Source organism: Croceicoccus sediminis (assembly GCF_007570835.1).
In the GTDB taxonomy this organism is placed as follows: domain Bacteria; phylum Pseudomonadota; class Alphaproteobacteria; order Sphingomonadales; family Sphingomonadaceae; genus Croceicoccus; species Croceicoccus sediminis.
Genome location: NZ_SUNC01000004.1, coordinates 57,672 through 285,708, shown reverse-complemented (window position 1 = coordinate 285,708; position 228,037 = coordinate 57,672). Strand labels below are relative to the sequence as shown.

Annotated in this window: 212 protein-coding genes, 3 tRNA genes and 1 pseudogene (1 of these 216 running past the window's edge); 132 read left to right on the top strand and 84 right to left on the bottom strand. The window is 62.6% G+C overall.

Annotated features, from left to right (window positions below):
* From FAX90_RS14465 to FAX90_RS14410, 12 genes are all read right to left on the bottom strand, one after another.
* On the bottom strand, nt 1-408 hold the start of the coding sequence (locus FAX90_RS14465) for a LysR substrate-binding domain-containing protein (protein WP_144098126.1). Its footprint begins 477 nt before the window's first position; only the first 408 of its 885 coding nucleotides appear in the window; the start codon lies at nt 406-408; the stop codon falls past the left edge of the window.
* Nucleotides 408-1,358, bottom strand: a complete 951-nt coding sequence (locus FAX90_RS14460) for a hemolysin family protein (protein ID WP_144098125.1) — start codon at nt 1,356-1,358, stop codon at nt 408-410. Before FAX90_RS14460 ends, FAX90_RS14465 begins: the two co-directional genes overlap by 1 nt.
* A gap of 36 nt (nt 1,359-1,394) precedes the next feature.
* Entirely contained in the window at nt 1,395-1,904 is a 510-nt protein-coding gene (gene ybeY, locus FAX90_RS14455; protein WP_144098124.1) for an rRNA maturation RNase YbeY, read from the bottom strand.
* 14 nt (nt 1,905-1,918) lie between these two features.
* Nucleotides 1,919-2,977, bottom strand: coding sequence for a PhoH family protein (locus FAX90_RS14450; RefSeq protein WP_420810982.1), 1,059 nt, complete (start codon nt 2,975-2,977; stop codon nt 1,919-1,921).
* Nucleotides 2,978-3,093: 116 nt separating this feature from the next.
* Nucleotides 3,094-4,017 carry a hypothetical protein gene (locus tag FAX90_RS14445; RefSeq protein WP_144098123.1) on the bottom strand — a complete coding sequence of 308 codons (924 nt, stop codon included), beginning with the start codon at nt 4,015-4,017 and terminating at the stop codon, nt 3,094-3,096.
* Between the two features lie 52 nt (nt 4,018-4,069).
* The gene (gene miaB / locus FAX90_RS14440; RefSeq protein ID WP_144098122.1) at nt 4,070-5,401 is read right to left on the bottom strand and encodes a tRNA (N6-isopentenyl adenosine(37)-C2)-methylthiotransferase MiaB; all 1,332 of its coding nucleotides are present in this window, start codon (nt 5,399-5,401) and stop codon (nt 4,070-4,072) included.
* 56 nt (nt 5,402-5,457) lie between these two features.
* Nucleotides 5,458-6,177, bottom strand: coding sequence for a lysophospholipid acyltransferase family protein (locus tag FAX90_RS14435; RefSeq protein WP_144098121.1), 720 nt, complete (start codon nt 6,175-6,177; stop codon nt 5,458-5,460).
* 4 nt (nt 6,178-6,181) lie between these two features.
* A complete protein-coding gene (locus tag FAX90_RS14430) occupies nt 6,182-6,601 on the bottom strand; it encodes a Fur family transcriptional regulator (RefSeq protein WP_144098120.1) in 420 nt (139 codons plus the stop codon).
* 129 nt (nt 6,602-6,730) lie between these two features.
* Complete coding sequence (locus tag FAX90_RS14425; protein ID WP_144098119.1) at nt 6,731-7,168, bottom strand: Ros/MucR family transcriptional regulator; 438 nt, start codon at nt 7,166-7,168, stop codon at nt 6,731-6,733.
* A gap of 192 nt (nt 7,169-7,360) precedes the next feature.
* The gene (locus FAX90_RS14420) at nt 7,361-7,861 is read right to left on the bottom strand and encodes a GNAT family N-acetyltransferase (protein ID WP_240704925.1); all 501 of its coding nucleotides are present in this window, start codon (nt 7,859-7,861) and stop codon (nt 7,361-7,363) included.
* A complete protein-coding gene (tsaB, locus tag FAX90_RS14415) occupies nt 7,858-8,484 on the bottom strand; it encodes a tRNA (adenosine(37)-N6)-threonylcarbamoyltransferase complex dimerization subunit type 1 TsaB (protein WP_144098118.1) in 627 nt (208 codons plus the stop codon). Before tsaB ends, FAX90_RS14420 begins: the two co-directional genes overlap by 4 nt.
* 39 nt (nt 8,485-8,523) lie before the next feature.
* On the bottom strand, nt 8,524-9,099 hold the full coding sequence (locus tag FAX90_RS14410; RefSeq protein ID WP_144098117.1) for a NifU family protein: 576 nt from the start codon (nt 9,097-9,099) through the stop codon (nt 8,524-8,526).
* A gap of 135 nt (nt 9,100-9,234) precedes the next feature.
* On the opposite strand from FAX90_RS14410, the gene FAX90_RS14405 reads away from it, so the two are divergent.
* From FAX90_RS14405 to FAX90_RS14380, 6 genes are all read left to right on the top strand, one after another.
* Nucleotides 9,235-12,144, top strand: a complete 2,910-nt coding sequence (locus FAX90_RS14405) for a M16 family metallopeptidase (protein WP_144098116.1) — start codon at nt 9,235-9,237, stop codon at nt 12,142-12,144.
* Nucleotides 12,145-12,296: 152 nt separating this feature from the next.
* Entirely contained in the window at nt 12,297-13,670 is a 1,374-nt protein-coding gene (locus FAX90_RS14400) for a class II 3-deoxy-7-phosphoheptulonate synthase (RefSeq protein ID WP_144098230.1), read from the top strand.
* 92 nt (nt 13,671-13,762) lie between these two features.
* Nucleotides 13,763-15,019, top strand: coding sequence for an ergothioneine biosynthesis protein EgtB (egtB, locus tag FAX90_RS14395; protein ID WP_144098115.1), 1,257 nt, complete (start codon nt 13,763-13,765; stop codon nt 15,017-15,019).
* A gap of 8 nt (nt 15,020-15,027) precedes the next feature.
* Entirely contained in the window at nt 15,028-16,026 is a 999-nt protein-coding gene (egtD, locus tag FAX90_RS14390; protein ID WP_144098114.1) for an L-histidine N(alpha)-methyltransferase, read from the top strand.
* A gap of 135 nt (nt 16,027-16,161) precedes the next feature.
* The gene (locus FAX90_RS14385; protein WP_144098113.1) at nt 16,162-17,187 is read left to right on the top strand and encodes an aspartate-semialdehyde dehydrogenase; all 1,026 of its coding nucleotides are present in this window, start codon (nt 16,162-16,164) and stop codon (nt 17,185-17,187) included.
* Nucleotides 17,187-17,936 (top strand): alpha/beta fold hydrolase, encoded by a 750-nt coding sequence (locus tag FAX90_RS14380; protein WP_144098112.1) that lies wholly within the window; start codon nt 17,187-17,189, stop codon nt 17,934-17,936. The genes FAX90_RS14385 and FAX90_RS14380 overlap by 1 nt, the downstream gene beginning before the upstream one ends.
* 33 nt (nt 17,937-17,969) lie before the next feature.
* Here the strand turns inward: FAX90_RS14380 and FAX90_RS14375 are convergent, their stop codons facing one another.
* Complete coding sequence (locus tag FAX90_RS14375; protein WP_144098111.1) at nt 17,970-19,406, bottom strand: AMP nucleosidase; 1,437 nt, start codon at nt 19,404-19,406, stop codon at nt 17,970-17,972.
* 137 nt (nt 19,407-19,543) lie between these two features.
* Here FAX90_RS14375 and FAX90_RS14370 point away from each other — a divergent pair, with 137 nt between their 5' ends.
* Both FAX90_RS14370 and FAX90_RS14365 read left to right on the top strand, forming a co-directional pair.
* Nucleotides 19,544-19,921 (top strand): hypothetical protein, encoded by a 378-nt coding sequence (locus FAX90_RS14370; protein WP_144098110.1) that lies wholly within the window; start codon nt 19,544-19,546, stop codon nt 19,919-19,921.
* A gap of 60 nt (nt 19,922-19,981) precedes the next feature.
* A complete protein-coding gene (locus FAX90_RS14365; protein ID WP_144098109.1) occupies nt 19,982-21,094 on the top strand; it encodes a transporter in 1,113 nt (370 codons plus the stop codon).
* Nucleotides 21,095-21,263: 169 nt separating this feature from the next.
* Here the strand turns inward: FAX90_RS14365 and rplI are convergent, their stop codons facing one another.
* Genes rplI through rpsF form a run of 3 tightly spaced genes read right to left on the bottom strand, consistent with a single transcriptional unit; the run spans nt 21,264 to nt 22,467 of the window.
* Nucleotides 21,264-21,875, bottom strand: coding sequence for a 50S ribosomal protein L9 (rplI, locus tag FAX90_RS14360; RefSeq protein WP_144098108.1), 612 nt, complete (start codon nt 21,873-21,875; stop codon nt 21,264-21,266).
* Between the two features lie 11 nt (nt 21,876-21,886).
* On the bottom strand, nt 21,887-22,111 hold the full coding sequence (rpsR, locus tag FAX90_RS14355) for a 30S ribosomal protein S18 (protein ID WP_144098107.1): 225 nt from the start codon (nt 22,109-22,111) through the stop codon (nt 21,887-21,889).
* Nucleotides 22,111-22,467, bottom strand: a complete 357-nt coding sequence (rpsF, locus tag FAX90_RS14350) for a 30S ribosomal protein S6 (protein WP_144098106.1) — start codon at nt 22,465-22,467, stop codon at nt 22,111-22,113. Before rpsF ends, rpsR begins: the two co-directional genes overlap by 1 nt.
* A gap of 224 nt (nt 22,468-22,691) precedes the next feature.
* Here rpsF and FAX90_RS14345 point away from each other — a divergent pair, with 224 nt between their 5' ends.
* The 3 genes from FAX90_RS14345 (at nt 22,692) to FAX90_RS14335 (ending at nt 25,774) form a co-directional block, all read left to right on the top strand.
* The gene (locus tag FAX90_RS14345; protein ID WP_170235001.1) at nt 22,692-23,990 is read left to right on the top strand and encodes a DUF418 domain-containing protein; all 1,299 of its coding nucleotides are present in this window, start codon (nt 22,692-22,694) and stop codon (nt 23,988-23,990) included.
* Between the two features lie 193 nt (nt 23,991-24,183).
* Nucleotides 24,184-25,017, top strand: coding sequence for a GNAT family N-acetyltransferase (locus tag FAX90_RS14340; protein ID WP_144098104.1), 834 nt, complete (start codon nt 24,184-24,186; stop codon nt 25,015-25,017).
* Between the two features lie 241 nt (nt 25,018-25,258).
* Nucleotides 25,259-25,774 (top strand): GNAT family N-acetyltransferase, encoded by a 516-nt coding sequence (locus FAX90_RS14335; RefSeq protein ID WP_144098103.1) that lies wholly within the window; start codon nt 25,259-25,261, stop codon nt 25,772-25,774.
* 110 nt (nt 25,775-25,884) lie between these two features.
* Here FAX90_RS14335 and FAX90_RS14330 read toward each other — a convergent pair whose 3' ends face one another.
* Nucleotides 25,885-27,333 carry a glutamate ligase domain-containing protein gene (locus FAX90_RS14330; protein ID WP_144098102.1) on the bottom strand — a complete coding sequence of 483 codons (1,449 nt, stop codon included), beginning with the start codon at nt 27,331-27,333 and terminating at the stop codon, nt 25,885-25,887.
* A gap of 66 nt (nt 27,334-27,399) precedes the next feature.
* Between FAX90_RS14330 and FAX90_RS14325 the strand changes: the two genes are divergently transcribed.
* The 6 genes from FAX90_RS14325 to FAX90_RS14300 all read left to right on the top strand — a co-directional run bounded on the left by FAX90_RS14325 (nt 27,400) and on the right by FAX90_RS14300 (nt 32,761).
* Complete coding sequence (locus FAX90_RS14325) at nt 27,400-28,248, top strand: LD-carboxypeptidase (protein WP_144098101.1); 849 nt, start codon at nt 27,400-27,402, stop codon at nt 28,246-28,248.
* A gap of 90 nt (nt 28,249-28,338) precedes the next feature.
* Nucleotides 28,339-29,292, top strand: coding sequence for an ACP S-malonyltransferase (gene fabD / locus FAX90_RS14320; protein ID WP_144098100.1), 954 nt, complete (start codon nt 28,339-28,341; stop codon nt 29,290-29,292).
* Complete coding sequence (locus FAX90_RS14315) at nt 29,292-29,903, top strand: hypothetical protein (RefSeq protein WP_144098099.1); 612 nt, start codon at nt 29,292-29,294, stop codon at nt 29,901-29,903. Before fabD ends, FAX90_RS14315 begins: the two co-directional genes overlap by 1 nt.
* Nucleotides 29,904-29,908: 5 nt before the next feature.
* On the top strand, nt 29,909-30,658 hold the full coding sequence (gene fabG / locus FAX90_RS14310) for a 3-oxoacyl-[acyl-carrier-protein] reductase (protein WP_144098229.1): 750 nt from the start codon (nt 29,909-29,911) through the stop codon (nt 30,656-30,658).
* A 227-nt stretch (nt 30,659-30,885) separates the two neighbouring features.
* A complete protein-coding gene (dnaN, locus tag FAX90_RS14305; protein WP_144098098.1) occupies nt 30,886-32,022 on the top strand; it encodes a DNA polymerase III subunit beta in 1,137 nt (378 codons plus the stop codon).
* Nucleotides 32,023-32,374: 352 nt separating this feature from the next.
* Nucleotides 32,375-32,761, top strand: a complete 387-nt coding sequence (locus tag FAX90_RS14300) for a hypothetical protein (protein WP_144098097.1) — start codon at nt 32,375-32,377, stop codon at nt 32,759-32,761.
* On the opposite strand, the gene FAX90_RS16720 is transcribed toward FAX90_RS14300, so the two are convergent.
* From FAX90_RS16720 to FAX90_RS14285, 3 genes are all read right to left on the bottom strand, one after another.
* The gene (locus FAX90_RS16720; RefSeq protein WP_205700701.1) at nt 32,762-33,337 is read right to left on the bottom strand and encodes a hypothetical protein; all 576 of its coding nucleotides are present in this window, start codon (nt 33,335-33,337) and stop codon (nt 32,762-32,764) included.
* Entirely contained in the window at nt 33,334-34,653 is a 1,320-nt protein-coding gene (locus FAX90_RS14290; RefSeq protein WP_144098095.1) for an FAD-dependent oxidoreductase, read from the bottom strand. Before FAX90_RS14290 ends, FAX90_RS16720 begins: the two co-directional genes overlap by 4 nt.
* Nucleotides 34,654-34,726: 73 nt before the next feature.
* Complete coding sequence (locus tag FAX90_RS14285) at nt 34,727-35,542, bottom strand: alpha/beta fold hydrolase (protein ID WP_144098094.1); 816 nt, start codon at nt 35,540-35,542, stop codon at nt 34,727-34,729.
* 142 nt (nt 35,543-35,684) lie between these two features.
* Here FAX90_RS14285 and lepA point away from each other — a divergent pair, with 142 nt between their 5' ends.
* Both lepA and FAX90_RS14275 read left to right on the top strand, forming a co-directional pair.
* Nucleotides 35,685-37,502: a translation elongation factor 4 gene (gene lepA, locus FAX90_RS14280; RefSeq protein WP_144098093.1), complete on the top strand. Its 1,818-nt coding sequence runs from the start codon at nt 35,685-35,687 to the stop codon at nt 37,500-37,502.
* 243 nt (nt 37,503-37,745) lie between these two features.
* Nucleotides 37,746-39,572, top strand: a complete 1,827-nt coding sequence (locus FAX90_RS14275) for an ATP-dependent nuclease (protein ID WP_144098092.1) — start codon at nt 37,746-37,748, stop codon at nt 39,570-39,572.
* Nucleotides 39,573-39,985: 413 nt separating this feature from the next.
* On the opposite strand, the gene FAX90_RS16645 is transcribed toward FAX90_RS14275, so the two are convergent.
* Nucleotides 39,986-40,141 carry a hypothetical protein gene (locus FAX90_RS16645; RefSeq protein ID WP_170234998.1) on the bottom strand — a complete coding sequence of 52 codons (156 nt, stop codon included), beginning with the start codon at nt 40,139-40,141 and terminating at the stop codon, nt 39,986-39,988.
* Nucleotides 40,138-40,833: a hypothetical protein gene (locus FAX90_RS14270; protein WP_144098091.1), complete on the bottom strand. Its 696-nt coding sequence runs from the start codon at nt 40,831-40,833 to the stop codon at nt 40,138-40,140. Before FAX90_RS14270 ends, FAX90_RS16645 begins: the two co-directional genes overlap by 4 nt.
* 134 nt (nt 40,834-40,967) lie before the next feature.
* On the opposite strand from FAX90_RS14270, the gene FAX90_RS14265 reads away from it, so the two are divergent.
* The gene (locus FAX90_RS14265) at nt 40,968-41,516 is read left to right on the top strand and encodes a pseudouridine synthase (RefSeq protein WP_144098090.1); all 549 of its coding nucleotides are present in this window, start codon (nt 40,968-40,970) and stop codon (nt 41,514-41,516) included.
* Between the two features lie 6 nt (nt 41,517-41,522).
* Here the strand turns inward: FAX90_RS14265 and FAX90_RS14260 are convergent, their stop codons facing one another.
* Entirely contained in the window at nt 41,523-41,876 is a 354-nt protein-coding gene (locus FAX90_RS14260) for a YbaN family protein (protein WP_144098089.1), read from the bottom strand.
* A gap of 19 nt (nt 41,877-41,895) precedes the next feature.
* Complete coding sequence (locus FAX90_RS14255) at nt 41,896-43,923, bottom strand: transglycosylase domain-containing protein (RefSeq protein ID WP_144098088.1); 2,028 nt, start codon at nt 43,921-43,923, stop codon at nt 41,896-41,898.
* Nucleotides 43,924-44,444: 521 nt separating this feature from the next.
* Here FAX90_RS14255 and FAX90_RS14250 point away from each other — a divergent pair.
* The 6 genes from FAX90_RS14250 (at nt 44,445) to FAX90_RS14225 (ending at nt 49,081) form a co-directional block, all read left to right on the top strand.
* Nucleotides 44,445-45,662 (top strand): hypothetical protein, encoded by a 1,218-nt coding sequence (locus tag FAX90_RS14250; RefSeq protein ID WP_144098087.1) that lies wholly within the window; start codon nt 44,445-44,447, stop codon nt 45,660-45,662.
* A gap of 3 nt (nt 45,663-45,665) precedes the next feature.
* Complete coding sequence (locus FAX90_RS14245; protein WP_144098086.1) at nt 45,666-46,232, top strand: GTP-binding protein; 567 nt, start codon at nt 45,666-45,668, stop codon at nt 46,230-46,232.
* A complete protein-coding gene (locus tag FAX90_RS14240; RefSeq protein ID WP_144098085.1) occupies nt 46,229-46,657 on the top strand; it encodes a roadblock/LC7 domain-containing protein in 429 nt (142 codons plus the stop codon). The genes FAX90_RS14245 and FAX90_RS14240 overlap by 4 nt, the downstream gene beginning before the upstream one ends.
* A gap of 65 nt (nt 46,658-46,722) precedes the next feature.
* Entirely contained in the window at nt 46,723-47,085 is a 363-nt protein-coding gene (locus FAX90_RS14235) for a hypothetical protein (protein ID WP_144098084.1), read from the top strand.
* Between the two features lie 190 nt (nt 47,086-47,275).
* Nucleotides 47,276-48,082: an outer membrane protein assembly factor BamD gene (locus FAX90_RS14230; protein WP_144098083.1), complete on the top strand. Its 807-nt coding sequence runs from the start codon at nt 47,276-47,278 to the stop codon at nt 48,080-48,082.
* A gap of 210 nt (nt 48,083-48,292) precedes the next feature.
* Nucleotides 48,293-49,081: a class I SAM-dependent methyltransferase gene (locus FAX90_RS14225; RefSeq protein WP_144098082.1), complete on the top strand. Its 789-nt coding sequence runs from the start codon at nt 48,293-48,295 to the stop codon at nt 49,079-49,081.
* Between the two features lie 9 nt (nt 49,082-49,090).
* On the opposite strand, the gene FAX90_RS14220 is transcribed toward FAX90_RS14225, so the two are convergent.
* Both FAX90_RS14220 and FAX90_RS14215 read right to left on the bottom strand, forming a co-directional pair.
* A complete protein-coding gene (locus tag FAX90_RS14220; RefSeq protein WP_144098081.1) occupies nt 49,091-50,188 on the bottom strand; it encodes a glycosyltransferase family 4 protein in 1,098 nt (365 codons plus the stop codon).
* An 11-nt stretch (nt 50,189-50,199) separates the two neighbouring features.
* Nucleotides 50,200-51,102 carry a UDP-2,3-diacylglucosamine diphosphatase gene (locus FAX90_RS14215; protein ID WP_144098228.1) on the bottom strand — a complete coding sequence of 301 codons (903 nt, stop codon included), beginning with the start codon at nt 51,100-51,102 and terminating at the stop codon, nt 50,200-50,202.
* Nucleotides 51,103-51,329: 227 nt separating this feature from the next.
* Here FAX90_RS14215 and recN point away from each other — a divergent pair, with 227 nt between their 5' ends.
* Nucleotides 51,330-53,006 (top strand): DNA repair protein RecN, encoded by a 1,677-nt coding sequence (gene recN, locus FAX90_RS14210; protein WP_144098080.1) that lies wholly within the window; start codon nt 51,330-51,332, stop codon nt 53,004-53,006.
* A 3-nt stretch (nt 53,007-53,009) separates the two neighbouring features.
* Here the strand turns inward: recN and FAX90_RS14205 are convergent, their stop codons facing one another.
* On the bottom strand, nt 53,010-54,575 hold the full coding sequence (locus FAX90_RS14205; protein WP_144098079.1) for a winged helix-turn-helix domain-containing protein: 1,566 nt from the start codon (nt 54,573-54,575) through the stop codon (nt 53,010-53,012).
* 198 nt (nt 54,576-54,773) lie between these two features.
* On the opposite strand from FAX90_RS14205, the gene FAX90_RS14200 reads away from it, so the two are divergent.
* Nucleotides 54,774-54,995: a tautomerase family protein gene (locus FAX90_RS14200; protein ID WP_144098078.1), complete on the top strand. Its 222-nt coding sequence runs from the start codon at nt 54,774-54,776 to the stop codon at nt 54,993-54,995.
* A 93-nt stretch (nt 54,996-55,088) separates the two neighbouring features.
* Here FAX90_RS14200 and FAX90_RS14195 read toward each other — a convergent pair whose 3' ends face one another.
* Nucleotides 55,089-55,574: a DUF2165 family protein gene (locus FAX90_RS14195; RefSeq protein ID WP_144098077.1), complete on the bottom strand. Its 486-nt coding sequence runs from the start codon at nt 55,572-55,574 to the stop codon at nt 55,089-55,091.
* A gap of 87 nt (nt 55,575-55,661) precedes the next feature.
* Here FAX90_RS14195 and ligA point away from each other — a divergent pair, with 87 nt between their 5' ends.
* From ligA to FAX90_RS14180, 3 genes are all read left to right on the top strand, one after another.
* Nucleotides 55,662-57,722, top strand: a complete 2,061-nt coding sequence (ligA, locus tag FAX90_RS14190; protein WP_205700703.1) for an NAD-dependent DNA ligase LigA — start codon at nt 55,662-55,664, stop codon at nt 57,720-57,722.
* Between the two features lie 175 nt (nt 57,723-57,897).
* Nucleotides 57,898-58,413 (top strand): hypothetical protein, encoded by a 516-nt coding sequence (locus tag FAX90_RS14185; RefSeq protein WP_144098075.1) that lies wholly within the window; start codon nt 57,898-57,900, stop codon nt 58,411-58,413.
* Between the two features lie 133 nt (nt 58,414-58,546).
* Nucleotides 58,547-59,359: a transporter gene (locus FAX90_RS14180; RefSeq protein ID WP_144098074.1), complete on the top strand. Its 813-nt coding sequence runs from the start codon at nt 58,547-58,549 to the stop codon at nt 59,357-59,359.
* On the opposite strand, the gene FAX90_RS14175 is transcribed toward FAX90_RS14180, so the two are convergent.
* The 4 genes from FAX90_RS14175 to bla form a co-directional block, all read right to left on the bottom strand.
* Entirely contained in the window at nt 59,356-59,733 is a 378-nt protein-coding gene (locus FAX90_RS14175) for a hypothetical protein (protein ID WP_144098073.1), read from the bottom strand. The genes FAX90_RS14180 and FAX90_RS14175 overlap by 4 nt on opposite strands.
* 81 nt (nt 59,734-59,814) lie before the next feature.
* Nucleotides 59,815-60,537 (bottom strand): TIGR02117 family protein, encoded by a 723-nt coding sequence (locus tag FAX90_RS14170; RefSeq protein WP_240704924.1) that lies wholly within the window; start codon nt 60,535-60,537, stop codon nt 59,815-59,817.
* On the bottom strand, nt 60,510-61,415 hold the full coding sequence (locus FAX90_RS14165) for a 50S ribosomal protein L11 methyltransferase (protein ID WP_144098072.1): 906 nt from the start codon (nt 61,413-61,415) through the stop codon (nt 60,510-60,512). Before FAX90_RS14165 ends, FAX90_RS14170 begins: the two co-directional genes overlap by 28 nt.
* Nucleotides 61,412-62,305 carry a subclass B3 metallo-beta-lactamase gene (gene bla / locus FAX90_RS14160; RefSeq protein WP_240704923.1) on the bottom strand — a complete coding sequence of 298 codons (894 nt, stop codon included), beginning with the start codon at nt 62,303-62,305 and terminating at the stop codon, nt 61,412-61,414. Before bla ends, FAX90_RS14165 begins: the two co-directional genes overlap by 4 nt.
* A gap of 291 nt (nt 62,306-62,596) precedes the next feature.
* Between bla and sdhC the strand changes: the two genes are divergently transcribed.
* The 4 genes from sdhC (at nt 62,597) to FAX90_RS14140 (ending at nt 65,825) form a co-directional block, all read left to right on the top strand.
* Nucleotides 62,597-62,986 carry a succinate dehydrogenase, cytochrome b556 subunit gene (gene sdhC, locus FAX90_RS14155; RefSeq protein ID WP_144098070.1) on the top strand — a complete coding sequence of 130 codons (390 nt, stop codon included), beginning with the start codon at nt 62,597-62,599 and terminating at the stop codon, nt 62,984-62,986.
* A gap of 12 nt (nt 62,987-62,998) precedes the next feature.
* On the top strand, nt 62,999-63,376 hold the full coding sequence (gene sdhD / locus FAX90_RS14150; RefSeq protein WP_144098069.1) for a succinate dehydrogenase, hydrophobic membrane anchor protein: 378 nt from the start codon (nt 62,999-63,001) through the stop codon (nt 63,374-63,376).
* 4 nt (nt 63,377-63,380) lie between these two features.
* Nucleotides 63,381-65,201 (top strand): succinate dehydrogenase flavoprotein subunit, encoded by a 1,821-nt coding sequence (gene sdhA, locus FAX90_RS14145; RefSeq protein ID WP_144098068.1) that lies wholly within the window; start codon nt 63,381-63,383, stop codon nt 65,199-65,201.
* Nucleotides 65,202-65,306: 105 nt separating this feature from the next.
* Nucleotides 65,307-65,825: a hypothetical protein gene (locus FAX90_RS14140; protein ID WP_144098067.1), complete on the top strand. Its 519-nt coding sequence runs from the start codon at nt 65,307-65,309 to the stop codon at nt 65,823-65,825.
* Nucleotides 65,826-65,835: 10 nt separating this feature from the next.
* Here the strand turns inward: FAX90_RS14140 and FAX90_RS14135 are convergent, their stop codons facing one another.
* Nucleotides 65,836-66,504 (bottom strand): peptidylprolyl isomerase, encoded by a 669-nt coding sequence (locus FAX90_RS14135; protein WP_144098066.1) that lies wholly within the window; start codon nt 66,502-66,504, stop codon nt 65,836-65,838.
* Between the two features lie 168 nt (nt 66,505-66,672).
* Between FAX90_RS14135 and FAX90_RS14130 the strand changes: the two genes are divergently transcribed.
* The 3 genes from FAX90_RS14130 to creD all read left to right on the top strand — a co-directional run bounded on the left by FAX90_RS14130 (nt 66,673) and on the right by creD (nt 70,189).
* The gene (locus tag FAX90_RS14130) at nt 66,673-67,059 is read left to right on the top strand and encodes a BlaI/MecI/CopY family transcriptional regulator (protein ID WP_144098065.1); all 387 of its coding nucleotides are present in this window, start codon (nt 66,673-66,675) and stop codon (nt 67,057-67,059) included.
* Nucleotides 67,056-68,714: a M56 family metallopeptidase gene (locus FAX90_RS14125; RefSeq protein WP_144098064.1), complete on the top strand. Its 1,659-nt coding sequence runs from the start codon at nt 67,056-67,058 to the stop codon at nt 68,712-68,714. The genes FAX90_RS14130 and FAX90_RS14125 overlap by 4 nt, the downstream gene beginning before the upstream one ends.
* A gap of 80 nt (nt 68,715-68,794) precedes the next feature.
* Nucleotides 68,795-70,189 (top strand): cell envelope integrity protein CreD, encoded by a 1,395-nt coding sequence (gene creD / locus FAX90_RS14120; RefSeq protein ID WP_144098063.1) that lies wholly within the window; start codon nt 68,795-68,797, stop codon nt 70,187-70,189.
* A gap of 18 nt (nt 70,190-70,207) precedes the next feature.
* Here the strand turns inward: creD and FAX90_RS14115 are convergent, their stop codons facing one another.
* Nucleotides 70,208-70,870 (bottom strand): hypothetical protein, encoded by a 663-nt coding sequence (locus FAX90_RS14115; RefSeq protein WP_205700700.1) that lies wholly within the window; start codon nt 70,868-70,870, stop codon nt 70,208-70,210.
* Nucleotides 70,840-71,685 (bottom strand): KPN_02809 family neutral zinc metallopeptidase, encoded by an 846-nt coding sequence (ypfJ, locus tag FAX90_RS14110; protein ID WP_144098062.1) that lies wholly within the window; start codon nt 71,683-71,685, stop codon nt 70,840-70,842. Before ypfJ ends, FAX90_RS14115 begins: the two co-directional genes overlap by 31 nt.
* Nucleotides 71,686-71,740: 55 nt before the next feature.
* On the opposite strand from ypfJ, the gene FAX90_RS14105 reads away from it, so the two are divergent.
* The 6 genes from FAX90_RS14105 to FAX90_RS14080 all read left to right on the top strand — a co-directional run bounded on the left by FAX90_RS14105 (nt 71,741) and on the right by FAX90_RS14080 (nt 77,211).
* On the top strand, nt 71,741-72,532 hold the full coding sequence (locus FAX90_RS14105; RefSeq protein WP_144098061.1) for a 3-hydroxybutyrate dehydrogenase: 792 nt from the start codon (nt 71,741-71,743) through the stop codon (nt 72,530-72,532).
* 117 nt (nt 72,533-72,649) lie between these two features.
* Nucleotides 72,650-73,597 (top strand): M28 family peptidase, encoded by a 948-nt coding sequence (locus tag FAX90_RS14100; RefSeq protein WP_170234996.1) that lies wholly within the window; start codon nt 72,650-72,652, stop codon nt 73,595-73,597.
* A gap of 70 nt (nt 73,598-73,667) precedes the next feature.
* Nucleotides 73,668-75,152, top strand: coding sequence for an IMP dehydrogenase (gene guaB, locus FAX90_RS14095; RefSeq protein WP_144098059.1), 1,485 nt, complete (start codon nt 73,668-73,670; stop codon nt 75,150-75,152).
* Entirely contained in the window at nt 75,152-75,445 is a 294-nt protein-coding gene (locus tag FAX90_RS14090; RefSeq protein WP_144098058.1) for a hypothetical protein, read from the top strand. Before guaB ends, FAX90_RS14090 begins: the two co-directional genes overlap by 1 nt.
* Before the next feature lie 2 nt (nt 75,446-75,447).
* A complete protein-coding gene (locus FAX90_RS14085) occupies nt 75,448-76,626 on the top strand; it encodes an RsmB/NOP family class I SAM-dependent RNA methyltransferase (RefSeq protein ID WP_144098057.1) in 1,179 nt (392 codons plus the stop codon).
* A 75-nt stretch (nt 76,627-76,701) separates the two neighbouring features.
* The gene (locus FAX90_RS14080) at nt 76,702-77,211 is read left to right on the top strand and encodes a tetratricopeptide repeat protein (protein ID WP_144098056.1); all 510 of its coding nucleotides are present in this window, start codon (nt 76,702-76,704) and stop codon (nt 77,209-77,211) included.
* Nucleotides 77,212-77,227: 16 nt separating this feature from the next.
* Here the strand turns inward: FAX90_RS14080 and FAX90_RS14075 are convergent, their stop codons facing one another.
* Entirely contained in the window at nt 77,228-77,710 is a 483-nt protein-coding gene (locus tag FAX90_RS14075) for an RNA pyrophosphohydrolase (protein WP_144098055.1), read from the bottom strand.
* Between the two features lie 161 nt (nt 77,711-77,871).
* Between FAX90_RS14075 and FAX90_RS14070 the strand changes: the two genes are divergently transcribed.
* The 4 genes from FAX90_RS14070 to FAX90_RS14055 all read left to right on the top strand — a co-directional run bounded on the left by FAX90_RS14070 (nt 77,872) and on the right by FAX90_RS14055 (nt 83,035).
* Complete coding sequence (locus FAX90_RS14070) at nt 77,872-79,812, top strand: 2-oxoacid:acceptor oxidoreductase subunit alpha (protein ID WP_144098054.1); 1,941 nt, start codon at nt 77,872-77,874, stop codon at nt 79,810-79,812.
* 12 nt (nt 79,813-79,824) lie between these two features.
* On the top strand, nt 79,825-80,859 hold the full coding sequence (locus FAX90_RS14065; protein ID WP_144098053.1) for a 2-oxoacid:ferredoxin oxidoreductase subunit beta: 1,035 nt from the start codon (nt 79,825-79,827) through the stop codon (nt 80,857-80,859).
* A gap of 6 nt (nt 80,860-80,865) precedes the next feature.
* On the top strand, nt 80,866-81,972 hold the full coding sequence (locus FAX90_RS14060; protein WP_144098052.1) for an NADH:flavin oxidoreductase: 1,107 nt from the start codon (nt 80,866-80,868) through the stop codon (nt 81,970-81,972).
* Nucleotides 81,973-82,072: 100 nt separating this feature from the next.
* Complete coding sequence (locus tag FAX90_RS14055) at nt 82,073-83,035, top strand: metal-dependent hydrolase (protein ID WP_144098051.1); 963 nt, start codon at nt 82,073-82,075, stop codon at nt 83,033-83,035.
* Here the strand turns inward: FAX90_RS14055 and FAX90_RS14050 are convergent.
* A complete protein-coding gene (locus FAX90_RS14050) occupies nt 83,023-83,733 on the bottom strand; it encodes a phosphatase PAP2 family protein (protein WP_144098050.1) in 711 nt (236 codons plus the stop codon). The genes FAX90_RS14055 and FAX90_RS14050 overlap by 13 nt on opposite strands.
* 89 nt (nt 83,734-83,822) lie before the next feature.
* Here FAX90_RS14050 and FAX90_RS14045 point away from each other — a divergent pair, with 89 nt between their 5' ends.
* Entirely contained in the window at nt 83,823-85,208 is a 1,386-nt protein-coding gene (locus tag FAX90_RS14045; RefSeq protein ID WP_144098049.1) for a cryptochrome/photolyase family protein, read from the top strand.
* Between the two features lie 33 nt (nt 85,209-85,241).
* The gene (locus FAX90_RS14040; protein WP_144098048.1) at nt 85,242-86,501 is read left to right on the top strand and encodes an SAM-dependent methyltransferase; all 1,260 of its coding nucleotides are present in this window, start codon (nt 85,242-85,244) and stop codon (nt 86,499-86,501) included.
* 24 nt (nt 86,502-86,525) lie between these two features.
* Here FAX90_RS14040 and FAX90_RS14035 read toward each other — a convergent pair whose 3' ends face one another.
* From FAX90_RS14035 to purF, 3 genes are all read right to left on the bottom strand, one after another.
* Nucleotides 86,526-86,873, bottom strand: coding sequence for a PilZ domain-containing protein (locus FAX90_RS14035; RefSeq protein WP_144098047.1), 348 nt, complete (start codon nt 86,871-86,873; stop codon nt 86,526-86,528).
* A 126-nt stretch (nt 86,874-86,999) separates the two neighbouring features.
* Nucleotides 87,000-87,728 (bottom strand): SDR family NAD(P)-dependent oxidoreductase, encoded by a 729-nt coding sequence (locus FAX90_RS14030; protein ID WP_144098046.1) that lies wholly within the window; start codon nt 87,726-87,728, stop codon nt 87,000-87,002.
* The gene (gene purF, locus FAX90_RS14025; protein ID WP_144098045.1) at nt 87,728-89,221 is read right to left on the bottom strand and encodes an amidophosphoribosyltransferase; all 1,494 of its coding nucleotides are present in this window, start codon (nt 89,219-89,221) and stop codon (nt 87,728-87,730) included. The genes FAX90_RS14030 and purF overlap by 1 nt, the downstream gene beginning before the upstream one ends.
* Nucleotides 89,222-89,525: 304 nt before the next feature.
* Between purF and FAX90_RS14020 the strand changes: the two genes are divergently transcribed.
* The 5 genes from FAX90_RS14020 (at nt 89,526) to dnaE (ending at nt 95,958) form a co-directional block, all read left to right on the top strand.
* The gene (locus FAX90_RS14020; protein WP_144098226.1) at nt 89,526-90,767 is read left to right on the top strand and encodes a lipoprotein-releasing ABC transporter permease subunit; all 1,242 of its coding nucleotides are present in this window, start codon (nt 89,526-89,528) and stop codon (nt 90,765-90,767) included.
* Complete coding sequence (locus FAX90_RS14015; protein ID WP_240704922.1) at nt 90,760-91,449, top strand: ABC transporter ATP-binding protein; 690 nt, start codon at nt 90,760-90,762, stop codon at nt 91,447-91,449. Before FAX90_RS14020 ends, FAX90_RS14015 begins: the two co-directional genes overlap by 8 nt.
* 24 nt (nt 91,450-91,473) lie before the next feature.
* Entirely contained in the window at nt 91,474-91,995 is a 522-nt protein-coding gene (locus FAX90_RS14010; RefSeq protein ID WP_144098044.1) for a hypothetical protein, read from the top strand.
* An 85-nt stretch (nt 91,996-92,080) separates the two neighbouring features.
* A complete protein-coding gene (locus FAX90_RS14005; protein ID WP_144098043.1) occupies nt 92,081-92,365 on the top strand; it encodes a hypothetical protein in 285 nt (94 codons plus the stop codon).
* Nucleotides 92,366-92,475: 110 nt separating this feature from the next.
* Nucleotides 92,476-95,958: a DNA polymerase III subunit alpha gene (gene dnaE / locus FAX90_RS14000; RefSeq protein WP_144098042.1), complete on the top strand. Its 3,483-nt coding sequence runs from the start codon at nt 92,476-92,478 to the stop codon at nt 95,956-95,958.
* Nucleotides 95,959-96,317: 359 nt separating this feature from the next.
* On the opposite strand, the gene FAX90_RS13995 is transcribed toward dnaE, so the two are convergent.
* Both FAX90_RS13995 and FAX90_RS13990 read right to left on the bottom strand, forming a co-directional pair.
* Nucleotides 96,318-96,926 (bottom strand): hypothetical protein, encoded by a 609-nt coding sequence (locus FAX90_RS13995; RefSeq protein ID WP_144098041.1) that lies wholly within the window; start codon nt 96,924-96,926, stop codon nt 96,318-96,320.
* Between the two features lie 76 nt (nt 96,927-97,002).
* Entirely contained in the window at nt 97,003-98,082 is a 1,080-nt protein-coding gene (locus FAX90_RS13990) for a PA0069 family radical SAM protein (RefSeq protein ID WP_144098040.1), read from the bottom strand.
* A 130-nt stretch (nt 98,083-98,212) separates the two neighbouring features.
* Between FAX90_RS13990 and FAX90_RS13985 the strand changes: the two genes are divergently transcribed.
* Nucleotides 98,213-98,725 carry a YcxB family protein gene (locus FAX90_RS13985; RefSeq protein WP_144098039.1) on the top strand — a complete coding sequence of 171 codons (513 nt, stop codon included), beginning with the start codon at nt 98,213-98,215 and terminating at the stop codon, nt 98,723-98,725.
* An 18-nt stretch (nt 98,726-98,743) separates the two neighbouring features.
* On the opposite strand, the gene moaB is transcribed toward FAX90_RS13985, so the two are convergent.
* The 3 genes from moaB to FAX90_RS13970 all read right to left on the bottom strand — a co-directional run bounded on the left by moaB (nt 98,744) and on the right by FAX90_RS13970 (nt 101,962).
* Nucleotides 98,744-99,271: a molybdenum cofactor biosynthesis protein B gene (moaB, locus tag FAX90_RS13980; protein ID WP_144098038.1), complete on the bottom strand. Its 528-nt coding sequence runs from the start codon at nt 99,269-99,271 to the stop codon at nt 98,744-98,746.
* A gap of 12 nt (nt 99,272-99,283) precedes the next feature.
* On the bottom strand, nt 99,284-101,080 hold the full coding sequence (locus FAX90_RS13975; protein WP_144098037.1) for a transglycosylase SLT domain-containing protein: 1,797 nt from the start codon (nt 101,078-101,080) through the stop codon (nt 99,284-99,286).
* 99 nt (nt 101,081-101,179) lie between these two features.
* Entirely contained in the window at nt 101,180-101,962 is a 783-nt protein-coding gene (locus tag FAX90_RS13970) for a uracil-DNA glycosylase family protein (RefSeq protein WP_144098036.1), read from the bottom strand.
* Between the two features lie 139 nt (nt 101,963-102,101).
* Here FAX90_RS13970 and FAX90_RS13965 point away from each other — a divergent pair, with 139 nt between their 5' ends.
* The 6 genes from FAX90_RS13965 (at nt 102,102) to FAX90_RS13940 (ending at nt 107,851) form a co-directional block, all read left to right on the top strand.
* A complete protein-coding gene (locus FAX90_RS13965) occupies nt 102,102-103,748 on the top strand; it encodes an electron transfer flavoprotein-ubiquinone oxidoreductase (RefSeq protein ID WP_144098035.1) in 1,647 nt (548 codons plus the stop codon).
* 10 nt (nt 103,749-103,758) lie between these two features.
* Complete coding sequence (locus tag FAX90_RS13960; RefSeq protein ID WP_144098034.1) at nt 103,759-104,085, top strand: hypothetical protein; 327 nt, start codon at nt 103,759-103,761, stop codon at nt 104,083-104,085.
* A gap of 6 nt (nt 104,086-104,091) precedes the next feature.
* Nucleotides 104,092-104,913 carry a 4-(cytidine 5'-diphospho)-2-C-methyl-D-erythritol kinase gene (locus tag FAX90_RS13955; protein ID WP_144098033.1) on the top strand — a complete coding sequence of 274 codons (822 nt, stop codon included), beginning with the start codon at nt 104,092-104,094 and terminating at the stop codon, nt 104,911-104,913.
* Nucleotides 104,910-105,647 (top strand): N-formylglutamate amidohydrolase, encoded by a 738-nt coding sequence (locus tag FAX90_RS13950; RefSeq protein ID WP_240704921.1) that lies wholly within the window; start codon nt 104,910-104,912, stop codon nt 105,645-105,647. The genes FAX90_RS13955 and FAX90_RS13950 overlap by 4 nt, the downstream gene beginning before the upstream one ends.
* Before the next feature lie 200 nt (nt 105,648-105,847).
* Complete coding sequence (locus FAX90_RS13945; protein WP_144098032.1) at nt 105,848-106,060, top strand: cold-shock protein; 213 nt, start codon at nt 105,848-105,850, stop codon at nt 106,058-106,060.
* A 357-nt stretch (nt 106,061-106,417) separates the two neighbouring features.
* Entirely contained in the window at nt 106,418-107,851 is a 1,434-nt protein-coding gene (locus FAX90_RS13940) for a S41 family peptidase (protein ID WP_170234995.1), read from the top strand.
* A gap of 18 nt (nt 107,852-107,869) precedes the next feature.
* On the opposite strand, the gene FAX90_RS13935 is transcribed toward FAX90_RS13940, so the two are convergent.
* Nucleotides 107,870-108,301 carry a DUF3806 domain-containing protein gene (locus FAX90_RS13935; RefSeq protein ID WP_144098030.1) on the bottom strand — a complete coding sequence of 144 codons (432 nt, stop codon included), beginning with the start codon at nt 108,299-108,301 and terminating at the stop codon, nt 107,870-107,872.
* Between the two features lie 158 nt (nt 108,302-108,459).
* Between FAX90_RS13935 and ilvD the strand changes: the two genes are divergently transcribed.
* Genes ilvD through FAX90_RS13920 form a run of 3 tightly spaced genes read left to right on the top strand, consistent with a single transcriptional unit; the run spans nt 108,460 to nt 112,935 of the window.
* Entirely contained in the window at nt 108,460-110,319 is a 1,860-nt protein-coding gene (gene ilvD, locus FAX90_RS13930) for a dihydroxy-acid dehydratase (RefSeq protein ID WP_144098029.1), read from the top strand.
* A gap of 4 nt (nt 110,320-110,323) precedes the next feature.
* Nucleotides 110,324-111,733 carry an NAD(P)H-hydrate dehydratase gene (locus tag FAX90_RS13925; RefSeq protein WP_144098028.1) on the top strand — a complete coding sequence of 470 codons (1,410 nt, stop codon included), beginning with the start codon at nt 110,324-110,326 and terminating at the stop codon, nt 111,731-111,733.
* Nucleotides 111,730-112,935, top strand: coding sequence for a class I SAM-dependent RNA methyltransferase (locus FAX90_RS13920; RefSeq protein WP_144098027.1), 1,206 nt, complete (start codon nt 111,730-111,732; stop codon nt 112,933-112,935). The genes FAX90_RS13925 and FAX90_RS13920 overlap by 4 nt, the downstream gene beginning before the upstream one ends.
* An 18-nt stretch (nt 112,936-112,953) precedes the next feature.
* Here the strand turns inward: FAX90_RS13920 and FAX90_RS13915 are convergent, their stop codons facing one another.
* Complete coding sequence (locus tag FAX90_RS13915; RefSeq protein ID WP_144098026.1) at nt 112,954-113,388, bottom strand: MAPEG family protein; 435 nt, start codon at nt 113,386-113,388, stop codon at nt 112,954-112,956.
* 189 nt (nt 113,389-113,577) lie between these two features.
* On the opposite strand from FAX90_RS13915, the gene FAX90_RS13910 reads away from it, so the two are divergent.
* The 5 genes from FAX90_RS13910 (at nt 113,578) to FAX90_RS13890 (ending at nt 118,183) form a co-directional block, all read left to right on the top strand.
* On the top strand, nt 113,578-114,789 hold the full coding sequence (locus FAX90_RS13910) for a saccharopine dehydrogenase family protein (RefSeq protein ID WP_144098025.1): 1,212 nt from the start codon (nt 113,578-113,580) through the stop codon (nt 114,787-114,789).
* 5 nt (nt 114,790-114,794) lie between these two features.
* Nucleotides 114,795-115,184 carry a hypothetical protein gene (locus FAX90_RS13905; protein WP_144098024.1) on the top strand — a complete coding sequence of 130 codons (390 nt, stop codon included), beginning with the start codon at nt 114,795-114,797 and terminating at the stop codon, nt 115,182-115,184.
* A gap of 7 nt (nt 115,185-115,191) precedes the next feature.
* Nucleotides 115,192-115,572, top strand: a complete 381-nt coding sequence (locus FAX90_RS16715; protein WP_144098023.1) for a hypothetical protein — start codon at nt 115,192-115,194, stop codon at nt 115,570-115,572.
* Nucleotides 115,573-115,574: 2 nt separating this feature from the next.
* Entirely contained in the window at nt 115,575-116,756 is a 1,182-nt protein-coding gene (locus FAX90_RS13895) for a carboxynorspermidine decarboxylase (protein ID WP_144098022.1), read from the top strand.
* A gap of 533 nt (nt 116,757-117,289) precedes the next feature.
* Nucleotides 117,290-118,183: a helix-turn-helix domain-containing protein gene (locus FAX90_RS13890; protein ID WP_170234993.1), complete on the top strand. Its 894-nt coding sequence runs from the start codon at nt 117,290-117,292 to the stop codon at nt 118,181-118,183.
* Here FAX90_RS13890 and FAX90_RS13885 read toward each other — a convergent pair.
* The gene (locus tag FAX90_RS13885; protein ID WP_144098020.1) at nt 118,180-119,121 is read right to left on the bottom strand and encodes a DUF3137 domain-containing protein; all 942 of its coding nucleotides are present in this window, start codon (nt 119,119-119,121) and stop codon (nt 118,180-118,182) included. The two genes, FAX90_RS13890 and FAX90_RS13885, sit on opposite strands and share 4 nt — an antisense overlap.
* A gap of 80 nt (nt 119,122-119,201) precedes the next feature.
* On the opposite strand from FAX90_RS13885, the gene FAX90_RS13880 reads away from it, so the two are divergent.
* The 5 genes from FAX90_RS13880 to FAX90_RS13860 all read left to right on the top strand — a co-directional run bounded on the left by FAX90_RS13880 (nt 119,202) and on the right by FAX90_RS13860 (nt 123,622).
* Nucleotides 119,202-119,759 (top strand): LemA family protein, encoded by a 558-nt coding sequence (locus FAX90_RS13880; protein WP_144098019.1) that lies wholly within the window; start codon nt 119,202-119,204, stop codon nt 119,757-119,759.
* Nucleotides 119,760-120,036: 277 nt separating this feature from the next.
* Complete coding sequence (locus tag FAX90_RS13875) at nt 120,037-121,239, top strand: alanine racemase (protein WP_144098018.1); 1,203 nt, start codon at nt 120,037-120,039, stop codon at nt 121,237-121,239.
* A 69-nt stretch (nt 121,240-121,308) separates the two neighbouring features.
* Nucleotides 121,309-121,947 carry a CPBP family intramembrane glutamic endopeptidase gene (locus tag FAX90_RS13870; protein ID WP_144098017.1) on the top strand — a complete coding sequence of 213 codons (639 nt, stop codon included), beginning with the start codon at nt 121,309-121,311 and terminating at the stop codon, nt 121,945-121,947.
* Nucleotides 121,948-121,993: 46 nt separating this feature from the next.
* Nucleotides 121,994-122,626, top strand: a complete 633-nt coding sequence (locus tag FAX90_RS13865) for a CPBP family intramembrane glutamic endopeptidase (RefSeq protein WP_144098016.1) — start codon at nt 121,994-121,996, stop codon at nt 122,624-122,626.
* 69 nt (nt 122,627-122,695) lie between these two features.
* Nucleotides 122,696-123,622, top strand: coding sequence for an NAD(P)H-dependent flavin oxidoreductase (locus tag FAX90_RS13860; RefSeq protein ID WP_144098015.1), 927 nt, complete (start codon nt 122,696-122,698; stop codon nt 123,620-123,622).
* Here FAX90_RS13860 and FAX90_RS13855 read toward each other — a convergent pair.
* The 3 genes from FAX90_RS13855 to murI form a co-directional block, all read right to left on the bottom strand.
* Complete coding sequence (locus FAX90_RS13855; protein WP_144098014.1) at nt 123,619-123,819, bottom strand: hypothetical protein; 201 nt, start codon at nt 123,817-123,819, stop codon at nt 123,619-123,621. The genes FAX90_RS13860 and FAX90_RS13855 overlap by 4 nt on opposite strands.
* A gap of 4 nt (nt 123,820-123,823) precedes the next feature.
* A complete protein-coding gene (gene hemA, locus FAX90_RS13850; RefSeq protein WP_144098223.1) occupies nt 123,824-125,038 on the bottom strand; it encodes a 5-aminolevulinate synthase in 1,215 nt (404 codons plus the stop codon).
* Nucleotides 125,039-125,329: 291 nt separating this feature from the next.
* Nucleotides 125,330-126,160 carry a glutamate racemase gene (murI, locus tag FAX90_RS13845; RefSeq protein ID WP_144098013.1) on the bottom strand — a complete coding sequence of 277 codons (831 nt, stop codon included), beginning with the start codon at nt 126,158-126,160 and terminating at the stop codon, nt 125,330-125,332.
* A gap of 122 nt (nt 126,161-126,282) precedes the next feature.
* Between murI and plsY the strand changes: the two genes are divergently transcribed.
* The 5 genes from plsY to FAX90_RS13820 all read left to right on the top strand — a co-directional run bounded on the left by plsY (nt 126,283) and on the right by FAX90_RS13820 (nt 133,312).
* Complete coding sequence (plsY, locus tag FAX90_RS13840) at nt 126,283-126,876, top strand: glycerol-3-phosphate 1-O-acyltransferase PlsY (RefSeq protein ID WP_240704920.1); 594 nt, start codon at nt 126,283-126,285, stop codon at nt 126,874-126,876.
* A gap of 10 nt (nt 126,877-126,886) precedes the next feature.
* Entirely contained in the window at nt 126,887-127,987 is a 1,101-nt protein-coding gene (gene dprA / locus FAX90_RS13835) for a DNA-processing protein DprA (protein ID WP_144098012.1), read from the top strand.
* A 111-nt stretch (nt 127,988-128,098) separates the two neighbouring features.
* The gene (locus FAX90_RS13830) at nt 128,099-129,079 is read left to right on the top strand and encodes a hypothetical protein (RefSeq protein WP_144098011.1); all 981 of its coding nucleotides are present in this window, start codon (nt 128,099-128,101) and stop codon (nt 129,077-129,079) included.
* A gap of 156 nt (nt 129,080-129,235) precedes the next feature.
* The gene (topA, locus tag FAX90_RS13825; protein WP_144098010.1) at nt 129,236-131,809 is read left to right on the top strand and encodes a type I DNA topoisomerase; all 2,574 of its coding nucleotides are present in this window, start codon (nt 129,236-129,238) and stop codon (nt 131,807-131,809) included.
* A gap of 72 nt (nt 131,810-131,881) precedes the next feature.
* Nucleotides 131,882-133,312, top strand: coding sequence for an MFS transporter (locus tag FAX90_RS13820; RefSeq protein WP_144098009.1), 1,431 nt, complete (start codon nt 131,882-131,884; stop codon nt 133,310-133,312).
* A gap of 4 nt (nt 133,313-133,316) precedes the next feature.
* Here the strand turns inward: FAX90_RS13820 and era are convergent, their stop codons facing one another.
* From era to lepB, 3 genes are read right to left on the bottom strand one after another with little or no spacing between them, the layout of a single operon-like run.
* Nucleotides 133,317-134,219 carry a GTPase Era gene (era, locus tag FAX90_RS13815; protein WP_144098008.1) on the bottom strand — a complete coding sequence of 301 codons (903 nt, stop codon included), beginning with the start codon at nt 134,217-134,219 and terminating at the stop codon, nt 133,317-133,319.
* A complete protein-coding gene (rnc, locus tag FAX90_RS13810; protein WP_144098007.1) occupies nt 134,212-134,883 on the bottom strand; it encodes a ribonuclease III in 672 nt (223 codons plus the stop codon). The genes era and rnc overlap by 8 nt, the downstream gene beginning before the upstream one ends.
* Nucleotides 134,884-134,890: 7 nt before the next feature.
* Nucleotides 134,891-135,775 (bottom strand): signal peptidase I, encoded by an 885-nt coding sequence (gene lepB, locus FAX90_RS13805; protein WP_144098006.1) that lies wholly within the window; start codon nt 135,773-135,775, stop codon nt 134,891-134,893.
* Between the two features lie 92 nt (nt 135,776-135,867).
* On the opposite strand from lepB, the gene pgi reads away from it, so the two are divergent.
* The 3 genes from pgi (at nt 135,868) to FAX90_RS13790 (ending at nt 139,871) form a co-directional block, all read left to right on the top strand.
* On the top strand, nt 135,868-137,400 hold the full coding sequence (gene pgi, locus FAX90_RS13800) for a glucose-6-phosphate isomerase (protein WP_144098005.1): 1,533 nt from the start codon (nt 135,868-135,870) through the stop codon (nt 137,398-137,400).
* A gap of 111 nt (nt 137,401-137,511) precedes the next feature.
* Nucleotides 137,512-138,858 (top strand): glutathione-disulfide reductase, encoded by a 1,347-nt coding sequence (gene gor / locus FAX90_RS13795; protein WP_144098004.1) that lies wholly within the window; start codon nt 137,512-137,514, stop codon nt 138,856-138,858.
* Nucleotides 138,855-139,871: a S66 peptidase family protein gene (locus FAX90_RS13790; protein WP_144098003.1), complete on the top strand. Its 1,017-nt coding sequence runs from the start codon at nt 138,855-138,857 to the stop codon at nt 139,869-139,871. Before gor ends, FAX90_RS13790 begins: the two co-directional genes overlap by 4 nt.
* A gap of 6 nt (nt 139,872-139,877) precedes the next feature.
* Here the strand turns inward: FAX90_RS13790 and FAX90_RS13785 are convergent, their stop codons facing one another.
* Nucleotides 139,878-141,281, bottom strand: coding sequence for a helix-turn-helix domain-containing protein (locus FAX90_RS13785; RefSeq protein WP_144098002.1), 1,404 nt, complete (start codon nt 141,279-141,281; stop codon nt 139,878-139,880).
* 148 nt (nt 141,282-141,429) lie between these two features.
* Here FAX90_RS13785 and FAX90_RS13780 point away from each other — a divergent pair, with 148 nt between their 5' ends.
* Genes FAX90_RS13780 through FAX90_RS13735 form a run of 10 tightly spaced genes read left to right on the top strand, consistent with a single transcriptional unit; the run spans nt 141,430 to nt 151,100 of the window.
* A complete protein-coding gene (locus tag FAX90_RS13780) occupies nt 141,430-142,962 on the top strand; it encodes an acyl-CoA carboxylase subunit beta (protein ID WP_144098001.1) in 1,533 nt (510 codons plus the stop codon).
* 10 nt (nt 142,963-142,972) lie between these two features.
* Nucleotides 142,973-143,452, top strand: a complete 480-nt coding sequence (locus tag FAX90_RS13775; protein ID WP_144098000.1) for an OsmC family protein — start codon at nt 142,973-142,975, stop codon at nt 143,450-143,452.
* Nucleotides 143,449-143,889, top strand: coding sequence for a methylmalonyl-CoA epimerase (gene mce / locus FAX90_RS13770; protein ID WP_144097999.1), 441 nt, complete (start codon nt 143,449-143,451; stop codon nt 143,887-143,889). The genes FAX90_RS13775 and mce overlap by 4 nt, the downstream gene beginning before the upstream one ends.
* A complete protein-coding gene (locus FAX90_RS13765; RefSeq protein WP_144097998.1) occupies nt 143,889-144,677 on the top strand; it encodes an enoyl-CoA hydratase-related protein in 789 nt (262 codons plus the stop codon). The genes mce and FAX90_RS13765 overlap by 1 nt, the downstream gene beginning before the upstream one ends.
* 19 nt (nt 144,678-144,696) lie before the next feature.
* Entirely contained in the window at nt 144,697-146,841 is a 2,145-nt protein-coding gene (gene scpA / locus FAX90_RS13760) for a methylmalonyl-CoA mutase (RefSeq protein WP_144097997.1), read from the top strand.
* Between the two features lie 9 nt (nt 146,842-146,850).
* On the top strand, nt 146,851-147,672 hold the full coding sequence (locus tag FAX90_RS13755) for a heme-dependent oxidative N-demethylase subunit alpha family protein (RefSeq protein ID WP_144097996.1): 822 nt from the start codon (nt 146,851-146,853) through the stop codon (nt 147,670-147,672).
* A complete protein-coding gene (locus FAX90_RS13750; protein ID WP_144097995.1) occupies nt 147,672-149,711 on the top strand; it encodes an acetyl-CoA carboxylase biotin carboxylase subunit in 2,040 nt (679 codons plus the stop codon). The genes FAX90_RS13755 and FAX90_RS13750 overlap by 1 nt, the downstream gene beginning before the upstream one ends.
* Nucleotides 149,712-150,083 carry a tRNA-binding protein gene (locus FAX90_RS13745; RefSeq protein ID WP_144097994.1) on the top strand — a complete coding sequence of 124 codons (372 nt, stop codon included), beginning with the start codon at nt 149,712-149,714 and terminating at the stop codon, nt 150,081-150,083.
* 13 nt (nt 150,084-150,096) lie between these two features.
* Nucleotides 150,097-150,540 carry a DUF488 domain-containing protein gene (locus tag FAX90_RS13740; protein ID WP_144097993.1) on the top strand — a complete coding sequence of 148 codons (444 nt, stop codon included), beginning with the start codon at nt 150,097-150,099 and terminating at the stop codon, nt 150,538-150,540.
* 38 nt (nt 150,541-150,578) lie between these two features.
* A complete protein-coding gene (locus FAX90_RS13735; RefSeq protein WP_144097992.1) occupies nt 150,579-151,100 on the top strand; it encodes a DUF421 domain-containing protein in 522 nt (173 codons plus the stop codon).
* Here FAX90_RS13735 and aroB read toward each other — a convergent pair.
* Nucleotides 151,075-152,196 (bottom strand): 3-dehydroquinate synthase, encoded by a 1,122-nt coding sequence (gene aroB, locus FAX90_RS13730; protein WP_144098221.1) that lies wholly within the window; start codon nt 152,194-152,196, stop codon nt 151,075-151,077. The genes FAX90_RS13735 and aroB overlap by 26 nt on opposite strands.
* Nucleotides 152,197-152,201: 5 nt before the next feature.
* On the bottom strand, nt 152,202-152,837 hold the full coding sequence (locus FAX90_RS13725; protein WP_240704919.1) for a shikimate kinase: 636 nt from the start codon (nt 152,835-152,837) through the stop codon (nt 152,202-152,204).
* A gap of 110 nt (nt 152,838-152,947) precedes the next feature.
* On the opposite strand from FAX90_RS13725, the gene FAX90_RS16635 reads away from it, so the two are divergent.
* The 5 genes from FAX90_RS16635 to FAX90_RS13705 all read left to right on the top strand — a co-directional run bounded on the left by FAX90_RS16635 (nt 152,948) and on the right by FAX90_RS13705 (nt 158,559).
* Nucleotides 152,948-153,103, top strand: coding sequence for a hypothetical protein (locus FAX90_RS16635; RefSeq protein WP_170234992.1), 156 nt, complete (start codon nt 152,948-152,950; stop codon nt 153,101-153,103).
* Entirely contained in the window at nt 153,100-155,028 is a 1,929-nt protein-coding gene (locus FAX90_RS13720) for a hypothetical protein (protein ID WP_240704918.1), read from the top strand. Before FAX90_RS16635 ends, FAX90_RS13720 begins: the two co-directional genes overlap by 4 nt.
* 13 nt (nt 155,029-155,041) lie before the next feature.
* Nucleotides 155,042-155,947 (top strand): tyrosine recombinase, encoded by a 906-nt coding sequence (locus tag FAX90_RS13715; RefSeq protein WP_144097991.1) that lies wholly within the window; start codon nt 155,042-155,044, stop codon nt 155,945-155,947.
* Nucleotides 155,948-155,957: 10 nt separating this feature from the next.
* A complete protein-coding gene (locus FAX90_RS13710; protein WP_144097990.1) occupies nt 155,958-156,926 on the top strand; it encodes an acetyl-CoA carboxylase carboxyltransferase subunit alpha in 969 nt (322 codons plus the stop codon).
* A 127-nt stretch (nt 156,927-157,053) separates the two neighbouring features.
* The gene (locus FAX90_RS13705; RefSeq protein ID WP_144097989.1) at nt 157,054-158,559 is read left to right on the top strand and encodes a M48 family metalloprotease; all 1,506 of its coding nucleotides are present in this window, start codon (nt 157,054-157,056) and stop codon (nt 158,557-158,559) included.
* Nucleotides 158,560-158,707: 148 nt separating this feature from the next.
* On the opposite strand, the gene FAX90_RS13700 is transcribed toward FAX90_RS13705, so the two are convergent.
* A complete protein-coding gene (locus FAX90_RS13700; protein ID WP_144097988.1) occupies nt 158,708-158,884 on the bottom strand; it encodes a Flp family type IVb pilin in 177 nt (58 codons plus the stop codon).
* 134 nt (nt 158,885-159,018) lie between these two features.
* Complete coding sequence (locus FAX90_RS13695; protein WP_144097987.1) at nt 159,019-159,204, bottom strand: Flp family type IVb pilin; 186 nt, start codon at nt 159,202-159,204, stop codon at nt 159,019-159,021.
* Nucleotides 159,205-159,329: 125 nt separating this feature from the next.
* Here FAX90_RS13695 and FAX90_RS13690 point away from each other — a divergent pair, with 125 nt between their 5' ends.
* From FAX90_RS13690 to FAX90_RS13675, 4 genes are all read left to right on the top strand, one after another.
* On the top strand, nt 159,330-159,749 hold the full coding sequence (locus FAX90_RS13690) for a (deoxy)nucleoside triphosphate pyrophosphohydrolase (RefSeq protein ID WP_144097986.1): 420 nt from the start codon (nt 159,330-159,332) through the stop codon (nt 159,747-159,749).
* A gap of 56 nt (nt 159,750-159,805) precedes the next feature.
* Nucleotides 159,806-159,882, top strand: a tRNA-Arg gene (locus FAX90_RS13685).
* 152 nt (nt 159,883-160,034) lie between these two features.
* Nucleotides 160,035-160,526 (top strand): hemerythrin domain-containing protein, encoded by a 492-nt coding sequence (locus tag FAX90_RS13680; RefSeq protein WP_144097985.1) that lies wholly within the window; start codon nt 160,035-160,037, stop codon nt 160,524-160,526.
* Nucleotides 160,527-160,572: 46 nt separating this feature from the next.
* Nucleotides 160,573-162,114 carry a phospholipase D-like domain-containing protein gene (locus tag FAX90_RS13675; protein WP_144097984.1) on the top strand — a complete coding sequence of 514 codons (1,542 nt, stop codon included), beginning with the start codon at nt 160,573-160,575 and terminating at the stop codon, nt 162,112-162,114.
* A gap of 14 nt (nt 162,115-162,128) precedes the next feature.
* Here FAX90_RS13675 and FAX90_RS13670 read toward each other — a convergent pair whose 3' ends face one another.
* The 4 genes from FAX90_RS13670 to FAX90_RS13655 form a co-directional block, all read right to left on the bottom strand.
* Nucleotides 162,129-163,028 (bottom strand): hydrogen peroxide-inducible genes activator, encoded by a 900-nt coding sequence (locus FAX90_RS13670; RefSeq protein WP_144097983.1) that lies wholly within the window; start codon nt 163,026-163,028, stop codon nt 162,129-162,131.
* Entirely contained in the window at nt 163,025-164,227 is a 1,203-nt protein-coding gene (gene rnd, locus FAX90_RS13665; RefSeq protein WP_144097982.1) for a ribonuclease D, read from the bottom strand. Before rnd ends, FAX90_RS13670 begins: the two co-directional genes overlap by 4 nt.
* 85 nt (nt 164,228-164,312) lie before the next feature.
* A complete protein-coding gene (locus tag FAX90_RS13660) occupies nt 164,313-165,281 on the bottom strand; it encodes a hypothetical protein (RefSeq protein ID WP_144097981.1) in 969 nt (322 codons plus the stop codon).
* A gap of 10 nt (nt 165,282-165,291) precedes the next feature.
* Entirely contained in the window at nt 165,292-166,257 is a 966-nt protein-coding gene (locus FAX90_RS13655) for a hypothetical protein (RefSeq protein ID WP_144097980.1), read from the bottom strand.
* Nucleotides 166,258-166,442: 185 nt separating this feature from the next.
* On the opposite strand from FAX90_RS13655, the gene aspS reads away from it, so the two are divergent.
* The 4 genes from aspS (at nt 166,443) to mltG (ending at nt 171,047) form a co-directional block, all read left to right on the top strand.
* Nucleotides 166,443-168,260, top strand: coding sequence for an aspartate--tRNA ligase (gene aspS / locus FAX90_RS13650; protein ID WP_144097979.1), 1,818 nt, complete (start codon nt 166,443-166,445; stop codon nt 168,258-168,260).
* 186 nt (nt 168,261-168,446) lie between these two features.
* Complete coding sequence (locus FAX90_RS13645; RefSeq protein WP_047821044.1) at nt 168,447-168,683, top strand: acyl carrier protein; 237 nt, start codon at nt 168,447-168,449, stop codon at nt 168,681-168,683.
* A 124-nt stretch (nt 168,684-168,807) separates the two neighbouring features.
* On the top strand, nt 168,808-170,067 hold the full coding sequence (gene fabF, locus FAX90_RS13640; protein ID WP_144097978.1) for a beta-ketoacyl-ACP synthase II: 1,260 nt from the start codon (nt 168,808-168,810) through the stop codon (nt 170,065-170,067).
* A 5-nt stretch (nt 170,068-170,072) separates the two neighbouring features.
* The gene (gene mltG / locus FAX90_RS13635; protein WP_144097977.1) at nt 170,073-171,047 is read left to right on the top strand and encodes an endolytic transglycosylase MltG; all 975 of its coding nucleotides are present in this window, start codon (nt 170,073-170,075) and stop codon (nt 171,045-171,047) included.
* Here mltG and FAX90_RS13630 read toward each other — a convergent pair.
* On the bottom strand, nt 171,044-172,459 hold the full coding sequence (locus FAX90_RS13630; RefSeq protein WP_144097976.1) for an SLC13 family permease: 1,416 nt from the start codon (nt 172,457-172,459) through the stop codon (nt 171,044-171,046). The genes mltG and FAX90_RS13630 overlap by 4 nt on opposite strands.
* 69 nt (nt 172,460-172,528) lie before the next feature.
* On the opposite strand from FAX90_RS13630, the gene FAX90_RS13625 reads away from it, so the two are divergent.
* A complete protein-coding gene (locus FAX90_RS13625) occupies nt 172,529-172,921 on the top strand; it encodes a VOC family protein (protein ID WP_144097975.1) in 393 nt (130 codons plus the stop codon).
* A gap of 28 nt (nt 172,922-172,949) precedes the next feature.
* On the opposite strand, the gene infC is transcribed toward FAX90_RS13625, so the two are convergent.
* Both infC and pdeM read right to left on the bottom strand, forming a co-directional pair.
* The gene (gene infC, locus FAX90_RS13620; RefSeq protein WP_144097974.1) at nt 172,950-173,462 is read right to left on the bottom strand and encodes a translation initiation factor IF-3; all 513 of its coding nucleotides are present in this window, start codon (nt 173,460-173,462) and stop codon (nt 172,950-172,952) included.
* Nucleotides 173,463-173,662: 200 nt separating this feature from the next.
* Nucleotides 173,663-174,361 carry a ligase-associated DNA damage response endonuclease PdeM gene (gene pdeM, locus FAX90_RS13615; RefSeq protein ID WP_144097973.1) on the bottom strand — a complete coding sequence of 233 codons (699 nt, stop codon included), beginning with the start codon at nt 174,359-174,361 and terminating at the stop codon, nt 173,663-173,665.
* 46 nt (nt 174,362-174,407) lie between these two features.
* On the opposite strand from pdeM, the gene hemF reads away from it, so the two are divergent.
* From hemF to FAX90_RS13600, 3 genes are all read left to right on the top strand, one after another.
* Complete coding sequence (gene hemF, locus FAX90_RS13610; RefSeq protein WP_144097972.1) at nt 174,408-175,265, top strand: oxygen-dependent coproporphyrinogen oxidase; 858 nt, start codon at nt 174,408-174,410, stop codon at nt 175,263-175,265.
* Nucleotides 175,266-175,438: 173 nt separating this feature from the next.
* The gene (locus FAX90_RS13605; RefSeq protein WP_144097971.1) at nt 175,439-176,665 is read left to right on the top strand and encodes an MlaA family lipoprotein; all 1,227 of its coding nucleotides are present in this window, start codon (nt 175,439-175,441) and stop codon (nt 176,663-176,665) included.
* A 161-nt stretch (nt 176,666-176,826) separates the two neighbouring features.
* Nucleotides 176,827-178,917 carry a RelA/SpoT family protein gene (locus FAX90_RS13600; RefSeq protein ID WP_144097970.1) on the top strand — a complete coding sequence of 697 codons (2,091 nt, stop codon included), beginning with the start codon at nt 176,827-176,829 and terminating at the stop codon, nt 178,915-178,917.
* Here the strand turns inward: FAX90_RS13600 and FAX90_RS13595 are convergent.
* Nucleotides 178,914-179,954: a peptidylprolyl isomerase gene (locus FAX90_RS13595; protein WP_144097969.1), complete on the bottom strand. Its 1,041-nt coding sequence runs from the start codon at nt 179,952-179,954 to the stop codon at nt 178,914-178,916. The two genes, FAX90_RS13600 and FAX90_RS13595, sit on opposite strands and share 4 nt — an antisense overlap.
* A gap of 44 nt (nt 179,955-179,998) precedes the next feature.
* Nucleotides 179,999-181,717, bottom strand: a complete 1,719-nt coding sequence (locus tag FAX90_RS13590; protein ID WP_144097968.1) for a mechanosensitive ion channel family protein — start codon at nt 181,715-181,717, stop codon at nt 179,999-180,001.
* Between the two features lie 84 nt (nt 181,718-181,801).
* On the opposite strand from FAX90_RS13590, the gene FAX90_RS13585 reads away from it, so the two are divergent.
* Nucleotides 181,802-181,877 (top strand) — tRNA-Val (locus FAX90_RS13585).
* Nucleotides 181,878-182,021: 144 nt separating this feature from the next.
* A tRNA-Gly gene (locus FAX90_RS13580) sits at nt 182,022-182,095 on the top strand.
* 57 nt (nt 182,096-182,152) lie between these two features.
* On the opposite strand, the gene FAX90_RS13575 is transcribed toward FAX90_RS13580, so the two are convergent.
* Nucleotides 182,153-182,617 carry a VOC family protein gene (locus tag FAX90_RS13575; protein WP_144097967.1) on the bottom strand — a complete coding sequence of 155 codons (465 nt, stop codon included), beginning with the start codon at nt 182,615-182,617 and terminating at the stop codon, nt 182,153-182,155.
* A 198-nt stretch (nt 182,618-182,815) separates the two neighbouring features.
* On the opposite strand from FAX90_RS13575, the gene FAX90_RS13570 reads away from it, so the two are divergent.
* From FAX90_RS13570 to FAX90_RS13555, 4 genes are all read left to right on the top strand, one after another.
* The gene (locus FAX90_RS13570; protein WP_144097966.1) at nt 182,816-183,595 is read left to right on the top strand and encodes an SDR family oxidoreductase; all 780 of its coding nucleotides are present in this window, start codon (nt 182,816-182,818) and stop codon (nt 183,593-183,595) included.
* A 416-nt stretch (nt 183,596-184,011) separates the two neighbouring features.
* Nucleotides 184,012-186,327: a TonB-dependent receptor gene (locus FAX90_RS13565; RefSeq protein ID WP_144097965.1), complete on the top strand. Its 2,316-nt coding sequence runs from the start codon at nt 184,012-184,014 to the stop codon at nt 186,325-186,327.
* A gap of 108 nt (nt 186,328-186,435) precedes the next feature.
* On the top strand, nt 186,436-186,915 hold the full coding sequence (locus tag FAX90_RS13560; RefSeq protein WP_144097964.1) for a cupin domain-containing protein: 480 nt from the start codon (nt 186,436-186,438) through the stop codon (nt 186,913-186,915).
* A gap of 130 nt (nt 186,916-187,045) precedes the next feature.
* Nucleotides 187,046-188,923 (top strand): sigma-54-dependent Fis family transcriptional regulator, encoded by a 1,878-nt coding sequence (locus FAX90_RS13555; protein WP_144097963.1) that lies wholly within the window; start codon nt 187,046-187,048, stop codon nt 188,921-188,923.
* Here FAX90_RS13555 and FAX90_RS13550 read toward each other — a convergent pair.
* Genes FAX90_RS13550 through FAX90_RS13530 form a run of 5 tightly spaced genes read right to left on the bottom strand, consistent with a single transcriptional unit; the run spans nt 188,888 to nt 193,025 of the window.
* Nucleotides 188,888-190,036, bottom strand: a complete 1,149-nt coding sequence (locus FAX90_RS13550; RefSeq protein ID WP_144097962.1) for a lipoyl protein ligase domain-containing protein — start codon at nt 190,034-190,036, stop codon at nt 188,888-188,890. The two genes, FAX90_RS13555 and FAX90_RS13550, sit on opposite strands and share 36 nt — an antisense overlap.
* The gene (locus FAX90_RS13545) at nt 190,033-190,719 is read right to left on the bottom strand and encodes a 2-oxo acid dehydrogenase subunit E2 (RefSeq protein WP_144097961.1); all 687 of its coding nucleotides are present in this window, start codon (nt 190,717-190,719) and stop codon (nt 190,033-190,035) included. Before FAX90_RS13545 ends, FAX90_RS13550 begins: the two co-directional genes overlap by 4 nt.
* Complete coding sequence (locus tag FAX90_RS13540) at nt 190,716-190,949, bottom strand: biotin/lipoyl-containing protein (protein ID WP_144097960.1); 234 nt, start codon at nt 190,947-190,949, stop codon at nt 190,716-190,718. Before FAX90_RS13540 ends, FAX90_RS13545 begins: the two co-directional genes overlap by 4 nt.
* Nucleotides 190,950-190,961: 12 nt before the next feature.
* Nucleotides 190,962-192,017, bottom strand: coding sequence for an alpha-ketoacid dehydrogenase subunit beta (locus FAX90_RS13535; RefSeq protein WP_144097959.1), 1,056 nt, complete (start codon nt 192,015-192,017; stop codon nt 190,962-190,964).
* 21 nt (nt 192,018-192,038) lie between these two features.
* The gene (locus tag FAX90_RS13530) at nt 192,039-193,025 is read right to left on the bottom strand and encodes a thiamine pyrophosphate-dependent dehydrogenase E1 component subunit alpha (RefSeq protein ID WP_144097958.1); all 987 of its coding nucleotides are present in this window, start codon (nt 193,023-193,025) and stop codon (nt 192,039-192,041) included.
* A 680-nt stretch (nt 193,026-193,705) separates the two neighbouring features.
* Here FAX90_RS13530 and FAX90_RS13525 point away from each other — a divergent pair.
* From FAX90_RS13525 to kce, 5 genes are all read left to right on the top strand, one after another.
* Nucleotides 193,706-194,881: an acyl-CoA dehydrogenase family protein gene (locus tag FAX90_RS13525; RefSeq protein WP_144097957.1), complete on the top strand. Its 1,176-nt coding sequence runs from the start codon at nt 193,706-193,708 to the stop codon at nt 194,879-194,881.
* Between the two features lies 1 nt (nt 194,882).
* The gene (locus FAX90_RS13520; protein WP_170234991.1) at nt 194,883-196,031 is read left to right on the top strand and encodes an acyl-CoA dehydrogenase family protein; all 1,149 of its coding nucleotides are present in this window, start codon (nt 194,883-194,885) and stop codon (nt 196,029-196,031) included.
* A 52-nt stretch (nt 196,032-196,083) separates the two neighbouring features.
* Nucleotides 196,084-196,977: an enoyl-CoA hydratase gene (locus FAX90_RS13515; RefSeq protein ID WP_144097955.1), complete on the top strand. Its 894-nt coding sequence runs from the start codon at nt 196,084-196,086 to the stop codon at nt 196,975-196,977.
* A gap of 40 nt (nt 196,978-197,017) precedes the next feature.
* A complete protein-coding gene (locus FAX90_RS13510; protein ID WP_144097954.1) occupies nt 197,018-198,694 on the top strand; it encodes a flavin-containing monooxygenase in 1,677 nt (558 codons plus the stop codon).
* A 134-nt stretch (nt 198,695-198,828) separates the two neighbouring features.
* The gene (kce, locus tag FAX90_RS13505; RefSeq protein WP_144097953.1) at nt 198,829-199,752 is read left to right on the top strand and encodes a 3,5-dioxohexanoate:acetyl-CoA acetone transferase; all 924 of its coding nucleotides are present in this window, start codon (nt 198,829-198,831) and stop codon (nt 199,750-199,752) included.
* Nucleotides 199,753-199,838: 86 nt separating this feature from the next.
* Here the strand turns inward: kce and FAX90_RS13500 are convergent, their stop codons facing one another.
* Complete coding sequence (locus FAX90_RS13500) at nt 199,839-200,129, bottom strand: putative quinol monooxygenase (RefSeq protein WP_170234990.1); 291 nt, start codon at nt 200,127-200,129, stop codon at nt 199,839-199,841.
* Between the two features lie 448 nt (nt 200,130-200,577).
* On the opposite strand from FAX90_RS13500, the gene FAX90_RS13495 reads away from it, so the two are divergent.
* The 8 genes from FAX90_RS13495 (at nt 200,578) to FAX90_RS13460 (ending at nt 209,630) form a co-directional block, all read left to right on the top strand.
* Complete coding sequence (locus FAX90_RS13495; RefSeq protein WP_170234989.1) at nt 200,578-201,198, top strand: TetR/AcrR family transcriptional regulator; 621 nt, start codon at nt 200,578-200,580, stop codon at nt 201,196-201,198.
* A 380-nt stretch (nt 201,199-201,578) separates the two neighbouring features.
* Nucleotides 201,579-203,096 carry an acyl-CoA synthetase gene (locus tag FAX90_RS13490; RefSeq protein WP_144097950.1) on the top strand — a complete coding sequence of 506 codons (1,518 nt, stop codon included), beginning with the start codon at nt 201,579-201,581 and terminating at the stop codon, nt 203,094-203,096.
* A gap of 96 nt (nt 203,097-203,192) precedes the next feature.
* Entirely contained in the window at nt 203,193-204,242 is a 1,050-nt protein-coding gene (locus tag FAX90_RS13485) for an amidohydrolase family protein (RefSeq protein WP_144097949.1), read from the top strand.
* A 422-nt stretch (nt 204,243-204,664) separates the two neighbouring features.
* On the top strand, nt 204,665-207,058 hold the full coding sequence (locus FAX90_RS13480) for a TonB-dependent receptor (protein ID WP_144097948.1): 2,394 nt from the start codon (nt 204,665-204,667) through the stop codon (nt 207,056-207,058).
* Between the two features lie 199 nt (nt 207,059-207,257).
* The gene (locus FAX90_RS13475; protein WP_144097947.1) at nt 207,258-207,788 is read left to right on the top strand and encodes a cupin domain-containing protein; all 531 of its coding nucleotides are present in this window, start codon (nt 207,258-207,260) and stop codon (nt 207,786-207,788) included.
* A gap of 148 nt (nt 207,789-207,936) precedes the next feature.
* A complete protein-coding gene (locus FAX90_RS13470) occupies nt 207,937-208,347 on the top strand; it encodes a VOC family protein (protein WP_144097946.1) in 411 nt (136 codons plus the stop codon).
* Between the two features lie 138 nt (nt 208,348-208,485).
* Complete coding sequence (locus tag FAX90_RS13465) at nt 208,486-208,878, top strand: VOC family protein (RefSeq protein ID WP_144097945.1); 393 nt, start codon at nt 208,486-208,488, stop codon at nt 208,876-208,878.
* A 59-nt stretch (nt 208,879-208,937) separates the two neighbouring features.
* The gene (locus FAX90_RS13460) at nt 208,938-209,630 is read left to right on the top strand and encodes a glutathione binding-like protein (RefSeq protein ID WP_144097944.1); all 693 of its coding nucleotides are present in this window, start codon (nt 208,938-208,940) and stop codon (nt 209,628-209,630) included.
* 141 nt (nt 209,631-209,771) lie between these two features.
* Here the strand turns inward: FAX90_RS13460 and FAX90_RS13455 are convergent, their stop codons facing one another.
* The 3 genes from FAX90_RS13455 to FAX90_RS13445 are packed head-to-tail and all read right to left on the bottom strand — an operon-like array spanning nt 209,772 to nt 214,911.
* The gene (locus tag FAX90_RS13455) at nt 209,772-212,069 is read right to left on the bottom strand and encodes an arylsulfatase (RefSeq protein ID WP_240704917.1); all 2,298 of its coding nucleotides are present in this window, start codon (nt 212,067-212,069) and stop codon (nt 209,772-209,774) included.
* A 44-nt stretch (nt 212,070-212,113) separates the two neighbouring features.
* Complete coding sequence (locus FAX90_RS13450; protein ID WP_144097943.1) at nt 212,114-214,666, bottom strand: TonB-dependent receptor; 2,553 nt, start codon at nt 214,664-214,666, stop codon at nt 212,114-212,116.
* Nucleotides 214,667-214,707: 41 nt separating this feature from the next.
* Nucleotides 214,708-214,911, bottom strand: a complete 204-nt coding sequence (locus FAX90_RS13445; protein ID WP_144097942.1) for a hypothetical protein — start codon at nt 214,909-214,911, stop codon at nt 214,708-214,710.
* A 465-nt stretch (nt 214,912-215,376) separates the two neighbouring features.
* Here FAX90_RS13445 and FAX90_RS13440 point away from each other — a divergent pair, with 465 nt between their 5' ends.
* A complete protein-coding gene (locus FAX90_RS13440) occupies nt 215,377-216,207 on the top strand; it encodes a TetR/AcrR family transcriptional regulator (protein WP_170234988.1) in 831 nt (276 codons plus the stop codon).
* 100 nt (nt 216,208-216,307) lie between these two features.
* Nucleotides 216,308-216,733 (top strand): annotated as a pseudogene (locus tag FAX90_RS16930) (DDE-type integrase/transposase/recombinase); the annotation flags it as partial.
* 192 nt (nt 216,734-216,925) lie between these two features.
* Here the strand turns inward: FAX90_RS16930 and FAX90_RS13430 are convergent.
* From FAX90_RS13430 to FAX90_RS13405, 6 genes are read right to left on the bottom strand one after another with little or no spacing between them, the layout of a single operon-like run.
* Nucleotides 216,926-219,298, bottom strand: a complete 2,373-nt coding sequence (locus tag FAX90_RS13430; RefSeq protein WP_240704916.1) for a membrane-bound PQQ-dependent dehydrogenase, glucose/quinate/shikimate family — start codon at nt 219,296-219,298, stop codon at nt 216,926-216,928.
* Nucleotides 219,299-219,320: 22 nt separating this feature from the next.
* Entirely contained in the window at nt 219,321-221,519 is a 2,199-nt protein-coding gene (locus FAX90_RS13425; RefSeq protein ID WP_170234987.1) for an acyl-CoA dehydrogenase family protein, read from the bottom strand.
* A 16-nt stretch (nt 221,520-221,535) separates the two neighbouring features.
* Complete coding sequence (locus tag FAX90_RS13420) at nt 221,536-223,050, bottom strand: acetyl-CoA acetyltransferase (RefSeq protein WP_144097939.1); 1,515 nt, start codon at nt 223,048-223,050, stop codon at nt 221,536-221,538.
* Nucleotide 223,051: 1 nt separating this feature from the next.
* Nucleotides 223,052-223,837 carry an enoyl-CoA hydratase/isomerase family protein gene (locus tag FAX90_RS13415; RefSeq protein WP_144097938.1) on the bottom strand — a complete coding sequence of 262 codons (786 nt, stop codon included), beginning with the start codon at nt 223,835-223,837 and terminating at the stop codon, nt 223,052-223,054.
* Entirely contained in the window at nt 223,827-225,995 is a 2,169-nt protein-coding gene (locus FAX90_RS13410) for an acetate--CoA ligase family protein (RefSeq protein WP_144097937.1), read from the bottom strand. Before FAX90_RS13410 ends, FAX90_RS13415 begins: the two co-directional genes overlap by 11 nt.
* Nucleotides 225,996-226,034: 39 nt before the next feature.
* The gene (locus FAX90_RS13405) at nt 226,035-227,156 is read right to left on the bottom strand and encodes an NAD(P)H-dependent flavin oxidoreductase (protein ID WP_240704915.1); all 1,122 of its coding nucleotides are present in this window, start codon (nt 227,154-227,156) and stop codon (nt 226,035-226,037) included.
* 373 nt (nt 227,157-227,529) lie between these two features.
* Here FAX90_RS13405 and FAX90_RS13400 point away from each other — a divergent pair, with 373 nt between their 5' ends.
* The gene (locus FAX90_RS13400; RefSeq protein ID WP_144097935.1) at nt 227,530-227,991 is read left to right on the top strand and encodes a VOC family protein; all 462 of its coding nucleotides are present in this window, start codon (nt 227,530-227,532) and stop codon (nt 227,989-227,991) included.
* The last annotated feature ends 46 nt before the right edge of the window (nt 227,992-228,037 follow it).

Below are 228,037 nucleotides of genomic sequence, written 5' to 3'. Positions count from 1 at the left end.
GGGGATCGGATGGCCCGACGAATCGATGTCGATGTGCAGCGTGGGATAGAGCCTGCGCAGTTCGGGCAGGCGCGGGACCAGCCGCTGGCTGCCGAACAGGGGCATCACGCCAAGATGCAGGCGCATGATCTTGTTGTCGGCCATCTGCTGACCGATCTTTTCCGCCAGCTCGTCCAGCGTCGGGGCAATCGCGTCGAACATTGCCTCGCCCTCGTCGGTCAGGGTCATGGCCTGGTGCTTGCGGTGAAACAGCTTGCGCCCGGTGAAATCCTCAAGCGCCGTCACGCGGCGGGACAGGGCCGAGGGGCTGATGGCAAGCTCCTCCGCCGCCGCCTTGGCCGAACCAAGGCGGGCGATGCGTACGAAAGCCTCCAGCGAGCGGAGCGGGGGGAGGCGCTTGGGGACCATCAGGCCGCTTCTTCCTCCGCCGCTTCCTCTGCGCGGGTGGGCGGATGCAGGCGCAGGCGTTCGACGTGGCGTTCGTTGCCCGCGATCACTTCCAGCTTCCAGCCGCTGTCGTGGTCCATGATTTCGCCCACGACAGGGACCTTTTCGGCCAGCACGAAGGCAAGCCCGCCCAGCGTGTCGACCGATTCCTCGACCTCGGCAAGGCGCGGGTCGACCCGGCGGGCGACTTCCTCAAGCTCGGTCCGGGCATCGGCGTCCCACATGCCGTCGTCGATCGGCACCAGGAACTGGACCGGCGCGTCGTCATGCTCGTCCTCGATCTCGCCGACGATTTCCTCGACCAGGTCCTCGATCGTGATGATGCCGTCGGTGCCCGAATATTCGTCGACCACGATGGCAAGGTGCACACAGCGCGCGCGCATGTCGGCCAGGACGTCCAGCGCGCCGCGCGCCTGCGGCACGTAGAGCGGCTGGCGCATCAGCTTGGTCCAGTCGGCGGGCGGGTCTTTCTTCCCGGCAAGGTACGGGAAGACGTCCTTGATGTGCATCATCCCGATCACGTGATCGAGCGATTCGGCATAGACCGGAATGCGCGAATGGCCGTGTTCGGCAAACGTTGCGACCAGTTCGTCCCAGCTGACGCTGCGTTCGATCGCGATGATCTCGCCGCGCGGGATCGCCACGTCGTCGGCATCGTGCTCGCTGAAATGCAGGAGGTTGCGGAGCATCTGACGCTCCAGCAAGGAAAGATCGCCGACGCCGCCTTGCGGGCCGTCGCGCTGTTCCTCTTCCTCGTGTTCGTCGATGGCTTCCTCGATCTGGGCGCGCAGCGACTGGTCGCCCTCATGCCCGTCGAAGAAGGTGCGGATCTTGTCCCAAAGGAATCGCTTTTCGCCCCGTCGGTCAGGCTCCGGGTTGCGAGCGTCTTCTGATCTATCGCTGTCCGACATTGTCGGGCCTCGTAATCCTTTCAAACTGCGGGCTTTTCAAGCCGGGTCGCGGTCCCCGTAGGGGTCTGCGATGCCAAGGCGGGCAAGGATGCGAATTTCCATCGCTTCCATCGCCTCGGCGTCCTCGGTGCTCGTCTCGTGGTCGTAACCGGCAAGATGAAGCAGCCCGTGGACAAGCAAATGGGTCGCATGCTTCGCAAGTGCAACAGATTTCTCGTCGGCTTCGCGGCAGCATATGCCGTAGGCAAGAATGATATCGCCCAGCATGACGGGCGCGCCCGGGTTGCTTGCGGCGGCCAAAAGCTCCTCTCGCGAGAGCATCGGGAAGCTCAACACATTGGTAGGCTTGTCTTTTGCGCGCCATTGGCGGTTGAGTTGATGCACCTCATCGTCGTCGGCATAGACCACGCTGACTAGGATTTCGGAATGGGCAAGTTCGGGCACTTCGGCCGCGACAGCCTCTGCCGCGTCTGCGGACAAGGCATCCCAATCGGTCGAATCGCCCCATATGGGGTCGATGTCGAGTTCCAGTACGGGCGCAGCCATCGATAAAGGTGGCATCAGGAGGGCGGTTTTTCCGCGTTCGGGCCTTCGTAGGCATCGACGATCCGGCCGACCAGCGGATGGCGCACGACGTCGGCGGCGGTAAAGCGCGAAACCGCGATACCTTCGATCCCTTCCAGCCGCCTGACCGCATCGGCAAGGCCCGAATGATGGACGCCGCCCGGAATATCGACCTGGTTCGGGTCTCCGCACACCACCATGCGGCTGTTCTGGCCGAAACGGGTGAGGAACATCTTCATCTGCGCCGCCGTGGTGTTCTGTGCTTCGTCGAGGATGACGAAAGCATCGCCCAGCGTACGCCCGCGCATGAAGGCGATGGGCGCGATCTCGATCTCGCCGCTGGCGATGCGGCGTTCGACCTGTTCTGCGGGCAGACAGTCGTAAAGCGCATCGTAAAGCGGACGAAGGTAGGGATCGACCTTGTCCTTCATGTCGCCGGGCAGGAAGCCGATGCGTTCACCAGCCTCCACCGCCGGGCGCGACAGGATCAGGCGCTGCACGCTGCCGGTGATGAGCTGGGCCACGGCCTGCGCCACGGCAAGGTAGGTCTTGCCCGTGCCTGCAGGACCAAGGGCGAAGATCACCTCGTTGCCGGTCAGCGCCTGCATGTAGTCGATCTGCGCGGCGGAGCGCGGCACAATCGTCTTCTTGCGCGTGCGGATCATGATCGGCGGACGCTTGTCGTCACCGGTGATGATGCCTTCCAGCGTAGGCTCGCTGCTCATCGCGATAAGCGATTCGACTGCGCCCTGGTCAAGCTCGAAACCCTGTTTCAGCCGGGTGTGCATGCCGGACAGCACTTCGCGGGCGCGGGCCACCGCTTCTTCCGATCCTTCGATCTGGATGCGGTTGCCGCGGGCCGAGATATAGACGCCGAGGCGGTTCTCTATCTGGACGAGGTTGGCATCGAACTGGCCGAAAAGCGTCCCGAGAATCTCGGGGTTTTCGAATTCCATTTCGGTGCGGGCCCGTTGCGGGGCCTGGTTGCCGGGAAGGCCCGCCGGGGCGCTGCTCACCGGGGCGGAAGTCTGTACGCGCGCCTGCTTGCGGCTCACACGATGTTCCCCACGAATGCTCCTTCGTTCCTGCCTGTCGGGCACCGGCCCGGGGCGACTCGGCTATACCTTCGAAGATAGGACGCAGGTGGCCGGTGGCAAGGTGCCGCGACGCGCTATGCCCCGCCCAGATCTCCGTCCGGCCCGGCTTGCGCGGTCCGCTTCACATGGTCGCAGCCGCTGGGGTCCGGGTAGCACTGTTGCCCCTGGATGATGATGTCCCCGTCACTGAGCATGAGTTCGCCGTTCGGCCCGCGCGCAATGGCGGGGGACGACCTGAAGAAGGTTTCCAACGTCCGGCGCGTCGTGGGGCGGTGGGTTTCGCATTGCGCGGGCACGACTTTGCTGGTTCGCATCCGGCCTTCGCTCACTTGCGCCTGTCCGGTGATAGCGTCGGCACAGTCGAGCCAGACGGAGAACGTGCCGCCCTTGAAGGACAGGACCGGTGGATGCGTGCCGCCATCTTCCGTCATAAGCCGGAACGGCCCTGCCTCCAGCGGCGGGGCGGGCGGTTCGTTGTAGCGCCTGTCGATCTGCGACAGGGTCAGGCTGCGCCCTTCGACCGCGAGCTGGATCTTGCCCTCGCTGTTGCTGCCGATGAGCGGGCGCCCGCCCAGCACTTGCGCCATGGCGGGATCGGGCGTGTCCTGCGGGCAGTTCACCAATGTCGCCACGGCACGTCCGGCGGCAAAGCTGGACCGGGTGGGGACGTAAAGGCCCTCGTGATAGTTGCAGGCCTGCCAATGCAGCATCGACTGCGTGAAATGGACGGTGGCAAGGTCCGAATAACGTTCGCCCAGCGTCTGGCCGTCGATCGCGATGACCAGCCAGCTTGTTCCGGCAAGATCGAAAGCGATCGGGGCGAAGCCGTCTGCCAGCAAGCCGCCGCCGCCCATTGGCGCTGCCGGAACCGGGCTGGGCGTCGCTGCCGTCTTCGGTTCGGGCGGGGGCGCCGTAGTCCCGGCATCTCCTGAATCGCATGCCGCGACGCAAAGGGCAGCGACAATCGCGATTGAATTCAGATATTTGCTGGATTTCATGGCGCCGGCATCATGGCACAGCCGAAGCGCCGTGCAAAACGGATAAACCTTATCAGCAGACGCGCGCCGAAAGCGAATTGGGCCCTGCTTCGAGCAGTTCGACATCGACCAGGTCGCCCACGGCATAGTCGCCGGTAAAGTGCGCAGACTGCAGCCAGGGCGTCTTGCCCAGCCACTGCCCTTCGCGGCGGCCCTTGCGTTCGACGAGAACCTGGCAGGTCTTGCCGACGCTGGCCTGGTTGAAGGCCAGCTGATCGCGCGTGATCGCGGCCTGAAGGCGCTGCAGCCGCTCATCCATCACATCGCCCGCGATCTGGTCGCCCATGGTCGCGGCAGGGGTGCCGGGGCGGGGCGAATACTTGAAGCTGAAGGCCGCGGCATAGCGGATCGTATCCACCATCTGCAGCGTCGCTTCGAAATCGGCATCGGTTTCGCCCGGAAAGCCGACGATGAAATCCCCGCTGATCGCAATGTCGGGCCGCGCCTCGCGGACGCGTTCGATCAGGCGGATGTAGCTTTCGGCCGTGTGGCTGCGGTTCATCGCGGCAAGGATCGGATCGCTGCCGGCCTGCACGGGCAAGTGCAGGTAGGGCATCAGCTTTTCCACTTCGCCATGCGCCGCGATCAGGGCATCGGTCATGTCGTTGGGATGGCTGGTGGTATAACGGATGCGCGCCAGATCGGGCAGCTTCGCCAGTTCGCGGATCAGCCCGTCGAGGCCGATGGCGCGCCCCTTGGCATCCTCGCCGGTCCAGGCGTTGACGTTCTGGCCTAGCAGGGTGATTTCGCGCGCGCCCTGTTCGACCAGCTTCTGCGCCTCGTCGATCAGGTCGCCGTAGGGGCGCGAGATTTCGGCTCCGCGCGTATAGGGCACCACGCAATAGGTGCAGAACTTGTCGCAGCCTTCCTGCACCGTCAGGAACGCGCTGGGCGCGCGCTTGCGCCGGGCGGGAAGCGCACCGAACTTCGCCTCTGCGGGCATGTCGGTGTCGGTCACGCGCTCACCCGCGCTGGCCCTGCCGATCATTTCGGGCAGGCGGTGATAGGCCTGCGGGCCGACGACCATGCGCACGTCCTTGGCGCGCTTCATGATCTCCTCGCCCTCTGCCTGGGCGACGCACCCGGCAACCGCGATCAGCGGGCTGGAGCCGTCGTCGTCATCCCAGTCCTTCACGATCCGGCCAATGTCGGAATAGACCTTCTCTGCCGCCTTTTCGCGGATATGGCAGGTGTTCAGCACGACCAGGTCGGCGTTTTCGCCTTCGCCTGCCGCTTCCATGCCCTGCGCGCCGAGCAGTTCGGCCATGCGCTCGCCGTCATAGACGTTCATCTGGCAGCCGAAGCTCTTTACGCGGAAACTCTTGGGGGTGGTTACCTTGTTCATGGCCGCGCCCTTACGCGCTTTCTCCGCGCATTTGAAGATGGCGCAGACCGAAGCGTCTAGCGGCCCATTGCGCTTTCCAGCGCATGGCGTGTCGCGGCGGCGATCGTCTTGCGCCCGGCAAGGCTCTCGCCCGTCAAAGGCGCGAGGAAATGCACGGTGACGGGAAGCGGGGCAGGGCGGCCCAGCACCTTGAAGAAATTGTCGAGACCCAGTTCATCGCCGACCCAGGCTATTTCCGGTGCCGCAGTTCCGAAATCGAGAAAGACCGGCTGAACCGCGACGCCTTTGGGCGCGGGGTCGATCGCGGACAGGAGCGAGCTTTTGAGCGGCAGGAGGTCCTTGCCGTCGCTGGTCGTCCCTTCGGGAAAGAGGGTGAGGACGTGCGAGGCGTCGAGCGCGATGCGGACCTGTTCGATCTGCTGCGTCACGGTCTGGCGGCGGTGGCGCGCGATGAAGACGGTATCGTTCATCTCTGCCAGCCATTTCAGGAACTTGTTCTGCGCGATGCCGTCATGCCCGACAAAGGCGCTGCCCGTGCAGGCCGCGATGATGGGAATGTCGAGCCAGCTGAGGTGATTGGCCAGCAGGATCGCGCGCGGCTGCAAGGTGCCGGTCGTTTCGATGCGAACGCCCATGATGCGGGCAACGCCGGCCAGAAAAGCGCGCGGAACAATGCGCCGCCGCGTGACGAGGCGCGACAGGATATAGGCGGGAATGCACAGGAGAAGCCAGGCGATCAGCGCGATCAGACGGACCGCGATCCGCAGCCGGCGCACGGGATCAGTCCCGTTCCAGCTTTACGCCGTAAAGTTCCATCCGGTGATCGACGAGGCGGAAGCCGAGGCGTTCGGCGATCTGCCGCTGCAGTGCCTCAAGCTCGGGATCGACGAATTCGACGACTTTGCCCGTTTCCACATCGATCAGGTGATCGTGATGCGCCTCGGGCGCGGCTTCGTACCGGGCGCGGCCGTCGCCGAAGTCGTGACGGTCGAGGATGCCCGCCTCTTCGAAAAGGCGGACCGTGCGATAGACCGTTGCGATAGAAATACGCGGATCGATCTCAGCAGCACGCGAATGGACCAGTTCCACGTCGGGATGGTCTTCGCTGTCGGACAGGACGCGTGCGATCACGCGGCGCTGATCAGTGATGCGCAGGCCGCGTTCGGCACAGATTGCTTCGATGTCGATACGTTGGGGCACCGGTCGGTTATGTCTTTCGATTTACGCCGGTTGGCGGATTGCGGGCGATTGGCTCAGGCGCAGACCATAGTCCGTTGATCTGCCGTAGCGCAACCGCCCGGACCCTTAATACCTGACGGTAACGAACCCTCAGGATTTCTTGGCAGGAGCCTTGCGGCGACCCGGCTTGCGACCGAGGCCGATCTTCTTGGCCAGTTCGCGGCGCTTCTCAGCGTAATTGGGCGCAACCATCGGATAGTCGGCGGGCAGGTTCCAGCGCGCACGATATTCGTCCGGGGTCATGTTGTAGTGCGTCATCAGGTGACGCTTCAGCATCTTCAGCTTCTTGCCGTCTTCAAGACACACGATGTAGTCGGGCTTTATCGAAGAGCGGATGGAAACGGCCGGTTCTGGCGGCGTTTCTTCTTCGGCGGGTTCCGAACCGAGACCGGCAAGCGCGGTATAGATGTTGGTGATCAGAGTGGGTACTTCGGAAACTTCGACGGGATTGTTGCTGACGTGAGCTGCGACGATGTCCGAGGTAAGCGTAATCAGGGTTTCCGTCATGTCCGGGGCGGAATTGTCCATTTAATATGTCCTTATGAGATCGCCGACAAACCCGTTTCGCCGGGCGGCGATGGGGGATGGGCGAGAGTGTCCTTCTCCACGGACGCTATATGCGCGCAATAGCAGAACAACAAGTCCTTATCATTTTGCCATCAATTACGAGTGTACTGTATACGGACAAAGCGTTGTTCTGCTTGTCTGCAATAGTCTCGATTATTGTGCGCTGCGAAATTGGAATACTTGATCCAATAGACGAGAGAACGTCTTCGCATCACGCAGCAGGCCGTCCGCGCCGCGATAATATGCCCGCCTGAGCCCAACTTGTTCAAAGCCGTAACGTTGATAGAACTTTTCTGCCGGATTATCGGCGCGCATTTCGAGGAAAAGGCGCACCGTCCCTCTTTCCGGAGCGTTTGCAAGGAGATGCTCGAGCAGGCGGGAGGCAAGGCCCAGCCGCCGGTATTCGGGATCGACGGCGATAAGCAGCAGCTCTTCCTCGTCCACGACCTGTCGCGAAAGGTAGAAACCGGCGGTCGGAACAGAGGGCGAGGGCGGGCCGATCACGCCATGTGCGTCGATCATGGCGAACCGCGTTCCGGGAACCAGCATGGCAGAGGCCAGCTGCCGCTCGTTCCAGGCCTCGCCAAAGGCGGGGTCGAAGGCGGACAGCATCACCGACATCATGCCGTCCATTTCGGGGCCGGTCGGCTTCATGGCGCTTTTCCGCCCGGCAGCTTGGCATCGGGCGCGCGGCCATAAGCGGGGCGCACATCGCGAGTCAGGGCGTCCTGGCGAAGTGCGGCAAAGGCGCGGGCATCTGAATGCATCGCATGTGCGGTGCCGCTGCCGCGCAGCCTGACCAATGCCTCGGCCTGGCTGCCGACGACTATGTCCGCCTTTATTCCGGCCGCGGCATCGTCGGGACGAAGCGAGCGTACGGGCGCTACGCACGTGCCATCGGCGGCAAATTCCTGCACGAACCATTCGCCGTGACCGCCGGTATTGGCCACCGCGACCGGGGCTGCGCCGAACCGGTCCTGCGCCTGTGCGGCCAAGAGGGCGGGCGTGTGATAGCCCAGCAGTTCGGCCTTCCACGCGATCGCCAGTGCCTTTGCCGCGGCGAGGCCCACCCGGATACCCGTAAAACTGCCCGGTCCCAGCGCCACGACGACGCGGTCCGCACGTCCCTTATTGGGTAGAGCGCCAATCATCGGGACCAGCCTTTCGGCATGACCACGGCCCAGCAGGAGCATTTCGCCCGCAATGCAATCGCCGCCGTCGAACAGGGCGGCCGAACACGCATCGGTGGCGCTGTCGATCACGAGTGTCCGGGTCATGTCGTCAGCAGGCTCTCGGTCGTCTGGAAAGTCAGGCCGTCAGGCGGCGCGAACCTCGGTCACTTCGGGGACATAGTGCTTCAACAGCCCCTCGATCCCCTGCTTCAGCGTCTGTGTGGAGGATGGGCAACCCGCGCAGGCGCCCTGCATCGTCAGGAAGACCACACCTTCGCGAAAACCGCGATAGATGATGTCGCCGCCATCGCCGGCAACCGCCGGGCGCACGCGGGTTTCGATCAGTTCGCGGATCTGCGCCACGACGTCGGCATCGGCCGGATCGTCGCCCATGTCGGCATCGTCGGCCGGAACCGCGATGTCGCCCGCATCGCCGCCGACGAACAGCGGCGCGCCCGATACGAAGTGGTCGAGCAGGATGGCGACAACCTGCGGCTTGAGGTCGGGCCACTGCACGCCGGGTGCCACGCTGACCGATACGAAGTCGCTGCCGAAGAACACGCCGGTCACGTCGCCAAGCGAGAACAGGGCCGATGCCAGCGGCGAAATTTCCGCAGCCTCGGGACTGGTGAATTCGCGCGTGCCGCTGGGCATGACCTGCCGTCCGGGCAGGAATTTAAGCGTTGCGGGATTGGGCGTTGTTTCGGTTTCGATGAACATGGCGACGATTTAGCCCCCTTCCGTCAGGGTTCAAGCGTTCATTCAAGGCATATTGTTCGTAAGGTGACCTTTTGTGCGCGGCGTAACAGGCATGTTCACTGGCGCTTCACCCTTGCAGCCCATATATCATGCCCCATGACATTCCTGAAACGTGCCGCACCCGCCTGTGCGCTGATCTGCTCGCTCCTTGCCACCACCGCCATTGCGCAGCCTGCACCATCTGCAGAAGCGCAGCGCGAATGGCCGCAGATCGAACAGGACCGCCCGTGGATCTACCGCGGCAGCGACGTGCCGCCCGATACGGAATGGAGCTTCGGCGAACTGTCGAACGGGCTTCGCTATGCCGTGCGTTTCAACGAAGTGCCGCAGGACCAGCTGTCCGTCCGCGTGCGGGTCGATGCAGGATCGCTGCACGAACAGGATGCGGAGCGCGGTTTTGCCCACCTCATCGAACATCTCGTCTTTCGCCAGTCGCGCTATCTGAAGGAAGGCGAGACGATCCCCCGCTGGCAGGAGCTGGGCGCGACGTTCGGGTCAGACACCAATGCGGAAACGACGCCGACGCACACGGTCTACAAGCTGGACGTGCCGGGTATCGACGCGGCCAAGGCGGACGAAACCTTCCGCCTGCTTTCGGGCATGATCGAGGCGCCGACGCTGTCGGAAAACGGCGTGCGGACCGAAGTGCCGATCGTGCTTGCCGAACGGCGCGAACGCGGCGGCGCGGGCAAGCGCGCGGCGGATGCGACGCGGGAGACATACTTCGCCGGGATGGGCCTTGCCGAACGTAGCCCGATCGGCACGGTCGAAACCCTGGAAGCCGCCAATCAGAAAAGCGTGCGCGCGTTTTACAAGCGCTGGTACAGGCCTGAAAACACCGTGATTTCCGTGGCTGGCGATCTCGATCCGGCGGTGATGGTCCAGCTGCTCGAAAAATACTTCGGCGACTGGAAGGGATCGGGCGATCCGGTTCCGGCCCCCGATTTCGGCGCGCCGGTTCCCGGCCCCGACGCCAAGGCCGCCGCCGGCGCATTGGCCCCCGTCGACAAGCTGACCGTGTTGAACGAACCGGACCTGCCGGTTTCGATCAGCTACACGATCATGCGTCCGTGGGAGAAAGTGGCCGACACCATCGTCTATAACGAAGGCCTGCTTACCGATCAGCTGTCCATGGCGATCATCAACCGCCGGCTGGAAAACAAGGCCCGTGCGGGCGGCAGCTTCCTTGCCGCGCAGATCGGGCAGGACGACGTCAGCCGCAGTGCCGACATGACATTCGTGTCGATCACGCCGCTTGGCACCGACTGGCGCGCGGCGCTGACTGACGTGCGCGCGGTGATCGCGGACGCGCTGGCGACCCCGCCCAGCGAGGCGGAGATCGCGCGCGAATTGAACGAGTTCGAGAACGCCTTTTCGATCGGCGTCGAAACCCAGGCGGTACAGCAGGCGACCGACCTTGCCGACAACGTGGTCCAGGCCGTGGATATCCGCGAAACCATCGCCGCGCCCGACACGGTGCTGAACGTGCTTCGCAGCATGAAGGGCAAGGTCACGCCCGAAATCGTGCAGGACCACACGCGCGCGCTGTTCACCGGGTCTGTCCTGCGCGGCGTGATGAACGTACCTGATGCGTCCATCGGTGACGAGGCGGCTTTCCGTGCTGCCATGCTTGCCCCGGTCAAGCCGGATGCATCGGCCCGGCTCAAGGACAAGCAGGTTTCATTCGCCGATCTTCCGGCCATCGGCACGCCCGGCACGGTCACTTCGGCAGCGCCCATCGGTGTGCTCGAGATCGAGACCGTGAAGCTGTCGAACGGCGTCAACGCGCTTGTCTGGCAGAGCGATGCCGAACCGGGCCGCGTTTCTGTCCGCGTCCGCTTTGGCGAGGGGTACGAGGCGTTCGGCAAGGACGATGCGCCCTATATCACCCTGGGCGAGTATGCCCTGATGGGCACCGGCATGGGCGAATTGTCGCAGGACGATCTCGACCAGATTTCCAACGGCCGGAAGATGGGGCTCGACTTCTCTATCGAGGACAGCGAATTCGTCTTCGGCGCGGAAACGCGTGCTGCCGACCTTGAAGACCAGCTCTACCTTTTCGCATCGAAGCTCTCCGACCCGCGCTGGGACGCGAACCCGGTGCTGCGCGCGAAGGCCGCGCTGGAAATGGGCTATGACAGTTTCGCCACCAGTCCGCAGGGCGTGATGCAGCGCGATCTGGAACAGATCCTGCGCGGCGGCGACCCGCGTTTCGCCACGCCCACGCCCGAACAGTTGAAGCAGGCCGACATGGCAGGTTTCCGCAAGGTGTGGGAGCCGATCCTTGCCAGCGGCCCGGTCCAGGTGGAAATCTTCGGCGATATCCAGCGGGACGAGGCTATCGCAGCCTTGACCCGCACCTTCGGCGCGCTTGCTCCGCGCGAAGAGGCGACTGCCGACATCGACCTGTCGAAGCTGCCCGCGCCTGGCGCCGAACCGACCGTGCTGACCCATCGCGGCGATGCCGATCAGGCCGCGGCCGTGATCGGATGGCCAACCGGGGCCGGGCGGGACCGCGTCCGCGTTTCCCGCCAGCTGGAGATACTGGCGCAAATCTTCAACAACCGCCTGTTCGACGCGATGCGCGAACGGCTGGGCGCGAGCTATGCGCCCAACGTCGGTTCGCGCTGGCCGCTCGACCGCAAGGACGGGGGCATGATCCTCGCCATGGCACAGCTGACGCCCGACGCGGTCCCCGCCTTTTTCGAGGAATCGCGCAAGATCGCCACCGACCTAGCTGCCGCCCCGCCGAGTGAAGAGGAAATCTCCCGCGTGACCGAACCGCTGCGACAGCTGATCAGCCGCGCATCCAGCGGCAACGGCTTCTGGCTGCGCGAACTGGCGGGCACTGCCAACGATCCGAACCGCGCCCTGGACGTGAGGACGATCCTCAACGACTATTCGCGCACGACGCCTGAAACGATGCAGATGCTGGCACAGGCCTTCCTGCGCAACGGAGAGGCGTTCGAAGTCGCGATCGTGCCGGAGGGTTACAAGCTGCCGTAACCGCGGCAGACGATCAGTGTGATCGCGATAATTGCGCCTGAAACCTTTGCAATGCAGGGGCAGGCGGCGTATTGCGGCTCTATTCCGACATTTTCGGACATTATGAAACGCCGCCCGATGGGATGGCGGCGAGCGAGTTTCGGAGCATTAAAGTGGCGAGCAAGTGGAGCCCGGATAGCTGGAAGTCCTTCGAGGGCAGGCATCTTCCGGAATATGCGGACAAGGCGGTTCTGGCAGACGTGGAAAAGCGTCTCTCGACCTTTCCGCCGCTCGTCTTCGCGGGCGAGGCCCGTGCACTGAAGGCGGAGCTTGGCGAAGTCGCCAGTGGCCGCGGTTTCCTGCTTCAGGGCGGTGACTGCGCGGAAAGCTTCGCCGAATTCCATCCCGACAATATCCGCGACACGTTCCGCGTCCTGCTGCAGATGGCCGTCGTCCTGACGTTCGCCAGCAAGCAGCCGGTAGTGAAGGTTGGCCGCGTTGCCGGACAATTCGCCAAGCCGCGTTCGGCCCCGACCGAAAAGCAGGGCGATGTCGAGCATTCGAGCTATTTCGGCGACATCATCAACGACATCAATTTTGACGGTGAAGGCCGCAAGCCCGACCCCGAACGCATGGTCCGCGCCTACAGCCAGTCGGCAGCGACGATGAACCTGCTGCGCGCATTTGCGACCGGCGGTTATGCGAACCTGCGCCAGGTGCACCAGTGGACGCTGGACCACATCGGTCGCAGCGCGTGGGGCGAACGCTTTGCGCAGACCGCCGACCGCATCGGCGAGGCGCTGGACTTCATGGAAGCCTGCGGTGTCGACCCGTCCGAAGTCCCGCAGCTGCAGGGCACCAGCTTCTACACCAGCCACGAGGCGCTGCTGCTTCCTTACGAGGAGGCGATGACCCGTCAGGATTCGCTGACCGGCGACTGGTACGACACCAGCGCGCACATGCTGTGGATCGGTGACCGCACCCGTTTCGAAGGTTCGGCGCACGTCGAATACCTTCGCGGCGTCGGCAACCCGATCGGCATGAAGTGCGGCCCCAGCCTTGCTCCCGACGATCTGCTCAAGATGCTCGACACGCTCAACCCCTCGCGCGAGGCGGGTCGCATCACGCTGATCAGCCGCTTCGGCCACGAGAAGGTCGAAGCCGGGCTCGCCCCGCTCGTCCGCGCGGTGAAGCGTGAAGGGCACCCGGTCGTCTGGTCGTGCGACCCGATGCACGGCAATGTCATCAAGGCGGCATCGGGCCTGAAGACCCGTCCGTTCGAACGCATCCTGTCGGAAGTGAAGGGCTTTTTCGCGGTGCACCGCGCAGAAGGCACGCACGCTGGCGGCATCCATATCGAGATGACCGGTCAGGACGTCACCGAATGCACCGGCGGCGCCATCGCCATCACCGACGAAGGCCTGTCCGACCGCTATCGCACGCATTGCGATCCGCGTCTGAACGGGGCGCAGTCGATCGAACTGGCGTTCCTGCTGGCCGAGGAACTCAATGCCGAGGCGGCGGTCCGCAAGGCCGAAGCGGCTTGATCCATCCCGAACGGGGACGGTTGCGCGGCATTGATCCGATGTTAATCGGGTCTGCCTCGCAACCGTAACGGATTTCGTGCATTGTTAAGGGCATGGAGAATGCCCACCGCAAGGCCGCCGATACCAAAACAGGGCAAGCGGCCCTTTCGCTGGCAGAGCGGTTTCGACGCACCCGTGCGTTGAGCGAGGCTCTGGCCGCACCGCTTTCCGATGCCGACGCGACGATCCAGTCGATGGAAGATGCCAGCCCCGCCAAGTGGCATCTGGCGCATACGACATGGTTCTTCGAAACCTTCCTGCTGCGCGACCATCTGGACGGCTATACGCTGTTCGACGAACGCTATCCGTTTCTGTTCAATTCCTATTACGAGGCCGAAGGCGAACGCATCGGCCGTTTTTCACGCGGGATGCTGTCGCGTCCGTCGCTGGAAGAAATCATCGCATTCCGCCGCGCGGTGGACGATGCGATGGAAGCCTTGCTCGGCCGCGAGGATTGCGCCGACCTCATTGCGCCCCTTGTCAGGCTGGGCATCGCGCATGAACAGCAGCACCAGGAACTGCTTCAGACCGACATCAAGCACGCGATGTTCCAGAACCCGCTTGGCCCGGCCATATTCTCTGAGCCTGAACCTGCCGTGCAGCAGCGGGGCGAGGGGTGGCACGAATATCCCGGCGGCATCGCGCAGATCGGCCATGACGGGACCGCGTTCGCTTTCGACAACGAAGGCCCACGCCACCGCGTCCTGCTCGAACCGTTCGCCCTGTCGCGCAGCCTGGTCACCAACGGGCAATGGGCGGAATTCATCGCCGATGGCGGCTATCGCGATCCCGCGCTCTGGCTTTCTGATGGCTGGGCATGGGTTCAGCGCGAGGGGATCACGGCACCTCTCTACTGGCAAGATGACGAGCAGTTCACCCATGCCGGATGGCGCAAGCGCGATCCCGATGCGCCGGTTACGCATATCTCCTATTTCGAGGCAGACGCCTTCGCGTCCTGGGCGGGCCATCGCCTGCCGACGGAGTTCGAATGGGAAGCGATTGCCGCCGCGCAGGACCCCGCTTCGGGCGACCAACTGGATGACGCCGGACCTGTCCTGCCGCGGGCGACGCGGTCGCTGTTCGGTTCGGTCTGGCAATGGACCCGCAGCGGTTATCTTCCTTACCCGCGCTTTCAGCCTGCGGCAGGCGCGGTGGGCGAATACAACGGCAAGTTCATGAGCGGACAGTTCGTTCTCAAGGGCGCGTCATGTGCCACGGTGCGCGGCCATTCGCGGGCCAGCTACCGCAACTTTTTCTATCCGCACCAACGCTGGCAATTCACCGGCCTGCGCCTTGCCAAGGACATCTAGGAGCATCGATGCCCGTACAGGAAGCACTTCGCATTATCGACGAGGATGCCAGCGGCATCGACCGCGCCTTCAGGACCGACGTGCTGCAGGGGCTGTCGCAAGATCAGAAGGCGATCCCCGCCCGCTGGTTCTATGACGAACGCGGATCAGAGCTTTTCGAAGAGATCACGAAGCTCGACGAATACTATCCCACACGCGCCGAAACAGAGATCCTGAAGACCAACGGTGCCGCCTTTGCCGATGCGATCGGCGCGGGCGCCGCAGTGGTCGAATTCGGTTCGGGCAGTTCGGCCAAAACCCCCCTCCTGCTTCAGGCGATCGATCCTGCGGCCTATGTGCCCATCGACATTTCGGGCGATTTCCTGCGCACATCGTCACAGCAACTGGCCGCCAAGTTCCCTGCGATCCCGGTCTGTCCGGTGGAAGCCGACTTTACGAAGAAGGTCACGATGCCGGATGCGATCAACGGCATGCCGCGCCTCGGCTTCTTTCCCGGCTCCACCATCGGCAACCTCGTGCCCCGCACGGCAGTCGACCTGCTGCGCGAAATGCGCGAGACCTTGTGCGACGGGGCGGGTCAGTCTGCCAAGCTGCTGATCGGCATGGACCGGGTAAAGGACACGGCCGTGCTGGAGCAGGCCTATGACGATGCGCGCGGGGTTACGGCTGCGTTCAATATCAACCTCTTGCACCGCATCAATCGCGAACTGGACGGCACATTCGATGTCCACGATTTCGCGCACCGTGCGATCTGGAACGACGACATCGCCCGGATCGAGATGCACCTTGAGGCGCAGCGCGACATCGCCTTTTCCGTCTGCGGCAGCAGTTTTACGATGGCAAAGGGCGAAACGATCCATACCGAGAACAGCCACAAGTACACGCGCCGCAGCGCCAACGCGCTCTTGCTGGCTGGCGGGTGGACCCCGCTGCGGCATTGGCGTGACGCGCAAGATCGTTTCATGCTGATCCTTGCCGAAGCAAGTCCGTTGCGCATGGCGCCTTGAACGGCGCAATCGGGGCGGTTTTATTGCACCTGCGAACTTGCGCTTTGGCCCTATCGCGGCTAACGGCAGCCCTCCCTAAGCGGCCCCGCAATCGTGCGGGTGTTTCCGTGCGAACATATGCAGCGAGTAGTTGAAATGGGTTACCGGGTAGTCGTCGTCGGTGCGACCGGAAATGTCGGTCGCGAAATGCTCACCATCCTGGCAGAGCGTGAATTCCCGATTGACGAGATCGCCGCCGTTGCGTCCTCGCGTTCGACAGGCTCGGAGATCGAATTCGGCGAAACCGGCAAGATGCTGAAGTGCAAGAACATCGAGCATTTCGATTTCACCGGTTGGGACATCGCCCTGTTCGCCGCAGGTTCCGGCCCGACGGCCGAATACGCGCCCAAGGCGGCAGCGGCTGGCTGCGTGGTGATCGACAACTCCTCGCTCTACCGGATGGACCCGGACGTTCCGCTGATCGTGCCCGAAGTGAACCCGGACGCGATCGACGGCTACACCGCCAAGAACATCATCGCGAACCCCAATTGCTCGACCGCGCAGATGGTCGTCGCGCTCAAGCCGCTGCATGACGCGGCGAAGATCAAGCGCGTCGTCGTCGCCACCTACCAGTCGGTTTCCGGCGCGGGCAAGGCGGGCATGGACGAGCTGTTCGAACAGAGCCGCGCGATCTTCGTGGGCGACCAGGTCGAACCGCGCAAGTTCACCAAGCAGATCGCCTTCAACGTGATCCCGCACATCGACGTATTCCTCGACGACGGTTCCACCAAGGAAGAGTGGAAGATGGTCGCCGAAACGAAGAAGATCCTCGATCCCAAGATCAAGGTTCACGCCACTTGCGTGCGCGTGCCGGTCTTCGTCGGCCACTCGGAATCGCTGAACATCGAGTTCGAGGAAGAGCTGTCGGCCAAGAAAGCCCAGAACATCCTTCGCGAAGCGCCGGGCGTCATGCTCGTCGACAAGCGTGAGGACGGCGGATACGTGACCCCGGTCGAATGCGTTGGCGACTATGCCACCTTCATCAGCCGCGTGCGCGAAGATCCCACGACGGACAATGGCCTTGCCCTGTGGTGCGTATCGGACAACCTGCGCAAGGGTGCTGCCCTCAACGCGGTGCAGATCGCCGAACTGCTGGGCCGCCGCCACCTCAAGAAGGGCTGATGAGCGCGCCGCTTCTCGAACACGTCACGGCGGCGGACGGCACGAAGCTTGCCGTCCACCGCACGGGCGCGGGAAAGCCGATCGTGCTGCTGCACGGCTTGTTTTCCAGTGCGGAAGTGAACTGGATCAAGTTCGGCACAGCGCAGATGCTCGCCGATGCCGGTTTCGACGTCATCATGCCGGACTTGCGCGCCCACGGACTGTCCGAAGCGCCGCACGGCGATTACGCTCACAACGTGCTGATCGATGACCTGCGCGAGGTGATCGCGCACTATCAGCTTGGCACGTTCGACCTTGCCGGGTTCTCGCTGGGCGCGCGCACCGCTCTCAATGCCGTGATCGACGGGTTGCGACCCGAACGGCTGGCGCTGGTCGGCATGGGCTGGGAAGGGCTGGTCGGCTGGGACAAACGGATCGCGTTCTTCGTCGATGCCATCGACCGGTTCGATGACATTCGCATGGGCGATGCCGCTTTCTTCGCGAAAAGCTTCATAAAGACGCAGAAGGTGGACCGCGTCGCGGCCCGCGCGCTGCTGACTTCGATGCAGGGTACCGACGTGTCGAACCTTGCCGCCGTCACGATGCCGACGAAGGTCATCAACGGCGACAAGGACAACGACAACGGTTCGGCCCAGACGCTGGTTGAAAAGCTGCCGAATGCGACTTTTGCCGAAATTCCCGGCACGCACATGAGCTGCGTTTCGCAGCCCGAGCTGGGGCAGGAACTGGTCCGCTTCTTCGCGGACTGATTTAGCGGAACGGCGGTTCGTTGCCCACGTCGTTTACCGAAACGGCGGTTCGTTGAATGCGCGCAGCTTGCGGCTGTGCAGGCGGTCGCCTTCCGCCTTCAGCAATTCGCACGAACGGATGCCGATCTGCAGGTGGCTGGCAATCGCTTCCTCGTAAAAGCGGTTGGCCTGCCCGGGCAGCTTCAACTCGCCATGGATCGGCTTGTCCGACACGCAGAGCAGCGTTCCGTAGGGCACGCGGAAGCGATAGCCCTGCGCTGCGATGGTTGCGCTTTCCATGTCGATGCCGACCGCGCGTGACAGCGACAGTCGGTGACCGGTGTTGGTCACCTGCAGTTCCCAGTTGCGATCGTCGGTCGTGACGACGGTGCCGGTACGCATCCGTTTTTTCAGGTCCGCGCCTGCAGTGCCGCTGATCTCCTCGGCCGCGCGGGCGAGTGCCTGCTGAACCTCCGCAATCGCGGGGAGGGGGATTTCGGGCGGCAGGACCGCGTCCAGCACGTGATCGTCGCGCAGGTACGCATGGGCCAGCACGTAGTCGCCGATCTTCTGACTGGGCCGCAGACCGCCGCAGTGGCCGATCATCAGCCACGCCTCGGGCCGAAGTACGGCGAGGTGATCGGTGATCGTTTTCGCGTTCGAAGGACCGACGCCGATGTTGACCAGCGTGATCCCGCCGCGGTTCGGCGCGACGAGGTGGTAGGCAGGCATCTGGTGGCGACGCCACGCCGTGTCGGACAGCCTTGCCCGGGCGTTCGGCGTTTTCTCGGTCAGCATCATCCCGCCCGCACCGGCCAGCGCGGAAAAGCCGCCTTCGCCAAGCTGTTCACCGGCCCAGTCCACGAATTCGTCGACATAGCGGTGGTAGTTTGTGAACAGGATGAACCGCTGGAAGTGGTCGGGGTTGGTGCCGGTGTAATGCTCTAGCCGCGCAAGGCTGAAATCGGTGCGCAGCGCGTCGAACAGCGACATCGGCATGGGGCCGCTGTCGCCGATGTCGATGCCGTCGGCCAGTTCGTCGCCGATCAGCGCCAGCTCGGTCGCCGGGAAATGACGCGCGAGTTCCAGCGGGCTGACCCCGGCCAGAACCGCGCCCGCCTCTCCGTCCACGACGTAGGGAAACGGGATTTCCTGACGCGAAGGGCCGACTTCGATATCGACGTCGTAGTCGGCCATGATCAGGCTCAACTGTTCCGACAGGTATTCGTTGAACAGGCGCGGGCGCGTGATGGTCGTAGCGTAGAGGCCGGGCCGCGTGAGGCGCGCGAAGGCGCGGGTTACCGTGGAGGCGACATCGCTTTCGCGGAATTTCAGGCGCAGTTCGGGATAGGCATAGGACCCGTCGGTGCGGCGGCTTCCGGCCGGTTTCGTGCCTTCGGTGGCAAAGGCAAGCAGGTCGGCGCGAAGTGTTGCGCGGGCCTCGTCATAGATGCGGGTAATTTCGGCAAGGATTGCTTCTGTTGTTTTCATGGACAGGAGTTAGCGCCTGTCCGGTTACAATTCAAAGGGCCCCCGCGCATTTTGCAGGCAGCGTGGCGGCCCGGTGACATCGGTGGCTATTTTGCGGCTTGTCTCAATAGCGCCCGGACGCTAGCGGGTCGGCCGTAATGCGATGTTTTTTCCGCCTTTCCCGGCCCGGCGCATGGGTCTGGCTGTTGCTGGCGGCGGCCCTGTTCATGCGCGCCGTCATGCCGCAAGGGTACATGGCAGAGGTGAAGGGCGGCGAGATCATCGTCGACATCTGCAACAGCGACGCGACCTGGCGCATCCAGCTTCCGCCCAAAAAGGGCGAAACGAAGGAACACGAAAAGCCTGCGCCCTGTGCGTTTGCCGGTTTCGCCGCCGCGGCGACGACGCCGGACGTGCCGACCCTGCCCGACGTGCTTCCGGCCCGCGCGGTTCAGCCCACGCTTGCCGCCAAGGCGCTTGCCCTACAGCGGCCGCACGTGCTGCCGCCGTCCACGGGACCACCTTCCATCGCCTGATTTCCCGTTCGGGCCATACCGGCTCGAAACCATGTGATTTCAGATAGATGGATTTGAATTATGAAAACCCGTTTTGCGGGCGGCGCCTTTGCGCTGCTCCCGTTCCTTGCCGTACAACCTGCGCTGGCTGAGGAGATTAGCGCTGACGATACGGACGAAATCCGCGTCGAAACGGCCCTGCTGCATCCTTCTGCCGGTCTTATGAACGACCACATGCACGACGGCGGCGAAGTCATGGTCGGACTCAGGCTCGAGAGACGCCGCTATGCCGGACGGAACGTCAGCGGCACCGACAAGATCGACGATGCCGACATTCTTGCCGCCGGGTACACGGTTCGGGCGCAGTCCATGGAAATGGACATGGTCATGCTCGACCTGATGTATGCGCCGAACGACGACGTGACCTTGATGGTGATGCCGCATTACATGTGGCACCGCATGACCATGGTGGGCATCGATCCGATGGCCGGCGGCATGGATATGTCGGGTGGCCACATGTCGGGCGGCGATATGTCGGGTGGGCATTCGGCAATGCTGGGATATGGCGAAAGCCATTCGCACGGCGCCGAAGGTTTCGGCGACACGCTTGTCTCGGCATCCTACCGCCTTGCGAAAGGCAGGGATCTGCGTGCGCACGTGACACTGGGCGTGTGGGTGCCGACGGGCGCGGACGAGCTGAAGAATGCCGACGGCACTTTCGTGCACTACGGAATGCAACCGGGTAGCGGCACCTGGGACATTGAACCGGCCGTCACGGTTGCAGGCTCTCTCGGCTCTGTCGGATGGGGCGGGCAGGCATCATACCGGTGGCGCACCGATGATGCGAACGGCGCCGGTTTTGCCTTTGGTGACAAGTTTCAGTCGAGTGCCTGGGCGAGCTATCGCCTGACGGGTCGGCTGGGCGCGACCGCGCGCGTCGAATACGTTCACGAAGGCGCGATCGAAGGGCATTACAACGGGCCGCATCGCCATTCTTCGCCCTCCGACATTCAGGGCAACTATGGCGGCGACACGGTTTCGCTGGGGCTGGGCGCCAACTGGTTCTTGCCCGTGGGGCAGGCGAAACATCCGCAACTGTCGGCTGAATTCGCCGTCCCGGTTCATCAGAAACTGAACGGCATCCAGCTGCCCCAGGACTGGCGGGTTTCAGTCGGACTTAGCCAGACCTTCTGAGGATTTGCGCCCGGCATCCGCGCAAGGCTGCCGGGCGCCTATTCTTCACGATCGGCGAGGTGGGGAGGGCCTGTGGCTGACGGTCATGCCCATATCGCGCAAAGAAAAAGGGCGCGGCAGGTGATCCCGCCGCGCCCTTTTTTCATGCCTTGGTGGCGCGAGAAAGCTCTCAGGCTTCCTCTTCGCCTTCGGCTTCGCCCTCTGCTTCTTCCGTGGCGATTTCGCCCGGTTCAGCGTTGGGATCGAAAGCTTCGGTGAAGCCGCCCTTGTCCTGCGATTCTTCTTCGAACATCGCGGCGAGAACGTCGATGCCTTCGCTCTGCAGTTCGGCTTCGTCGTCCGAACGGGCAACGTTTGCCTTGATCGTGACGCGAACTTCCGGGTGCAGGGCGACGGTCACGTCGTACATGCCGATGGTCTTGATGGGCGAGCCCATGATGACCTGCTTCTTGTCGACGTCGAAGCCCTTGTCGGCAAGGGACAGGGTGACGTCACGAACGTTGACCGAGCCGTAGAGCTGGCCAGCGTTCGAAGCGGCACGGATCAGGACGATCTCGGTGCCGTCGATCTTTTCGCCAGCCTTTTCGGCGTCGGTACGACGTTCGGCGTTTTCCTTCTCGAGGCGGTCGCGGTTGGCTTCGAAGACCTTCTTGTTGGCTTCGTTCGCGCGCAGGGCCTTCTTCTCGGGGAGAAGATAGTTGCGTGCATAGCCGTCCTTCACGGTGACGACGTCACCGATCGAACCGAGCTTCTCGATGCGTTCGAGCAGAATGATATCCATGGATCCGCTCCTTACTTAACGACGTAGGGCAGCAGGCCGATCTGGCGTGCGCGCTTGATCGCCTTCGACAGCTCGCGCTGCTTCTTGGCGGACACGGCGGTGATGCGCGAAGGCACGATCTTGCCACGCTCGGACATGAAGCCCTGCAGCAGGCGGACGTCCTTGTAGTCGATGACCGGAGCGTTCTTGGCAGAGAACGGGCACGACTTGCGACGACGGAAAAACGGACGAGCCATTAGCGATCTCCCCGGCGGCCGCGGCGTTCGCGGTCATTCTTGCGCATCATCACCGAAGGGCCTTCTTCATGCTCTTCGACGCGGACGGTCATGTAACGGATGACGTCTTCGTTGATGCGGGTCTGGCGCTCCAGCTCGGCAACGACGCCGGCGGGGGCATCGATGTTGAGCATCACGAAGTGAGCCTTGCGGTTACGGTCGATCTTGTAGGCGAGGTTCTTGAGGCCCCAGGTCTCCATCTTGGTGACCTTGCCTTCGTTTGCCTCGACGATTTCGGTTGCGGTGTTCGCAAGCGCGTCAACCTGAGACTGGCTCAGGTCCTGGCGCGCCAGGAACACATGCTCGTAAAGCGGCATGCGTTTCGTCCTTGTACTTCTGCCGATCGGCTGACCTTTGCACCGGATGTGCAAGGCCCCTCCGGCCTTCTGCTTTCCCGTGCCGGACAGGCAGGGAAGCGCGCGCCATACAGGGTGTGGCTGCAAATGCAAGGCCAAACGCCGCATCGTGGCAGCGTTTGACGCGAACCTTTGCGGGCCTAATGTCCTTTGCCACGACGAGTCGCAACCATTCGCATTGGGGGATGCGTATGACGAATGCCGTGCCTATCGACGCGATGAAAGCGCCCGCCACGCCCGACGAACCGGCGGTTGCGGGCCGGATCGGGTCGCTCGACCTGATCCGGGGCGTTGCGGTCCTGGGCATCCTTGCCGCGAACATGGTCGGCTTCGCCTTGCCGGGCAGCGCGCACCGCGTGCCGACGATGATCGAGGACACCTTTGCCGAAAAGCTGTTCTGGCTGATCAATCTGCTTTTCGTCGACGGAAAGATGCGCGGCCTGTTTACCGTGTTGTTCGGGGCGGGTGTGGCGCTTTTCCTTGAACATGCGCGGGCCAAAGGCGGGAAGGGCTGGTGGCTGCAATATCGCCGCCTGTTCTGGCTATGGGTGTTCGGTTCGCTCCATTTCCTGCTGTTCTTCGAAGGGGACATCCTGCTCGACTATGCGGTCGTGGGTGCGTTTCTCGTGCCGATCCTGCTGATCCGGCGGATGCCGAACTGGGCGCTGGTCGCGCTGGCGGCGGTTCTCTTGGTCTGGGACGGTTACGGGGCGTCGTCGCATTTCGATCCCGATTTCCAAACGGAAAGGGCAGTCGCCGCGGGAACGGCCGACGCGCAGACCGCGCGCGACTATGCCGAGTGGCGCAGCGGGTTCGAGGCCGACACGCGCGATGCGCTCGCTTTCGACCGCGGGGCGAGCTTTATCGATATGGCCGTCGACCGGAATGAACAGGACACGCCGATCAGCCGGACAATCTTCGTCATCGTCGCTTATGGCGCGGGCTATCTGGCGCTGATGCTCATCGGCGCGGCGCTTTACCGCGCGGGTTTCTTCACCGGCAACTGGAACGCGCGCAAAGTCGCGATCTGGTCGGGCATCGGCATCGTGTTTTCGGTCGTCGTGGCGCTGGGGGTGGGGCTGGCGATCTGGCAAAGCGGTTTCGGCCCGGCGACGACCTATTTCTACACATATGCGTGGGCGCCGCAGTACCGCTTGCCGATGATCGTGGGCCTTGCGGGTCTGCTGGTGGTGGCGACGCCAAAGCTGGGTCCGACATGGCTGGGCGAGAGGATTTCGGCCGCCGGGCGCATGGCGTTCACGAATTACATCGCGATGTCGGTGATCTTTCCGGTCTTCTTCCACGGCTGGGGCTTCGGTCTCATCGCGCAAGTCCCGCGCTGGGGCATCTGGCTGTTCGTCTTGGCCGGATGGGCGCTGATGCTCGGCTGGTCAAAGCCCTGGCTGGATCGCTACCGCTTCGGCCCGCTGGAGTGGTTGTGGCGGTGCCTGACTTACTGGAAGGTGTTTGCGTTCAGGCGATGAAGTGCAGGGCCGCCGGGCTTGGGCCCGCTAACGCGCTAGCGCGGAGATTACTGGTCGAACGGCTCCATGTCCGAAATTGGGGTGGAGAGCTGACAATCTGGCAGTGGTCTGAGCGGATACCAGCAGAATAGAGCGATGTTCATTGACAGGATCGTTAAAGCTGAGATGACTGGATCACTTTTCATAAAGTAGGATGCAACAGGCCGACCATCCAATCGGCAGTTCACAGCAGGGGACGGATAATTTGACTAATACGCCCGTCGAAACATCAGAAGTTGTGCGCACGTTTACTGCTGCTTGGCGTCATATGAGCAGCCAGTATCCGGGTAATCTGCAGACTCAGGATGGAGTGGTTTGCGTCTCTTTATCGAACACGATTTGCCCATTCTTCAATATGCTGACTATCGACCGACCGATCGCTGATGCTGGCGGCCTTCGCTCAGCCATCACTACTGCTCGTCGATACGCGGAGGAATGCCCCCATGATGCGATGCTCCTGATGTGTCCCGAATGGCTTCCGGACAACACCGAGGAGATCGTAAAGGATGAGGCGCTTGAGTTTTCCATGAGCATGTGGGGTATGGCGACAGATAAGCTCGCACCGCCCCGGCGGGATCCGGCAAACCTTCAAATGCGCGTCGCACTGGAAGAGGCAACAGGCTCTGATATTGGAACCATAAACGCCGATGCATATGAAATGCCGCCGGAATTGTTCTCGGTAACTGGCAATATGTACCGATGGTCTGGCGAGAATTTCGGGATTGTTGGCTATGATCATGGGAAGGCAGTTTCTTCCGCGCTGACCTATCCTCTTGATGACGAAATCTATGTCGCTATGGTTGCCACAAGGCGCGGACTGCACGGCGGAGGGTATGCCGAAACCGTGATGCGCCGCGCGATAGAAGAAGCTCAGAAAAAGTGCGGCGATGGACGTCTCTGGTTGCATGCGACGGAAGCAGGGCGCCCCCTTTACACATCCATGGGGTTTACGCTTGGCTCGGAGATGCGCCTTTATTCCTTTGCCTAGGTCTTTGCCGGAGATATCCCGATTAAGAGGCAACGTCCGCAATTGGGGCGTTTGCTGTCATCGCTGAGCGATGTTGGCCACGTCCGTTTTCCACCAACCCCCGCCATTGCGTTTAACGCAACCGCATATCCATAAACGTCACGCGCCTGCTTGCGGCAGATCAAATCGCTTCTGCAGCAGCCCGCTTATCGTCTTTCCCATGGCCGGCGAGGGTTCCGGCAGCGATATCAGGAGAAAGCCGATGAACGTGATGGCCGCCCAGCGAACCGTCCTCACCCGCGATGCCGTGCAGCTTGCCGTTCGCCCGGTCGAGCCGCGCGACGAGGCCCTGCTCGAGGATTTTTTCGAGAACGTGCGCGAGAGCGACCGGCGGTTCCGCTTCCTCAGCGCGCAGGCGCATATCGGGCATGACCAGATTGCCCCGCTGGTCGAAGTGGACCACTGGCAGACCGAGAATTTCCTTGCCTTCGACATGGCCAATGGTGCGCTGGTGGCAACGGCGATGCTGGCCTGCGATGCGCGCATGGACGTGGGCGAGATCGCGGTATCGGTCCATTCCGACTATCGCGGTCGCGGAGTGGGCTGGGCCATGCTCGACGTGCTGGCCAGGGCCGCGCAGGATCGCGGGCTGAAGCAGGTGATCGCGATCGAGGCGCGCGAAAACCACGCCGCGATCGAACTCGAACGGGAAAAGGGTTTCACGCCACGCGGCTTCGCGGGCGACCCCGGCCTGGTCGTCCTGACCAAGACGTTCTGACAACCCGTCGGAAGGGGATAATCGAGCGAAGGGCGGCCCAAATCGGCTGCCCTTTTTCGTTTCGTCGTCAGCAAATAAAGGAAAGGTCTGGCGACAATGAAGGTTCGCGATCAGCCTAGCCGGTCCAGAATCCCCTTGGCAAAGGTCGATAGCGTGTCGTCCCGCGCGCCCATCACGACCACGCGGTCGCCGGGGGTCGCGATTTCGGCGATCCGGTCGCCGCAGGCATCGCGCGAGGGGATGTGTTCGGCCCGTTTGCCGGCATCGGCGATCCACCCGGCCAGCTCGGTGCTTCCCACGCTCTTGTCCACGGTGCCGCCGAAGTAGACCGGATCGCACAGGATCACGCGGTCGTCAGCCTCCAGTTCCTCGGCAAAGACTTGCGCCAGCTCACGGCCCATCTGTTTAAGCGGGCCAAAGCCGTGCGGCTGGAAAAAGGCGATGACGCGGCCCGGATGGCTGCGCAGCGTCCGAAGCGTGGCGCGGACCTTGTCGGGATTGTGGCCGAAATCGTCGATCACGGTCACGCCCGACGCGCTGGTGCCGACGATGTCGAACCGGCGGGCAAGGCCGGTAAAGCTGCCCAGCGCGGTCACCGCATCGCCAACTGCCACGCCCGCCGCGACCGCAGCGGCAATCGCGGCCAGCGCGTTCGACAGGTTGTGGCGTCCCGGCACGTTGAGGACGAGGGGATATTCCCGGCCGTCATGCCGGTCGATCAGCGTTGCGGCCTGCCGCGTCGGGCCATCGGCGATGGAGCCGGGCACGATGCCGATCTGCGCTTTTTCCTGATCGATCCCGAACGTCAGCGCCCGTTTCGCGCGCGGCAGCAGGGCCAGCGCCTCCGCATCGTCGGCATTGACTGCCGCGACATCGGCGGCGGCAAGGAAATCGCCGAACAGGATGCGCAATTCGTCCATCGACTTGTGGTCCAGCGTGACGTTCAGCAGGACCGCGACCGATGGCTGGTAAAGCGCGATCGAACCGTCGCTTTCGTCCACTTCGGATACGAAGACCTTGCCGCGTCCGGCCCGCGCGCTGGCAAACGGGACATCCGGGGCGACGAAGTTCTTCATCACCGCGCCGTTCATGATCGTGGGATCAGTGCCCGCCCGATCCATGATCCAGCCGGTCATGCCCGTGACGGTCGATTTCCCGCTGGTCCCGCCAATCGCGATGGAGGTGAGGGCGGCATTGAACAGGGCCGACAGCAGCTCGGCCCGGCTGGCGCGCAGGCAGCCCAGTTCCCTGGCGCGGGCGACTTCGGGGACAGTATCCTCGATCGCGGCGCTGGCGACCAGGACCTGTTCGCCCGACGTGATGCCGCTGCCGTCCTGCGGGAACAGGTCGATGCCCTGCGCTTCGAGCCAGGCGAACTTTTCCGCGCTGCGGCCCTGGTCGCGGCTGCGGTCCGATCCGGCGATCTTCGCGCCGCGTGCGTTGAGGATGCAGGCGAGCGGCAACATGCCCGATCCGCCTATTCCGCAGAAGAAGAACGGGCGGCCGGACAGGTCCTGAACCTGTGAAACGGGGTTTTGCGAATTCGGGGTATCGGTCATCGCCCCTGTGGCTATTGCCTGCCGTCACGCTTGGCAATCGCGGGTGCGACGGATAGCCACATGCATATGGCCATACGCATCGCGATCTGCGCCCCGTCGGCAACCTTCCCCCGCGAACTCGTCGCGCCCGTCCGGGAAGTCGCCTCGTGCTTCGAAGGTGTGGAGCTGCACTTTCACGAACAGTGCTTCTACGAGGCGGGGCATTTCGCCGGGACCGACGAACAGCGGCTCGAGGCGCTGCTGGATTGCGCCAACGACCCCACGATCGACGCGGTCTGGTTCGCACGCGGCGGATATGGATCGAACCGCATATGCGAGGCAGCGCTGACTTACCTGTCGCGCGATGCGGATCGGAAAGTGTTTCTCGGCTCGTCCGACGGGGGCTACTTGCTGGGCTCGTTGTACAAGGCCGGGATAGGGCGGCCGGTCCATGCGCCGATGCCGCTGGACGTAAAACGCGCCAACGGGGGCGAGGCGGTGGAGCGGGTGCTGGCCTGGATGAAGGGCGATGCCGAAACGCTTGAACCCACGCTGGACCACAGGCCGACAGTCGCCTTCAATCTCACCACGCTGGCGATGCTGGCGGGAACGCGGTTGATGCCCGACCTTCGCGGCCATGTCGTCATGGTCGAGGAAGTGAGCGAATATCTCTACTCCGTCGACCGGTTGTTCTTTCATCTGGTGGAGGTGCTGAAAGGCATGGATATCGCCGGGCTGCGCCTGGGCCGCGTATCCGACGTGCCGGAAAACGACCGCGAGTTCGGGTCCGATGCCGAGGCTATCGCAAGAGACTGGTGTGCAAGGGCGGGGATCCAGTACCTTGGCCGTGCCGACATCGGCCACGACCATGCGAACCGGATCGTACCGTTCGGGATGCAGCGCGCTTTCGCAGGCGGCGGCTCCACGGCGGACTGATTATCGACATTTCGCCGGGGTGAGGGCTTGTGAGGGCTTGCCCCTGCGAACCGGGGTGCCTAACCCGCCCGGCAAGAGGAGATTCAATTCATGAAGGCATTCGTTTTCCCCGGTCAGGGCAGCCAGAAGGTCGGGATGGGCGCGGACCTTGCCGCCGCCAGCAGCGCGGCCCGCGAAGTGTTCGAGGAAGTGAACGACGCGCTGAGGCAGGACCTGGCCAAGCTGATGGCCGAAGGGCCCGAGGACCAGCTGACCCTGACCGAAAACGCACAGCCCGCGATCATGGCCAATGCGATGGCCGTGGTGCGCGTGCTGGGCCGTGAATTCGGCGTGTCGCTGGGCGAAAAGGGCGATTATGTCGCCGGGCACAGCCTTGGCGAATATACCGCGCTTTGCGCCGCGCGGGCCTTTTCGGTTGCCGACACCGCAAAACTTCTGAAACTGCGCGGACAGGCGATGCAGGCTGCCGTGCCGGTCGGCGTCGGATCGATGTGCGCACTGCTGGGTGCCGACATCGAAAAGGCGACGCAGCTGGCCGAAGCCGCGGCCGTCGATCCTGCCACCGGCGAAAGCCAGGTCTGCACCGTCGCCAACGACAACGATCCGACGCAGGTCGTGCTGTCGGGCCATGTAGATGCGATCGATCGCGCCATCGCGATGGTAAAGGATTTTGGCATCAAGCGCGGCGTGAAGCTGCCGGTTTCGGCCCCCTTCCACTGCCCGCTGATGCAGCCTGCCGCCGATGCCATGGCCGAGGCGTTGGCTGCGACGCCGCCCAGTGCGCCGATCCTGCCGGTCTTCGCGAATGTGACCGCGCAGCCGGTTGCCGATCCTGCGGAAATCCGCCGCCTGCTGGTCGAACAGGTGACGGGCCGCGTGCGTTGGCGCGAAAGCGCGATCGGCATGGGTGCGGTTGGCGTGACGCATTTCTACGAACTGGGCGGCAAAGTGCTGGCCCCGATGATCAAGCGTTCGTTCCCCGATGCGGTCGTCACCAGCATCGTGACGATGGAAGACATCGAGGCGCTGGCAAAGGAGCTGTGATGCGCCGCTTTGCAAGCGCGTGTCTTGCCCTGATCGCGGGCGGCATCGTCGGTACGTCGCATGCCCATGCGCAGGACGCCGACGTGCCGCCAAACATTGCCTGCATGCGCGATGCGACTGACGCGGAGAACGCGGCCTACATTTCCTATTACACCGATCACTTCGATTACGAGCCGGGCGGCAGGATTCCCGATCCGACGGAGGCGTTGGCAGGAGCCCTGGAAAGCCACCTCTATCGCTGCATGGCGGAACTGGACTGGGACGAGGCAACGATGTCGGCGGCATTCGGCGCGCAGACCGGTTACCTGGTCGAAATGGGCATTCTCAATGCCATGCCGCTTTCAGCGCCTGTCCGGATGGAGGTGCAGGAACGGCTCAACCAGGCCAGCATGCGCGACCTGCGTATCCTGTCGGGCGAAGAAGATGCCGAAGGATCGGAACGGGCCGATGCCATGGCGGCCATCACGGGCGGCGTTTCCTCCGGTCCCGGGGCCGGTCTTGGGCAGGACGCCGTCACCATTGTAGAGAATTACGCCCCTCAACTTGCAAAGGCGCGGCTGATCCGCATCGAAGGGCTTCATAGATTGCGTGAAGAAGGAAACGTGGAATGAACAAGATGTTCGACCTTACCGGCATGACCGCGCTTGTCACCGGGGCCAGCGGCGGGATCGGTTCGTCCATCGCCGTCGCCCTTGCACGGCAGGGCGCACGTATTGCGCTGTCGGGCTCCAACGGTGACAAGTTGCGCGCGTTTCGCGAACAGCTGAACGAGGAAGTGGGCGGCGACCACGTCGAGATCACCTGCAACCTGTCGGATACGACGCAGGTGGAGGAGCTCGTCCCCGCTGCGATCGACACGCTGGGCAGTCTCGACATCCTGGTGAACAATGCCGGCATCACCCGTGACGGGCTGATGATGCGCATGAAGGACGAGGACTGGCAGCAGGTCATCGACATCAACCTTTCGGCTGCGTTCCGCCTGATGCGCGCCGCGACCCGGCCGATGATGAAGGCCAAGTTCGGCCGTATCGTTTCGATCACCAGCGTCGTGGGCACGACCGGCAATCCCGGCCAGATGAACTACGCCGCGGCGAAGGCGGGCCTTGTCGGCCTGTCGAAGTCGCTTGCGCAGGAACTGGCCAGTCGCAACGTCACCGTGAACTGCGTGGCCCCCGGCTTTATTCGCACGGCCATGACCGACGTTTTGCCCGATGCGCAGAAAGACGCGCTCAACGCCCGCATCCCGATGGGCCGCATGGGCGAGGGTGAGGACATCGGCGCAGCTGTCGCGTACCTGTCCTCGAAGGAAGCCGGTTACGTCACAGGCCAGACCCTGCACGTCAACGGCGGCATGGCGATGATCTGATCGGCCGGGGCGGGTGGATTTCCTGCCCGCCCCGCCTGCCGAATGGCGCTGCGGATCGCATCGATTGCGCGTTCTATTCCCGTCATCCCCGTCTTTTATCCCCAGAATCGACCCGTTCTTCTTTCGTTCGCCTTGTCCGGTCTCACCCATCCGCTAGGAAAGTTTGACCGTATTTCATGCCCGGTCGGTCCTCTCGACACGGTCGGGCAAAAGGGGATCTGATTGAAATGAAGGCGACGATCGAACGGGCGACCCTGCTGCACAGCCTGTCCCACGTGCAGTCGGTGGTGGAACGCCGCAACACGATCCCGATCCTGTCCAACGTCCTGATCGAGGCGAAGGCCGATGGCACGGTCAAGGTCATGGCCACCGACCTCGACCTGCAAGTGGTTGAGGCCATGCCCGCCGCCTCGGTCGAAAGCCCCGGCGCGATCACCGTTTCGGCTCACCTGCTGTTCGACATCGCGCGCAAGCTGCCCGATGGTTCGCAGGTCAGCCTGGAAACCGCCGACAATCGCATGGTCGTGAAGGCGGGCCGCAGCCGGTTCCAGTTGCCGACCCTGCCGCGTGACGATTTCCCCGTCATCGTCGAAGGCGACCTGCCCACCACGTTCGAGATTCCCGCCGCGACGCTGGCGCAGCTCGTCGATCGCACCCGGTTTGCGATCAGCACGGAAGAAACGCGCTATTACCTCAACGGCATTTTCTTCCACGTGGCCGACGACGGCCCGGGCGGACAGCCGGTTTTGAAGGCCGCGGCCACCGACGGGCACCGTCTTGCCCGCTACACCATCCCGCGCCCCGATGGCGCAGAGGGCATGCCCGACGTGATCGTGCCGCGCAAATGCGTCGCCGAACTGCGCAAGCTGCTTGAGGAATCGCTCGATTCCAACGTTCAGATCGACCTGTCGGCCAGCAAGATTCGCTTCACGATGGGTGGAGAGGGGGGCATCGTGCTCACCAGCAAGTTGATCGACGGCACCTTCCCCGATTACAGCCGCGTCATCCCCACCGGGAACGACAAGTTGCTGAAGCTTGATCCCAAGTCCTTCTTCGCCGGTGTTGACCGCGTCGCCACGATCGCGACCGAAAAGACCCGCGCCGTGAAGATGGCGGTTGATACCGACCGCGTGACCCTGTCAGTGACGTCGCCCGACAACGGCACCGCAGCCGAGGAAATCGCCGCCGCTTATGGCAGCGAGGGGCTGGAGATCGGCTTCAACGCCAACTACCTCAAGGATATCCTGGCCCAGATCGAAGGGGACAACGTCGAGCTGCATCTCGCCGATGCCGGTGCCCCGACACTGATCCGTCAGAACGATGCGAGCCCCGCTCTCTACGTCCTGATGCCGATGCGGGTCTGATTACCCGATACTCGGCTGCAAATAGCGCCCGATCGCGCTTCCGGTGCTCACGACCTTTATGGTCGCTGAGCGCCGGGTCGCAAGCGGGCACTATTTTCGTTGTCGTCTCGGGCAATCGTTGTTTTTTGCCCTCAAACGCCGGGCGGGGCGCATCCTCGCCCCTTGGCTTCGCCGCATAAGCGGCGGCGGGCGGACGCGCTTGCGGGTGTCGCTTCGCGCCCCGTTGTGGCTTGGCCCCTGCAGATCCAGCTCCCTTCATCTTGCAGCAAGGCCGGTTCGTCCAACGCGGGCGGCGATGGGTTGTCCTTTGCGTGTCGCGCGCGTTAGAGGGCGCCCAAACGGGAGTATTTCTATGATTGCCAAGTACGCATCCATCGCCGCTGCCGCCGCGCTCGGCCTGTCCGCGCTGCCTGCCGCTGCGCAGGAAACCGCGCCCGACCCGGACTTGCGCTGTGCGACATGGGCACTGGTTGCCGGTTCGCAGGAGCAGGACGAAGGTCGCAAGCGCGGCCTGGGCTTCATGATGAGCTATTTCATGGGACGGTACGAAGCGCGCACCGGCGGCAAAATCGAAACGAAGATCACGCCCGAAACGGTCCCGACCCTGCTTGGCAATGTCGAGGAAGCGAACAAGTCCTGCGCCCCGCAGGCACAGAGCTTTGGCGCGCGTCTTGGCCAGACGATCAACGGCCTCCAGCCGCCTGCACCGGCCAACGCACAGGCTGGCGAGGGCCGCTGATCAGGTCTCGCGGCTCATGCGGAATTTCCGCCAGCCTTGAACGACAGCGAGTACGAAGATGCTTACGGGGACGAGCCACGCGGTTCGTCCCCAACCTTTTGTCACGTCCACCTCGTCCGCGATCCACCCCAGTATGAGCAGGCCCAGAAGCGGCAATAGGGCGATCTGCCAATAGCTTACCTGAGCCATGCCATATCGCTTGCGCGCATCAACCGACATTGCGGGGTGCAGACTTCGTCGATGTTGCAACCGGATTTCCGGGGCCGCGTAAAGGCGTTTGACCGCGATCCCCATAGGAAGGACCGCGACGATCCCGAATGCGAAGAAGACGATTCGACTTCCGGCACTATCGAACGCGGAAAAGCCTATTGCGAAAACGATGACGACCGTGACCGATACAACCATCAGCCAGCGCCAGCTGCGCCGAAAATTGTCGGTCATTTCGTCATGTTCATGTCGGGTAACCCGGTATGCCGGACCGGTTCCGTATTTGCGATAGATGAAGCCGTCGCCGTCAGCTTCGAACTGACGGCTGAACGCCTCTACACCAGTGTTGCGACGCTTTAACGGATTCACTGCGCCGCCCGGATCATCGCCTCGATGTCGGCGAACTTCTCTCGCGGGGCGCCGTCGCGGGCGGCGGAAGCTTCGGCTTCCTCGATCTTCTTCCAGTCGCGGAACGTCACGATATCGAGCCCGCGCCCGGCGGCCAGCTCGTCGAAACCAGGTCGGCCTTTCTTGCTGCCGTTGCCGAGCAGGCCCGCCTCGATATCCTCGGCGATCTTTTCGACGATGGCGAAGCCGTCGGGTTTGTTCGTGCCGATCGTACCCGATGGCCCGCGCCGCGCCCAGCCGACGCAGTAGAGACCGGTCAGAATGCGCCCATCATCATTGGCGAACCGGCCCAGGCGTTCGTCGAACGGCACGCCGGGGATGTTGGCGGTGTGATATCCGATGCAGCTGACCACCAGACCGCACGGGATCGTGTAAGTCTCTCCGGTGCCGATGGCGCGGCCGGTCTGAACCTCGGTCCGTTCCACCTCGATGCCCGACACTTTGCCACTTTCGCCAAGGATCGCCTTGGGACTGGCGAAGAAGTCGAATTCGATTTCGATCGCCTTTTCGGCGTGGATATGTTCGGGGATCGCGGCAAAGCTGCGCAAGTGGTTCACGGACTTTCTCAGGCCCGGCTCCAGCATGGCGTCATCCGCTTCGGGCGGAAGGTCTGCGGCGTCGATATGGGGGCTGCCGCGGTCCAGCTTCATCAGTTCGCCCAGTTCTTTGGGTGTCATCATGATCTGATGCGGTCCACGGCGACCCAGGATCACGATGCGGTTGATTTTCGACGCTTTCAGCATGTCGAGCGCGTGGGACGCGATGTCCGACCCTTCGAACTCACTCTCTGTCTTCGATAGGATGCGCGCCACGTCGAGCGCGACATTGCCCATCCCGATGACGACCGCGGTGTCGTGCGACAGGTCGGGATCGAGATTGCGGAACTGCGGGTGCGAATTGTACCATCCGACGAAAGCCGCACTGCCATAGACGCCGGAAAGGTCCTCACCCTCCAGCCCCAGCTTGCGATCATGTGGTGCGCCGGTTGCCACCACGACTGCGTCATAAAGCTCGCGCAGTTCCTCGACCGAAATGTCCTTGCCGACGGCGATATTGCCGACGAAGCGGACGTTTTCGGTCAGCGCGGTCTTTTCATAGCGGCCCGACACGGCCTTGATCGTCTGATGATCGGGGGCAACGCCGGTACGGATCAGTCCGTAGGGTACGGGCAGCCGGTCGAACACGTCGACGCGGACGTCATCGCCCCACTGCTTGATTGCCGCTTCGGCCGTGTAGTATCCGGCCGGACCAGAACCGATCACCGCGATATGACGCACGTAATTTCCCCCGCTATCTGTCGAGTTCTCTCAGGCTATCGAACGCGCGGGAAAAGGGAAGGGCTGGTGACGCTTAGCAGTTCACAAGCGCTTCCTTGCCGGAAAGGAATTCGGCAAGGCGCGGGGCGATACGATCGGGCACGGCCAGCGGCAGCAGGTGGCCGCCGGTGCGAACCTCGAACGTTTCGGCCTGCGGGATCAGGCAGGACAGGGCCCGCTGATGCGCGATGGGTACGACGGCATCTTCGGTCATCCCGGCAAGCAGGACCGGCATGCGCAGGAACGGCAGCATCGGTGCCGCGCTCCACCCAGCAAGCGCCGCGACCTGGCAGCCTACGCCTGCAGGCGTAGGCGTCATGAACCGGCGCAGCAGGCCCGCGCTGGCCCCGCCTTCGTGCAACAGGGCGCGGAAATTCTGGGCGAGGATTGATGGGTCGACATATTCGGTCGGATCGAGCAGGCGGCGCAGCACTTCGGGATTGGCGATCGGCAGCGGCAGGCCCGATGTCGTCGCGACAAGGGCAAGCCGTTCCACCTTGCGCGGCGCGGTCACGGCGATCTGCTGGGCCAGCGCGCCGCCCCACGAAAAGCCGAGAACCGCAAAGGGGCGGTCGGGAAACTCGCTTTCCATCAGTGCCGCCATGCTGCGTGCCATGCGCTGCATCGTATAGGGCAGAACCGGATCTGGCGATTTGCCGGAACCGGGCATGTCGGGGCAGACGATTGGCCGATCCGGGAACTGGCGGGACAAGTCCTCCATCAGTTCCGAATTGAAGCCGATGCCGTTCAGCATAAGCAGCGGCACCGCATCGTGCGGCGATCCGGCCCCCTTGCGGCCGATCCGCAGGGTCAGGCCTTCGATGGTGGATTTGCGAAAGGTGAATGGCATGCGGATTGCGGGCTAGCAGGTTCCGGGCTGTTCGAACAGCACACTATTGGCCAAGCGTCTTGCGGCCTGGAAGTTCGACGATACGGCCGACTATGCGTGTTCCCTGCTGACATCGTCACGGGCAGCCGCTAATGGCGCGCACATGACCGAACTTGGCAACATTCGCAATTTTTCCATTATCGCGCACATCGACCATGGCAAGTCGACGCTGGCTGACCGTCTGATTCAGTTCACCGGCGGCCTGACAGAGCGTGAGATGAGCGCGCAAGTCCTTGATAACATGGACATTGAGAAAGAGCGCGGCATCACCATCAAGGCGCAGACCGTGCGCCTGAACTATACGGCCAAGAACGGCGAGACCTATGAGCTGAATCTCATGGACACGCCCGGCCACGTCGACTTCGCCTATGAAGTGTCGCGCAGCCTTGCCGCCTGCGAAGGCGCGCTGCTGGTGGTGGACGCGGCGCAGGGGGTTGAGGCGCAGACGCTGGCCAACGTTTACCAGTCGATCGAGCATGATCACGAAATCGTGCCCGTCATCAACAAGATCGACCTTCCCGCCGCCGAGCCCGAGCAGGTAAAGACCGAGATTGAGGACATCATCGGCATCGATGCCAGCGAGGCCGTTCTGGCCAGCGCGAAGTCGGGCATCGGGATCGAGGAAATCCTTGAACAGATCGTCGCGAAGATCCCGCCGCCCGCCGGCGACCGCGATGCGCCGCTGAAGGCCATGCTGGTCGATAGCTGGTACGACCCGTACCTTGGCGTCGTCATCCTTGTCCGCGTCATGGACGGGGCCATCAAGAAGGGCCTGAACGTCAAGTTCATGCAAGGCGGGACAGAGCACCTGATCGACCGCGTCGGCTGTTTCACGCCCAAGCGGACCGACCTGCCCGAACTGGGGCCGGGCGAAATCGGGTTCATCACCGCGCAGATCAAGGAAGTCGAACAGGCCAAGGTCGGCGACACGATCACCACGGTAAAGAACGGCGCGACCAAGGCGCTGGCGGGCTACAAGGAAGTCCAGCCGGTCGTCTTCTGCGGCCTGTTCCCCGTGGACGCCAACGACTTCGACAAGCTGCGCGAATCGATCGGCAAGCTGCGTTTGAACGACGCCAGCTTCTCGTTCGAAATGGAATCGAGCGCGGCGCTGGGCTTCGGCTTCCGCTGCGGTTTTCTTGGCCTGCTGCACCTGGAAATCATCCAGGAACGCCTGAGCCGCGAATACGACCTGGACCTTATCACCACGGCCCCGTCGGTCGTCTATCGCATCGACCTTGCCGCCAGCCGCACGGACGAGGCGCGCGAGATCTACCTGCACAACCCGGCCGACTATCCCGACCAGAACCGCATCAAGGTGATCGAGGAACCGTGGATCAAGGCAACGATCTACACGCCCGACGAATACCTCGGCTCTATCCTGAAGCTGTGCCAGGACCGTCGCGGCGTCCAGATCAACCTGACTTATGTCGGCGGCCGCGCGCAAGTGACCTACGAACTGCCGTTGAACGAAGTCGTATTCGACTTCTACGACCGCCTGAAATCGATCAGCCGCGGCTATGCCAGCTTCGACTATGAACAGATCGGGCTGCGTGAAGGCGATCTCGTCAAGATGTCCATCCTCGTCAACAACGAGCCGGTGGACGCGCTATCGATGATCGTCCACCGCGGCGTGGCCGAGGAACGCGGGCGCGGCATGTGCGAACGCCTGAAAGACCTGATCCCCCGCCACCTCTTCAAGATCCCGATCCAGGCAGCCATCGGCGGCAAGGTGATCGCCCGCGAAACCATCAGCGCCATGCGCAAGGACGTGACCGCCAAGTGCTATGGCGGCGACATCACGCGCAAGAAGAAGCTGCTGGAGAAGCAGAAGAAGGGCAAAGCCCGTATGCGCGAGTATGGCAACGTCAGCATCCCGCAGGAGGCGTTTATTGCGGCGCTGAGGATGGGTGAGGAATAATGAAGCCCCGCGAATAAGTCGGCAGGCGCGCAGCGCCTGACGCCTTAGGCGCGAGAGGCTGTAATTACGGCCGGCGGCCGTGCGGGCCTAAGCCCGCCACGAGCCGTTCGACGTCAAGCCGCGGCTTTGCCGTGGCTGGTTGTTCTGTGCCTAAATACGATTCACGCCTTGATCTCAGATACGAATTGAGTTGCTCTGCTTGCCTAGCAAGCCTCTTAGGCTTGCAATACTGCAGAGGGTCCCATGCTGAAGCAACTCCTCGAGATAATAACGGAATTTTATGCTTATCCGTTACCCATATTTCGCGAAGAGAAAGAGCCAGAAAAGCTCTTTTCTTATCAGTCTTTTCAGATCGAAAATTTTCGAGGGCTCGACAACGTTTCGATAAATTTCTCGAAGAATGATCTCATACTTCTGCTTGGTCTAAACGAGTCAGGAAAGACGAGTATTTTGAAGGCGATCGAAGCCTTTGATTTTAATAACGATCCACAACCGGAGAACCTGAAACAATTTTTCACGTCCATTCGAAACAAGCAGGATATCGAATGCAATGACCCTTGCACGATCACTGCTGAAATTTCGTTCATTGGGGATTTAAACTATAATTTCTTCAAGAAAGTTCTCCGGGCTGCCGAATTTGATGCGACGGTCAAAGGTGAAGTTGAGGCTATTTGTCAGAAGCTCTCAGAAGAAAAAAATATATTCATATCGCGCGTGATTCCATTCAACAATGGAAATCCTGGTAAAAGCTACTATACATTTGATAATAGAATAAAATTTTCTGATCAAAAGTTGGGTAGTATTATAGCTCAGGAGATTATCCGAAAATGTCCTTTCATTTTGTATTTTGAAGATTTTCAAGATGCCATTCCCGATAAAATATATACTTCATCACGAAATCCCGCATTTAATCTATCGTGGTATGAAATTATAGATGGATTGTTCTACAACACTGACTCTAATTATAGCATAAGCAAATTTGAGAAATATTTTTCGAAGACGAATCCTAGAGAGGACGACGCTAGTACCGTCTTAAAGAAAGTTAATAAAACTCTTCAAAAGACGTTTACGGAGAAGTGGGAAAATCTTTCAGGCGTGCAGGAAATCGAAGACGCTGAAATTATATATAATAGCGCGAAAAAATACTTTGCGATTAAAATAACAGAAAAAGATGGGACTACTTATTCTGTTAAAGAAAGAAGCAAGGGTGCAGTTTGGTATCTTGCCTTTCTAATGAAAACCGAATTTCGTCGTAAAAAGCTGCGGGAGGGCTCGGGCAAGCCAGTCTACCTGATTGACGAGCCAGCCTCAAACCTACACTCCACAGCGCAACAAAAAATGGTTGGTGATTTTTCTGCGTTGGTCGAAGACACCAGCTTGGTTTACACAACTCATAGCCGGTATTTGATATCACCGAGCAACGTCAAAAATACATATGTTGTTCAAAGATCTAACGGCGTTGTACAATGCATAAAGTGGGGGGAATATATAAAAGGTAAGGATGCTAAAATTTCTTACTACCAGCCACTGTTCGACTGTCTCAATGTTGTGCCTAGTAATTTCGATATGCCGTGGGAAAACGCGATTATCACAGAAGGCCCGTCGGACGCTCTTGTTTTAGAGTTTATGCAGGTACTCCTTGGCCAGAAGGCAACGCATGCGATCTACCCCGGTACGTCAGCCAACGATCTTGGAACCTTGATTTCTTTAAATATTGGCTGGAATGCGAACTTTCGAGTTTTGTTGGACTCGGATAAAGATGGCCGAGAAAACAAAGAAAAATATAAGAAGAACCATGGTTTGACTGATGACGCTTTTGTGCTTTTGCCGGGGCAAAATACCGAGATTGAAGATATGTTTTCCGATAAAGAAAAAGTGGATCTCGCTGAGATAGCCTTAGGTGAAACAGTTGCGAAGGTGTCAAAAAATCAGTTTCTAGCTATTATGCGTTCGCTGATGCTGGACCCTGTTAAACATAAGAGAGACGCGAACAAGATTCTGACGGATAAAACAAAGGCCACCTTTGAAATTCTGTTGGAAAATTTGAAGGCCGATAAGGTCCGCAGTTGACCCTAGGCGTTTCCCACACCTCATAAATCCGCTGATCTCCTTTCGGTCGGACGGGAGGGAGGAGGTGTCCCGCGCCCTGCATTGAAGGCAAACTGGATCGGGGACTGCGTACAATCGTCGGGCTAGCTCAGGGGTTTTCGGGTTCTCCCTTCGTAAAAGCTGCTTGGGATTGATACCTGAAGGAAGGTGAAGGGCGTTGGAGCGCCACCTTATTGACTCCGCAGACAGCGCGCGGGCCTTGCGGCCCGTGCAACCCCACCGGCCCCGCAGTTTATTTGTCTTAGCCCCTCAAGCGCCGGGCGGCCCCCATCCGGGGGCCTTGGCTACGCGCCAATAAGGCGCGGCGGCCGTTCGGCCTTGCGGGAGTCGCTGGCGCGCCCCGAATTTCGCCAGAGGTTTGCGTCTCGCGGTCCTCACCCTTCCTCTTCGCCTCTGCGCATCGTCGGCAGTTCGGGCCACTCCTCATCGGGCATTCCCATGAACGTCCGCATCATCCTGCGCTTCGACACCGGATACCCCAGTTCCAGCGGGTCTCGTTTCAGGAAATCGGGGATCGTGCGCACGCTCATTTCCCATCCTCCCCGTAATTCGCATCTTCCCCGCTTTCCCCGTCCTCCTTCACGTCCTCGCCCAGTTCGCGGCGCACGGCCCTGGCGGCTTCGTCCGGGTCCTCGCCCGCTTCCAGCCTTTCCTTCATCAGGTCCAGCTTGCGGTTGATGCTGTCCATCACCGCCTCTTCCTCCACGCCCGAAAGCGTGGCGCGTTCGGCTTCCCACTCGGCGCGCCATTGCTTCTTCAACCGGGTCAGCATGGCCTTGTCCACGGCGTTCAGCCCGCGTGCGCCGTCCGCTGCGAAGCGTTCGGGCGCGCGATTTCTCAGCAGGAACATCAGCAGCCTGTCATTATAGACCCGGCGCGTGCCGACGACGGCGCCGAAGTGGTACACCGGCACCTCGATCCCGTTGAGCGCGCGTTCCATCGCCACATCCTCCAGCCGCTGTACGCCCAGCGCCAGTGCGGCTTCCCATGCCTTGCGAAAGCTTTCCGCGCCGGGCTGGCGGCGCAGGTAATACGCACTCACCGCCGTCATGTTCACGGACTGGGCGGCGCTTTTCACGCTGCCGGTGTCGGCCAGCGTCTCGATAAAGCCGGTTTGCCGCGCGGGCGTCCACCCGTCGTGCCGCTGGCACTTGCGCGGAACGGGGGTGAAGGTGGGCAGGGCAGCGGGGGAGGCGGGTCGTATGGGCTTGGCGATCGTCATGGGCGGGGCACCACCTGTTGCGGGTTGAAAAGAGGCGGGCGGGTATGGTGCGGGGCGGGGGGTGTAGGACAATAAAATCGCGTACCCGAACGCGCCTTTGCTCACCGGCGGCGAAGCGCCTATGGCGACAGGCGATGACCCGGCTAATCCTGCTCAACAAGCCCTTCGGCGTGCTCTCGCAATTCAGCGCGGGGAAGGACGAAAGCCCGCACCCGACGCTGTCCGAATACGTGAAAGTCCCCGGCGTCTATCCCGCCGGGCGGCTGGACCGTGATAGCGAGGGGCTGCTGCTGCTGACCGACGATGGGCGGTTGCAGTCGCGCATCGCCGAACCGCGCCACAAGATGCCCAAGACTTACCTTGCGCAAGTGGAGGGTGAACCGGACGAGGCCGCCATCGCCGCGCTGTGCAGGGGCGTGCAGTTGAAGGACGGAAAGACCGCGCCTGCGCGCGTGCGCGTGATCGAGGTGCCGGAGCTTTGGGACCGCGATCCCCCGATCCGCTATCGCAAGTCCGTGCCCGACACCTGGATCGAGCTGACCATTACCGAAGGGCGCAACCGCCAGGTCCGCCGCATGACCGCCGCCGTCGGCCATCCGACCTTGCGGCTGGTGCGGTGGAGCGTGGGCGACTGGTCGGTGGAAGGTCTGGCACCGGGCGAATGGCGCGAGTTGCAGGTCTGACGCGGATCAGCTTTCCGGCCGGGTCCAGATCCAGCTTCCGCCCACGAGTGCTGCGGTCAGCGTAATCAGCGGCGCGGGCATCGGCGCAAAGGCGAAGGCAAGCACGATGCTGACCGCAAAGGCGGCCAGCGCGGCGGTCTTGCCCCGGCGGCTGATCGCGCCCTTTTCCCGCCATGCGCGGATATGCGGGCCGAAATGGCGATGTTCGACCAGCCATGCCTCAAGCCGGGGGCTGGACCGCGCAAAGCAGAACGCGGCAAGGATCATGAACGGCACCGTCGGCAGCAAGGGCAGCACGACCCCGATCGCGCCGAGGCCGAGTGAGACGAAGCCGCCTGCGAGATAGAGATACCTTACCAAGGGGGTTGCGGTCTTCGAACTACTCGCCCGCAGGGCCGTTGGGGACTGGCTGCGCGGGCGCTGCCTGCGGCGGGGTGGCGGGCACTTGCAGGTCGGCCTGCGGCACGATTGGCTCCTCCACGTCCGTCTCGACAGCGCCGATGTCACCGTCGAAGCCTTCGGGCAGGTCGGGGATGCCTTCGGGCACCATGATGTCGATGTCGCCTTCGTCCATGCCGCCGATGTCGATCGTGCTCATGTCCGCGTCCTGCGCGTTCATCGTGCTGCGCGGGGCAGGGCGCTTTATCTGGTTGACCTTGAGCGGCAGGTTCAGCGGTTCCAGCTTCACCCCGCTCATGAACTGCTTCCAGATTTGCGCGGGATTGCCGCCGCCGTGGTTGCCGGGGATCGGCTTGTTGTCGTCCCGCCCGACCCAGACGGCGGTTACCATGCTCCCGGCAAAGCCGACGAAGATCGCGTCGCGTCCTTCCTGCGTGGTGCCGGTCTTGCCGAACGTCGGCTGCGCGTCGATCACCGCGGACCGCCCGGTGCCGTGGTTTGCCGCGTTGTAGAGCAGCTTGAGCATCGGCGCCCATTCGCGCCTGGCATCAAGGCTGCGCCACGGCGTCGCCGCGTCTTCGGCCATGCCATAGGGTTCGACCGGGTACTTGCCCGAGGCAAAGGCGGCATAGGCCGCGGCCAGTTCCTTCAAGGTCATGCTGGCCGTGCCAAGCGCCATGCTGGGCGTTTCGGGAATTTCGGATGTGACGCCAAGGCCGCGCGCGGTATCGATCACTTCGTCGGGGCCGACATCCTGCGCGATGCGGATCGCGGCCGTGTTGCTGGAAATGGCAAAGGCGCGCGACAGCGGGATCTGGCCGTAATAGCCGGAGTAGGCGTTGTTCGGTTTCCACCCGTCGATGTCGATCGGGCCGTCCAGCACCAGCGTATCTGCCGTCGCGCCATCGCGGATCGCCGCGAAATAGTCGAACAGCTTGAAGGTCGAACCCGGCTGACGCTTGGCGGTCGTGGCGCGGTTGAACGCCTCGGGCGTCCACTTCTTGCCGCCGACCATCGCCGCGATCGCGCCGTTGGGCCGCATGGCGATCAGCGCGACTTCCGCCCCGCCAAGCCGGGCGTTGCGCACCACGCGTTCGGCCCGCGCCTGCGCGTCGGGTTCAAGCGTGGTCTGTACCGTGCCCGAAAAGTCGTCGGGCAATTGCGGCATCAGCCAGTCGACGAACCAAGTCCCGCTAGGGCCTTCGTCGTCTTCCGCGCCGGGGGTCACCTTTGGATCGGGTTCCGCCTTGGCGTCTTCTTCTGAGATGAAGCCTGCATAGGCCATTGCGTCCAGCACGACGCGCATGCGTTCAAGCGACGCTTCGCGGTTGACGAGGGGGGAGAGGCGCGAAGGGGCCTTTACCATGCCTGCCAGCATCGCGGCCTGGCCCAGGGTCAGTTCGTCGGGCGTGCGATCGAAGTAATAATGGGCCGCCGCGACCAGGCCGTATTGCCCTTCGCCGAAATAGCACAGTTCGAGATACCGGGAGAGAATCTCGTTCTTGCTCATCCACATCTCGGCCCAGTCGGCCAGAAGCATTTCCTTGCCCTTGCGCACGAACGTGCGGTCCTGCGTAAGGAAGGCGTTCTTTACGTACTGTTGCGTAATGGTGGAGCCGCCCTGAACCACTCCGCCGGCCTTGAGGTTGGTAACCGTCGCGCGGGCAAGGCCGCGGAAATCGATGCCGCCATGTTCGTAAAATCGCCGGTCCTCGATCGCCAGGAACGCCTGCCGCACGTGTTCGGGCAAGTCTTCGGCATTGACCGGAACCGCCGATTTCGGCCCGCGATGTGCGATTACGGATCCATCGGTGGCAAGGAAATCGATACCCTGCGGCGGCGGCGGGCCGCCCAGTTTCCACGGCGGCGCGGCGTAGATTTCCCACCCGACGAACAGGACAAGCGCGGCCAGCAGGCCCTGAAACCAGAGCGGCCAGCTGCGAAACAGGTTGAATCCCCGACCGGCCGTTTGGGAATAACGATTGGGTTTTACAGGCTGGCTGGCCATTCACGTGTCCGCATAGTGGGGGGCATTCGTGTCACAAACGCATGGGAAGTGGAATTGAGCCCGACCTTAGCGCTGAAATCGGGACTGACCAACTTTCCATCCAACAAGCTGTGAAGTGTTGGGGAGGTAGAAATACTGGACCAGATTTGCATTTGGGGTGTTATATATTACCAGCCTAGGTACTAAAATAATCTTGGTGATTATGAGTAATCCAGTAAAGTATATTGATCAAATTATATCAATATGATCTATAAAATGCATGAATGCGCAATAAAGAATCGGATAAAATGTGTAAAATATGAAATTTTGTACTGTAATTATGGGGTCATAAATATATTTGCATTAACTTAACTTACAGATAGACGTATTATAGTATCGAATTGACAGTAATCGACAGCAATTATTATTTTCGAAAGCATCCGGTTTAACTATTAATTAGTCGGACCCGCCTTAGTGAAGTTCCTGGCGGCGCGATCCAAGTCATCCTGATCTGGTCGTGCCGAGTTTGGAGCGGCAAGGTGATGGGTTTGATGACCAAGGCGCGGCACAGTCTGGGGCTTGTCGGTCTCTCGCCGATCGAATGTGCGAAGATCGCCACATTCGTCGAGAGCGAGGCCGAAGCGGCCGGTTGCCCGTGGCTGGTGCTCCATTCCGATAGCTGCGACGCGCTGATCGTCCCCTCTGACGTTGAGTTCAGCGCCGATCCCTACCAGGTCCTGATCCGGCTCGTGCGGTTCGGCAATCAGCCGGCCGAGGGCGACCTGTGCATCACCACACCGCTGAGCGCGGCAGAGCTGATGGATACCCTCAGGAAAGCGCAGGACCAGCTTTCGTCCCGGTCGCGTTCGCACGAAGTCAAACCGATGAAGGTGAAGATGGAAGACTGGGGCGCGGTCCCGGCCAACGATCGCCACCATGTACCGGCAGGCTTCGGGACGCCGGCGCCGCAGCATCTGACCGATGGGTCCGCCGCGCTCAAGGCCGAGACATGGCCGGTCAGCGCCCAAAGCAGCCACCCCGATAGCCATCCCGCGGCGCAGCCCAGCGCCATGCATGCCCCGTTGCAGCATCCGCAGCCAGCCCCGCCGCCTCAGCCGCAGGGCGTGAACCTGCACGCGAGCGGCACGGAGCACCAGGAATTTTCCGCCGCCTGGGACCAGATCGCCGTCGCGCTCTATTCCATCGTGCAGAATTCGGCCCCCGCGGTTGCCGAGATCCGTGTCGAAAACCTCGACATGATCCGCATCGACTTCCGCTTTCGCGCCTACAATTCGCGCATCCCGCTGGAACAGGTGTCGGCCAACGGCAGCCGCATCGCCATCCGCTCGACGCTGGTCGAGGCGTTTCGCCCTCCCATCGTCAACCTGCCGGGCGAATCGCTGGACAAGCTGTTCTGGTTCATCGGCAGCCAGGCATTCCACGGCACCGGCGCCCCCTGGCTCAAGCCGGAGGACCGTTATCGCCTGCGCCGCTGGCCCAATTTTACCGAACTGAACCACGCGGTCGCCGACATGCGCGCTGCGGCAGCCATCGGGAACTGCTTCCTCAATGCCGCCGAACTGGCGTCGGCCGCCGGAATCTCGGTGGAGAGCGCGATACGCACGCTCAACGCCTATTCGCTGATGGGTCTCCTCGAGATCCAGACCGACAAGACGGCGGCGCCTGTGACTTTCACGCCCCCGGCGCAGAAGTCGGGTGGCGGTCTCTTTTCCAAACTACGCACGAAGCTGGGGCTCTGATCGATGGCAGAACACGTCATACTTTTTGCGGGACCCATGGGCGCGGGCAAGACGACGGCGATCGAAAGCCTGTCGGAGATCGAGACGATCCGCACCGAGGCGACCAACACCGACCGCGAAACCGCCGACAAGGACACGACCACGGTCGCGCTCGACTATGGCGAGATCACGGTCGGTGATGATGACAAGGTCCGCCTTTACGGCGTGCCGGGTCAGCGCCGCTTCAACTTCATGTGGACCATCCTGAAGGAACGCGCCGTCGGGCTCGTCCTGCTGGTCAACAACGATGCGGCCGATCCCATCAGGGAACTGGACGAATTTCTGGAGGAATTCGGCGAGCTTCACGAAAAAGGCGGGATCGTGGTGTGCGTGACGCGCAGCGACGTCGCGCCGACCCCGTATCTCGACAAGTACGCCGAACGCATTCGCGAAGTGATGCCCGGACGCATGATCCCGGTGTTCACCGCCGATGCCCGCAATGGCGATCAGATGCGCACCGCACTCATGAGCCTGATCGCGAATATCGAAATAACGGCGATGATCGCCGATAACCAGGAGCGCGCGGCATGACCGAGCAAGTTAGCGCACAACAAGTCAGCGCCCACAAGGACCCCGTCGTGATCGCTTTCGCGAACGAGGTGCTCGATGGATTTTCCGACGTCTGCAAGTCGCTGCGTTACGCGACGTTCCTGACGGACGACGGCTTCGAAGTCGCCAGCATCGCGGGCGACGAGAAACAGAACCGGCGCGTCGCGTCCATGGCCAGCTCGATGCAGGCCCTTGGCGATGCGGTCGCCAGGGACCTCAGGATCGGGGGCGCCGAATACATCATCATCGCGGCGGAAACCGGTTACGTGATCCAGATGCGTGTGCCCGAGCACGCAATGGTACTGGCTGCTCATTTCGATGCGGCCGAAACGGTGGGCAAGGCGCTCTCCGTGGCGCGGCTCGCCGCTTCCAACATGCGGACGATGGTCCAGGAAAAGGCAGCTTAACGGTCCCCGAATGTGGCGGGACGGAGACCGACGAAAATTAACCGCTCATAAAAAGGAAGTGAAAAATGGCTAGCATCAACGAAACCATGGACAACCTGATGACCGTCGACGGCGCAAAGGCAGCCGCGGTCGTCGATTCCGATTCCGGCATGGTCCTGGGCAAGGTCGGCAGCGGCATCGATCTCGACGTGGCCGGCGCCGGCAACACCGAAGTGGTTCGCGCCAAGCTGAAGACGATGAAGGCCCTGGGCCTGACCAAGGATGCGATCGACGACATCCTCATCACGCTGTCGTCGCAGTACCACATCATCCGCCCGATGGCCTCGCGCCCGGCGGTGTTCATCTATCTCGTCCTCGACAAGAGCAAGTCGAACCTGGCGCTCGCCCGCATCAAGACGGCTGAGTGCGAGTCGAACCTGACGCTCTGATCGGCACGTCAAAGGCGGGGCGGGATCGCAAGGGTTCCAAGCCGCCAGTTCGCCCGGACGACGGGGCGGTCCCATGCGGGCCGCCCCGTTTTCGTTGGTTCAGCCTGCAAAACCGGCATGGCCGCGTTTCGTGGACAGAGGCGCAAGCTTCACTTGGCGTTCAGTATGGGCGAGGCTATAGGCTCCGGTCATGATCGCAGCTTCGTCGGCCCGCCGCCCTGTTCGCACCCTTGCCCTTGCCCTTGCTTCGGGCTCCATGCTGCTGACGGCCGCATGCGCCGGTGGGGGCGGTCGTCCCGACGATACCGCCTATGTCGCGCGCGATGTCGAATCGCTCTATTTCGCGGCGAAGGACCGGCTCGATCGCGGACAGGTAAAGGTGGCCGCCGCCCTTTTTGACGAGGTTGAGCGTCAGCATCCCTATTCGCCCTGGGCCCGCCGCGCCCAGTTGATGAGCGCGTTTTCCTATTACGTCGGCAAGAACTACCCGCAGGCGATCCAGTCGGCACAGCGCTTCCTGTCGATCCATCCGGGCAACAAGGACGCGCCTTATGCGTCCTACCTGATCGCGCTTTCCTATTACGAACAGATCAGCGACGTGGAACGTGACCAGCAGACGACGCTTCTGGCCAAGACCGCGCTGACCGAAGTGGTGCGCCGTTACCCGGAAAGCAGCTATGCCGCCGATGCCAAGCTGAAGCTTGACCTCGTCAACGATCACCTTGCCGGCAAGGAAATGACGATCGGCCGCTTTTACGAAGACACCGGCAAGTGGCTGGCCGCCACGATGCGGTTCCGCAAGGTGGTGGACGATTATCAGACCACCAGCCACACGGCAGAGGCGCTCTATCGTCTGACCGAAACGTACCTTGCCCTGGGCATTCCCGAAGAAGCGAAGAAGAGCGCGGCCGTGCTCGGCGCGAACTATCCGGGTAGCGAGTGGTACGAAAAGGCCTACGAACTGATGCAGAAGAAGGCCCCCGAATACGCGGGCTGATCGCTGCAGGCGGGCGGTATGGCCTGCCTCTTTTATTCGTGACAGGTTTCCGCCGTCCGCGGCCATGCCCTGCCGTTCTCCGGTTCAGGCACGTCCCCATCGTCACGCGCATGGGCAGGGCGGTAACGCCCCCGATTCTGCACTGACGACGGTTGAAAATGGCGCGGGGGGCCGTCAGGTTCGCCTCTCATGTCTTGAGGAGAAGCCTTGATGAAGCGCGCCGCCCTTTCCGCCGTCTCCGTTCTGGCCCTGTCGCTTGCCGCGTGCGGCGGCGGTGCGGGCGACGATCCCGTTGCCGCGCCCACGACCGAGGCGGCCAGCGGTACCGCGTTCCTTGACGATCCTTCGCGCACGGCAAGCGACCGCGAGGCCGATCCCTTGCGCAAACCGGCCGAGATGCTGGAATTCGCCGGGCTGACTTCGGGTCAGACGGTGTTCGAAATGCTTCCCGGTGGCGGCTATTTCACGCGCATTTTCGCACTGGCAACCGGGCCTGACGGCAAAGTCGTCCTCTATGCCCCGGACGAGATGGCGGACAAGCCGTGGAAGCCGATCGAAGGGGCAGAGGAACTGGCGGCCGAAATGGGCGATCCGCGCATCACGGCAACCCACTTCCCCGTCGCCGGACCGGTGCCCGAGGATATGGCCGGCACGGTCGATCTGGTCTGGACGTCGCGCAATTATCACGACTTTCACAACCTTCCCGGCTTCGACCCCGTGGCCTACAACGCGATGGTGCTGGACCTGCTGAAGCCCGGCGGCACCTATGTCGTTCTGGACCATTCGGCACCGGCGGGCAGCGGGGCGGGTGCGACCGACACGACGCATCGCATCGATGCCGATTTCGTGAAGGCAGAAATCGAGAAGGCGGGATTTGAATTTGTCGGCGAAACCGATGTTCTGGCCAACCCCGACGATACGCGCGACGCCAATGTCCATGACAAGGCGATCAAGGGCCGCACCGATCAGTTCGTGCTGAAATTCCGCAAGCCGGGCTGAGCTAAGGCATTAGGCGGCGTTGGCAGCATCCTGGGCCAGTGCGCCCGAAAGGGCGGCCACGAACTGGTCCGTTGCCGCGTCCCAGCTGAATTCGGCGCCATAGCGGCCGCAGTCCTCTCGCCTTGCCATAAGGGCGCGCGTGATGGCGGCGGAAAGATCCTCGTCCACCGCGCCGACGCTGCCCAGCAATTCGTTCGATCCGCCGCGTCCGACCGGTCCGACGATGTCGATGGGGCCCTGTACCGGGAAGCCGGCCACCGGCACGCCGCAGGCCAGCGCCTCTACCATGACGAGGCCGAAGGTATCGCTTCGGCTTGGGAATACGAAACAGTCGGCGGCGGCATAGGCGGCGGCCAGTTTTCTGCCGGTAATCCGGCCCATGAAATGCGCCTTGGGATAACGGGCCCTGAGCGCGGAGAGGGCGGGGCCGTCGCCCACGACGACCTTGCTGCCCGGATGATCGCGCCCGAGAAAATCGTCGAGGCCTTTTTCCGGCGCGACGCGCCCCACGTAGAGCAGGACCGGTCCCGGCAGCGCAGCGATGCGCGTATCGGGCACCGCGTCGGCGCGGAAAATCGCGCTGTCGATGCCGCGTGACCACGGGACGACGGGGCCGATGCCGCGTCCGACCAATTCGTGCCGCAAGCTGGGTGTTGCGGCAAGGACCGCGCGGCTGGGCGCATGGAACCGCTGCATCAGCGGCCAGAACCGCTCCGCCGAAAGGCCGGTGCGGACCGCGACGTAGTCGGGAAAGCGCGTGTGGAACGCAGTGGTGAAAGGCACACCGTATTTCAGGCACCAGTTCCGCGTTGCCCAGCCGATCGGTCCTTCGGTCGCGATGTGGACGATGTCGGGCGCGAACTTCGCCAGTTTCTTCGCCACGCCGCGCTGCGGGGCAAGCGCCAGCCTGATTTCGCCATAGAACGGCATCGGCACGCTGGCGAACTGATCGGGCGTGATCAATTCGACCGCGTGGCCACGTTCGACCAGTCGCGACACGGTTTCGACCAAAGTGCGCACAACGCCGTTCACTTGCGGCTTCCACGCGTCGGTGGCGATACAGATGCGGCGGGGCCAGATGCCCGGGGTAAAGTCGCTTTCGAACATCCGTCGTATCCTCAGGCTGGTTGCTTGGCCGGGGCGGTGGCGGATTCTGCCGGGGCGAACGTGCCCTTTGCTTCGCGGGCGCGCATTTCTTCGGCCCAGTGGACGATTTCGAATTGGCCCTGCGCATCCTCGACCAGCGCGGTGCAGCTTTCGACCCAGTCGCCGTCGTTCATGTATTCGATCTGGCCGATCCGGCGGATTTCGGCACAGTGGATGTGCCCGCAGACAACCCCGTCCACCCCGCGATCGCGCGCGGCGTGGGCGACGGCTTCCTCAAAGTCGCAGACGAACTGGACGACGTTCTTCACCCGGTGCTTCAGATAGGCGGACAGCGACCAGTAGGGCAGCTTGAACGCCTTGCGCGCCTTGTTGAACCAGATGTTCGCGCGCAGCAGCAATTCGTATGCCTGGTCGCCCAGGAACGCGAGCCAGCGGTGATAGAGCACCACCCCGTCGAAGGCATCGCCGTGCGTGACCAGCAGGCGGCGGCCGTCGGCGGTTACGTGGATCGCCTCAAACGCGATCTCGATCCCGCCGAAATGCATGCCCGCGTAGGACCGCAGCATCTCGTCATGGTTGCCCGCGACGAGGATGACCCGCGTGCCGCGATGCGCCATCTTCAGGATGCGGCGAACGACTTCGCTATGCGCGTCGGGCCAGTACCAGCCCTTTTTCAGTCGCCAACCATCGACGATGTCGCCGACGAGGTAGAGCGTCTCGCACTCGATCGAGCGGAGGAAGTCGAGGAGCATTTCGGCGTTGCAGCCGCGCGTGCCCAAATGCGTGTCGGATATGAAAACGGTGCGGAACTTGCGCTTGGGAACGAATCCACGCGGTTCGGGAAGGTCGAGCCAATCCGGGACTCTTCCGGGGACGGCGAAACCGGCGGTATCCTGCCCCAAATGCGTGAACATCATGTTCTTCACGGGATCGACTCTCATTGCTCAAACCCCCAATTTCCTGCGCTGTGTCGCCTACCTTTTCTCAGGTGCGTGTTGCGGTTCGGCGTCGGTGTGACCGGCTGGTTACAAGTCGGTGCGCAAGTCTGTGGACAAATGCGGGACAGGTTGTGCGCTCCTGTGGGCGAAATCGCGCGTGGGGCTGACTGGCGCTGCCGGTGCAAGTAGGACATAGAGCGAACATGCTGACCAACCTGTCCATCCGGAACATCGTGTTGATCGAAGCGCTCGATCTCGCGTTCGCGCGCGGGCTGGGCGTGCTGACGGGCGAAACCGGCGCGGGCAAGTCGATCCTGCTGGATGCCCTTGGACTGGTGCTGGGCAACCGGGCCGACAGCGGGCTGGTCCGCGCGGGCGAGGACAAGGCCAGCGCGACCGCGACTTTCGAATTTGCCGAAATGCCTGCTGGCATCATCGAGGCGCTGGACGACGCGGGCGTCGAGATGGAGGCGGGCGAGGCGCTGGTCATTCGCCGGCAGCTGAAGGCCGATGGCGGATCGAAGGCGTTCGTCAACGGCCAGCCGGTGGGCGTTGCCACCTTGCGGGCGCTGGCCCCCTTTCTGGTCGAACTGCACGGACAGCACGACGATCGCGGCCTTGTGAACCCGCGCGGTCACCGCGTGCTGCTGACCCGCTATGCCGCCGCGGACGAGGCGGGTGTCGCCAGTGCATGGCGCAAATGGCAGGCGGCGGAGACTGCCTTGGCAGAAGCACTGGAAGCGGCCGAAAGCGCAGCGGCGGAGCGCGAACTGGTCGAGGCGCATCTGGCCGAACTGGAACGCCTCGCCCCGCAGGAGGGGGAAGAGGCAGACCTCGCCGGACAGCGTGCCGACATGCAGAAGGGAGAGCGGCTTTCCGAAGACCTCGCCACGCTGCAGCACCTTTTTGCCGGGTCAGACAGCGCGCTGGCGCAGCTTCGCGCCGCTGCGCGCAGGCTGGACCGCATCGCGCCCGAGCACGAGGCGCTGGGCGATGCCTTGTCGGCGCTTGACCGCTGCCTGATCGAAGGCGGTGAGGCCGAGGCCTCGGTGGACCGCGCGCTGGAGGCGTTGAGCTTCGACCCCGCCCGGCTGGACGAGGTGGAGACCCGCCTGTTCGACTTGCGGGCAGAGGCGCGCAAACATGGCTGCCAAGTCGACGATCTACCGGCGAAACTGGCCGAACTGCGCGGCAAGCTGGACGCGATCGAGGGGGGCGAGGGGCGGATCAAGGCGCTTCAGGCCGATGCGTTCGAAAAGGGATCGCATTATCGCGCGCTGGCCGAAACGCTTTCGGCGCAGCGGGTGGAGGCGGCCAAGCGGCTGGACAAGGCGGTCGCGGCAGAGCTTGCGCCGCTCAAGCTCGATGCGGCGAAGTTCAAGACGCTCGTCACCCGCTCGGCCGAGGACAAGTGGGGGCCGCACGGGATGGACGCGGTCGAATTCGTGATCTCCACCAACCCCGGCGCGCCTTTCGCACCGCTGGCCAAGATCGCCTCGGGCGGCGAATTGTCCCGCTTCATCCTCGCGCTCAAGGTCGCGCTGGCCGAAGAGGGCGGGGCCGCCGTCATCATTTTCGACGAGATCGACCGCGGCGTCGGCGGCGCGGTAGCCAGCGCCATCGGCGAACGGCTGGCGCGTCTAGCCAGCGCCAATGGCGAGAACGGGCAGTTGCTGGCCGTCACGCACAGCCCGCAAGTCGCGGCGCGCGGCAACATCCACTTCATGATCGCGAAGTCGAGCGAGGGGACCGTGACGCGCACGTCGGTCGGCCAGCTCGATGCCGGTGGCCGTCAGGAAGAAATCGCCCGCATGCTGTCGGGCGCGGAAATCACGCCAGAGGCGCGGGCGCAGGCCGAAAGGCTGCTCGAAGGGGTCTGATCCTCAACCCGCGAAGGCATTCGCGAACAGCGCGTCGACCAGCTTGTCGCCGTGTGCGCTGTCCTGAAAGGGATAGCTGGCCCTGACTTGGTCGCGTGTCGGCGTCGCGCCGACTTGCGCCAGTTTCGCCGCATCGGCCCGCGCCCCTGCCACATCGCCAAGGCTGGACCGCACCGCCACCCGCCGCTGCAAGGCGCGCTGGTTCGCCGGGTTATGGCCAAGCGAGGTGTCGAGGTGCGCCAGCGCCTGTTCGTAGTCGCCCAACAGGAAGCGCCAGAGGCCAAGGTCCGCCTCGATCACGGTGGCATGGCGATAGGACGGATCGACCGAGTAGACGAGCTCCTGAATCGCGATGGCCTCTGCCGGGTCGCCGCCGAAGCCGACGATGCAGCCGGAAAAGTGGTGCGCCATGCCGGCGCTGGGATTGAGGCGCAGCGCTTCGTCCGCGTGGTGGCGGGCGGGGCCATAGGCGCTGGCCGCGAACAGTTCCCCTGCGCTGGCCAGCGAGTGGCCCATCCACCCGCGCGGGTCGAGGTCGACCGAATTGCGCGCGGCGGTGAGCATCTCGGTAAAACAGCCCCGCGCCATCGTGACGTTGCCGACCAGCCAGCCGTTCAAACCCATCTCGAAATAGGCCTGCGCCTTCAGGCTCCACGGCATGGCCGAACCGGGGTCCAGGCGGATCGAGCTTTCGATGTCCTGCAGCGCATGGGCCAGCGTGTCGGGGGAAGGGCGGTTCAACGCCCAGAGCGCCTTCAGCGTGAGGTCCCATGCCGAAAGATCGGACGGCGGTGCGCGCACGAGGCGGCGGCGTTCCGCCCCTTCGACTTCGGGGGCGATCAGGTGGAGGATGCGCGCCGCGATGCCGGTCTGGACCGAAAGCAGGCTGGCGAGGTCATCCTCGAACAGTTCGGTCAGCAATGTCTCTCCGCTGGGCACGTCGAGCAGGTCGATGGCGAGCCGCGCCTTGCCACCCCGACTGGCAAGCGATCCGCAAACGGCATAGCGGACGTTGAGCGCGCGGGCCTGCTGCAAAAGGTCGCCCCCGGTGCGGCCCATGGCGAATGACGCGTGGCGCGAGAGGACCGGGAACCAGCGCCATGCGGCCAGTTCGGCAATCAGAGTTTCGGCCAGCCCGTCGACGAGGTATTCGGCCTCTTCGTGGTCGCAGGCAAAGGGAAACACGCCGATCAGCGGCCGTGACATCACCGTGGAAACCGTCGTCGCGACCGGTTCGGCAGGAACGGGTACGGGGGCAGTTTCATCGATCTGGCCGACGAAGCGAAAACCTTCGCCGCGCATCGTTCGGATATAACGCTGGTTCGCGCCATCGTCGCCCAGCGCCTTGCGAACCGACTTGATCCTGCTCGACAGGGCGGTGTCGGACACGATCCGCCCTTTCCATATCGTTTCGAACAAGTCGTCGCGGGTGACCAGCCTTTCGCGCTGTTCGATCAGGAACAGGAGGATACGGAACACCTGCGGCTCCATCGGCACCGGCACGCCGTTTTCGCGAAGCTCGAACTGGGCTGCGTCCACTTCGAAGCCGTCAAAGGAATAAACCGTCATCCCACGCGATCCCCCCGGAACGGCGAAAGACTAGACGCAAGCCGCAAAAAGTCGAGCATTGCCGCGCATCTTCACAATGAAGCGCAAATCTCCACGCAATCTCCACGCAGGCTCCAAGCAGGGGGAGAAGGAAGCAGGTATCCAGTTGTTGTCGCCGGATGATCGGCGCCACTCAAAAAACCGGAAAGGAAAAGTACCATGCCTCTCGTTGATATCCACCTGATCGACGGCGTTTTCGACGGCCAGCAGAAGCAGCAGATGATCAAGGACGTGACCGACGCCATCGTCGCCATCGAAGGCGAAGTGATGCGCGGCGTGACCTGGGTCCGCGTTCTCGAAGTCGAAGGCGGCCACTGGGCCATCGGCGGCCAGCCGCTGGCAGCAGCCGACATTCACGCGATGCAGAAGCAGGCGGCGTGACTTGCGGGATGCACCGGATGGCGGCCACTGGCCCCTCCCGTGCATCGCCCGCATTTCAGCTGGTGACGCGTTTCGCCCCCCCTGCGACGGGCGCTATTCCTCTCGCATCGAGATGTAGATCAGGCTCATCATCGCCATCGCGCCGTAGACCCACGATCCGTGATCGGGGCCAGCGCCGAATTCCATCTGCCACAGCTGATATCCGGCCACGGCGATGCCTTGAAACAGGCCCCACCAGTTCAGCACTGCGCAGCCCATTGCGATCTTCGACCATTTCTTGGCCGCGGCGAAAGCGGCGGCATCGGCGTGGCGGGCGCTGTATATCGCCCACGCACCATACAGGCCCAGCACGCCTGCGGCGGTTTCCAGCGCGAAGACCAGCACCATGGCGGCCACGATCACGAACGATGGCGGGACCGGCAGAAGCGTGACCGGATAGGCTTCCTGTCCGGCGTGGCTGGTGGTGTAGACGAAGAAATCGTAGGCCGCCCCGACGTTGGCGATGTTGTGCGCCACGTAGAGCAGCGCCATCAACCCGATCACGGCGCTGACCATCGCTTTCAGAATCCTGTCGGTCATTCCGCAGTCCCCCCTGTATTTCCGCGCCCCGGCGGCTAGATACCATGAAAAGTGACCACGGGGAAAAGCGTGACCGATCCTGCCGAGATGAGCGAGGCTGATGCCGCGAACGAACTGATGCGGCTGGCGCGCCAGATCAGGAAGCACAACAAGCTCTATCACGCAGAAGACGCGCCGGAGATTTCCGACGCGGAGTACGACGCGCTGGTCCGGCGCAATGCCGCGATAGAAGCGGCTTTCCCGCACCTGGTGCGCGATGACAGCCCGTCGAAGGCAGTGGGTCACGAAGTCGCTGCCTCGCCGCTTTCCAAAGTGACGCACGAGGTTCGGATGATGAGCCTCGACAACGCGTTCTCGGACGAGGAAGTCGCCGACTTCGTCGCGCGGGTGCGGCGGTTCCTGTCGCTGGCGGCGGATGAACCGGTGGTCTTCACGGCGGAAGACAAGATCGACGGGCTTTCCTGTTCGCTTCTCTATGAAAGCGGCAAGCTGGTCCGCGCCGCGACGCGCGGGGATGGGCAAGTGGGCGAGGACGTGACGCCCAACGTTGCCCATATCGCCGACATTCCGCAGCAATTGAGCGGCACCGTGCCCGATGTGTTCGAGATCCGCGGCGAAGTGTTCATGGCCAAGGCTGACTTCCTTGCCCTGAACAAGGCGCAGGAGGCAGAGGGCGGCAAGATCTTCGCCAATCCGCGCAATGCCGCCGCCGGTTCGCTCCGCCAGAAGGATGCGAGCGTTACGGCAAAACGGCCCCTGCGCTTCTACGCCCACGGCTGGGGCGCGGCGAGCGAGGTGCCGGGCAGCAGCCAGTTCGAAGTCATGCAGGCCATCGCCAACTGGGGCGTGCCGATTTCCGCCGCCTTGATCCGGTGCCGCACGCTGGAGGAGATGCTGGCGCATTACCGCCAGATCGCCTCGATGCGGGCGGACATGCGCTATGACATCGACGGCGTCGTCTACAAGGTCGACCGGCTGGACTATCAGCAGCGACTGGGCTTTGTCGCCAAGGCGCCGCGCTGGGCGATGGCGCACAAGTTTCCCGCCGAGCAGGCCGAAACCACGCTGGAAGGGATCGACATCCAGGTCGGCCGCACCGGCAAGCTGACGCCCGTGGGCCGGTTGAAGCCGGTGACTGTCGGCGGGGTCGTCGTGTCCAACGTGACGCTGCACAACCGCGACGAAATCGCGCGGCTGGGCGTGCGGATCGGCGACCGTGTCGTGATCCAGCGTGCAGGCGACGTGATCCCGCAAGTAGTCGAGAACCTGACGCGGGACGAGGGCCGCGATCCCTTCAACTTCCCCGACCATTGCCCGATCTGCAATTCGGAGGCCGTGGCCGAGGAAGGCGAAGTCGACGTGCGTTGCACCGGCGGGCTGATCTGTCCGGCGCAGCGGACCGAGCGGTTGAAACACTTCGTCAGCCGCGGTGCGCTGGATATCGAGGGGCTGGGCGAAAAGACCATCGACGAGTTCTTCGCCCACGGCTGGCTGGAAAGCCCCGCCGACATCTTCCGCCTGAAACAGCGCAAGGAGGAGATCCTCGCGCTGGAGGGGTGGAAGGAGAAGTCGGTCGAAAACCTGCTGGCCGCGATCGAGGCGAAGCGGGAACCCGATGCGGCGCGCCTGCTGTTCGGGCTGGGCATTCGGCATGTCGGCGCGGTGACAGCGCGCGACCTGCTCAAGCATTTCACCACGCTGCCCGCCCTGCGCGATGTTGCCGAACGGGCGCGGGAAGGCACGGGCGAAGTGGCGAGCGAGGCCGTGGCCGAACTGACCGCGATCGACGGTGTGGGGCCCGTGGTGGTCGAGGCGCTGGGCGACTTCTTCCATGAAGACCACAACAAGGCCGTGTGGGACGATCTTCTGTCAGAGCTTTCCCCGCCCGACTATGTGGTCGAGACGAAGGACAGCGAAGTGGCGGGCAAGACCGTCGTCTTCACCGGCAAGCTGGAAACGATGAGCCGCGACGAGGCCAAGGCACAGGCCGAGCGGCTGGGCGCGAAGGCGGCCGGCACGGTTTCCGCCAAGACCGACCTCGTCGTCGCCGGGCCGGGGGCAGGGTCCAAACTGAAGAAGGCGGCGGAGTTGGGGATCGAAGTGATCGACGAAGCGGCCTGGGCTCAGATCGTCGCGGCGGCGGGCTGATAGGTTCATGACGCCGCTTGTCATGTTTTTAACACGGCTCGCCTGCGCAGGAGATGGTCAACACCGCATTAAGCCGGAGATTTAATAAGGCGTTAATGTGGCGGCACCAAGTTTGCCCCTACAAACAGGGACAAACGATAAGCACGCGCCAGACGCGTGCGGGGAGACTATTTTCATGAAGAAGATCCTGCTTGCGGGCGCATCCGCAATTCTTGCCGTATCGGCCGTCCCGGCCATTGCGCAGGAAGATGGCGACATGGGCGACACGCCCGAGGTTGAGGAAGTCGAGCCCGTCGAAAGCGGCCAGCCGATGGAACCGACGGCGAACGGAAACGGCGCCACCGTCCTGCGCGAAAGCGGAGAGATCACGCAGCAGGCGACCGACCCCGAAACCGGCGAACTCCTGTTCGAGGAACCGGCCGAGGGTGAGACCGAAGGCGCGCCGATCATGGAAACGGTTGGCACCGCTTCGACCCAGACGGTCACCACGCCCAGCGGCAACGTCAACACCGTCACCAAGACCACCGATCTGGATGGCAACACCGTGACGAGTGTCGACCATGTTCGCGCAGAGCGTCCTGAAAAGCCGGCAAGGCCCGAGAAGCCGGAACGTCCCGAAAAGCCGGAGAAGCCGGAACGTCCGGAAAAGCCCGAGAAGCCCGAAAAGCCGGACGCGCCGGGTCGCCCGTAACCGGCGCTTGAAACCATGAGGGGTGCAGCGCGGCGGTTCCGTTTTGCGGGATCGTCGCGCTCATCCTTTCAGGGGCAAAAGGCTTTCAGGCGAAACAGGCTTTCAGGCACAGCAGGGAGGACAGGAAGGTCCGATGAACAGGATCGTGAAGACAGGGATCACAGGCGCGGCCATGGTCGCCGCCTTGGGCGCAGCATCCGCCAACGCGGAAGAGTACTGGCAGTTCAGCCTTGGCGCGGATTATTCCAGCGGCGACTATGGCGATGAAGAGGATACGACGCTCCTCGCCGTTCCGGCCAGCGTTAAGTTTCAGGGCGACAACCTATGGCTTCGTGCCAGCGTGCCCTATGTCCGCGTCGATGGCCCCGATGGCGTCATTCCGGGCGAAGGCGGGGTCAGCCCCGGCGGCGGGAATGGCAACGGCGGTGGCGGCACCGGTGACGTGATCGACACAAACGTGCGCAGCGGCGTGGGCGACGTGAACCTGGCGGCGGGCTATACCCTGCCGGTGGGCGACCGGACGTGGTTCGACCTGGTCGGCAAGGTCAAGTTGCCGACCGCGTCAAAATCAAAATTCCTTGGCACCGGCACCACCGATTACACCGTGATGGGCGAACTGCTGCACAGCTTTGGCGGCGTCAGCGTGGCGGTGAACGGCGGACGGCGTTTCAACGGATCGAACGACCTCTACCCGCTGAACGACGTGTGGCAGGCCGGTGGCGGCATCTATGGCAAGGCGGGCGAGAACACGACGCTGGGCCTTGGCTACGAATGGCGCGAAGGGGCGCTCGACACCTCTCCCGATCGCAGCGAGATCACCGGATCGGCGACCTACAAGTTCAATCCCGGCCTGCTGCTGCAGGCCTATGGCTATACCGGGCTTTCGGACGGCAGCCCCGATCTGGGCGCCGGTGTGCAGGTCCTGGTCCGGATGGGCGCGGACTAGCCTTCGGCGCGCTCCGCCTCCTCATGGGGCGGGGCGTCCGCATCTTCGGCGGGCAACGGTTCGGGCGCGCCCATCGTCATTTCGCCTTCCAGCGCGCGCGGGTCGTGCTGGCTGCCGCAGATCGGGGCCATGCTGTCGCCGTGGCGATTGGCCGCCTTGCGCACGTGGACCGATGCGATGCGCATCTGTTCCATCGACGCGGCGTTGTTGTTGAAACTGGGCGCGATGACTTGCGGCAGGACACAGCCTTCGCGCTGGGCATGTTCGACCGCGGCATCGCGGTCTTCGGCGCGGTCCCGATCGCGCGCGGCTAGCGGCTGGGTGGCCGCGATGGCGAACAGGGCGGCTGCGGCAACGGTCTTGCGGCTGGGCATGGGAATCTCCTCGTTCCGACTGCAATGCGCCCTCTGCGCTGTCGCAGGGCTGAACGCGGTACGCCGGTCAGTGCTGCAATTTCAGTGCGTTGCGCCGCCGTGCCCGGCTGGCTCTGCGCGTGGCACCCATTTCATCACGCTTCCGGCAAAGGGCGTCCACGCGCCGATCTCGATCCCTGCCATGCGCAGCGTCTCGCCCGTCCATTCGTTGCAGGTCTTGTAGACGGTGTATGTCCCGCGCGCGTCGTAGAACACGTCCTGATCGGTATATCCGGGATAGACTGCGCGGCCGGGCGTGCGTTGGGGCAGGTCGCGCAGCAGGGCGCGGACGAGGCGGCGATATTTTTCGTGGCTGATGCGCATCGGGCGAAAGTTCGCCGAAGGTGCAGGGCGGACCCAGTGTTCGACATGGTAGAGCGCATCGCCGCCGACGCTCATCACGCGAAGCACCGTAATCGGCGAGAGGTCGCTCCAAGTCGGCGTATCGAGAAAGACCGCCCGCTCGCCCCAGCTGATCGCCACATGCGTATAGGGCCGGAACGGATTGGCGGTTTCCGAAGGGGGAAAGACGCGGGTCCAGTCCATGTCGTCGTTGCGCAGCGGTACGGCGATGGATGTGTGGACGCCGTTATCGGCAATGATGATCTCGACGCAGCAGTCCCCTATCGGCGGCGTAATCCATTCCCGATTCACCGGAAACGACGATCCCACCCACCCGGCAAGGAAATAGCAGCCCACGGCCAGCGCCAGCCAGCCGAAGACCGCTCTCGCCAGCGTCAGCGCGCGTTTCGCCGGCGTAGCCACAGGATCGACCAGTCACCGTTCGTCATGCGGCGGGCAAGGCGGAAACCGGCGCGGAAGTGGGCGCGGCGCACCGCCTCTTCCTGCGTCGTCAAAAGGCCTGCCAGCAGCAGGTTGCCGCTGGGTGCGACTGCCTTGGCGAAATCGGGCGCCAGTTCGACCAGCGGCCCTGCAAGGATGTTGGCGATAAGAAGGTCATAAGGCGCGCGGTGCCGGATCAGCGGATTGTCGGTACCCGCCGCCACCGTGATCACGATGCGGCCCGGCCCGTCGCCCAGCGGAATGGCGTTCATCGCGGCATTGTCCTCGACCACGCCGACGCAGACCGGGTCGATGTCGCTGGCGATGCCCTGCGCCTGCGGCCAGAGGTCGCGCGCGGCAAAGGCAAGAAGGCCGGTGCCGGTGCCGATGTCGGCGTGATTGCGCACGACGATGCCTTGCGCCTTCATCTCGGTCAGCATGGCAAGGCACCCTGCCGTGGTTTCATGCTGCCCGGTGCCGAAGGCCTGGCTTGCCGGAATGCAGAAGTCGGTCACGCCCGCGCTGTCGTCGGCGGGGAAGTCGGGAGTGTGCACGTGGAAACGCCCCGCGCGGATCGGGGTGACGTCGGCCTGCGACAGGCTGACCCAGTCGGCATCGGGCAGCTTTTCCGCCTTGAGGTCCGGCGCGCCGTCCGTGAACAGATCGGCCAGCGCCTGCTTGTCGGCCTTGGTCGGCTTGCGCGGATAATAGGCCTCGAGCACCCAGTCGTCGGGTTTGTCCTCGGCAATTTCGCTGCCGGTGAGCACGACCTCGTAATCCCAGTCGAGCACGTCTTCATGCGCGACAAGGGCGGCCTGGATCACGTCCTTCGATCCGTAGGCGACGATCTTCCAGCTCACTGTGCGGATTCCTTGTTCAGGCGTGCGTCGAGGCGCTTTTCGATCTGCTGCGCATAAGTGCGACAGGCATTATCATCGACAAGCTCGCCCGCTTCCAGCCGCTTGCGCATCCAGCTTGCCGACGGATGCGGCGTGAGTAGAAGGTCGCATTGGCTTTGCGAAAGATAGGCGATGCCGCGGCGAAAATCGTCCAGCAATTGGCGGTGTTCTGAAAACCTGTAGCCATCCGCGCTGATCGGCGACATGGAATCGGCATAGACGATGGTCAGGCATTCGCCATCCCCGCACGACGTCCACTGCCACGATGACGCGCCCGGCGTGTGGCCGGGGGTGGGCAGGTGCCTGAAGGAAAGCTGGCCCTGCGTAACGATTTCGCCCGTTTCGATCGTCTGATCGACCCGCGCGGGCGGGAAGCCATTCAATATGCCGAATTGCGGATCGTCCTGCCCCTGTGCGCCGGTCGACAGAACAGCAGCGGCGGGGCCGGTCGCGACAAGGCGCGCGCCGCTCAATTCCTGCACCATTGCGGTGCCGGCGACATGGTCGAAATGTTCGTGGCTGACCAGAAGCAGCGCGATGTCCGCAGGGTCGAAGCCAAGGCGGCGGATATTGTCCAGAACGTGCGCCGTACCGCCGACGGTGCCGGTATCGATCAGGGTGTGGCCCTCATCGCCGGTGATCAGGATGGCGGCTATGCCGCAGGTGCCGACATACCAGGTATCGCCGTGGATGCGGAAGGGCGGTCCGGGCTTGTCCCATTCGTCCCAATCCTCGCAGGCCGCGACCCATTCGGATGGTGGCGGAGCCTGCATCGCGGGCGCGCTATTTGCCGCCGCGCAGGATGCCAGCGCGAGTGCGGGCAGCACGCACAGGATCGATCTAGCGGGCAAGGGCGGCTCCCTTCGCATCGACGAACGCGCCGATCGCTTTCCCGAATCCAACCGTCTTTCCGATGACGAGCGCGATACGCCCGTTGCCTGCGTCATTGTCCATATCGGGCTGGATTAGGGCGGGCCAGAAGCCGCCGCAAGCCGAGGGCAGGGGTCATACCTGTACAAAAAGACTGTAATTGCCCTCTTGCCCTTCGTCGCGCCGCCTGCCATTCGCGCCCGCAACACGCCTTTTGCGCGCAGTCCTTTTATCTGCTCGCGGGCGGAACGATGATTACGGGGACACTTAATATGGCGAAGGCAGCGAACAGGCCTCTTTCTCCGCACCTCTCGATCTGGAAATGGGGCCCGGCGATGGCCGTCTCCATCCTGCATCGCGTTTCGGGCAACGGCCTTGCGGTCGCGGGCCTTCTGGTGCTGCTCTGGTTCCTCGGCGCGGTCGCCGCAGGTCCCGAAGCCTATGTTGCCTTCATGCGGCATGCCGATACCTGGTATGGCATGCTGGTCCTGATCGGTATTTCGTGGGCCTTCTTCAATCACCTGTCGAGCGGCATTCGCCACCTCGTGCTGGACGCCGGCGCGGGTTTCGAGGTGGAACGCAACAATGCCTGGTCGGTCATCACGATCCTCGTCGGCATCCTGCTGACGGCGGCCTTCTGGGCCGTGATCCTGCTGGTCTGAGGAGAGACTTAAATGGGTAACGGTACTCGTATCGGACAAGTCCGCGGCCTCGGCTCGGCAAAGCACGGCGCGCATCACTGGCTGGTCCAGCGCTTCACCGCGATCGGCAACCTCGTCCTCGTCCTGTGGTTCGTGTTCAGCCTCGTCATGCTGCCCGACTACACTTTCCCGACGGTGAAGGCCTGGCTTGCGGCTCCGCTGGCCGCGACCGCGATGGTCCTGCTGATCGTTTCGACCTTCTGGCACGCCCGTCTCGGCATGCAGGTCATGATCGAGGATTACGTCCACGGCGCGAACCGCTTTGCCGCGATCGTGCTCCTGAACCTCGTTTTCTTCGCCGCCGGTGTCTTCGGCGTCGTTTCCGTCATTCGCATCGCGCTGGGAGCCTGATCACATGGCCGAAGCAAGCACTCAACCTGCCTACAAGATCATCGACCACACCTATGACACCGTCGTCGTGGGTGCGGGCGGTTCGGGCCTGCGCGCCACGATGGGCGCCGCCGAAGCCGGCCTGAAGACGGCCTGCATCACCAAGGTCTTCCCGACGCGTTCGCACACCGTCGCGGCACAGGGCGGCATCGCCGCATCGCTGGGCAACAACACGCCCGACCACTGGACCTGGCACATGTACGACACCGTGAAGGGGTCGGACTGGCTGGGCGACCAGGACGCGATCGAATACATGGTCCGCGAAGCGCCGCAGGCCGTGATCGAGCTTGAGCATGCAGGCGTTCCGTTTTCGCGCAACCCCGAAGGCACGATCTACCAGCGTCCCTTCGGCGGCCACATGCAGAACATGGGCGAAGGCCCGCCGGTGCAGCGTACCTGCGCCGCGGCCGACCGTACCGGCCATGCGATGCTTCACGCGCTGTATCAGCAGTCGCTGAAGTACGACGCGGACTTCTACATCGAATATTTCGCCATCGACCTCATCATGGTGAACGGCGAGTGCAAGGGCGTCATCGCCATCTGCCTCGACGATGGTTCGATCCACCGCTTCCGCGCCCACTCGGTCGTGCTGGCAACCGGCGGCTATGGCCGTTGCTACTATACCGCGACGTCGGCCCATACCTGCACCGGCGACGGTGGCGGCATGGTGCTGCGCGCAGGCCTGCCGCTGCAGGACATGGAATTCGTGCAGTTCCACCCGACCGGCATCTACGGCGCGGGCGTTCTCATCACCGAAGGTGCACGCGGCGAGGGCGGCTATCTCACCAACTCGGAAGGTGAGCGTTTCATGGAACGCTATGCCCCGTCGGCCAAGGACCTCGCCTCGCGCGACGTCGTCTCGCGCTCGATGGCGCTGGAAATCCGCGAAGGTCGCGGCGTGGGCGCGGAAAGCGACCACATCTTCCTGCACCTCGATCACATCGATCCGAACGTGCTGGCCGAACGCCTTCCCGGCATTACCGAAAGCGGCAAGATCTTCGCAGGCGTCGACCTGACCCGTCAGCCGCTGCCGGTGGTTCCGACCGTCCACTACAACATGGGCGGCATCCCCTGTAACTACCACGGCCAGGTCGTCACGATCGGTGCCGACGGGAACCCCGAAACGGTCGTCCCGGGCCTGTACGCTGTCGGCGAAGCGGCCTGCGTGTCGGTCCACGGCGCGAACCGCCTCGGCTCCAACTCGCTGATCGACCTTGTCGTGTTCGGCCGCGCAACGGGCCATCACCTCAAGGAAAACATCAAGCCGGGCACCGCACACGACAACCTGCCCAAGGACAGCGCAGACTTCGCCCTGTCGCGCCTCGATCATTTCCGCCACGCGAACGGCAGTTCGCCCACGTCGGAAATCCGCACCGAGATGCAGCGCACGATGTCGGCCCATGCGGCGGTGTTCCGCACCGACGAATCGATGGCCGAGGGCAAGGAAAAGCTGAAGAACGTCTACGCCCGGATGGAAGACATCTCGGTCGCCGACAAGTCGCTGATCTGGAACTCGGACCTGATCGAGACGCTGGAGCTGGACAACCTGATCAGCCAGGCGAGCGTGACCATGTATTCGGCGCACAACCGCAAGGAAAGCCGCGGCGCCCACGCGCACGAGGATTTCCCCGAACGCAACGATGCGGAATGGATGAAGCATACCGCGACCTGGTTCGACGGTTGGGGCGGCAAGGGCGGATCGATCAAGATCGACTATCGCCCGGTCCACGAATTCACGCTCACCGACGATGTGGAATACATCGAGCCGAAGAAGCGCGTTTACTAAGTTTCACCGATCTGGTGCTACAAAAGGGCCCGGCTGGATGCAGCCGGGCCTTTTTCGTATTCTGCGGCCCGTGTTTTCAGGGAAAGCGTCCAGGGGGGAAGCGTGATGCCGTTCGAACAGCGTCCTGACGGTTCGGTGAAGCTGGCAATGCACCAACCGCTTCACCAGGTGATCGTCGTCATTCTGGTCGCCTTCGCGATCAGTGGCTTCTTTCTCTACGGGCTGGTCTATACCGACGATACCGGCGTGACCGTGAAGGGGTACGACACGGGCTATGACTTGCCGTTATGGGTCTGGCAGGGGCTGTTTCTGCTTGGCGCCATGTTCGCTTTCGGGATCGGACTGTTCATCCTTCTCGGCCTCGTACGGGGCAATCAGCCTCACGTCAGGCTTGAACGCAACCGGATCGTCGTCGCCGGTTTCGCGATGCGCGGCGATACCGCGATGCGGTGGGACGAGATCGAGGGCATGAAACGCTTTCGCATCATGCACGACGATGCGATCGCGCTGAAGTCGCGGACCGGCAAGAAGCTCCAGCTTTCAGGCCATGTGTTCCCGCACAAGGGCGATTTTGCCGCCCTCTGCGCCCAGATCGAAAGCCGGATCGCCGCCGCCCGCGCCTGATCGGCCCGGTCTATTCGGATACGCGCTTCACGCTGACGATCTTCACCGGATCGGCCAGCATCTGGCCTTTCATGAACCCTTCGCCCTTGTCGGGATCGACGGCGGCGGCATGGATCGCCTTTACGACGTCCATGCCTTCGACCACGTGGCCGAACACCGCGAAACCCGCCTGCTGGTCCGGGTCTTCGCTGTCGGGATCGGCGTCGAGGCCGGTCATGTCGGTCGCCATGATCGAGAAATCGCCCGTCGCGCTGCCCGGTTCGTAGCGCGCCATCGAAATCGCGCCCTCGGTATGCGACAGGCCGGTCTGGCTAGTCGGCTCGTGCGCGATGGGGGGCAATATCCGCTTGGGATCGTACTGCGTCCCGCCCTGGATCAGCCCTGCGACCTTGTCGCCCCAGTCGAGCCGCATGGTGCGATAGAACACTGTCCCGTCCAAACGGCCCTCGTCGGCGTATTTCAGGAAGTTCGCGGCAGTGATCGGTGCGCGTTCGACTTCCAGTTCCAGCATGATGGTGCCTGCCGTCGTTTCCATGGCGACGGTCGTCGTCTCGAACGTCTCGGCCACGTCCGGGACTGCCGGTTCGGCGGTTTCCTGCGCCAAGGCGGGAAGGGCGGTCAGGGCAAGGGCGGCAACGGGCGCCGTCCAGAGCGAGCGGATCACGAATCGACGTTTCATTCCCGCATCTTACACCTGCGAAGCTGAACGTCATTCGTCGGTTTCGGTATGTCGTTCGTCGAACGAGGCAGGTCCACTGTTTACACTCGTAATCGTTTCGACTACGCCTGTAATCGCAATTTGGCCCCGTGCCGAAAGACACGACGCCGCAAGACACGAATGCGAGACATGAGCAAGCAAACCGCCAATCCCGACCGTATCTCCGACGCCGAACAGGCGGTGATGGAGGCGTTGTGGACCCGCTCGCCGCTGACCGCTGCCGAAGTGGCGGATACCGTGGGCGAGGATCGGGGGTGGAGCCTTGCGACGGTCAAGACGCTGCTGTCGCGCCTTGTCGGCAAGAACGCCATCGCGGCAGAGCCTGATGGCCGCCGCTTTCTCTATTCGCCGGTGATCGCGCGGGCCGATTTCGTCGGCCACGAATCGCGCCGCCTGGTCGACCGCCTGTTCGGCGGCAAGGCCGCTTCGCTGTTCGCGCACCTGGCCGAGGCCGAGGCGTTGAGCGATACCGATATCGAGGAAATCGAAGTTCTGCTGAGGGAGCTTAGAAAATGATGGGGGACGTGACGGGGACGGTCATTTCCTGGGCTGTCGATACTTTCCTGTACACGGGAATGCTGATCGCGGCGGTCCTGTTTTTGCGCAGGCCGGTGGCAAGGGCTTTCGGGCCGCGCATCGCCTATGCCTTGTGGCTGGTGCCGCTGGCGCGCTTCGTGCTGCCGCCGCTGGTCCTGCCCGCGTGGATGAAGCCGGTCGAGGCCGCGTCTGTCGAAGGCGCGCCGATCGTTTTCGAAACGGTCGAAGGCGCGGTGGTCGAAACGGGTCCGGAGATCGCGACTTCCGCAATTCCCTATGACATCCTGATCAACGTGGCCGTCGCGTTCTGGCTGGTCGGTGCGGTCGTGTTCCTGGCCTGGCGCATCGGGTGTTATCGCGCGATGACGCGGCACCTGCTGCAAAGTGCGGTGCCGGTCGGCGATGCGGGCTCCGTCCGCCTTGTCGAGACCGAGGCCGTTGCCGCGCCCGTCGCCTTCGGCGTGCGCGAACGCGTGATCGCCCTTCCGGCGGGTTTCATGGCGAGCGAGGACATTGCCGCCCGCGATCTCGCCATCGCGCACGAACTGGCCCACCACCGCGGGCACGACCTGCTGGCCAACCTTGCCGCGCAGCCCGTGCTGGCGCTGCACTGGTTCAATCCTGTCGCCTGGCTGGGCTGGCGCGCGATGCGGCGGGATCAGGAGGCCGCCTGCGATGCCCGCGTCATGACAGGCCGCCCGCATGAAGACCGCGCCCGTTACGGCGAAGTGATCGCCGCCTGCAGCCGCGAACAGAACCTTGCGCTTGCAGCCCCCATGGCCGGTTTCCGCGAGATCGGGCCGGTGCTGGGCGAAAAAGCCATTGTCCACCGCCTGAGGAGCCTCGGCATGAATACGACGACCCGCCGCCATCGCACCGGCCTTCTTCTTGTTGGCGCAGCGGGCCTTATCGCCCTGCCGCTGACCGCATCGGTTTCCTATGCCGAGGGTGAAAGCACGGTCGAGACGACCGAAGTGCCCGAATCCAGCGCGCTTGCCGAACCCGAAGTCGAAAGCCGTGTCTTCGTCGTCAGGGACGAGGACGGCCAGATCGAGGTCGAGACCGACGCGGACATGACCGAAGAAGAGATCGCCGTGATGGAGCGCGAGGTCGAGCGCGAAATGGAGATCTTCGAACGCGAAGCCGAACAGGCCGAGCGTGAGGCAGAACGCATGGAAGTGCAGTTCGAGCGTCAGGAGGCCGCCGAAGAACGCCGCGCCGCCGAGATGGAGCGTCGCGAAGCCATCGTGGAACGCCATGCCGCCGAAGCCGAACGCCGCGCGCACGCGATGGCCATGAACAGCGTGCCCGAGGTCGAGCACGAAGTGTCGAAGGACGGCAAGGTCCACATCATCCGCATGAGCCAGGTCGAAGGCGACGGGAAGACGAAGAAGCGCGTCGTTCGCAAGATGGTGATCGACGCCAATTGCGAGGTCGGACAGGCCCGCGACAATGGTGAGATCGTCAGCCGCATCTGTACCGGTGTCCCGCACGACATGATCATCAATACCCTGTCGCAGGTGCGTTCGGGCATCGCATCGATGTCCAATCTAAGTGCCGAGGAAAAGGCCGAGGCCCTGTCGGAAATCGACGCCGAGATCGCGGAAATGAAGGCGGCCCGCCGCAAGGGCTGAGAAATAGTCGGCCTCAATTAACCCTCAGTTCATCGCTGTCAGAGCACGTCTCGTCGCAGCGTTGAATTGGGGAGTACATCATGGATAATCCGGTCAGGCGGCCAAGATCGCCTGGAATCAAGTTCTTGGGCACCGTGCTGTTGGCCGCAGCGCTCGCGGTGCCCTTGTTCATGGTCTATGCGCTGGTCTGGGACCGGCAGGACCAGTCCCGCACGGCCCGCGCGACCATCACGCAGGGGTGGGGCGGGCCGCAGACCGTGACCGGGCCGGTCCTCGTGATCCCTTATGAAGAAAACAGCGTCGAGACGACGGTGACCAACGGGCAGGAAGTCCGTCAGGTCAAGCGCGTCACCCGCAATCTCTACCTCTCTCCGAAAAGCCACGACGTCGCGACCGGGATCGAGCCGGAGCGCAAGAAGAAGTCGATCTACGAATCGGTGATCTACGACGCCAGCCTGTCGGGCAAGGCCACGTTCGCCTTGCCGGACGATCTGGCGCGGCGCGGTATCGACGTGGCGAACATGAAGTTCGACCAGGCCGAGCTTCATTTCGGCATCTCGGACGCGCGCGGGCTTCAGAACGACAGCCGCGTCGTCGCCGATGGCAAGACGCTTACCACCAAACCCGGTTCGGGCCTGATGGCGAGCGGAAACTCCGGCTTCTTCAGCTTCGTCGACTGGGACGGCGCGGGAGAGCTGAACGTCGATTGGTCCTATGGCCTGCGCGGCAGCGAGACGCTGAGCCTTGTTCCGCGCGGTGCGGATACGGAATGGACCGTGACGTCGGCCTGGCCGCACCCCAGCTTTTCGGGCAGCTTCCTTCCGGCCACAAGCGACGTGCGCGACGACGGTTTCACCGCGACCTTCGCCGTATCCGATCTTGCGCTGGGCGAAGATCTTTTGTCGCGCGAAAATCCCGGTCCGCCGATCGTGGGCGGGCCCGGTATGGTCATGCCCGCATACGATCGAGGCGGCGGCGGGCCCAGCATGGCCGCATCTGTCGGGCTGGTCGAACCGGTCGATCTCTACAGCCAGATCGACAGGTCGGTGAAATACGGTTTCCTTATCATCGGCTTCACGTTCCTTGCCTTCCTGATGTTCGACATCGTGGCAGGGGCCAGCGTTTCGGCGCCGGAATACCTGCTGACGGGGGCGGGCCTCGTGCTGTTCTTCGTGCTGCTGCTGGCCTTTGCCGAAGTGATCGGTTTTGCCGCCGCCTATGCGGTCGCCAGCATCGCGATCATCGGCCTTGTCACGGCCTACAGCGCCGCGGTGCTGAAAAGCTGGAAGCGGGCCAAGTTCATCGGCGCGCTGCTGGTAGGGCTCTACGCTCTGCTGTTCGTGCTGCTCAGCCTCGAGGCGCTGAGCCTGCTGATCGGATCGGTCCTGCTGTTCTTTGCGCTGGCCGGCACGATGTACGCGACGCGCAACGTGGACTGGCAAGGCATCGGGCGCACTTCGCCCGGGATCGACTGAACCGGCGGTGCAGGGCGTCTATTCGACGTCCTGCACCCGCGGGGTGGACTTGCGTTTCGGCGTGCCGGGAGGTGTCTGACCTTCCTGCGCGCCGTTTCGCATGAAGGGTGCTTCGTAAGTGCCGGCTTCGGGAAATTCGGGAACGTCGGCGCTGGCCTTGCCGCTTTCCACGTCGACCATGGGCCGGGCCGGATAGGGACAGCCGCGCGCAAGGCCGATCCCTTTCAGGAACCCGCGCCGCACCATGGCCGCGTTGACCAGCACGCGCAGGCGGCGTTCCTTGCCCTTGGCGCCCGAAATTTCGCGCACGATCCCGCGAAACGGGATGAGCCCGCCGACGACAGAACCGGCGATGCGCCCGGCGCTGTTCACGCCTTTCTGCAGGTCAGACCGTTCCTGCGGGTCGTCGATGTCCGCGCCCAGCATCAGGTCGATATCGGCAATCGCCTGTTCAAGGTGGTCGCACGAAACCAGTCCGCCTGTCGCATAGGGATCGTTCCCGATGTCGAGCAGCAGCGGGGGCACGTCTTCGCTATCGATATTGAGATCCCGAAGCGGCTGCATCGGGATATCCTCCGCCTTGACGTTGGGATCGACCGGGCTTTGCGCCTGCGCCCCGGCGACGGGGGCAAGCGCAAGCGAAAGGGCAGTCAGCCCCGCAAGTCGGCGAAAGTGTCGCATTGATCCTCGTCTCCGGTCCGCAGACCCTTTTGCAGCCACTGCATGCGTTGCTGGCTGGTGCCGTGTGTGAAGTTGTCGGGCGATACGCGCCCTTTCGTCAGGGCATCGTCGCCGATCGCGCTGGCGGCGCGCAGGCCTTCCTCGATGTCGCCCGGTTCGATCAGCTGCGGGTTCTTGGCCGCCCAGACACCGGCATAGCAATCGGCCTGAAGCTCCATCCGCACCTGAAGCTGGTTCGACTGCGACGGATTGCGCTGCTGCGCCTGGCGGACCATCTGCGATGTCCCGGTCAGCGTCTGGATGTGGTGTCCGTATTCGTGCCCGATGACATAGGCCCGCGCAAAGTCGCCGCCTGCGCCAAGCTGGCGGTCGAGCTGGTCGTAGAAGCTGGTGTCGATGTAGATGCCCTGGTCGGTCGGGCAATAGAACGGCCCCATCGCGGCCTGTGCCGCGCCGCAACCGGACTGGCCGCGCCCGTCATAGAAATTGAGCGTCGGCTGTTCGAACGGGATATTGGCCTGCGCGAACAGCGGTGCCCATGTTTCGTCGAGCGAGGACAGCGCCGAACAGGTTTCGAGGCTATAGGCGTTGACGTTGCAGCTTTCCTCGACCGTACGGCCGCTGGCCTGCGGCGAACCGCCCTGCGTCTGCTGAACCTGGTCGACCACGCCCAGCGTCGTCATCGGGTCGACGCCGAAGAATACGGCGCCCAGAATGGCGATCACGATGGCGCCGCAACCCAGCTTTCCGCCGGTGCCGCCCATCCCACGCTGATCACGAACGCGAATATTCTTGGAAAAATCGTTGAGCCGCATCGTTTGCCCTCCATATAGCGGGCATTAGGGCCCCTGCCTGATAATGCGCAAGGAGATGCGAATGTTCCTTTCCGGTAAAACTGCTCTCGTCACCGGCTCCACCTCCGGCATCGGCCTTGCCTATGCCAAGGCCTTGGCAGCCGAGGGAGCGAACGTCGTCATCAACGGTTTCGGTGATGCCGATGAAATCGAGAAGGAGAGGAAGGACCTTGCCGCAAAGAGCGGGGCCGAGGCGATCTACATCAACACCGACCTGACCACCGCCGCAGGCTGCGAGGAATTGATGCAGGGCGCGTTCGACAAGTTCGGCGCGGTCGACATCCTCATCAACAACGCCGGGATGCAGCATGTCGCCCCGGTCGAGAATTTCCCGGTCGACAAGTGGGACAAGATCATCGCGCTGAACCTCAGTTCCTCGTTCCACACCAGCCGCCTTGCCGTGCCCAAGATGAAGGAAAAGGGCTGGGGCCGGATCATCATGACGGCCAGCGCCCATTCGCTGACCGCATCGCCGTTCAAGGCTGCCTATGTCTCGGCAAAGCACGGGCTGGCGGGCCTGACCAAGACACTCGCGCTGGAACTGGCGCAGGAAAACATCACGGTGAACTGCCTGTCCCCGGGCTATGTCTGGACCCCTCTGGTCGAAGACCAGATCCCCGACACGATGAAGGCCCGCAAGATGAGCCGGGAAGAGGTGATCAACGAGGTCCTGCTGGAACGCGAGCCGACCAAGAAATTCACGCAGCCCGACGATCTGGCCGCACTGGCGCTGTTCCTGTGCCGCGACGTGGCCGACAACATCACCGGGGCGAACATTTCCGCCGACGGCGGCTGGACCGCGCAGTGAGGGAATAAGTAAAAGGCTATGGGGGGCAGGGGCGCATTTCGGGTAATTGCGGTCGGCGCACTCGCGCTGCTGGCCTCCTGTGCCTCCGTTCCCGAGCCGCCACGCGCTCTTGCCCCCGTGCGCGATCTTTCGCCGCTGGAACAGGCGCTTCATGCCCATGTCGCCGAACTTGCATCCGACCGGTACGGCGGGCGCGAGGTCGGGACGAAGGGCGAGAAGCTGACGCTCGATTATCTGCAGACGCAGCTGGCGGCAGCGGGTGTGCAGTCCGGCACGCACGATCCGGGGCACGAGTGGCGCAAGCCCTTTTCGTTCGAGACGCGGCGGGGCAAGCCGGTCGAAACCAACAACCTCATCGGCAGGCTGCCCGGCACCGGCCCGAAATTTGGCGCGGTCCTTCTGGTCGCGCACTGGGATCACCTGGGGCAGGGGCGACTCTGCCGCCGCCGTGGCAGCGACCGCATCTGCAACGGCGCGATCGACAACGCCAGCGGCCTTGCCATGATGATCGAGATCGCGCGCGAACTGGCCAAGGGGCCGAGGCCGGTGCGCGACGTCTATTTCCTTGCCTCTGGCGGGGAGGAGGCCGGTCTGAAAGGCGCCTACGACTTCGCTGCCGATCCGCCGGTGCCGCTCGACAAGTTCGTGGCCGTGTTCAATCTCGATACCGAGGGGGTGGCCCCGCCCGGTGCGCCGGCCGTCGTGCTGGCGGGCCCCCGCACCGAAGGGCTGATGGACCTGATCAGCACCACGGCGGGCGATACCGGGATCAGGCTGGTCGAACCGAACGAGCGCAATCTGGCGTTCCTGAAAAGACAGGACGGCTGGGCCTTTGCCAGCAATGACGTCCCCGCCGTGATCGTCAGCGCCGCCTTTGCCGACGATGCCCGGCTGACCGCCTATCTCGACCGTGATTACCACCGTGCCAGCGACGGGTTGGAGCATGTTGAACTGGGCGCGGCAGCCGACATGGTGGCCTTTCACGTGGCCCTGATTCGCCGCGCGGCCAGCCCCGCGACGCTGCCCCAGGCGGCAAGGGATGAAATTACCGCAAACGCCCCCTAGCGGCGAAGGCGCTTGGTGGTTACATGGGCCGCCACGATTCTCCCTATTACCTCTCGTATCGGCAGGGCCCATGGCACAACGTTTTTCCGCTAGCGACATTCCCCTCGGCCTGACGTTCGACGACGTCCTGCTGCGGCCTGCGGAAAGCTCGCTCGTGCCGTCGATGGCGGACACCCGCACGAAAGTCAGCCGCGAGATTTCGCTGAACATCCCGATCATCTCCAGCGCGATGGATACCGTGACCGAGGCGGAGATGGCCATCGTCATGGCGCAGCTCGGCGGTCTGGGCGTGCTTCACCGCAACCTCACCGTCGAACAGCAGTGCGCTGCGGTCCGGCAGGTAAAGCGGTTCGAAAGCGGCATGGTCGTGAACCCGATCACCATCACGCCCGATGCCACGCTGGGCGAGGCGCGGGCGATCATGCAGGCCAATTCGATCTCCGGCATCCCGGTGGTAGAGGCCAGCGGCAAGCTTTGCGGCATCCTGACCAACCGTGACGTGCGCTTTGCCGTCAATGACAAGCAGCCGGTCAGGGAACTGATGACGGCGGACAACCTCGCCACGGTCAGCGCCGGTATCGATTCCGAAGACGCCCGCCGCCTGCTGCACCAGCGCCGGATCGAAAAGCTGCTGGTCGTCGACGATGCCTACAAGTGCGTGGGCCTGATCACGGTGAAGGACATCGAGAAAGCCGTCCTGCACCCGGATTCGACCAAGGATAGCACAGGCCGCCTGCGCGTCGCTGCCGCATCCACCGTGGGCGACAAGGGCTTCGAACGCACCCAGGCGCTGGTCGACGCCGAAGTCGACGTCGTCGTCATCGATACCGCGCACGGCCACAACAAGGACGTCGCCCGCTCGGTAGAACGCGCCAAGAAGCTGTCGAGCAATATCCAGATCATCGCCGGCAACGTCGCCACGGCAGAGGCGACGAAGGCCCTGATCGACGCGGGCGCGGACGGGATCAAGGTCGGCATCGGCCCCGGTTCGATCTGCACCACGCGCATCGTCGCCGGTGTCGGCGTGCCGCAGTTGACCGCTGTTATGGAGAGCGCCGAGGAAGCCGAAAAGCACGGCGTTCCGGTCATCGCCGATGGCGGCGTCCGTACGTCGGGCGACGCGGCCAAGGCAGTTGCCGCCGGTGCCTCGACCATCATGGTCGGATCCATGCTGGCCGGGACCGAGGAAGCGCCGGGCGAGACGTTCCTGTACCAGGGCCGCGCCTATAAATCCTATCGCGGCATGGGATCGGTCGGCGCGATGGCCCGCGGCAGCGCGGACCGTTACTTCCAGCAGGACGTTAAGGAACAGATGAAGCTCGTCCCCGAGGGTATCGAGGGGCAGGTTCCCTACAAGGGCCCCGCGCGCGACGTCATCCACCAGCTGGTCGGCGGCATCAAGGCGGCGATGGGCTACACGGGCTGTGAAACCATCGAATCGCTGCGCAAGGACGCACAGTTCGTGCGCATCACCAATGCAGGCCTTCGCGAAAGCCACGTCCACGACGTCGCCATCACGCGTGAGGCTCCCAACTACCCGACCAGCGGTAACTGATGTCGCGCAAGGCCGGGACGGACCCGGCGAAACTTGCAACCGACGCGATGATGCTCTGGGCCGAGAGCTGGTTCGTGATCGCCGCGCGCAGCTGGATGATCATGTCGGGTGACCCGCGCGCCCAGCGCGAGGCAAGCCGCATGGTCGAAGAGAAAATGCGCGCCGCGGCCGAATTGTCGTTCATGGCGATGACCGGATCGCTGGGCACCGGCGACAAGGCGGTCGAACGCACGATCAAGCACGTCGGCAAGACCGTCAGCGCAAACCGCCGCCGCCTTTCGAAAGGCAAGTAGCGGTGCGCCCGGCCGCCCGCGTTCAGGCCGCGATCGAGATACTGGACGACATCATCGCCGCCGCGCGCAGCGGCGGGGCAAGTGCCGACCGTATCGTCGCCGACGGGTTGAAGGCGCGGCGCTATGCCGGGTCGAAGGACCGCCGCGCCATCCGCGAAAACATATACGCCGCGATCCGCGCCTGCGGTCCGGTGCCGGCTAGTGGCCGCGCGGCCATGCTGCGCCTTGCCGAAATCGACCCCGCGATCGCCGACCTGTTCGACGGGTCGGACTATGGTCCGCAGGCGATCGGGGACGATGAGGTCGCAGCGATGGGCGGAATCGCGCCCGAATGGCTCGAAATCGCATTATCGCGCAGCGGAATTGCGGGCGCTGCGGCAGCCGCGCTGCTGGACCGCGCGCCGCTCGACGTTCGGGTCAACACGCTGAAGGCGGACCGCGAAACCATCCAACTGCTTGAACAGGGTGAACCTCTGATCGCCGAACAGGGCCTGCGCTTTGCGGCAGGCACGCCGGTCGAAAGATGGGACGCTTTTGCCAGCGGAGAGATCGAGGTCCAGGACGGCGGCAGCCAGCTGGCCTGTTCGGTCGTCGAGGCCAAGGCCGGGGAGACCGTGATCGACTTGTGCGCCGGGGCAGGCGGCAAGACCCTCGCGCTTGCCGCGCAGATGGCGAATGGCGGTACGCTGATCGCCGCCGACACCAACCGCGACCGGCTTTCGCGCCTGGGCCCGCGTGCCGAAAGGGCAGGGGCACAGATCGCGCATACCGTCCTGCTCAATCCCGGACGGGAGATCGAGGCGCTGGCCCAGTGGGAGGGCGGGGCCGATGCCGTCCTGGTCGACGCGCCCTGTTCGGGCACCGGCACCTGGCGCCGCAATCCCGAAGCGCGCTGGCGGCTCAGCGAATCGCAAGTGGCGCGCTATGCCGCGACTCAGCTCGAGATCCTCGAGATCGCGGCCCGGCTGGTCCGGCCCGGCGGGCGGATCGTGTTCATCACCTGCTCGCTCCTCGATGCCGAAGGGGCCGACGTGCTCGATCTTTTCCTTGCGCGGAATCCCCAATTCTCAGCAGGTAATGTCAATCTTTCTGCAGGAAGCTCGCGCGGAAAAGGTTGGCGGCTTGCCCCTCTGGACGATGGTACGGACGGATTTTTCATCGCACGTATAGATTTGGTCTGATAGGCTTCGCGGACTATGGCAGTTGTTAACCAACGATATTCCGCTGCCAGTTCTGAACGGACTACGGAGCTGCTGATGCGCTACACGCCGATCGCCGCCGCGATTTCCCTATTCGTCGCAGTGAGTGCGAGCAGCAGTTTCGGACAGGCACCGCACACCGTAAACCCGCAAGCGGCAGAGCTGATCGCGTCGGGCCGCACCGCGCTCGCCGCCGGCGATCTTGACGCCGCGACCGATCGTTTCGAAGCCGCGCTTGCCGTCGATCCGGCCAGCACGCAGGCCTATCTCGAACTGGCCGAGGTATCCCGCGCCAAGGGGATGCAGGGGCAGGCGATCAAGTATTACCGCGAAGCGCAGGAACGCGATCCGGGCAACCTCGCCGCAATTTCGGGCGAAGGTGCGGCCATGGCCGAAAAGGGCGCCGTCAAGCAGGCAGAGGGCAACCTTGCCAAGTTGCAGTCGATGTGCGGCACCAATTGCGCCGAGGCGGCAGAGCTGGCCTCTGTCATCGCACGCGGTCCGCTGCCCAAGGTGCAGTCGGCAGAGGCGAGCGCCGCCGTCGCGGAACCCGCCGCGCGCAACTAGGTGGCGGTCGGCCCGCTCATAGATGCGGGCGAAACAATTCCAGCACGCGGGTATAGACCGGCCGCTTGAACGGAATGATCAGGTCCGGCAGCAGATCCGCCTGTGTCCAGCGATAGTCATTGAATTCGGCCGGATCGTGGACGCCCAAGTCGATATCGCTGTCCGCGCCGGTAAAGCGCATCAGGAACCACGACTGGCGCTGGCCGATGTACCGGCCGCCCCACAGCTTGCCCTTCAACTCTTCGGGCAAGTCGTAGAACAGCTCTTCTTCCGTGCGCGCGATGATGTCCGCCTTGTCGCGGGCGATGCCGGTTTCCTCGTGCAATTCGCGGTATGCGGCCTCGACCAGGTCCTCGCCCGGATCGACGCCGCCTTGCGGCATCTGCCACCAGTCGCCTTCTTTCGTGTCGATCCGCTTGCCCACGAAAACGCGGCTTTGCGCATTGATGATCATGAGGCCGGCGCAAGGCCTGTAAAGCGCGGGATCGGGTTTCGACATCGAGGCTCCTTGGCTTTGCTGCAGTGCGAAGACACTGCGGTGCAATGCTCGCCTTATCAGGCAGCATAGTTTTTCTGAATTGAAACACGCAAGTTGGAGGCCTAGGTCCGCCCAACGATTTTCGGCTATTCGTGATCGAAGGCCACTGCAAGGATAAGTGAATGGCGTCCGATAAAACAACCGCCCCAGAGGCTGTCGTCGTCCGGTTCGCGGGCGATTCCGGCGATGGGATGCAGCTGACGGGGGGACAGTTCACGCTGTCGACCGCACTTGCCGGTAACGATCTGGCGACATTCCCCGACTTCCCCGCCGAAATTCGCGCGCCGCAGGGTACGCTGTTCGGCGTTTCGGCATTCCAGATCAATTTCGGCTCCACCGCGATCGAAACCGCGGGCGATGCGCCCGACGTGCTGGTCGCGATGAACCCGGCCGCGCTGAAGGTGAACCTTGCCGCGTTGAAGCCGGGCGGGTTGATTATCGCCGACACGGGCGAATTCACGAAGCGCAACCTCGACAAGGCGAAGTACGACACCAATCCGCTGGAAGGCGACGGGCTTGCCAAGTGGGACGTGCTGGCCTTCGACATCAGCGAACTGACGCTTGAGGCGGTGAAGCCTTTTGGCCTCGGCAAGAAGGAAGCCCTGCGCTGCAAGAACATGTGGACGCTGGGCCTTGCGCTGTGGATGTTCGATCGTCCGCGCGCACCGATCCATGACTGGCTGAAGGCCAAGTTCGCCAAGGCACCCGAACTGGCAGAGGCGAACATCGCCGCGCTCGACGCAGGGCACGCCTATGGCGAGACCGCGGAGATTTCCGGCCCGCTCAAGCAGGTCCATGTCGATCCCGTCGCGTCCGAACCGGGCCTTTACCGCACGATCACCGGCGCCGAATCGATCAGCCTCGGCCTTGTCGCTGGCGCCCAGCTGGCCGAACTGCCGATGTTCTTCGGCGGCTATCCGATCACACCGGCGTCGGCCATCCTGCATCACCTTGCCCGCCTCAAGGAATACGACGTCCAGACCTTCCAGGCCGAGGACGAGATCGCCGCGATCTGTTCGGCGATCGGCGCGTCCTATGCCGGACAGCTTGGCGTTACCTCGTCATCGGGTCCGGGCATCGCGCTGAAGGGTGAGGCGATGGGCCTTGCCATCATGACCGAGCTTCCGCTCGTCATCGTGAACTCGCAGCGTGGCGGCCCCTCGACCGGCCTGCCGACCAAGACCGAGCAGTCGGATCTTTACCAGGCGGTCTATGGCCGCAACGGCGATGCGCCGATGCCGGTGATCGCCGCGCGCAGCCCCGCCGACGCGTTCGAATGCGCGATCGAGGCGTGCCGCATCGCGGTTCAGTACATGACCCCGGTCATGCTGTTGACCGACGGTTATATCGCCAACGCGGCAGAGCCGTGGAAGGTGCCGAACCCTGCGGACTACGAGCCGTTCCCGGCCAAGTTCCTGACCGAGAAGAACGCGAAGAACGCAGAAGGGGAGGACGAACTTCTTCCCTTCGCGCGTGACGAGAAGGGCGCACGTCCGTGGATCAAGCCGGGCACACCGGGCCTGATGCACCGCATTGGCGGGATCGAGAAGGCGCAAGGGACCGGTCACATCGACTATTCGCCCGCCAACCACCAGGCGATGACCGACGCCCGCAAGGACAAGGTCGATGGCATCGCCGATTCCATTCCGCCGCAGGACGTCTGCCTCGGCAACGAGAGCGGCAAGCTCGTCCTCGTCGGCTGGGGTTCGACATACGGCCCCATCCACCAGGCGGTGCGCCGTGCGCGCAAGCGCGGGCTGGATGTCAGCCACGTCCACGTCCGCAACGTCTGGCCGCTGCCGAAGAACCTGGGTGACCTGCTCAAGGGCTTTGACAAGGTGCTGGTCCCCGAAATGAACACGGGCCAGTTCAAGACCGTGCTGCGCGACCAGTATCTCGTCGATGCGCAGCCGCTGACCAAGACCAGCGGTCAGCCGTTCGCCATTGCCGAGATCGAGGACGCGATCTGCGACGCGCTTGGCGAACCGCGCCCGTCGCAGATCGGCGGCGAAGTCGAAGTAAACGATAACCAGCTTCCGAGCCCGGAAGCGGCCAATCCCTGAGGTCCGCGAACAATGAACGACATGACTCCTGTGCAGACCACGCTCAAGGACTGGGAAACCGATCAGGAGGTGCGCTGGTGCCCCGGTTGCGGTGACTACGCCATCCTGAAGGCCGTGCAGCGCACGCTGCCGCAGCTGAACGCCGATCCGGCCAAGACTGTCTTCGTATCGGGCATCGGCTGTTCCAGCCGTTTCCCCTATTACGTCGAAAGCTATGGCTTCCACACGATCCACGGCCGCGCGCCCGCGTTCGTCACCGGCATCAAGCTGGCGAACCCGGAACTCGACGTGTGGATGGTGACGGGCGATGGCGACGGCATGTCCATCGGCGGCAACCACACGATGCACATCCTGCGCCGTAACATCGACGTGCAGATCCTGCTGTTCAACAACGAAATCTACGGCCTGACCAAGGGCCAGTATTCGCCGACCAGCCGCCAGGGCACGAAGAGCCCGTCGGCCCCCGGTGGATCGATCGACCGCCCGGCACAGCCCTGCGCTTTCGCGCTGGGTTCGGGTGCGCGTTTCGTGGCGCGCGGATTCGACGTGTCGAAGAACCTGCCCGACGTGCTGAAGGCGGCCCATGCCCACAAGGGCGCGGCTTTCGTCGAGATTTTCCAGAACTGCATCGTCTACAACAAGGACGTGTTCAACGACTTCGCCGCGCCCAAGGGTGCCGAAGACCAGCAGCTCTGGCTCGAAGACGGGCAGCCGATGCTGTTCGCAAAAGGCACGAAGGGGCTTGCCCGCGATGTCGAGAACATGACCCTGAAGGTCGTGGACGTCGCAGACGGCGACTGGGAAGCTGCGGGCGTCATGGTTCACGACGTGAAGAACCGTACGCTGGCCCACATGCTGGTCGAACTGCCGTTCGGTCCGTTCCCGATGGCGCTTGGCGTGATCTACGATGATCCGCGTCCCGCCTATGACGCCGTAGTGGCAGAGGAAATGGCCAAGGCCCGCACGGCAAGGGCTTCCAATCTCGGCTCGCTGCTGGCCAAGGGCCAGACGTGGACAGTTGACGGGACCGCGCAAGACCCCATCTGACGGGGCATGAGCACACTCTTCACCCCGTTCACCATTCGGGGCCTGACCTTGCCCAACCGCATCGTCATGGCCCCGATGACCCGCAACTTTTCCGACAACGGCGTGCCCACCGCCGACATGGCGGAATACTATCGCAAGCGCGCAGAGGGCGAGGTCGGCCTGATCCTGTCCGAAGGCACGGTCATCGACCGGCCCGAGGCGCGCAATGATGCGGGCATTCCCTTCTTTCACGGGAAAGAGGCGCTGGCCGGCTGGAAGAACGTGGTGGACACCGTCCACGAAGCGGGCGGCCTGTTCGCGCCGCAGATCTGGCACACCGGCCTTGTCCGCGCCCAGTTCCCCGACAAGCCGCGTCCCGGTACGCCCGAAGGTCCGTCCGGCCTGTATAAGCCTGGCGAACCTTATGGCCAGGCGATGAGCCGTAACGACGTCATCGACACCATCGACGCCTTTGTCGATGCCTGCCGGTCGGCGGTCGAAATCGGCTGCGACGCGATCGAACTGCACGGCGCGCATGGTTACCTGATCGACCAGTTCTTCTGGGACGGCACCAACCAGCGCGATGACGAATGGGGCGGCGCGACACTGGCCGACCGCACCCGGTTTGCCACCGACATCGTCTCTGCCGTCCGCAAGGCGATCGGCGACACGCCGCTGTCGCTTCGCATCAGCCAGTGGAGCCAGCAGGACTACGAACGCCGCCTTGCCACGACGCCCGATGCACTGGCCGCGTGGACGCAGCCGCTGGTCGATGCGGGCGCGGACCTGCTGCATTGTTCGCAGCGCCGATTCTGGGAACCGGAGTTTCCGGAAATCGACGGCGAGAAGGGCCTGAACCTTGCAGGCTGGGTCAAGAAGCTGACCGGCGCTGCCACGATCTCGGTCGGTTCGGTCAGCCTTTCGCAGGACTTCTTCGGTGCTTTCGCGGGTCAGGAAACCGACGCGACGCCCGATCTCGGCGACCTCGAGGAACGGCTGGACCGCGAAGAGTTCGATCTTATCGCCGTAGGCCGCGCCCTGATCGCCAACCCGTACTGGGCAAAACGCGTGCGCGAAGGCGAGATCGCCAAGCTCGACGGATACAAGACGGAGATGCTGGGCGAACTGGTCTGATCCATCCGGCCCGATGACGAAGAGGGGAGCCTGCCACGTGCCGGCTCCCCTTTTTGTTATCCGTTGCCGCCTGCGCGCTTTGCCTGCATGAGGCGGGCCGATGGATAATCTTACACATAGCCTCGTCGGCGCGCTGCTGGGGCAGGCGGGTCTCAAACGCCGTACAGGCCTTGCCATGCCCGCGCTGATCTTCGGGGCCAACTTGCCCGATATCGACGCGGGCTGCGTCGTTTATGGCATAGAGAGCCTCGCCATGCGGCGCGGGCTGACCCATGGGCCGGTCGCCTGGGTCGTCCTGCCGCTGCTGCTTGCCGGGTTCCTGTGGTGGTTCGACCGCTGGCAGACGAAACGCGGGACGCGGCCCGAAGGCCGGCTGCCGGTGCGGTTCGGATGGCTTTACCTGTTGTCCTTCATCGCCTGCCTGTCGCACCCCGCGCTCGACTGGATGAACACCTATGGCATCCGCTTGCTTGAACCGTTTTCGAGCCGCTGGTTCTATGGCGACACGCTGTTCATCATCGATGTGTGGGTCTGGGCGGCGATGATCCTTGCCTTCGTCGTGTCGCGCCGGATCGAAAAACGCGGTACCGGCAACTGGCGAAGGCCTGCGCTGCTGGGGCTGGTCGCGGTGCTGGCCTATATCAATTTCAACATGGTCACGACCGCCACGGCCCGCGCACAGACGCCGCAGCGCGACGCGATTGCCAGCCCGGTGCCTTTCGCGTTCTGGCAACGCGACATGATTATCGAGGTCGATGGCCCGATCTATCGCGGCAAGGCGACGCAGCGCTGGACGCTGGGGCAGGGGCTGGTGGGGGAGCCCGAAGTGCTGACCGACAAGCCTGCCTGCGTCCACCCGCTGCAATTGCCGATGTTCGCGCCCGATGATGCCGCCCTGCGCGCTTTCCTGTTCTGGTCGCGCGTCCCTTATGTCGAGCGGGAGGAGCGCGATGGCCGCATGGTCGACGTGCTGAAGGACGCGCGCTACGGCGGGGCCACCGGCGGGCGTTTCGAAACGATCGTCGACGTGCCGGCAGAGGCGGAGGAATGCTACTTCGAATAAGCCGCGTCGGCTGCCCTCGCCGCGGGCCGTTGCAGCAAGGCGGCGGCGGTAAAAGCCCAGGCCGCACCGCCCAGCCATCCTGCCATCGCATCGCTGGGCCAGTGCACGCCCAGCCACACGCGGCTCCACGCGATGGCCATGCTGGCGATCATTGCAACGCCGATCAGCGTCAGGCGCACCGATTGCCGCGACGACAGCGTGGCAAAGGCCAGCGCCATCGCGATGTAGACGACCGCCGAATTGAACGAATGACCCGAGGGGAAACTTGCGCCGCCCGCTTCGGTCAGGTGCGGCACGATTTCGGGCCGGGCACGGCCGACCAGTTGCTTGATCCCGCTGTTGACCAGCCAGCCGGCCACCACCGTCGCGGCAAACAGCGCGGCTTCGCGCCTCAGCCGCAGGAACAGGAGCGCGATCACCGCGCCTAGTGCGAACAGGTTGCGCAGCAGCACACCGCCCAGCGCAGTCACGTCACGCACCATTTCCAGCAACTTTTCCGGCCCGCGCGGCACGATGCCGTCCGCGCCGCGCCAGAACATCAGGCCGAAGCGGTCGATCGCCTGCGTATTACCGGTCTGGACCGCCACGGCGATAGCGGCAAAGCCGAGCCAGAAGAGCAGCGCGAGGGCCAAGGCCTTGCGCTTGTCGATACGCCAGCCGCGTTCGGGCAGGACGACTGTCTGTTGGGGAACCGTCATCTATCGGGAACCCACGGACGCCGCGCCCCGTTCCCGAAGAGAGCGTGCGCGTGCCAAGGGACCTGCGCGCATGATCCATGGGAGAATGAATGACCGCCCCCCGCATCGTCTGGTTTCGCCGCGACCTTCGCCTGTCCGATCATCCCGCGCTGTGCGCCGCGGCTGCCGATGGGCCGGTCATCCCGGTCTATGTGCTGGATGATGATGGGCCGGGCCATCACGCCATGGGCGGCGCGTCGCGATGGTGGCTCCACTATTCGCTGAAATCGCTGGATGCCTCGCTGGGTCGGCATCGGTCGAAGCTGATCCTGCGGCGCGGCGATGCGGCGAAGGAAATCGCGAAGCTGGTGGAGGAAACCGGCGCGTGCGAGGTCCACGCGATCCGGCATTACGAACCGTGGTGGCGCAAGGCGCAGGGCAAGCTGGCGAAAGAGGTCGAGCTTTGCCTGCACGACGGCAATTACCTCTTGCCGCCCGGTACGGTGACGACGGGATCGGGCGACCCGTACAAGATCTACACTCCGTTCGCGAAAGCGGCGCGCCAGTGCCTGCCCGCGCGCGAAGTGCTGGACGAACCATCGCTTTCCAACCCCGACAACTGGCCCGAATCCGACAAGTTGTCGGACTGGGACCTGCTGCCGACGAAGCCCGATTGGGCTGGCGGTATCGAAAAGGCGTGGGACGTGGGCGAAAAGGCCGCGCATGACCGGCTGGAGGACTGGACCGACCACGTGAAGGATTACGAGGATGACCGGAACCTGCCCTCGGTCGACGGGTCGTCCCGCCTGTCGCCGCACCTGCATTTCGGGGAGATTTCGCCGACGCAGGTCTGGGACCGGCTATCGCGGCATACGGGAGCCGGGGCCGATACCTATCGCGGCGAACTTCTGTGGCGTGACTATGCCCAGAACGTCATCTGCCAGTTTCCCGATTATCCCACGCAGTCCTACCGCGATTACGACAATTCGCTGTGGCGCAATCCCAACCGGGGCCACCTGATAGAGGAAGATCTGAAGGCCTGGCAGAAGGGGCGGACGGGTTACCCCATCGTCGATGCCGGAATGCGGCAGTTGTGGGCGACGGGCTGGATGCACAACCGCGTCCGCATGATCGCGGCGAGCTTTCTGGTAAAGCACCTGCTGATCGACTGGCGGCATGGCGAGGAATGGTACTGGGACACGCTGGTCGATGCCGACTATGGCAACAACGGCGTCAACTGGCAGTGGATTTCGGGCACCGGCGTCGACAGCAACATGTTTTCGCGGATCATGGCCCCGCTGAGCCAGTCGGAGAAGTTCGACGCGGCTGCCTATATCCGCGAATGGGTGCCCGAACTGGCCGACCTGTCCGATGACCAGATCCACGACCCCGACGACGAACATCGGCCCAAGGACTATCCCGAGAAACTGATCGGCCACAGGGAAGCGCGCGAGCGGGCGCTGGCTGCTTATAAAGAGATGAAGTCGGGCGGTTGAAAGGCGGCGCGTCGCGTCGCATAGATGACCCCGATGGGACAGGGTAACACACGCGGGCGGCATCTCCTCGACGGCGGCTTTCGCTTTGGCGACGGCGGCGGACCGATTGCCCGGCTTGTCGCGGGCGGTGTCGAAAAGGTTGTCGAGCGGATCGACGCTGGCCTTGAAAGCGGGCGGATTGAGGCGCGCTTGCCCGACGGGTCCACGCGCGTCGTCGGCGGGCGTCGACCCGGTTTCGACGCGCGCATCCACATTCGCGACTGGCGCGCCATCGTGCGGCTGTTTACCGGCGGTTCGGTAGGCTGGTACCGCGCATGGGAAGCGGGCGAATGGGACAGCCCCGACCCCGTGCCGATCTTCGCCCTGTTCATGAAGAATGCCGACGGGCTCGGCTCGGTCGGCCGCGCCAAGGGGCCATGGCGCCTGGCCTCGCGCCTTGCGCACTGGCTCAATCGCAATACGATCAACGGGGCCAAGGCCAACATCTCGGCCCACTACGACCTCGGCAACGATTTCTACGCCGCGTGGCTGGACCCGACGCTGTGCTATTCCAGCGCGATCTTCGCCGGCACCCAGATCCCGTTGGAACAGGCGCAGCAGGCCAAGGTCCGCGCATTGGCCGACCGGCTGGACCTGTCGGAGAAATCGCGCGTACTGGAGATCGGGTGCGGCTGGGGTTACCTGGCCCGGACGATGGCGACCGATTATGGCGCGGATGTCACCGCGATCAGCCTGTCGGACGAACAGCTTGCCTATGCGCGCGAAGCCAATGCCGCCGATACCCGCAAGGTCGATTTCCGGCATCAGGACTACCGCGACACGGCGGGCAGCTACGACGCCATCGCCAGTGTCGAGATGGTGGAGGCGCTGGGCCGCGAATACTGGCCGACTTACATGGATTGCATCGCCCGCAACCTGAAGCCCGGAGGGCGCGCGGCGATACAGTTCATCTCCATCCGCGACGACCTTTTCGAAGCCTATGCCGCCTCGGCCGATTTCATTCAGGCGTTCATCTTCCCCGGCGGTCTGCTGATCCGCACCAGCGAGTTTCGGCAGTTGGCGGAAGAACGGGGCTTGTCATGGCAGGACCAGGCGGACTTCGGGCTGGACTATGCCGAAACGCTGAAGCTGTGGCGCGACGCGTTCGACCGCGCGGCAGCAGAGGGGAAACTGCCGCGCGGTTTCGATGACCGCTTCGTGGGGCTCTGGCGGTTCTACCTGATGTATTGCGAAGGCGGTTTTCGCGGCGGCGGGATCGACGTTCACCAGGTCACTCTGGTGAAGAACCCCTGACCCCCGCCTACGCGAAAATACGGATCAGACCCGGCGCGCCGAGGCGTTGCGATACCGGCTGACGATGTCGTCGTAGACGATCGGGCTGAGCAAGTTCTGGAAGGCGCAACCGACAAGGTTGTTCTGCCACCAGATCACTTCGCACTGCAGCGCGGCAAGGCCCGGCAGTTTGAGCCAGCACAGCGTGCCGACGGCAAGGCGATTGACGCATTGGGCGGAAAAGCCGCCTAGCGAGAGGTCCTGCACTTCGCTTGAAAAGCCGTGTCCGCCAGCCGGGCGCAGCGTCACCGGGATGGTGAGCTGAAGGCGCGGCGAGCTGCGATCTTCCTGCGACGCCTTGAAGTAGCGGTCGGAGAGGAAAAATTCGGTCATGGCACATGTTCCCTTGCAAAAGAGACGCTCCACCAAGGGGAGCAACCATAGCCGATTACGCGGTTGCGGGACTCGGCCGTTCCTGAGTTCGGCCAATATGCCCTGAACGCGGTTAGCGCGGGGTTCCTAAACGCGGTTAACGGAAACTATATCGCCGTTAGGAAGCTCTTCACCAAGCATGTTTGCAATGAACTGCGCCACATCTTCGGGCGGTTTGACAGTCGCCGGGTCCTCTCCGGGATAGGCACGGGCGCGCATTTCGGTGCGGGTCGCGCCGGGATCGACCAGCACGGTGCGGATGCGGCTGGTGTTGGCGTTTTCCAGGGCGTAGCTCTGCAGAAGACTGTCGAAAGCGGCCTTCGTCACGCCGTATCCGGCCCAGTAGGCGCGGGGGTTCGCACCCACCTTGCTGGTCAGGCCCACGACCTTGCCGCCTTGTGCATTCTTCAGCATCGGATGGAACGCGGCGAGCAAGGTTTGTGTCGCCAGCACGTTAACCGTGAGTGCGTTGCTGAACGCCTTGGCATCGAGGTCCTGGACCGGCGTATGGGGCAGAAAGACCGCCGCATTGATGACCAGAATGTCGAGCGCGTCCCAGCGTCCGGCGATCGCGGTGGCGAGTCGCGCGACCGAGTCGGGCTCTGCCAGGTCCATCGGCGCGATCGTCGCGCTGCCGCCCGCCTTGTGGATCGCTTCTTCCACCTGTTCCAGCTTGCGGTCGTCCCGCGCGGTCAGGATCACGTGCGCGCCGCGTGCGCCCAGTTCGATGGCGGTGGCGGCTCCGATGCCCTTGCTGGCCCCGGTGACGAGCGCATGCTTGCCCGCAAGGGGCTTGTCGCCAGTACTTTCAGGCATCACGCAGCCTTTTCGCCGAGCAGGGGAAGCTGCGGGGTCTCACGCTCCGACAGGTCGGTCAGGCGCGTGGGATAGTCGCCGGTGAAGCAGGCATCGCAATACTTGGGGCACTTGGACTTGCGCCCATCTTCGCCCACGGCGCGGTACAGGCCGTCGATCGACACGAAGGCAAGGCTGTCGGCCTGGATGAATTCGCGCATCGCTTCCACGTCCATGCGGGCGGCGAGCAGCTTGGAGCGTTCCGGCGTGTCGACGCCGTAGAAGCAGGAATGCATCGTCGGCGGGCTGGCGATGCGCATGTGCACTTCGGTGGCGCCGGCTTCGCGCATCATCTGCACGATCTTCAACGACGTGGTGCCGCGCACGATGGAATCGTCGATAAGGACGATACGCTTGCCTTCGACCAGCGCGCGGTTGGCATTGTGCTTGCGCGCGACAGAAGTCGTCCGCTGACCGTCGGAAGGCTGAATGAAAGTGCGCCCGACATAGTGTGATCGGATGATGCCCAGTTCGAAGGGAACACCCGATTCCTGCGCATAGCCGATGGCGGCAGGCACGCCCGAATCGGGCACGGGGATGACGATGTCGGCGTCGGCCGGGCTTTCGATGGCGAGCTGCGCACCGATTTCCTTGCGGACCGAATAGACCGAGCGGCCCCCGCTGATCGAATCGGGACGGCTGAAATAGACGTGTTCGAAAATGCACGGGCGCGATGCCGGGGTGCCGAACGGGCGGTGGCTGCGCACCGAACCGTCGAAGTCGACCTCGATCAGTTCGCCCGGCTCGACCTCTCGAACGAAATCTGCGCCGACGATGTCGAGGGCGACCGTTTCGCTGGCAAAGACGGTTGCGCCCTTGCAATCGCCTTCGTCGATCCGGCCCATGACCAGCGGACGGATGCCCAGCGGGTCGCGGCAGGCCACCATCCCGTCGTTCGTCATCACGATCAGCGAATAGGCACCTTCGACAAGGCGCAGCGCGTCGACGAAACGGTCCAGCATCGTGGGATAACGGCTGGTGGCGACGAGGTGGATGATCACCTCGGTATCGCTGGTCGACTGGAAGATCGCGCCCTTGCGGACGAGGTCGGCGCGAAGGTGCATCGCGTTCGAGATGTTGCCGTTGTGCGCGATGGCGAAACCGCCGCTGGCAAGATCGGCGTAGAGCGGCTGCACGTTGCGCAGGCCCGAACCGCCGGTGGTGGAATAGCGCACGTGGCCCGCGGCCATTTCGCCGGGCAGTTCGGCCATCGCCTCGCCGGTGGAGAAATTCTCGGCAACGTGGCCCATGCCGCGGCGGGTGAAGAACTCGGTCCCGTCGAAGCTGGTGATGCCGGCTGCTTCCTGGCCGCGGTGCTGCAGCGCGTGGAGGCCCAGCGCCGTGACCGCCGCCGCGTCGCGCGCGCCGATGACGCCGAAAACGCCGCACTCTTCGCGCAGCTTGTCACCATCCGCGTCGATGAAGGGATGGAGGCCGAAATCCGTAGACGCCATGCGTTTAATGTTCCGCTGTATTGCCGCAGTATTGCCTGGGTGTGGCTGCGCGCAGGCCCTAGCAGAAAGGCCCCGTCGCGTCACCCGCGCCTTTGCCGATGTTTCATCCCGATTACAACCGCCGATCTGAGGCAGATGGCAGACTGTTGCCGTCAGGCGATCGGCGCCGTCAAAGCTTGCCAGCCGGGGAACCGCCGCCTAGTCATCCGGGTTCATGGCCCAACGGGGGTTCATGGAAAAGTCATGGGCGGGGCTGCACCGGGTGTGCGGGCAATCCGCCCCCATAACAGGCAGAAATCCGAACTTGTTTCTCTCTCCTTTCGAATGGACCATCGCCAAGCGCTACATGCTGCCGGGGCGGGGTGAGGCGTTTATCGCCATGGTCGCAGGGATCAGCCTTGCGGCCGTCATGCTGGGCGTTGCCGCTCTTGTCATCGTGATGAGCGTGATGAACGGCTTTCGCGCCGAACTGCTGGACAAGATCGTGGGGCTGAACGGCCACGCGGTGATCCAGGCCTATGGCGGACGGCTGAACGACTGGGAAAACGTGCTTGAGGAAGTTCGCCAGACACCCGGCGTGACAGATGCGTCCCCGCTGATCGAACAGCCGCTGCTGGGCACTTACGAGGGCCGGGTCGAGGCGGTTCTGGTGCGCGGGTCGACGCAGAAGTCGATCGAGGAGCTGAAAGAAAAGACGGTCCTTGGCAATGTCGACCTGCTGCAGCCCGATGCGGGCCGCGTGGCAATCGGTTCGCGCCTTGCCCAGAACCTTGGCATTCGAATCGGGGACGTCATCACCGTCATCAATCCGCAGGGGCGCACGACACCGTTCGGCACCGTCCCGCGCGAGATCGGATATGAAGTCGCCGCCATCTTCGAGATCGGGATCTACGATTACGACAACGCCTATGTCGTCATGCCGATTGAGGACGCGCAAACGCTGATGCTGATGGGCGATACCATCGGCATGATCGAGGTCATGACCGAAGACCCCGATACCGTGGGCGAAACGCTGGCCCCGCTGGCGCAGAAACTGGCGGGAAGAGCGGTCGTCAACGACTGGAAGACGATCAATGCGTCCTTGTTCGAGGCGTTGGCGGTAGAGCGGGTGGCGATGTTCGTCGTCCTGTCGATCATCGTGCTGGTCGCGGTGTTCAACATCCTGTCCAGCCTGATCATGCTGGTCCGCGCCAAGACACGGGACATCGCGATCATGCGCACGATGGGCGCGACGCGGCGGTCCATCCTCAAGATATTCGTGACGGCAGGCTTCCTGATCGGCGCACTGGGCACGATCGCGGGCCTGATACTGGGCTTCGTCGCGCTGGAATTCCGGCAGTCGGTGGTGAGGCTGGTCGAACTGCTGACGGGTCAGGAACTGTGGGATCCGTCGATCCGCTTCCTGTCCGAACTGCCCGCGCGGACCGATCCGGGCGAGGTGTTCGTCATCGTCGGAATGGCGCTGGTGCTGTCATTCCTTGCCACGCTCTACCCCGCGCTGAAGGCGGCGAGCACCGATCCCGTGCAGGTGCTGCGCTATGAGTGAGAACGCGAACATGACCCCCGTGGTCGAACTGAAGCAGCTGACCCGTTCTTTCACGCAGGGCGGCGTGACCATCGATGTCCTGCGCGGGATCGACCTTACCATCATGCCCGGAGAGATCGTGGCGCTGCTCGGCCCATCGGGGTCGGGCAAGTCGACGATGCTGCAGGCGGTCGGCCTGCTCGAAGGCGGCTTTGGCGGTGAGATCGCGATCTGCGGCAAGCAGGCGGAGAAATCGAACGGCGATGCCCGTACCGCGCTGCGCCGCGATCACCTGGGCTTCGTCTATCAGTTCCACCACCTGCTGCCCGATTTCGACGCGAGCGAGAATGTCGTCTTGCCGCAGCTTGTCGCAGGCGTGCCGCGCGCCGATGCGGAGGCGAGGGCAGAGGAGCTGCTCTCCGCGCTCGGCCTCGGCCACCGGCTGACGCACCGGCCCAGCCAGCTTTCGGGCGGCGAACAGCAGCGCGTTGCCGTTGCCCGCGCCCTTGCGAACAAGCCGCAGCTGGTGCTGGCGGACGAACCCACCGGCAACCTGGACGAAGTGACAAGCGACCGCGTGCTGGAGGAATTCCTGCGCCTCGTTCGCGGACAGGGCAGCTCTGCGCTGATCGCGACACACAATGAACGCCTCGCTGCACGCATGGACAGGGTTGTGCGCCTGCACGAAGGTGTGCTGTCCTGACCTCCTGAAGAGAGGAGGTCCGACATGATCCTTTCCGCCGTACTGGCAATCCTGCTTCAGGCCGCTGCCGCGCCGGAGGCACCGCCCGAACCGTCGCCGCCTGCCTGTTCGACAGACCGCCATGGCGAGTTCGACTTCTGGGTGGGAGAGTGGGATGTCTATCGATTCGGGACCGACACCAAGGTCGCCCAAAGCCGTATCGAACGCATGCATTCGGGCTGCGCCATTCGCGAAACGTGGATGCCGTTGAAAGGCGATGGCGGGTCGAGCCTGTCCAATTTCGAGCCAGCCACCGGCCTGTGGCACCAGACCTGGATCGGCGCGGCGCCGGGGCGGGTGGAGTTCCAGGGCGGTTCTCCGGCAGAGGGCACGATGGTCCTCACCGGATGGTGGCGCAACGTTGCGGGGCCGGAAAAACACGGCTGGATCCGCATGACCTATACCGTTGGGCCCGACGGTTCGGTGCGTCAGCATGGCGAATTATCAACCGATCACGGCCTGAAGTGGAAAACGGCCTTCGATTTTGCCTATCGCGCGAAAAAGTGACATTTTCATCCCGATTTTCGGGAAATGACGCCGCCGCCGTGCGTTGATGACATGAAGAATAAAACGGACGTGAAAGGGGCCACACATGAGCGAGCATCCGTCAACCATTCAGAGCGAACCTTACGACCCTTCCGAAAAGGAATGGGAAGATCACGCAACGCTTCACCGCCGCGAAGACGGTGTCGAAAGCAACATGCTGCGCGGGCTGAACATCATCCGCGACGGCACTTTTGCCGAAATGATCGCCTTCGTGATGAGCCTTCCGGAAAAGGACCGCGCAGGTCTCGTCATCCAGAAGTCGGGCGACCGCACGTTTCACCTGGGCGAGATCGAGGCGCTTTCCCGCCGCGAGGATTTTCCCAAGGGCTGAACCTGTGTTCCGACGGGACGCCCCGGCGGAGCGACAAAACCGGGGATACCCCTGTTGAAACGGCCCGCCTTGCGCTCGCGCTTGGCGGGCCGTTTGGTTAGTTTCCAAGGATGGCCTTCGCTCCCTTCGTCCCGCTTCGCGTCTTTTCCAGTTTCACGATGCTGGAAGGTGCGATCGATCCGAAGAAACTGGCAAAGCTGGCCAAGGATCGCGGCTATCCCGCCATCGCCATCTGCGACCGCAACGGGCTCTATGGCTCCATCGCATTTGCCGGAGCGGCGAAGGACCTCGGCGTTCAGCCGATCGTCGGCACGTTCCTGGCCGTAAAGCGCCCCAATCGCGACGCGATCGACTGGATCGCGCTCTACGCGCAGGACGAGAGCGGGTGGAACAACTTGTGCCACCTCGTTTCCAAGGCGCATCTGGAACGCCCGTTGCACCTCGACCCGCATGTCGAGATGGAGGCGCTCGAAGGCCATACCGACAGCCTGATCTGCCTGACGGGCGCGGGTGAGGGGGCGCTGGCCCGCCTTTACGCCGCCGGACAGAATGACGAGGCCGCGGCCTATGCCGACAAGCTTCAGGCCCTGTTCCCCGAACGCCTCTATGTCGAGATCGCCCGTACGGGTGCGGAGAACGAGGCGGAGAGCGAAGAGGCCCTGATCGATCTGGCCTATGCGCGGGCCCTGCCGCTGGTCGGCACGAACCCGGCGCAATTCGACGAGGCGAGCTTTCACCCCGCGCACGATGCCATGCTGTGCATCGCGAACTCGACCTACATCGACACCGTTGATCGCCCGCGCGCACCCGCCGATGCCTGGGTGAAACCGGCCGACATGATGGCGCAGATTTTCGAAGACCTGCCCGAGGCGCTGGCCAACACCCTTGTCGTGGCGCAGCGCTGTGCCGTCATGCCGCCCTATCGCAAGCCGATCCTGCCCAGCCTTGCCGGCGACCTTGAGGGTGAGGCCCGGATGATTACCGAGGACGCGAAGCGCGGCCTTGAAAAGCGGCTTGAACCTTATGGCGAGATGGATCCGGAGGAACGGCAGAAGTATTTCGACCGCCTGAAGTTCGAGATCGACATCATCGTCGGCATGGGTTTTCCCGGTTACTTCCTGATCGTTGCCGACTTCATCAAATGGGCCAAGGACAACGGTATTCCCGTGGGGCCGGGCCGTGGTTCGGGTGCAGGTTCTCTGGTCGCCTGGGCGCTGACGATCACCGATCTCGATCCGCTGCGGCTTGGCCTGCTGTTCGAACGTTTCCTCAATCCCGAACGCGTGTCGATGCCCGACTTCGACATCGACTTCTGCGAAACCCGGCGCGGCGAGGTGATCCGTTACGTCCAGAAGAAATACGGCCACGATCACGTCGCGCAGATCATCACCTTCGGCAAGATGAAGGCCCGCGCCGTGCTGCGCGATTGCGGCCGCATCCTGCAGATGAGCTATGGCCACGTCGACCGGCTGACCAAGATGGTGCCGAACCTTCCGGCGGACCCGTGGACACTGGACCGCGCGCTCAACGGTATTGCCGAGTTCGCGGGCGAGTATAAACGCGACCCCGAAGTGCGCCGGTTGCTGGACCTTGCGATGCAGCTCGAAGGCCTGCCGCGCAATTCGTCCACCCACGCGGCGGGCGTGGTGATCGGCGATCGTCCGCTGTCGCAGCTCGTCCCGCTCTACCGCGATCCGCGTTCGGACATGCCTGTCACGCAGTTCGACATGAAGCATGTCGAATCGAGCGGCCTGGTGAAGTTCGACTTCCTCGGCCTCAAAACGCTGTCGGTGCTGCGCAAGGCGGTGGACCTGTTGAAGCGGCGCGGGATCGAGATCGATCTCGATGGTCTGCCGTGGGACGACGCGGGCGTGTTCCAGCTTTTGAAGCAGGGCAACACCGTCGGCGTGTTCCAGCTGGAATCGGAAGGCATGCGACGCACGCTGGCCGCGGTGAAGCCGACGCGGTTCGAGGACATCATCGCGCTCGTCTCGCTCTATCGTCCCGGCCCGATGGACAACATCCCCCTGTTCGGTCAGCGCAAGAACGGACAGGCGGAAATCGAATATCCGCACCCCAAGCTCGAAGGCATCCTGGCCGAGACTTACGGCATCTTCGTCTATCAGGAACAGGTCATGCAGGCCGCGCAGATCCTGGCCGGATACTCGCTCGGCGATGCAGACTTGCTGCGCCGCGCGATGGGCAAGAAAGTCCAGGCCGAAATGGATGCGCAGCGCCAGCGTTTCGTCGAGGGTTGCAAGGAAGTCAGCCAGATCGACGCGAAAAAGGCGAACGAGCTGTTCGACTTGATCGACAAGTTCGCAGGCTATGGATTCAACAAGTCGCACGCCGCTGCCTATGCGCTGCTCGCCTATCAGACCGCGTGGCTGAAGGCGCATTACCCGCACGAATTCTACGCGGCGTCGATGTGCTTCGACATGCACCAGTCGGAAAAGCTGTCGGTCTTCGTCGACGACATGCGCCGCTATCCGGGCGGCGGGCTGGAGTGTGCAGGCCCCGACATCAACATGAGCGAGGCCGAATTCACCGTCGAGCCGACGGACGAGGGGCACCGCGTGCGCTATGCGCTGGCGGGTATTCGCAATGTCGGCGAAAAGGCGATGGACGCCATCGTCGCCGAACGCGAGACACGCGGCAAGTTCGAGAGTCTGAAAGACATGTTCGAGCGGCTGCCCGCTGGGTCGATGAACCGCCGACAGCTCGAAGGGCTGGCCTGTGCGGGCGCGCTCGACAGTCTTGAGCCCAATCGCGCCAAGGTCATCGCCAATGCCGACATGCTGCTGGCCGTCGCCGATGCCGCGGTGCGCGAGAAGGAAAGCGGGCAGGCGGGCCTGTTCGGGGGCGAGGAACACGCCGCCGCCGACTTGCGCCTGGTCGAGGCACCGGCATGGCCGCGCAAGGAGCAGATGGAGAAGGAGCGCGAGAACTTCGGCTTCTACTTCGCGGCTCACCCCGTCAGCCAGTGGCGCGCCGTCGCCAGCGCGCAGGGTGCACGGTCCTTCGCCAGCCTTATGGCCAGCGGGTCAGAAGGCGGGGCGGGCGGACGCACGAACGCGGTCATGGCCGTGCTGGTCGAAGGGGCGAACAAGCGCCAGACCCGCAAGGGCAAGGACTTCGTCATGGGCGACTTCTCCGACCAGTCGGGGCAGTTCAGCGCATCGTGCTTTGAAGAAAGCCTGGTCGACAGTTTCCGCGAATGGGCGAAATCGGGCGAATGCGTCCTTCTTAACGTCGAGCTCGATCGACCCAGCGCCGACGAGCCGCCACGCGTCACCGTGCGCGGGGCAAGGGCGCTTTCGGCGGTGAAGGGTTCGGCGCGCATGGAACTGCGCCTGACGGTCGACCGGATCGACGCGCTGCCCGAACTGGCGCTGGCCCTGCCGCGCTCTGCCGAGGCGAACGGCGAAGTGATCGCCCGCCTTCTGCTGGGCGAAGGGCGAGAGGCGCGAATGCTGCTGGGCCGCGATTTTGCGCTCGACGGCGAACTGGTTGACCGAATTGCGGAAATTGCCGGGGTTACGGAGACCGCACTATCGGCAAAGTCGGTAAAAGCCTTACGGCTGGTTGCATAAGAACAGAGCGAAGTATGTAAACATACTCGCAATGTGAGTACTTTTAACTCTATTGCTCGACAGCAATCGATTGTATAAACTTGGTCTTGTAGAAAATAAGTCAGGGCTGGATTCAAACATCCTTCCCCTGATGAAGGATGGCGTCAGGTTTTTTGCGACAATCGGTTCTTCGCTAATCCTGCCTTGTCCAGACCAGATCGGGCCAGTCGCCCAACCCGTCTATCCTCCAGCGCCGGTTCGGCCGGTCGGGATGCGCGAAGGCGGGTTGTTGTGACAAGCCCTGCGATTTCTGACCCCGGCCAGCGTCCCCCCACTCTTGCGCGGCCGGGGTCAGAAACCCCTTACTTGCCGCGGCCTGTTCAATAGTCCGAAACGTCGCCTTCCAGCCAGGCTCGGTCCTCGCTGTCCTGATATGCTTCGTCCATTTCCTGCGCCATCTTGTTCATTTCGCCATGCATTTTCAGCGCGTCTTTCTGCATCTGGGGCAGGTTCTTCATGACTGTCCCCGAATTCTGCATCTGGACTTTTGCGCTGTCATAGGCCCGGCCCTGAAGCGTGGAATGGACCAGTTCGTTGAACGCGTTTTCGGTGATCTGCGTACCCACGCTGGCCGCTGCGCCATCGCTGGGTGCGGCGCGGTCGCATGCGGTCACCACCTGGATCGCATCGGAACGCGCCTGGAGCACCGATGCCTTGCACGATATCCGCGCGTGCGAACCCGATGCCTGATAGCGCACGACGCCGTCTTTCCGGCTGATCACCTTGACGTCGAGCGTGCCGAACGGGCCTGCGCCCGCCGGGATCGGCGCGCCGGTCAGTTTCTGCGATACTTCTGCCGGTGACAGGGAATAAAGCGGGCCGTTGGCGGGATCGACCCGCTCCATCGTGCCGAAGTTCATTTCGGGCGCGAAAAAGACGCTGAGACCCACAGCGACGACCACCGTGCCGCCGATCAACATTTCCTTCATGGCATGTATTCCCCTGATCTATCAGGAAAATACTTATGCGAGACTTGCTTGCCGCTTGGTAAACCACACCCGGTCGTCACAGAAGCCGCAGTTGCCCGTCCACCGGCGGCGGGGTGAAGGCGGAACAATCCAGTTCCAGCCGGCGTTGCGGCAGGCCCGAACGTTTCACGGCAAGCGCGAAGCGTTGGCGGAACAGGTCGGCCCAGGCCCCGGTTGGGCGGAATCGGGAATGAAAGCCCGGATCGTTGTCCCGCCCGCCGCGCATTTCCTGCACCATGGCCATGACCTTACCCGCGCGGTCGGGGAAATGCGTGTCCAGCCATTCGCGGAACAGCGGCGCGACTTCGTGCGGCAGGCGCAGCATGATCCAGTTCGCCGCGCGCACGCCCGCCTTGGCCGCCTCGGCCACGATCGCTTCCATGTGATGATCGGTGATCGCGGGGATGATCGGCGAAATCATGCAATGCGTCGGCACCCCGGCCTCGACCAGCCGGGCCAGCGCATCGACGCGGCGGGCGGGGGAGGAGGCTCGCGGTTCGAGAATTCCCGAAAGGCGTGGATCGAGGCTGGTGACCGAAATGCTGACGGCGACGAGCTGGTGCTTCGCCAGTTCCGACAGGAGATCGAGATCGCGCAGCACCCGTGCCGATTTAGTCGTGATGGCGACGGGATGCTTTGCCTCAAGACAGACTTCGAGTATTTCGCGGGTGATGCCGTACTTGCCTTCTATCGGCTGGTACGGATCGGTATTCGTGCCCATCGCCATGATTTCGGGCGCGTATCCGGGTTTCGCGAACGTGCGGCGCAAAATCTTTGCTGCGTCGGGCTTGGCGAACAGTTTCGTCTCGAAATCGAGCCCCGGCGACAGGTCGTGATAGGCGTGGGTGGGCCGCGCAAAGCAATAGATGCAGCCGTGTTCACACCCGCGATAGGCATTGACCGACCGGTCGAACGGGATGTCGGGCGATTTGTTGAAGGTGAGAACGGCGCGGGGGTGTTCTTCGGTCACCGTCGTGCGCAGCTTTGGCGCGGGGCCGTCTATCGCCTCCGCCTCGTCCAGCCAGTCGCCATCCGCCTCACGCGCGGCGAGGTTGAATCGGTGCGACAGCGCGCCCGATTGCGCACCGCGCCCGCGCGGTCCGGGGGGTGTCGGCATGGCAAGAACGTAACAAGAACAAATGCGGCGTGCAATGATTCGGATCGCGTCTCGTAATCACGCACGCGAAACCGCCCGATCATTCCACACGGCTTGCAAAGCGGTAACCTTTGCGGCCTAAACGGGCGGCATGGAGACGATGGGACCGTTCAGCTTTACTGTCCGCGAGGAACAGGTGGTCGCAGCTATGAAGCGCCTTATGCTGGCGCGCGCGTGGAAAGGGCCTATCCGCTGGATATTGATCCTGATCGCGGCACTTCTGGCGCTGCTGGTCGTGCTGGATTTCTTGATGACGGGCGAAGTGTCGAAACAGGCGCTGGCGTTCATGGTCGCGGTGCCGGTCGCGTTGGCCATCGTCTATTTCTGGATCGCGCCGATGATGGGGCGCCGCCAGTACCGGCAGAGCGCGGCGCTACGTGCCGAGAGCACTATCGCGTGGGATGACGAGGCCGTGATGTTCAGCGGCGAACGCGGCTATGCGCGGCTGCCGTTGGCAGAATTCCATCGCTTTGCCGTCAGCCCAGACATGCTGATGCTCTACCAGACCGAGATGTACTTCAATCTCGTGCCTCTGACCGCACTGGGCGATGCGGCGGGTGATCTGGTCGCGAAGCTGGAGGCAGCGGGCGTAAAGCGTGTCTGATCCCGTTTCGGGCTCAGCTTATTTCTCGCGCAATCTGGGCATCAGTTCCACGAAATTGCATGGCCGGTTCCGGCTGTCGAGCTGTTCGGCAAGGATACCGTCCCAACCGTCCTTCACCGCGCCGTTCGATCCGGGCAGGGCGAAGATGTACGTGCCGCGCGCGACGACCGCGCAGGCGCGCGACTGGACGGTGCTGGTCCCGATGGATTGAAAGCTGACATATCGGAACAGTTCGCCGAACCCCGGTATTTCGCGCGTCTTCACGCGGTCCAGCGCCTCTGGCGTGACGTCGCGGCCGGTCAGCCCCGTGCCGCCGGTGGTGACGACCGCGTCGACGTTCTCGTCCTCGATCCATGCGTGAAGCTGCGCGACGATGCGGTCGGCATCGTCTTTCATGATCGTGCGGTCGATCAGGGTGTGCCCGGCATTGTGGATGCGATCGGCCAGGATGTCGCCGCTGGTGTCGTCATCGGGCGTGCGCGTGTCCGATACCGTCATCAGCGCGATGCGGATGGGTTTGAACTTGCGGCTTTCGTCGATGGCCATTTGCCGTCCTTCTTAACGTTTCAGCCTGGACAGGACCGGCTTGCCGTGCTGCGCAACCGCGCCTGCGCCGGTGGGCGAGGGGAAAGTCGGCCAAAGGTTCTGCGCCAGGGCCTGCTGCACATCCTCGTTCGCGCCTTCCTGGCGGCGGTACATCAGGTAGTTCTTGGTCACGATCGCGACATAGGCGCGCGTTTCCCAGTAGGGGATCGATTCCATGTAGAGCAGCGGGTCGCCGTAATCCTTCACTTCGCTGTTCCACCGGGTGATCGGCGAAAGCCCGGCGTTGTAGGCCGCCATAATCTTGGGCAGCAGCCCCTGCGTCCCGCCGCTGTCGCGCAGCATTTCAAGGTTGCGCTGGCCAAAGCTCATGTTCGTGGACGGGTCCTTCAGGTCCACGGCTTCGGCGTTCATGCCCAGCGAGGGGGCGTGCTGGCGCACGGTGATCGGCGTGATCTGCATCAGGCCGACGGCGCTGGCGGGGCTCACCGCCTCTGCCTGGAAGTTCGATTCCTGCAAGGTGTGGGCATAGGCAAGAGCCGGATCGACGCGCCAGCCTTCGCGCGGGGCCCACTTGGTCACCGGATAGCGGGTGGCCGGATCGGGCTTTGCCCCGCGCGGCGCGTTGTAGGCCATGTATAGCTGCGTTCCGGGCAGGCCCAGTTCGCGGGCCAGTCGCGACAGGCTGTCGTATTCGCGTGGATCGCCGATGCGGGCCTGATGACGCAGGACTTCGTCGGCAAGACCTTCGCGCCCGATTTCGACCAGCGCGATCGCGGTGCGCACGTTTTCCTCGCCCGAAAGGGCGCGCCAATCGGCGGACGAAAACTTCTGTCCCACCGTGTGGCGCGGCGCGTCCATGCCAAGCTGTTCGGCCGCGATCATGCCGTAAAGCGTTTCGGAATAGCCTGCCGCCGCGCGCAGTGCGGGATCGGCCAGTTCGGGTTGACGGCAACGGGTATAGGCGCGCGCGGCCCAGTAATAGGACGCGGCGCGCAGTTCTTCATTCGCGGCGCTGCGCGATGCCTTGTCGAACCCGTCGGCGGCAAGCGCGCAGTCGCCAAGCCGCCATGCCGACAGCCCTGCGACCCACCATCCTTCGCCCACCCATGCGCCGCTGCCGCCGCTGGCGACGGTGCGGGCCATGGCGAGGGCGGCCCGATCGTTGTTCTCAATGTAATAGGACCATGCGACGCGCTGCCGCCATTCGGCACGGGCCTGCGGCGAAAGCGTGCTGTCGATCCCGTCAAGAAGCAGGCGTGCACCGGACGGATCGTCATTCTTGATGCGATCGAGGATCGCGTTCGACACTTCGGCCGGCATAGAGGCATCGCCGGCTGAGCGCGGCAGGATACGCTTGGTCGGGCTACGCAGCGAAACCAGTCGCTGCGTTCCGGGAAGGGCGGGGCGATCTTCCAGTCCGCGCTTGATCGCAAGTCGGCCGATCTGTCCGGCCTGCGGCAGGTCGCGGCCCATCGAAAGCCAGTTGTTCAGCGCGTCCAACTCTATCTTCGGGCTGTTCGGGTGAAGGTAGTATTCGGCCAGCGCAAGCTGCTTAAGGCTGTCATTCGGGCGGGCGGCCAGCATCTGTTCGACCGCAGTCCAGTTTTCCGCGTCGATCTGGGCGAAGACGCCCGAATAGAACGCGCGGTCCTGTCCCGAAAGCTGGCTGGGGATGCCCGCGCCGCGCGAGGAAGACAGGTCCGCGCTATTGGCAAGGGCAGGGGTGGCCGCAACCGATGCGGCCGTGACCGAGAGCGCGAGGAGGAGCGAGCGCAACCGGAAAGGAGGGTTCGAACGCGTTTTTGCCATGACCGACCCTTTGTGAGGTGACTTCGGTAAAGATCGCCTGAACGCGCAAAAACGCGAACGGCCCCATCATGACGACGATGAATCGCAGGTCCGAACCCGTCAAGAGTCGGAAATGAAGGCAAGCCAGCGTTGCCAGAAAATCCTTTTATATCCGGTCCTTGCAGCCATTTGGTCGAGTGGATAAGCGGCAATCAGCGGAATTTGGCGTTCTCCGACCCCAAGGAATCCCGTGCCGTCGCGCGCGAATTCGTCGGGCGAGAGCAGGGTAAGCGCCTCACGAGACAGGACGAGCAGACGCTCCGGTGCGACGAGTGACACGTGGTGGCGCAGCACCGCGCCCATTCCCGCCGCGGCAAGGCCTTCCCAGTCGGCCGCGGGCGTGCGCCGGGGCAGGGCGGAGGCACGGTATATCGCTTGCGGTTCATAACCCATCGCCCGTTCGATCGCGTCCATCAGCTGGCCATCGGGGCCGGACAGCAGAAGATCGCGGTCGGTTTCCTCCGGCTCTGCCACGATCACCATCAGCGGCGGGCGCGAAGCCCCGCGCGGCGGCACGCGGCGAACGGCGGGCGCGTTGTCGAGCGACGCATCGGACAGCCACCACCCGGCGAAATCGTCCAGGCGATGCGGCCAGCCGTCCTTCTTGTCTTCCAGCCTTTCCTGCTCGGGCGCAGTCGGCCCCAGCGGCTTGGGCGGGGGTGGAGGCGGCATCTTGGGTATCGTGGGGGCGGAGGGATTCGCCTTTTCCTCCGCTTCGGCAAGCCAGTCGCGCGGTTCGTCCGCGAACGCCATGTCCACGCCCGCATCCTGCCAGAAGGCGTCCAATGCATCGTACATCGTGCGCAATTCGTGGGCGCGAAGGTCGGGTCGGTCGCTGTTCAAGCGGGTGGCTTTCCGGTCAATAAAGTTTGGTTCGGCAGTCAAGACTGATCGAAGCATCAGTCTTGACCTTCGGCGCTGCAGCAATCAAGTGCTTGTCTGTGAAGAGGGACAAACAGGAAGACAAGGGGTACCTGGAGAGATGAGCGAACGCGAATCGATGCCGTATGATGTCGTCGTCGTTGGCGGCGGCGTGGCAGGCCTTTCGGCGGCAATCCGCCTGAAACAGGTAAACCCCGAGGTCGAAGTCTGCATCCTGGAAAAAGGGTCGGAGATCGGCGCGCACATTCTTTCCGGTGCCGTCGTCGACCCGCGCGCGCTGGATGAACTGTTCCCCGACTGGCGCGATGAAGGCTGTCCGATGGCCGAAACGCCGGTGACGGACAACCTTCACTGGGTCCTGACGCGCGGCAAGAAGTATTCGCTGCCGCACATCGCGATGCCGCCGCTTTTGTCGAACGACGGCAATTACACCGGGTCGCTGGGCAACCTGTGCCGCTGGCTGGCCGAAAAGGCCGAGGAAATGGGGATCGAGATTTTCCCCGGCTTCCCCGCTGCCGAAGTGCTTTATAACGAAGACGGTTCGGTCAAGGGCGTGGCCACCGGCGACATGGGCGTCGCCGCAGACGGCAGCCACAAGGGCGATTATCAGCCGGGCATGGAACTGCACGGCAAGTACACGCTGTTCGCCGAAGGCGCGCGTGGTTCGCTGACCAAGGAGCTGAAGGCGAAGTTCGACCTTGAGGCCGATTGCCAGCCGCAGGTCTATGGCCTTGGCATGAAGGAACTGTGGGACATCGATCCCGAACTGCACGTTCCCGGCCGCGTCATTCACACGCAGGGCTGGCCGCTTTCCGAGAGCGAAAGTTGGGGCGGCGGGTTCCTCTACCACCAGGCGAACGGGCAGGTTGCGCTCGGTTTCGTCGTCGCGCTCGATTACAAGAATCCGTGGGTCTATCCTTTCGAGGAATTCCAGCGCTGGAAGCAGCACCCCGAGATTCGCAAGATCCTCGAAGGCGGCAAGCGCGTGGCCTATGGCGCGCGCGCCATCAACGAAGGCGGCTGGCAGTCGGTGCCGAAACTGGGCTTCCCCGGCGGCGCGCTGATCGGCTGTGCGGCGGGCTTCGTCAACGTGCCCCGCATCAAGGGCAGCCATACCGCGATGAAGTCCGGCATGCTCGCCGCCGAAGCGATTGCAGAGGCGATCGCCGCAGGCCGCGCGAATGACGAGGTCGCCGAATACGAAGCGAATCTGCGCGAAAGCTGGATCGCGGACGAGCTGAAAAAGGTGAAGAACGCGGAACCCGCTGTCGCCAAGTTCGGCGGCGCGCTGGGCACGATCCTTGCCGGTGCCGACATGTGGATGCGCACATTGAAGATCGGGCTGCCGATCACGATGGGCCACCATGCCGACTACGAAAGCACGGGCCGCGCGGATCTTTACAAGAAGATCGAATATCCCAAGCCCGACGGCAAGATCAGCTTCGACCGGTTGTCCTCGGTGTTCCTGTCGAACACCAACCACGAGGAAGACCAGCCTTGTCACCTGAAGCTGAAGGACCCGTCGATCCCGGTCGAGTTGAACTTGCCGGTCTATGGCGGCCCGTCACAGCGGTACTGCCCGGCGGGCGTGTACGAGTTCACCGGCGTGGAAGAGGGCGAGCCCAAGTTCGTCATCAACGCCCAGAACTGCGTCCACTGCAAGACCTGCGATATCAAGGACCCGAAGCAGAACATCGTCTGGACCACGCCCGAAGGCGGCGGCGGGCCGAACTATCCGAACATGTGAGGTGGACTGAATGGTGAACTCTATCATCGTGGCGCTGGGAGCGGTGGTGATGGGGTTCGGCTATGGCTACTTCCTGATTGGCTTTGTCTGGCTGCTATGCGGTTGGTGGTGGAAGTCACTCAACATTTGGCGGGCGGCATTCATTCTGTTTGCGTTTTACATCTGCGGGCTGATCTTTTTCCTGGTGCTTGCGCTCACGATTGATCTGTTTCCAGATTGGCGGTCATTCGTGCAGGTTCTGGCGATCGTCTGGTGCATTGCCATGGGTTTCACGGCGTTCTCGGTTGTTAACAAGCATCGCATCTCGTCGCGAAAGAATGTGATGCCTGCTAGCTGAGATCGAATGGGATACTCCGAAACCGCCTACGCCAAGATCAACCTCGCGCTGCATGTCCGCAGGCGGCGAGACGATGGGTATCACGAGCTTGAAACGCTTTTCGCATTCGTCGACGACGGCGACAGGCTGACTGCGAGGCATGCGGACGAAGACAAGATCACCGTCTCCGGCCAATTCGCGGGCACGCTCGACAATCCGTTCGACAACATTCTCGCCCACACGCTGACCAAGTTTCCGCGAGGGGAGGGGTGGCATGTCCATCTTGAAAAGAACCTGCCGGTCGCGGCAGGGCTCGGCGGCGGTTCTGCCGATGCGGGCGCGCTGATTCGCATGATCGCAGAGGCGCAGTCGGTGCCGACCGACGTGATGACCCGCGCCGCGGCGCTGGGCGCAGACGTTCCGGCCTGCATCTGGTCCGACACGCGGATCGGGACGGGCACCGGCACCGACCTTGCCAAAGTTGAGAACGACCTGAAGGGCATGGCCGTCCTGCTGGTCAATCCGCGCGTTCCGGTGCCCACCGGCCCCGTATTCAAGGCGTGGAGCGAGAGCGGGGGCGAGGATCTTGGCCCCATGCCCACCGGTTCCGCTCGCCAGATCGCGCTGGAAGGGCGCAACGATCTGGAACAGCCTGCGATCTCGACCTGTCCCGAAATTGCCGATGTTCTGGATCGTCTGAAGGCGACCGACCCGTGGCTTGCCCGCATGTCGGGATCGGGTGCCACCTGTTTCGCGTTGTATGAGGAAACGGAGCACCGCGACCGGGCGGCGAAAGCGATCGCCGATCATGAACCCGGCTGGTGGCAGATGAGCGGAGTATTGCGTTGAGTTTCACACCATACCGCCGGATCGGTGAACCCCAGTCCGGCAGCATCAGGCCCGGCGGAATAGTCCTCGTCTCCGATCACGCCAGCAACGCGGTGCCCGACGACATCGAACTGGGCGTCAGTGCCGCAACGATGGAAAGCCACATCGCCGTCGACATCGGGGTCGAGGGCGTTGCCGAGCGCCTGGCCCGCCGCCACGACATTCCCGCCTTCCTCGCCACGGTCAGCCGGCTTGTCGTCGATCTCCACCGCGAGGAAGACCACCCCGCGCTTATCCCGGAGGAAAGCGACGGCAAGCTTATCGTCGGCAACATCGGGGCGGACCGGGAAATGCGGCTGGGCCGGTTCTATCGCCCCTATCACGATGCGATGGAACGCTGGCTGGATGCCGCACAGCCGCGTCTTGTCATTTCGCTGCACAGCTTCACGCCCAGCCTTGAAAGCAAGCCCGGCGAGGAACGCCCCTGGGAAGTCGGCCTGCTCTACAACACCAATAGCGAACCGGCGCGCCACGCGATCAACCTGTTCGCAGCCCAAGGGCTGACCGTGGGGGACAACGAACCCTATTCGGGCAAGCAGCTCAACGCGACGATGAACCGCCACGCAGAGGCGAAGGGCCGCGACTATCTCGCCATCGAGGTTCGCAACGACCAGATCGCGACAGAGGCGGGGCAGGCGCGCTGGGCCGCCCTGATCGCCGACGTGGCGCAGCGCACCGTCCTCGCGCTCGGATAACAATTAGGAGATATGGGCCTAACCTGCTAGGAGGCCCGCGCTGACGTCGAAATTTGCGACGGACTTCGGTATTTGACGACCGCCGGCCCGCCTTTGCGGACGGCGCAAACCAGACGACGACTTCCTTTCATTGGACGGCCTTACGCATACCGCGCTGCATGTCGTAGCGCGGCTACCCAACGTTCTTGAAAGGAACGATCATGTCAAAGACTGGCACCGTTAAGTTTTTCAACGCCGACAAGGGCTACGGCTTCATTCAGCCCGACGACGGTTCGGACGACAGCTTCGTCCACATCACCGCCGTTCAGGGTGCAGGCATGCAGTCGCTCGATAAGGGCCAGCGCCTGAACTACGAAGTCGAGCAGGGCCGCAATGGCAAGGCCAGCGCAGTGAACCTGTCGGCTGCTGACTGACAAACCATCTTTCCCCGTGCCTTCGGAGGGTCGGTGCGGGGAAAGGTGACTGCGGGCTTTGCGACCGGCCGGTAACGGCAACCGCGAACGCCCGCAGAAGGCTTGCCTGCTTCGCCCCGCAAGACGGGGCGACAGGCGAGTTGATCTCCGGTTGATCCGGCAATCTCGCTCTCGCCTAAATGGCGCGGAGTTCGAAAGATGCCGATCGACATCGGCTTTGCCGGGACCATTTCCAGTTAAATCCAAGTCGATCAGTCGGAAGGGCATGGACCATCCGGCTATAATCGGCGTGCGCGTTACGGTTTATCCCGACCCGCAAGGCTTGAACCTGTCATGCCGGACCGGCAATGTCGGCCCATGATTACTCGTCTCAAATGCGTGCTTCTTGGCGCATCCCTGTTCGTTTCGGGTTGCGCGGCAAACGTCCCGATGGCGCAAACCGCAAGTCCCTGGATCGATGCGGGCGAATTGCGTGAAATCCAGATGGCCGGAGGGGCGACGGACCCCGTGGTCAGGGGTGTCTGGCGCAGTCGTGGTTATGGACGGCTTCTCAGGATCGATGAGGACGGCGTCGACCAGTTCGAAATGGGCGACAGCTGTTACCTGCCGCCGCAGGCTGATGGCGCGAAGACCGAAATGGATTCGGTTGGCTATCGCTTCTTTCGAATGATGCCCGGCGGACAGGCCGCAATCTTTCAGCTCTTGCGCGGGGACACCAATGTTGTGTTCGACCGGCTCGACGCCTTGCCCGAAAACTGTACGGAACACCCGGCGTCCGATCCCCGCTCTGTCGCCGATGCTTTTCTCGACATTTTCGAGACGCACTACGCCTTTTTCGACCGTCGGCCTCCGGGTCATGAAGAACGGGCCCGGCGCGTTCGCGAGGCGATGCATCCTGACATGTCGGAGGCAGAACTGTGGGATGCATTGGCTGCTTACATGGATGGCTTGTCGGACAGCCATACCAAGCTGATTGGCCAGGTCGATGGAGAGCGCCGCCGGGTTCAGGACGGCCAAGGCGTGACATTGCCCCGCATGCGCAATGCAGAGGGCGGAGAAATGCAATGGCTGATCGGCTTGCTCGAACAATCTGTCGCAGGGCTTGGCGATACGGCCCATCATACCGGTAACGACAGGATCATCTGGGGCCTGATCGACGGGCGGGTTGGCTATCTCCAGGTGTTTCAGATGGGCGGGTTCACCGACCGAGAGGACTTTGGCAGCGATGCCTGGGCCGAGGCGGAGATGGCCGAATTCAACCGGATCATGGACGAGGCATTTCGTGCCTTTGAAGGCGCCGATGCCGTCATTCTTGACCTGTCGAACAACCGGGGCGGCTGGGACAGGGTGGCAAAGGCCCTGGCCGGACGCTTCACGGACGAGGCCTATACCGGTTTCACGACGCAGGCGCACGGATCGGGTCTGGACCCTTTCCCCAACCGGATCGAACCGTCGGACGGCCCCCGTTTCACCGGGCGCGTCTTCGTTTTGACCAGCGACGTCACGGTCAGCGGCGGGGAGATCGCTACCCTGGTTCTTCGCCAGAATCCCAACGTGACGCAAATCGGTAAGCGGACCCGTGGCGCCTTTTCGACACCTTTGGCCAAGCGCCTCCCGAACGGTTGGCTGCTCGAAGTGTCGAACGAGGTGTTCGCGGCCCCGGACGGCACGGTCTATGAAGAGATGGGCCTGACGCCGCAGATCGAAATGGAGGTTTATCCCGCAGATGATCCGGTATCGGGCCATTGGCGCGCGGTCGAATCGGTGGCCGAACTGGCTTCCGGCTCCTGACGGGACGCCCACTCGCGCTTACTGGACGTCACCGGAAAAGGCGATTTCCTGAAGCCGTTCGCGGGTCTGTTCGAACATCACGTCGACGTCGACTTCTTCGCCGCTTTCAAGGCGCTGCGAAATCATCGTCACGGGGTAGAGCACGATCGAGGTGCCCGGCCAGTTCAGCGCGGGCACGCGGCCGTATTCGTCATCGATCGTCACCCAGTCGAGCATGAGTTCATCGGCCAGCGCATCGCCCATCGCGATGCCAAGGGCCTGCAGTTTCCAGGTATCGTCCGCGCCTACCCAAGCATGTGCAAGGTTGGCCCGGATCACCGCGAGCTTCGCGTCGGTGTCCTCGTAATTTTCTTCAGCCTTGTCGCTGAAGTGACCCATGATCCACGATCGCGACTCTTCGAGCCACTCTCGCTCCGGGTCTTCAAGCCGGTAGCGGGGTAAGTCGTCCATCAGGGCTGAGCATAGCACGGGGTGGGGTGCGGATGAAATCGGTGCTATCCACAAGGCGAAAAGGCGCGTCCGGCCTGCCCAAAAGGCCCGAAAAACCTAGACAGCCGCGCGTGCAACGCTAGGGAGCGCCTCGAAAGACTTCATCGGAGTTCTATACCATGCCCGCCTATCGTTCACGCACATCGACCCACGGCCGCAACATGGCCGGCGCACGCGGTCTCTGGCGCGCAACCGGCATGAAGGATGGCGACTTCGGCAAACCGATCATCGCCATCGCCAATTCCTTCACCCAGTTCGTGCCCGGCCACGTTCACCTCAAGGACCTGGGCCAGCTGGTCGCGCGCGAGATCGAGGCGGTGGGCGGCGTCGCGAAAGAGTTCAACACGATCGCCGTCGACGATGGCATCGCGATGGGCCACGACGGCATGCTCTATTCGCTGCCCAGCCGCGACCTGATCGCCGACAGCGTCGAATTCATGGTCAACGCCCACTGCGCCGATGCGATCGTGTGCATATCGAACTGCGACAAGATCACGCCCGGCATGCTGATGGCGGCATTGCGCCTGAATATTCCGGTCGTGTTCGTGTCGGGCGGCCCGATGGAAGCGGGCAAGGTCGTGCTGAACGGCAAGGAAAAGGCGCTCGATCTCGTCGATGCGATGGTCGCTGCCGCCGATGACCGCGTTTCGGATGAGGACGTGGCCGCGATCGAACGGTCGGCCTGCCCGACTTGCGGTTCGTGCTCGGGCATGTTCACGGCGAACTCGATGAACTGCCTGACAGAGGCGCTGGGCCTTTCGCTGCCGGGCAACGGTTCGATGCTGGCGACCCATGCCGACCGCGAAAAGCTGTTTCTCGAGGCGGGCCGCACCGCCGTCGACCTTTGCAAGAAGTATTACGAGGAAGAGGACGAGAGCGTGTTGCCGCGCAATGTCGCCAGCTTCGCCGCGTTCGAAAACGCGATGAGCCTGGATATTGCGATGGGCGGTTCCACCAACACCGTGCTCCACCTGCTGGCCGCCGCGCATGAGGGCGAGGTCGATTTCACCATGGCCGACATCGACCGGTTGAGCCGGAAGGTGCCCTGCCTGTCGAAAGTCGCCCCGGCCAAGTCCGACGTCCACATGGAAGACGTCCACCGCGCAGGCGGCATCATGGCCATCCTGGGCGAGCTGGACCGTGCTGGCCTGATCAACGCCGATTGCCCCACCGTGCACAGCCGCACGCTGGGCGAGGCGCTGGAACGTTGGGACGTTGCGCGCACCACTTCGGACAGCGTGCGCGAATTCTATGCCGCGGCCCCCGGCGGGGTGCCGACGCAGACCGCGTTCAGCCAGAACCGCCGCTGGAAGGAAATCGACACCGACCGCGTCGGCGGCGTTATCCGCAATGCCGAAAACGCGTTCAGCAAGGACGGCGGGCTTGCCGTGCTTTACGGCAACATCGCGCGTGACGGCTGTATCGTGAAGACGGCTGGCGTCGATGAAAGCATCCTGACCTTTACCGGTCCGGCCAAGGTCTATGAAAGCCAGGAAGCGGCCGTTGTCGCGATCCTGGGCGACCAGGTGAAGGCGGGCGACGTCGTCGTCATCCGTTACGAAGGACCGCGCGGCGGACCGGGCATGCAGGAAATGCTCTATCCGACCAGCTACCTCAAATCGAAGGGCCTTGGCGCGGCCTGCGCGCTCATCACCGACGGGCGTTTTTCGGGCGGCACCAGCGGGCTTTCCATCGGCCATGCCTCACCCGAGGCAGCCGAAGGCGGCGCGATCGGGCTGATCGAGGAAGGCGACATGGTCGAGATCGACATTCCCAATCGCACGATCAACGTCGCGGTTTCGGACGAAGTGCTTGCCGAACGCCGCGCTGAAATGGAGGCCAAGGGTGATGCGGCATGGGCCCCGTCGCACCCGCGCCCGCGCAAGGTTTCGACCGCGCTGAAGGCCTATGCCGCCATGGCGACAAGCGCGGCACGCGGCGCAGTGCGCGATCTTTCGGCCATAACCCGCGCTCGTTGAACCCATGCTCGCGCCCGATCAGGTCCTGACCGCCGCGCAGATGGTGTCGGCGGAAGAACGGCTGATGGCTGCCGGTACGGACGTGCATGAACTGATGCAACGGGCAGGGCGCGGCGCGGCGGAATATGTCTGGCGCATGGCGGCGAACGCGCCGGTCACGGTGCTGTGCGGTCCGGGTAACAATGGCGGCGACGGATACGTCATTGCCGAAGCGATCCGCGAGCGTGGCGGTCCGGTCCAGGTTGTCGCGGCGTTCGAACCGGGAACGGATGCGGCAAAGCGGGCGGCATCGCTTTACGGCGGGCCGGTGATCGCAGCGCGGGACGCACAAGGGTCCATCTTCGTCGACTGCCTTTTCGGCACCGGTCTGGCCCGCGCCTTGTCCGACGACCTGACCGAAATGCTCTGCGATCTGGCATCGCGCCACGACCGCTCCATCGCGATCGACATGCCCAGCGGGATCGAGAGTAACAGCGGCGCTCTGCTTGCCGGTCGGCTGCCTCACTATGCGCTGTGCATCGCGCTCGGCGCGTGGAAGCAGGCCCATTTCCTGATGCCCGCGATGGCGTCATGGGACATGGCCCGATTGGTCGATATCGGGGCGGACAGGGAAGAGGGCGGGGCCACCGCGATCGGGAAACCGGCGTTATCGCGGCCTGCGCCCGATGCGCACAAGTATCGCCGCGGGCTGGTGGCCGTGGTCGGCGGGTCCATGCCCGGTGCCGCATTGCTGGCGAGCAAGGCCGCCGGTCATGCGGGCGCGGGTTATGTGAAGCTGCTTTCCCAGCACAAGATCGCCAATGCGCCTGCCGATCTCGTCACGATGAAGGCCCCGGGCGATGTGTCGTTCGGCAAGGCCGCGGGCGATGATCGCGTGTCGGCGATCCTCGTCGGCCCCGGTCTTGGCCGCGATGCCAGGGCGAGCGAGCGACTGGGGCAGGCGCTTTCGCTGGACCGCCCGACCGTGATCGATGCCGACGGGCTGACCATGCTGCGCAAGGCGATGCTGAAAGGGCGTGACAGCGCCGCGATCCTGACCCCGCACGAAGGGGAACTCGCCACGCTGGAGAAACTGTTCGGCCTTGATGGCAGCGCGGCAAAGCCTGAGCGGGCGAGGGCGCTGGCCAGGGCAGCGAATGCGGTCGTCATCGCCAAGGGCCCGGACACGGTGATCGCTGCGCCCGATGGGCGTACAGCGTTCGCGGGCAAGGCGTCGAGCTGGCTTTCGGTCGCCGGTACGGGCGACGTGCTGGCGGGCGTTACCGCGTCGCGGCTTGCCGTGACGGGCGATGCCTGGCGCGCCGCAAACGAAGGGGTCTGGCTTCATGGTGAGGCGGCCCGTCTGTCCGGCGCCGCATTCACGGCAGGCGAACTGGCCGACACCATCCGAAAAGCACTGGAAACCTGTCTGTGAGCGAGCCTGAAACCATCCTGCGTGTTGCGGCCAAGGGCGACGGCGTCACGGCGTCGGGCCGCCATGTCGCGCTGGCCGCGCCGGGTGATACGGTGCTGCCCGACGGAACGGTTCAGCCCGGTCCGCATCACGCCGATGCACCTTGCCGCCATTTCCCGAAATGCGGCGGTTGCCAGTTGCAGCATCTGGACGAGGTGGCGTGGCACGATTTCGTGACCTCGCGCGTGCTGAATGCCGCGTCGGGGCAGGGGCTGGAGCCAGCTATTGTAGAGCCGACGCATCTTTCCCCGCCGCAAAGCCGCCGCCGGGCGACGCTGCACGTCGAAGGGCGCGGCAAGAACGTCCGCATCGGTTTTCGCGAAGGGCGCAGCCATTCGCTTGTCGACCTTTCGGAATGCACGATCATGCATCCCGCGCTGTTCGCCATGATCGCGCCCTTGCGCGCCTTGCTGGGCGGGTTCGGGCGCAAGAAGCTGTCGGCGGACGTTCATCTGACGCTGACCGACCAGGGCGTCGACTTCAACGTGAAGGGCTTTACCCCCGAAGGTCTGGCCCGGACCGAGGCGCTGATCGATTTCGCGCAACAGAATGCGTTGGCCCGCCTGACCATGGATGACGGTTACGGCCCCGAAACCCACTGGGAGCCGGAACCGGTCACCATCACGCTGGGCGGTGTCCCCGTGGCGCTTCCGCCCGGCAGCTTCCTGCAGCCCACGGCAGAGGGTGAGCATGCGCTGATCGCATCGGCCCGCGAATGGCTGGACGGGGCGAAGACGGTGGCGGACCTGTTTTCGGGTCTTGGCACGTTCGCTTTTGCCCTGTCGGAGGGCACTGGCGCGAAGGTCCTTACCGCAGAGGCCGCTCGCGACGCGCACATGGCCTGCAAGTCGGCGGCCGGTATCGCGCAGCGTCAGGTATTCGCGCAGCACCGCGATCTGTTCCGCAATCCGCTATTGCCCGACGATCTCGACAAGTTCGATGCCGTCCTGCTCGACCCGCCGCGCGCCGGCGCGAAGGAACAGGTCGGCAGGCTTGCGGCAAGCAAGGTCGAACGCATCTGCTATATCAGCTGCAATCCGGCCAGCTGGGCCAAGGATGCCGCGACGCTGATCGAAGGCGGCTACCGCCTTGAACGCTTGCGGCCGGTCGGCCAGTTCCGGTGGTCCACCCACGTCGAACTGGCCAGTCTTTTTGTTCGCTAGATCGGGTCTTTTCGTCCGTTAGTTCAGAACCGACAGCAGCGCCCGTACCGACAGGATCATCATGACCAGCGTGGAAATGATGAACAGCGTGGCGCGGATCTTCACCACGTTGATCCGGGCCTGATAGACCGAGTGGACCACGCGCAGCAGCAGGTAGGCCCATGCCAGCACCATGTCGTACCCGGTCGGCCCGCCGATCGAGAGGATGACCACCGCCGCGTAATAGACGGTCGGCTGTTCCATCAGGTGCATGTAATTGTGTGCGGGCCAATCGTTCCGTCCTTCGGGAAGCCGCGCCCACAGATCGGGACCGCGCGCGCCGACCGGCAGCTTGCCAAGGCTCGTCTTCATCGCGGAAAACGTGCCCGCCCGGTGGATCAGCATCCACATCGCCATGACCATCGTCCAGCAGACGAGCAGGGCCGCCGGTATCAGGATTGCCTTGTCGGGCATCGAATTTCCCCTCCATCTCAGATGCGCGTAGTGATGCTTACATCGGTGTCGATTGTCCAGCGGCCCGTTGCCACCGGCGCCTTGCGATGGTCACGATGCTTGTTCTGTAACGCAAGGGGCCTATATCGCACGCCTCATGCAGCGAACCCGTGCTGCCACGGGCCGCATTGGAAGTAGTGGAGACGAGTTTTGAGCAAGGTTCTGGTGATCGGCGCAGGTGGTGTCGGTTCTGTCGCGGTCCACAAGATGGCCATGAATCCGGGCATCTTCTCCGAAATCGTGCTGGCCAGCCGAACCGTTTCCAAGTGTGACGCGATCGCCGAATCGGTGAAACAGCGCACCGGCCAGACGGTCAGGACGCACCAGATCGACGCGGATGACGTCGCGGCGACGACCGCGCTGTTGAATGCGGAAAAGCCCGAACTGGTCGTGAACCTTGCCCTGCCGTACCAGGACCTGGCGATCATGGACGCGTGCCTCAACGCGGGCGTCGATTACATGGACACCGCTAATTACGAGCCCAAGGACGTCGCGAAGTTCGAGTACAAGTGGCAGTGGGAATATCACGATCGCTTCAAGGAAGCGGGCCTGATGGCGCTGCTGGGTTCGGGTTTCGATCCGGGCGTTACCAGCGTGTTCGCGATGTGGCTGAAGAAGCACAAGCTGAAGACCATCCGCACGCTCGACATTCTCGACTGCAACGGCGGCGATCACGGTCAGGCCTTTGCCACCAACTTCAACCCGGAAATCAACATTCGTGAAGTGACCGCGCCTGCGCGTCACTGGGAAAACGGCGAATTCGTCGAGACCCCGGCAATGGGCGTGAAACAGGAATTCGACTTCGCCGAAGTCGGTCCGAAAAACATGTACATGATGTACCACGAGGAACTGGAAAGCCTCGCCCGGTTCGTGCCCGAGATGGAGCGTGCCCGTTTCTGGATGACCTTCGGGGACGAATACATCAAGCATCTCACCGTCCTGCAGAACGTGGGCATGACCCGCATCGACCCGGTGATGTACGAAGGGCGCGAAATCATCCCGCTGCAGTTCCTGAAGGCCGTGCTGCCCGAACCGAGCAGCCTTGGCGAAACCACGAAGGGCAAGACCAATATCGGGGATATCGCGACGGGCGAAGCGCTGGACGGGTCGGGCGAGAAGACGTTCTACATCAAGAACATCTGCGACCATGAAGACGCCTATGCCGAGACCGGCAATCAGGCGGTGTCCTACACCACCGGCGTCCCGGCGATGATCGGCGCGGCGATGATGCTGACGAAGAAATGGCGGGGTGAGGGCGTGTTCAACATGGAGCAGTTCGACCCCGATCCCTTCATGGAAATGCTGAACCAGCATGGCCTGCCGTGGACGGTCGAGGAACTTGACGGCCCGCTGACGTTTTAAGCCATATGCGCGCGCTATTCCTCGCTCCGTTGCTCTTCTTCTCCGCCGCCTGTTCGCAGGCGGTGGCGGATGAGGCTGTACCCGCCGAAGAAATCGCTGCGCCCGATGCGCAGGGTGTGGCGGAAGACGGCGACCCCGAGGGCGCGGCATGCGAAGCGGCGGGCGGTTTTCTCGACCGGCGGGGCAGGGCGCAGACGCTGATGTGCGTCCACCCATATGTCGACGCGGGGAAAGCCTGCACCGACAACCAGCAGTGCGACGGCAAATGCATCGCCCCGGTCGACGACGGCCCCGATGGCGAGATCGTCGGCACATGTCAGGCGGACGACGCGCTGTTCGGGTGCTATGCCGAGGTGGTGGACGGCAAGCTTGTCCGCGCGATCTGCGTTGATTGAATGCTACTTGAAAAAACCGGGTATCATTGTCGCGAGTTGTCTGGTTTCGGCTTCAATTGGGGCGTGTAGTCCGGAAAGCGGATCGGAAGCACCGGAACGGTCGATTCAAGGACGTTACGAGAATAGGATCTGCGGAACGATCCAAGTGAACTCTGACCATTTGATAGCCGATGGCGACCGCGTCGATTTTGAGATTATCGAGATGAAAGGCGTCACGAATTTGGTTGTCGCGCAGGCTTTGCGCTACGCGGGAGAGAGCGATGACTGTGAGCTGCTGTTGATAGATGAGCAAGAATACATTCCATTATTCGTTGAAGAGCGGGGTGCCTCCTTCAGTCTCCAGTCCACCGACCGCTCACGGACACGCCGGTTCGATAAGGTAAACTAACTATGGAAACCCGTGCCGGCGATCCCGGCGCCTTTGCGCGCTTTGACCTGAACCTTGTCGACAGCCCGGCCTTCGTGGTCGATTCGGCCAAGCTGCGCGACAACCTTCGCATTCTGGCCGACATTCGCGACCGCGCGGGGATCAAGGTGCTGTCCGCTCTGAAGGCGTTTTCGATGTGGTCGGTCGCGCCGACGATTGGCGAATACCTCGACGGGGTCTGCACCTCGGGCCTATGGGAAGCGCTGCTGGCGGCGGAACGCTACGACGGCGAAATCGCGACCTATTGCGCGGCCTACAAGGAAGAGGACATGGAGGAGATCCTCCGCCTCTCCGACCATGTCATTTTCAACACGCCGATGCAGCACGAGCGTTTTCGGGAGATGATCGAGCTGTCGCGCAATCGCGGCAATACTTTCGACGTCGGCCTGCGCATCAACCCGATGCACGCAGAGGGCGAGGTGCCGCGCTATGACCCTTGCGCGCCCCATTCGCGGCTGGGCTTTCCGATCGATCAGCTGACCGAGGAGCATCTGGAGGGCATCGACGGTCTGCACTTCCACACCCTGTGCGAACAGGATTTCGAGCCTTTGAAGCGTACCTGGGAAGCATTGCTCCCATGGATCGACGGCGTGATTCCCGATCTCAAGTGGCTGAACTTCGGCGGCGGACATCACATCACGCGCAGCGATTATCAGCGCGACGAACTGGTCCGCTTCCTGATCGACGTGCGCGACATGACGGGCTGTGAGATTTACATGGAGCCGGGTGAGGCCGTTGCGCTGGATGCGGGGATCCTTGTCGGCACGCTGCTCGACACGCATTGGAACGGCATGCCGCTGGGCATCACCGACGTTTCGGCGACCTGCCACATGCCCGACGTGATCGAGGCGCCCTATCGTCCCGCGATGCTGGGCGAATTGCCCGAGGAAGCGGGCGTCGAACCTATCCGGCTTGGCGGGCCGTCGTGTCTGGCCGGTGACGTGATCGGCGACTATCGCCTGCCGTTCAAGCCGGAACCGGGCGCGCGTTTCGCGTTCCTCGATCAGGCGCACTATTCGATGGTGAAGACCAACACGTTCAACGGCGTGCCGCTTCCGTCCATCTGGCTTTGGGATAGCGAGAGCGGAATGCTCGAGAAGATCAAGGGCTTCGGATACGACGCTTTCCGCGATCGGTTGAGCTGATCTGCGGAAGGCTCTCGCGGTTATGTTCGATATGACCGGGAAAATTGGCGGAGCGATCTGAAGCACGGACAGCGGCTCGGACAATGCCGCCTTGGCCTTATGATCGCACCATCGAACGCCGTCCGGACAAACGGCTCAGATGCGACCTACCAGGTCCATGCCCCAGATCGCTCGCGCCAATCCAAGGCTGGCAGGTGGCGAAGCCGGAGCCGACGGGCGCCCGATACTTCGCCAATGCGCAAGCGCACTACCTGCCGCAGGCCATGGGCGTTGGAACGGACGCCACGACCACTGACGGTTTGTGGGAAGAACGGAGACTTCCCCAGTGCCGTCATTTTTGTATCCTTCCGATCCATATTTCAGGTTCGAAATCCGGTCATGCCAGACGTGGCCAATCCCCCAACCGGCCACGGAACGTGCTGAAACTGCGCCAAAATGGGATTCGATGGGAGTTGCACCAAGCGGCGCATCGCAATGCAACTTTCATGCAACCCGGTTGCATTCTTGCGGAATCGCATTAGATGGCATGCTTAATGAAACGGGTTGCCGACCTTTCTGCAAAGCTCGACATGCTGCTCAAGGCCTCTTCCTTGAGCAGGGTCGCCCTTGCGCAGCAGGTCGGGGTGGACAAGTCGCTCGTCGGCCGCTGGGTCAAGGGGTCGATCCATCCGGGCGAACACAACCTCGCCAAGCTGACTGCCGTGTTCCAGGAAACCTTCCCGATGCTGACGCTGGCGGACTGGTACGAGGAACAGGCTGTCCTTGCGGACCGGATCGGCATCGCCTTCCGCGCTGGCGTGCCCAGCGGGCCTGAAATGCGCGCCAACGGTCCTTTCGCCAAGATCGTGGAGGCTTCGGAGTCGGACATCGCCTTCCGTGCCGAGACTTATACAGGGTTCTGGCGCACGACGCGTCCGTCGGTCCTGATGCCGACGGAGCTGTTTCACGACTATGGCATCTTTCGCCTGACCGACGACGGCATGATCGAGGTTTCGATGGAAGGCTCCGGCCTGAAGTTCGAAGGCTGGATGTTCCCGATGGCGGGCAATCTCTATGTTTTCCTGTTCGATCCGGTTGGCCGTACGCCGCTGATCGTGCTGATGAAGGGCGTAACATTGCCGCGCGCGATGTCGATGGACGGCATCCTACTGCTCTCCGCGCTGGACCCGGCGCGCACCCCGGCCGCGCTTCCCATCGTGCTGGAACGGATCGGCGATCTTTCGGGCGACCGCGAAGCCGACGATGCCCGCCTGCTCGAGATTATCGAGACCAAGCCCGAACCGCTCCAACCGTTGAGCGAGGAGGATCTGAAAAGCATCGCCTACCAGAACATCGGGCCAGAAGCTGCGAAACACGGCGGGCGGCTGTTCATGTCGTCGATCGGGGCCTTTTCGCGCGGCACCACTTCGGACGGCCTGAAAGGTTAGCGCGCAGCTTCGTCGAGCGACCGGGCCAGCCCGGCGAGCGAGGAGAATTGCTCGCACGTCTTTGCAATCAGTTCGTGGTCCTTGTCCGGATCGATCGATCCGCTTTCGAACATGTTGCCCGATTCGATGGCGACCAGCACTTCGCCTGCGTGGAACAGCGTGCGGATGTTCTTGCCGGAAAAGGCGTTTTCGATCGCTATCAACCGTTCGACATAGGCCGGATGGATCAGATAGCGGGCCTCGACCTGATCGCTGGACCAGGCGGCAAACGCGTCACCGAATTCGGGATGGACGAGGTCGACGTGATCGAGGGTCACGCCGTTCAGCTTGATCGTGTCCTTGCGCCCACCAAAGAACCCGCGATGCTTGCTTGCCCGTTGCAACAGGGTGGTGCCGTGAAAGTCGCGTGAAAATCCGATTGCGATGATCGCGCCCTTGAACACGGTGACATAGCGCCGGTTCTTGCCGCTGCCGCGCTGTTCTTCCAGCTTTGCCTCGTGCAGCAGGAACGGCTGTCCATCGAACTGACCTTGCCACAAATCCTCGAAGACAGATCGGTCGTAGCTCGGCACCAGGCCAAAGCCTTTCGCCCTTTCGAAATGTTCGCCCGGATCGAAGTCGTGCGAATAGGTCAGGCCGAGCGATCCGGCGATTGCCTCGTTGATGCCGACTTTCATGGCCTTCCTGGCCTTGGCAACGGGTTGCTGGATCCAGATCCATGCCAGCACCCCGATGAAGACGGATACCACGACTTTCGCCATCAATTCGATCTGCACCAGGATAAGCCCCGCCGCGATCAGGGGCAGCAGCACGATGGCGGCATTCCATGCGCGGCGGTTCGTCCTGGCCCTTGCCTGTGCGCGCATATCGCGCTGCTCGTCCAGCCAGTCCCCAAGCGGCCCGACCATCAGTGCCTGCGGATTGAGATTTTCGATCACGTCCCTGAAAGCCCCCCGTTTGCTTTGCTTAACATATTGACCGTAAAAGGCCTGTGAAGGCTGCGAAGGGGAATATCGACATGGGTGTTGTTGGGATCGTGGTGCTGGTCATCGTGGTGGTGCTGGCCGTGATCGTGATCGGGATCTACAACCAGCTCGTCGCGCTGCGTCAGAACGTGAAGCAGGGCGTTGCCGACATCGATGCGCAGCTGCGGCAAAGGCATGATCTGGTGCCCAATCTCGTCAACACGGTGAAGGGTTATGCCAGTCACGAGCAGGAGACGCTCGACGCCGTGATCTCGGCCCGCAACAAGGCCGCTACGGGCACGATAGATTCGAGCGACGAGGCGGGCCTTCGCGTCGCGCTCGACCGCCTGATGGCACTGGGCGAGGCCTATCCCGACCTCAAGGCAAGCGCCAATTTTCAGGAGTTGCAGCGCGAACTTTCAGATGTGGAAGATAAGCTGGCCGCAGCGCGCCGGGCGCTGAACGCGGCGGTTTCGCGCTACAACACCGGGATCGAAAGCTTTCCCGCCGTGGTCTTTGCCGGGATGCTGGGATTCGCCCAGGCCGACTTTCACCGGCTGGATGACAGCGAGAAAGGCGTCGTCGACCAGGTGCCCAAGGTCACTTTCTGACTCAGATACCCGACCTGCCTTATCATGGGCACGGTCTGTAGCGGGTGACCGGAACGGCGGGTTGCAGCCGTGCGTATGAACGTCATGCTGCATGGCCGAAGCCGCAGCGGAAATATCCTCGGAACGGCGTTGATTTGTCGTGGGAACCGGGCCCTTTCCGTCGCTTTTGGCTTGCAGTTCGCGCGCCTTGCCTTATATGCGCCCCCTCGCTGCCCCAAGGGGACTTCCAAACCGCAAGGCAGCCTTGTTGAACACGTTGTCCTGGGGGTCCCTTGAATTGCACATCCATCCTGACGCCGCTTCTGTAGTCCGCGACCTCGCTCCGGACGAACCGGTCATCCTCAACCGCCCGCACGCTGCGCGGCGCGCGGCCCGATTCTTTGTCGAAAAGTTTCCGGGCAAGGTGCTCTATGCGGTAAAGGCGAACCCGTCGTCCGACTTGCTGTTACTGCAGTGGGAATCGGGCGTGACGCATTACGACGTCGCGTCGATCGCCGAAGTGCGTCTGGTGCGCGAAACCCTGCCGCAGGCGACGCTGTGCTTCATGCACCCGGTCAAGACCGAGCGTGCGATTGCAGAGGCCTATTTCGAACACGGCTGCAAGACCTTCAGCCTCGATTCGGTCGAGGAGCTGGAAAAGATCCAGCGTGCGACCAAGGGTGCGACCGACCTGCGCCTTTGCGTGCGCCTGCGCGTGTCGTCCGAATATTCCGAGCTTTCGCTGGCATCGAAATTCGGTGTCGACCTGACCGAGGCTCCAGCCCTGCTTCAGGCGACTCGCCAGGTCGCCGACTGGCTGGGCGTATGCTTCCACGTCGGTTCGCAGGCGATGAGCCCGTTTGCCTATGTTCAGGCGCTCGAACGCGTGCGCGCCGCCATTGCCGAGGCATCGGTGGTCATCGACATGATCGACGTCGGCGGAGGCTTCCCGTCGATCTATCCGGGCATGGAACCGCCGCCGCTGGAAGACTATTTCAAGATCATCCACCAGCACTTCTATGCCCTGCCGATCGCCTACAACGCGGAACTGTGGTGCGAACCGGGCCGTGCGCTGTGCGCCGAATACAATTCGATGATCGTGCGCGTGGAAAAGCGCCGCGGGACCGAACTGTTCATCAACGACGGTGCCTATGGCGCGTTGTTCGATGCCGCGCACGTGGCATGGCGCTTCCCCGTTCGCCGTATCGCTGCCGACGGCACCGCCGGCAATGACGTGGAAACCGAGGATTTCTCCTTCTACGGCCCGACCTGCGACGATGCCGACTTCATGGAAGGGCCGTTCCCGCTGCCCGGTGACATCAAGGCTGGCGACTATATCGAGGTCGGGATGCTAGGCGCCTATGGCGCGGCGATGCGTACCGGGTTCAACGGCTTCGGCTCCGGCCCGGTGGAGACGGTTTCGGACGAACCGATGAGCAGCCTCTATCGCGGCGACCGCGACGATCCGCGCGTTTCGGACAACGTCGTCTCGCTTCGTTGACCTGATTGTGGGATAGATTGCCCAAGGCGGTAAGGCCCTGTTAGCCTTGCCGCTTTAGGGACGATCGCCATGTCATCCAAAGCCACCAAGGCCACCGGCACGCTGATCGCGGCGATCGCCTGCCTGCTTCCGCTAGTCCCTGTGGCGCTGCAGCCCGGTTTCGGCGTATTCGCGTCCATCGCGCTGGCCGCCATCGGGCTGGTCTTCTTCAAAAGCGCGCGCGCGCCGACGCTGGCGATGGTCTGGAAGAACCGGGTCGTATCCATCCTCCTTGGCATCGCAGTGGGAGGCGGCATGGCCTGGGGTATCGCCAACTTCGTCCGCCCCTTCGTCGAACAACGGTTCGGTCAGGGCATCAGCATCGGCGGGCTGGAACAGACGGCGGGCAATCCGGCGATGTACGCCTTCGTCCTGCTGATCGCGCTGGGCAGTGCGGTGCTAGAGGAAGTCGTGTTCCGCGGCTATGTCATCGGCTGGGGCGCGAAGATTTTCGGCAAGGGTTTCGCACCCGTCATCATGCTGCTGTCGACTGCGGTCTTCGGTTATGCCCACATGGACTACGGCATGTCGGGGGCCATCGTTACCGGGTTTGCGGGGCTGGTGCTGGGCACGCTCTACCTGCTGTGCGGACGACGCCTGCTGCCGTGCATCGCCGCCCACATGACGTTCAACTTCATCGGTTCGACCGCGCTTTACTTGGCGACCTGATAGCCCGATGCTCGCAACCTGATCGAACGGGGGCAAGGGGCGATAGATGACCGCGAAGAATGAACGTATCGTCTGCGGATTGCTGATCGCAGGCGTTTTCCTTCCCGCACTGCTCCTGCCCGGTGCCGGTGCGCTGATTTCCGCCCTTGTCGTGGGCCTCGCGCTCATTCTCTTGTCGAACAGTCGCAAGCCGGTACTGGCGCTCGTCTGGCGCTCGGTTCCTGCCTCGATCCTGCTCGGCATGGCGGTGGGTGCGGTAACGGCGATCGGGTTCAGCCTGGGGGTCGAACCGCTCATCTCCGCCGTGACCGGAGAGCCTGTGGACCTGAGCGCGTTCGACGAAGTGAAGGGCAACCTTCCCAATTATCTCGTCATGTTGGCGTTAGGCCTGATCTTCGGCGGCATTTTCGAGGAAGTGATTTTCCGCGGCGCGGTGATCGGGTGGGGCAGCGCGGCGTTCGGCAAGCACATGGCATGGCCGCTCGCGATCCTGTCCGCTGTCGTTTTCGGCCTGACGCACTTTTACCAGGGGTGGTCAGGCGTGATCGCGACGGGGCTGATGGGGATGATCCTCGGCGCGCTCTACGTGCTGTGTTCGCGCAGGCTTCTGCCCTGCATCGCGGCGCACATGACGAACAACGCGATCGGTATCACCGCGATCTACCTCGGCATGGGGTAGCGTTCCGTAACGTTCTTGTGAGGGGCGGGGGGCGCTGCTAGCCACGGGCAAAACCGGGAGAAATTCACCATGTCGCTGCCGCCCCTGCTTGCCGATCGCCTGCGCCTTCCGGTCATCGCGGCGCCGATGTTCATCATCTCCCAGCCGGATATGGTCCTGGCCGAATGCCGGTCGGGCATCGTCGGCGCGTTCCCCTCGCTGAACGCGCGCGGCGAAGGCGTCTTCGAAAGCTGGCTGCAGCGGCTCAACGATGAACTGACCGATGACGATGCGCCGTTTGCGGTAAACCTGATCGTCCACCGCTCGAACGTGCGGCTGGAAGAAGACCTCGCGCTTTGCGTAAAGTACAAGGTGCCGATCGTGATCAGCTCCCTGGGGGCGAGAGAGGAAGTGAACGATGCGATCCATTCCTATGGCGGGATCGTCTTCCACGACGTGATCAACGATAAGTTCGCGCGCAAGGCGATCCAGAAGGGCGCAGACGGCCTTGTCGCGGTCGCCGCCGGGGCAGGGGGCCATGCCGGCACGCTGTCGCCCTTCGCGCTGATCCAGGAAATTCGCCAGTGGTTCGACGGGCCGCTGGCCCTGTCCGGTTCGATCGCGAATGGCGGCGCGATCCTGGCGGCGCAGGCCATGGGCGCCGATCTGGGCTATATCGGGTCCGCCCTGATCGCGACGGAAGAGGCTGTGGCGTCGGATGATTACAAGCAGATGGTCGTCGACAGCAGTGCCGAGGACATCATCTATTCCAACCTGTTTACGGGCGTTCTGGGCAATTACCTTCGCGGTTCGATCGTGAACGCGGGGATGGACCCCGACAACCTGCCGGAAAGCGATCCCTCGGCCATGGATTTCGGCAGCGCGAAGGCTTGGAAGGACATCTGGGGATGCGGGCAGGGTATCGGCGCGGTCGAAGCCGTTGTCCCGGTGGCGGAACGGATCGCGACGCTGAAGGCCCAGTACGGCGCGGCGCGCGAAAGGCTTTCGCTGACCTAGCGGAAGCTACGCGGCGATTCCCAAAGGTCCGGGTCGAACCACTGGCAGGTCATGTCCGGCCTCGCATCGGCAAGGCGCATGAAATTTTCCGTGCGGGCGGCAAAGCGGGCGCAGCGAAAGTCGGTGAGGTTCCGGCAATTGATGAGCGGTCCGAAGACCTTGTCCCGAAGGCGGGACTCATCCTCACCGTTGGACACCGTGTCAGGCGGCCAGCTTCATCTCCAGCCGTTCCCAGATTTCGAGAAGGGCGGCGACGAGTTCGGTCATCATGTCCCGGGTATGCGCAGGGCCAGGCGTGAAGCGCAGGCGTTCGGTCCCGCGCGGCACCGTTGGGAAATTGATCGGTTGAACATAGACGCCGTATTCGGCGAGCAGGATGTCGCTGATCTTCTTCGCCCGCACCGGATCGCCGACCATCAACGGCACGATGTGGGTGGTCGAATCCATCACCGGAAGGCCAGCATCGCGCATCGCCTGCTTCAGGAAAGCGGCAGAGGCCTGCTGGCCCTCACGCTCGACGCTGCTGGACTTCAGGTGCTTCACGCTGGCGAGGACACCCGCGACGAGCACCGGCGAAAGCGAAGTCGTGAAGATGAAGCCCGGCGCGTAGGAACGCACGCAGTCGATGATCTTCTGGTCGGCCGCGATGTATCCGCCCATCACGCCGAACGCCTTGCCCAGCGTGCCTTCGATGATGTCGATGCGGTCGGCGGCCTTGTCGCGTTCCGAAATGCCGCCGCCGCGTTCGCCGTACATGCCCACGGCATGGACTTCGTCGATGTAGGTCAGCGCGTTATACTTGTCGGCAAGGTCGCAGATCGCGTGGATCGGGGCGACGTCGCCGTCCATGGAATAGACGCTTTCGAACGCGATCAGCTTGGGAACGTCCGGATCTTCGGCGACCAGCAGTTCTTCGAGGTGTTCAAGATCGTTGTGGCGCCACACGCGCTTTTCACAGCCCGAATTGCGGATGCCCGCGATCATCGAGGCGTGGTTCAGTTCGTCCGAAAAGATCACGCAGCCCGGCAGCAGCTTGCCCAGCGTGGTCAGCGTTGTGTCGTTCGAGACATAGCCCGACGTGAACAGCAGCGCGCCTTCCTTGCCGTGAAGGTCGGCCAGCTCGTGCTCAAGCTCGACGTGGTAGTGCGTGTTGCCACCGATGTTGCGCGTACCGCCAGACCCTGCGCCGACGTCGTGAAGCGCCTCTTCCATCGCCTCGATCACCTTGGGATGCTGACCCATGGCGAGATAGTCATTGGAACACCACACGGTGATCGGCTTCGGCCCATTGTGGCCGGCGAAACAACGTGCGTTGGGATATGCGCCCTTGTTGCGCAGGATGTCGATGAAGACGCGGTAGCGGCCTTCGGTATGGAGGCGCTCGATGGCCTGATCGAAAACCTGGTCGTAATTCACTGTCGCGCTTCCGTTATCCTGCGAATGGTCAGCGGCGCAGCGGTGCTTGACACGGTCGATGACCGTCAGCCCGTTCCGTCCATCGCGCCCATAGTCCATCGAGCCTCTCCTTGCAAAAACTTTGGCCGATCCGTGCCAAAAGTCGTCGCCCCCGCGTGACCATGTTGCCAAAGGTTGGCCGTCATCCGGGGCCCCCTCGGCACGGATGACGACCGGTCACCGCTATGATCGGGATCAGGATAGGCCGTCCTTGCGTCAGGTCAAATTGGCCCAAAGAACGATGCGAAATTTTTAGAGAATCTCGATTTCTTCGATCCCGCGCCGTGCCAGTGCGTCCTTCAGGCCGGACAGACCCGGCTCGTCACGCGTGAAGACGGCGCGGTCGGGACGGCTTCGGGCAAAGGGCTGGCCTTCGGTCAGCGCGGCGATGCGGCGGGCAATCCCCTCGGCCCCGTCGATCAGGCGGACTTCGGGGCCGAAAGCCTTCTGCAGTTCTTCCGACAAGAGCGGGAAGTGCGTGCAGGCAAGGACCAGTACGTCGATCCGTTTGCCGCTGGCCATCATCATCAGACGATCGGCGGCCTCAACGATCGCAGAGCGGTTCACCGGTTCGCCGCGCAGCTTCGCTTCCGCCGCCGCGACAAGGTCGGGTGCGGCAAGGCGCAGCAAGGTCGTGCCCTGGGCGAATTCGGCCTCGAGATTGTCGACGTATTCCTGGCGGATCGTCGCTTCGGTTCCGATCAGGCCGATGGTGCCGGTCTGCGTGATTTTCGCCGCGGGCTTGATCGCGGGGACGGTGCCGACGATCGGGATGTGCAGGACCTCGCGCACCATGCCCAGCGCGATCGTGCTGGCCGTGTTGCACGCGATACAGGCAAGGCGCGGGCGATAGCGTTCGGCCATGCGGCCCAGAAGGCCCGCAACGCGCGCGGCGATCTCAGCCTCGCTCTTGCTGCCATAGGGCAAGCCCGCATTATCGGCGGCGTAGATGATCGGCGCATCGGGCAATACCTTGCGCACCGCGTCCAGGACCGAAAGCCCGCCGACCCCCGAATCGAAAATCAGCAGGGGGGCATCGGGGGCAGGCGCTTGCGTTTCGCGTTCCATCTCGCGAAAGGCCATGCGCGATGGCGTGCCACCTTGGCAAGCCGACCCTGTGGCTTGTGCCCGAAACTGACGGACGCTAGCGTCGCTGTCACGAATGATGCCGGCCCTTCGCGCCGGTAGAGAGGATAACCGTTCAAGTGTCTGCAACCGCGCTGCTTTCGGTCCTGATCCTGGGCTATGTGCTCGGCTCGATCCCGTTCGGGGTGATCCTTGTTCGCATGGCGGGCGCGGGCGATCTGCACCAGATCGGATCGGGCGGGACAGGGGCGACCAATGTTCTTCGCACCGGGCGCAAGGGGCTGGCGGCCGCGACATTGCTGCTGGACCTGTTGAAAGGCTTGCTGGTCGTGTTCCTCGCCCGGTCGTTCTGGCCGGGGCTAGAGGCGATTGCCGGTGTCGCGGCCATCGTCGGGCATTGCTATCCAATCTGGCTGCGGTTCAAGGGCGGCAAGGGCGTGGCGACGTTGATGGGTGTTGCGCTTGGCCTCGCATGGCCGGTCGGCCTGGTATTCGCGGTCGTCTGGATCGGGGTTCTGGCGCTGACCCGCATATCATCTGCGGGGGGGATGTGCGCGGCCTTTGCAGCGCCGATCGCGGCGCAGGTTCTGGGCTATCAGCTCTATGCCCCGGCGCTTGCCGCAATGGCGCTGGTGGTCCTGTGGCGGCACCGCGACAATATCCGCCGCCTGCTTGCGGGCAAGGAGCCGCGCATCGGCAGCAAGAAGGACTGATCGCACTTCGATGAGCCTGACTCAGGAAGAGGCTTTCGCCCGCATCCGCCTGTTGCGCTCGCCCAACGTGGGGCCGGTGACATTCCGCCAGCTCTTGCAGCGTTTCGGAAATGCCGTCGCCGCGCTCGAAGCGTTGCCAGACATGGCGGCGCGGGGCGGACGGCGGATGAGCGTGGCGCACGCCGATCGTATCCGCGAAGAGATCGCGGCCGTGCGCAGCGCGGGCGCGCGTTACCTGTTTCACGACGATCCTGCCTATCCCGCGCTCTTGCGCCAGGCCCCGTCCGCACCGCCCATCGTGACATATCGCGGCGCTGTGGACCTGCTCGCCCGTCCTGCAGTGGCGATTGTCGGCGCGCGCAATGCCAGCGCGGCGGCGATGAAGCTGGCCCGCCAGTTCGGCGAAGCGCTGGCCGATGCGGGCAAACTGGTGGTGTCGGGTCTTGCCCGCGGCATCGACGGCGCCGCGCATGAAGGCGCCTTGTCCGGCGGGGCGACCGCGGCGGTGATCGCGGGCGGGATCGACGTGGCCTATCCGCCCCAGCACGCCGAACTGCAGGAGCGGATCGCGAACGAAGGCGTGCTGATTGCCGAACAGCCGCCGGGGACCGAGCCACAAGCGCGCCACTTTCCGAGCCGCAACCGCATCATCGCGGGGTTGAGCGCGGGGACACTGGTGGTCGAGGCAGCGCCGAAGTCCGGCAGCCTCATCACCGCGCGGCTTGCCGGCGAAGCGGGGCGCGAGGTCATGGCCATTCCGGGCAATCCGCTCGACGGACGTGCGCGCGGCTGCAACCAGCTGATCCGCGACGGGGCAATCCTGGTGCAAACGCCCGAGGACGTCATCGAACTGATCGAGGACTTTACCGGACAGCCGCGCTCCACCTTTCACGAGGATCGGACCGAGTTCGCCCAGTTCGAGCCGATGGACCCGGCCGATCAGGCCCCTGCCGACATCGAGAGCCTGCTTTCTTCCGCCCCGGTGCCGGTGGACGACATCGTGCGGGCAAGCGGCGAAAGTCCGGCTGCGGTGCAACTGGCCCTGCTCGAACTGGAACTGGCCGGGCGGCTGACCCGTCATGCCGGCGGGCGCGTGTCTCTGGGTGCCTGATCGCCAGACATTACCTTCGTTGTAATGTTTTGACCCGCAGTTCTCATTTGCCTCTGGAGAAGCCAGGTCGATACGTTTCCTTCGGTTAAATCCATTGGTTCTGGGGGGAATATGACATTTTTCAGGAAGATGCTGCTGGCGATCGTGCTGGCATTCGGCCTTGCGGCGCAGCCAGCCATGGCCGGCAAGGGCCCCGTCAAGGTCAGCAAGGGTAGCGATGCTGCTGGAACGCAGCAGGTGGTCATCGGGCAATTCACGCTTGGCGTCATGGTGGAGCGCAAGGACACGTCAAAGGCGCGCGGCGGCATCTTTGGCGGCGGCTCCGGCGGCAAGTCGACTGGCCTGGGTACTTTGCAAGGGTACGATCCTGCGCAATTCCAGGTAGTGGCTGATGCGGCCTATGCCGATTTCGTCAAGCAGTTGGAGGCATCCGGCTTTACCGTTCTCGATCGCGCCAATCTGGCCGCGATGGAAGCTTATCAGAAGCTGGCGCCCGTCGATTCGACCAAGGAAGTTACGGTAAAGTCGCTGGTCGCCGAAAAGGCCAAGGTGCTGTTCTACGGTGCCGACGGTACGGGCGCCGCGCGGATCATGCCCGGCGACTATCCGGCCGGCGGCTTTGGCGGCTTCGGCTCGGCCATGTCCGGTTACAAGGCGACTGCGGCCATCAACGAATATGTGAAATCGACCGGGGTGCGCGTGGTGAACGTGATCTACTATCTCGACTTTGCCGAAGTCGAGAAGCGTCGCAGCATGTCTACATCCAGCATCGGAATGCAGGGCGTGCTGGCCGTGGCCGAAAACGGATCGAAGCTGACTTTGTTCACCGGCAAGAACACGCCGACGACCATCACCTTGAATGAGCCGGTCGGCGTCGAGGGCGATTTCTTCGCTCAGGAAAATGCGATGGGCGACGGAGAGAAAGTCGCGCGCGGTGCGATGAAGGCGTTGAACGTGCTTGGCGGCATGGGCTGGAACGGCATGAAGAAGCGGAACTTCATCCCACAAGAAGGCGCCTATCCGGAAGGTGCGACCGATGCCGCGATCGCGGCCAACACGGTTCTGGTCGGCGAACTGGCAGCCCTGCGCTAAGTTCTATCACCGGCTTTACGAAACGAGGACCCGGCCGTGACATCACGGTCGGGTCTTGGTTTATCTGCTTGACGGTCCTAGGGGGCGGTTCCCAAATTCGCGCGTACACGTGTAAGCGGGTGCGTCACCGCGTCCGCCCCCTCTCGGGATATTTGAATGCAGCTTGTTATCGTCGAGTCGCCCGCAAAGGCGAAGACAATCGAAAAATACCTCGGCTCGGACTTCAAGGTCCTGGCCAGTTACGGCCACGTCCGCGACCTGCCGCCCAAGGACGGCTCGGTCCGCCCGGACGAGGGCTTTGCCATGGATTGGGAGCTTTACGGCGACAAGCAGAAGCAGGTCCGCGCGATCACCGACGCCGCCAAGCAGGCCGATCGCCTGATCCTCGCGACCGACCCTGACCGCGAGGGAGAGGCGATTTCTTGGCACGTGCAGGAGCTTCTGGCCAAGCGCAAGGCGCTGCCCAAGGACGTGTCGCGCGTCACCTTCAACGCCATCACCAAGAAGGCGGTGACCGACGCGATGGCCGCTCCGCGAGAGCTGGACCGCGACCTGATCGATGCGTACCTCGCGCGCCGCGCGCTGGACTATCTGTTCGGCTTTACCCTCTCGCCGGTCCTGTGGCGCAAGCTGCCGGGCGCGAAATCGGCGGGCCGCGTCCAGTCGGTCGCCCTGCGCCTGATTGTCGAGCGTGAGCGCGAGATCGAAGCGTTCAAGCCGCAGGAATACTGGAACATCCTGGCAAAGCTTGAGCATGACGGCACCGCGTTCGACGCGCGCCTGGTCAAGTTCGAGGGCAACAAGCTGGACCGCCTCTCGCTTGGCGAAGAAGGCATCGCGATGCGGGCGAAGAAGGCGGTCGAGGACGGCCTCTTCACGGTTGAGAACGTCGAGACCAAGCCGCAGCGCCGCAATCCCGCCCCGCCGTTCACGACATCGACCCTGCAACAGGAAGCCGCGCGCAAGCTCGGCTATTCGGCCAGCCACACGATGCGGCTTGCCCAGGGGCTCTACGAACAGGGCGCGATCACTTATATGCGTACCGACGGCGTCCAGATGGACCCCGGTGCGATCAGCGATGCGCGCAAGGCGATTTCGGACCGCTTCAGCGGGCACTACCTTCCCGAAAAGCCGCGCCATTACCAGACCAAGGCCAAGAATGCGCAGGAAGCGCACGAGGCGATCCGGCCAACCGACTTCACCCGCGACCGCGCGGGGCAGGGCGATGCGGCCAAGCTCTACGACCTTATCTACAAGCGCGCGATGGCCAGCCAGATGGCATCGGCCGCGCTGGAACGCACGACCGTCACTATGCGCGACGGCACCGGCAGCCACGAACTGCGCGCGACCGGGCAGGTCGTGAAGTTCCCCGGTTTCCTTGCGGTGTACGAAGAGGGGCTCGACCAGAAGAGCGACGACGATGACGACGGTCTGCTGCCCTTCATGAAGGCAGGCGACCGCCCGGCGAAGAAGGGCGTCGAAGCGACCCAGCATTTCACCCAGCCCCCGCCGCGCTTCTCCGAAGCCAGCCTTGTGAAGCGGATGGAGGAACTGGGCATCGGGCGTCCATCGACTTATGCCTCTGTCATCCAGGTCCTTAAGGATCGCAATTACGTCCGCACGGAGAAAAACCGTTTCTTCGCAGAGGATTCGGGCCGTCTCCTGACGTCGTTTCTCGAACGCTTTTTCGAGCGTTACGTCGCCTACGACTTTACCGCCGGCATGGAGGAAGAGCTTGACGACGTGTCGGGCGGGCGTGCCGACTGGCAGGCCGTGCTCGACGCGTTCTGGCGCGACTTCAAGCCCAAGTCCGACGAGGTCATGGAGCACAAACCGTCCGAAGTGATGGAGCAGCTCGACACATTCCTTTCGGACTATCTCTTCCCGCCCAAGGAAGACGGCACCGATCCGCGCGCCTGCCCGCTTTGCGCCGATGCAGGTAGGGAGGGTGGCAAGCTGTCGCTGCGCGGCAGCCGGAACGGGCCGTTCATCGGCTGCTCGAACTATCCGGAATGTAAGTACACGCGCGGCTTCGGCCAGCCGGGTGCCGATGGCGAAGAAGGCGGCGACGGCGTGGTTGGGCAGCACCCTGAAACGGGTGAGGACATCGTCCGCAAGACCGGCCGTTTCGGCCCCTACATCCAGATGGGTGAAGGCAAGGAAGCGGCCCGCGCGTCGATCCCCAAGGACATTCCCGAACTCGACCTCGAATGGGCGGTCAAGCTCCTCTCGCTGCCGCGCATCGTGGGAGAGCATCCCGAGACCGGCCAAGAGATCGAGGCCAACATCGGACGCTATGGCCCCTACCTGCGCCACGACGGCAAGTACGCGAAGCTGACCAGCACGGCGGACGTGTTCGACACCGGCATGAACGCGGCCGTGACCCTCTTGGCTGAGGCGCAGAACCGCGGCGGGCGCGGCGCGCGGGCCAAGGCCGAACCGCTCAAGACTTTCGGCAACCACCCGGAAAGCGGCGGCGAGATGAAGCTGCTGGCCGGACGCTATGGCCCCTATGTCACCGACGGATCGACCAACGCCACGATCCCGCGCGACATGAAGCCCGAAGACGTGACCGAGGAAGACGCGGTTCGCCTGATCACCGAACGCGCGGCCAAGGGCGGTACGAAGAAGAAAAAGAAGAAAGCGGCCAAGAAAAAGGCACCTGCAAAGAAGAAGGCGGCAGCCAAGAAAAAGGCGCCCGCCAAGGACGCTGCCAAGGACGCTGAATGATCGTGACGTGGCGCGGGATACCGCCGGTGTCTCGGGCGTTGTCCGGCCATGTTGCAGATGCGAAGTGATACGATGAACACTGGTTCGCCGGAACCGGAGGCCGATGGTTCGGCGGCGCCGGACGGCAATGCCGGCCTTCCCATGCCGCGCCGGTTCTACGCGATTGCGGCGATATCCTTCGGTCTCTCGCTGCTCGTCATCGACGGGCAGATCGCCAATGTCGCCTTGCCGACGCTTTCGCGCGAACTGGGCATTGCCGAAGGGGCGATCACCAGCGTCGTCACGATCTACCAGCTTGTCATGGTCATGGGCCTGCTTCCGCTGGCCAGCCTTGGCGACAGGATCGGGCACCGCAAGCTCTATCAGATCGGGCAGCTGGTGTTCTGCGTCGCGTCCGCGCTGTGCTTTTTCGTCGACAGTTTCGCCACGCTCCTCATCGTGCGGGCGATACAGGCATTCGGCGCGTCGATGGCGATGGCCGTCAACGTCGCGCTGGTACGCGCGATCTACCCGGAAAAGTCGCTGGGAGCGGGGCTTGGTTTCAATTCGATCGTCGTCGCGTCCTCCGCCGCTCTCGCGCCGACACTGGGCGGGTATATCATTGCCAATTTCCCTTGGCAGAGCGTGTTTTACGTGGCCGCGCCGCTTGCGGTGATCTCGCTCCTGCTGGGCCGCGCGCTACCCGATCCGCAGCCGCGCGAAGGCAAAACCGACTGGACCGGCGGTTTGTGGAGCGCACTGACCATGGCGCTACTCATCGGCGGTCTGCAGCTGGCGAGCCATGAGAGCATGCGTACCGTTGGCATCGCCACGATTATCGCTGGCGGTGTATCGGCGTGGCTGCTGGTCCGGCGGGAGAGCAAGCGGGATCGACCCATTGTTCCGGTCGACCTGTTGAAGATGCCGGTCATCGGTCTTTCGGCGCTGGCCGCCGTTGCCGTTTTCCTGTCCGCCGGGGCGCTGATGATTTCGCTGCCGTTCCGGCTGGAACAGGGCATGGGCTATTCGCCCGATCAGGTCGGGCTGTTGCTGCTTCCGTTCCCTCTTACCCTGCTGTTCGTCTCGCCCACGGCGGGCTGGCTTTCGGACCGTGTCGCGGCGAGCAAGCTCGGCGTGCCGGGCCTCATCGTTGCGATCATCGGCCTTGTCCTGCTGGCGATCCTGCCCAACGATGCGGGGCCGTGGAACATCGCCTGGCGGCTTTCGATCACCGCGATGGGTTTCGGTTTCTTCCTCGCGCCCAATTCACGGCTTGCCATCGGGAATGCCCCGATGAGCCGGTCTGCCGCGGCAGGGGGCATCCTGTCGACCTCGCGCCTGCTGGGTCAGGCGACGGCGGCGGCTGTGGTGGGCCTGTTGCTCGGCCTTGGGCTGGGGCTGGGGCCGGTGCCGTTCTATGTGTCGATCGGCTTTGCCATCCTGGCCGCGGCCTGCACGATGTTCCGCTTCAATACGGTAACCGCCGCACAGGCCCGGCAGAGCGAGGCGAACGTCCCGCTCTAGCTGCTTACTTCACCCAGTCGAGGCCGAGCACTTCGTAAAATTCGCGGTTCTCGGCCCAGTTCTCCTCCACCTTCACGTGGAGGAACAGGTGGACCTTCTGACCCAGCAGTTCGCTCAATTCCTGGCGTGCGGCTTCGCCGATGGCCTTGATGCGCGATCCGCCCTTGCCGAGCACGATGGCCTTTTGCGTATCGCGGCCGACGACTATCTGCTGGCGGATCTCGACCGAGCCGTCATCGTTCTGGCGATAGGCCTCGGGCCGGACGGCGCTGTCATAGGGGAGCTCCTCGCGAAGCTGGCGGTAAAGCTGTTCGCGAGTGATCTCGGCGGCCAGCAAACGCTCCGACGCGTCTGAAACCTGGTCTTCGGGGTAAAGCCACGGACCTACGGGCATCATTTCGCCCAGTCGCGCTTTCAGCTCGGGCACGCCGTCGCCGGTCATGGCGGAGACGAAGAAGACCTCGTCGAAATCCGCTTTCTCGTTCAGGTCCTGCGCCAGCAGCAGCAGCGCGTCCTTTTTCGAGATGTCGACCTTGTTCAGGACAAGCAGCTTGCGTTCCTTGCGGTTAGCCAGCGTTTCGAGAAGCGGTTCCAGTTCGTGACGGCGCAGCTTCACGCTATCGACGACGAGCAGGATCGCATCGGCCGCCTCTGCGCCTTCCCAGGCGGCGGACACCATCGCGCGGTCGAGCCGGCGGCGCGGGGCAAAGATGCCGGGCGTGTCGGCCAGAACGATCTGCGTTTCGTTCAGAAGCGCAACGCCCAGAAGGCGCGCACGGGTGGTCTGCGCCTTGGGGCTGGTGATCGCCACCTTCTGCCCGACGAGCGCGTTGACCAGCGTCGATTTGCCCGCGTTGGGGGCGCCGATGACGGCGACGACGCCGCAATGTGTCTGTTCTTCAGCCATGTTTTTCCAGAAATGCCGATGCGGCCGACGTTTCGGCCTGTTGCTTGGAATCGCCTTCGCCGGTCGCATCGCCCACGCCCCGCACGCTGACACGCACGGTGAAGCGAGAGGCATGGTCGGGACCGGAACGGTCGAGCAGTTCGTATTCGGGCGGTTTGCGGCGGTTGCCGGCGGCCCATTCCTGCAAGGCGGACTTGGGATGTTTCTTGCGCCCGGCGCGCCCTTCGACCGCATCGCCGAACCAGTTGCGTACCAGTGCGCGGGCGACTTCGAACCCGTGATCCAGCTGGCAGGCGCCGATCAGGGATTCGATCATGTCGCCAAGAATATTGTCGCTGTCCAGACCGCCGTCGGCGCGGGCCTGCTTGCCAAGGCGCATGTGCGCGGACAGCCCGATTTCCCGCGCGACAAGGGCACAGGACTGGCGGCTGACAAGCGCGTTGAGGCGCTGCGACAGCTTGCCCTCGGCATCCTCTGCGCGTTCGTAGAGCCATTCGGCAATCGCCAGCCCCAGGACGCGGTCGCCCAGGAATTCCAGCCGCTGATAGTCGAAATCCTCGCCGGTGCTGCCATGGGTCAGCGCCGCGATCCACAGGCGCTCATCCTTGGCCGGATGCCCGGTTTGCGCCGCGATCCAGTCCGTCGTTTCGGGTGACAGTGTCATGGCCGGATCAGAACGTCGTGCCCAGCCGGTCCCAGCGCGCGGCGGTGAACCAGGTCCAGGGAAGCAGCCATTGTGCCGAACCGTCGGTCGACCACATCATGATTTCGGCCCGTCCGACGAGGTTTTCCATCGGCACCATGCCGACACCGCCGCCGACTTCGGCGGGAAAGCGGCTGTCTTCGGAATTGTCGCGGTTGTCGCCCATCATGAAGACGTGCCCTGCCGGGACGGTGAATACTTGTGTCGTGTCCTGCGGCGTGATGGCGATATCGAGCACTTCGTAACTGCGCCCTTCGGGCAGCGTCTCGACATAGCGGGGATAGCGGCAGAAGCCCTGTCCGGCCGCGTCCACTTCCTCGAAATCGGTGCGCGCGCAGGGCGAGGGGCGGCCTTCGAGAGCGGCGGCATCGATCATGTTCTGCGTGATCGGCAGGACGAAGTCGTCGATCTTGCGCTTCGCCACTTCGTCGCCGTTGATGTAAAGCGTGCCGTCGCGCATCTGGATCTGGTCGCCCGGCAGGCCGATGACCCGCTTGATATAGTCCACCTCCGCCGTCGGCGGCGCCTTGAACACGGCGATGTCGCCGCGTTCCGGATCCGATGCGAAGATGCGGCCCCCCGGTATCAGCGGCAGGTTGAACGGCATCGAATAGCGCGTGTAGCCATAGGGCCATTTCGCGGCCAGCAGGTAGTCCCCGATCAAGAGGCGCGGCAGCATCGATTCCGACGGGATCGAGAACGGCGAGAATATGAAGCTGCGAAAGATGAAGACGACGATCGCCAGCTTCAACAGGAAGACGACGAAGCTGTCCTCCTTCTTTTCCTTTTTCGCGGGTGCGGTGCCGGCATCTGCGCCGTCAACGTCTTTCCCTTTGCCGAATTTCAAACGCATTCGAGGTGTTTCATCCATGCCCACTGGTAAGCCTGCGCGGCATAGGGCAGTAACCGGGTGTTGCAAAGCAAAACGAAGGAACCACTCCCCCGATGACCGATACCGCTGCTTGCTGGACTGCCCTTGAAAATGCGCCGACCGCGACGTTGAAGGATCTGTTCGCTGCCGACGCGGACCGCGTGGGCAGGTATTCGGCGACTTTGGCGGTGCCCGGATCGGATATTCTGTTCGACTGGTCCAAGACGCATTTGTCCGACGATCTGGTCGCCGGGTTCGAGGCTTTGGCCAGTGCCGCCGGTTTCGATACCGCGCGCGAGACGATGCTGAACGGCGGCATGGCCAATCCGACCGAGGGGCGCGCCGCCGAACATACCGCGCAGCGCGGCATGGGCGCGGATGAAAGCGTGGCGGAGGCGGATGCCTTTCACATGCGGATGCGCGGTCTGGTGGAGGCGATCCACGGGGGCGTGTTCGGACCCGTAAAGCACCTGATCCACATCGGCATCGGCGGTTCCGCGCTTGGCCCCGCGCTTGCCATTGACGCGCTGGCCCGGCCCACGGCGGAATGGCGCGCGCCGGTCGACGTGCACGTCGTATCCAACATCGACGGCAACGCACTGGAAGCCGCGTTCGAGGCTTGCGATCCGGCGACGACGATGATCGCGGTGGCGTCCAAGACCTTCACCACGATAGAGACGATGACCAACGCGGCCAGCGCCATCCAGTGGCTGGAGGAATCGGGCGTGGCCGACGCCTATGGCAAGGTCGTCGCGCTGACTGCCAGCCCGGATAAGGCGGTTGAATGGGGCGTTGACGAAACGCGCGTCCTGCCGTTTTCGGAAAGCGTGGGCGGGCGGTATTCGCTCTGGTCCTCGATCGGGTTTCCGGTCGCCATCGCGCTAGGCTGGGACGGTTTTGCCGAATTCCTCGAAGGGGCCGCCGCTGTCGACCGCCATTTTGCCGATGCCGATGGCTTCGCCAACCTGCCCCTGCGCGCCGCCTTCGTCGACCTGATGTACGTGCAGCTGCGCGGCTGCCAGACCCGAGCGGTTTTCGCCTATGACGAACGGCTGGCCCTGTTTCCCGACTATCTTCAACAGCTGGAGATGGAATCGAACGGCAAGTCCGTCCTTGCCGACGGTTCGCCGCTTGGCCGGCAAAGCGCGCCGATCACCTGGGGCGGGGTGGGCACCGATGCGCAGCACGCGGTGTTCCAGCTGCTGCACCAGGGCACGGTCGAAGTGCCGGTGGACTTCATCGCGGTAAAGCAGCCGGGCCATGACCTTGACCCCGAACATCACGCCATCCTGCTGACCAACTGTTTCGCGCAGGGCGCGGCGCTGATGGCGGGCAAGGACAGCGACGACGGTGCGCGCGCCTATCCGGGCAATCGCCCTTCGGCCACGATCCTGTGCGAGAAGATGGACCCCGCGACACTGGGCGCGCTGATCGCGTTTCACGAACATCGCACTTTTGCCAATGCGGTTCTTCTGGGCATCAACCCCTTCGACCAGTTCGGGGTAGAGCTTGGCAAGCAGATCGCCAACCAGATCGCGGCCGGAGAGGGCGAGGGTTTCGACCCCAGCACCGAGGCGTTGCTGAAGACTGCAGGCCTGAAGGACTGACGCACAAGGGGCGCGCAACCCGCGCCCTTAACCTCCAGCGTATGCGCGTTAACGCATTGCGATCGGACGACCCGTTCCTATGTGTGTGAACGGTTCGGACCAGGAGACCCCATGGCAGATTTTGACTACGACCTTTTCGTTATCGGTGCAGGCTCCGGGGGCGTGCGCGCCGCCCGTGTCGCGGCCTCACACGGCGCGAAGGTGGCCATTGCCGAGGAATATCGCATCGGCGGGACTTGCGTGATCCGCGGCTGCGTGCCCAAGAAGCTGCTCGTCTATGGCAGCCATTTCGCCGAAGACCTGGAAGATGCGGAAAATTACGGCTGGTCTTTCGAAAATCCGCAGTTCGACTGGAATCGCCTGCGCGATCACGTGATGGGCGATGTCGATCGGTTGAACGGTCTTTACGAAAAAACGCTCGAAAGCCACGGGGTGGAGCGGATCATGGAACGCGCCGTGGTGAGCGGAAGCAATACCGTGAAGCTGGCATCGGGCCGGGAAGTCAGCGCGAAATACATACTCGTCGCCGTGGGTGGCTGGCCGTTCGTCCCGGAATTCGAAGGGTCGGAGCATTGCATCACTTCGAACGAGGTGTTCCATCTCGACGAATTGCCCAAGCGTGTCGTGATTGCAGGGGCAGGCTACATCGCGCTCGAATTCGCGGGAATCCTCAATGCGCTGGGCTGCCACGTGACGGTCGTGAACCGTTCGGCGGTGATCCTGCGCGGCTATGACGAGAGCCTTCGCGACCGACTTCTGCAGATCACGATGAGCCGCGGGATCGAGTACAAGTTCCACTGCCCGTTCCAGAAGGTTGAGAAACGCGACGACGGCGCGTTCGATGTCCATCTTGAAGGACAGGACGTGCTGGTCGCCGACAAGGTCCTTGTCGCCACGGGCCGCCGCCCCAACACCGATGGTCTCGGTCTTGAAAGCGCCGGTGTCGAACTGGGCGAGAAGGGCGAGATCGTGGTCGACGAATATTCGAAGACCAGCTGCGACAGCATCTATGCCGTGGGCGACGTTACCGACCGTATCCAGCTGACCCCGATCGCCATCCGCGAAGGTCAGGCTTTTGCCGATACCGTCTTCGGCGACAAGCCGACGAAGGTGGACTACGACTGCGTGCCCAGCGCCGTGTTCTCTCAGCCGCCGCTGGCCAGTGTCGGCATGACCGAGGGTGAGGCGCGCAACACTTATGGCAACATCAAGGTCTATTCCTCGGACTTCCGCGCGATGAAGAACATCTTCGCCCGGCGGCAGGAACGCGGCCTTTACAAGCTGATCGTCGAAGTTCCGAGCGAGAAAGTCGTAGGTCTGCACATGATCGGGCCCGAAGCGCCCGAAATCCTGCAGGCGGCCGCCATCGCGGTAAAGGCGGGCCTGACCAAGCAGGACTTCGACAATACCGTGGCCCTGCATCCCAGCATGGCCGAGGAACTGGTGCTGATGCGGTGACCACGCGGCGTGCGGCGCTGGCGGGACTGGGCGCGGCCGCGGGGCTTGCGCTTGGCCCTGCGCCGGTCGCCGCGCGCAAGCGGGCGCGAAAACCGCCGCGCCTTCGCGAAGGGGACGTCGTCGGGTTGGTCGAACCGGCCGGTTATACCTCGGGGCCGGAGGTCTTGGCCCGTGTGCGACATACCGTCGAAGGCATGGGTCTGGTGCCACGCATCGGCGACCATGTCGGGGCGCGATACGGCTATCTTGCCGGGACCGATGATGAGCGCGCGGCTGATATCAACGCCATGTTTGCCGACGACGACGTCCGCGCCGTTTTCGCGGTTCGGGGCGGCTGGGGTTCGGCCCGCATTCTGGATCGGCTCGACTGGGACCTGATCCGGCGCAATCCCAAACTTCTGGTCGGTTTCAGCGACGTGACCGGCCTGCACATGGCCTTTGCGGCAAAGGCCCAATACCCGACGATCAGCGCGCCCAACCTGTCGAGCAGCTGGCTGAAACGCAGTTGGGAAAGCTTCTGGTGGCTTGCCTTTGCCGGGGCCGCCCCGGTGCTGGGCGGGGCGCGGCAGGATCTTCCGATCCCCTTTGCCACCATCGCGCCGGGCAAGGCGCGGGGCAAGATGCTGGGCGGAAACCTCACCGTGCTGACCGCGCTGGTCGGCACCGGTTGGCTGCCCGACTTCGATGGCGCGATCCTTTTTCTGGAGGACGTGGGAGAGGCCGAGTACCGGATCGACCGCATGATGAGCCAGCTTTCGCTTTCGGGCATATTGGGCAAGCTGTCCGGCCTGGTCTTCGGCCAGTGTACCCGCTGCGCCACCGATGAGCCGGACTATGCAGGCTTCACCGTGCCCGACGTCGTGCGCCAATGGGTCGAACCGCTTGGCATTCCGGCATTCCTTGGCGCGAACATTGGCCATATCCGGGATCAGTTGAGCATCCCGCTTGGCGTCGAGGTCGAAATCGACGCAGACGCCGGGACGATCGCGGTGCTCGAACCCGTCGTCGCCTGAACCCGCTTACCCGATGGAATAGGGCACGACCCCGCGTTCGTTGCGGTCGACCACGATCGCGCGGTCGCCGGGCGGAAAGGCGCGTTGATCGCAATTTTCGCGCGGGCAGATGCGGCAACTGGTCCCGATTGGCGTCGCCGCCGACCGCGCGGCCAGGTCCAGCCCATCGGCATAGATGAAGCTAGCGGCATGTTCGGCCTCGCACCCCAGCGCCACGGCATAGCGGCGGGGTGGGCGGGCAAAGCTGCCCGATGGCTTCACCAATCCCTTGGCCATGGAGACATAGCGGACCCCGTCGGGCATTTCGGCCAGCTGGGTCAGGATGCGGTCGGGGATGGCGACGGCCTCGTGCACGATCCACAACGGGCAGGCCCCGCCAAATCGCGCGAACTGCAGGCGCGTGGCCGAATGGCGCTTGGTGATGTTGCCCGCCATGTCGACCCGGCAGAAAAAGAAAGGGATGCCGCGTTCTTCGGGGCGCTGCAGGGTCGATAACCGGTGGCACGCCTGTTCGAAACTGACCGAGAAGCGGCGGGTCAGCCGGTCGATATCATGTCGTTCCGCCAGCGCAGCTTCGCGAAAGGCGGCATAGGGCATCAGCAGCGCGCCGGCGGTATAGTTGGCAAGCCCCATCGCCAGCAATTGCCGCGCCGCCTGCGTCGCGAGTCCCGAAGTTTCGACCACTTGCCCGATCTCGCTTTCCAGCGCGATGGCGACGATCTGGTGGGCAAGCTGGAACCGGCGGGTCTCGGCTGGCTGCGCGCTGTCGAGCACGATGCGGTTTCCGTCCAACTTGCGCAGCGTAGTGCCGTCGCCTTCCACCACGCCTAGGCCCAGTGCATTCTGTCCGAACCGTTCCAGCGCATAAGTGCCGGGCGAGGGCGCATCGCCCGAAAGCCGGGCGGCAAGCCGTTCTGCCGCGCGGTCCAGCGTGTCGATGTAATTGCCCGCGTCGTGGAACCAGTCGCGCACTTCTTCCCATGGCAGGCGCGCGGCGCTGTCCGTGCCTGCGCCCAGCGCCTCGTCCAGGATCTGCAGCCGTTCGCCCGCATCGCGGTAGGCACGGTGGAGCGAGACGAACCGTTCAGCCAGGTGCGGCAATTGCCGGACGGCACGTGTGGCCAATGCCTCGTCCAGCGGTTCGGTAAAGATGGGGTCCGACGCGGCCTGCAGCAGCGCCTCTGCCCGTGCATCGGAACTTTCACCGCCGATTTCGTCCCGCTCCATCCCGAAGCGGCGGGTCAGTGTCGCAAGGATCGGCGCGGTCAGCGGGCGGTCGTCGTTCTCGATCTGCGAAAGGTAGGAAACCGAGATCGACAGCGCCTTGGCCATCTGGGCCTGCTTCATGCCATGACGTTCGCGCAGGGCGCGTACGGACTGGCCAGCGAAGATGCGATGTGGTTTGCTCATGACCAGAACGTCTTATCGGCCCTGCGAAGTTTTGCAAAACCTCTTGTCGTGATTTTGCAAATTTGCATTGGACTTGCCCGCCCAAGGGCCGGATAGGCGCAGTTCGTCATGTGAGGCCGCGCCCGCGGCCCGAAGGGAGCCCGACCGGATGTCCGCCAATATCGCCGAAGTCGAACGTCGCCGCGCCGCAGCCAAGCTGGGTGGCGGTCAGAAGCGCATCGATGCCCAGCATGCCAAGGGCCGCCTGACCGCGCGCGAACGCCTCGAAGTGCTGCTCGACGAGGATAGCTTCGAAGAAATCGACATGTACGTAGAACACAACTGCGTCGATTTCGGCATGGCCGAACAGCATATTCCCGGCGACGGTGTCGTCACCGGTTCGGGCACGATCAACGGCCGTCTCGTCTATGTCTTTAGCCAGGATTTCACCGTGTTCGGCGGTTCGCTGTCGGAACGTCACGCGGAAAAGATCTGCAAGGTGATGGACGCGGCGATGAAGGTCGGCGCACCGGTCATCGGTCTCAACGATTCGGGCGGTGCCCGCATCCAGGAAGGCGTCGCCTCGCTCGGCGGCTATGCCGAGGTGTTCCAGCGCAATGTCCTGGCATCGGGCGTCATCCCGCAGCTTTCGCTCATCATGGGGCCCTGTGCTGGCGGGGCGGTCTATTCGCCCTCGATGACCGACTTCATCTTCATGGTCGAAGACAGCTCCTACATGTTCGTCACCGGCCCCGAAGTGGTGAAGACGGTCACCAATGAAGTCGTGACGCAGGAAGAGCTTGGCGGCGCGTCCACTCACACGGTGAAGTCGGGCGTGGCCGACCTTGCCTGCGAAAACGACATCGTCGCGCTACTTCGCGCGCGCGATTTCATGGACTTTCTGCCCGCCTCCAACCGTGAAGACGTACCCGAACGCCCGACGAGCGATCCGTGGGACCGGTTCGAGGAAAGCCTCGACACGATCATCCCGGCATCGGCCAACCAGCCCTACGACATGCACGAAGTCATCCGTAAAACGGTGGACGAGGGCGAGTTCTTCGAAATCCAGCCCAGGCACGCGGCGAACATCATTTGCGGTTTCGGCCGTATCGAAGGGCGCTCCGTGGGCATCGTCGCGAACCAGCCGATGGTGCTGGCCGGCGTGCTCGACATCGATTCCTCGAAAAAGGCCGCGCGCTTCGTGCGGTTCTGCGATGCCTTCAACATCCCGATCCTGACTTTCGTGGACGTTCCCGGCTTCCTGCCCGGCACCGATCAGGAGCATAACGGCATCATCAAGCACGGCGCGAAGCTGTTGTTCGCCTATGCCGAAGCGACCGTCCCGAAGATCACCGTCATCACGCGCAAGGCCTATGGCGGCGCCTATGACGTCATGGCGTCGAAGCACCTTCGCGGCGACCTCAACTATGCCTGGCCAACCGCGGAAATCGCGGTGATGGGCGCAAAGGGCGCGGTTGAGATCATCTTCCGCCAGGATCGCGACAACCCGGAAAAGATCGCCGAGAAGACCAAGGAATACGAAGACCGCTTCGCCAATCCCTTCGTTGCGGCGAGCAAGGGCTTCATCGACGAGGTCATCATGCCGCATTCCACGCGGCGGCGCATCGCGCTGGGCCTGCGCAAGCTTCGCGGCAAGGAGCTGGCGAACCCGTGGAAGAAGCACGACAACATCCCGCTCTGAGGATATCGCGATGGGCGAATACACGGCAAAGGTGCGCTGGCAGATCGGTGAGGGCGAGGTGTTCACCACCAATCGCTACAACCGCCGACACGAATGGCACTTCGACGGCGGCGCGGTCGTGGCCGGTTGCGCTGCGCCCGGATATCTGCCGCCCGAACTGATCGACGAAAGCGCGGTTGACCCCGAAGAGGCGCTGCTGGCCTCTGCGGCGAGCTGTCACATGCTCTATTTCCTTGCCTACGCCGCGAAGGCGGGTTTTTCCATCGATCGGTACGAAGACAATCCCGTCGGCCGCGTGGAAAAGAACGAGGCGGGCGATCCGTGGGTCGCGACCATCGCGATGCGGCCCTGTGCCACGTTCGTCGGCGACAACCGGCCTTCGGCGGACCAGATCGACGACCTGCACCACCGTGCGCACAAATCCTGTATCATCGCGAACTCGCTGAAGAGCGAGATGACGATAGAGCCCGTATTCGGAGAGGCTGCATGAAACTGGGACGCATGAACCACCTGGGCTACGCGGTGCCCGACATGGATGCTGCCATCGCGCACTACCGCGACGTCATGGGGGCCGCGGTCATCACCGAACCTTTCGACTTGCCCGAACAGGGCGTGAAGGTCTGTTTCGTGAATACGCCCGGCCTTGACGGAACCGAAGGGACACAGGTCGAACTGTTGAGCCCGCTGGATGAAAATTCGCCGGTGGCAGGCTTCATCGCGAAGAACCCGCTGGGCGGCCAGCATCACGTCTGTTTCGAAGTGCCCGACATCGCGGCGGCGCGCGAATATTTCGAAGGAATCGGCAAACGCATCCTGGGTCCCACACGCATCGGGGCGCACGGAACGCCGATCTTCTTCGTCCATCCCAAGGACATGCTGGGCATGCTGACCGAGATCATGGAAACGCCGAAGGACGGGGCGCACTGATGGCCTATCAATTCATCACTGCCGAGACCGCGGATTACGTCACCACGCTGAAACTGGCGCGGTCCGACAAGATGAACGCGATCACGCCCAACGTGTTCGACGAACTTTCCGACGCGATCGACGCTGCGCTTGCTTCGGGCACGCGCGCTTTCGTGCTGTCGGGCGAGGGACGAGCGTTCTGTTCCGGCGCGGACCTGATGCCCGATGGCGCGGGTTATGATGGCCTGCCCGATGACCTCGGCCAGATCATCGAAGACCATTACAACCCCTTTACGCGCAAGCTGATGGACCTGCCGGTTCCGCTCGTTACCGCGATCAACGGTCCGGCCGTGGGTGCGGGGCTTAGCCTTGCGCTGTGCGGGGACATCGCGGTCATGGCCAAGGGCGCCTATCTCCTGCTCGCCTTCGTCAACATCGGGCTTGTCCCCGATGCGGGCGCTACCTGGCTGGTCGCGTCCAGCGTGGGCCGCCAGCGCGCGATGAAGATGGCGCTGATGGGCGAGAAGATTTCGGCGGAAGAGGCACTTTCCATGGGCCTCGTTGCCGAACTGGCCGACGACGATACGACACTTGCCCGCGCGCAGGAAATCGCGGGCCGTCTGGCCAAGGGACCGTCGAAGGCCATCGGCCTTATCCGCCGCCAGGTTAATGCAGCCGTCGAGCAAGGCCTGTCGCAGACGCTCGAGATCGAGCGCGACAACCAGCGCGTCGCTGGCTTTACCGAAGATTTCAAGGAAGCGATCGCCGCGTTCGGCGAAAAGCGCAAACCCCAATTCAAGGGCCGCTGAGCCCTTTCAAGGACCGGACATGACCGACAAGACCGTCAAAGACTGGGAAGCCCTTGCCGACAAGGAAGTGAAGGGTCGCGACCTGACCTGGCACACGCCCGAAGGCATCGATGTAAAGCCGCTTTATACCGAGGCCGATGTCGAGGGGTGGGACCCGGGCCTGCCCGGTTTCGCCCCGTTCACGCGCGGGGTTAAGGCGTCGATGTACGCGGGCCGTCCCTGGACGATCCGCCAGTATGCCGGTTTCTCGACCGCAGAGGAATCGAACGCCTTTTATCGCCGCAACCTTGCCGCCGGGCAAAAGGGACTGTCGGTCGCGTTCGACCTTGCGACCCACCGCGGTTACGATTCCGATCACCCGCGTGTTGTCGGCGACGTCGGCAAGGCGGGTGTCGCGATCGATTCCGTCGAGGACATGAAGATCCTCTTCGATCAGATTCCGCTCGACCAGATGAGCGTGTCGATGACGATGAACGGCGCGGTCATCCCATGCCTTGCCTTCTATATCATCGCGGCCGAGGAACAGGGCGTTTCCCCCGACCAGCTGACCGGGACCATTCAGAACGACATTCTGAAGGAGTTCATGGTCCGCAATACCTACATCTATCCGCCCGAACCCAGCATGCGGATCATTTCGGACATCTTCGCATATACCGCGGATAACATGCCGAAATTCAACAGCATTTCCATTTCCGGCTACCACATGCAGGAAGCCGGTGCGACGCAGGTGCAGGAACTGGCCTTCACCATCGCCGACGGTATGGAATACGTGAAGTATGGCGTGGCCAGCGGGCTCGACATCGACAAGTTTGCAGGGCGCCTGTCGTTCTTCTTCGCCATCGGCATGAACTTCTTCATGGAGATCGCGAAGCTTCGTGCCGCCCGCACCCTTTGGCACCGCGCGATGACGCAGCTTGGCGCGCAGTCGGAACGGTCCAAGATGCTGCGCACCCACTGCCAGACCAGCGGTGTCTCGCTGACCGAGCAGGACCCCTACAACAACGTCATGCGCACCACGATCGAGGCGATGGCCGCGATGCTGGGCGGGACGCAGTCGCTGCACACCAACGCGCTGGACGAAGCCATCGCGCTTCCCACCGACTTCTCGGCCCGCATCGCGCGCAACACGCAGATCGTGATCCAGGAAGAAACGGGCATGACCAACGTGGTCGACCCACTGGGCGGTTCCTATTACGTCGAGGCGCTGACCAAGGCGCTGGTCGACGAGGCGTGGGAAATCATCGAGCGTGTCGAGCGTGAAGGCGGCATGGCCAAGGCGGTCGCCGCCGGCTGGCCCAAGGCGATGATCGAGGAAGCCGCTGCTGGTCGTCAGGCCCGCGTCGACAGGGGCGAAGATGTCATCGTCGGCGTGAACAAGTTCCGCCTGAAGGACGAGGACCCGATCGAGACGCTGGACATCGACAACACTGCCGTCCGCCAGTCCCAGATCGCCCGGCTCGAAAAGATGCGTGCGACCCGCGACGAGGCGAAATGCCAGGCCGCACTCGATGCCCTGCGCGAAGGAGCGAAGGGCAATGGCAACCTGCTCGCGCTTGCCGTCGATGCCGCCCGCGAACGCGCCAGCCTTGGCGAGATTTCGGACGCGATGGAGGCCGCCTTCGGTCGCTACGACACGATGCCGCGCCCGGTGAAGGGCGTTTACGGCGCCGCCTATGCCGGTGACGACCGCTATCAGGCTGTCGTCGACGGCGTCGAAGCCGTCGCCCGCCGTCTTGCCCGCACGCCCAGGGTGATGATCGCCAAGATGGGCCAGGACGGCCATGATCGCGGCGCGAACGTCATCGCCTCGGCCTTTGCCGACATGGGCTTCGACGTGGTTTCCGGCCCTCTGTTCCAGACCCCTGCCGAAACGCGGGACATGGCGCTGGAAAACGGCGTGGACCTGATCGGTGCATCGTCGCTTGCCGCCGGTCACAAGACGCTGATCCCCGAACTGATCAACCTGCTGAAGGAAGCGGGCCGGGCGGACATCAAGGTTACCGCAGGCGGCGTCATTCCGCCCAGCGACTACCAGTTCCTGCGCGATGCGGGGGTTCAGGGCATCTACGGCCCGGGCTCAAACGTGGTCGAAGCAGCCGCCGACGTGCTGCGCCTGCTTGGCCACAACATGCCGCCCGCCGACCTCGACGAAGCGGCGGAGTAAGACGAACCCATGTCGCTCGGTTTCTCGGTAGAGACGCTGCTTCCCAGCGCACGGGTTTCCGGCCCGCTGCGCATGGGGCTGGTGCGTCTGCCGGAAAGCGAGTGGCTGGCGCGTGCACCGGACCTCGCGCCGCGCGGCGAGGCTTTCGACGCGCATCCCGACAGCGTCATCGTGCTGCCCGAGGCCCGCGAGGCGGAGGCAGAGCTGGCCGCTGTGCTTGGCGTCGATGGCGGTATCGAACAGATCGCCCGCGCCCATTGGGAGGATTTCTGTCTCCTGACCCGCGACGATGCCGGGCGCTGGGTTCTGACCGGCGCGGCCGTTGCCTTTCCGACTGACTGGCACTTGGCCGAAAAGATCGGAAAAGCCATGCTGGCCGTGCACGAGCCGATCGATGGCTACGCCGATCAGCTCTCGACCGCCGTCGACAAGTTCATGGACGGGCTTCGCGCACCGCACATCTTCGGGCGCACCAATGCCTTCGTCATGGCGAACGGCAACTGGCGCTATCTGCCCACCGACATGCAGGAGCAGCGGTTCGCGGGTGTTACCGCCGACAATGCGGACGAACGCCTGTTCGTGCGGTGTGAGCGGGAAACGCTGCGCAAGCTGCCCCGATCGGGCGCCATCGTCTTTACCATCGGCGTCCATGTCGCGCCGCTGGGCACGCTGTCTGATGCCGGTGTCGCGCGGATCGCGCAGTCCATCGAAGGTTTCATGGAGGGCGAGGGCGACCGCCGCGCCGCTCCCCACTACGCAGCGGCGCTGGCCGGCTATGCCGACCGCCGCCTCGATCAATCCAAACCCGGTCCCAGGGAAGAAGCAGCCTGATGTTCAAGAAGATCCTGATCGCCAACCGCGGCGAAATCGCCTGTCGCGTCATCAAGTCCGCGCGCCGCATGGGTATCCAGACGGTTGCCGTCTATTCGGACGCCGACGCCCGCGCGCCCTTCGTCCAGATGGCGGACGAAGCCGTCCACATCGGCCCGGCTCCGGCGGCGGAATCCTACCTGATCGCGGACAAGATCATCGACGCCTGCAAGCAGACCGGAGCCGAGGCGGTTCACCCCGGTTATGGCTTCCTGTCTGAGCGCACTTCGTTCGCAGAGGCACTGGCCGAAGCGGGCATCGAGTTCATCGGCCCCCCGGTGAATGCGATCGCCGCGATGGGCGACAAGATTGAATCCAAGAAACTGGCCCGGGAAGCGGGCGTGAACGTGGTTCCCGGCTTCGTCGGCGAAATCCGCGACACCGAACACGCGGTCGAGATCGCGAACGACATCGGTTATCCGGTGATGATGAAGGCCTCTGCAGGCGGCGGCGGCAAGGGGATGCGCCTTGCCTATTCCGAAAAGGACGTTCGCGAAGGCTTCGAGGCGACCAAGCGCGAGGGCCTCAATTCCTTTGGCGACGACCGCGTCTTTATCGAGAAATTCATCGAGAATCCGCGCCACATCGAAATCCAGATCCTGGGCGATAAGCACGGCAACATCATCTACCTGAACGAGCGCGAATGTTCGATCCAGCGCCGCCACCAGAAGGTCGTGGAAGAGGCCCCCTCGCCCTTCGTCACGCCCGAAATGCGCAAGGCGATGGGCGAACAGTGCGTCGCCCTTGCCAGGGCCGTGGGTTATTACAGCGCGGGCACGGTCGAACTGATCGTATCGGGCGCGGACAAGACCGGACAGTCGTTCTACTTCCTCGAAATGAACACCCGCCTTCAGGTGGAACACCCGGTGACCGAGGCGATTACCGGCGTCGATCTTGTCGAGCAGATGATCAAGGTGGCCGCTGGCGGCGAGCTTGGCTTGAAGCAGGATAACGTGAAGATCGACGGCTGGGCGATCGAAAACCGCGTCTATGCCGAAGACCCCTATCGCGGTTTCCTGCCCTCCACGGGCCGTCTCGTGCGCTATGATCCGCCGGTTCCCGGCTGGAAGGGCGGCATCCGCGGCGTAGAGGAAGGCACCGGCGGTATTCGCGTCGACGACGGCGTCATGGAAGGCGGCGAAGTCTCCATGTTCTATGACCCGATGATCGCCAAGCTGGTGACCTGGGCGCCCACGCGTGACGAGGCGGCGGACCTCCAGATCAAGGCACTCGACGCGTTCGAGATCGAAGGGCTGGGTCACAATATCGATTTCCTGTCGGCCATCATGCAGCATCCGCGTTTCCGTTCGGGCGAACTGACCACCGGCTTCATCGCCGAGGAATATCCCGAAGGCTTCGAAGGCGCGCCTGCGGGCCGCACGCTGCGCACCCGGCTTGCCGCGATCGGCGCATTCGTCGCGGCCGCCTATGCCGATCGCGCCCGCCGTATCGACGGACAGCTCGGCAACCGCCTGCGCCCGCCGGCGAAGTGGAGCGTCAAGATCGACGGCGAGTTCCACAATGCCGAACTTTCCGGAGACACGATTTCGGTCGACGGTGAAGCGGTCGACATGGCGCTTGAATATACGCCGGGTCAGCGCACGCTTGCCGCCGTGTTCGACAGTGATGAGAACGGTGATGGCGGCGAACAGCTGATCGTCCAGATCAAGCCCGTGCCCGCCGGTTTCGAATTCACCACGCGCGGCGCGAAACACGCGCTTCGGATCCTGCCGACCAGCATGGCGAAGTTCGACAAGCACATGATCGAAAAGATCCCGCCGGACATGAGCAAGTTCCTCGTCTGTCCGATGCCGGGTCTGCTGGTGTCGCTGAACGTTGAAGAAGGCGACGAGGTCCAGCTCGGGCAGCCGCTGGCCGTGATCGAGGCGATGAAAATGGAAAACATCCTTCGCGCCGAAAAGGCCGGTGTCGTCGCCAAGGTGAACGCAAAGGCGGGCGACAGCCTTGCAGTCGACGCGATTATCCTCGAACTGGAGTAAATGCACTTACTCCACGACCATACCGCCCCCGCTGCCGACCCGACCGACTTCGACACGTTTCTGAAGATCGATATCCGGGTCGGCACGGTGGTCGGCGCACAGCCTTTCGAAAAGGCGCGCAAGCCCGCTTATATCCTGCAGATCGACTTCGGACCGACCATCGGCACGAAGAAGTCGAGCGCGCAGATCGTTGCCAACTACGCCTGCGACGAACTGGTCGGGCGACAGGTCGCGGCCGTGGTCAATTTCCCGCCGCGCCAGATCGGTCCGATCATGTCCGAAGTGCTGACCTTGGGCTTTGCCGACGACGCGGGCGAGGTGACCCTGTTCGCGCCCGACAAGGCGGTGCCCAACGGTTCGCGCCTGTTCTGACGGCGGTTCGGTGATGGCAAAGCAGGTCTGGACCATCGGGTACGAGCAGGCGACGGTCCCCGCCGTGATCGACGCACTGGTCGCTGCCGGGGTCGAGGTTCTGGCCGACGTGCGGGCCCTGCCGCTTTCGCGAAGGCCCGGTTTTTCAAAGACCGCCCTTGCCGGGGCTGCCCGGGAAGCGGGCATCGAATACCGCCATTTCAAGCCACTTGGCACACCGAAGGAAGGGCGCGAGGCGGCGCGCAAGGGCGACCAAAAGGGGCTGGAGCGGGTCTATTCCGGACAGCTCGAACTGCCCGAAGCACTGGCCGCGGCGGCGCAGCTGCGCGATCTTGCCTCTTCGCGGCGCGTGGCCTTGCTGTGCTTCTGCGGCGATGCGGGCAAATGCCATCGCTCACTTCTCCACGCGGCCATGCTGAGCGATTTCGAAGCAGTGCATCTTATCCCCGCGGCCTGAGGTTCGGACCTATCGCGGCTGCGAAACGTAGAAGCTGCATGTTCATCGGTTCAATCGACGCTTTCCTGCGCATCCTTGCGGCAACGGCCATGGCCTATACCGCCGTTATCGTCATTTTGCGTATCAACGGAAAACGATCGCTGTCGAAACTGAACGCGTTCGATTTTATCGTGACTATCGCGCTCGGTTCCGTCCTTGCCAGCACGATCGTTTCGAAAAGCGTGAAGCTGTTCGAAGGCCTTTTCGCCTTTGCGGTCCTGCTCGCGCTGCAGTACATCGTTTCCAGGACTTCGGCGCATTGGCAGCGGTTTGCCAAGATCGTTCGCAGCGAACCGAAACTGCTGCTGCGCGATGGGCAGTTTCTCGACACCGCCTTGCTGAACGAACGTTTCACGCGGGATGAAGTGATCGCCGAAATCCGCAAGGAGGGTCATGGCCGATACGAGGATATCGCCGCGGTCGTGCTGGAATCGGATGGCAGCCTTTCGGTCATCGCGGACGGCCCATGCGAAAGCTTGACCGTGCTGGGCCCCGTCAACCAGCCGGGTGGTGAGACCTGAGTTCGGCGTCGAGGAAGCTGGCGACGTCGTCGATCTCGACGTCCCTGGCAAGGAAAGTCCGGCCGATGCCGCGCATCAGCAGGAAAGGCAGGGTCCCTGCGTCCATCTTCTTGTCGTGCAGCATGTGATCGGCCAGTCGGCGTCCGCCGCAATCAAGGGCAAGCTCCGCCACTTCGGCCTTCATGTCGCAGGCCATGAAGTGGGCCGCGATCCGGTCTGCCTCGTGCTGCTCCATCAGCCCGCGCCGCACTGAATAGCGGGCGGCCAGAACCATGCCGATGGCGACCGCTTCGCCGTGCAGCAGCGCGCTGGAATAGCCGGTTTCCGCCTCCAGCGCATGGCCGAAGGTGTGACCGAGGTTGAGAAGGGCACGCGTGCCGGTCGTCTCGCGCTCGTCCTCTGCCACAACGCGCGCTTTTGCAGCGACCGAGCGGCTCACCGCCTCGATCCGAGCCTTGGCATCGCCGTTCAGCAGGCCGGGGCCGTTCGTCTCGCACCATGCGAAGAATTCGGCGTCGTCGATCAGTCCGTATTTCACGACTTCGGCATACCCCGCGCGCAATTCGCGCGGCGGCAGGGTGGCCAGCACGTCGGTATCGGCAAGGACCAGCGATGGCTGATGGAACGCTCCGACGAGGTTCTTGCCCATCGGGACATTGATCGCGGTCTTGCCGCCGACACTGGAATCGACTTGCGCCAGCAGCGTCGTCGGCAACTGCACAAAGCCGCAGCCGCGTTTCAGGATCGCGGCGGCAAAGCCGGTGAGGTCGCCGATAACCCCGCCGCCCAGCGCGACGATACGGTCGTTGCGGTCGACCCCTTCGGCGAGCAGGAAATCGACGACTTGCGCCAGCTGCGCCCAGCTTTTCGTCTGCTCTCCGGCGGGAAGGACCAGCCAGCGGGCCTGCTTGCCCACGGCGGCCAGCGCCGCATCGACTTTATCGCGGTAAAGCGCGGCGACCTGCGCGTCGGTGATGACGGGGACGGTGTCCTTGCGCAAGAGCGGGCCGCATTCTTCGCCAAGCCGTTCCAGGAGGCCCGGCCCGACTCGCACTTCATAAGCGCGTCCGGCCAGTTCCACGTCGATCGTGCGCATGTCGCTCATCCCTCGTATTCTTCCAATGCCGCCAGAATGCGCGCAACGCTGGCCATTTGCGGGCCGGCGTCGCTGACGGCGCGGATATGCGCCTGCGCATAGGCCGGGCGTCGTTTTTCCATCAGTTCGGACAGGACTTTGCGCGGGTCCTTGTCGACCAGCAGCGGGCGGGTGTTCTTGCGGCTGACCCTTTCGACCAGCACGTCGATATCGCCGTCGAGCCATACCGCGATCGCCTTGTCCAGGATCATGGCCCGCGTTTCGGGATCGACGAACGCGCCGCCCCCGGTGGCGATCACGGCCGGGCGGCCATGCGTATCCTCGATGATACGGGCGATCACGCGCCGTTCTCCATCGCGGAAATAGGGTTCGCCGAACTTCTCGAAGATCTCGGGGATCGACATCTGCGCCGCTTCGACGATGGCGTCGTCGGCATCGACGAATTTGGTGCCCAGCGCCTGCGCCAGCTTGCGCCCGATGGTCGACTTTCCAACCCCCATCAGGCCGACCAGCACGACCGGGCGATCCAGCCTGCGGGCAAGCCCTGCCAGCGACCGGGCGTCGGGCAGGGCTGCGCTCTCATGCGCCGATGCGTTGTCATTCCCGGTCGAATTGCCGGGCATGGGGTCACTCTGGTCCATTGCAGCCCCGCCTATAGTTGCGCTAGGCGGTCGCGCAAGCGCCATGCCTGCGTCGCAGATGCGGAGATGGCGGGAAAGTTTCGTAGCTGAGCAGGTCGAGAAGGAAATTCATGCGCAAAGCCAAGGGCGTATTGCCGATCCTTGCTCTCGCAATCCTGATCCTGCTCGTCTACGCCTATATCGACGGCGGGCGCGAGGAGCCCCGCTGGATCGAGGAGGAATTGCCGGTGCAGCCAGGACCGGGCGGGTCGGAGAACGGCCAGTGAACCGCCCCGCTAGATTCCAGCGCGCGAAGGACCCGTCGAAGGTCTTTTCCCGCCGCACCCTGTTCGTGGCGGCCTTGCTGGCCGCGGCACCGGTCGTCGCGCTTTCCGCGCAGGACGGGCCGGAATCGCTGCTGCCACCCGGATTCGATGATCCCGCACCGGCCCCGTCGCCCACGCCCGCAACGACGCCGCGTGCGACCCCGGCCCCCGGTTCGTCCCAGTCCGGCGGACAGGCAGCGCCCAGTGTTTCGCAGCCCGTGGTACAGCAAGTGCCGGGCGGTTCTTCGCCTGCGCCTTCCGCTTCGTCCTCTCGCGCCGATGCCGCGCGCCGCCTGCTCGAACGCCTGCCCAGCCTTGACGAGCTTGAGGAGATGGACACCGACGAGATCGACGAGATTCTCGGCCTGAAGCCCACCTTCGACATTCCCGATGCGGCGCGCCGGTCCACCGATGTCGTCGGCATCCTCGCGCCGTCCGAAGGCGGGATGCGCGAAGGATCGCTCGGCAACTACAAGGCGCTTTTCGTACGCCGCGTTCTCGAAGGCACGAAAGGCTCGTTGGTTTCACGCTGGGGGCACATTCTTGTCCGCCGCGCCCTGGCCAGCAGGCTTGCCGCGCCCGAGGGAATGGACGGCGTGGAATTCGCCGCGCTTCGCTCGGGCCTTCTCAACCGCATGGGCGAGGCGACGATCGCGCGCGCCGTCGTTCAGGAAGTCGACACCGCCGACTATTCCCCTGCGCTGATCGCCAGCGCCTACGATTCGTATGTCTCGCTGGGCGATTTCACGGGCGCCTGCCCGATGGTCCGGCTCCACGCCCGCACGCGTGAGGATCGCGAGTGGGAGCTGCTTCGCGGCATCTGCAGCTCCTTTTCGGGCGAAAGCAGCGGCATGGACCGTATCGAACAGCAGCGCCGTCGCAGCGAAGGTACGCAAATCGATTCGTTGTTGGCACAGAAGTACGCAGGTTCCGTCGGCAACACGCGCCGTGCCGTGACGCTGGAATGGGACGATGTCGATGAACTGACCGTCTGGCGTTACGCGCTCGCCACTGCGACCGGCGCGGAAGTGCCAGCCAGCCTGATCGATGCGGGCGGCCCCGATTATCAGCGCCTTGCCGCGATCTCTCCGTCTGTGCCCCTGATCCAGCGCGCCCGCGGTGCGGACTTCGCGGCGGGCGAGGGCATCCTGTCCAGCGCGGCTCTCGTCGATCTTTATTCGCAGATATATTCGGACCCGGAAATCGACGGCGAAGAAGCCTCGCGTGCATCGCTTCTGCGCGAAGCCTATGTCGGAGAGGCGGAACAGCGCCTTGGCGCGATGCGCGACATCTGGGGCGAAAAGGACCTGTCGAAGCGGTTCTATACCCGCCTCGTGTTAACGGCCTATGCCGCCGCGCGCCTGCCGACCGACCCCGCGTTCGAGGCTGATGCCGGCCTGCTGATCGGGGCGATGATGGCCGCCGGGCTCGATACCAGCGCGGTCCGCTGGGGCCAGACCGTTCAGCGCGGAAGCATGGGCTGGGGCATCCTGATGGTCGGCAGCCCGGCGCTTGGCGGAAACGTCAGCGAAGGGGACGTGCGTTCTTTCATCGACGAGGATGACAGCGTGGGGCAGCGCCGCTCGCAGTTCCTCGTGGCGTCGCTGGCAGGGCTTGGGCGAATGGCGCCTGCCAAGTCGAACGAACTGTCCGGCGTGCTGGGTTTCGACCTTGGCCGCGAAACCCGCTGGACCCGCGCGATCGAGCTTGCCGCATCGCGCAACAACCAGGTCCTGGTGACTTATCTCATGGCACTGGGCATGCAGGGCGACAGCTGGTCGCAGATGACGCCGGTGCATCTCTACCACATCGTCAAGGCCCTCGACGAAGTGGGTCTTGAGGCAGAGGCGAGGATGATCGCGGCCGAAGCGGTCACGCGCGCCTGACGCGGCGGCTCGGATGAAGGCACCGGGCATCGATGACTTCCTGTTGATGCTGGCCGCCGAACGCGGGGCCGCGGCCAATACGCTTGCCGCCTATCGGCGCGATCTGGAGGCGGCCGAACTGGAAGTCCCGCTGCTTGCCGATGCGCAGCCTGCCGACCTTTCGGGGCTGGGCAAGGCATGGTCCGAACTTGCACCGTCGAGCCTTGCGCGCCGCTGTTCGGCGCTGCGCCAGTATTTCGGATTTCTCATCGACGAGGGGTATCGCGACGACGATCCGTCGGACGCGCTGCCGCGCCCCCGCATCCGCCGCCCGCTGCCTCGCTTGCTCAGCAAGGAGCAGGTGCTGGCGATGCTCACCCTTGCCGAGGAAGAGGCCGAGGCCGGTACGCCGAACGCGATTCGCATGCTGGCGCTGCTCGAAATGCTCTATGGGTCCGGCCTGCGCGCGACGGAACTCGTCTCGCTCACGTTGGACAGCGTGCCGCGCGATGCGCCCTTGCTGACGATTGTCGGCAAAGGCGGGCAACAGCGCATGGTCCCGGTGTCGGGCCGCGCCCGTGCTGCGATGGCGCGATGGCTGGAGGTGCGGCCCAAGGGCGGGCGATACGTCTTCCCCTCACGCGGCAAGCATATTAGTCGGATTCGCCTGTTCCAGATGCTCCGTGAACTGGCGGGCAGGGCCGGCCTGCCGCCCGAATCGGTCAGCCCGCACGTCCTGCGCCATGCCTTTGCGACCCATCTGCTGGAGGGCGGGGCCGATCTTCGCGTATTGCAGACCCTGTTGGGCCATGCCGATATCGCAACGACCCAGATTTACACCCACGTCGATTCGGCGCGGCTCGTCGAACTGGTGAATGCGCGCCATCCTCTGGGCAGAGCGGCGTCCATCCCACTTGCCCCGCCCGCGAAGGACGACTAGCGAAACTGCGATGACCAGTTATCTCGAATTCGAAAAGCCGCTGGCAGAGCTTGAGCGCCGCATTTCAGAGCTGCGCACTGCTGCCGATCAGGATGATGTCGCCGTCGATATCGACGCGGAAGTCGCACGCCTTGAAAAAAAGGCGAGGGATCAGCTTGCCTCGATCTACAAGTCGCTGACGCCCTGGCAGAAGACGCAAGTTGCCCGGCACCCTTCGCGCCCGCATTTCGGCGATTACATCGCACACGCCTTCACCGATTTCGTGCCCTTGGGCGGGGACCGCGCCTTTGCCGACGATCAGGCGATTATCGGCGGGTTCGCGACGCTGGATACGCCCGATGGCGGCGTGAAGGTGATGGTGATCGGCCATGAAAAGGGCAACGACACGCAGTCGCGGCTCAAACACAATTTCGGCATGGGCAAGCCGGAAGGCTACCGCAAGGCGATCCGCCTGATGGAAATGGCCGGAAAGTTCGGCCTTCCGGTCGTTACGCTGGTCGATACCTCGGGCGCATTTCCGGGGGTCGAGGCGGAGGAGCGCGGCCAGGCAGAGGCTATCGCCCGCGCCACCGAGGCGTGTCTCAACCTGCCTGTCCCGATGGTCGCGGCCATCGTGGGTGAGGGCGGTTCCGGCGGCGCGGTCGCGTTGGCCAGCGCGGAACGTGTCCTGATGATGGAAAATGCCGTCTATTCGGTGATCAGCCCCGAAGGCTGCGCTTCCATCCTGTGGCGCACGGCCGAAAAGGCACCCGAGGCGGCAGAGGCGATGCGCGTCACTGCACAGGACCTGAAGCAGCTTGGCGTCATCGATTCGATCGTGCCCGAACCGCTTGGTGGGGCGCACCGCGATCCGGTGGCAGCGGCAAAGGCGCTGGGCAAGGCGATTGCCGATGAACTGGGCAAGCTTTCGGGCATGGGCGCGGACAAATTGCGCGATGCGCGTGCCAGCCGTTTCCTGAAGATTGGCTCTCTGGCCTAAGCCCTTTTACAGGGCCTTCGGGAACAAACCCCCGGCATCTCCGGTTTTTATCCTCGAACGAGGGGACGTTCGTCGACTGTCGTAGAGGCGGCGGCTCCTCTCAACATATTCGATCGAGGAGCCGAAGATGCCGATCCCGTCCACCAAGAAAAATTCCAACAGGCGCAGTCGTTTCGCCGCCCTTGCTTCTGCCGGGGCGCTTGCGCTTGCCCTTGGCGGCTGCGCGGCAACGTCCACCGCGCCGGTCGTGCCGGGTCAGGCCGCACAGATGAGCGCCGAGGAACGCCAGCTTGGCGCAGAAGCACATCCGCAGCTTCTGGCCGAATTCGGCGGGGCCTATACCGGCCCCCAGGCGGCTTACGTCGAACAGGTGGGCAAGAACATCGCCATGCAGTCCGGGCTGGGTGATGCGCGGACGGCCTTTACGGTCACGCTGCTGAATTCGCCGGTCAACAACGCCTTCGCCATCCCCGGCGGGTATATCTACACCACCCGCGAACTCGTCGCGCTCATGGACAACGAGGCCGAACTGGCCGGCGTTCTGGGCCACGAAGTCGGCCACGTCGCCGCCCGCCATTCGCAGCAGCGCCAGAAGGCTGCGCAGCAGAACTCTATCCTTGGTGCCGTCGGTGCGATTCTCTCGGGCGTCCTGTTCGGCAACAGCCAGATCGGCCAGCTTGGCCAGCAGCTTGCCATGCAGGGCTCGCAGCTCCTGACGCTCAAATACTCGCGCAGCCAGGAAATCCAGGCCGACGATCTTGGCATCGCTTACCTTTCGAACGCCGGTTACGATCCGCGTGCCATGGCGACCGTCTTGCAGAGCCTTGCGGCGCAGAACGCTCTCGATGCGCAGCGCATGGGATCTTCGAATCAGGTGCCCGAATGGGCATCGACGCACCCTGATCCGGCAAGCCGCGTAAACCGCGCTTTGCAGGAAGCGCAGGGACTTCCGGGCAACGTACTCAACAAGGACACTTTCCTGACGCGAATCGACGGCATGATGTACGGCGACGACCCGAAGCAGGGTGTGGTCGAGGGGAACACGTTCATCCACCCCGTCTACAAGTTCAAGTTCAGCGTCCCGAGCGGCTATTTCATGGTCAACGGCACCCGCGCGGTTTCGATCAGCGGTCAGTCTGGCAAGGGCCAGCTGTCGGCCGGGGCCTACAACGGCGACATGAACACTTATATTCAGAACGCTTTCAATGCGTTGACTGACGGTCAGCAGAAGATCACGCCGTCGTCGATACAGCGCACCACCGTCAACGGCATCCCGGCAGCTTACGGCACGGCCCGGGTCGATTCGGGGAATGGAGCGGTCGATGTCACCGTTTTCGCATACGAATTTTCCAACTCGCAGGCCTTCCACTTCGTGACGATCACGCAGGCGGGCAATGCGGGCGTGTTCAATTCGATGTATTCCAGCATGCAGCGCATCAACGACACGCAGGCCGCAGCGGTCAAGGCGCGCAAGATCGATGTCGTGACTGTCAGGTCGGGCGACACCCTGTCGTCGTTGGCAAGCCGCATGGCTTACGACGACTACAAGATGGAACGCTTCCTGGTGCTCAACTCGCTGGACAGCAACAGCACGCTTCAGGCGGGACAGAAGGTCAAGATCGTCACTTACTGACGGGCGATCCCTTAAAAACGAAAAGGGCGCGATGGCCGATGCCGTTGCGCCCCTTTTCTTTGTGGCCCGGACAGGAACGCCAGGGCCAAACGCAAAGCGGGCGGCAGTTTCCTGCCGCCCGCTCGCTCAAGAACGGTAGAACCGTCTATTAGCCGCCGTTTGCGGTCGTCAGAGCCGTTTCGACGGTGCCGAACGTTTCGTTCAGTTCCGAACCAACGGCGGTCAGGGTCGCGATGCAGGCAACTGCGATGAGAGCAGCGATCAGGCCGTATTCGATTGCGGTCGCGCCGGATTCGTCAGCGATGAGGTTCTTGAAAAACTGCATGGTAGGTCTCCTGGTTCAAATTTATTTACGTTCACCCTGCTCTCATCAAGTTCTGGCGAATTTTACTTCGGTGCCCCCAGTTCCTGTTTCGAGCGTTTACTTGCCTAAGTGCTATTCCTGAATAATACGTAAACCTAACCGGCTTTTTGCATTGCTTCAGTCGCGCTGTCGGCAACATAGGTCCACATGTTGTTGGTAGCGCCCGCAACGCCATTGAGGCCCACCATCATGGCGATGCCGATGAGCGCGACGATCAGGCCATATTCAATGGCAGTCGCCCCGTTCTCGTCGTCGCGAAATTTTGCGATGGTGGTCAACATTGGTTCCGGGCCTTTTCCTGTGGTCCGTCACCGAGAATGGGGCCGAGTTCTTAAATTTTGGTTGAGAGCGTGAGCAGCATTGAAAAAATCTCCGACAGTCCGTCCCGGTAAACAGGGGTGAAACCATGTTAGTCGTTGCCGCAGCGTTGTTAGACGGGTCGGGCCGCGCGCTTATGCATTGCCGTCCGCTGGACAAGCACCACGGCGGTTTGTGGGAGTTTCCGGGGGGAAAGGTCGACGAAAACGAATCGCCTGCTGATGCGCTTTGCCGCGAATTGCACGAGGAACTGGGTATTGCTGTCGATCCGGGCGATCTTGACCCGCTTTCCTTCGTAGCTGGCCCTCCGCCACGTGGTGCTACAGCGCCGATTGTAATTCTTCTTTACACATGCCGCCGCTGGACCGGCGCGCCGCACGCGATCGAAGGTGAGGGGATAGCGTGGTGCGATCGTGCCGGTTGCGAAGCGCTGGACCTTGCTCCGCTCGACAGGGTTTTGCTGGCCCAGCCGCAGAGCGAGAGATTATTTCACTCTTTTGAAAAATAACCCGCGTTGGGGGCTTGCCAAGATTGGACCCCCCGCCTAAATGCCGCCTCCACAGCGCGCCCGTAGCTCAGCTGGATAGAGCACCAGACTACGAATCTGGGGGTCAGAGGTTCGAATCCTTTCGGGCGCGCCAACACATCGCCCCGCTTGCCAACCGGCAGGCGGGGCGTCGTGCTTTTCGGGGTATGTCGCTCGCGCGCGCAACTGAATCGCCCTCTGGCCGGAACCGCACAGGCCGCATCCGGTTATTCCTGCAAACGCATCATCTATCGCAGGAGTATACCCGTGGCCGACGCATCCGGCATTTTCGACCGTCTCAAGGAAGACCACGACAAGCATCGCGATCTTCTCAAGAAAATGGCTAAGACAGAAGGGGCGAGCGAGGAGCGTTCGGACCTGCTCGAAGAGTTCACGGTCGAAGTGAAAAGCCACGCCGCGGCCGAGGAGCAAGCGCTGTACTCGACCATGATGCGCAAGCCGGAAACCACGAGCGACACGCGTCACTCGGTGGCCGAGCATCACGAGATCGAGGAAATGCTCAACGATCTCGCCGCGACCGACATGAGTTCGAGCGCATGGCTGGCCAAGTTCAAGGATCTTCGCCACCGGTACGAGCATCATATCGACGAGGAAGAGGACGATCACTTTCCAGACTTCGAGAAACACCTGACCGACGCAGATTTGGCGCACATGCGTTCGGTATTCCAGCGCCGCAAGGAAGCGGAATGCGGCGAGCAGGAGGTGACGCCCGAAAAGATGGAAGACGCGAAGGACTAAGGCTGCGCACCGCTATCAAGGCCGGTTCGCCTCGCCAGGAGGTAGCATGACAGATACGACGGTTCGTCCGGACCACTCGGACGTCCCGGCCAGCATCGAAGAAGATGGCCCCGGGTCGGATTTCGCCAAGAGCACCGAGCCCGGGGTCTGGCGATTCGCGCATGCCGAAAAGGCGCGCGTCATCGTCGATGCGGCCGACTATTTCACGGTCATGCAGGACGTGATGATGCGCGCGCAAAAACGCATTTTCCTGATCGGGTGGGATTTCGACACGCGGATCGCGCTGGGCCGTGGTCGGCGCTGGTGGCAATTCCTGCCCCGTAGCCGCCCGCCGCGTCGGCTGGGTCGTTTCATCGTCTGGCTGGCGAATCGCAACCCCGAGCTTGAAATCTATGTTCTGAAATGGAATTTCGGCGCGGTGAAGATGTTCTTCCGCGGCAGTATGCTGGCCGACATGTGGCGCTGGTACAAACACAAGCGCATCCATTTCAAATTCGACGCGGCTCATCCGGTCGGTTGTAGCCACCATCAGAAGATCGTGATCGTCGACGATCATTTCGCCGTTTGCGGCGGTATCGACATGACCGCCGACCGTTGGGACACGCGCGAACATCTTGACGACAATCGCCTGCGCCGCGAACCGGGCGGCGGCACGTACATGCCCTGGCACGACGTGACGATGCTGGTCGAAGGGGATATCGCCCGCGCGCTGGACGATCTGGGGCGCAAGCGCTGGAACATCGCCAGCGGCAGCGATCTTGAACCGGTGGCGGCACAGCCGAACAGCGTCTGGCCAGAGGGGCTGGAGCCGAGCTTCGACAACATCATGCTCGGCGTGTCGCGGACCCGCGCCTCGTTTCAGGATTACGATGAGATCCGCGAGATCGAGGAGCTTTTCATCTCGCTGATCATGCGGGCCAAGAACTTCATATATGCCGAGAGCCAGTATTTCGCCTCACGCAAGATCGGCGAGGCGATTGCCGCACGCATGGCCGAGGAGAATCCGCCCGAAATCGTGTTGGTGAACCCGGAGGAGGCCGACGGCTGGCTTGAACAGCAGGCGATGGACACCGCCCGTGCGCGCCTGCTGAAGGCGATCGGCAAAGTCGACAAGAACAAGAAATTCCGCGTCTACACCCCGCGCACGGCGGCCGATAATCCGATCTATGTCCATGCAAAGGTCATGATCGTCGATGACGAGATCATGAAAATCGGCTCGGCAAATATGAACAACCGGTCGCTGGGTCTCGATTCGGAATGTGACCTGTTGCTCGATGCGACCCGGTTCGGGAACGAGGACGAGGTCGAGAAGATTCGCCGCCTGCGTTATTCCCTGCTGGCCGAACATTGCGGGTTGGACGAGGACGAGGTCGGCCCGCTGTTGGAAAAATATGGTTCGATGCATGCGATGATCCAGAACCACCCGCAGCCCGGCCGCGCCTTGCGGCTCTACAAGATTCCTGACCTCAACGGCGTCGAGAAGGCGATGGCCGACGGAGAGTTACTCGACCCCGAAAGCGCCGAAGACATGTTCGAACCGATCAGCGAGCGCAGGGGCCTCTTTCGCCGTATCCGAAAGCCCAGATAGCCTTTCGGCCGATCTCAGCCCTCGCGCAATTCGCTGGCGAGGAGTTGAAACTCTTCGGCACGCGGGCTGCCCTTGCGCCAGACGAGCGCGATTTCGCGGCTCGCGTTATCGGACTGCAGCGGGCGTGCGGTGACGTCGGTATCGTGCAGGATGCCCGCGTCGAGCGCCATCTTGGGCAGCATCGTCAGGCCAAGCCCGTTGTCGACCATCTGAACCAAAGTATGCAGCGACGTGCCGATCATCGTGGCACTGGCGCGCATTTCGGGCCGATTGCACGCAGCAAGGGCATGTTCCTTGAGGCAGTGGCCATCCTCGAGCAGCATAAGGCGCGCTTCGTCGATCATGGACGGCGGCACTTCCTTGGGCGGATCGCGCGGATCGTCCTTGGGAAAGGCGACATAAAGCGGATCGTCGCAGATTTTCGCGACTTCTACCTCGCCGGTGGGGAAGGGCAGGGCCAGCAGCACGCAGTCCGCCCGTCCGTGATGCAGCGATTCGATGGCGTCCGCGCTCGGCTCCTCGCGAAGGAACAGCTTCAGCCTGGGCCGTTCCTTGCGCAGGCGGGGCAGGATGCGCGGTAGAAGGAAGGGGGCGATGGTCGGAATGACACTCATTCGCAATTCACCGCAAAGGGGCTGGCCTGCCGACTGCACGAGGTCGGAAAGCTCCTCCGCCTCGCGCAGCAGGCGGTGGGCCTTGGCCACGACCTGTTCGCCAAGCGGCGTGAAGCGGACCACGCGGCGCGTTCTTTCGACCAGCGTCACGCCCAGCAGCGATTCGAGTTCGCGAATACCGGCCGAAAGCGTCGACTGCGATACGAAGCACGATTCGGCCGCGCGCCCGAAATGCCCATGTTCATGCAGCGCAATGAGGTACTGCAACTGCTTGAGCGTGGGCAGGTAGCTCGCGCTCACGCTTCCTGGTTCTCCGGGGTCGGAACGATGGGCTCTTCGCCGATACGGGCGATCTTGAGGCGGCCGTTCTCAACCCCGAAACCAAGCTTGCCTTCGACGAGATCGAGCGCGTCGCGACCGAATTCCTCGAACCGCCAGCCTTCGAGCATGGGCAAGTCCTTGCGTACACCGGCGGCCAGTTGTTCCATGTCGTCCGACCGGGCGATAAGCCGCGCGGCAACGTCGATTTCGCGGGCGCGGATCTTCAGCAGCAGTTTCAGAAGGTCGGCGACGAGTGCGCCTTCCTTGCCCAGCGGTGCGCCGCGCTTGCGTTCGGGCATTTCGTCTGCCGGAAGCGGTTCTGCACTTTCGAGGATCTTCATCAGGCGCTTGCCGATGTCGTTGTCCTTCCATCCGTTCGAAAGGCCGCGCACCTTGGCAAGGTCAGCCTGTTTCTTCGGCGGGTGGCTGGCAAGGTCGGCCAGCGTTTCATCACGCATGATGCGACCGCGCGGGATGTCCTTGTCCTGCGCCTCGCTCTCACGCCAGGCGGCCAGTGCCTTGAGCCGGCCCAGCATCTGCGGATTGCGTCCCGATGCGCGAACGCGGTGCCACAAGGTGGTGGGATCGGTGGCGTAGTTCGCCGGATCGGCCAGCCGCTCCATTTCGTGGTTCAACCATGCGCCACGGCCGGTCTTGACCAGCTTTTTCAGCATCTTGGGGAAGATCTTCGAAAGGTAGGTCACGTCACCGACGGCGTATTCCAGCTGCCGCTCAGTCAGGGGGCGGCGGGACCAGTCGGTAAAGCGTGCGCCCTTGTCGACAGAGGTGCCGAGCCACGATTCGACCAGATTCGAATATCCGATCTGCTCCGACTGGCTGATCGCCATCATCGCGATCTGCGTGTCGAAGATCGGATGCGGCGTCTTGCCCGTCAGGTTATAGATGATTTCCACGTCCTGACCGCCCGCGTGGAAGACCTTCAGAACGTTCTCGTTGTCGGTCAGCAGGTCGAGCAGCGGCTTGAGATCGATGCCAGCGGCCAGCGGATCGATCGCGGCAGCTTCCTTGCCGTCGGATATCTGGACGAGGCAGAGCAGCGGCCAATACGTGGACTCGCGCATGAATTCGGTGTCGACGGCGACGAAATCCGCATCGGCAAAGCGGTCGCAGATGGCGCGAAGTTCATCGGTTGACGTGATCAGGTCATGTATTTTCATCGAGATGGCGCATTAGTGCACAGGCTCGCCTCATTCAACGGCGCATCCACTGTCGTGCCCCGTTTTCCGGCATTTTTTGACCGTTTCAGGCCGAGCGACGGAAGAGGCGGCCGAAAAGGCTCGTCCGCTCGTTCGCCTCGACCGCCACGACGGCATCGGCGACATCCGCGCTGGCTTCCTCCGCTTCTCTGACAAGCTTGTGGCGAAGCGAGCGGCCCGAGACGTGATCGGTTTCCGGCGTAAAGCGATAGCCCGCGTTCGGGCGAACCGGGGCCAGGGTGGCGAGCGAGGTGAACAGCGCCTCGTCCGTATCGCCCGATTCCGCCTGGGCATCGGTCGCCTCCTCATATTCGGCCCGCGTGGTGACGGGGGCGTCGAACCACGGATAGTCGTCGTTGCTGCCGACCAGCACGACCATGGCGCGCGGCAAGCCTTTTTCCTCGACCGCGCGGGCGACCGCCATGTGCAGCAGGACCGCGGTGCGCATCGCGCTGAGGCGCGGCGCGTCATAATCGGGCAGTTCCGTCAGTTCGCCCGCTTCGAGATGGGGCAGCACCGCATGATAGCGGCCATAGATCGCATCGAGGCCGGTCACGCCGATTTCGTGGTCGTTGTGATCGAACCCGCCCCGCCAGCGCGGACCGGCACGGCCATATGCGGCGTTGATGGCGGCGCGGTCGCTGGCGGAGAAGGCGAACACTTCGTCGCAGTAATAGGCCGTTTCCAGGACGGGGTGCAGGTTCATCCCGTCATCGGGCTTGTTGTCGAACTGGTCGGGATTGCAGAAATCGATGCCGATCGCGCTGATCGGCTGGCCATGCATGTCGAGCGAATCGATCGTTGCCGCCAGCTTGTCCCAGCCGGTGATCGCCACGTCTTCGGGTGCGAGCGAGAGGGCGAGGGCGGCAAAGGGCCGCTCGGCAATCTCGGCCAGACGCGCGTCGACGGCGGCAAGGGCCTGGTCGGGCTTGCCTTCGCGCAGCATCATCTCGACCTTCAGGCGGAACCGGCGTTCCTCTTCTTCGGTGGCGAAAAGCTGACTGGCAAAGACCATCCGATTCTCCTCAGGCGCTGCGCTTCAAGAGCTTGTTGAGCAGGCCGCCGAAGCCGCCGGGCGCGTGGTCGTTCGCAGCCTCCTGCTCAGGTTCCGCTTCGCGCAGGCGCTTGCGCAGCGAGGCGCCGGACAGCTGTTCCTCGCCCGGAACGCTTGCGAAGGGATCGTAATCGTCGGGAATGGGCGCCAGTTGCAGCGGCGCGAACATGGCATCGTAATTGCCGCAATCGTCCTCTTCGCCTTCGGCATCGAGCATGTCCTCGTATTCGAGGCGCGTGACGACGGGGGCGTCGTAGAACGGGAAGCTTTCGTTGTTGCCGACGAGAAGCGTCATCGGGCGCGGCATGCCGCGGCCTTCCGCGGTTGCCTTGATGGCCTGGTGCACGCGCACGGCGATAAAGGCCGATGCGATCGCGGCCGCGTCCTGTTCCATCGCGTCTTCGTGGTCATCCGCGCGGCACGCCTTCTGCGCCAGCAGAACTTCGCCGTAGATGCCGCCGAGTCCGCGCACGCCGATGGTGGAATCGACGTTCTCGAAATGGCCGTGCCACGGTGCGCCTTGCTGGTTGTAGGCTTCCAGCATGGTGTCGCGGTCGGACGCGGTGAACTTGTAGAGGCTGTCGGTGTAATAGACCGTGTCGATGTCCGGTTCGTAGAAATTGCCGTGCTTTTCTTCCAGCTGCGGCATTTCGAAGGGGGCGGAGATATCGATGCTGACGGCGGTGATCGGGCGATTGGGGCGGTCCAGTTTCTCCAGCTTGGACGAAAGCTGTTCCCAGCCGACGATGCGAACCGCGCTTACCGGGACCTTGATGCACAGCTTGGCAAGCTCGTTGCCCTCGTCGGCAAGATCGCCGAGCTGGCTTTCCAGGATGCCCGCCGCAACGTCCGGCTGACCGCGACGCAACAGCGCCTCAACGTCGCTGAGGAACGCGAAAAGCTCGTCCTCGCTGCCGAAAATGTTGCTCGCAAACATGCATGGCCCCTTAATCCATCTGCCAAGGGTTCTAACGGGGCGATGGTTAAGAAGAGTTTTAGCGACAGGCTTGAAATGCCGTTTACCATGTGCGGCTCGTGAAACCGCCTCTGGAAATCCCCTTCGGCATGGCCTAGGGGCGGCGCCAATCCATTCATTTTCGATTATCCGAGCGTAACAGCATCATGCACACCTATCGCACTCATACCTGCGGCGCGCTGACAGCCGCCGACGTCGGTTCGACCGTTCGCCTTTCGGGCTGGGTCCATCGCAAGCGTGACCACGGCGGCGTCCTGTTCGTCGACTTGCGCGATCATTACGGCATGACCCAGATCGTCGCCGACGAAGACAGCCCGGCGCTTGAAGTGCTGGACCGGCTTCGCGTGGAATCGGTCGTGACCATCGACGGTGAAGTGAAGAAGCGCGCCGAATCGACCATCAACAAGAACCTGCCGACCGGCGAGATCGAGGTTTTCGCCCGTTCGATCACGGTGCAGAGCCGCGCCGACGAACTGCCGATGCCCGTCGCCGGTGAACAGGAATACCCCGAGGAAATCCGCCTCAAGTACCGCTTCCTCGATCTTCGCCGCGACACCATGCACCGCAACATCGTGCTGCGTTCGCAAGTGATCTCCTCGCTGCGCCGCCGGATGACGGACCAGGGCTTCCTCGAATACCAGACCCCGATCCTCACCGCATCCAGCCCCGAAGGCGCGCGCGACTTCCTCGTGCCCAGCCGCCTGCATGCGGGCAAGTTCTACGCGCTGCCGCAGGCTCCGCAGATGTTCAAGCAGATGCTGATGGTGTCGGGTTTCGACCGGTACTTCCAGATCGCACCCTGCTTCCGCGACGAAGACCTTCGCGCCGACCGTAGCCTCGAGTTCTACCAGCTCGACTTCGAGATGAGCTACGTCACGCAGGAAGACGTGTTCCAGGCGTTGGAGCCCGTCCTGGCCGGAGTGTTCGAGGAATTCTCGGGCGGTTTCTCGGTGACGCCGGCGGGTGAATTCCCGCGCATTCCTTATGCCGAAGCGATGTTGAAGTACGGCAGCGACAAGCCCGACCTTCGCAACCCGCTGATCATTTCGGACGTGACGTCTCACTTTGAAAAGTCGGGCTTCGGCCTGTTCGAGAAGATCGTCGGTGGCGGCGGCAAGGTCCGCGTGATCCCCGCACCCAACACCAACGACAAGAGCCGCAAGTTCTTCGACGACATGAACAACTGGGCACGCGGCGAAGGTTTCGCAGGGCTTGGCTACGTCACCCGCAAGGGCGGCGAATTCGGTGGTCCGATCGCGAAGAATCACGGGCCGGAGCGCATGGAAGAGCTTTACAACGAGCTTGGCCTTGGCCCCGATGACGGACTTTTCTTTGCTGCGGGCAAGGAAAAGGAAGCCGCGAAGCTGGCCGGTGCTGCGCGCACGCGCGTTGCCGAGGAACTCGATCTGATCGAACAGGGCTGCTTCAAGTTCTGCTGGATCGTCGATTTCCCGATGTACGAATACGACGAGGAGCTGAAGAAGATCGATTTCAGCCACAACCCGTTCTCAATGCCGCAGGGCGAGATGGAAGCGCTGGAAACGAAGGACCCGCTCGACATCCTGGCGTGGCAATACGACATCGTCTGCAACGGCTACGAATTGTCGTCGGGCGCGATCCGGAACCATCGACCCGACATCATGTACAAGGCGTTCGAGATCGCCGGCTATTCGCAGGAAGAAGTCGACGCCAATTTCTCGGGCATGATCAATGCGTTCAAGTACGGCGCGCCGCCGCATGGCGGTTCGGCTCCGGGCATCGACCGCATCGTCATGCTACTGGCCGGGGAACAGGCGATCCGCGAAGTCATCGCCTTTCCGATGAATCAGCGCGGCGAGGACCTGATGATGCAGGCTCCTGCCGTGGTCAGCCCCAAGCAGCTTCGTGAACTGCACATCCGCACGATCGAGCCGCCCAAGGGCACCGATGCAGAAAAGGTCCGCACGGACCGGATCGGCGACTGAACCACCCGCGCGGCCGCCATGCGCGGGGATTTTCGTGCCTTTTCGGTGCGGATCCGGCGCAGTGGCCGCGCGAAAGGGGTTGTGGGGAAGGGTTCATTACCCTTTCATTCCCCTTGCAACGCCTGTGCCGCTTGATTAGGGCAAGCGGCGAGTTTCAACATACCGCTTTTACCGAGAGGGTTATCAATGAGCGACACCGAGGAACGCGTTAAGAAGATCGTCGTCGAACACCTGGGCGTCGAAGCCGACAAGGTGACGATGGATGCGAGCTTCATTGACGATCTGGGCGCGGACAGCCTCGACATCGTCGAGCTGGTCATGGCTTTCGAAGAAGAGTTCGGGGTCGAAATCCCGGACGACGCTGCCGAAAAGATCACGACCGTCGGCGACGCCGTGAAGTACATCGAAGAGCACAAGGGCTAATCACCCTTGCGTTCTGCCCGCCGCAGTAGCGGATCGGGCCTCTAACGACAGGCTCGGCCCGCTGGGCTGGGCCTGTTGCGTTTGAAGCGGTTTTGCCGCGAAAGAGATTGCCGGAGAAGCATTGATGCGCCGTGTCGTCGTAACCGGACTTGGCCTTGTCACCCCACTGGGTGCCGATGTCGAAACGACTTGGAAGAACCTGATCGCCGGGAAAAGCGGTGCGGGCCAGATCACCCATTTCGACACTTCGGACCAGAAGTGCACGATCGCCTGCGAGGTGAAGCCTGCCGATCACGAATATGGCTTCGATCCCGACAAGCGCGTCGATTTCAAGATCCGTCGCCAGGTCGATCCGTTCATCGTGTTCGGTATCGATGCCGCAGGGCAAGCGCTTGAAGATGCCGGGCTTGTCGACATGGACGAGGACATGAAGCTTCGCGCTGGCTGTTCGATCGGTTCGGGCATCGGCGGCTTGCCGGGCATCGAAAGCGAATCGCTCGTTCTTGCCAACAAGGGCCCCGGCCGTGTCAGCCCGCATTTCGTCCATGGCCGTCTCATCAACCTGATTTCCGGCCAGGTTTCGATCAAGTATGGCCTGATGGGCCCGAACCACGCGGTCGTCACCGCGTGTTCGACCGGCGCACACTCGATCGGCGACGCTGCTCGCATGATCAAGGATGGCGATGCCGACATCATGCTGGCCGGTGGTTCGGAAAGCACGATCTGCCCGATCGGCATTGCCGGATTCGCGCAGGCAAAGGCGCTGAACTGTTCGTCGAACGACGCTCCTGAAAAGGCAAGCCGCCCCTATGACAAGGGCCGTGACGGCTTCGTCATGGGCGAAGGCGCGGGTGTCGTCGTGCTGGAAGAGTACGAACACGCCAAGGCGCGCGGCGCGAAGATCTATGCCGAAGTGGTCGGCTATGGCCTGTCGGGCGACGCCTATCACGTCACCGCGCCGCACCCGGAAGGCAAGGGCGCGGAAAACGCAATGCGCATGGCGCTGAAAAAGGCCGGTCTTGGCGAAGGCGACATCGACTATGTCAACGCGCACGGCACGTCGACGATGGCCGACACGATCGAACTGGCCGCGGTAAAGCGCGTGCTGGGCAATGATCTTGGCGGCGCTTCGATGAGCTCGACCAAGTCGGCGATCGGCCACCTGCTCGGCGGTGCCGGCGCGGTAGAGGCGATCTTCTGCATCCTGGCCATCCGTGACCAGATCGTACCGCCCACGCTCAACCTCGACGATCCGGACGAAGGCACCGAAGGCGTCGACCTGGTGCCCAAGGTCGCCAAGAAGCGTGAAGTGAAGGCCGTGCTGAACAATTCGTTCGGCTTTGGCGGAACGAATGCCTCGCTGATCATGAAGGCGGTCGACTGAGCGCCATGAAACGCGGATTGCTTGTCCTGTTCGCGGTGGCGGTCGTCGCCATCGCGGGCTTGGCGGGCTGGTTTGCATCTGGCTGGTACACATCGTCCGCGATTGACGAAGACACGGCATTCATCGTGCCCTCGGGCTCGTCGCTGACGTCCACCGCTGCCAAGCTTGAGGAAGAAGGCCTGATCGGTTCGGCCGACGCCTTTCTGCTGCGCGCGAAAATCCTGGGCAGCGGCGATCCGGTGAAGGCGGGTGAGTTCATGTTGCCCGCAGGGGCCAGTGCCTCGCGGATACTCGATACCCTTCAGCATGGCGAAGTCATTCGCCGGATGGTGACCATACCCGAGGGGCTGCCCTCGATCATGGTCCACGAACGCCTGATGGCGGAGCCCCTGCTGACTGGCGATATTGCGGTGCCCGAAGAAGGCTCCGTCCTGCCCGACAGCTACGATTTCGAACGGGGCGAGACGCGGGCCGCGGTCCTGGGCCGCATGCAGCAGGCGATGTCCGATTTCCTCGCCGCCGAATGGCCCAAGCGCGACGCCGACATCCCGGTCAAGACCGTGAACGAGGCGTTGAGCCTTGCCGCCATCGTGGAAAAGGAAACCGGCGTGCCGAGCGAGCGGCGCATGGTCGCGGGGCTCTATTCCAATCGCTTGAAGGTCGGAATGCGGCTTCAGGCCGATCCGACGATCATCTATCCGCTTACCAAGGGCAAGCCGCTGGGCCGCCGCATCAGGCGATCGGAAATCGACGCGGTGAACGGGTACAATACCTATTCGATGGACGGGCTGCCGCGCGGGCCCATCACCAATCCGGGGCGCGAATCCATCCTGGCCGTCCTGCATCCCGCCGATACCAAGGCGCTTTACATGGTCGCGGATGGTTCGGGCGGTCATGCCTTTGCCGAAACGCTGTCGGGTCATAACGACAACGTCGTGAAGTGGCGCAAGATCAGGCGCGAACGGGGTGAAATTCCCTAGGCGATCAGGAATGCCACGATCCAGATCACGGCCGGCAAAAGGATAACGCCTGCAAGGTCCAGTAGCAGCCCGGAGCGGATCATTGCGGGAAGGGCGATATGCCCCGATGACCACGCGATGGCGTTCGGCCCGGTTCCCGCAGGCAGCATGAATCCCCACGATGCCGCGATTGCCGCAGGCATGGCCAGCAGGATAGGGTCGACGCCCAGCGCCGCGATCAGCCCGGCGACTACGGGGATAATGGCACTGCCCGTTGCGACGTTGCTGGCAAATTCGGTGATCACGATCACCAGCGCGCAGATCGCCATGGCGACAATGAACAGGGGTACGGTCTGAAGCGGCAGCAGCATCTGCCCGAGCCAGTCGGCAAGCCCCGATGCCCCCATGCCGCCAGCGAGCGCCAACCCGCCGCCGAACAGCAGCAGGACATCCCACGGCGCGCGGTTCGCTTCCTTCCACGTCAGCATCGGGCGGCCCGTGCCATCGGGCAGGACGAACAGCAAAAGTGCTGCAATTATCGCCACGCTACCGTCAGTGAGCGAGTCGTCCGGCACGCGGCCCGACAGGAATGGCGCGATCAACCAGCCTGCAAAGGCAAGCGCGATGATCGCGCTCACCCGCTTTTGCGGTTGTGACCAATGGTCAGCGCAGATCAGCGAGGCGCGAGCCGCGTCGATGTCGAAACGGTCTTCGGACAGGCGCTGGACCCTTGCGATCAGGATGGCGGCCACTGGTAACGAGATCGCGACAAGTGGCAGTCCGAACGCCATCCAGCGCGCGAAGCTGACTTTCACGCCCAGCATCTCGTCCAGCAAGGCCACCGCGATGGCATTGGTCGGCGTTCCGACAATGGTGCCGAACCCGCCGATCGTTGCGGCAAAGGCGATGCCGATGGGCAGGGCGCCCGCGATGCCGGTCTGGACCGGTGTTTCACCTTCCTGTCCCGTTCCCCCGGCGATGACGGCCAAGGCCATCGGAACCATGATAAGCGCCGAGGACGTGTTGCTGATCAGCATCGAAAGCAGCGCTGTCGCGACCATGAAGGCGAACAGCATGGAAAAGGCACTACGCCCTCCAAGCCGGACTAGGCCGCGGGCCAGCCGGCGGTGAAGGCCCGTTCGCTCGATAGCAAGCGCCAGTATCGCGCCGCCCAGGATCAGGAAGATGATCGGCGAATAATAGGACGACGCCACCGCCTTTGCCGTCGAAACGCCTGAAAGCGGCAGGACCACGAAGGGCAGCATTGCCGTGGCAGAAAGCGGAATGGCTTGCGTCATCCACCATGTCGCCATCCACAGGACCAGCCCGGCCGTATGCCATGCCGGACCTTCCATGCCTGCAGGGGGCGGGAAGGCGACCGTGACCGCCATCAGCGCCAAGCCCAGCCAGAACCCGATCCTTGCGCCCGACATGCCATGCCCCTTCCGCTCGTCCCGATGCGGTTCTAGCCTTGCATCCGGTCAGGGGAAAGGAGCGTGGAAATGAGCGATGGGCGAGTGCTTGGTATGGGCGGGCTGTTCTTTCGAAGCAGCGATCCCGTGGCCCTGTCCGCATGGTACAGGGATTATCTCGGTGTCGGCCCGGGTTGCGGCGACGGGGCAGGGCAGGGCGGCGGCGAATGGTTCTGGTTCGCGCAGGGCGGCCCGATGGTGTTCCAGCCTTTCGAGGCGGGCAGCGACTATTTTGCGCGCGACAAGAGTTTCATGATCAACCTGCGGGTCGAGGGGCTCGACGCGCTCGTCAGCCGTCTTGGCGAAAGCGAGATTGTGGCCGAGCGGCGGGCCGAATGGGATTCGCCCGAAACAGGACGTTTCGCCCGGATCCATGACCCGGACGGCAACGCGATCGAATTGTGGGAACCGCCCGCCGCCTGAAAGCGGACGGGCGGATACACACGGCGCCTTACTTGGGCGCCAGAACCATCACCATCTGGCGGCCTTCGAGACGCGGGAAGGCTTCGACCTTCGCGATCTCGTCGACATCGGCACGAACGCGGTTGAGCAGTTCGAGGCCGAGTTCCTGGTGGGCCATTTCACGGCCGCGGAAGCGCAGGGTGCACTTCACCTTGTCGCCGTTTTCGATGAACTTCACGATGCTACGCATTTTCACGTCGTAGTCGTGATCATCGATGTTGGGACGCATCTTGATCTCTTTGAGTTCCTGCGTCTTCTGGGTTTTGCGTGCGAGGTTCGCCTTCTTCTGCGCCTCGTAGCGGAACTTGCCCACGTCAAGGAACTTGCAGACCGGCGGATCGGCGCTTGGCGAAACTTCGACGAGATCGAGGCCCGATTCTGCCGCGCGATCGATTGCTTCGCGCGTGTACATCACCCCAAGGTTTTCGCCTTCGTCGTCGATGACGCGAACCTTGTCTGCCTGAATGAAATTGTTGAATCTCGGTCCGCTCTTGACCGGCATTTGAATTGAGCGGCGGGGTGGACGTGCTATGGGGCCTTCTCCTCAGGCGGCTGAATACTACGAATAAAAGATGGGGTCCGCATTGCGGCTTTGCAAACGGCTCTCCCCTTCCGCGCGCGGTTTATATCCAAAACGAAAGTAATTAAAGGGGCAACCGCCCTGAATCTGCGCAGTTTCGCACGGGTGTAGCGCAAGAGACGCTATGCCGCGCTGCTCCACAGCGGAAAACGCAGCAGCTTTCCGGCCGCAGGAACGATCGCATCGGCGCAGCTTGCCGGTTGCATCGCGGCGCGGATCGCGGGGTCGGCGGCATCCATTCCGGCGGTCAGCGCGCCGAATGCGGGCAGGATCATACGGCTCTCGCTCGTCACCGCGCAGGCGCGCACGATGCGGCGGCCCCGGATCGAAACCTGAAGGCGGGGGTGAAAATGACCGGACAGTTCGGGCCGCGTCTCCCCCGGTTCGGCCTGATGGCGCAGCAACAGGCCGCCAGCTTCCATTTCGGCCATTTGCGTTCCGCCCGGTGCGCGGCGCAGTCCATGTTTTTCATCATGATTGCCGGTAATCCAGACCCAGTCGACCGCGCGGGTCAGCGCATCGAGCATGCCCCGTGCATGAGGTTCGAGCCGGTCCGGTCCTTCGCCGTCGTGGAAATTGTCGCCCAGCGTGAAAACCCGCCGTGCGCCCGTCGCCCTGATCGCATTGGCCAGCCGTTCCAGCGTTTCGCGGCTGTCATACGGGGGCAGGGGCTGCCCCGCCTTGGCGTACCAGCTGGCCTTTTCCAGGTGGAGGTCCGCGACCAGCAACGCGTTTTCGCGGGGCCAGAACAGCGCGCGGCCATCGACCATGTGCCATTCTTCACCGCAGAAGGAAAAGGATGCGAACGAAACGGGAACCATGAGAGCGCTATTGCCGCAGCGCCCATGGTTTGGCAAGCGCTCTGACATGACCGAGTGGACAGAACAGACCGCCGCCGCGAAAGCGTGGTTCGAGACCCTGCGCGACCGTATCTGCGCCGCCTTCGAGGCGATCGAGCGCGAGGCGGGGAGCGATGCGAGCTTCGATTATACCCCGTGGAGCCGCGAGGAAGAGGGCAACGAGAATCCCGGTGGCGGCGTGCGCGGCGTCATGAAGGGCAAGGTATTCGAAAAAGTTGGCGTCAATGTTTCCACCGTGCACGGGTCTTTCGCGCCCCAGTTTGCCGCGTCGATCAACGGGGCGAGCGAGGACAGGCCCGAATTCACCGCCACCGGCATCAGCCTTGTCGCGCACATGGCAAACCCGCACGTGCCCGCGGTGCACATGAACACGCGGTTCCTGACCACGCAGGCAGCGTGGTTCGGCGGCGGCGCGGATCTCAACCCGCCGATCCCATATGAAGAGGACACCGGCGAATTCCACGCTGCGTTCCGGGCGGCCTGCGCAAAGCACAATCCCACGTATTACGAGCGGTTTTCCAAGTGGGCTGACGAATATTTCTTCATACCCCACCGCAATGTTTCGCGCGGGGTAGGGGGCATCTTCTACGATCACCTGGAATGTGCGGACGTGCCCGCGTGGGAGCGCAATTTCGCCTTCACCCGCGATGTGGGAGAGGCGTTTCTCGATGTCTTCCCGCGCCTGGTACGACGCCGCATGGGCATGGAGTGGGACCAGGCGGACAAGCAGCGCCAGCTCGAATGGCGGGGCCGCTATGCCGAATTCAACCTAGTCTATGATCGCGGGACGCTGTTCGGCCTGAAAACAGGGGGCAATATCGATGCCATCCTGATGAGCCTTCCGCCCGAAGCGACATGGTCCTGATTGTCGTTTCGCACGGATATGTGACAACTGGCTCTTAACCATCGGGTCCTAATCTGCTGTAAACAGGGTGGTCGCCAGCCGCACCGCTTGTCGCGTGCGGGTCAGATACCTGAATTATCGGGGAACCTGCCGGTTCGGTAAGAGTCGTGGCCGTTGGGTAGCGTGAGGGATTTATGCTGATTTCTGGTCTTGCACTGACGGTTTCGCTTGCGACGCCGCATCCGGCGTGTGTCCGCGATATCGAATGTGTCGCGGATCCGTCTCTGACGCGCGCAGATGCGGCGACGCCGCTGTTTCGCGGCGACATCATGGACATGCCAAAGCCTGTCGTATTTGCACTGCAGGAAGGGCCGGACCCTGCGCTCGATGCCGATCAGGTGGGGACGCTCGACGCCCGGACCGAAGACGAAATTGGCGGCGAGGCGCCTGCGGATGAAAACGTCATTATCGTCGAAGGCGAACTCGGCGCACCCGAAGGCGATCCGGCCGAAGAACTGAACGCGGCGACTTTCAAGGTATCCCAGGCCGTCGACGCCGCTGTGGTCGAGCCGATTGCGGAAGTTTACGACGAGGCCCTGCCCAAGCCGCTGCGACAGGGGCTGGGCAATTTCCTGCGCAACCTTGGTGAACCGATCAACATCCTGAACTCTTTGCTTCAGCTTAAGCCGGGCAAGGCGCTCAAGTCGCTGGGCCGTTTCGCGATCAACACGACGCTGGGCGTGGCGGGGCTGTTCGACGTGGCCGCCAAGGATCCGATTAACCTCGAATACGAATATAACGGCCTTGCCAATACGCTGGGCTATTACGGCGTCGGATCGGGCCCCTATCTCTACCTGCCGTTCATCGGTTCCACCACGGTTCGCGATCTTGCAGGCAGGCTGGTCGATCTTTCCATCGTTCCGGCGGTCGCGGGCAAGCCGTTCAACGATCCCTATTTCGCGATTCCCGTCGGCGCGCTGACCTCGCTGGAATCGCGGATCGAAACCGATTCCCAGATCGACGCCATCCGCGATCAGTGCGGCGACCCCTATGCGGCGACGCGCGATCTCTATCTCATCCAGCGCAAGGTCGAGATCGACCGCCTGCGCGGCCGGGTTACTGCCAACCTTGGCGAGATCCAGGAACGTCTCGAATTCAACTGCGATATCGAGATCGAGACCGGCATCGTGCCCAAGGACGGCCAAAGCTTCGTCGAAGGGCAGACCACCTTGCTGAAGGACGAGGAAGCCGCGCCGGTCGACGAAACGGCACCGGTCGAAGAAGTGGACGAGGCGCCTGCCGAAGAACCGGTTCAGGAACCGGGCATCGAACCTTCGCCCGATGCGGAACCGATCATGGACGAAAACGCAACGGATACCGACCGCGTCGGCTCCATTCCGCAGCCCGGCTTTGCCGTCTGAGCGAGCCTGATTGACAGTCTCGATCAATCGGGGCGGTTCGATCGAGTGTGTCGTTGGGCGGGGCAGCGGACGAAAGTTTTCCTCTCGCCCGCCGCTTCGCCGTTCGCGGGTGCGAAAATTGTGATTGCATAGTCCCTGTTAATGCGCACATCAGGGCAACGATGCTGCGCCAATACGAACTCGTCGAACGTGTAAAAGCCTATGATCCGGATGCGGACGAGGCGCTGCTCAACCGCGCCTATGTCTACACGGTGCAAAAGCACGGTACGCAAAAGCGTGCATCGGGCGATCCCTATTTCAGCCACCCGGTCGAAGTCGCCGGTTTGATGACCGACCTGAAGCTCGATCAGGAAACGATTATCACCGCGCTGCTCCACGATACGGTGGAAGACACGCTTGCCACGATCGATGATATCGAGCGTAATTTCGGCAGTGATGTGGCGCGCCTTGTCGACGGCGTGACCAAGCTGTCCAAGATCGAACAGATGCCGGAGAACGAGCGCGCGGCCGAGAACCTGCGCAAGCTGTTCCTGGCGATGAGCGAGGACTTGCGCGTCCTGCTCGTCAAGCTGGCCGACAGGCTGCACAACATGCGCACGCTCCACTTCATCAAGAACGAGGACAAGCGCCGCCGCATCGCGCGTGAGACGATGGACATCTATGCCCCGCTGGCAGAGCGGGTGGGCATGTACGAATACATGCGCGAGATGCAGCTCCTTGCGTTCGAGCAGCTGGAACCGGCGGCCTATGCCACGATCACCGGACGCCTGGCCCAGATCCGCAGCCAGGAAGGCGGGCGCGTCGACGATATCGCCTTTCGCATTAAACAGGCGCTGGCCGAGGGCGGGGTGAACGTCGAGGTGTCGGGCCGCGAAAAGCACCCGTTTTCGATCTGGAAGAAGATGGCCGAGCGCCACGTGAACTTCGAACAGATCACCGACATCATGGCATTTCGCGTTCTCACAGATACGCCCGAAGACTGCTATCGCGCGCTGGGCGTGCTGCACCAGAACTGGTCGATGATTCCCGGCAAGTTCAAGGACTATATCTCGACGCCCAAGTCGAACGGATATCGTTCGCTCCACACCTCGCTGGTCTATGAAAATTCGATGCGGGTCGAAGTACAGGTTCGGACGCAGGAAATGCACCGAACGAACGAGTTCGGCCTTGCCGCGCACTGGGCCTACAAGCAGGGCGGCCGCACGCCTGACGGGCAGGTGGGCTGGCTACGCGACCTGATCGAGATTCTCGACACCGCGGCGGACGCGGAAGAACTGCTCGAACATGCGAAGCTCGCGATCTATCAGGACCGCATCTTCGCCTTCACGCCCAAGGGTGCTCTTTACCAGTTGCCGAAGGGTTCGACCCCGGTCGACTTCGCGTTTTCGGTGCATACCGACCTTGGTGCCAGTGCCGTGGGCTGCAAGATCAATGGCCGCCACATGCCGCTGCGTACGCCGCTGGCCAATGGCGATATCGTCGAAATCATCAAGGGCCCCGACAGCGAACCACAGCTTGCGTGGTTGTCGTTCGTCGTCACGGCAAAGGCCCGCGCCGCGATCCGCCGATCGGTGCGTTTGAAAGAACGCGAGGAAACGGCCCGGATCGGGCAGGAGCTGTACGATTCCATCGTCGCGCGCATGCCGATGAAGGTCGGCAAGAAAGCGCTGACCGGTGCGCTGAAACGGCTCGACCTCGAAGACGATACCGCTTTGATGCTGGCGATCGGCAATGCCAAGTTGACCGAGAAGGAAGTGATGGAAGCGCTTGTCCCCGGCAGCGCAGCAGAGCTTCCCGACGACAGTTTCTGGCAGGCACCGGCGCGTTCGGTGCGGCTGCGCGGCTTGCCGAAAGGCGCCGAATTCGTCCTGGCGACGTGCTGTCATCCCGTGCCGGGGGACCGGATCGTCGGCATCAAGGAAGGCCGTAAGGTCGAGGCGCACTCGATCGATTGCATGGCCCTGGCGGACGAGGATGGCAAGCGCTGGATCGACCTTCAGTGGGACCCGCGCAGCGACGGGGCGACGGGCAACTTGCGCGTCATGCTCTACAACCGGCTGGGCACCTTGTCCGAAATGACCGGCGTGTTCGCGGCGAACCACGCGAACATCACGCATCTTGGGCTCCAGTCGCGCGACGACCTGTTCGGCACTTACGAAGTGGGTATCGAGGTCCGCGACCTTGCCCACCTGACCCGCATCATCAGCGCCCTGCGCGCCAGTGACGCGGTCGCGCAGGCAGACCGGATCTAGTCTTCGATACGGACGACCGGCACGCGCACGTTGCACACGTCCGCACCGCCCGCCGGCACCTTGTAGAAAGCATCGCTGCGGTTTGCGACGACGTCGGCAAAGCGGGCGAAACTCTCGCTCTCGGTGTCGAGATAGCGGAACCGGGGGCGGGCGTTTTCCGGTAGCTCGCTGGCAAGGCGGACCGACACGATGGGCGTGTGTTCCGCTTCGGTCTCGTAGACCCCGTACTCGCCCGTGCCGCGCGGCAGGATCGACAGGTGTTCGATGCCTTCGATCACTTTGCCGACAACCGCGATGTTGCGGTCAAGCTGGCGCGGTGCATGTCCGATCACGGCATAAAGCTCGGCCCCGGTCCCCGCATCGGGCGAAAGGTCGCGGGCGACGCCGACGGAGGCATAGCAATGGACCGGCCATACGTGAGTGGGCCGATTGACCCGCTCGCCGTTCTCGTCCTGCTTCGTCTCGATTTCCCCTGCGAAAGGAATGCCGCGCAGATAGCCGATCACGCTTGCATAAGGGTCGGCAAACCACGGCCCGTCCCCGTCCATGTTGTCGAAGGTTTCGGCCGCCGCGCGCCTTCCGAATGCGCCCCATAGCGTTTCGGCCATCTCTGGCTGCCACGGGATGGCGTAGGCGTGCTCGCTGGTTTTGACGATCCCGTCAGGAAGCGGCTTTGGCGAAGGGTCTTCAGGGTCCTCACCATCGCCCCACTGCACAACCCAGTTGTCGACCGAACGATAGATCGAAAGCCCGTCCCACCAGTGCGCCTTCGCCATGGTGCGGATGTTGGCCGTCCACGCGGTGGATAGCGGCGCGGGGATAAGCTGGATCACGACCTCGCGGGGATTGCCCGCGTGGTCGGGTGCGAGTGTCATGACCAGCAGATCATCCGCCGGAATCTCGCGCCACTCCGCCGGATCGGCAGCCTCCACCACAGCGGCCGGCGTGATCGCGGCTTCCTCCATCTCCTGAGCAGTAGCGGGGGCGGAGAGGGCGGTTGCGGCGACCAACGCGCCAAGGAAAGTCCTGATTTTCATGGCGAACAGACTTGCCGCCATTCAGCACTTAGGCAAGCCCTGCGTCAGTCCTTGTTCGCAAGATCGATCCGCACCTCGCGCTCACGCGGCAGGTAGGCGGGGGCAGGCTCGTTTCCGGCAGCGGCATCAAGGCGCGCGGCGGCGGCCAGCATATATTCCCGCATCCGGCAGTGCATGTCCCAGCCCGTTGCCGGATCGGGCGAACGCGCGATCAGGCGCAGCCACATGCCGGTCGCGTCGTGATCGACGACCTGGATCTTTGCGCTCTCCTTGTCGCAGATGCCGTCCTCACCCTCAACGAACTTGGCGAACTCTTCACGCAAGGCATCGACGTCGGCCCGATGGTCCAGCCTCAGGTGCGCAAGTTTCAGCAAGCTTGCGTCCTGCTTGGTCCAGTTCTCGAAGCTCGACTGCACGAAAGAGGCGACGGGTGCCATGATCCGGCGATCGTCCCAAGTGCGGAGCCGAAGGTGCGTGAACCCGATTTTTTCGACGTAACACCACTCTCCGTTGAAATCGACGGCGTCCCCGATCCGCGCGGTCTTGGCAAAGGCAATCTGCATCGAGGCCATGATATCGCCCAAGAGCTTGCGGGCCGCGAAGGCCAGGATCAGCGAGAACATCCCCGCACCGGCCAGCAGGGAAAAGCCCAGCGTGTCGGTCATGTTGGTCTGGATCAGGACGATGCCGATGCCCAGCAGGATCAGGAGGACGATGATGATCCTGCGGATGGCGGACAGGGTCGTGTAGTAGTTGCGGTCCGCTTCGTGCTCGGGCTTTCCCAGATCGTCGATCTGGCTGTCGGCCACCATGTCGAGAATGGCCTCGATCACCGCCAGGAACAGCGCCGCGATCGCGATCACGATCAGCAATGTCTGAAGCGGATCGAGCAGGGTGTTCAAGGCACCGGAAAAGGTGAAGACGATGCGCCGCACGATTGCGAATGTGCCGGCAAAGGCCAGGATCGCGGCCGGGGCCTTCATCGCGGCAAGAATGCGTCCCGGCAAAGTGTCGCCATAACTGCGGCAAAAGGCGCGGATGGCGACCCATGTCCCCGCCGCGGCCAGAAGGGCGACGAGCAGGACGAGGGGGATGGCGATCACTTCCCACCATGCCAGCGTCCAGAATGCGGGAGACCGCAGCCATTGGGGCAGGGCCCTTTCAAACTTCGTAGGCCCGAATTTTTCATAAAGCTGCGGGACATTCTCGACCGTCTGGCTGGCAAAGAACCACATGGGTTCCCCGCCTTTGACCTGAAGGCGATGCATCCGGATCGAAACGCTCTGATCCTCTGTCGATACGCGCGCCAGCATAAGGTTGCGGCGCGCGGTTCCGGCCATGGGGTCCTTGTCCGAGCTGGTCGTGTCGACGGCGTCGGGGCGATCGGGAATATCGGCCCAGTCGATCGTCATGGCGCGCTTAAGGACAGAATGCAGCTTGCGGGCAAGTTCGGGGCCTTGCGCCGCCTGTTCCGAAACGGGGAGATAGGACAGATCGAGCGCGCCCGAAGCCTTGCGCCAGTCCTCTTTCCGGCCCGCTTCCATGAACGCTTCCATCAAGGCCTGTGGCGTATCGTTCTGCGATCCCGAAAACGTCGTCCGGGTTCCGGGATTGATCGAATCGACCTGGTAGACATAGGGAGTGGACGCGGGCGTATTGGACTGAGCCTGCGCGATGTCGGCGATGGCCAGACAGCCAAGCAGAGAAAGCACGAGAGCGGCAACAAGTTTGATTTCGCGGAATGCGGCGGTTTTTGCGATCATGCCTGATCGAACGCGCGCCCGGCGGTTTCGTTCACGAAAACACGGCTTTCACCGCGCTGAACTTTGCGCTAAGCGCCGCGGCAAGGGCGGTTAGCTCAGTTGGTAGAGCATCTCGTTTACACCGAGAGGGTCGGGGGTTCGAGCCCCTCACCGCCCACCATTCGCAAGGTGAAAGCGCCGGGAATGACCGGTCTGGCCGGACCTTTCAGGCCATGGTCCGCAACTGTGGCCGGCGGCGTTTTCAGGCGTGCAAACCGAATCGTTTGACGCCTGCCCAAACCTTTGCGAATTGAACCGCCGCCTCGCGGGTGTAGCTCAATGGTAGAGCAGCAGCTTCCCAAGCTGACGACGAGGGTTCGATTCCCTTCACCCGCTCCAAATCGGAACTGGCCAACGCTACCGCTGATTTCGTGAGCCCCCAAGGCACCTTGCGCCTTATTCGAAGAACCGTTCGCGCGGCCGATATTGTTTTTCGGGAGAGACGACCGGTACATCGCCAGCCTCGTTTTCGGCGATGAATGTAAGCTCGATAAGGACGCGGCTCGGATCATAGGCGAAGATCTGCCATACGCCGATATCCGGCAAGACGTTTTCGCGCCATTCGGCGCCGCTTGCTTCCAATCGCGCGCGGTATTCGTAGAAGCCTTCGGTCTTGAGGGAAACGTGGTCGATCGTTCCGGCCCCGATCGCAAATGTCCCGTCATCCTCCAGGGCCGCGTCTCCGGCATAGAGGTGGATGATGGCCAGATCTTCTCTTCCGGGTTGTGAAAGCCATAGCCCCGGGAAAGGAAGGTTTGCGCGCGGTGCACACACCAGGCCGAGCAGATCGCAATAGAATCGCCGCGACTTTTCGAGGTCGACCGTCTTGATGGCCACGTGAAAAAGTGAAATCTCGGGCATGTGTTCTCCCTCTCGCTTTGCCTGGCCCAAGTTCAGGACCTGTTCTTGTCGGAGCCATGAGCCTTTGGCTGATCGACCGCGTATTCGTGCTTACCTGGAATCGCGACGCGCGGGCCGGGTCGCTCGTGCCTTGACCATGTCGCAGCCAACATGCAATAATGATTCGTAAATCAGTAATTGCAATTTATCGAGGGTGCTGTGGGAAATCAAGTTGCGGGCAAGGTGTCGCTGATCACGGGCGGAGCGTCGGGGATCGGGGCCGGAATAGCGAAGCTTTTCGCTGAAGAGGGCGCCAAGGTCATCGTCGCCGATGTCGATGTGGAACTGGGCACCCGCGTTGCCGACCAGATCGGGCATAGTGCCGTCTTCCTCGAACTCGACGTCAGCTCGAAGGGCGCCTGGAACCATGCCCGGGATTTCGTTCAGGACAAGTACGGTCGTCTCGACATTCTCGTGAACAACGCGGGCATCACGATCCTCGGCAGCGTCGAAGACATGGCGGAGCAGGACTTCGACCGGGTCATGGCGGTCAATTGCACGGGGACGGCCTTTGGCTGCCAGACGATGCTCCCGCTGCTGAAAATGTCCGACCACGCATCCATCGTGAACGTCGTTTCGACCGGGTCGCACCAGGGGTTTGGCATGGCATTCGCCTACTCCTCCTCGAAGGGGGCGGTGCGTTCGATGACCAAGTCCATCGCGGCCTATTGCCAGGACCAGGGCTACAAGATCCGCTGCAACTCGGTGCACCCGAACGAGATCGAGACGCCGATGATGGAGAATGTCCTGTCGTTGAAGCCACGCGGCGTGCCGGAAGGAGTGCTGCCGTTCGGAAGCCATGGCGCACCGAGCGACGTGGCTGCGGCTGTCCTGTTCCTGGGTTCGGAAGCGGCGCGCTTCATTACAGGCACGGAACTGATGGTCGACAACGGCTCTTCGATGCGGCCTCCATTCTCGTCCGTGACATCGGACGACTAAGCATCTGCAAGCACTCGCGCGGGAGCGATCGTCGAGCGTGGCGGGGTGAATAGCCCACAGCAGTTGCAGACGTGTTGTGGGTCAAAGCTGCCGAGCAGGATCCACGGATTCCCCCGAACCACGCCTCATTGCCGCAGGTGACTGCCAGCGCGGATCAAAAGCCAGTGGCACAGCTTCGATAAACCGTCCGGAGCAATCCGGGCGGCGGCATCGCCGTGCAAGATCGGCACCCGAAATTCCCGACCGAGAGTGCTGATGCCCTTGGCATATCCGCCCCCCGAACCCGACCAATCGCTTTTTGATTTGACCGGGGCCGCGAGCGCAGATAAGTATATGACTAATGATTCACCATTCTGATAACGGAAGGTGAAGCAAAAAAATCTGCATGAGTCTGTAGGCCGGGAGGGGTCAGTTAGATGTCGAAGTTAGTTGATGTTGCCGTGAACAAATCGGGCAAGGTGCGCCACTTGAGGGCGGACCGCCTGCGTGGCGATTTGCTGAGAGGCGCGGGCCTAGCCCTGGGCGGCGCGATCGTGAGCATGACTGCTGCTGGCCATGCGTCCGCGCAGACGGCGGATGACGGCGCCGATTCGATGCAGATCGAGGAAATCGTCGTCACCGCGCAGAAGAGGTCAGAGCGTCTGCAGGATGTTCCGATTGCAATCACGGCTTTCACGGAAAACCGGTTGGAAGCGGTGAGAGTTTCGACCAATCAGGACATCCAGCTCCTCGCGCCTTCGCTGATCTTCAATCAGGTCGGCGGTTCGGCAAAGCCGTTCCTGAGAGGGGTCGGCAGCGACCTTCAATCGCCGAACACCGATTCCAGTGTCGCCTTCTACATCGACGGTATCTACCAGCCCGAGATCAACTCGCTCATGGCAAACCTTCTGGGCGTGGAGCGCATCGAAGTCGTCGCCGGGCCGCAGGGCACGCTATATGGGCGCAACGCTCTTGCTGGCGCCATCAACCTGCTCACCCTGACGCCGAAGCAGGAATTCCGGGCGAGGGCTTCGCTGACCGTCGGCGATTACGATCGGCGCGAAGCCAAGCTCGAGGTTTCAGGTGGTGTCACCGATACCCTGTCGGTCGGGATTTATGCAGCTGGCACGCGCCGCGACAGCTATCTCAAGCGCCCGGCAATCGCCCCCAGCGAAGGCTTCAACGGCAAGGAGGAATCGTGGGGCATTCGCGGTAAGTTCGTCTGGGAACCGGCCGATATCTTCAAGCTGACAGGTTCGATCGAGCATTCCGATATCAGCTCGGACGATGCGCCTTCGGTTCGCAACATCGATTTGACCAGCCTGGGTTTTGTCTTTGGCAATCCGCAGATCCTGGAAAACTACGTTGTGCCGGCCAGCTACATCGACGGTGTCGTCTATGAACGCGGCGGCAAGAAGAACGTCAATTTCTCAGAGACGAAGTCGACGTCGTTCACCCTGCGTGCCGATACGGAACTTGGCTTTGCCGATCTGGTCGCCTTGGGCAATTACCGGCGGTATCGCAATTTCAACGGGCTCGATATCGACGGTGGCCCGCTCAATATCCTGCGCTCGTCCGCGCCGATCCCGGACGATACCTATTCCGGCGAACTCCAGCTGGTATCCAAACCATCGAGCGCGGTGAAATGGGTCGCTGGCCTCTACTTCTTCCATGACGACGCGGGCCTTGCCCCGAACCTCACGAGTTCCGACTTCCTGTTTCCGGCTCCCATCAAGGGTGCGGTGCAGCAGGCGTTCGTGCGTACGCGAAACTGGGCTGCCTATGGCGAAACGACGATTCCCCTGACAGACCAGCTCAGTGTCACGGCAGGGGCCCGCTACAGCACCGAGAACAAGCGGCTTTATGATGCCGAAGATTACTTCGTCGACGGGACCAATACGCTGATCCCGGGAACGCTCGTCGAATATTCGGACAAGAGCAAAACCTACAACAGTTTCACCCCCAAGGTGACCCTGTCCTATCAGGACGACGGCATGTTGTTCTACGCGACTTACAGCAAGGGTTACAAATCCGGGGTCTGGAACATCACCACTCCGAAGGTTCCCGGCCCGGTCGCTCCTGAAAAGCTGACGAACTATGAGATCGGCTCGAAGCTGGATCTGTTCGACGGCCGGGTTCGCTGGAATACCTCGGCGTTCTATTACGACCGCACCGACCTTCAGGTCGACAAGCAGGTCATCGTCGATGGTGTCCAGTTGCTCACCCTGCAATCGGCCGGTCATGCGGAGCAATATGGTATCGAGACCACGCTCGAGGCATCGCTCAGCAGGGCGCTGACGCTCAACGCATCTCTGGCCTGGGAAGATTCCAAGTACATCAGCTTCACCGACTATGTCGGGGTCGTCAAAGGCGCCATCGGCGACGATTCCGCCATCGTCGACGTCACCGGGAACGAGGTGCAGAAAACTCCGCGTATCGTCGGGAACCTCGGCCTTAATTATTCCAAGAGAATCGACCAGGGCGGGCGCATCAAGGCCAGCGCGAACCTTTATTACAACGACGGTTTCTGGTGGACCCCGCAGAACACCAGCCGCCAGGATTCCTACGCGCTGATCAACGCCTCGGTTGGTTATTCATCGCGTGATGACCGGTGGTCCCTCATGGCCTGGGTGACCAACCTTACCGACAAGCACTACCTCGACGGTTATTTTCCGATCGGAGCATTCGGCACGCTCGTCAACGATGCCGCGCCCCGCATGATCGGCGCAACGCTGACGCTGCGGGCCGATTGAGGGCATTTATTCGAAAGCAGGGGCCAACGCTGACGTAAGGTGAGATCGATCCATATTCGTTTGAATCCCGGATCTCGCACTACGACTTCAAACACGAAGGAACTAGCTATGAGTAACATCGTGGAAGCAGAAAACGCGCACGAAAATCATATCGACACAGAGAAGGTGCCATGGCTCCCTCTCTACCTGATCCCGGGCGCGTTCTTCCGGGTCTATAATGTCGATGAAGAAAGCAATGTGGTGTTGCAGAGCATCAAGATGCCGCCGTGGAGCAAGGCAAAGCGGCATGGGCACTATTGCAAGGCTTCCGGCTATACCCTGGAAGGCGAGTGGTTCAACGACGAGATCTCCTACAAGGAAGGCGAACTTTCGTGGGAAGTGCCGCCAGAGGTGCACGCGCCCCAGACGAAGGAAAAGGGCGCGACGATCCTTATCACGATCGTTGGCAAACCCGGCGACGACCGCCTGCTTGAAGAGCATCACGAAGACGGCTCGAAGACACTCATCAAGACGCGCTTCTTCAAGGCGCTGGAGCGTATTTCGCTCGAAGACTTCGAGAAGCTTGATCTGAAGTCATTGCTGGACTGATCTGACCGGCGCTGCCTGTGCCCTGCTGAAGGTCAGGTCCGGCTGATCTTGGCCCTGGTGCAGGCAGTCCGTTTGGTTGCCGGGTGATGGGGGACGTTCTCATCACCCGGTGCCCAGGGGAGAAGCTGACGTGCAATCGCCGGTACAGGACTTGCTGAGGTCCCAGGCAGAGCGCGACGCGATCGTGGCGTCGTGGAAACGGTGCGACACGCAGCATCGCTTGTCGCGCGATACGCGGCGCCCGCTGCTTCGGCTGCAGGACCGTGAACTGCAGCACAGCCGCCAGTCTTTCGTCGACCGGCTGTCCGGCAATTTCAGCGAGCTGCAGTGGTTAAGCGACGTGTCCCGCAGCGCGGGCCACTTCGCGGCCATTGCCGACGATCAATGCGTGCTCGTGATGCACGACATTGGCCAGCCTGCCGGGACGGACTTCGAACAGGCCGGGATCAGCGCCGGGAGCTGCTGGACCGAACAGATCGCAGGCACCAACGGCCTGGGCATGGCGCTGCGCCACCGGCAAATGCTGACCGTTATGGGAAGCGAGCATTATTTTGCGCGGCTGTCCCGTTTCGTATGTACGTCGGCCCCGATCTTCGACCAATCGGATGAACCGATCGGCGCGATCTGCATTTCGGCAATCGACCGCGGCGACATTCGCGACCGCAGCTTTGCAGAACACGTCCTGCGCATGGCGACCGGCCGGATCCAGGCGCGCCTGTTTCACGAAAAATTCCGCGACATGGTCCGGACTTCGGTCGCGCCCGCGCGCAGCGGGATGGACGAGTATCTGAACGCCCTCATCGCGGTCGATACTGACGGCATCATTCGCGGTGCGACACATGCGGCGGCCAGCGCACTTGGCCGGGATAGCGTGTTGCCGATTATCGGAAGCGCACTTGGCGACATCATCGACACGTCGGTCAATCAGCTCGTCGGGACCAATGGCGGCGTGCTTATGGCAGAAAGCGACACGGGTTCGCTGACGCTGATGCCTTCGCTGCCCAAACCCCGGCGGCTTGCCAGCTATTGCCATGACGGGCCGCGTCAGCCGCCGCCTTCACCCAGCCATCCGGCGCGGTTGGCGCTTGCCGATCTCGAAGGGGGCGATGACGATCAGCGTGCGATGTTGCGACGTTTGAGGTGCCTCTTTCGCGCAGGCTTGCCGCTGCACCTTTGTGGCGAGCCCGGTACTGGCAAGCTGTCCCTCGTCCGCGCGCTTCATTTCGATGCCACCCTGGGCCAAAGCCCGATCATCACGATCGATGCGGCGGACATCGCAGTTGACGGAGAAACCACACGCGTCGCGCATCTTCTGGAGCAGGTTCGCGCCTGCGCCGCAGCCGGGCCGGACGTGCCGCGGGCTACTCTACATTTGCGCGATATCGCCGGGCTGTCGCCAGGCGTGCAACTGCAGGTTGCCCGCTTGTTGAGCGATCTGGAAAATTCATCTCCTTCCGGACCTGAGGGGCCGGGCATTCATGTCATCGCCACGGGCAAATCCAGCTGCGATCCGGACATCATCGCGCAATTGCGTTCGCATCTCGCGGGGGACGTGGTGACCCTGATGCCCTTGTCCCAGCGGCGTGACCTGAAGCGCATCGTGGAGCGGATGCGCGACGGGGTCGACGAACGTCACCGGCCGATCAGTCCTGAGGCTATGGATGCGCTGCTTGCCTATCGCTGGCCGGGCAATTTCCGGGAACTGCGCCTCGTTCTGCGCCGGGCGTCGTTGCTGTCCAAAGGCGGTGAGATCATGCTGCACGACTTGCCCGATGCGTTCTTTGCGCAAGGCTCCCTGGCTGCCAATGCGCCCAGCAGCCCTGCGAAAGACACGCAAGTCACGTTGTTCACCGATGCGCTGGCCAGCACCAACTGGAACGTCAGTGAGGCGGCCCGACGGTGCGGGATTAGTCGGGCCACGCTTCACCGGAAGATCAAGTCGCTGGGCATCATGCGGCCCGGTGCCGCGCGGTTAGGCGCGATCGAAGCGGGCAAAGCCAGCGGTTAGGGCGAAATAGCTGGGGGCAAGCCCGGCGAGCACTTCCCGGACTTTTTCGCTTGGGTCGCCGCAGACGGTGAATTCGATGTCCGATGCAATGCCGAGAAAACGTTCGGCAAAGTTCGTCACGAAATTATCGATATGGTTCTCGCATGCGGCTTGGTCGGCATAGCGTTCGTGCAGCTGAAACCTGCCGGTCGCATCATCGACATACCATTCGTAGACGAGCGTCCCGGGCTCCTTCTCGGTCGCAGCCAGCATTTCGTGCATGAGTGTCTTCCACGCATCGCGCTTGTCCGCACCGACGGTGAGCTTGATGAGAAACTGGATGGCTCCGGTCATTTTACGATCCTCTCTTGTTGATACCTGCCTTGGCCCGATGCCGATTGAAAAACGTGGGCTTCGGGCATTCCGAACTGCGGGTCGGGTTTTTTCAGGTTTGACGGTTTCATGGGCCCGCTGGCTATCGGCCCGGTCCATCGCGCTTGCGATCCGCGCAGCGAGCTTTCGCGGCGTGAGCGTCGGATCGGACATGACTTCGGACGCATTGACATGCGCGGCGGCCCTGACATCGCCGCCGAACCCCAGTGAGGCCTGAAGAGCATTTACCGCGTCGACCCCGGGCGCGATGTCCTCGTTCACGAGGATCATGGCATGGGCGAGAACGACAAGGCGGCCTTTCAGCTGGCGGCGACGCTGTGCCGTGCCTGCGACTTTGCGGCCGGCGACAACGACATTGTATTTGCCATCGCAGAAGCACGCTTCGACCGGCGCACAATATCCGCCGAGTACCGACCGGATCGGGTCGCAGATTGCCTTGTAGCCCTCCTCGATGGAGATCGGGCCGGATGGCATCCATACACGGCAGAAATTGAGCGTTCCCGGACCTTGCGGGACGAGGTCTCCGCCCGATGACCGCACGCTTACCGGCCAACCCCCTGCGGCGCTCTGCCGGGCGCTGTCGATAAATCCGGGTCGCTGGGATAGCGAGCGCGGTGTTACCAGCCCGCGTCTGGCGCTCCACAACAGGCAAGCGGACTCCGCGCCTTCGCCAACGCAGTCGAACAGCGCTTCTTCTGCGGCTAGCGCGCTATCCAGATCGGAGAAGACGCGGAATGTCATGTCCAGCTGGTGTCCGTCTCGATGGTTTCGCACAGCGCGGTCAGGAATGCTGCGGCCGGCTCACCATTGAGTGCGCGGTGGTCGAAAGTCAGGGAAAGGCCGACCATCGGCCGCCATTCGACGGCTCCCGTTTCGCCTCGCACGGGTTGCTCGGTCATGCGGCCGATACCCAGGATAGCGATCTGCGGACTGGCGACGATGGGCGTGAAGTGTTCCACCCGGGTCAGCCCCAGGTTGCTGATGGTGAACGTTCCGCCGGTCATCTCGGTGACGCTCAGCTTGTTCTGCCTTGCGCGTTCGGCCATGTCGCGGCGTGCGGCTCGCAGTTCGGCCAGCGACATGTCCTGGGCATCGAAGATGGCGGGCGCGACGAGCAGTCCGCCCGGCAGGCTGATCGCGATGCCAAGATTGATCTGGTCGCTCAGCCGGATCTCGCGCTCCTCGACCCTACCGTTGATCGCGGGATGCGCCAGCAACGTACGCACCGTCCGGGCCATCAGCAGGTCTTCGATCGACAGCCGCGTCCCGGCCGCATCCGCGGCGGCCTTGGCCTTGACGAGACTGCTTGCGTCGGCGGTGGCATGATGGGTGAGCTGTGCCGCTTCGTGCAGGCTCTTCACCATGCGGTCGGCGATCATGCCCTGCGCGCCGCGCAAGGGGATGACGCGCCCGCTCGCGGTCAAGTGATCGCTCCGATCACGTCGCCTTTCGACACCACATCGTCGACCTGGCGGGCGATGGACAGGGTTCCGCTTGCAGGGGCGAGGATCTCGTACTGGACCTTCTCGACCATGACTTCGGCGATGAGGGCGTTCATTTCGACCGTGGCACCGTCCGATGCGAGCCACGAGGTGATGGCGGCCTCGCCGTCCTCTGGCCAGAGGTCGTGCGGGATGATGATATCTGTTTGCATGAAATGGTCCTTTCAGGAGGGCTCGCCAACGGTCTGGCGGCCCAGCATCGTTTCGATTGCCGCAACGATCTTGTCGGCGTTGGGAAGGCAGAATTGTTCCATCACGCGCGCGAACGGGATCGGCACGTCGGGATAGGCGATGCGGACGGGGGCCGCCTTGAGAACGGAAAGATCGTGTTCCACGACCGAGGCGATCACTTCGCCCGACACGCCATAGCTGTGGTAGTCTTCGTCCACGACGATCAGCCGTCCAGTCTTGGCGACCGAGGCACGAATGGTTTCCCGGTCCAGCGGGACGAGCGAGCGCAAATCGACGACTTCGGCGTCGATCCCGTGTTCGGCCACGCGCTTCGCCGCTTCGAGCGCCTGATGGACGCCAATGCCCAGGGACACGATCGTCACGTCCTTGCCCGGACGCGCGATCGCGGCCTTGCCGATTTCCACCGTATAGGATTCTTCGGGAACGTGGTTCGTGGCACCCGGTACGGTGCCCAGCCAGCCCATGCCCTGAAGGCCCTTGTGATACATGAAGACCACCGGGTTATCGTCGCGGATCGCGGCAGTCATCAGCCCCTTGGCATCGTAGGCATTGGACGGCGCAACCACTTTCATGCCGGGCAAGTGCGCGAAAGTCCCGTAGACGCACTGCGAATGCTGGCCGCCATCGGAATATCCGCCGCCGGTGGATGTCATCAGCACCATCGGGACACGAAAGCTGCCCCCGGCAAAGTAGGTGTTCTTTGCCATCAGGTTGTAGATGGCATCGAAGCACACGCCGAAGAAGTCGACGAACATCAGTTCGACGATCGGTCGCATGCCATCCTGTGCCGCACCGACCGCAGCGCCGATGAACGCGGTTTCGGATATCGGAGTGTCGCGTACGCGTTCCGCTCCGAATTCGGCGATTAGGCCGCGCGTGTTGCCGTAAATTCCGCCGAATTCACCGATGTCCTCGCCCATCACGAATACCGTGGGGTCAAGACGCATCTGCTGGGCCGTCGCCTCTGCCATGGCGCGGGCAATGGTCAGTTTCCGCTCGTTCGCGCGAGCCGGGTTTGTATTTGTCATCTTTCGGTCTCCGAAACGGGTTCAGACGAATACGCTGGTGAGCGCGTCGGCTGGGTCGGGGTCAGGGCTGTTCCGGGCAAAGGCGATGGCTTCATCGACTTCGGCCTGCGCCGCTTCTTCGATACGGTCGAGCGTCGCCTCGTCCGCATCGCCGTCCGCGATCAGGCGGGCACGCATCCGCGAAATGGGGTCGCGCAGCGTCAAGCCGTCCTTTTCGCCCTTGGGCCGGTAGGTTTCGGCGTCGCCCATGAAGTGGCCGGCAAGGCGCATCGTCTCGATTTCGATCAGCGACGGTCCTTCGCCGTTTCGCGCGGCGGCAATCGCTTTCCCGGCCGTTGCGAAAATCTCGTAAGGATCGTTGTCGCGCACGAGATGGCCCGGCATGCCATAGGCTTCTGCGCGGACGTGATTTTCAGGCACCGCTGTGGATGCCGCCTTGGATACCGAAATGCCCCAGGCATTGTCCTCTACGACGAAGACGACGGGCAGCTTCCACACGGCGGCAAGGTTCAAGGCTTCGTGGAACGCGCCCTGATTGACTGCGCCTTCGCCGATATAGGCGATTGCTACGCCGGGCTTACCCTGCATCTTGCGGGAAAGCGCGGCACCGACCGCCGGCCCCATGCCCTGGGCGATGATGCCCGAGCAGGCGAAATTGACCGCCGGGTCGAACAGATGCATGTGGCCGCCCCGACCGCCCGAAAGGCCGGTGGCCTTGCCGAAGATTTCGGCAGCCATGCGTTTGAGATCGATGCCCTTGGCAATGGCCTGGTGATGGGGGCGATGGGTGGCGGTCACCACGTCGGACGGTTCAAGATGTGCGCACACGCCGACGGCGCAGGGCTCCTGTCCGTTCGACAAATGCATTTCGCCCGGAATCGGGCCTTTCGCCATGTTGAAGACCGGCTTTTTTCCCTCGAGGTAGATCGTCTCGATCGCCTCCTCGAACCGGCGGCTGACGAGCATCTTTTCGTACATCCAGAGCTTTTGTTCGCGGCTTGGGGTCATGTGCGCTGCTCCATTGAAACTTGCGTGGAAAGTTCAGGACGACCTGCACCGATGAAATGGCGGCTATCGCGGCGCAAAGTGGTGACCTCTTCCGGCGCCAGGGCCGGGAATCCGGGCTTGCGGCTTGCGAAACACGCGGTCGCGGACAGGCGGCCTTTTCTGGTTCGCTGGTCGGGTGAAGGGGGGAAGGGATTAGGATCCGACCACCGTCGCCGCGCAGCAAGGGCGTCAGGCGATATCGCCATCTGGTTGTGCATGACCTCTCCTTTTTGTTGTTGTGCTGGGAGGTATGCGCGCGATTTGCAGGGCGGCGAAGCACCGCGATCGCGCAGGCAAAATCGACGCGAAAAACTGTAGCAAGTGTCGCATTGCGACAGGTTCGCCGATGACAAGGCCTGAACGACACAGGCGAAGAATCGCCATTCCGGGACTCGCGCGTATCGGGCTTTGGCTGAGCGGCGATCATGTGACCTGCGATTGCTTCGCGAGCGTTGACACCCGGCAGAGCAAGCGGCTCGGGCGCTAAGACCCTGCGTGAGAAGCCCAACTCTCTCGGCACCCTTCAATGTGCAGCGACGATGTTGACAAACAGGCACAACTCGGCCAGACGATGATTTGTGAGCCATGAGTCATAAAAGAAGATTGCGGTGAGAGAAGAATTGTCGGGGGCATCAGATCATATGCTGGCTGATTTCAGGGCCGAGGTACGGGCGTTCGTGGACGAGCGGCTGCCCGCCACCACACGTGAAAAAGTCCTGGCCGGACGCCCCCTGGACAAGCACGAGCATGTCGAGTGGCACAAGATTCTGAACGAGCGCGGCTGGTACACCGGACATTGGCCCAAATCCGTCGGCGGACTGGGCTGGAGCCCGATGCAGCGGTGGATCTTCGAGAATGAGATCTACTATCGCGGCTCGCCGTGGTTGATCCCATTCGGTGTGACGTTTGCCGCGCCCATCATCTATACGTTCGGCAATGACGATCAGAAGGCCAGGTTCCTTCCGGCGATCAAGTCGGGCGACGCCTGGTGGGCCCAGGGCTATTCCGAAACGGGCGCGGGTTCGGACCTTGCGAACGTCAGTACCCGCGGCGTGCGCGACGGGTCCGACTGGATCATTTCCGGTAGCAAGATCTGGACCACCACGGCCCACTGGGCCGACATGATCTTTGCCATCGTGCGCACCCGTGCGTCCGACAAGCCGCAGGCCGGCCTGTCCTTCATCCTCATCGACATGGCGTCCCCCGGGGTGTCGGTCGAACCGATCGTCTCGATCGACGGCCACCATCACCTTAACCAGGTGTTTTTCGACGAAGTCCGGGTTCCGGACGCTAACCTTGTCGGGGAAGAGGGTAAGGGGTGGGGATACGCGAAGTTCCTTCTGGAGCAGGAGCGTATCCTGGCGGCTGAAGTCGGCCGCTGTGCGCTCGATCTCGACAAGGTCAAGGCGCTGATCGCGCAACCGCGTGGAATCCGGCCGCCGCTTGGCGAACAAGGCATCTGGTCACGGCGGGTTGCCGAACTGGAAGTCCGGCTCACCGCTTTGGAAAGCACCGCTCTTCACATGCTGTCCAAGGAACAGTCGGGCGAAGAAATCGGCGTCATGGCATCCATGCTGAAGCTCGTCGGGTCCGAACTGTCCCAGGAAATCGACGCGGCCTCGCTGGATGCGATCAACGACCTCGGGCTCAGCGCCGATCACTTCGGAGACAGCTCGGCCGTATCGCCATGGGCTCGCCCCGACCGGTTCCGCGACGGCGTCATCGGCCAGTATCTCTACGGCCGCGCGGCAACAATCTATGGGGGGAGTAGCGAAGTGCAACGCAACATTCTCAGCAAAACCGTTCTGGATCGATAAGATGAGCGGTCTGGATGAAAGCGAACTTCGCGCGTTCGAAGAAAGTGTCTCGACATTCGTGACCAAGGGCGATGCGGGCAAGTCTTCGCCGCGGGAAATCTGGCAGAGTGTAGCCGACCTCGGGTGGTCGAGCCTTGCGATCAGCGAAGCTTCGGGCGGGCTCGAAAGCGGGACTTCGGCAATTGCCATCGTTGCGCGCAACCTTGGCGAAGCCCTGCTGGAAACGCCGTTTATCTCAACCGGGGTCGTGGCGAGCATCGTTCTCGACCAGGCGCAGGGTTCGGTGAAAGATCCCGAACATATCGCGGCGCTGCTTGAAAAGGTGACGACAGGCGACGTGGTCGTCGGTGTCGCGGTCGAGGAGCTGTTCGGAGACCCAGCTTTCGTTCAGCTGGAGCTGGGCGGTTCGGCCGAAAAGCCCGTGCTGGATGGCCGCAGCGCATTCGTGATCGATGCGGGCATTGCCGATCACCTTCTGGTTCCGGCAAAGCAGGCCGATGGCACTATCGCGATCTGCCTCGTTTCTTCAGATGCGGACGGTGTGACGATCGATCCGGCATCGAGTTCGATCGACGGACGCGATGTTCGTGCTGTCACGTTCGAAGGTTGCCGTGATGTCCGCTGTTTGGGCGCACCTTGCGCTGCTATTGAAAACGCGGGCATCGCGTTGCGGCTGGCCCTGTCGGCGGAAGCGATCGGCATCATGGCCGCGCTCAACAAAATGACTGGCGAATATCTGAAAGTCCGCCGCCAGTTCGGCGTACCTCTCGCGCGGTTTCAGGTTTTGCAGCATCGCCTTGTCGACATGGCGCTCGACGAACAGCAGTCGATCGCTTTGGTCGAACGTGCCTGCAATGTGGTCGATGCCGGATCGGACGACGCGATGCGCATGGTTCTCATCTCGCGCAGCTTCACCGCAAAGGCCGTGCGCCGCGTCGCGGAGGACTCTGTCCAGCTGCATGGCGGGGTCGGCATGACCGACGAACTGGCGATCGGACACTATCTGAAACGTGCGCTGGTCATCGGAGCGATGCTTGGCGGCATCGACGAAGATCTACGCCTGTTGAGCGAACAACCCCAACGTCCATGGTTTGGCGACACGGCACCGCTTGAACGCACGCTCGTGCAACCAAACCCGGCAACAGTCTGAGCGGACCCGGCAGTGATGTCGCGCGACCGGTACGAATAACGAAAGGCCACCAATGACCGATCATCCCACCAAGATCACCGTGGAGTCACTTGACGACGGTATCGTTCGCATCATGCTGAATTCGCCGGAGAACGGCAATTCGCAGGATATCCAGATGATCTATGAGCTCGACGACGCGCTCATGTCCGCTGCACGCGACCGGGATACCCGTGTCATCATTCTTGGCGGCAACGGAAAACACTTCTCGGCAGGTCATGATCTCAGGGCGGGCGACTTCGACAGTGTCGGCAAGGACCGGCCGCTCACGAGCAATTGGGGCGACGTCAATCCCGGCACGATCGAGGGATGGTACGGCTGGGAGCGCGAGGTCTATTTCGACATGTGCCACCGCTGGCGCAGCCTTCCGATCCCGTTGATCACGCAAGTGCAGGGGGCCTGCATCGCGGGCGGCTTGATGCTCACCTGGGCCAGCGACATCGTTGTCTGTGCCGAAAACTGCTTCTTTCAGGATCCGGTCGTCGACATCGGTATCGGCGGCGTCGAATATTTCGCGCACCCCTGGGAAATGGGCAGCCGCCAGGCGAAGGAAAAGCTCTTCACCGGAGAGCGTTGGTCTGCGCAGGAAGCTCTGACGTGGGGCATGGTCAACCGCGTCGTGCCGCCCGATGAACTGGCGGACGTCACGCTGGAACTTGCGCGCAAGATCGCGGCAAAGCCCAGTGTCGGCATCAAGTTCGCCAAGGAAGCGATCAACAGTTTCGCCGACGCGCAAGGGTTCACCACCGGCGTGAAGCAGGCCTTCACGCTGCATCACCTGGCGCATGCGCATAACAGGTTGAAATATGGCCGCCTGATCGACCCGAACGGCGTGCACGAGGCGGTGAAGCGTTCGCTTCCGGGCGGCAAGCTTCCCCGTATCCCCGCTGACACCGTCGACTGCGATTGAGCAGAGTTTCGGCGAAATACAGATTTCAGGAGCAGTTTAAATGGATGACATGGCGCGAGATGGCGTAGCTGGCGCAGGCGATCTGGGTGAGGCATGGTTCGACCTGGAGCTTGAGCGCATTGCCGCCACGGACCCGGTCTTGGCCCACGAAATCATGCGGCGGCAGGATGATCTGGAAAAGAAGATTATCGCAGCATCAGCCGAAGCTCAGACCATGTCGGAGCCTGAGGAATTCGTCGCCCCCGATCGCGCTGAAAGCGGCCCCGAGGTCATTATCATCGGCGCGGGCGTAGGCGGACTGTCCATGGGCGCAGGGCTGAAACGTGCCGGTTTCAAGAACTTCAAGATCCTGGAAAAGGCCAAGGGGATTGGCGGGACGTGGTATCACAACCGCTATCCGGGCGTCGCATGCGACGTGAATTCCTATCTCTACCAGTTCAGCTTCCGCAAGAACTACGACTGGTCGGGTTCCTTTCCCAGCGGCCCGGAAATCCGCACGTACCTCGAAGATTTCGCAGACCATTTCGGTCTGCTTGATCACATCCAGTTCGAAACCCACGTCGATAGCTGCGTCTATCGTTCGGGCCGCTGGCATGTGAATTTGAGCGATGGCAGCGTCATCGAAGGCGATGTCCTTATCTCTGCCTGCGGCTTCCTGCATGTTCCGAACGTGCCGTCGATCAAGGGTTTGGAGGACTTTGGCGGCGTGTGCATGCACAGTGCCGAGTGGGACAGCACGTACGATTTCAAGGGCAAGCGGGTTGGCCTGATCGGCAATGGATCAAGCTCGGTCCAGATTGCGCCCAACCTGATCGACGATGTCAGCAGCCTGACGCTGTTTCAGCGGACCGCCCAGTGGATATTCCCCGCGCCCAAGAACCAATATTCGGAACAGCGCGTCGAAATGCTGCGCCAGCGTCCGGATCTCGTCGATCGGCTCTACGACTTCTACATGGCCTGGTACGCCGACGGTTTCGGACGGGCGGTTGCCGGTGACGATGAGGCAAAGCAGTTCTTCATCGAGGCCTGCGAACAGAACCTTGCCAGCATCGAAGACGAGGGCCTGCGCGAAAAGCTGACGCCTCCCGATCCGGTGATGTGCAAGCGCCTTATTTTCGGCGACGGCTTCTACCAGGCGCTGCAGCGCGACCATGCCGACGTTGTCGTCGAAGCGATCGAACAGGTCGAGGAGGGCGGTATCAGGACTGCGGACGGAAAGCTGCACGAACTAGATGCGCTCATCATGGCGACCGGCTTCCACACGCACGTCTACTGCCGCAACCTCAACGTCAGTGTCGAGGGCGGGCCTTCCTTGAACGACGTATGGTCGTCCGGGGCAGAGACCATGGACACGATCATGGTCGCCGGCTTCCCCAACTTCTTCATCCTTGGCGGTCCCTACACGACCATCGGCAACCTCTCGACGATGACCTGCTCCGAAGTCCAGACGGACTACATCATGCAGATCATCGAGGAAGCGGTGTCGCGTTCGGCTCCCGCCGTGGAAGCGGTGCCGGAAGCGCAGCAGGACTTTGTCGACGAGATGCAGGCGCACGCGCAGAACACCGTCTGGGTCCGCGGGTGCAGCAACTGGTACCTCGACGAACATGGCAAGGTCGATATCTGGCCGCGCACGCCCCGACACTTCCTCGACTTCATGAAGGCCGGGCCGAACCTTGACCATTACGAGTTCAAGGAACACGCGGCTGCGGGCTGAACGCTTGCGAACAAACCTCTGACGGGTTGGCTGCCGGGACAAGCCACGGGCGGGCGCAGGTGATCGCGTTGACCACCTGCGCCCACGGCCTGACCCTATTTTCTAAAACAGCGATGAAGAAGTTTGGGTGATTTATGGACAAAGTGATTATCAGCTGCGCGATCACGGGTTCGATCCACACCCCGTCGATGTCGCCCCACTTGCCGGTTACGGCATCCGAAATCGCCAGTTCGGCACTCGAGGCCGCGGAGGCCGGGGCCGCCATCGTTCATCTTCATGCCCGCAATCCTGCCGACGGTCGCCCGGATCAGAGCCCGGAAGCATTCGAGCCTTTCCTGCGGACGATCAAGCAGTCGTCCAACGTCGTGGTCAATATCACCACGGGCGGATCGCCCTACATGCCGGTCGAGGAGCGGGTTCGTCCTGCCGAGGTATGGAAGCCCGAGGTGGCGAGCCTCAACATGGGGTCCATGAATTTCGGGCTTTTCCCGATGCTGAACCGCTACAAGGAGTTCAAGCATGATTGGGAACGCGAGATGCTGGAAGGGAGCCACGACCTCGTCTTCCGGAACAGCTACAAGGATATCCGCTACGCGCTCGAAACGCTCAATGACGCCGGAGCGCGTTACGAATTCGAGTGCTACGATACCGGGCACCTCCACAACCTACATTATTTCTGGCGCGAGGGTCTCGTCGAGGGGCCGCTTTTCATCCAGACCTGCTTCGGTTTGCTGGGAGGGATCGGCGCTCATCCCGAAGAAGTGCTTCATATGAAGCGCACCGCCGATCGTCTGTTCGGCGATAACTACCGGTGGTCGGTTCTGGCCGCAGGGAAAAACCAGATGGCCGTCGCCGCGCAAGCCGCTGCCCTGGGCGGGCATGTCCGGGTGGGCCTCGAGGACAGTCTCTGGCTGGGCGCGGGCCAACTGGCACCCAGCAACGCAGCGCAAGTCTTGCGCGTGCGAAAGATCATCGAAGGTCTCGGACTATCGGTGGCCACTCCGGACGAAGCGCGCGAGATCCTGGCGCTCAAGGGCGGGGACAAGACCGCGTTCTGAAGCGGATCCAACGCGTCGATATCCGTCTGTCACGATGAAGCTGCGGGTACTCGGTTCGTCTTCGTTCAGAGCGGTTTATCCCGAACCTAAAGCGCTCGCTCTTCCACGAAGCGCGTGATCACAGGCGCCCCGTCCAGCATTGCAAAGATCGGCGGGCCCAGCTCTTTCATGTGCCGCGAAGCCCGGTGCGCTTCCAAGGCGTCCATGTCCTTATAGCGTTCGATCAAGGCATACTCTCCTGGGGTCTCAGTCGGGCCCCAAGTCACGCCGGCGCATCCCGGTTCATTCGCAATGTCTTCTGCCAATTGCGACAGAGTTGTCTCGAAGGCACTCTCCTGCCCGGTCAGGACCTTCGCGATGAAGATGACGGTCAGCAAGGATGGTCCCCTCGTGATAAAATTCGGTTGGCTCGGGAAACGGCATCGCGGCAAAAACGGCCGTCCCGATCCTATCCCTCGTTACGAAACGACCTTACTGACCAGATTTATGATTCACAATTCGTTATTTCTGAAACGAGGTCCTTAATCGGCAGTGTAAAACGTTGCTTGGATATCTGGCTGTGAATACGTGGCAATATCTCGATTCCTCAGTCGCCGCACCCTCTGATCCAATTCGTGGGGGTGCTCCGGTTCCATTGACATAGCGATCGAACCTAGCCAGAAATCGCAGCCGAACTGCTGGATTTGTCACGTTCTTGCGGGAATCCTGACGAACGTTGATCAACTGCCTCGCAGACAGTCTTGAACTTGGGGAATTTTAGTTTTGTCGACTGATGGACTTGATCCGATACTTCACACCGCCAAGGGTCGCCGTCGTTCGAAACGCGTGCTGGAACGCACCGCCGCGACGCGCGCAGCCATACTCGACGCGGCAGCAAAGCTGGTAGGGCAACATGGCTATGCAGGGTGCAGCATCGCCAAGGTGACGGCCGATGCCAATATCGCACACGGAACGTTCTACCTGCATTTCAAATCCCAGCAGCAGCTATTTGACGAACTGTTGCCATCGATCACCAGTGAACTGCTGGACTCGATCGCCGCCGCGATGCGCGGTGCGACAGGTATTTATGATCTTGAGCAGCGGAGCCTTCAGGCCAACCTCGAGTTCCTGAAGATGCACCCTTATCTCTACCGCGTCATCAGCGAGGCCGAGATCCATGCGCCCGTCGCGTTCGCCCGCTATATCGACGAAGTGAGCAGCCGCTATAAGCGTTTCTTGCGGCGTATCGGGTTCATCGGCCAGGACGATGAAGCGTCGATGGAACTCGAAGCGTTCGTGACGATCCTGGAAGGGGCGCGCATGCGTTTGCTGATGCGTTTCGGGCTGGAGGACAATCTTATTGTCGGACTGCCCGATCCCGTAATCCACGCATATCTCACTTTCGTCGTCGGCGGGCTGGAGGCGGCGGTGAAATCGGGTGCCGGACAGGAATCGCTCCTTCAGTGAACCGCCGTTAGTCGGCGTCCAACTTAATACCTGAGGGGCCCGGGCCATCGCACGATGGTCAAGGCGTGCGGCCGTGTGTCCATCGCAGCTTCTCGCGCTTTATGCGTCTCCCACCGATCATCCCGCTTTCACTCGAGCAGCTACCGACTCTTGGCGATCTGCCGCCGAGCTTTCGAGGCCGTAGTCCCGCGCAATCCGCGGTTGACATCCTCGTGCCTCGGCGAATAAAAGATTCATGATGCATGAATCATTTTAATGTGCCCCGCAATAGGCCGGATGAGCGCCCCCGTGTCGGAGCGGGATTGATTCAGCCTCGTTTAAAAGGCTTTCTCCTCGCCGGAGCGGGTTTGAAATAACGATACAAGGGGTGAGGAGCAGATATGTATTTGACGCAATGCCTGCATCGAGGCGTCCGTGCCCATCCTGACAGGATCGTCACGGTCGAGGGGCAGGTTTCGAGAAGCTGGGCCGACTGGTCGCAGGACGTTGCTCGCTTCGCCGGTGCGCTCCATTCCATAGGTCTGGAAGCTGGGGACCGGGTCGCGATCGTGGCCCGGAACGGGCCGGGCTTCGTCGATACGTGCTTCGGCACGTTCTGGGCCGGCGGCGTCATAAACCCCGTCAATTTCCGGCTCGCTCCTGCGGAAATCACTTATTCGATCGACAATTGCCAGGCTGGCATCGTCATTCTCGACCCGGAATTCGCCGCGCTGGAGCCGGAGATCAGGGATCGCGCGCCCTGTGTGAAGCATGTCCTGATCATGGGTTCCAACGATTGGCAGGCCTGGCTCGCCAAGGCAGAGCCGGTCGCCGATGCAGTGCGTTCGGGCGATGATCTTGCGGCGATCATGTATACCGGCGGCACGACAGGCGCTCCCAAAGGCGTCATGCTGAGTCATCGCAACCTCATCGCGTCCGCGCTTGGCGTGATCGCGGCACCGGACGGACGGACGGGCGAACGCTTCCTTCATACCGCGCCGCTTTTCCATGTGGGCGGTTTTTCCGGACTGCTGATGGCGCTCATCTGCGGTAGCACCAATATCTTTCTTCCGCTGTTCGAACCGGTCTCCGTCATGGCCGAGGTCGAGCGTTTGCGCGCGACCGAGATCTTCCTGGTCCCCACCATGATGCGCATGCTGATCGATCATGAACGGTTCGGCGAATTCGATCTGAGCTCGCTCGAGAGGATCCGCTACGGCGCATCTTCGATCGACCAGGCGCTCATGGAGCGGCTGCTCGTCGCTTTCCCGTCGGTCAAGTTCAGCCAGGCCTATGGCATGACCGAACTGGCGCCGACCGCGCTCAGTCTCGATCCCGCGGATCATTACGGCAACCCGGCGCGCTTGCGCAGTGCAGGGCGCGCGACGCCGGCGACCGAAGTCCGTATCGTCGATGCCGACCAGAACGAGCTGCCGCGCGGCGAGATCGGTGAAATCATCTGTCGCGGCGAAGGCGTGATGCTGGGCTACTGGAATCTCCCAGAAGCCACTGCCGAAGTGAAGCGCAACGGCTGGATGCACACCGGTGATCTCGGCCAGATGGACGAGGACGGTTACGTGACCGTTGTTGACCGGTTGAAGGACATGATCGTGACGGGAGGCGAGAACGTCTATTCGGCCGAAGTCGAGAATGTCCTGTCGACCCACCCCGCCATTGCATCCGTCGCAGTGATCGGCCTTCCCGATCCGCGATGGGGAGAGATGGTTTGCGCGGTCATCATCGAGCGGCCGGGCATGAAGGCCGAGCTGGACGATATCGCGCGGCATACGAAGCAGTTCCTGGCCGGTTACAAGATTCCGCGCCGTATAGAGATCGTGGAATCGATGCCGCAATCGGCTGCGGGCAAAGTGCTCAAGAACGAGCTTCGGGCCGACCTCGTGCAGAAAACCGCGCAATAACGCTGCGGTCACAGCACCGCATGCCGTCCGGCAGCGCCGGTCGACGATCATCAGGGTTCGCTGACCCTTACCAGACCCGCCTCAAAAGGATTCGATATGTCAGAAGATGCTCTAGATCCTGCGCTGCCCATCGTGGATGCGCATCATCATCTTTGGGACTTCGGGCCGATCCTCGGCGCTCTCGACGGGTTGCAGCATCCTCTGCTCGACCTCATCAGGGACGTGCCGCGTTTCCTTCATGACGAGCTGATGGCCGAGCTGTCCGGCGGTCACAATGTTGTCGCGACGGTCATGGTGGAATGCGGCGCATTCTATGATGCGGGCGCGCCGCAGAAATTCCAGCCGATCGGTGAGATCGAACATGCCAACGGCGTTGCGGCGCGCAGTGCCAGCGGGATCTACGGTCCCACGCGGCTCTGCTCGGCCATGGTGGGCTATGCCGATCTTGCCCTGGGCGATGAAGTCATTCCGGTCCTCGAACGGGCCGCGATGGCGGGCGGCAACCGGCTTCGCGGGATCAGGATCATGGCGCCCTACGATGAAGACCCTGACGTGGTCGGGCCGATGGTGCCTGCGGTCGCCGGGCTCTATGGCTCGGATGAATTCCGATCAGGTTTCGCGCACCTTGGCCGCTTTGATCTGTCGTTCGATGCCTGGGTTCTCGAACCGCAATTGCCCGAGGTCGAGGACCTGGCAAAGGCGTTCTCCGATCAGCCGATCGTGCTCAATCACGTCGGCACCCCGCTTGGTATCGCGGGGTATGCGGGGAAATTGACCGAGCGGTTCGAGACGTGGCGCGAAAGCATCTCTCGTCTTGCGCAGCTCGATAACGTCAGCGTTAAGCTGAGCGGGCTGGCGATGCCCTATTGCGCATTTCCCGGACTTGGCATGGATACGCGGCCCACGTCTTCGCAACTGGCCGAGCTCTGGGCGCCTTACATCGAGACTTGCATCGAGGCGTTCGGTCCGTCGAGGTCGATGTTCGCCAGCAACTTCCCGGTCGAGAAATGGGGCGCCGATTACACGACCTTGTGGAACGCGTTCAAACGGATCGCTTCGGCGGCCAGCGACGAAGAGAAGGCGATGTTGTTTTCCGGAACGGCAAACCAGGTCTATCGCATCGCACAGCCCGCGCCGCAGTCCTGAGCGCATCGGGATCCCGGCCCGTATCGTTCGGGCCGGGCCATCACCTAAGAATTCGGGTCTTTCGCTCGGCACAGGTCGGGAAGTAGCCGCGCGCTGATCTTGCCCGCGTCGCGCTTCGCATACTCGCGGCCGAATCGACGATTTACGACTCGATTTCGGCAGTTCCGTTCCTTGTGTGGGCATGCAGCAAAGCCGCGGCTCCCCGACCGGACAATCCTCCAATTTGTGATCTTCATGCTGGTGACCGCCTGGCCCCGGAACATGGTTAACCGCTCCCTAAGCAGCCTTTTTACTGATTTATGATCCGTGCATCATTTTTTCTTGAGTGGGCGGGATTATTGGGCTAGACCTCAGAAATCGGATCGAGCTTTGACAGCTCCAAAAAGGCGGTTGGCCGCCATGCAAAATGGGAGAGCGCAGCGATGAAGCGCGTTATTGATGGTAATTTCCGCGGCGCCTGCGTGCAGGATGACGGCAAGGCGCAACCCGTTCTTCGGCTGATGGCCCTGGGCCTTGCCGGGGTATCGGCTTTGGCGATGGCTCCCCACGCGGCATCGGCGCAATCGGCAGATGATGAACCCGCTGAAGTCGTCGAGGAAGAAGCCTACGTTCCCGGTGAGATCGTCGTAACCGCGCAAAAGCGTGAGCAGCGGCTCAGCGATGTCGGCATTTCGATCGTTGCGGCAACCGCCGAGCAACTTCAGAATGTCGGCGTCACGGATGTCAGCTCGATCGGCAAGATCGCACCGGGCTTTACGGCAGCGCGCTCCATTTCCGGTTACCAGATCTTCTCGATCCGCGGCATCAACTTCAATTCCGCGCAGATATCCGCGTCACCGACCGTATCCACCTACGTCGACGAAGCGGCGCTGCCTTATTCGGCGATGACGCAAGGCCTGCTTCTGGATGTCGATCACATCGAAGTGCTCAAAGGTCCGCAGGGTACGCTGTTCGGCCAGAACGCAACCGGCGGCTCCGTCAACGTCATTTCGGCCAAGCCGACCGACTACCTCACCGCGGGCTTCAACGCGGGGGTCAATCACTTCGGCGAAGTCAACGTGGACGGTTATGTCAGCGGTCCGCTGAGTGACACTCTGCGCGCGCGCCTCGCGTTCCAGACAACCCAGTTCGGCCCTTGGCAGAAGGGCTATTTCCTCAACGATCGCAAGATCGGAGACTCCAATCGCGGGGCGGCCCGCCTGCTGCTCGATTTCACGCCGAGCGATCGGTTGAAAATCTCTCTCAACGTCAACGGCAATTACGATCACGGTGAGCCGCAGGCTTTCCAGTTCCAGACCGCCGTGCCGCAGAACCCGGCTGGCGCAGCGCCGGGCCTCATCACCTATCCGCGTGCGGACGATAACCGGGGCGCCGATGTCGACGGTCCTCAGCGTAACGACAACAGCCAGTACCAGACCGTGCTTCGCGCGGACCTGGAACTGAATGACGACCTGACGCTGACCTCGATCACGAACTACATCCACACCAACTACGAAGCGCACATCGACTCCGATGGCACCGCCCTGGGCATCGCCCGGGACAACCACTATTCGACGGCCAAGAGCTTCGGGCAGGAGCTTCGGGTTGCGGGCAAGATCGATGAGCCGAATATTCATTTCATCATCGGTGCCAACTACCAGAAGGACAAGTTCCGCGAACAGGACGTGACCGAGCTTCCGCTCTACTCGTCCCTGCCGGGCGCGACCTTCAACACCGTATTTCACGATACGAACCGGGCGGCAGCCGTATTCGGCAACCTAGAGCTTGAAGTCGCGGACGGGCTGACGCTTGTTGGCGGGGTTCGCTATACCGAGACCCGTCAGTCGACGAGGGGCTGTTCGGGCGACGATCAGCCCGGCTCGCTCAGCGGATTTGTCGGCCCGCTCGCCAACTTCCTTCGCTCGCTCCAGGGGCTGGCACCGACCGACGCCTTTGCGGGCAACCGCTGCGCCACGCTTGACGACCGGGTGATCGATGGCGTCGCCACCTATTTGCCGACCGAATTTCAGGGCGCGGTGAAGGAAGATAACGTGTCATGGCGTGCGGGCGTCAACTACAAGCCGAACGACGATACGCTGCTCTACGCACTGGTCAGCCGCGGGTACAAGTCCGGTGGCTATCCGTTCCAGAACACGGTCGTTATCAGTCAGATCAAGCACGTCCGGCAGGAAGAACTGACCGACTTCGAAGCAGGCTTCAAGACCGATCTGGCAGACAGCCTGCTGAGCGTCGAAGGGTCTGGCTTCTACTACAAGTATAACGACAAGCAGTTCTTCTCGTACATCACTGTGCCTTTCATCGGCGCGGCGCCGACGTCGCTGAACATCCCTCGCTCGACAGTGAAGGGCGTCGATTTCGCGCTGACCGCGCGTCCCGCCGACGGCCTGACGATGCGGGGCGGCGTGACGTACATCAAGACGCGCATTGGCGAGTATAGCGGCATCGACATCAACGGTGCGCCTGTTGATTTCACTGGAAATCGGTTCAACTTTGCGCCGCCTCTCTCGGGTACGGCCGATATCAACTACGAATTTCCGATTTCGCGGGACTTGGACATGAACATCGGCGCGAACGCCGTGTTCAATACCCACACGTTCTCTGACCTCGCCAATTCGGATAATTCGCGCATTGATGGCTACGCGGTTTTCGACGCGCGCATGGGCGTAAGCTCGGCAAAAGGTTGGACGGCATCTGTTTACGTGCGCAACCTGACCGACAAATACTACTGGACCAATGTCGCGCTGGGGTCGGACACGATCAACCGCTTCACCGGCAGGCCGCGGACCGTTGGCGCGTCCTTCGGTTACCAGTTCTAACCGATCATTCAGCTTGCGCGGCGCATGCTGCGCAAGCTGAAACCGCCATGCCCGCCTGTCGGCGGGTTCGAGACCAACAGGCCTGTTGCCACGACGAACACATGTTGACCTTGCTACTGCGGATAGACTAATGATTCGTCGATCATATTTTAACGGCCAGGCATAGGCACGAAAGAGAATTAGCCCAGAGGAGCCTCACATGCGCGAATTGAAGATCACGAGACTTGACGGTTTTACCGAGGAACACGAGTCGCGTGTCTATCCCGATGGTTCCGCTCTGGTGAGAGGCGGCTCGCTCCCCTGGATTGCCTGGGCGGACGGGCTCGATGCCAAGGTTCTCTCGATCGATTGGGAGAAGGAGATGATGGTTTTCCTTCTCAAGAACCGCAGGGGTCTGAAGGCCGATCATCATTGCCATGTCGGTGCGGCCTACGGCTATCTGGTGAGCGGTTTTGTCGAGACGGAACTGGGCGACGTCCATGGCGGTGACCTGATCATCGAACCCGGCGGCGTGGTGCACGACGCGCTTTCGATCGAGGAGAGCATTTATCTGTCGATCGTGTTCTACGGCGTGGGCGGCCTCGATGAAAACGGCGAGCCGGATGACAACGCGGTGCTCGATTGCATGGGGCTTTACCAGCTTGCCGTCGGTGCAGGGTGCGCAGACCATCTGACACCGCCGCCAGAGGGCTGGAGCAGGCAGGTGAAAGCCGAGAGGCGCGTCAACTGACGCACGGATCGCACGCAGCGATTGCCGTGATGGATGTCCGGCGCGGGTCCTTTGGGGCAGCGTCCCAAGCCTTTGCACCCATCGCCGCGCACGGACCTGCGGCGCGCGATCGAACCCGCTCAGAACAACGAAAGCCGAGGAGGCGATAATGCAGGAATTGGCTGTGGCCGAAGTCGCGTTCGGGTCGAACGACCTCGAAAAGGCCAAGGTATTCTATGATGCCCTATTCGCGGTGATAGGCGTCTCGCCCCTGACCGATACGCCCGCTGGTGGTCGGGTCTATGGCGATTCCCTGAACCGCCCTTTCTTTGCGGTCCTGCCCCCCTTCGACGGCAAACCTGCGACGGTCGGCAACGGCAGCATGGCGGGGATCGACGCCAATTCGCCCGAGCAAGTAGACGAACTTTACGCCACGGCGATCGCCCAGGGCGGCACGGATGAAGGCCCGCCCGGATACCGGAACCTCGGGCCGATCAGCTTGTACGTCGGGTATTTCCGGGACCTCGACGGCAACAAGCTCGCGGGATTCTATTTCCCGCCCGTCGATCAGGAAGACTGACCTTCAGGTTCCGTCGTAACGACCGGGCTCGCTTTGTCGGACCCGGTCGGTGATGGGCAACCATAAATACAAGTGGCCCGATGAAACCGGTTTTCACCAGGCTCGTCAGATGAGCGCATCAGGCAGCGGGAGTTAGCGATGATCAGATATGCAATGGTGGGTTCGAACAAGCTGGAAGAGGCGAAGAAATTCTTCGACGAAATCTTCGCGGTCACCGGCGTCGCCGCCATGGGCGAACATCCCAGTGGCGGACGGATCTACGGCATCGACTTCGAGCATCAGTTTTTCGGAGTCGTCGGCCCGTTCGACGGAAAGCCGGCCACTGCGGGTAACGGCACGATGATCGCGCTCAGGATGCCGTCCGCCGCCAAGGTCGACGAGATCCATGCCAAGGCTCTCTCTCTCGGCGGATCGAACGAAGGCGATCCCGGTTTCCGCGGCCCGGAAGAGTGGCAGTATTATGCTGCTTATTTCCGGGATCTGGACGGAAACAAGTTCTCGGTGATCCACTGCGGAAACTCGAACATCTAGTGGGTATCTCCCGGACGTGACCCGCCGACCACCTGACCCGCATTCATCCCGGAGAGCCCATGATCGATCTCTATTACTGGCCGACGCCGAATGGCCACAAGATCACGATGATGCTCGAGGAATGCGGGCTTGCCTACAACCTTATGGAACTCGACCTTTCTTCGGGTAAGCAACGCTCTGCCGAATTTCTGGCGATCTCTCCTAATGGCCGAATGCCGGCGATCGTCGATCATGCCCCTTCTGCCGGAGAGGGGCCGCTAACAGTCTTCGAATCGGGCGCGATTTTGGTCTACCTTGCCGAGAAGGCGGGCAAATTTCTGTCGGATGACGCCCGCCAAAGGTTCGAGGCCCTGCAGTGGCTGTTCTGGCAGATGGGCGGGGTCGGCCCGATGGTGGGTCAGAACGCATATTTCTCGCTCTACGCACCCGAAAAGATCCCTCACGCGATCCATCGATATCGTGCTGAGACCGATCGGCTTTACGGCGTTCTTGAGGGCCACCTTCGCACGCGAACTTACGTGGCCGGTGACGATTATTCCATCGCGGACATGGCGATCTATCCGTGGGTTGCCTGCCATGACTATATCCACGCCGATATCGACCACCTGACCCACCTCAGCCGCTGGATGGAACAGGTTGTAGCCAGGCCCGCGACGATCCGTGCCTATGAGATTGCCGAGAAGGTGAACCCCGATTTTCGCACGCCTCCGGTGATGACCGACGAGCTTCGTAAAGTTCTGTTCGAGCGCTGATCCAATTCATTTTCGACCGAAGCAGATGAACACTTCCAGAGGCATCGTCTGAGCAAATGGACCCGATTGAAGTTTAAGGGTGTGAGGGTATGGCATGGGCGATGAGGGGCGCTTAGGATTAGAGTGTAATCACATTTTTGATTACTCATTCTCGATTTTGATTCTCACTTCGGAAATCGTAGCCTGCAAGTCGTTGGGCGACTGATAGGCTTCCGTGACTGGAGTGCCGGTGTCGGACCCGATCTCGAAACTTTCGTCCAACGTGAAACGTCCGCGTTGGATCTTTGCAAGCGTTGCTTCACCCAATAGCTCGTCTCCATCGAACATCCGGACCGTGGCACCCGTCCCACCGTCAGCGTCGCGGTCGAACACGAGCGATAGCTCGTGCTTGCCAGGTTCGAGTGGTGTGGCGGATGTGATCTGGGTGCGATCGAGATCGGCCAGATTATAATGAAAGGCGACCTTTCCCTGGTCGAGATACCAGGACATGCCGCCAAATCGCCCACCGACGGAGAGAATGACGCCCGATGCATTTGCAGGGACATCAAGTTCCGCTGTCGCGCGATAGCTGTTTCCGGTGATCCGCGGCGCGGTGTCTTCCGGTATCCGCGAAACCGGGCTTAGATAAGTAAATTCGTTGAGACCCGCCAGCACGCGGGGGTGGCCTTCGATGCCCTCGAAGCGATGCAAGGGAAGCGCGTCGGCCCGGCCCGCTTCGGCAAAAAACAACTCTCTCATCGCTTCCAGCCGCTCAGGATGGGACCTGGAGATATCCTTAGACTGGCTGAAGTCGGTTTCGAGGTTGAACAGTTCCCATTGCCGACCATCGACCTGAGTAGGGGTGGCCTGGCCAGTCATTGTCATCTGCCATGGCATTCTCTCGGGAACGGAGGCAGCCACCCAGCCATCGTGATAGATGCCCATGTTGTCCCAGATCGCGAAATACTGTGTGCGATGGCGCGAAGGCGCGTTCTTGTCGTTGAAGCTATAGGCAAAGCTGATGCCGTCGACGGGTTGTTGATGCGCGCCGTCCACCATCTCGGGGACCTCGATATGCGCAGCTTCGAGCAGGGTCGGCATGATGTCCGTCACATGCACATACTGCGAACGTACTCCGCCGGGCTCTTCAATACGCTCGGGCCAGCTGACAACCATGCCGTTTCGCGTGGAGCCGAAATGAGAAGACAGCTGCTTGAACCACGGAAACGGCGTGTTCATGGCCAGCGCCCATCCTGCCGGATACGTGTTCATCGCATAAGGGCCGCCCATCTGGTCCAGGCGACTTTCGATCACGTCAAGCGAAGCGGCATTGCCTGAAAGGATGCCATGTTCGTTGATCCCGCCGTCGTCTCCGCCCTCGGCGCTGGCACCGTTGTCTCCCTGGATGAAAACGACCAGAAGGTTGCCCCCGGTCTGCCGGCGCATTTCGTCGACCACACGGCCGATCTCGTGGTCGGCATAGCTGAGCGCGGCGGCAAAGGCCTCCATTTCGCGGGCATAGACGCGTTTTTGCTGATCGGTGAGGGTTTCCCAAGCCGGAACAACGTCCGGTCGGGGGGCGAGGCGAGTACCCTTCGGAACAATCCCTTGCGCGATCTGCCGCTTCAACGTTTGTTCGCGCGTCACATCCCAGCCGGCATCGAAATGGCCCCGATATTTTGCCATCCATTCGGGCGGGGCGTGATGCGGCGCATGCGCCGTCCCGGTGGAGTAGTAGACGAACAGCGGCTTGTTCGGCGCTGCACTGCGCTGCGTGCTGATCCAGTCTATGGCCTTGTCGGCCAGATGGCCGTCGAGATGCTTTTCGGGCGGCATCTCCGGAGCTTCTACAGCTACGGTGTTTTCGATCAGGGTTGGCGCCCACTGGTTGGTATCGCCACTTAGGAATCCGTAGAAATACTGAAAGCCAAGGCCGGTGGGCCAACGATCGAAAGGTCCTGTGGGGCCGATTTCCCAAAGCGGCGTAATGTGCCCTTTTCCGAACATGGCCGAACCGTAACCAGCATCGGTCAGCAATCGGGCCGCGGTCGCCGCGCTCTTGGGTAGGACGCTGGTATAGCCGTCGTAACCGGTCGGGACATCCATTACCGTGCCGACATTCACGGCATGATGGTTCCTGCCTGTAAGCAGCGCGGCACGCGTCGGAGAGCAGATGCCGGTGGTCGTGAACGTATTATAACGCAATCCCTGCTGCGCGAGGGCATCGAAAACCGGGGTCTCGACTGGCCCACCGAATGTCGATGAAGAGCCGAAGCCGACATCGTCGGTCATGACAAGCAGGATGCTTGGGGCGTCCGCGTCGGCATGGGTCATGGGTTCCCACGAAGGGGGGGCAGCTTCCTCGACGGTTCTGCCTTGCGCCCAGATTTCACCACTTGCCAACAAGGCAACCGCGCAAACCCCAAGACTGACTGACCTAAAAATCTTCATGCCCGACATCGGCCTCTCTCTCCAATACAACGCCCGCTTCCTGGGGTTCGACCTCAGTTGAAATTCACGGTTGCCCGCAGCCAGATTTCCCTGCCGCGGCTCACTGAAGCGGTAATATCTGCAGGGATTCCTGAACCGGGCGCGCCGCCGGAAAATTGCCCGTCGTAGGAGTTCGACCAGTATCTCTTGTCGGTGAGATTCTTGCCGATGACCGCAAGCTCCCATCGCTCGTCGGCATCGGACAACCTTAGGGCGGAATTCAGCAGCGTGTAGGCTGGCTGGCGTCCGTCAGGATTTGAGTTGATGTTGCCAAGATAGCTGCTGGTATGTTGCGCATCCAAGGAAAACCCCATGTCGAGGTTATCGCCGACGGGGACTTGATAATCGATGCCGCCCGACAGGGTCCAGTCGGGTGCGTTCAATAGTTCCTTGCCCGAAAGATCCTGGTTTGAGGCCGCTACGTCACAGCCTTGTATTTCGGTCTGTCCGGCATAACACGGCGCTGTGGGGAAGCTGGTATACTTGCCGTCATTGTAGGCCAGCGCGCCCCTGAGCACGAGGCCGGGCAGGGCCGTTCGATAGTTGAAGTCGAATTCGAAGCCCTTGACCTTGACGCCAGCCGCGTTCTCAAGCCTGCTTTGTCCATTGACGAAATTCGTCACCTGCAACCCGGCGATCTTGTAGTGATAGGCAGCCAGGCTAATGTTGAGTGCCCGATCGAAAAGTGCTGCCTTGTAGCCGACCTCAAACCCCTTGATCTCTTCGGGATCATAGCTCGTGTCCACGCCGTCGACCCAGGTGACGGCCGAGGTGTTGTATCCGCCTGAGAGGAAGCCCTCCTTGTAAGAGGCGAAAATGTTCGAGGAATCGTTCGGCTTCCAGGATACCGTTATCTCAGGGGAGAAATCGGTCCATGTTTTCTTGACGACACCGGGTTCGACCACTTGCGTCGGATCGCTGGGATCGATCAGCACGACGGGAGCACCGCCGCCTAAAGCCGCGCCGATCCTGTTGCCGCTGCTGAGCACCCGGTCGATCGATTTGGTTTCACGCGAATAGCGACCGCCCGCAGAAATCTCGATGTCTTCAACCGGATTGAAGCGTGCCTGCATGAAGGCCGAGTACGTATTGCCGGAACTGTCTACGACGTTGTTGGTGAGCTGGATCGGGACCCGCGAAAGACCGTTCGAAATGAGCGTGTTGAACAGGCCCACACCAGCTGCTTCAGGCTCGACCGCCATGACCAGAACGTGTGTCGAGCTGGACTGTTCGGTGTCGGCGAAAAAGACCCCGGCCGTGAAGTTTATCGAGCCGTCAAAGTCGGAGTCGAGCCTCAATTCCTGAGAGAATTCATCATATTCGAGCTGTGCTGCCGCTGGCAGCGCTGCCGTGAATGTCGGGACGAAATTGCCCGTGTTGGTAAATCGGTTGCGATAGTATCCCGAAATCGAGGTGAAGGTGAGATCGTCGGCGACGTCCTTGTTGATTTCCAGCCCGGCGAGAAGCTGCTTCTGCCTGGAATACGTCTCGCCGTCCCTAAAGATCGGTGCATAGTCGCCGATATCCGGGCCCAACGACGTTGCGATAATCGCTCCGTCGGCCTCGCAGGTGTCTCCGCCTCCGCCAAAAAAGCGGAGAAAGCCGGCTGGGCAAACCACGGCTTGCGTAGAACCGGAAAGTCCGTTGTCGCGATACTCACCATAGGAAAGCTTGGCTCGGATCATGAAAGAATCCGAAGGATCGAACACGGCCGTCCCGCGCACTCCGAATTCCTTCGACTTCGGGCTCCTGTCGTAATCGGGTTCGAGATAGGCGCCGTCAGGGGTTACCTCGCGCATATCGCCTCTCTGCCGCGTCGCGAAACCGGCAAGTCGTACACCCAGATCATCACCGAGCGGCGTAGAAACGAAACCTTCGCCGCGGATCTGGTCTGCATTGAACTCATAGCCGACAGTCGCCGATGCGCTCAGTTCCGGCGTCGGGTCGGCGGTGCGGATCGTGATGATGCCGCCCGGACTGTTCTTGCCGAAGAACAGCGCTTGGGGGCCCTTCAGAACCTCAACCCCGGCAAGGTCGAACGTTCCCATACGGCGGACGGACGCCTTCGCGATCTGCACACCATCAATGTTGAATGAAACGGCCTGGTCGCCCTGCGGATTGCCCGCCGGTCCGGAGATACCGCGCAAAACGACTGTGCCGCCCTGGATGCCTCCGTTCTGGTTCGCGATGGTCAACTGCGGAACCAGTGTCGAGATACCATCAAGATCGTTGACGCCGCTGTTCTTGAGATTTTCGCCACTGATCACGGTCATCACAACAGGCACATCGATGTAGGCTTCGGTACGTTTGCGCGCGGTCACGACGATTTCGCCTGTCGATGCCGGTTCCTCCGCTTGGGAGGCGGTATCGTTCATGCCGCTATCGCCGGTATCACCACTGTTCTGAAAACTGGCGTTGCCCGAAGATAACGGCTGGAGCGAGGAGGGCGAAGAAGCTGGTCCTGCTAACGGCGCTTCAACTTCTGTCGCTGCGGAAGGCGAGTTATTGAGAACCAGTACCGAAGCGATCGCGAGGCCACTGACCCGCGCTGCTAAAAATCCACTCATCCCCTGCTCCTTTTTTAGTATTTATATTATTTATCAGACCATTATTGGCGATGTGCCGCTGCCATGAACCCGCATGTTCGTGCTGAATCCTGATCAAGACCGATCAGACTGGCGGCTAGGCTGCGGTGCTTCAGAAATATGCCGTCCAGAACCGCGCCGGCCGCCTGACACGCCTGCGCCTCAAGCCTGTCCATCGGTGCGATGATGATCGGCGAAATCGAGAAAGGAGTGCCGGCTTTGCGCATTCAGGAAACGCCGGGACAACCAGTTGGAACGCGACAATGGATTGCGCCACAGGCCCTATCGCAAGCTGGCGAAGCGCCTTCGCAACCTGGAGCCGCGAGCGCAAAGTTGCGCATGGTGTCAACCGCCATTTCTAACCCCTCCAGCCCTGCACGTGATTGATCACTGGTTGAGTCAGCGTAAGTCACATGCGTTTATAATTATGAGAAGTGAACGCATATGAGTTTCATGTCAAGAGGTTGCATTGATATGCATTATTAGGCGCTCTTCTATCGCAGGTTTACGGCAAAAAAGATATATATATCATATAGATAAATATATTATGGGATTTGTGCTGTCGGGAAAAAGGGGAAATTATTTTATATTTCTCTTGCGAATCCTGATCTCAACTGCTGCTCGCATTTCCACGTGGAGTCGGATAGGTTACAAATAAAGCAGCCTGTTTCATTCCGCCGGCAGGAAGATTGGTGACATTGAAAAATTCGAAAATTTTCACCGAGGTGCCAAGCGAATTCAACGAGAAGCAACTCGCGCTGATCCTCGCTGCAGAACGGGAATTCGCGCGAGTTGGCATTGAGCAGGCGTCTTTTCGTCGAATTGCCACCAATGCTGGCAATGGAAACAACAATGCGGTGCGATATCACTTCAAAAGCAGGGCGGGGTTAGTCCTGGCTCTGCTACGATATCGCGTAGGCCAAATGGAACGGCGCCGACAAACGATGCTCGACGTAGCGCGAGAGATCGGTCTGCTGGGTGATATCCCGACGCTAGTCCGTATGTTCTGTGTGCCGCAAATGGACCTCATGACTGAGAGCGGTGAGTTCCCATATGCGCGGTTCCTCCTGCAATTCTATTCGCCTTATCGCGAGAATAGCTACGCAGGGGTGGTCGAGAAAATTACCGAGGAATTCCCCGCAGTTGGCGAAATTCGTCGGCTGCTGATCCTGGCGATTGGCGGGACACCTGAATGGGCGAACCGCCGTCTGGTTCTCGGGTTTTGCATGTTTCAAACTGCAATCGCGCAATATGCCAGCGCTGTCCGGTCTGGAGACTGCGCCGACACGCTTTCGGATCTGGTCGCTGATACGCTCGTCATGGTGAGCGCAAGCCTCGCTGCAAGCGATAAGAAGGACATTCGGTCGGAGCAAGAAGCGCTGGTGTCCGCGATCCCTGTCGATAGTTTGTGCATGGGCGACACACTTGGTTCGCTGAAGAAGGAAAATGAAGCACTTAAGGATTTAATCGGGATGCTGAGTGTCCGGCTTAAGGGCTTGTCAGAGCAAAATGCTCCTGATTGAAAAGTGAGTGGGTGAGTGAGTGGGTGCGGGTAGGGCAGGGGCCATGCCGCCTTCTTGAAAACCAGCCAGCCCGTTCCGTTAATTCAACTCGTCACTCGAGATCCCGCCTCGCCGTACTGATCTCTATGTACGGTTCTCGCTGTCGTTGCGGAACGTCGAATATCTTCTGTTCGAACTTGCAAACGACATATGCCACGAGACGGTGCGGCTGTGGTGGAACCGGTTCGGACCAATCTTCGCTGCGGATATTCGCCGGCATCGCGTCAACCGGATGGAGGGTTCTCGGCAATGGTGATGGCACCCGATATGGTTTTCGTGAAAATCAACGTTGAGTAGCATTATCCTTGGCGTGCCGTTGATCACGAAGGAAAAGTCCCGGAGTCCTCCGTCACGAGGAAACGGGACAAATCCGCGGCCCTGGCCATCCTCAAGAGGGCTCTGGAACGACATGGCGGGGCAGAAAATCGTCACCGACGGGATGCGTTCGTACCCTGTAGCGATGTGCGAACTGGACAAACTCCGGCGCAGTGCCGACGAAGAAGCCGTAATCGGTCGTGGCGTCGGGCCAGAACGTCTTCAATTGCAGATTGGAGTCCAGCCGTCCTGTCCCCGCATATAGCGCGCGGCAAGATCGCGAATGGCGTCCTTGGCGATCAGTTTTTCAACGTCGTTCAAAATGGGCCTCTTTCCCAAACGAGTAGTATGGGGGCATTCCCGCCTAGCGGTCGGTAGCGCCCGAGGCAGAATGGTGGCCATTGCGCGGCAAGGCATAGGCGACGAGTGCATCACCCGAGGGCGGAGAAAAACCCGGATATCCACCTGCCGGGACGATCACGAACTGCCTGTCGCTTTTGCTCGACCAGTAAGTAGCAGGAGTAGATTGCGCGCTTGCAGGCAACCTCGACTGCCATAATTTGCGACCGGTCGCCGTCTCATAAGCACGGAAGGTGCGCTCTTTTGCTGCGCCAATGAAAGTTAAGCCTCCTGCAGTCGTGATCGAGCCGCCAAGATTTGGCGTGCCCATCTGGATGGGTAGTCTGATCGGGATGTCAAACGGCCCGCTGTCGCGAGCGGTGCCCAGTGGATGGCTCCACAACAGCTTGCCAGTCTTTAGATCCACGCCGCTGATGCGTCCGAGGGGCGGTTGCTGACAAGGCATGCCCAGAGGCGACAGAAACGGTGAGATATTCGCGCCATACGGCGTTCCGGTTTGCGGTACGGGCCCGCCGACATAGGGCTGATGCGTTTCCGAAATTGGCTTTAGCCCCATCGTGTCGGCGTCCTCGCGGGTCAGCAACTGGTTGTAGTTGCTCATTTGCGTGTTGTTCACGATCATGATCTTGCGATCGGGGTCAATCGATACGCTGCCCCAGTCCATGCCGCCGATATATCCGGGCCAGACGATCGTTGGCCGATCTGTCGTCAGTGGCGTCATCGTCCCGTCGAAACGCGCCTTGAGGAACTTGATCCTGCAAAGGGCCATGTCGATCGGGGTCAGTCCCCACATTCGTGCTTCTGTCGGGCGGGGGCCGGAAAAGTCCGGGAAAGCGGAAGAAAATGGCTGTGTCGGTGCCATTCTCTCGCCGGATACGCCGTCGGTCGGAACCGAGCGCTCCTCTACAGGGAACAGAGGTTTGCCTGTACGGCGGTCGAGAATGAAAATCTGACCGCGCTTGGTCGGCTGTATCAGGGCGGGGGTGCCGTCTTCGAGGTTGAAAACGACCGGCTGCGAGCCGTTATCGTAGTCCCACAAGTCGTGATGGGTTGTCTGGAATACCCACTCGAGCTTTCCGGTTTCCGCGTTTAGCGCGAGTACCGAGCTTGAAAAACGTTCGTCCAATTCGGTCCGGTGCATTCCCACGTAGTCCGGGGTCGCATTGCCCATGGGTGCAAACACGAAGCCGAGTTGTTCGTCCCCGCTCATCGGGGCCCAGCTGTTGGGTGTTCCGCGGGTGAATTGCCCGCCTGCTGGCGGCATACCCTGTTCGTCGGGATTCCCGGGGTCGAAAGCCCAGGCAAATTTACCGGTAACGGCATCGTAGGCACGAATGACGCCGCCCGGCTCTCCGACGTGCTGGCCGTCGGTCACCCAGCCGCCGATGATCAGCTTTCCCCGCACCACGATCGGTGGCGACGTGACCTGATAGTAGCCTTTGACGACGTCACCCATGCCATCGAGCAGATTGGCTTCGCCATCGTTTCCAAACCCGGCGCATTTGCTGCCGGTCAAACTGTCGAGAGCGATCAGGCGCGCATCAACCGTTGCGGTATAGATCATGCCGGAGCAGGTGCCGGACACTTCTGGAGCCTGATAATAGCTGACCCCGCGGCAATGGCGGGCCATGACACCATCAAGATCGGAGCGCGCCGCATGGCGCCACTTTTGCTCACCTGTTTCTGCGTCGAGGGCGATGACATCGTTATATCCGGTGCAGATATAGACGAGATCTCCGATCTTCAGCGGATTTGCCTGAAACGTGAACGGTTTGCCATCGGGCGTGGGACCGGAATGGTATGTCCACGCCACTTCGAGTTTGTCGACATTGGCGGGGGTGATCTGGGCGAGGGCCGAATGACGCGATCCGCCAAGATCGTTTCCGTAGTTTTGCCATTCGCCCGCGTCGCGGCTTGCCTCAGCCGCAGGCCTATCCCGCATGGCCAAAACTGTATCGTGCGGCTGGTCCAGCCAGAAAACACTGACAACCCAGCCTGCTGCCGCAATGAAGATGACACTCCAGATGATCGGCGCATGTCGCAGCCGGGCAGACCGACCCATCCCGGCACGGAACCAGGGCGTCAGCAGAATCAGGCCCAGCCCGCAGAGGAGCGCAAGGCGCGGAACGAACGCCCAGAAGCTTCCATCACTCTCCAGCAGCCACCAAGCCGCGGTTGCCAGGACAACCAAGGCATAAAGCCAAACACCTTCCCATCGGCGGAGTGCGAACAGAACGCCCGCAGCAAGAAGGCATACACCTGCCAGGACGAAGTATGGCGAGCCGCCCAGTACCGCAATCTGGAAGCCGGTCCACGACATGGCCGCGCCCAAGACAATTACGACGAAGGCGACTGTTAAACGGATGATATCTTTCAAGAGATGTCGCCTTCCTGTTGGGCTATTTCGAAGGGAGGTGGAGGCCGCGCAAGGCGATGACATTGCGCTGGATTTCGTTGCTGCCACCGCCGACGACCATCATGATGGACCTTCGCAGCAACTGGCCGATCAGGCCGTCGGCGACGGCTCCGTCAGAGGGGCTGTCCAGCATCGCGGCTGGCCCGAAAATGTCGATCGCGGTTTCGGTAAGCCTCTGGGAAAGTTCACTGGCAAAGATCTTGGCCATCGCGGATTCGACGAGCGGGGTGTGATCACCGCCTGACAGTTCGATCGATCGCAGGGACAACAACCGGGCGGCCCGCACATCCGCTGCGAGCAGAGCGATGCCGGTGCGGATGTCGGCTGCGTCTTTCAGTCTCCCGCCCCGTACTTCGGCAATCATGCGATTGAGCAAATCATCGAGCTGAGACGCGAAAGCGCCCATCACGACCCGTTCGGAGGCGAGGGCATTGTTGAGGATACTCCAGCCTTCGCCTTCCTTGCCCAATCGGGTCCATTCCGGGATCCGTACGTCGTCGAGGAAGACATTGCAGAATATGTGGCCATGAAGCGCCGGCATCGGACGCACCGTAATGCCCGGTGTATTCATCGGAACCACGAAGAGCGTGATGGCCCCGTGCTTCACATCCGGGTCCGGGTTGGTCCGCGCCGCAAGGATCATGTGCGAGGCACGGTGGCCGTCCGAGGTCCAGATCTTCTGTCCGTTGACGACGTATCCGCCAGAAATGCCTGCTGCTTTGGTCTGAAGGCTGGCAAGATCGGACCCGGCGCCAGGTTCGCTATATCCAAGGCAGATGCTTGCCTCTCCTGATCGCAGGAGGGGCATCATCTCGCTTTTGAGCCGCGGCGATCCATGAGCGATAATTTCTGTGGCAAGGAGCCTGCTTCCCGCAATGGTTGAACCGTCAGGAGCACCTTGCCGAATGAACTCTTCGCTGAAAGCAAGCTGTTCGACAGGCGAGAGGTCGAGACCTCCTTCGTCGGACGGCCAGTTAATTGTGGTCCAACCCGCGCACCCCATTTTGCGGGCAAAGTCGAGGTTCCAATGCCGATTGGAGAATGGAAGCGCAGCGTTCTCCTGCCGGTCAGCTTCACTCCACGCCTCATCCAGCCAATTGCGGACCTTGGCCCTTAACGCAGCTGTCGTGTCGTCTTCGTCAATTTCCGCGACCTTGTCTGCGCGGACAGGGTTGAGCAGGAACTCGGCATATTCCCTGCTGGTTTTCTTCAAGCCGCCCGAGCGTGCCATTTCAGCATGGATCACGCGGAACTGAGTAGGCGCATCGTGTTCTTCGGCAAACCCTATCGCGCCAAAGCAGTGGTGCGTTTCCAGGGCTATCTTGCGCAGGTGAACCTGACAAAACAGGATTGCCCCATTGGCGTTGTCCAGCCACTGCGAGCCACCGGGGCGACAACTGGACGCCGCCCTGTCCACGAGCATTCGTGACGCGTCGAGGATCATCCGGGAATTGGCCAGTTTGTGCTGCACCGCCTGGAATGACCCAATCGGTCGACCGAATTGCTTACGTTCGCGGGCGTATTCGAGGACCATTTCGAAACCTCGCTCCGCTGCTCCCAACGCGGTCGCGCAAGATAGCAGGCGAGATATCAGCGAGAGGTCGTCGACTTCATGTTGGTCCAGCGGGACGCATTCGATCGGAACATCGCTTAACCTGATCGCGTCGACGTCATAACCGCCAAGGATCGTCTCTCGCGTGATCTCGACCCCGGGATTAATCAGATCGACCCGCAAGACACCATAGCCCGGCACCAGCACTGTCAGCGTTTGAGCCAGAGCCGCGTGTTCAATGAACCTGACAATGCCAGAAGCTCGTTCAGCACCGACTTCTATGCCTTCGTCAGCAGCCGCGAAAACGGCAATTTCGCCTGAAATTTTGCGCGGCGATTTCGCAAATACGATGTTCTCAAGGACCATAGCCGGGAAGGGCGCATTGCAGGACACTCGTCCCAGCTCTCGGCAAACGCTTACGCAAAGCGGGACATCACCTTTGCCACCAGTTCGGCCAAGGCTGTTAAAGCCAGCTTCCTTGAAAGCCGCAAAAACCGCTTTGACGTCCCCGGCATTAAAACCGCCTGTCCAATGCTTCGACAGGATCCGCCGAACGGTGTCTTCGACCATCGCGGAAAGCGAACCGGTATCGGTGTCGTCGTCGACCCTGAAGGCTTTGGTTCCCGTCATTATCTTCTCCGGCAGGCTAGGACCTGAAGTCCCAGCGAAGCCGGCCGTCCGGCATCGGGCTGGCCATGCCGGCGCAACCCACCGGCTGCGCATCGCTGGCCGTCAGCCGCTCGATCGCTTTGCGATCGTCACCGTCGATCGTTGCCAGGAACCGGTCTCCCGCCTCGTTCCGGGCGACGATGGTTGCATGGTTTGCCCGACCGTCGCGAGCAAACGGCGCGACGAATGTTTCGATGGTGCCCGGACCGCCTTCGTACCCTTTCAGCAAGGCTGGCTGCTTTTTGCGCAACGTGGCTGCAGTATCGTCGACGCGATAATCCATTGCGCATTGAACGCTGCGGGCCGGTGAACCGCTGAGAACGATCGCGTGATTGTGTGTTGCGTATCCGCCGTTTGCGACGATCATCCCGTTCCGGTCGCCACCCCGCAGTTTCAAAACCATTCGGGCCGCGGCATGCGCCATGCAGTTCCCGATCGGTCCCCCGCCAAACGTCAGGCCCCCGTAAACGCTATGCGGTTTTGACAGTGGCCAATTCAGAACGCGGCGGGCCATCTTGGGGATGCACGGGAAACAACTGTAGAGCTCGACACAGTCGATATCGCTTGCATCGAGCCCGTTGAATTCCAGCGTCTTCGATATGCTAGCCGAGAGACTTGCCGAATGTTCATAGCTGTCCCGGGCAAGGAAATCGTCGGGCTCATGCGAGGCAGCGCCGCGGCCGACGTAGACGATCCGGTTTTCCGGTACGGAGTTTTCGCGGGCAAAGGCAAGGCTGGTGACAATGACGGCTGCGCCCATGTTCACGCTGCCGTTGGCAACCATCAACTTGCGATAGGGGAAGCTGAGCATCGGGTTTCCGGGATCGTCGCAAAGGATATCCGCTTCTGACTTGGGTGTTCGAAGCCAGGCCATCGGGTTCTGGCTCGCCACTTGCGAAAAGCCCGACCAGATTGCTGCCGTCTCGGCTTGTGCTTCCACGAAAGTCTGCCCCCACGCCGCCCGCGTGGCGTTTTCATAAAGCGGATAGACGTCGATCGGGGTCAAAAGGCCGTATGCCCGCGCCAGCGGACGCGCCGATCTTGCCGCCAGTTCCGCAATGAGATTGGTTTTCGACGTCGGGGCCTTGCCCTTGCTTTTTTCGATCTGGGCACGCTTGTTGGCGGTACGAAGAGCTTCTCCTCCGACGCCGACGGCAACGGAAATTTCGCCCTCGGCAATAAGGTTGGCGGCATCATTGATCAGCCGCACAGGGCCATCTCCGCTCGCATCCTCGGTCTTGACGACGCGAGGAGGGCGTGACGGAAGTTCGCTGGCCAGCCTGTCGGCAATTTCCGGGTCGGGGAAGGAGATCTGATCCTCCACGCCTAGCCAGTCGATCTTGTCGCGCAGGCTGAGCGTGCTGTCCCGCTCGGCCGCGGCAATTGCTGCATGCATGAGTTGCCGCGATTCAAGGCCGTCGAACGGGTCGTCGGGCCGGTCGCATATCTCTCCGACACCGATGATGACCGGGGTCCTGCGATCATCGGTCATGTCAGGACTTCCACTGCGGAGCCCGCTTTTCAATAAAGGCCATTGCGCCTTCGCGGCAATCCGGCCCGGCCATGACGGTTGCGATGGCGTCGCTTTCCAATCCGCGGAAATAGCTTTCGTCCCCGCGCGCCGCGCGCCGCGTTATGGCGAGCGTTTCGCGAACGGAGAGCGGCGAACATGCTGCGATGTCCAGGGCCAGTGCCATCGCGGTTTCGAGAACGTCGTCAGGCTCGGCGATGGCGTTGATCATTCCGAATGCGTGCGCCTTCGCCGCATCGATCGGTCTTCCGGTCGCGACCATTTCAATCGCGAGGGCTGGAGGCAGAAACCGCGCGATCCTGAAGGCCCCGCTGGCACCTGCGATGATGCCGCGCTTTACTTCTGGCAGTGCGAAATTGGCAGTCCTGCTCGCCACGATCATGTCGCATGAAAGTGCAATTTCGGTTCCACCGCCATGCGCCGGGCCCTGAACTGCCGCAATCCAGGGCTTGTTCTTCCTGGCGTAGACAAAACCGGCAAATCCGCTTTCAGGGCGTACGAGATCGGCCCCTCTGCCTTGTGCGACTTCCTTGAGGTCCGCACCGGCGCAAAACACGGGGCCAGATCCGGTAATGATGCAGGCGCGGATTTCGGGATCGTTTTCGCAGTGGTTGACTACGCTTTCGATAGCTTCCGCCATCTGGGCGCTGATAGCATTCCGGACCTCTGGGCGCTGAAGCGTCAAGATGCCGACGGCACCCCGCTTTTCGAAAGCGACTTGCTCGGTTTGCAAAGGCTCAGTCTGCATCGCCATTCCCTTTCTCGTGCCAGGTGGCCAATCCATCGAGGGCTTCGATCCGCAGACCGGAGGCGAGTAATGGATTGATCTCGAGCGAGGCGAGTTCCGGCCCAAGGCTTTCGGCGGCGTTTGCGATTGCGACGATGGCATCGGCCAATTTCGCAAGGTCTACAGGGGCCGAACCCCTGAACCCTTTAAGGAGCGGGGCCCCTCGAAGTTTGCCTATCATGTCCTGGACCGCCGACCGGTCGACGGGCATTGGCACGGTCATCGCATCGCCCATCAATTCGACCATCGATCCGCCAAGTCCGATGGTGAGCATCCCGCCCCAAACCGGATCATTGGAATAGCTGACCAGAAGTTCCACGGCCGGGTCGCTTCGCATCGGCGCGACAATGGCGCCGTTGATTGCGGCATCGGGCCGCAGGCTTCGAACTGTCTCGAGCATCTCGTCAAAAACAGCGCCAATGCTATCGGCAGTCAGATTGAGCCGCACGCCGCCAACTTCGGTCTTGTGCCCGATATCGGGCGAGGCAATCTTGAGCACAACCTCACCGCCCCATCTGCCTGCTGCCGCGATAGCTTCGGCGCGCGAAGTCACGAGTTCGAATGCCACCACGGGAACACCGCACCCACGCAAGTAGGCAAGCACATCGTATTCAGAGTGCAAGTTCCGGGTAGGCACCTTTTCGCCCGTCTCGCCCTTCGCGACGAAGGACAAGGAGGGCAGATCGCGTTCAATCTGGCTCGACCACCAAATTGCCTTCCCGATGGCGCGCAACGTGCCTTCCAGGCCTGTCATCACGTGCGGCAAGCCGTATTCCGCGATCGACTGCCGGGAGGTGTCGTTAAGGGCCTTCGCGCAGGTTTGCGCCATGATCACCGGCTTCACGATCGACTTGCAGGCACGCCCGATCGCCGCGAGCGCGGCAGGAACGCTCTGCCCGTCCATTGTTGGTACGGGCATGTTGATTGCCACCAGGCCAATGCCCGTGGCATTCGCCATTATCGGGATCACCCGTTCGAAAAGATCCGGGTCTCTGATCGCGGCACCGGTGATATCCAGCGGGTTCAGCCCTGCTGCGAAGTCCGGCAGGACTTCGCCAAGCTTTTGCGCGGTGGCCGGGTCATTTGCGGGAAGATCGACACCATGATCTTCGGCAGAGTCGGCGACAAGCGTACAAGCTCCGCCTGAAATCGAGATGAAACTCAGCCCGGCGTCGGGAATTGGCCCCGTCGCGCCCAGCAGTCCCGCCACGTCGATAAGTTCTTCGGTAGAGAAAACCCTGATGATCCCAAGGCGTTCGCAGACCGCGGCAAACACTCCGTCGTTGCCCAGTAACGATCCGGTGTGCGCTGCCGCGATCGCGCCGGCAAGTTCGCTTCTGCCGATTTTGAGCATGACGATCGGCTTGGCCTTGCGCCGCGCCTTTTCGGCAGCCGCCACAAATTTTTCAGGGTCGCAGATGTTTTCGGCAAATACCGCGATGGCTTTCGTCTGTTCGTCATCGACAAGGTAATCGATGACGTCCGACATCGTGATGTCGCCCTGGTTGCCGGTGGCCGCAACGAAGCTCAGGCCGATGTTCTGGCTGTGCGCGTACTCGGCGATTTCAGATGCACTGGCCCCGCTTTGCGAAACGATGGCGATGCTGGGCGGCAAAACGGGCTTTACGATCGGGATGGCCGACACCGGCGCGCGCCCTGCGACATTGTTGAAGCCAAGAGTATTCGGTCCCCAGACGCGGATGCCGAGCGACCTTGCCTTGGCGACGAGTGCGTCCTGATCCCTCGCGCCTTCCTCGCCCATCTCGCCATATCCGGACGTCAGGATGACTGCATTTGCGATGCCGGCGGCGGCAAGATCGTCGAGTGCGTCCGCTACCACGGATTTGGGCACGGTGATGAAACCGACGTCGACAGGTGCCCCGATTTCCCGGCAGCTTGAAAATCCCGGATAGCCAAGAACGGAGTTGCCGCCCCTGTTCACGGCATAGACTTCTCCGCCAAAGCCGATGTCCTTGAAATTGCGCATGATGAAATGCGTCCAGATCGACTTCTCGGTCGCTCCGACTAGGGCGATCGACCGCGGGGCGAAAAGTGAACTCAGCGGATGCGAGTTCTTTTCAGTGATCGAAACATCGCGCGGATCTGCCAGAATGCTCATTGAAAGCCTTTCCGTATGCGTCTGCTGCCAGCGATCGGCTCAGGATTCGATCAGCTCGATCAGGCCGCCCACGGCAGCTGCAAACTCTTCCTTGAAATCCTGAACGACGCCGCCGGCGGACCGGATGTTATTGACGAGGCCTACGCCTTGGCCGACCCAGTAACTGACAAGAGGGCGGGCATCCTGATTGCCGCCTGCCGCTGCCTTTTCGATTTGTGCGAAGGCAGGCAGGCTGATCATCGACATCATCGGCATGGGCAGTGCGCCCGGGCTTTCAGGACCGTCCCATGCATCATGCCACGCAGAGCGAAGCTGCCGGCTTGGTTTTCCGGTGCGTGACTTTGACCGGATGGTGTCGCGCGACGATGCTGCGATCATCTTTTCACGGAACACGTCGCCCGTTTCGGAATCCGTGGTCGCCAGCCATACCGAACCGGTCCAGACACCCGCGGCGCCCATTGCCATGCATCCTGCCATCTGCGCCCCGTTCATGATCCCGCCTGCCGCCAGGACGGGGACCGATCGGATCGGAGCAATGGCGTTGATGACTTCGGGTACGAGAACCAGCGTCGATATTTCTCCGCAATGCCCGCCCGCTTCTCCTCCTTGTGCAACCAGAAGGTCGACGCCGGCATTGACCTGGCGGATTGCGTGTTCCTTCGCGCCGACGAGTGCACCCACTGGCACGCCATGCTTGCGCGAACGTTCGATCATGGAAGGGGGCGCGACGCCCAGGGCATTGACCATCAACCTGATCGGATGCCGGAATGCCACATCCATTAGCTGTTCGCCGCGTTCCGGCAGGGTTGCAGGCAATTCGCGTGTGAGAACGTCTTCCTGCCCGACCGGAATTTGGTGCCTGGTAAGAAGATCGACCGTAAAATCGAGATGCTTCGTCGGCACCTTGGCAACAAGCTCATCGATGTCGAGGCCGCCGCTAAGGTCCTGGTTCTCCGGCACGAGGATGTCGACGCCATAGGGCTTGCCGTCGACATGGTCGTCGATCCAGGCAAGCTCCTGCTCCAGGCTTTCGGGGGTAAAGCTGCTTCCACCCAGAACGCCGAACCCGCCAGCGCGGCTGACCGCAGCCACGACGTCACGGCAATGGCTGAATGCAAAAAGAGGGAACTCTGCCCCCACCAGGCTTTGCATCGGCTCCATGATCCTCTCCTCGAATTATTCTGACTGGCTCGGTCGTTCTGATATTGCCGCGCCTTTCCACGAGGCATACATTAAATGCATTATCGTGCAACTTCTAATTGACTCTGGCCGCTGGCCTGCAGATAAAGATCGGCAAGAACGTGACATCGGAAGGCTGCACTCAGGTGCATATTTCGGCGTTTATGATGATTGGATTCAAAATTGCTGAACGAGCGCTGTTCGAAAAAATAACACTGATCTTTAGTGCCTTATTGTCATGATTGTCGAAGTGGAAGCCTTCCTCATAAATCATGAAAATCGATGAAAATACGATAAGGCACGTCACTCGCCGAAGAAGTGTGTGGCGTGCGGGGCAGGAGCGGAGCGGATCGATATGATTGACTTAAGCAGAACTTTTCACACCGGCATCATCGTCGAGAACCTTGAAAAGGCGATGTCCGAATTGGGCGAAGCGCTTGGCCTTGAATGGACCGAAGTGAAGGAATTCGATCCGATCGTGCACTGGATTCCAGGCAAGGGGCGGAAGGAGATTGCCATGAAGGCGGTCTATTCAAGGCAGGGCCCTGTGCACCTTGAAATCTGCGAGGGGCCGGCGGACAGTTTCTATGACACGTCCAACCAGCCTGACGGCCGTCACATCGGTATCTGGGTCGACAACCTCGTCGAAGAGACGGAGCGACTGGTATCCTCCGGCTGGAAAATTCTCGCGGCAAACGGCACGCCGGAGGAGGGGTACGGGGTCCTTACCTACATGACCCCGCCCGACGGATCTTTCGTGGTCGAACTCGTTGATGCCGAACTCAAGCCGATGATCGACGAATGGACGGGGTCCTGATCGCCTGACGATTACCCTGCGGTCGATACATTCGAAATTGATGAGA

What these genes read in the sequence shown, in the direction of transcription:
- FAX90_RS14460 (WP_144098125.1), bottom strand. Translation starts at nt 1,358, where the DNA reads ATGTCGGACAGCGATAGATCAGAAGACGCTCGCAACCCGGAGCCTGAC.
- ybeY (WP_144098124.1), bottom strand. Translation starts at nt 1,904, where the DNA reads ATGGCTGCGCCCGTACTGGAACTCGACATCGACCCCATATGGGGCGAT.
- FAX90_RS14445 (WP_144098123.1), bottom strand. Translation starts at nt 4,017, where the DNA reads ATGAAATCCAGCAAATATCTGAATTCAATCGCGATTGTCGCTGCCCTT.
- miaB (WP_144098122.1), bottom strand. Translation starts at nt 5,401, where the DNA reads ATGAACAAGGTAACCACCCCCAAGAGTTTCCGCGTAAAGAGCTTCGGC.
- FAX90_RS14425 (WP_144098119.1), bottom strand. Translation starts at nt 7,168, where the DNA reads ATGGACAATTCCGCCCCGGACATGACGGAAACCCTGATTACGCTTACC.
- FAX90_RS14420 (WP_240704925.1), bottom strand. Translation starts at nt 7,861, where the DNA reads ATGAAGCCGACCGGCCCCGAAATGGACGGCATGATGTCGGTGATGCTG.
- tsaB (WP_144098118.1), bottom strand. Translation starts at nt 8,484, where the DNA reads ATGACCCGGACACTCGTGATCGACAGCGCCACCGATGCGTGTTCGGCC.
- FAX90_RS14410 (WP_144098117.1), bottom strand. Translation starts at nt 9,099, where the DNA reads ATGTTCATCGAAACCGAAACAACGCCCAATCCCGCAACGCTTAAATTC.
- FAX90_RS14405 (WP_144098116.1), top strand. Translation starts at nt 9,235, where the DNA reads ATGACATTCCTGAAACGTGCCGCACCCGCCTGTGCGCTGATCTGCTCG.
- egtB (WP_144098115.1), top strand. Translation starts at nt 13,763, where the DNA reads ATGGAGAATGCCCACCGCAAGGCCGCCGATACCAAAACAGGGCAAGCG.
- egtD (WP_144098114.1), top strand. Translation starts at nt 15,028, where the DNA reads ATGCCCGTACAGGAAGCACTTCGCATTATCGACGAGGATGCCAGCGGC.
- FAX90_RS14385 (WP_144098113.1), top strand. Translation starts at nt 16,162, where the DNA reads ATGGGTTACCGGGTAGTCGTCGTCGGTGCGACCGGAAATGTCGGTCGC.
- FAX90_RS14380 (WP_144098112.1), top strand. Translation starts at nt 17,187, where the DNA reads ATGAGCGCGCCGCTTCTCGAACACGTCACGGCGGCGGACGGCACGAAG.
- FAX90_RS14375 (WP_144098111.1), bottom strand. Translation starts at nt 19,406, where the DNA reads ATGAAAACAACAGAAGCAATCCTTGCCGAAATTACCCGCATCTATGAC.
- FAX90_RS14370 (WP_144098110.1), top strand. Translation starts at nt 19,544, where the DNA reads ATGCGATGTTTTTTCCGCCTTTCCCGGCCCGGCGCATGGGTCTGGCTG.
- FAX90_RS14365 (WP_144098109.1), top strand. Translation starts at nt 19,982, where the DNA reads ATGAAAACCCGTTTTGCGGGCGGCGCCTTTGCGCTGCTCCCGTTCCTT.
- rplI (WP_144098108.1), bottom strand. Translation starts at nt 21,875, where the DNA reads ATGGATATCATTCTGCTCGAACGCATCGAGAAGCTCGGTTCGATCGGT.
- rpsR (WP_144098107.1), bottom strand. Translation starts at nt 22,111, where the DNA reads ATGGCTCGTCCGTTTTTCCGTCGTCGCAAGTCGTGCCCGTTCTCTGCC.
- rpsF (WP_144098106.1), bottom strand. Translation starts at nt 22,467, where the DNA reads ATGCCGCTTTACGAGCATGTGTTCCTGGCGCGCCAGGACCTGAGCCAG.
- FAX90_RS14345 (WP_170235001.1), top strand. Translation starts at nt 22,692, where the DNA reads ATGCGTATGACGAATGCCGTGCCTATCGACGCGATGAAAGCGCCCGCC.
- FAX90_RS14340 (WP_144098104.1), top strand. Translation starts at nt 24,184, where the DNA reads ATGCAACAGGCCGACCATCCAATCGGCAGTTCACAGCAGGGGACGGAT.
- FAX90_RS14335 (WP_144098103.1), top strand. Translation starts at nt 25,259, where the DNA reads ATGAACGTGATGGCCGCCCAGCGAACCGTCCTCACCCGCGATGCCGTG.
- FAX90_RS14330 (WP_144098102.1), bottom strand. Translation starts at nt 27,333, where the DNA reads ATGACCGATACCCCGAATTCGCAAAACCCCGTTTCACAGGTTCAGGAC.
- FAX90_RS14325 (WP_144098101.1), top strand. Translation starts at nt 27,400, where the DNA reads ATGGCCATACGCATCGCGATCTGCGCCCCGTCGGCAACCTTCCCCCGC.
- fabD (WP_144098100.1), top strand. Translation starts at nt 28,339, where the DNA reads ATGAAGGCATTCGTTTTCCCCGGTCAGGGCAGCCAGAAGGTCGGGATG.
- FAX90_RS14315 (WP_144098099.1), top strand. Translation starts at nt 29,292, where the DNA reads ATGCGCCGCTTTGCAAGCGCGTGTCTTGCCCTGATCGCGGGCGGCATC.
- fabG (WP_144098229.1), top strand. Translation starts at nt 29,909, where the DNA reads ATGTTCGACCTTACCGGCATGACCGCGCTTGTCACCGGGGCCAGCGGC.
- dnaN (WP_144098098.1), top strand. Translation starts at nt 30,886, where the DNA reads ATGAAGGCGACGATCGAACGGGCGACCCTGCTGCACAGCCTGTCCCAC.
- FAX90_RS14300 (WP_144098097.1), top strand. Translation starts at nt 32,375, where the DNA reads ATGATTGCCAAGTACGCATCCATCGCCGCTGCCGCCGCGCTCGGCCTG.
- FAX90_RS14285 (WP_144098094.1), bottom strand. Translation starts at nt 35,542, where the DNA reads ATGCCATTCACCTTTCGCAAATCCACCATCGAAGGCCTGACCCTGCGG.
- lepA (WP_144098093.1), top strand. Translation starts at nt 35,685, where the DNA reads ATGACCGAACTTGGCAACATTCGCAATTTTTCCATTATCGCGCACATC.
- FAX90_RS14275 (WP_144098092.1), top strand. Translation starts at nt 37,746, where the DNA reads ATGCTGAAGCAACTCCTCGAGATAATAACGGAATTTTATGCTTATCCG.
- FAX90_RS16645 (WP_170234998.1), bottom strand. Translation starts at nt 40,141, where the DNA reads ATGAGCGTGCGCACGATCCCCGATTTCCTGAAACGAGACCCGCTGGAA.
- FAX90_RS14270 (WP_144098091.1), bottom strand. Translation starts at nt 40,833, where the DNA reads ATGACGATCGCCAAGCCCATACGACCCGCCTCCCCCGCTGCCCTGCCC.
- FAX90_RS14265 (WP_144098090.1), top strand. Translation starts at nt 40,968, where the DNA reads ATGACCCGGCTAATCCTGCTCAACAAGCCCTTCGGCGTGCTCTCGCAA.
- FAX90_RS14255 (WP_144098088.1), bottom strand. Translation starts at nt 43,923, where the DNA reads ATGGCCAGCCAGCCTGTAAAACCCAATCGTTATTCCCAAACGGCCGGT.
- FAX90_RS14250 (WP_144098087.1), top strand. Translation starts at nt 44,445, where the DNA reads ATGGGTTTGATGACCAAGGCGCGGCACAGTCTGGGGCTTGTCGGTCTC.
- FAX90_RS14245 (WP_144098086.1), top strand. Translation starts at nt 45,666, where the DNA reads ATGGCAGAACACGTCATACTTTTTGCGGGACCCATGGGCGCGGGCAAG.
- FAX90_RS14240 (WP_144098085.1), top strand. Translation starts at nt 46,229, where the DNA reads ATGACCGAGCAAGTTAGCGCACAACAAGTCAGCGCCCACAAGGACCCC.
- FAX90_RS14235 (WP_144098084.1), top strand. Translation starts at nt 46,723, where the DNA reads ATGGCTAGCATCAACGAAACCATGGACAACCTGATGACCGTCGACGGC.
- FAX90_RS14230 (WP_144098083.1), top strand. Translation starts at nt 47,276, where the DNA reads ATGATCGCAGCTTCGTCGGCCCGCCGCCCTGTTCGCACCCTTGCCCTT.
- FAX90_RS14225 (WP_144098082.1), top strand. Translation starts at nt 48,293, where the DNA reads ATGAAGCGCGCCGCCCTTTCCGCCGTCTCCGTTCTGGCCCTGTCGCTT.
- FAX90_RS14220 (WP_144098081.1), bottom strand. Translation starts at nt 50,188, where the DNA reads ATGTTCGAAAGCGACTTTACCCCGGGCATCTGGCCCCGCCGCATCTGT.
- FAX90_RS14215 (WP_144098228.1), bottom strand. Translation starts at nt 51,102, where the DNA reads ATGTTCACGCATTTGGGGCAGGATACCGCCGGTTTCGCCGTCCCCGGA.
- recN (WP_144098080.1), top strand. Translation starts at nt 51,330, where the DNA reads ATGCTGACCAACCTGTCCATCCGGAACATCGTGTTGATCGAAGCGCTC.
- FAX90_RS14205 (WP_144098079.1), bottom strand. Translation starts at nt 54,575, where the DNA reads ATGACGGTTTATTCCTTTGACGGCTTCGAAGTGGACGCAGCCCAGTTC.
- FAX90_RS14200 (WP_144098078.1), top strand. Translation starts at nt 54,774, where the DNA reads ATGCCTCTCGTTGATATCCACCTGATCGACGGCGTTTTCGACGGCCAG.
- FAX90_RS14195 (WP_144098077.1), bottom strand. Translation starts at nt 55,574, where the DNA reads ATGACCGACAGGATTCTGAAAGCGATGGTCAGCGCCGTGATCGGGTTG.
- ligA (WP_205700703.1), top strand. Translation starts at nt 55,662, where the DNA reads ATGAGCGAGGCTGATGCCGCGAACGAACTGATGCGGCTGGCGCGCCAG.
- FAX90_RS14185 (WP_144098075.1), top strand. Translation starts at nt 57,898, where the DNA reads ATGAAGAAGATCCTGCTTGCGGGCGCATCCGCAATTCTTGCCGTATCG.
- FAX90_RS14180 (WP_144098074.1), top strand. Translation starts at nt 58,547, where the DNA reads ATGAACAGGATCGTGAAGACAGGGATCACAGGCGCGGCCATGGTCGCC.
- FAX90_RS14175 (WP_144098073.1), bottom strand. Translation starts at nt 59,733, where the DNA reads ATGCCCAGCCGCAAGACCGTTGCCGCAGCCGCCCTGTTCGCCATCGCG.
- sdhC (WP_144098070.1), top strand. Translation starts at nt 62,597, where the DNA reads ATGGCGAAGGCAGCGAACAGGCCTCTTTCTCCGCACCTCTCGATCTGG.
- sdhD (WP_144098069.1), top strand. Translation starts at nt 62,999, where the DNA reads ATGGGTAACGGTACTCGTATCGGACAAGTCCGCGGCCTCGGCTCGGCA.
- sdhA (WP_144098068.1), top strand. Translation starts at nt 63,381, where the DNA reads ATGGCCGAAGCAAGCACTCAACCTGCCTACAAGATCATCGACCACACC.
- FAX90_RS14140 (WP_144098067.1), top strand. Translation starts at nt 65,307, where the DNA reads ATGCCGTTCGAACAGCGTCCTGACGGTTCGGTGAAGCTGGCAATGCAC.
- FAX90_RS14135 (WP_144098066.1), bottom strand. Translation starts at nt 66,504, where the DNA reads ATGAAACGTCGATTCGTGATCCGCTCGCTCTGGACGGCGCCCGTTGCC.
- FAX90_RS14130 (WP_144098065.1), top strand. Translation starts at nt 66,673, where the DNA reads ATGAGCAAGCAAACCGCCAATCCCGACCGTATCTCCGACGCCGAACAG.
- FAX90_RS14125 (WP_144098064.1), top strand. Translation starts at nt 67,056, where the DNA reads ATGATGGGGGACGTGACGGGGACGGTCATTTCCTGGGCTGTCGATACT.
- creD (WP_144098063.1), top strand. Translation starts at nt 68,795, where the DNA reads ATGGATAATCCGGTCAGGCGGCCAAGATCGCCTGGAATCAAGTTCTTG.
- FAX90_RS14115 (WP_205700700.1), bottom strand. Translation starts at nt 70,870, where the DNA reads ATGCGACACTTTCGCCGACTTGCGGGGCTGACTGCCCTTTCGCTTGCG.
- ypfJ (WP_144098062.1), bottom strand. Translation starts at nt 71,685, where the DNA reads ATGCGGCTCAACGATTTTTCCAAGAATATTCGCGTTCGTGATCAGCGT.
- FAX90_RS14105 (WP_144098061.1), top strand. Translation starts at nt 71,741, where the DNA reads ATGCGAATGTTCCTTTCCGGTAAAACTGCTCTCGTCACCGGCTCCACC.
- guaB (WP_144098059.1), top strand. Translation starts at nt 73,668, where the DNA reads ATGGCACAACGTTTTTCCGCTAGCGACATTCCCCTCGGCCTGACGTTC.
- FAX90_RS14090 (WP_144098058.1), top strand. Translation starts at nt 75,152, where the DNA reads ATGTCGCGCAAGGCCGGGACGGACCCGGCGAAACTTGCAACCGACGCG.
- FAX90_RS14080 (WP_144098056.1), top strand. Translation starts at nt 76,702, where the DNA reads ATGCGCTACACGCCGATCGCCGCCGCGATTTCCCTATTCGTCGCAGTG.
- FAX90_RS14075 (WP_144098055.1), bottom strand. Translation starts at nt 77,710, where the DNA reads ATGTCGAAACCCGATCCCGCGCTTTACAGGCCTTGCGCCGGCCTCATG.
- FAX90_RS14070 (WP_144098054.1), top strand. Translation starts at nt 77,872, where the DNA reads ATGGCGTCCGATAAAACAACCGCCCCAGAGGCTGTCGTCGTCCGGTTC.
- FAX90_RS14065 (WP_144098053.1), top strand. Translation starts at nt 79,825, where the DNA reads ATGAACGACATGACTCCTGTGCAGACCACGCTCAAGGACTGGGAAACC.
- FAX90_RS14060 (WP_144098052.1), top strand. Translation starts at nt 80,866, where the DNA reads ATGAGCACACTCTTCACCCCGTTCACCATTCGGGGCCTGACCTTGCCC.
- FAX90_RS14055 (WP_144098051.1), top strand. Translation starts at nt 82,073, where the DNA reads ATGGATAATCTTACACATAGCCTCGTCGGCGCGCTGCTGGGGCAGGCG.
- FAX90_RS14050 (WP_144098050.1), bottom strand. Translation starts at nt 83,733, where the DNA reads ATGACGGTTCCCCAACAGACAGTCGTCCTGCCCGAACGCGGCTGGCGT.
- FAX90_RS14045 (WP_144098049.1), top strand. Translation starts at nt 83,823, where the DNA reads ATGACCGCCCCCCGCATCGTCTGGTTTCGCCGCGACCTTCGCCTGTCC.
- FAX90_RS14040 (WP_144098048.1), top strand. Translation starts at nt 85,242, where the DNA reads ATGGGACAGGGTAACACACGCGGGCGGCATCTCCTCGACGGCGGCTTT.
- FAX90_RS14035 (WP_144098047.1), bottom strand. Translation starts at nt 86,873, where the DNA reads ATGACCGAATTTTTCCTCTCCGACCGCTACTTCAAGGCGTCGCAGGAA.
- FAX90_RS14030 (WP_144098046.1), bottom strand. Translation starts at nt 87,728, where the DNA reads ATGCCTGAAAGTACTGGCGACAAGCCCCTTGCGGGCAAGCATGCGCTC.
- purF (WP_144098045.1), bottom strand. Translation starts at nt 89,221, where the DNA reads ATGGCGTCTACGGATTTCGGCCTCCATCCCTTCATCGACGCGGATGGT.
- FAX90_RS14015 (WP_240704922.1), top strand. Translation starts at nt 90,760, where the DNA reads ATGAGTGAGAACGCGAACATGACCCCCGTGGTCGAACTGAAGCAGCTG.
- FAX90_RS14010 (WP_144098044.1), top strand. Translation starts at nt 91,474, where the DNA reads ATGATCCTTTCCGCCGTACTGGCAATCCTGCTTCAGGCCGCTGCCGCG.
- FAX90_RS14005 (WP_144098043.1), top strand. Translation starts at nt 92,081, where the DNA reads ATGAGCGAGCATCCGTCAACCATTCAGAGCGAACCTTACGACCCTTCC.
- dnaE (WP_144098042.1), top strand. Translation starts at nt 92,476, where the DNA reads ATGGCCTTCGCTCCCTTCGTCCCGCTTCGCGTCTTTTCCAGTTTCACG.
- FAX90_RS13995 (WP_144098041.1), bottom strand. Translation starts at nt 96,926, where the DNA reads ATGAAGGAAATGTTGATCGGCGGCACGGTGGTCGTCGCTGTGGGTCTC.
- FAX90_RS13990 (WP_144098040.1), bottom strand. Translation starts at nt 98,082, where the DNA reads ATGCCGACACCCCCCGGACCGCGCGGGCGCGGTGCGCAATCGGGCGCG.
- FAX90_RS13985 (WP_144098039.1), top strand. Translation starts at nt 98,213, where the DNA reads ATGGAGACGATGGGACCGTTCAGCTTTACTGTCCGCGAGGAACAGGTG.
- moaB (WP_144098038.1), bottom strand. Translation starts at nt 99,271, where the DNA reads ATGGCCATCGACGAAAGCCGCAAGTTCAAACCCATCCGCATCGCGCTG.
- FAX90_RS13975 (WP_144098037.1), bottom strand. Translation starts at nt 101,080, where the DNA reads ATGGCAAAAACGCGTTCGAACCCTCCTTTCCGGTTGCGCTCGCTCCTC.
- FAX90_RS13965 (WP_144098035.1), top strand. Translation starts at nt 102,102, where the DNA reads ATGAGCGAACGCGAATCGATGCCGTATGATGTCGTCGTCGTTGGCGGC.
- FAX90_RS13960 (WP_144098034.1), top strand. Translation starts at nt 103,759, where the DNA reads ATGGTGAACTCTATCATCGTGGCGCTGGGAGCGGTGGTGATGGGGTTC.
- FAX90_RS13955 (WP_144098033.1), top strand. Translation starts at nt 104,092, where the DNA reads ATGGGATACTCCGAAACCGCCTACGCCAAGATCAACCTCGCGCTGCAT.
- FAX90_RS13945 (WP_144098032.1), top strand. Translation starts at nt 105,848, where the DNA reads ATGTCAAAGACTGGCACCGTTAAGTTTTTCAACGCCGACAAGGGCTAC.
- FAX90_RS13940 (WP_170234995.1), top strand. Translation starts at nt 106,418, where the DNA reads ATGATTACTCGTCTCAAATGCGTGCTTCTTGGCGCATCCCTGTTCGTT.
- FAX90_RS13935 (WP_144098030.1), bottom strand. Translation starts at nt 108,301, where the DNA reads ATGGACGACTTACCCCGCTACCGGCTTGAAGACCCGGAGCGAGAGTGG.
- ilvD (WP_144098029.1), top strand. Translation starts at nt 108,460, where the DNA reads ATGCCCGCCTATCGTTCACGCACATCGACCCACGGCCGCAACATGGCC.
- FAX90_RS13925 (WP_144098028.1), top strand. Translation starts at nt 110,324, where the DNA reads ATGCTCGCGCCCGATCAGGTCCTGACCGCCGCGCAGATGGTGTCGGCG.
- FAX90_RS13915 (WP_144098026.1), bottom strand. Translation starts at nt 113,388, where the DNA reads ATGCCCGACAAGGCAATCCTGATACCGGCGGCCCTGCTCGTCTGCTGG.
- FAX90_RS13905 (WP_144098024.1), top strand. Translation starts at nt 114,795, where the DNA reads ATGCGCGCGCTATTCCTCGCTCCGTTGCTCTTCTTCTCCGCCGCCTGT.
- FAX90_RS13895 (WP_144098022.1), top strand. Translation starts at nt 115,575, where the DNA reads ATGGAAACCCGTGCCGGCGATCCCGGCGCCTTTGCGCGCTTTGACCTG.
- FAX90_RS13890 (WP_170234993.1), top strand. Translation starts at nt 117,290, where the DNA reads ATGAAACGGGTTGCCGACCTTTCTGCAAAGCTCGACATGCTGCTCAAG.
- FAX90_RS13880 (WP_144098019.1), top strand. Translation starts at nt 119,202, where the DNA reads ATGGGTGTTGTTGGGATCGTGGTGCTGGTCATCGTGGTGGTGCTGGCC.
- FAX90_RS13870 (WP_144098017.1), top strand. Translation starts at nt 121,309, where the DNA reads ATGTCATCCAAAGCCACCAAGGCCACCGGCACGCTGATCGCGGCGATC.
- FAX90_RS13865 (WP_144098016.1), top strand. Translation starts at nt 121,994, where the DNA reads ATGACCGCGAAGAATGAACGTATCGTCTGCGGATTGCTGATCGCAGGC.
- FAX90_RS13860 (WP_144098015.1), top strand. Translation starts at nt 122,696, where the DNA reads ATGTCGCTGCCGCCCCTGCTTGCCGATCGCCTGCGCCTTCCGGTCATC.
- murI (WP_144098013.1), bottom strand. Translation starts at nt 126,160, where the DNA reads ATGGCCTTTCGCGAGATGGAACGCGAAACGCAAGCGCCTGCCCCCGAT.
- dprA (WP_144098012.1), top strand. Translation starts at nt 126,887, where the DNA reads ATGAGCCTGACTCAGGAAGAGGCTTTCGCCCGCATCCGCCTGTTGCGC.
- FAX90_RS13830 (WP_144098011.1), top strand. Translation starts at nt 128,099, where the DNA reads ATGACATTTTTCAGGAAGATGCTGCTGGCGATCGTGCTGGCATTCGGC.
- topA (WP_144098010.1), top strand. Translation starts at nt 129,236, where the DNA reads ATGCAGCTTGTTATCGTCGAGTCGCCCGCAAAGGCGAAGACAATCGAA.
- FAX90_RS13820 (WP_144098009.1), top strand. Translation starts at nt 131,882, where the DNA reads ATGAACACTGGTTCGCCGGAACCGGAGGCCGATGGTTCGGCGGCGCCG.
- era (WP_144098008.1), bottom strand. Translation starts at nt 134,219, where the DNA reads ATGGCTGAAGAACAGACACATTGCGGCGTCGTCGCCGTCATCGGCGCC.
- rnc (WP_144098007.1), bottom strand. Translation starts at nt 134,883, where the DNA reads ATGACACTGTCACCCGAAACGACGGACTGGATCGCGGCGCAAACCGGG.
- lepB (WP_144098006.1), bottom strand. Translation starts at nt 135,775, where the DNA reads ATGCGTTTGAAATTCGGCAAAGGGAAAGACGTTGACGGCGCAGATGCC.
- pgi (WP_144098005.1), top strand. Translation starts at nt 135,868, where the DNA reads ATGACCGATACCGCTGCTTGCTGGACTGCCCTTGAAAATGCGCCGACC.
- gor (WP_144098004.1), top strand. Translation starts at nt 137,512, where the DNA reads ATGGCAGATTTTGACTACGACCTTTTCGTTATCGGTGCAGGCTCCGGG.
- FAX90_RS13785 (WP_144098002.1), bottom strand. Translation starts at nt 141,281, where the DNA reads ATGAGCAAACCACATCGCATCTTCGCTGGCCAGTCCGTACGCGCCCTG.
- FAX90_RS13780 (WP_144098001.1), top strand. Translation starts at nt 141,430, where the DNA reads ATGTCCGCCAATATCGCCGAAGTCGAACGTCGCCGCGCCGCAGCCAAG.
- FAX90_RS13775 (WP_144098000.1), top strand. Translation starts at nt 142,973, where the DNA reads ATGGGCGAATACACGGCAAAGGTGCGCTGGCAGATCGGTGAGGGCGAG.
- mce (WP_144097999.1), top strand. Translation starts at nt 143,449, where the DNA reads ATGAAACTGGGACGCATGAACCACCTGGGCTACGCGGTGCCCGACATG.
- FAX90_RS13765 (WP_144097998.1), top strand. Translation starts at nt 143,889, where the DNA reads ATGGCCTATCAATTCATCACTGCCGAGACCGCGGATTACGTCACCACG.
- scpA (WP_144097997.1), top strand. Translation starts at nt 144,697, where the DNA reads ATGACCGACAAGACCGTCAAAGACTGGGAAGCCCTTGCCGACAAGGAA.
- FAX90_RS13755 (WP_144097996.1), top strand. Translation starts at nt 146,851, where the DNA reads ATGTCGCTCGGTTTCTCGGTAGAGACGCTGCTTCCCAGCGCACGGGTT.
- FAX90_RS13750 (WP_144097995.1), top strand. Translation starts at nt 147,672, where the DNA reads ATGTTCAAGAAGATCCTGATCGCCAACCGCGGCGAAATCGCCTGTCGC.
- FAX90_RS13745 (WP_144097994.1), top strand. Translation starts at nt 149,712, where the DNA reads ATGCACTTACTCCACGACCATACCGCCCCCGCTGCCGACCCGACCGAC.
- FAX90_RS13740 (WP_144097993.1), top strand. Translation starts at nt 150,097, where the DNA reads ATGGCAAAGCAGGTCTGGACCATCGGGTACGAGCAGGCGACGGTCCCC.
- FAX90_RS13735 (WP_144097992.1), top strand. Translation starts at nt 150,579, where the DNA reads ATGTTCATCGGTTCAATCGACGCTTTCCTGCGCATCCTTGCGGCAACG.
- aroB (WP_144098221.1), bottom strand. Translation starts at nt 152,196, where the DNA reads ATGCGCACGATCGACGTGGAACTGGCCGGACGCGCTTATGAAGTGCGA.
- FAX90_RS13725 (WP_240704919.1), bottom strand. Translation starts at nt 152,837, where the DNA reads ATGGACCAGAGTGACCCCATGCCCGGCAATTCGACCGGGAATGACAAC.
- FAX90_RS16635 (WP_170234992.1), top strand. Translation starts at nt 152,948, where the DNA reads ATGCGCAAAGCCAAGGGCGTATTGCCGATCCTTGCTCTCGCAATCCTG.
- FAX90_RS13715 (WP_144097991.1), top strand. Translation starts at nt 155,042, where the DNA reads ATGAAGGCACCGGGCATCGATGACTTCCTGTTGATGCTGGCCGCCGAA.
- FAX90_RS13710 (WP_144097990.1), top strand. Translation starts at nt 155,958, where the DNA reads ATGACCAGTTATCTCGAATTCGAAAAGCCGCTGGCAGAGCTTGAGCGC.
- FAX90_RS13705 (WP_144097989.1), top strand. Translation starts at nt 157,054, where the DNA reads ATGCCGATCCCGTCCACCAAGAAAAATTCCAACAGGCGCAGTCGTTTC.
- FAX90_RS13700 (WP_144097988.1), bottom strand. Translation starts at nt 158,884, where the DNA reads ATGCAGTTTTTCAAGAACCTCATCGCTGACGAATCCGGCGCGACCGCA.
- FAX90_RS13695 (WP_144097987.1), bottom strand. Translation starts at nt 159,204, where the DNA reads ATGTTGACCACCATCGCAAAATTTCGCGACGACGAGAACGGGGCGACT.
- FAX90_RS13690 (WP_144097986.1), top strand. Translation starts at nt 159,330, where the DNA reads ATGTTAGTCGTTGCCGCAGCGTTGTTAGACGGGTCGGGCCGCGCGCTT.
- FAX90_RS13675 (WP_144097984.1), top strand. Translation starts at nt 160,573, where the DNA reads ATGACAGATACGACGGTTCGTCCGGACCACTCGGACGTCCCGGCCAGC.
- rnd (WP_144097982.1), bottom strand. Translation starts at nt 164,227, where the DNA reads ATGAAAATACATGACCTGATCACGTCAACCGATGAACTTCGCGCCATC.
- FAX90_RS13660 (WP_144097981.1), bottom strand. Translation starts at nt 165,281, where the DNA reads ATGGTCTTTGCCAGTCAGCTTTTCGCCACCGAAGAAGAGGAACGCCGG.
- FAX90_RS13655 (WP_144097980.1), bottom strand. Translation starts at nt 166,257, where the DNA reads ATGTTTGCGAGCAACATTTTCGGCAGCGAGGACGAGCTTTTCGCGTTC.
- aspS (WP_144097979.1), top strand. Translation starts at nt 166,443, where the DNA reads ATGCACACCTATCGCACTCATACCTGCGGCGCGCTGACAGCCGCCGAC.
- FAX90_RS13645 (WP_047821044.1), top strand. Translation starts at nt 168,447, where the DNA reads ATGAGCGACACCGAGGAACGCGTTAAGAAGATCGTCGTCGAACACCTG.
- fabF (WP_144097978.1), top strand. Translation starts at nt 168,808, where the DNA reads ATGCGCCGTGTCGTCGTAACCGGACTTGGCCTTGTCACCCCACTGGGT.
- mltG (WP_144097977.1), top strand. Translation starts at nt 170,073, where the DNA reads ATGAAACGCGGATTGCTTGTCCTGTTCGCGGTGGCGGTCGTCGCCATC.
- FAX90_RS13630 (WP_144097976.1), bottom strand. Translation starts at nt 172,459, where the DNA reads ATGTCGGGCGCAAGGATCGGGTTCTGGCTGGGCTTGGCGCTGATGGCG.
- FAX90_RS13625 (WP_144097975.1), top strand. Translation starts at nt 172,529, where the DNA reads ATGAGCGATGGGCGAGTGCTTGGTATGGGCGGGCTGTTCTTTCGAAGC.
- infC (WP_144097974.1), bottom strand. Translation starts at nt 173,462, where the DNA reads ATGCCGGTCAAGAGCGGACCGAGATTCAACAATTTCATTCAGGCAGAC.
- pdeM (WP_144097973.1), bottom strand. Translation starts at nt 174,361, where the DNA reads ATGGTTCCCGTTTCGTTCGCATCCTTTTCCTTCTGCGGTGAAGAATGG.
- hemF (WP_144097972.1), top strand. Translation starts at nt 174,408, where the DNA reads ATGACCGAGTGGACAGAACAGACCGCCGCCGCGAAAGCGTGGTTCGAG.
- FAX90_RS13605 (WP_144097971.1), top strand. Translation starts at nt 175,439, where the DNA reads ATGCTGATTTCTGGTCTTGCACTGACGGTTTCGCTTGCGACGCCGCAT.
- FAX90_RS13600 (WP_144097970.1), top strand. Translation starts at nt 176,827, where the DNA reads ATGCTGCGCCAATACGAACTCGTCGAACGTGTAAAAGCCTATGATCCG.
- FAX90_RS13595 (WP_144097969.1), bottom strand. Translation starts at nt 179,954, where the DNA reads ATGAAAATCAGGACTTTCCTTGGCGCGTTGGTCGCCGCAACCGCCCTC.
- FAX90_RS13590 (WP_144097968.1), bottom strand. Translation starts at nt 181,717, where the DNA reads ATGATCGCAAAAACCGCCGCATTCCGCGAAATCAAACTTGTTGCCGCT.
- FAX90_RS13575 (WP_144097967.1), bottom strand. Translation starts at nt 182,617, where the DNA reads ATGCCCGAGATTTCACTTTTTCACGTGGCCATCAAGACGGTCGACCTC.
- FAX90_RS13565 (WP_144097965.1), top strand. Translation starts at nt 184,012, where the DNA reads ATGTCGAAGTTAGTTGATGTTGCCGTGAACAAATCGGGCAAGGTGCGC.
- FAX90_RS13560 (WP_144097964.1), top strand. Translation starts at nt 186,436, where the DNA reads ATGAGTAACATCGTGGAAGCAGAAAACGCGCACGAAAATCATATCGAC.
- FAX90_RS13550 (WP_144097962.1), bottom strand. Translation starts at nt 190,036, where the DNA reads ATGACATTCCGCGTCTTCTCCGATCTGGATAGCGCGCTAGCCGCAGAA.
- FAX90_RS13540 (WP_144097960.1), bottom strand. Translation starts at nt 190,949, where the DNA reads ATGCAAACAGATATCATCATCCCGCACGACCTCTGGCCAGAGGACGGC.
- FAX90_RS13535 (WP_144097959.1), bottom strand. Translation starts at nt 192,017, where the DNA reads ATGACAAATACAAACCCGGCTCGCGCGAACGAGCGGAAACTGACCATT.
- FAX90_RS13530 (WP_144097958.1), bottom strand. Translation starts at nt 193,025, where the DNA reads ATGACCCCAAGCCGCGAACAAAAGCTCTGGATGTACGAAAAGATGCTC.
- FAX90_RS13525 (WP_144097957.1), top strand. Translation starts at nt 193,706, where the DNA reads ATGCTGGCTGATTTCAGGGCCGAGGTACGGGCGTTCGTGGACGAGCGG.
- FAX90_RS13520 (WP_170234991.1), top strand. Translation starts at nt 194,883, where the DNA reads ATGAGCGGTCTGGATGAAAGCGAACTTCGCGCGTTCGAAGAAAGTGTC.
- FAX90_RS13515 (WP_144097955.1), top strand. Translation starts at nt 196,084, where the DNA reads ATGACCGATCATCCCACCAAGATCACCGTGGAGTCACTTGACGACGGT.
- FAX90_RS13510 (WP_144097954.1), top strand. Translation starts at nt 197,018, where the DNA reads ATGGATGACATGGCGCGAGATGGCGTAGCTGGCGCAGGCGATCTGGGT.
- kce (WP_144097953.1), top strand. Translation starts at nt 198,829, where the DNA reads ATGGACAAAGTGATTATCAGCTGCGCGATCACGGGTTCGATCCACACC.
- FAX90_RS13490 (WP_144097950.1), top strand. Translation starts at nt 201,579, where the DNA reads ATGTATTTGACGCAATGCCTGCATCGAGGCGTCCGTGCCCATCCTGAC.
- FAX90_RS13485 (WP_144097949.1), top strand. Translation starts at nt 203,193, where the DNA reads ATGTCAGAAGATGCTCTAGATCCTGCGCTGCCCATCGTGGATGCGCAT.
- FAX90_RS13480 (WP_144097948.1), top strand. Translation starts at nt 204,665, where the DNA reads ATGAAGCGCGTTATTGATGGTAATTTCCGCGGCGCCTGCGTGCAGGAT.
- FAX90_RS13475 (WP_144097947.1), top strand. Translation starts at nt 207,258, where the DNA reads ATGCGCGAATTGAAGATCACGAGACTTGACGGTTTTACCGAGGAACAC.
- FAX90_RS13470 (WP_144097946.1), top strand. Translation starts at nt 207,937, where the DNA reads ATGCAGGAATTGGCTGTGGCCGAAGTCGCGTTCGGGTCGAACGACCTC.
- FAX90_RS13465 (WP_144097945.1), top strand. Translation starts at nt 208,486, where the DNA reads ATGATCAGATATGCAATGGTGGGTTCGAACAAGCTGGAAGAGGCGAAG.
- FAX90_RS13460 (WP_144097944.1), top strand. Translation starts at nt 208,938, where the DNA reads ATGATCGATCTCTATTACTGGCCGACGCCGAATGGCCACAAGATCACG.
- FAX90_RS13455 (WP_240704917.1), bottom strand. Translation starts at nt 212,069, where the DNA reads ATGTCGGGCATGAAGATTTTTAGGTCAGTCAGTCTTGGGGTTTGCGCG.
- FAX90_RS13450 (WP_144097943.1), bottom strand. Translation starts at nt 214,666, where the DNA reads ATGAGTGGATTTTTAGCAGCGCGGGTCAGTGGCCTCGCGATCGCTTCG.
- FAX90_RS13445 (WP_144097942.1), bottom strand. Translation starts at nt 214,911, where the DNA reads ATGCGCAAAGCCGGCACTCCTTTCTCGATTTCGCCGATCATCATCGCA.
- FAX90_RS13425 (WP_170234987.1), bottom strand. Translation starts at nt 221,519, where the DNA reads ATGACGGGAACCAAAGCCTTCAGGGTCGACGACGACACCGATACCGGT.
- FAX90_RS13420 (WP_144097939.1), bottom strand. Translation starts at nt 223,050, where the DNA reads ATGACCGATGATCGCAGGACCCCGGTCATCATCGGTGTCGGAGAGATA.
- FAX90_RS13415 (WP_144097938.1), bottom strand. Translation starts at nt 223,837, where the DNA reads ATGCAGACTGAGCCTTTGCAAACCGAGCAAGTCGCTTTCGAAAAGCGG.
- FAX90_RS13410 (WP_144097937.1), bottom strand. Translation starts at nt 225,995, where the DNA reads ATGAGCATTCTGGCAGATCCGCGCGATGTTTCGATCACTGAAAAGAAC.
- FAX90_RS13405 (WP_240704915.1), bottom strand. Translation starts at nt 227,156, where the DNA reads ATGGAGCCGATGCAAAGCCTGGTGGGGGCAGAGTTCCCTCTTTTTGCA.
- FAX90_RS13400 (WP_144097935.1), top strand. Translation starts at nt 227,530, where the DNA reads ATGATTGACTTAAGCAGAACTTTTCACACCGGCATCATCGTCGAGAAC.